General features: G+C 41.7%; 231 protein-coding genes (1 of these 231 cut by a window edge). 72 read left to right on the plus strand and 159 right to left on the minus strand.

What is annotated here, in order from left to right; translation table 11 throughout:
- On the plus strand, positions 1-291 hold a 291-nt coding region (locus tag SB660_RS02675), incomplete at its 5' end, for a transposase (protein ID WP_410581228.1).
- A gap of 108 nt (positions 292-399) precedes the next feature.
- On the opposite strand, the gene wecB is transcribed toward SB660_RS02675, so the two are convergent.
- Positions 400-1,539, minus strand: coding sequence for a non-hydrolyzing UDP-N-acetylglucosamine 2-epimerase (gene wecB / locus SB660_RS02680; protein ID WP_410581230.1), 1,140 nt, complete (start codon positions 1,537-1,539; stop codon positions 400-402).
- 269 nt (positions 1,540-1,808) lie between these two features.
- Between wecB and galU the strand changes: the two genes are divergently transcribed.
- The gene (galU, locus tag SB660_RS02685; protein ID WP_034660174.1) at positions 1,809-2,690 is read left to right on the plus strand and encodes a UTP--glucose-1-phosphate uridylyltransferase GalU; all 882 of its coding nucleotides are present in this window, start codon (positions 1,809-1,811) and stop codon (positions 2,688-2,690) included.
- Between the two features lie 26 nt (positions 2,691-2,716).
- On the opposite strand, the gene tagH is transcribed toward galU, so the two are convergent.
- Positions 2,717-4,318, minus strand: coding sequence for a teichoic acids export ABC transporter ATP-binding subunit TagH (gene tagH, locus SB660_RS02690; protein WP_410581233.1), 1,602 nt, complete (start codon positions 4,316-4,318; stop codon positions 2,717-2,719).
- 19 nt (positions 4,319-4,337) lie between these two features.
- Positions 4,338-5,165, minus strand: a complete 828-nt coding sequence (locus SB660_RS02695) for an ABC transporter permease (protein WP_306011295.1) — start codon at positions 5,163-5,165, stop codon at positions 4,338-4,340.
- Positions 5,166-5,477: 312 nt separating this feature from the next.
- Between SB660_RS02695 and SB660_RS02700 the strand changes: the two genes are divergently transcribed.
- The gene (locus SB660_RS02700; RefSeq protein WP_410581235.1) at positions 5,478-8,483 is read left to right on the plus strand and encodes a CDP-glycerol glycerophosphotransferase family protein; all 3,006 of its coding nucleotides are present in this window, start codon (positions 5,478-5,480) and stop codon (positions 8,481-8,483) included.
- Between the two features lie 168 nt (positions 8,484-8,651).
- Here SB660_RS02700 and SB660_RS02705 read toward each other — a convergent pair whose 3' ends face one another.
- The 3 genes from SB660_RS02705 to tagD all read right to left on the minus strand — a co-directional run bounded on the left by SB660_RS02705 (position 8,652) and on the right by tagD (position 13,524).
- Positions 8,652-10,916 carry a CDP-glycerol glycerophosphotransferase family protein gene (locus tag SB660_RS02705; RefSeq protein WP_410581237.1) on the minus strand — a complete coding sequence of 755 codons (2,265 nt, stop codon included), beginning with the start codon at positions 10,914-10,916 and terminating at the stop codon, positions 8,652-8,654.
- A gap of 93 nt (positions 10,917-11,009) precedes the next feature.
- Positions 11,010-13,088: a glycosyltransferase gene (locus tag SB660_RS02710; protein WP_410581239.1), complete on the minus strand. Its 2,079-nt coding sequence runs from the start codon at positions 13,086-13,088 to the stop codon at positions 11,010-11,012.
- 46 nt (positions 13,089-13,134) lie between these two features.
- Positions 13,135-13,524, minus strand: a complete 390-nt coding sequence (gene tagD, locus SB660_RS02715; protein ID WP_008343212.1) for a glycerol-3-phosphate cytidylyltransferase — start codon at positions 13,522-13,524, stop codon at positions 13,135-13,137.
- A gap of 371 nt (positions 13,525-13,895) precedes the next feature.
- Here tagD and SB660_RS02720 point away from each other — a divergent pair, with 371 nt between their 5' ends.
- A complete protein-coding gene (locus tag SB660_RS02720) occupies positions 13,896-14,666 on the plus strand; it encodes a WecB/TagA/CpsF family glycosyltransferase (RefSeq protein ID WP_169055811.1) in 771 nt (256 codons plus the stop codon).
- A gap of 11 nt (positions 14,667-14,677) precedes the next feature.
- On the plus strand, positions 14,678-15,865 hold the full coding sequence (locus SB660_RS02725) for a CDP-glycerol glycerophosphotransferase family protein (protein ID WP_410581242.1): 1,188 nt from the start codon (positions 14,678-14,680) through the stop codon (positions 15,863-15,865).
- Positions 15,866-15,882: 17 nt separating this feature from the next.
- Here the strand turns inward: SB660_RS02725 and SB660_RS02730 are convergent, their stop codons facing one another.
- The 12 genes from SB660_RS02730 to SB660_RS02785 all read right to left on the minus strand — a co-directional run bounded on the left by SB660_RS02730 (position 15,883) and on the right by SB660_RS02785 (position 30,126).
- Positions 15,883-18,513 (minus strand): glucosaminidase domain-containing protein, encoded by a 2,631-nt coding sequence (locus tag SB660_RS02730; RefSeq protein WP_410581244.1) that lies wholly within the window; start codon positions 18,511-18,513, stop codon positions 15,883-15,885.
- 125 nt (positions 18,514-18,638) lie between these two features.
- A complete protein-coding gene (manA, locus tag SB660_RS02735; protein WP_169055814.1) occupies positions 18,639-19,589 on the minus strand; it encodes a mannose-6-phosphate isomerase, class I in 951 nt (316 codons plus the stop codon).
- A gap of 146 nt (positions 19,590-19,735) precedes the next feature.
- Entirely contained in the window at positions 19,736-20,557 is an 822-nt protein-coding gene (locus tag SB660_RS02740) for a carbohydrate ABC transporter permease (RefSeq protein WP_050944374.1), read from the minus strand.
- Positions 20,554-21,519 (minus strand): carbohydrate ABC transporter permease, encoded by a 966-nt coding sequence (locus tag SB660_RS02745; RefSeq protein ID WP_058013887.1) that lies wholly within the window; start codon positions 21,517-21,519, stop codon positions 20,554-20,556. The genes SB660_RS02740 and SB660_RS02745 overlap by 4 nt, the downstream gene beginning before the upstream one ends.
- Before the next feature lie 60 nt (positions 21,520-21,579).
- Positions 21,580-22,845 (minus strand): ABC transporter substrate-binding protein, encoded by a 1,266-nt coding sequence (locus tag SB660_RS02750; RefSeq protein WP_339164134.1) that lies wholly within the window; start codon positions 22,843-22,845, stop codon positions 21,580-21,582.
- 102 nt (positions 22,846-22,947) lie between these two features.
- Entirely contained in the window at positions 22,948-24,366 is a 1,419-nt protein-coding gene (locus SB660_RS02755) for a response regulator (RefSeq protein WP_410581247.1), read from the minus strand.
- Positions 24,360-25,802: a sensor histidine kinase gene (locus SB660_RS02760; protein ID WP_180309983.1), complete on the minus strand. Its 1,443-nt coding sequence runs from the start codon at positions 25,800-25,802 to the stop codon at positions 24,360-24,362. Before SB660_RS02760 ends, SB660_RS02755 begins: the two co-directional genes overlap by 7 nt.
- Positions 25,799-26,800: a substrate-binding domain-containing protein gene (locus tag SB660_RS02765; protein ID WP_410581249.1), complete on the minus strand. Its 1,002-nt coding sequence runs from the start codon at positions 26,798-26,800 to the stop codon at positions 25,799-25,801. The genes SB660_RS02760 and SB660_RS02765 overlap by 4 nt, the downstream gene beginning before the upstream one ends.
- A 67-nt stretch (positions 26,801-26,867) precedes the next feature.
- Complete coding sequence (locus SB660_RS02770; protein ID WP_180309981.1) at positions 26,868-27,323, minus strand: GNAT family N-acetyltransferase; 456 nt, start codon at positions 27,321-27,323, stop codon at positions 26,868-26,870.
- Between the two features lie 118 nt (positions 27,324-27,441).
- Complete coding sequence (locus tag SB660_RS02775; protein WP_410581252.1) at positions 27,442-28,041, minus strand: bifunctional 4-hydroxy-2-oxoglutarate aldolase/2-dehydro-3-deoxy-phosphogluconate aldolase; 600 nt, start codon at positions 28,039-28,041, stop codon at positions 27,442-27,444.
- Positions 28,013-29,029, minus strand: coding sequence for a sugar kinase (locus SB660_RS02780; protein WP_410581254.1), 1,017 nt, complete (start codon positions 29,027-29,029; stop codon positions 28,013-28,015). The genes SB660_RS02775 and SB660_RS02780 overlap by 29 nt, the downstream gene beginning before the upstream one ends.
- Before the next feature lie 86 nt (positions 29,030-29,115).
- Complete coding sequence (locus tag SB660_RS02785) at positions 29,116-30,126, minus strand: LacI family DNA-binding transcriptional regulator (protein ID WP_410581256.1); 1,011 nt, start codon at positions 30,124-30,126, stop codon at positions 29,116-29,118.
- A gap of 262 nt (positions 30,127-30,388) precedes the next feature.
- Between SB660_RS02785 and kduI the strand changes: the two genes are divergently transcribed.
- The 5 genes from kduI (at position 30,389) to SB660_RS02810 (ending at position 35,813) form a co-directional block, all read left to right on the plus strand.
- Positions 30,389-31,216 (plus strand): 5-dehydro-4-deoxy-D-glucuronate isomerase, encoded by an 828-nt coding sequence (gene kduI, locus SB660_RS02790; RefSeq protein ID WP_410581258.1) that lies wholly within the window; start codon positions 30,389-30,391, stop codon positions 31,214-31,216.
- Between the two features lie 4 nt (positions 31,217-31,220).
- The gene (kduD, locus tag SB660_RS02795) at positions 31,221-31,994 is read left to right on the plus strand and encodes a 2-dehydro-3-deoxy-D-gluconate 5-dehydrogenase KduD (RefSeq protein WP_180309979.1); all 774 of its coding nucleotides are present in this window, start codon (positions 31,221-31,223) and stop codon (positions 31,992-31,994) included.
- Between the two features lie 106 nt (positions 31,995-32,100).
- Positions 32,101-33,567, plus strand: a complete 1,467-nt coding sequence (locus SB660_RS02800) for a spore germination protein (protein ID WP_180309978.1) — start codon at positions 32,101-32,103, stop codon at positions 33,565-33,567.
- Positions 33,568-33,570: 3 nt separating this feature from the next.
- Complete coding sequence (locus SB660_RS02805) at positions 33,571-34,671, plus strand: GerAB/ArcD/ProY family transporter (RefSeq protein WP_339164158.1); 1,101 nt, start codon at positions 33,571-33,573, stop codon at positions 34,669-34,671.
- A complete protein-coding gene (locus tag SB660_RS02810; protein ID WP_268497482.1) occupies positions 34,668-35,813 on the plus strand; it encodes a Ger(x)C family spore germination protein in 1,146 nt (381 codons plus the stop codon). The genes SB660_RS02805 and SB660_RS02810 overlap by 4 nt, the downstream gene beginning before the upstream one ends.
- Positions 35,814-35,826: 13 nt before the next feature.
- Here the strand turns inward: SB660_RS02810 and SB660_RS02815 are convergent, their stop codons facing one another.
- Together SB660_RS02815 and SB660_RS02820 are read right to left on the minus strand one after the other, a co-directional pair.
- The gene (locus SB660_RS02815) at positions 35,827-37,224 is read right to left on the minus strand and encodes a glycosyltransferase (RefSeq protein WP_410581262.1); all 1,398 of its coding nucleotides are present in this window, start codon (positions 37,222-37,224) and stop codon (positions 35,827-35,829) included.
- A gap of 137 nt (positions 37,225-37,361) precedes the next feature.
- Complete coding sequence (locus SB660_RS02820; RefSeq protein WP_144461686.1) at positions 37,362-38,726, minus strand: sugar porter family MFS transporter; 1,365 nt, start codon at positions 38,724-38,726, stop codon at positions 37,362-37,364.
- 271 nt (positions 38,727-38,997) lie between these two features.
- On the opposite strand from SB660_RS02820, the gene SB660_RS02825 reads away from it, so the two are divergent.
- Positions 38,998-39,963, plus strand: a complete 966-nt coding sequence (locus SB660_RS02825) for an LCP family protein (protein WP_003212964.1) — start codon at positions 38,998-39,000, stop codon at positions 39,961-39,963.
- Between the two features lie 197 nt (positions 39,964-40,160).
- Positions 40,161-41,042: a Cof-type HAD-IIB family hydrolase gene (locus tag SB660_RS02830; RefSeq protein ID WP_339164166.1), complete on the plus strand. Its 882-nt coding sequence runs from the start codon at positions 40,161-40,163 to the stop codon at positions 41,040-41,042.
- Between the two features lie 56 nt (positions 41,043-41,098).
- Here the strand turns inward: SB660_RS02830 and SB660_RS02835 are convergent, their stop codons facing one another.
- The 5 genes from SB660_RS02835 to pgsB form a co-directional block, all read right to left on the minus strand.
- Positions 41,099-42,322 carry a C40 family peptidase gene (locus SB660_RS02835; protein WP_339164167.1) on the minus strand — a complete coding sequence of 408 codons (1,224 nt, stop codon included), beginning with the start codon at positions 42,320-42,322 and terminating at the stop codon, positions 41,099-41,101.
- 106 nt (positions 42,323-42,428) lie between these two features.
- Positions 42,429-42,599 carry an extrachromosomal elements maintenance protein EdmS gene (edmS, locus tag SB660_RS02840; RefSeq protein WP_339164170.1) on the minus strand — a complete coding sequence of 57 codons (171 nt, stop codon included), beginning with the start codon at positions 42,597-42,599 and terminating at the stop codon, positions 42,429-42,431.
- Positions 42,596-43,762: a CapA family protein gene (locus tag SB660_RS02845; RefSeq protein WP_061409794.1), complete on the minus strand. Its 1,167-nt coding sequence runs from the start codon at positions 43,760-43,762 to the stop codon at positions 42,596-42,598. The genes edmS and SB660_RS02845 overlap by 4 nt, the downstream gene beginning before the upstream one ends.
- A gap of 18 nt (positions 43,763-43,780) precedes the next feature.
- The gene (gene pgsC / locus SB660_RS02850) at positions 43,781-44,230 is read right to left on the minus strand and encodes a poly-gamma-glutamate biosynthesis protein PgsC (RefSeq protein WP_012011488.1); all 450 of its coding nucleotides are present in this window, start codon (positions 44,228-44,230) and stop codon (positions 43,781-43,783) included.
- 15 nt (positions 44,231-44,245) lie between these two features.
- A complete protein-coding gene (gene pgsB, locus SB660_RS02855; protein ID WP_012011489.1) occupies positions 44,246-45,427 on the minus strand; it encodes a poly-gamma-glutamate synthase PgsB in 1,182 nt (393 codons plus the stop codon).
- A gap of 746 nt (positions 45,428-46,173) precedes the next feature.
- Here pgsB and SB660_RS02860 point away from each other — a divergent pair.
- From SB660_RS02860 to rbsB, 9 genes are all read left to right on the plus strand, one after another.
- On the plus strand, positions 46,174-47,655 hold the full coding sequence (locus tag SB660_RS02860; protein WP_144461680.1) for a spore germination protein: 1,482 nt from the start codon (positions 46,174-46,176) through the stop codon (positions 47,653-47,655).
- The gene (locus SB660_RS02865) at positions 47,645-48,742 is read left to right on the plus strand and encodes a GerAB/ArcD/ProY family transporter (RefSeq protein WP_410581265.1); all 1,098 of its coding nucleotides are present in this window, start codon (positions 47,645-47,647) and stop codon (positions 48,740-48,742) included. Before SB660_RS02860 ends, SB660_RS02865 begins: the two co-directional genes overlap by 11 nt.
- Entirely contained in the window at positions 48,732-49,874 is a 1,143-nt protein-coding gene (locus tag SB660_RS02870) for a Ger(x)C family spore germination protein (protein WP_144461677.1), read from the plus strand. The genes SB660_RS02865 and SB660_RS02870 overlap by 11 nt, the downstream gene beginning before the upstream one ends.
- A gap of 117 nt (positions 49,875-49,991) precedes the next feature.
- Positions 49,992-50,978, plus strand: coding sequence for a LacI family DNA-binding transcriptional regulator (locus tag SB660_RS02875; protein ID WP_061409800.1), 987 nt, complete (start codon positions 49,992-49,994; stop codon positions 50,976-50,978).
- Positions 50,975-51,853: a ribokinase gene (gene rbsK, locus SB660_RS02880; RefSeq protein ID WP_339164174.1), complete on the plus strand. Its 879-nt coding sequence runs from the start codon at positions 50,975-50,977 to the stop codon at positions 51,851-51,853. The genes SB660_RS02875 and rbsK overlap by 4 nt, the downstream gene beginning before the upstream one ends.
- Complete coding sequence (gene rbsD, locus SB660_RS02885) at positions 51,850-52,242, plus strand: D-ribose pyranase (protein WP_339164177.1); 393 nt, start codon at positions 51,850-51,852, stop codon at positions 52,240-52,242. Before rbsK ends, rbsD begins: the two co-directional genes overlap by 4 nt.
- A 15-nt stretch (positions 52,243-52,257) precedes the next feature.
- Positions 52,258-53,739, plus strand: coding sequence for a sugar ABC transporter ATP-binding protein (locus SB660_RS02890; protein WP_061409804.1), 1,482 nt, complete (start codon positions 52,258-52,260; stop codon positions 53,737-53,739).
- A 1-nt stretch (position 53,740) separates the two neighbouring features.
- Positions 53,741-54,694, plus strand: a complete 954-nt coding sequence (gene rbsC / locus SB660_RS02895) for a ribose ABC transporter permease RbsC (protein WP_058013514.1) — start codon at positions 53,741-53,743, stop codon at positions 54,692-54,694.
- 13 nt (positions 54,695-54,707) lie between these two features.
- Complete coding sequence (gene rbsB, locus SB660_RS02900; RefSeq protein ID WP_012011498.1) at positions 54,708-55,625, plus strand: ribose ABC transporter substrate-binding protein RbsB; 918 nt, start codon at positions 54,708-54,710, stop codon at positions 55,623-55,625.
- 36 nt (positions 55,626-55,661) lie between these two features.
- Here the strand turns inward: rbsB and SB660_RS02905 are convergent, their stop codons facing one another.
- Positions 55,662-56,264, minus strand: a complete 603-nt coding sequence (locus SB660_RS02905; RefSeq protein WP_058013884.1) for a flavin reductase family protein — start codon at positions 56,262-56,264, stop codon at positions 55,662-55,664.
- 64 nt (positions 56,265-56,328) lie between these two features.
- Positions 56,329-57,225, minus strand: a complete 897-nt coding sequence (gene alsR, locus SB660_RS02910; protein ID WP_061409806.1) for an acetoin biosynthesis transcriptional regulator AlsR — start codon at positions 57,223-57,225, stop codon at positions 56,329-56,331.
- Between the two features lie 150 nt (positions 57,226-57,375).
- Here alsR and alsS point away from each other — a divergent pair, with 150 nt between their 5' ends.
- The 5 genes from alsS (at position 57,376) to chrA (ending at position 61,642) form a co-directional block, all read left to right on the plus strand.
- Positions 57,376-59,076, plus strand: coding sequence for an acetolactate synthase AlsS (alsS, locus tag SB660_RS02915; protein ID WP_058013512.1), 1,701 nt, complete (start codon positions 57,376-57,378; stop codon positions 59,074-59,076).
- 35 nt (positions 59,077-59,111) lie between these two features.
- Positions 59,112-59,882, plus strand: a complete 771-nt coding sequence (gene budA / locus SB660_RS02920; RefSeq protein ID WP_058013511.1) for an acetolactate decarboxylase — start codon at positions 59,112-59,114, stop codon at positions 59,880-59,882.
- A 149-nt stretch (positions 59,883-60,031) separates the two neighbouring features.
- Positions 60,032-60,511, plus strand: coding sequence for a chromate efflux transcriptional regulator ChrS (gene chrS / locus SB660_RS02925; protein WP_371869431.1), 480 nt, complete (start codon positions 60,032-60,034; stop codon positions 60,509-60,511).
- A gap of 16 nt (positions 60,512-60,527) precedes the next feature.
- Positions 60,528-61,109, plus strand: a complete 582-nt coding sequence (gene chrB / locus SB660_RS02930; protein WP_339164183.1) for a chromate efflux transporter ChrB — start codon at positions 60,528-60,530, stop codon at positions 61,107-61,109.
- Positions 61,109-61,642 carry a chromate efflux transporter ChrA gene (gene chrA / locus SB660_RS02935; RefSeq protein WP_058013882.1) on the plus strand — a complete coding sequence of 178 codons (534 nt, stop codon included), beginning with the start codon at positions 61,109-61,111 and terminating at the stop codon, positions 61,640-61,642. Before chrB ends, chrA begins: the two co-directional genes overlap by 1 nt.
- 37 nt (positions 61,643-61,679) lie before the next feature.
- Here the strand turns inward: chrA and SB660_RS02940 are convergent, their stop codons facing one another.
- Positions 61,680-62,999, minus strand: coding sequence for a UDP-glucose dehydrogenase family protein (locus SB660_RS02940; RefSeq protein WP_410581272.1), 1,320 nt, complete (start codon positions 62,997-62,999; stop codon positions 61,680-61,682).
- A 116-nt stretch (positions 63,000-63,115) separates the two neighbouring features.
- Positions 63,116-63,259, minus strand: coding sequence for a YwzD family small protein (locus SB660_RS02945; RefSeq protein WP_003214884.1), 144 nt, complete (start codon positions 63,257-63,259; stop codon positions 63,116-63,118).
- A gap of 186 nt (positions 63,260-63,445) precedes the next feature.
- On the opposite strand from SB660_RS02945, the gene SB660_RS02950 reads away from it, so the two are divergent.
- Together SB660_RS02950 and SB660_RS02955 are read left to right on the plus strand one after the other, a co-directional pair.
- Positions 63,446-65,053 (plus strand): SWIM zinc finger family protein, encoded by a 1,608-nt coding sequence (locus tag SB660_RS02950; protein ID WP_410581274.1) that lies wholly within the window; start codon positions 63,446-63,448, stop codon positions 65,051-65,053.
- On the plus strand, positions 65,040-67,817 hold the full coding sequence (locus SB660_RS02955; protein WP_061409815.1) for a DEAD/DEAH box helicase: 2,778 nt from the start codon (positions 65,040-65,042) through the stop codon (positions 67,815-67,817). The genes SB660_RS02950 and SB660_RS02955 overlap by 14 nt, the downstream gene beginning before the upstream one ends.
- Before the next feature lie 70 nt (positions 67,818-67,887).
- On the opposite strand, the gene ytvA is transcribed toward SB660_RS02955, so the two are convergent.
- The 3 genes from ytvA to SB660_RS02970 all read right to left on the minus strand — a co-directional run bounded on the left by ytvA (position 67,888) and on the right by SB660_RS02970 (position 70,419).
- Positions 67,888-68,676, minus strand: coding sequence for a YtvA family blue-light photoreceptor (ytvA, locus tag SB660_RS02960; RefSeq protein WP_058013506.1), 789 nt, complete (start codon positions 68,674-68,676; stop codon positions 67,888-67,890).
- A 153-nt stretch (positions 68,677-68,829) separates the two neighbouring features.
- The gene (locus SB660_RS02965; RefSeq protein ID WP_208856858.1) at positions 68,830-69,690 is read right to left on the minus strand and encodes a Cof-type HAD-IIB family hydrolase; all 861 of its coding nucleotides are present in this window, start codon (positions 69,688-69,690) and stop codon (positions 68,830-68,832) included.
- A gap of 372 nt (positions 69,691-70,062) precedes the next feature.
- Positions 70,063-70,419 (minus strand): hypothetical protein, encoded by a 357-nt coding sequence (locus tag SB660_RS02970; protein ID WP_058013504.1) that lies wholly within the window; start codon positions 70,417-70,419, stop codon positions 70,063-70,065.
- A 117-nt stretch (positions 70,420-70,536) separates the two neighbouring features.
- Here SB660_RS02970 and SB660_RS02975 point away from each other — a divergent pair, with 117 nt between their 5' ends.
- Complete coding sequence (locus SB660_RS02975; RefSeq protein ID WP_003215215.1) at positions 70,537-70,947, plus strand: YwpF-like family protein; 411 nt, start codon at positions 70,537-70,539, stop codon at positions 70,945-70,947.
- Positions 70,948-71,170: 223 nt separating this feature from the next.
- Here the strand turns inward: SB660_RS02975 and mscL are convergent, their stop codons facing one another.
- Both mscL and fabZ read right to left on the minus strand, forming a co-directional pair.
- Positions 71,171-71,566, minus strand: coding sequence for a large conductance mechanosensitive channel protein MscL (mscL, locus tag SB660_RS02980; protein ID WP_044140111.1), 396 nt, complete (start codon positions 71,564-71,566; stop codon positions 71,171-71,173).
- Between the two features lie 126 nt (positions 71,567-71,692).
- The gene (gene fabZ, locus SB660_RS02985; protein ID WP_041108123.1) at positions 71,693-72,127 is read right to left on the minus strand and encodes a 3-hydroxyacyl-ACP dehydratase FabZ; all 435 of its coding nucleotides are present in this window, start codon (positions 72,125-72,127) and stop codon (positions 71,693-71,695) included.
- Between the two features lie 219 nt (positions 72,128-72,346).
- Here fabZ and SB660_RS02990 point away from each other — a divergent pair, with 219 nt between their 5' ends.
- A complete protein-coding gene (locus SB660_RS02990; RefSeq protein ID WP_410581278.1) occupies positions 72,347-73,402 on the plus strand; it encodes a tetratricopeptide repeat protein in 1,056 nt (351 codons plus the stop codon).
- A 14-nt stretch (positions 73,403-73,416) separates the two neighbouring features.
- Here SB660_RS02990 and SB660_RS02995 read toward each other — a convergent pair whose 3' ends face one another.
- From SB660_RS02995 to spoIIID, 4 genes are all read right to left on the minus strand, one after another.
- Positions 73,417-74,235 carry a flagellar hook-basal body protein gene (locus SB660_RS02995; RefSeq protein WP_106071348.1) on the minus strand — a complete coding sequence of 273 codons (819 nt, stop codon included), beginning with the start codon at positions 74,233-74,235 and terminating at the stop codon, positions 73,417-73,419.
- 30 nt (positions 74,236-74,265) lie between these two features.
- Entirely contained in the window at positions 74,266-75,105 is an 840-nt protein-coding gene (locus SB660_RS03000) for a flagellar hook-basal body protein (RefSeq protein ID WP_410581280.1), read from the minus strand.
- 124 nt (positions 75,106-75,229) lie between these two features.
- Positions 75,230-76,231 (minus strand): cell shape-determining protein Mbl, encoded by a 1,002-nt coding sequence (mbl, locus tag SB660_RS03005; protein ID WP_012011515.1) that lies wholly within the window; start codon positions 76,229-76,231, stop codon positions 75,230-75,232.
- A gap of 184 nt (positions 76,232-76,415) precedes the next feature.
- On the minus strand, positions 76,416-76,694 hold the full coding sequence (spoIIID, locus tag SB660_RS03010; RefSeq protein ID WP_008343327.1) for a sporulation transcriptional regulator SpoIIID: 279 nt from the start codon (positions 76,692-76,694) through the stop codon (positions 76,416-76,418).
- Positions 76,695-77,032: 338 nt separating this feature from the next.
- Here spoIIID and SB660_RS03015 point away from each other — a divergent pair, with 338 nt between their 5' ends.
- From SB660_RS03015 to SB660_RS03025, 3 genes are all read left to right on the plus strand, one after another.
- A complete protein-coding gene (locus tag SB660_RS03015) occupies positions 77,033-77,446 on the plus strand; it encodes a MarR family winged helix-turn-helix transcriptional regulator (protein ID WP_044140115.1) in 414 nt (137 codons plus the stop codon).
- Positions 77,447-77,461: 15 nt separating this feature from the next.
- Positions 77,462-78,649: an MFS transporter gene (locus SB660_RS03020; RefSeq protein ID WP_410581283.1), complete on the plus strand. Its 1,188-nt coding sequence runs from the start codon at positions 77,462-77,464 to the stop codon at positions 78,647-78,649.
- Positions 78,650-78,753: 104 nt separating this feature from the next.
- Positions 78,754-79,353, plus strand: coding sequence for an undecaprenyl-diphosphatase (locus SB660_RS03025; RefSeq protein WP_034660243.1), 600 nt, complete (start codon positions 78,754-78,756; stop codon positions 79,351-79,353).
- A 37-nt stretch (positions 79,354-79,390) separates the two neighbouring features.
- On the opposite strand, the gene SB660_RS03030 is transcribed toward SB660_RS03025, so the two are convergent.
- Complete coding sequence (locus SB660_RS03030) at positions 79,391-80,779, minus strand: MFS transporter (protein WP_058013499.1); 1,389 nt, start codon at positions 80,777-80,779, stop codon at positions 79,391-79,393.
- 212 nt (positions 80,780-80,991) lie between these two features.
- On the opposite strand from SB660_RS03030, the gene SB660_RS03035 reads away from it, so the two are divergent.
- From SB660_RS03035 to SB660_RS03055, 5 genes are all read left to right on the plus strand, one after another.
- Complete coding sequence (locus tag SB660_RS03035) at positions 80,992-81,837, plus strand: transporter substrate-binding domain-containing protein (protein WP_235567013.1); 846 nt, start codon at positions 80,992-80,994, stop codon at positions 81,835-81,837.
- 40 nt (positions 81,838-81,877) lie between these two features.
- Positions 81,878-82,555: an amino acid ABC transporter permease gene (locus tag SB660_RS03040; RefSeq protein WP_078061638.1), complete on the plus strand. Its 678-nt coding sequence runs from the start codon at positions 81,878-81,880 to the stop codon at positions 82,553-82,555.
- A 10-nt stretch (positions 82,556-82,565) separates the two neighbouring features.
- Positions 82,566-83,306, plus strand: coding sequence for an amino acid ABC transporter ATP-binding protein (locus tag SB660_RS03045; RefSeq protein ID WP_180309957.1), 741 nt, complete (start codon positions 82,566-82,568; stop codon positions 83,304-83,306).
- Positions 83,307-83,499: 193 nt separating this feature from the next.
- Complete coding sequence (locus SB660_RS03050; RefSeq protein WP_058013495.1) at positions 83,500-84,708, plus strand: ammonium transporter; 1,209 nt, start codon at positions 83,500-83,502, stop codon at positions 84,706-84,708.
- Positions 84,709-84,726: 18 nt separating this feature from the next.
- The gene (locus tag SB660_RS03055; RefSeq protein ID WP_007497589.1) at positions 84,727-85,074 is read left to right on the plus strand and encodes a P-II family nitrogen regulator; all 348 of its coding nucleotides are present in this window, start codon (positions 84,727-84,729) and stop codon (positions 85,072-85,074) included.
- Between the two features lie 80 nt (positions 85,075-85,154).
- Here the strand turns inward: SB660_RS03055 and spoIIQ are convergent, their stop codons facing one another.
- On the minus strand, positions 85,155-86,051 hold the full coding sequence (spoIIQ, locus tag SB660_RS03060) for a stage II sporulation protein SpoIIQ (protein WP_058013494.1): 897 nt from the start codon (positions 86,049-86,051) through the stop codon (positions 85,155-85,157).
- A gap of 115 nt (positions 86,052-86,166) precedes the next feature.
- Between spoIIQ and SB660_RS03065 the strand changes: the two genes are divergently transcribed.
- Positions 86,167-86,676: a GNAT family N-acetyltransferase gene (locus SB660_RS03065; RefSeq protein WP_041816002.1), complete on the plus strand. Its 510-nt coding sequence runs from the start codon at positions 86,167-86,169 to the stop codon at positions 86,674-86,676.
- Positions 86,677-86,708: 32 nt separating this feature from the next.
- Here the strand turns inward: SB660_RS03065 and SB660_RS03070 are convergent, their stop codons facing one another.
- Genes SB660_RS03070 through SB660_RS03080 form a run of 3 tightly spaced genes read right to left on the minus strand, consistent with a single transcriptional unit; the run spans position 86,709 to position 89,594 of the window.
- Positions 86,709-87,239 (minus strand): TlpA family protein disulfide reductase, encoded by a 531-nt coding sequence (locus tag SB660_RS03070; protein ID WP_410581287.1) that lies wholly within the window; start codon positions 87,237-87,239, stop codon positions 86,709-86,711.
- A complete protein-coding gene (locus tag SB660_RS03075) occupies positions 87,236-87,793 on the minus strand; it encodes a MauE/DoxX family redox-associated membrane protein (RefSeq protein ID WP_410581289.1) in 558 nt (185 codons plus the stop codon). The genes SB660_RS03070 and SB660_RS03075 overlap by 4 nt, the downstream gene beginning before the upstream one ends.
- Position 87,794: 1 nt before the next feature.
- Positions 87,795-89,594: an ABC transporter ATP-binding protein gene (locus tag SB660_RS03080; RefSeq protein ID WP_410581291.1), complete on the minus strand. Its 1,800-nt coding sequence runs from the start codon at positions 89,592-89,594 to the stop codon at positions 87,795-87,797.
- Between the two features lie 98 nt (positions 89,595-89,692).
- Between SB660_RS03080 and SB660_RS03085 the strand changes: the two genes are divergently transcribed.
- Positions 89,693-90,202, plus strand: coding sequence for a thiol:disulfide interchange protein (locus SB660_RS03085; RefSeq protein WP_180309952.1), 510 nt, complete (start codon positions 89,693-89,695; stop codon positions 90,200-90,202).
- A 45-nt stretch (positions 90,203-90,247) separates the two neighbouring features.
- Here the strand turns inward: SB660_RS03085 and SB660_RS03090 are convergent, their stop codons facing one another.
- Together SB660_RS03090 and SB660_RS03095 are read right to left on the minus strand one after the other, a co-directional pair.
- Positions 90,248-90,652, minus strand: a complete 405-nt coding sequence (locus SB660_RS03090; protein WP_180309951.1) for a hypothetical protein — start codon at positions 90,650-90,652, stop codon at positions 90,248-90,250.
- Between the two features lie 33 nt (positions 90,653-90,685).
- A complete protein-coding gene (locus SB660_RS03095) occupies positions 90,686-90,880 on the minus strand; it encodes a hypothetical protein (protein WP_169055864.1) in 195 nt (64 codons plus the stop codon).
- 299 nt (positions 90,881-91,179) lie between these two features.
- Here SB660_RS03095 and SB660_RS03100 point away from each other — a divergent pair, with 299 nt between their 5' ends.
- From SB660_RS03100 to rpsN, 4 genes are all read left to right on the plus strand, one after another.
- Positions 91,180-91,602, plus strand: coding sequence for a DUF5362 family protein (locus SB660_RS03100; RefSeq protein WP_058013487.1), 423 nt, complete (start codon positions 91,180-91,182; stop codon positions 91,600-91,602).
- Between the two features lie 144 nt (positions 91,603-91,746).
- Positions 91,747-91,896, plus strand: coding sequence for a 50S ribosomal protein L33 (gene rpmG, locus SB660_RS03105; RefSeq protein ID WP_003214771.1), 150 nt, complete (start codon positions 91,747-91,749; stop codon positions 91,894-91,896).
- 81 nt (positions 91,897-91,977) lie between these two features.
- Entirely contained in the window at positions 91,978-93,174 is a 1,197-nt protein-coding gene (locus SB660_RS03110) for a GTP-binding protein (protein ID WP_410581295.1), read from the plus strand.
- Between the two features lie 16 nt (positions 93,175-93,190).
- Positions 93,191-93,460, plus strand: coding sequence for a 30S ribosomal protein S14 (rpsN, locus tag SB660_RS03115; protein ID WP_410581297.1), 270 nt, complete (start codon positions 93,191-93,193; stop codon positions 93,458-93,460).
- 254 nt (positions 93,461-93,714) lie between these two features.
- Here rpsN and moaA read toward each other — a convergent pair whose 3' ends face one another.
- Positions 93,715-94,722, minus strand: coding sequence for a GTP 3',8-cyclase MoaA (gene moaA, locus SB660_RS03120; protein WP_180309948.1), 1,008 nt, complete (start codon positions 94,720-94,722; stop codon positions 93,715-93,717).
- Positions 94,723-94,732: 10 nt separating this feature from the next.
- A complete protein-coding gene (fdhD, locus tag SB660_RS03125; RefSeq protein ID WP_058013484.1) occupies positions 94,733-95,521 on the minus strand; it encodes a formate dehydrogenase accessory sulfurtransferase FdhD in 789 nt (262 codons plus the stop codon).
- A gap of 134 nt (positions 95,522-95,655) precedes the next feature.
- On the opposite strand from fdhD, the gene SB660_RS03130 reads away from it, so the two are divergent.
- Together SB660_RS03130 and SB660_RS03135 are read left to right on the plus strand one after the other, a co-directional pair.
- Complete coding sequence (locus SB660_RS03130; protein WP_410581300.1) at positions 95,656-96,921, plus strand: L-lactate MFS transporter; 1,266 nt, start codon at positions 95,656-95,658, stop codon at positions 96,919-96,921.
- Between the two features lie 82 nt (positions 96,922-97,003).
- Entirely contained in the window at positions 97,004-99,352 is a 2,349-nt protein-coding gene (locus SB660_RS03135; RefSeq protein ID WP_410581301.1) for an FdhF/YdeP family oxidoreductase, read from the plus strand.
- 53 nt (positions 99,353-99,405) lie between these two features.
- Here SB660_RS03135 and SB660_RS03140 read toward each other — a convergent pair whose 3' ends face one another.
- The 6 genes from SB660_RS03140 to SB660_RS03165 form a co-directional block, all read right to left on the minus strand.
- Positions 99,406-100,083, minus strand: coding sequence for a VWA domain-containing protein (locus tag SB660_RS03140; RefSeq protein WP_058013481.1), 678 nt, complete (start codon positions 100,081-100,083; stop codon positions 99,406-99,408).
- An 82-nt stretch (positions 100,084-100,165) separates the two neighbouring features.
- Positions 100,166-100,864 carry a VWA domain-containing protein gene (locus SB660_RS03145; protein ID WP_081042276.1) on the minus strand — a complete coding sequence of 233 codons (699 nt, stop codon included), beginning with the start codon at positions 100,862-100,864 and terminating at the stop codon, positions 100,166-100,168.
- A gap of 323 nt (positions 100,865-101,187) precedes the next feature.
- A complete protein-coding gene (gene spoIID, locus SB660_RS03150; RefSeq protein WP_410581304.1) occupies positions 101,188-102,213 on the minus strand; it encodes a stage II sporulation protein D in 1,026 nt (341 codons plus the stop codon).
- Between the two features lie 254 nt (positions 102,214-102,467).
- Positions 102,468-103,775, minus strand: a complete 1,308-nt coding sequence (gene murA, locus SB660_RS03155; RefSeq protein ID WP_034660278.1) for a UDP-N-acetylglucosamine 1-carboxyvinyltransferase — start codon at positions 103,773-103,775, stop codon at positions 102,468-102,470.
- A gap of 32 nt (positions 103,776-103,807) precedes the next feature.
- Entirely contained in the window at positions 103,808-104,542 is a 735-nt protein-coding gene (locus SB660_RS03160; RefSeq protein ID WP_180309945.1) for a YwmB family TATA-box binding protein, read from the minus strand.
- 128 nt (positions 104,543-104,670) lie between these two features.
- Entirely contained in the window at positions 104,671-104,901 is a 231-nt protein-coding gene (locus tag SB660_RS03165; protein ID WP_025208130.1) for a DUF1146 family protein, read from the minus strand.
- Between the two features lie 137 nt (positions 104,902-105,038).
- Here SB660_RS03165 and SB660_RS03170 point away from each other — a divergent pair, with 137 nt between their 5' ends.
- On the plus strand, positions 105,039-105,545 hold the full coding sequence (locus SB660_RS03170) for a hypothetical protein (RefSeq protein WP_371869430.1): 507 nt from the start codon (positions 105,039-105,041) through the stop codon (positions 105,543-105,545).
- 41 nt (positions 105,546-105,586) lie between these two features.
- Here the strand turns inward: SB660_RS03170 and SB660_RS03175 are convergent, their stop codons facing one another.
- The 21 genes from SB660_RS03175 to prfA all read right to left on the minus strand — a co-directional run bounded on the left by SB660_RS03175 (position 105,587) and on the right by prfA (position 122,543).
- On the minus strand, positions 105,587-105,982 hold the full coding sequence (locus tag SB660_RS03175; RefSeq protein WP_003214592.1) for a F0F1 ATP synthase subunit epsilon: 396 nt from the start codon (positions 105,980-105,982) through the stop codon (positions 105,587-105,589).
- A gap of 24 nt (positions 105,983-106,006) precedes the next feature.
- Positions 106,007-107,428: a F0F1 ATP synthase subunit beta gene (gene atpD, locus SB660_RS03180; protein WP_012011546.1), complete on the minus strand. Its 1,422-nt coding sequence runs from the start codon at positions 107,426-107,428 to the stop codon at positions 106,007-106,009.
- A gap of 24 nt (positions 107,429-107,452) precedes the next feature.
- Positions 107,453-108,319, minus strand: coding sequence for a F0F1 ATP synthase subunit gamma (locus tag SB660_RS03185; RefSeq protein ID WP_012011547.1), 867 nt, complete (start codon positions 108,317-108,319; stop codon positions 107,453-107,455).
- 88 nt (positions 108,320-108,407) lie between these two features.
- Positions 108,408-109,916 carry a F0F1 ATP synthase subunit alpha gene (atpA, locus tag SB660_RS03190; protein ID WP_012011548.1) on the minus strand — a complete coding sequence of 503 codons (1,509 nt, stop codon included), beginning with the start codon at positions 109,914-109,916 and terminating at the stop codon, positions 108,408-108,410.
- A 16-nt stretch (positions 109,917-109,932) separates the two neighbouring features.
- Complete coding sequence (locus tag SB660_RS03195; RefSeq protein WP_410581309.1) at positions 109,933-110,478, minus strand: F0F1 ATP synthase subunit delta; 546 nt, start codon at positions 110,476-110,478, stop codon at positions 109,933-109,935.
- Positions 110,475-110,996, minus strand: coding sequence for a F0F1 ATP synthase subunit B (gene atpF, locus SB660_RS03200; RefSeq protein ID WP_003214532.1), 522 nt, complete (start codon positions 110,994-110,996; stop codon positions 110,475-110,477). The genes SB660_RS03195 and atpF overlap by 4 nt, the downstream gene beginning before the upstream one ends.
- A gap of 120 nt (positions 110,997-111,116) precedes the next feature.
- A complete protein-coding gene (gene atpE / locus SB660_RS03205) occupies positions 111,117-111,329 on the minus strand; it encodes a F0F1 ATP synthase subunit C (RefSeq protein WP_003214968.1) in 213 nt (70 codons plus the stop codon).
- A gap of 48 nt (positions 111,330-111,377) precedes the next feature.
- Positions 111,378-112,112, minus strand: a complete 735-nt coding sequence (gene atpB / locus SB660_RS03210) for a F0F1 ATP synthase subunit A (RefSeq protein WP_003215198.1) — start codon at positions 112,110-112,112, stop codon at positions 111,378-111,380.
- A 7-nt stretch (positions 112,113-112,119) separates the two neighbouring features.
- Positions 112,120-112,503 (minus strand): ATP synthase subunit I, encoded by a 384-nt coding sequence (locus tag SB660_RS03215; protein ID WP_003215321.1) that lies wholly within the window; start codon positions 112,501-112,503, stop codon positions 112,120-112,122.
- Positions 112,504-112,999: 496 nt separating this feature from the next.
- Positions 113,000-113,629: a uracil phosphoribosyltransferase gene (gene upp / locus SB660_RS03220; protein WP_003214553.1), complete on the minus strand. Its 630-nt coding sequence runs from the start codon at positions 113,627-113,629 to the stop codon at positions 113,000-113,002.
- A 147-nt stretch (positions 113,630-113,776) separates the two neighbouring features.
- Positions 113,777-115,024: a serine hydroxymethyltransferase gene (gene glyA, locus SB660_RS03225; RefSeq protein ID WP_012011552.1), complete on the minus strand. Its 1,248-nt coding sequence runs from the start codon at positions 115,022-115,024 to the stop codon at positions 113,777-113,779.
- Positions 115,025-115,203: 179 nt separating this feature from the next.
- Positions 115,204-115,743, minus strand: coding sequence for a TIGR01440 family protein (locus tag SB660_RS03230; RefSeq protein ID WP_180309943.1), 540 nt, complete (start codon positions 115,741-115,743; stop codon positions 115,204-115,206).
- Between the two features lie 12 nt (positions 115,744-115,755).
- Positions 115,756-116,205 (minus strand): ribose 5-phosphate isomerase B, encoded by a 450-nt coding sequence (gene rpiB / locus SB660_RS03235; protein ID WP_003214714.1) that lies wholly within the window; start codon positions 116,203-116,205, stop codon positions 115,756-115,758.
- Positions 116,206-116,345: 140 nt separating this feature from the next.
- Positions 116,346-116,804, minus strand: coding sequence for a low molecular weight protein arginine phosphatase (locus tag SB660_RS03240; RefSeq protein WP_180309942.1), 459 nt, complete (start codon positions 116,802-116,804; stop codon positions 116,346-116,348).
- A 63-nt stretch (positions 116,805-116,867) separates the two neighbouring features.
- Positions 116,868-117,422 (minus strand): manganese efflux pump MntP, encoded by a 555-nt coding sequence (locus SB660_RS03245; protein WP_012011556.1) that lies wholly within the window; start codon positions 117,420-117,422, stop codon positions 116,868-116,870.
- Positions 117,423-117,482: 60 nt separating this feature from the next.
- Positions 117,483-118,535, minus strand: coding sequence for an L-threonylcarbamoyladenylate synthase (locus SB660_RS03250; RefSeq protein WP_410581315.1), 1,053 nt, complete (start codon positions 118,533-118,535; stop codon positions 117,483-117,485).
- Between the two features lie 161 nt (positions 118,536-118,696).
- On the minus strand, positions 118,697-119,140 hold the full coding sequence (locus SB660_RS03255) for a GNAT family N-acetyltransferase (RefSeq protein WP_061409858.1): 444 nt from the start codon (positions 119,138-119,140) through the stop codon (positions 118,697-118,699).
- 63 nt (positions 119,141-119,203) lie between these two features.
- Positions 119,204-119,860, minus strand: coding sequence for a stage II sporulation protein R (spoIIR, locus tag SB660_RS03260; RefSeq protein ID WP_180309939.1), 657 nt, complete (start codon positions 119,858-119,860; stop codon positions 119,204-119,206).
- A gap of 118 nt (positions 119,861-119,978) precedes the next feature.
- On the minus strand, positions 119,979-120,458 hold the full coding sequence (locus tag SB660_RS03265) for a hypothetical protein (RefSeq protein WP_058013472.1): 480 nt from the start codon (positions 120,456-120,458) through the stop codon (positions 119,979-119,981).
- A 143-nt stretch (positions 120,459-120,601) separates the two neighbouring features.
- Positions 120,602-121,486 (minus strand): peptide chain release factor N(5)-glutamine methyltransferase, encoded by an 885-nt coding sequence (prmC, locus tag SB660_RS03270; RefSeq protein ID WP_410581318.1) that lies wholly within the window; start codon positions 121,484-121,486, stop codon positions 120,602-120,604.
- Positions 121,476-122,543 carry a peptide chain release factor 1 gene (gene prfA, locus SB660_RS03275; RefSeq protein WP_012011562.1) on the minus strand — a complete coding sequence of 356 codons (1,068 nt, stop codon included), beginning with the start codon at positions 122,541-122,543 and terminating at the stop codon, positions 121,476-121,478. Before prfA ends, prmC begins: the two co-directional genes overlap by 11 nt.
- A 210-nt stretch (positions 122,544-122,753) precedes the next feature.
- On the opposite strand from prfA, the gene racA reads away from it, so the two are divergent.
- Positions 122,754-123,302: a chromosome-anchoring protein RacA gene (gene racA / locus SB660_RS03280; RefSeq protein ID WP_061409860.1), complete on the plus strand. Its 549-nt coding sequence runs from the start codon at positions 122,754-122,756 to the stop codon at positions 123,300-123,302.
- Positions 123,303-123,336: 34 nt separating this feature from the next.
- On the opposite strand, the gene SB660_RS03285 is transcribed toward racA, so the two are convergent.
- The 10 genes from SB660_RS03285 to SB660_RS03330 all read right to left on the minus strand — a co-directional run bounded on the left by SB660_RS03285 (position 123,337) and on the right by SB660_RS03330 (position 133,730).
- Positions 123,337-124,293: an AEC family transporter gene (locus SB660_RS03285; RefSeq protein ID WP_058013469.1), complete on the minus strand. Its 957-nt coding sequence runs from the start codon at positions 124,291-124,293 to the stop codon at positions 123,337-123,339.
- Between the two features lie 92 nt (positions 124,294-124,385).
- Positions 124,386-126,086 (minus strand): oxaloacetate-decarboxylating malate dehydrogenase, encoded by a 1,701-nt coding sequence (gene malS / locus SB660_RS03290; RefSeq protein WP_058013468.1) that lies wholly within the window; start codon positions 126,084-126,086, stop codon positions 124,386-124,388.
- A 278-nt stretch (positions 126,087-126,364) separates the two neighbouring features.
- Positions 126,365-126,967 (minus strand): thymidine kinase, encoded by a 603-nt coding sequence (locus tag SB660_RS03295; RefSeq protein ID WP_410581321.1) that lies wholly within the window; start codon positions 126,965-126,967, stop codon positions 126,365-126,367.
- An 87-nt stretch (positions 126,968-127,054) separates the two neighbouring features.
- Positions 127,055-127,255 (minus strand): 50S ribosomal protein L31, encoded by a 201-nt coding sequence (gene rpmE, locus SB660_RS03300; protein ID WP_003215407.1) that lies wholly within the window; start codon positions 127,253-127,255, stop codon positions 127,055-127,057.
- A 130-nt stretch (positions 127,256-127,385) separates the two neighbouring features.
- On the minus strand, positions 127,386-128,669 hold the full coding sequence (gene rho, locus SB660_RS03305; RefSeq protein ID WP_003215202.1) for a transcription termination factor Rho: 1,284 nt from the start codon (positions 128,667-128,669) through the stop codon (positions 127,386-127,388).
- Positions 128,670-129,034: 365 nt separating this feature from the next.
- Positions 129,035-130,000: a class II fructose-bisphosphatase gene (gene glpX / locus SB660_RS03310; RefSeq protein ID WP_058013466.1), complete on the minus strand. Its 966-nt coding sequence runs from the start codon at positions 129,998-130,000 to the stop codon at positions 129,035-129,037.
- Positions 130,001-130,032: 32 nt separating this feature from the next.
- Positions 130,033-131,322 carry a UDP-N-acetylglucosamine 1-carboxyvinyltransferase gene (locus tag SB660_RS03315; RefSeq protein WP_003214820.1) on the minus strand — a complete coding sequence of 430 codons (1,290 nt, stop codon included), beginning with the start codon at positions 131,320-131,322 and terminating at the stop codon, positions 130,033-130,035.
- A gap of 247 nt (positions 131,323-131,569) precedes the next feature.
- Positions 131,570-132,208, minus strand: coding sequence for a fructose-6-phosphate aldolase (gene fsa / locus SB660_RS03320; protein ID WP_003215343.1), 639 nt, complete (start codon positions 132,206-132,208; stop codon positions 131,570-131,572).
- Between the two features lie 111 nt (positions 132,209-132,319).
- Complete coding sequence (locus SB660_RS03325) at positions 132,320-133,177, minus strand: class II fructose-bisphosphate aldolase (RefSeq protein WP_061409865.1); 858 nt, start codon at positions 133,175-133,177, stop codon at positions 132,320-132,322.
- A gap of 178 nt (positions 133,178-133,355) precedes the next feature.
- Positions 133,356-133,730, minus strand: coding sequence for a response regulator (locus tag SB660_RS03330; RefSeq protein WP_003214681.1), 375 nt, complete (start codon positions 133,728-133,730; stop codon positions 133,356-133,358).
- Between the two features lie 180 nt (positions 133,731-133,910).
- On the opposite strand from SB660_RS03330, the gene SB660_RS03335 reads away from it, so the two are divergent.
- Entirely contained in the window at positions 133,911-134,441 is a 531-nt protein-coding gene (locus SB660_RS03335) for a DUF2529 domain-containing protein (RefSeq protein WP_410581325.1), read from the plus strand.
- A 41-nt stretch (positions 134,442-134,482) separates the two neighbouring features.
- Here SB660_RS03335 and pyrG read toward each other — a convergent pair whose 3' ends face one another.
- From pyrG to SB660_RS03400, 13 genes are all read right to left on the minus strand, one after another.
- Positions 134,483-136,090 (minus strand): glutamine hydrolyzing CTP synthase, encoded by a 1,608-nt coding sequence (pyrG, locus tag SB660_RS03340; RefSeq protein WP_003215143.1) that lies wholly within the window; start codon positions 136,088-136,090, stop codon positions 134,483-134,485.
- Positions 136,091-136,328: 238 nt separating this feature from the next.
- Positions 136,329-136,868 (minus strand): DNA-directed RNA polymerase subunit delta, encoded by a 540-nt coding sequence (gene rpoE / locus SB660_RS03345; RefSeq protein ID WP_058013463.1) that lies wholly within the window; start codon positions 136,866-136,868, stop codon positions 136,329-136,331.
- 490 nt (positions 136,869-137,358) lie between these two features.
- A complete protein-coding gene (locus SB660_RS03350) occupies positions 137,359-137,862 on the minus strand; it encodes a hypothetical protein (protein WP_410581327.1) in 504 nt (167 codons plus the stop codon).
- Positions 137,841-138,455, minus strand: a complete 615-nt coding sequence (locus SB660_RS03355; RefSeq protein ID WP_058013461.1) for an ATP-binding cassette domain-containing protein — start codon at positions 138,453-138,455, stop codon at positions 137,841-137,843. Before SB660_RS03355 ends, SB660_RS03350 begins: the two co-directional genes overlap by 22 nt.
- Positions 138,456-138,485: 30 nt before the next feature.
- A complete protein-coding gene (locus SB660_RS03360) occupies positions 138,486-139,016 on the minus strand; it encodes a stage II sporulation protein M (protein ID WP_410581330.1) in 531 nt (176 codons plus the stop codon).
- Between the two features lie 13 nt (positions 139,017-139,029).
- Complete coding sequence (locus tag SB660_RS03365; RefSeq protein ID WP_257474597.1) at positions 139,030-139,605, minus strand: hypothetical protein; 576 nt, start codon at positions 139,603-139,605, stop codon at positions 139,030-139,032.
- Between the two features lie 566 nt (positions 139,606-140,171).
- Positions 140,172-140,348 (minus strand): hypothetical protein, encoded by a 177-nt coding sequence (locus tag SB660_RS03370; protein WP_167550617.1) that lies wholly within the window; start codon positions 140,346-140,348, stop codon positions 140,172-140,174.
- 160 nt (positions 140,349-140,508) lie between these two features.
- Positions 140,509-140,799: an uberolysin/carnocyclin family circular bacteriocin gene (locus SB660_RS03375; RefSeq protein ID WP_003214902.1), complete on the minus strand. Its 291-nt coding sequence runs from the start codon at positions 140,797-140,799 to the stop codon at positions 140,509-140,511.
- Positions 140,800-142,392: 1,593 nt separating this feature from the next.
- Positions 142,393-143,535: an acyl-CoA dehydrogenase gene (locus tag SB660_RS03380; RefSeq protein WP_410581333.1), complete on the minus strand. Its 1,143-nt coding sequence runs from the start codon at positions 143,533-143,535 to the stop codon at positions 142,393-142,395.
- A gap of 16 nt (positions 143,536-143,551) precedes the next feature.
- On the minus strand, positions 143,552-144,664 hold the full coding sequence (locus SB660_RS03385) for an acyl-CoA dehydrogenase family protein (protein ID WP_410581335.1): 1,113 nt from the start codon (positions 144,662-144,664) through the stop codon (positions 143,552-143,554).
- 11 nt (positions 144,665-144,675) lie between these two features.
- On the minus strand, positions 144,676-145,539 hold the full coding sequence (locus SB660_RS03390) for a 3-hydroxybutyryl-CoA dehydrogenase (protein ID WP_061409875.1): 864 nt from the start codon (positions 145,537-145,539) through the stop codon (positions 144,676-144,678).
- 19 nt (positions 145,540-145,558) lie between these two features.
- Positions 145,559-146,734 (minus strand): acetyl-CoA C-acetyltransferase, encoded by a 1,176-nt coding sequence (locus SB660_RS03395; RefSeq protein WP_410581337.1) that lies wholly within the window; start codon positions 146,732-146,734, stop codon positions 145,559-145,561.
- A 102-nt stretch (positions 146,735-146,836) separates the two neighbouring features.
- The gene (locus SB660_RS03400) at positions 146,837-148,948 is read right to left on the minus strand and encodes a (Fe-S)-binding protein (RefSeq protein WP_410581339.1); all 2,112 of its coding nucleotides are present in this window, start codon (positions 148,946-148,948) and stop codon (positions 146,837-146,839) included.
- 143 nt (positions 148,949-149,091) lie between these two features.
- Here SB660_RS03400 and cls (SB660_RS03405) point away from each other — a divergent pair, with 143 nt between their 5' ends.
- The 3 genes from cls (SB660_RS03405) (at position 149,092) to SB660_RS03415 (ending at position 151,591) form a co-directional block, all read left to right on the plus strand.
- Positions 149,092-150,288 carry a cardiolipin synthase gene (gene cls / locus SB660_RS03405; protein ID WP_323639606.1) on the plus strand — a complete coding sequence of 399 codons (1,197 nt, stop codon included), beginning with the start codon at positions 149,092-149,094 and terminating at the stop codon, positions 150,286-150,288.
- Positions 150,289-150,300: 12 nt separating this feature from the next.
- Positions 150,301-151,263, plus strand: coding sequence for a UV DNA damage repair endonuclease UvsE (gene uvsE / locus SB660_RS03410; RefSeq protein ID WP_410581341.1), 963 nt, complete (start codon positions 150,301-150,303; stop codon positions 151,261-151,263).
- A gap of 73 nt (positions 151,264-151,336) precedes the next feature.
- Positions 151,337-151,591, plus strand: a complete 255-nt coding sequence (locus SB660_RS03415) for a general stress protein (protein WP_144461625.1) — start codon at positions 151,337-151,339, stop codon at positions 151,589-151,591.
- A gap of 29 nt (positions 151,592-151,620) precedes the next feature.
- Here the strand turns inward: SB660_RS03415 and SB660_RS03420 are convergent, their stop codons facing one another.
- From SB660_RS03420 to cls (SB660_RS03430), 3 genes are all read right to left on the minus strand, one after another.
- Positions 151,621-152,619: a S66 family peptidase gene (locus SB660_RS03420; RefSeq protein WP_410581343.1), complete on the minus strand. Its 999-nt coding sequence runs from the start codon at positions 152,617-152,619 to the stop codon at positions 151,621-151,623.
- 72 nt (positions 152,620-152,691) lie between these two features.
- Complete coding sequence (locus tag SB660_RS03425) at positions 152,692-154,407, minus strand: ABC transporter ATP-binding protein (RefSeq protein WP_058013879.1); 1,716 nt, start codon at positions 154,405-154,407, stop codon at positions 152,692-152,694.
- A 105-nt stretch (positions 154,408-154,512) separates the two neighbouring features.
- A complete protein-coding gene (cls, locus tag SB660_RS03430) occupies positions 154,513-156,015 on the minus strand; it encodes a cardiolipin synthase (RefSeq protein ID WP_410581345.1) in 1,503 nt (500 codons plus the stop codon).
- 157 nt (positions 156,016-156,172) lie between these two features.
- On the opposite strand from cls (SB660_RS03430), the gene SB660_RS03435 reads away from it, so the two are divergent.
- Positions 156,173-157,144, plus strand: coding sequence for a S66 family peptidase (locus SB660_RS03435; protein WP_410581347.1), 972 nt, complete (start codon positions 156,173-156,175; stop codon positions 157,142-157,144).
- A 411-nt stretch (positions 157,145-157,555) separates the two neighbouring features.
- On the opposite strand, the gene argS is transcribed toward SB660_RS03435, so the two are convergent.
- The 5 genes from argS to speE all read right to left on the minus strand — a co-directional run bounded on the left by argS (position 157,556) and on the right by speE (position 161,971).
- Positions 157,556-159,229, minus strand: coding sequence for an arginine--tRNA ligase (argS, locus tag SB660_RS03440; RefSeq protein ID WP_169055893.1), 1,674 nt, complete (start codon positions 159,227-159,229; stop codon positions 157,556-157,558).
- On the minus strand, positions 159,226-159,648 hold the full coding sequence (locus SB660_RS03445; RefSeq protein WP_058013446.1) for a YwiB family protein: 423 nt from the start codon (positions 159,646-159,648) through the stop codon (positions 159,226-159,228). Before SB660_RS03445 ends, argS begins: the two co-directional genes overlap by 4 nt.
- 124 nt (positions 159,649-159,772) lie before the next feature.
- The gene (locus SB660_RS03450) at positions 159,773-160,120 is read right to left on the minus strand and encodes a hypothetical protein (RefSeq protein WP_169055895.1); all 348 of its coding nucleotides are present in this window, start codon (positions 160,118-160,120) and stop codon (positions 159,773-159,775) included.
- Between the two features lie 78 nt (positions 160,121-160,198).
- Complete coding sequence (gene speB, locus SB660_RS03455) at positions 160,199-161,071, minus strand: agmatinase (RefSeq protein ID WP_003214818.1); 873 nt, start codon at positions 161,069-161,071, stop codon at positions 160,199-160,201.
- Positions 161,072-161,140: 69 nt separating this feature from the next.
- Complete coding sequence (speE, locus tag SB660_RS03460) at positions 161,141-161,971, minus strand: spermidine synthase (protein ID WP_410581350.1); 831 nt, start codon at positions 161,969-161,971, stop codon at positions 161,141-161,143.
- A 224-nt stretch (positions 161,972-162,195) separates the two neighbouring features.
- On the opposite strand from speE, the gene SB660_RS03465 reads away from it, so the two are divergent.
- On the plus strand, positions 162,196-164,265 hold the full coding sequence (locus SB660_RS03465; RefSeq protein WP_410581352.1) for a transglycosylase domain-containing protein: 2,070 nt from the start codon (positions 162,196-162,198) through the stop codon (positions 164,263-164,265).
- 125 nt (positions 164,266-164,390) lie between these two features.
- On the opposite strand, the gene SB660_RS03470 is transcribed toward SB660_RS03465, so the two are convergent.
- Positions 164,391-164,909 carry a YwhD family protein gene (locus SB660_RS03470; RefSeq protein WP_339164294.1) on the minus strand — a complete coding sequence of 173 codons (519 nt, stop codon included), beginning with the start codon at positions 164,907-164,909 and terminating at the stop codon, positions 164,391-164,393.
- A gap of 12 nt (positions 164,910-164,921) precedes the next feature.
- Entirely contained in the window at positions 164,922-165,584 is a 663-nt protein-coding gene (locus SB660_RS03475) for a site-2 protease family protein (RefSeq protein WP_058013441.1), read from the minus strand.
- Between the two features lie 107 nt (positions 165,585-165,691).
- On the opposite strand from SB660_RS03475, the gene SB660_RS03480 reads away from it, so the two are divergent.
- Complete coding sequence (locus tag SB660_RS03480) at positions 165,692-165,877, plus strand: 2-hydroxymuconate tautomerase (protein ID WP_003214939.1); 186 nt, start codon at positions 165,692-165,694, stop codon at positions 165,875-165,877.
- Positions 165,878-165,926: 49 nt separating this feature from the next.
- Here the strand turns inward: SB660_RS03480 and SB660_RS03485 are convergent, their stop codons facing one another.
- The 4 genes from SB660_RS03485 to SB660_RS03500 form a co-directional block, all read right to left on the minus strand.
- Positions 165,927-166,739, minus strand: coding sequence for a zinc-dependent metalloprotease (locus SB660_RS03485; protein ID WP_339164298.1), 813 nt, complete (start codon positions 166,737-166,739; stop codon positions 165,927-165,929).
- A gap of 224 nt (positions 166,740-166,963) precedes the next feature.
- Entirely contained in the window at positions 166,964-167,464 is a 501-nt protein-coding gene (locus tag SB660_RS03490) for a YwgA family protein (protein WP_058013439.1), read from the minus strand.
- A gap of 30 nt (positions 167,465-167,494) precedes the next feature.
- A complete protein-coding gene (locus SB660_RS03495) occupies positions 167,495-168,796 on the minus strand; it encodes an HD domain-containing protein (RefSeq protein WP_007497716.1) in 1,302 nt (433 codons plus the stop codon).
- A gap of 170 nt (positions 168,797-168,966) precedes the next feature.
- Positions 168,967-169,188 (minus strand): YuzB family protein, encoded by a 222-nt coding sequence (locus SB660_RS03500; protein ID WP_003215259.1) that lies wholly within the window; start codon positions 169,186-169,188, stop codon positions 168,967-168,969.
- Positions 169,189-169,426: 238 nt separating this feature from the next.
- Between SB660_RS03500 and SB660_RS03505 the strand changes: the two genes are divergently transcribed.
- Positions 169,427-170,227 (plus strand): RsfA family transcriptional regulator, encoded by an 801-nt coding sequence (locus tag SB660_RS03505; RefSeq protein WP_339164300.1) that lies wholly within the window; start codon positions 169,427-169,429, stop codon positions 170,225-170,227.
- 34 nt (positions 170,228-170,261) lie between these two features.
- Here the strand turns inward: SB660_RS03505 and SB660_RS03510 are convergent, their stop codons facing one another.
- The 14 genes from SB660_RS03510 to pta all read right to left on the minus strand — a co-directional run bounded on the left by SB660_RS03510 (position 170,262) and on the right by pta (position 180,939).
- A complete protein-coding gene (locus tag SB660_RS03510; RefSeq protein WP_410581357.1) occupies positions 170,262-170,495 on the minus strand; it encodes a DUF5970 family protein in 234 nt (77 codons plus the stop codon).
- Positions 170,496-170,536: 41 nt separating this feature from the next.
- Positions 170,537-171,022 (minus strand): tetratricopeptide repeat protein, encoded by a 486-nt coding sequence (locus SB660_RS03515; protein WP_410581359.1) that lies wholly within the window; start codon positions 171,020-171,022, stop codon positions 170,537-170,539.
- Positions 171,023-171,057: 35 nt separating this feature from the next.
- Positions 171,058-171,903, minus strand: coding sequence for an octanoyl-[GcvH]:protein N-octanoyltransferase (lipL, locus tag SB660_RS03520; protein WP_410581361.1), 846 nt, complete (start codon positions 171,901-171,903; stop codon positions 171,058-171,060).
- Positions 171,904-172,070: 167 nt separating this feature from the next.
- Complete coding sequence (locus SB660_RS03525) at positions 172,071-172,457, minus strand: SMI1/KNR4 family protein (protein WP_410581363.1); 387 nt, start codon at positions 172,455-172,457, stop codon at positions 172,071-172,073.
- A gap of 250 nt (positions 172,458-172,707) precedes the next feature.
- Positions 172,708-173,025, minus strand: coding sequence for a hypothetical protein (locus tag SB660_RS03530; protein WP_044140199.1), 318 nt, complete (start codon positions 173,023-173,025; stop codon positions 172,708-172,710).
- 21 nt (positions 173,026-173,046) lie between these two features.
- Positions 173,047-174,756 (minus strand): T7SS effector LXG polymorphic toxin, encoded by a 1,710-nt coding sequence (locus SB660_RS03535; protein ID WP_410581366.1) that lies wholly within the window; start codon positions 174,754-174,756, stop codon positions 173,047-173,049.
- An 11-nt stretch (positions 174,757-174,767) separates the two neighbouring features.
- Complete coding sequence (locus SB660_RS03540) at positions 174,768-175,046, minus strand: YwqI/YxiC family protein (RefSeq protein WP_061409906.1); 279 nt, start codon at positions 175,044-175,046, stop codon at positions 174,768-174,770.
- Positions 175,039-175,449: a YwqH-like family protein gene (locus tag SB660_RS03545; protein ID WP_410581368.1), complete on the minus strand. Its 411-nt coding sequence runs from the start codon at positions 175,447-175,449 to the stop codon at positions 175,039-175,041. Before SB660_RS03545 ends, SB660_RS03540 begins: the two co-directional genes overlap by 8 nt.
- 175 nt (positions 175,450-175,624) lie before the next feature.
- Positions 175,625-175,891 carry a hypothetical protein gene (locus tag SB660_RS03550; protein WP_058013431.1) on the minus strand — a complete coding sequence of 89 codons (267 nt, stop codon included), beginning with the start codon at positions 175,889-175,891 and terminating at the stop codon, positions 175,625-175,627.
- Between the two features lie 13 nt (positions 175,892-175,904).
- Positions 175,905-177,239, minus strand: coding sequence for a TRAP transporter large permease subunit (locus tag SB660_RS03555; RefSeq protein ID WP_306011379.1), 1,335 nt, complete (start codon positions 177,237-177,239; stop codon positions 175,905-175,907).
- Between the two features lie 44 nt (positions 177,240-177,283).
- Complete coding sequence (locus SB660_RS03560; RefSeq protein ID WP_410581371.1) at positions 177,284-178,159, minus strand: prephenate dehydrogenase/arogenate dehydrogenase family protein; 876 nt, start codon at positions 178,157-178,159, stop codon at positions 177,284-177,286.
- A gap of 11 nt (positions 178,160-178,170) precedes the next feature.
- A complete protein-coding gene (locus SB660_RS03565) occupies positions 178,171-178,842 on the minus strand; it encodes an RraA family protein (protein ID WP_081106477.1) in 672 nt (223 codons plus the stop codon).
- 143 nt (positions 178,843-178,985) lie between these two features.
- Positions 178,986-179,837, minus strand: coding sequence for a MurR/RpiR family transcriptional regulator (locus tag SB660_RS03570; protein WP_058013427.1), 852 nt, complete (start codon positions 179,835-179,837; stop codon positions 178,986-178,988).
- 130 nt (positions 179,838-179,967) lie between these two features.
- On the minus strand, positions 179,968-180,939 hold the full coding sequence (gene pta, locus SB660_RS03575; RefSeq protein WP_061409912.1) for a phosphate acetyltransferase: 972 nt from the start codon (positions 180,937-180,939) through the stop codon (positions 179,968-179,970).
- A 239-nt stretch (positions 180,940-181,178) separates the two neighbouring features.
- Here pta and hemQ point away from each other — a divergent pair, with 239 nt between their 5' ends.
- Together hemQ and SB660_RS03585 are read left to right on the plus strand one after the other, a co-directional pair.
- Positions 181,179-181,949, plus strand: coding sequence for a hydrogen peroxide-dependent heme synthase (hemQ, locus tag SB660_RS03580; RefSeq protein ID WP_058013426.1), 771 nt, complete (start codon positions 181,179-181,181; stop codon positions 181,947-181,949).
- 67 nt (positions 181,950-182,016) lie between these two features.
- The gene (locus tag SB660_RS03585; protein ID WP_410581374.1) at positions 182,017-183,177 is read left to right on the plus strand and encodes an MFS transporter; all 1,161 of its coding nucleotides are present in this window, start codon (positions 182,017-182,019) and stop codon (positions 183,175-183,177) included.
- A gap of 13 nt (positions 183,178-183,190) precedes the next feature.
- Here SB660_RS03585 and SB660_RS03590 read toward each other — a convergent pair whose 3' ends face one another.
- Positions 183,191-183,670: an Lrp/AsnC family transcriptional regulator gene (locus SB660_RS03590; protein WP_058013424.1), complete on the minus strand. Its 480-nt coding sequence runs from the start codon at positions 183,668-183,670 to the stop codon at positions 183,191-183,193.
- Positions 183,671-183,815: 145 nt separating this feature from the next.
- Between SB660_RS03590 and SB660_RS03595 the strand changes: the two genes are divergently transcribed.
- From SB660_RS03595 to SB660_RS03620, 6 genes are all read left to right on the plus strand, one after another.
- A complete protein-coding gene (locus SB660_RS03595) occupies positions 183,816-185,048 on the plus strand; it encodes an MFS transporter (protein ID WP_410581376.1) in 1,233 nt (410 codons plus the stop codon).
- A gap of 149 nt (positions 185,049-185,197) precedes the next feature.
- Positions 185,198-185,800, plus strand: coding sequence for a bacilysin biosynthesis protein BacA (locus SB660_RS03600; RefSeq protein ID WP_180309906.1), 603 nt, complete (start codon positions 185,198-185,200; stop codon positions 185,798-185,800).
- 1 nt (position 185,801) lies between these two features.
- Entirely contained in the window at positions 185,802-186,509 is a 708-nt protein-coding gene (bacB, locus tag SB660_RS03605) for a 3-((4R)-4-hydroxycyclohexa-1,5-dien-1-yl)-2-oxopropanoate isomerase (protein WP_180309905.1), read from the plus strand.
- The gene (locus tag SB660_RS03610; RefSeq protein WP_180309904.1) at positions 186,506-187,267 is read left to right on the plus strand and encodes an SDR family NAD(P)-dependent oxidoreductase; all 762 of its coding nucleotides are present in this window, start codon (positions 186,506-186,508) and stop codon (positions 187,265-187,267) included. The genes bacB and SB660_RS03610 overlap by 4 nt, the downstream gene beginning before the upstream one ends.
- A 15-nt stretch (positions 187,268-187,282) precedes the next feature.
- Positions 187,283-188,704: an alanine--anticapsin ligase gene (gene bacD / locus SB660_RS03615; protein ID WP_410581379.1), complete on the plus strand. Its 1,422-nt coding sequence runs from the start codon at positions 187,283-187,285 to the stop codon at positions 188,702-188,704.
- A 15-nt stretch (positions 188,705-188,719) separates the two neighbouring features.
- Positions 188,720-189,916: an aminotransferase class I/II-fold pyridoxal phosphate-dependent enzyme gene (locus SB660_RS03620; RefSeq protein ID WP_410581381.1), complete on the plus strand. Its 1,197-nt coding sequence runs from the start codon at positions 188,720-188,722 to the stop codon at positions 189,914-189,916.
- Between the two features lie 14 nt (positions 189,917-189,930).
- On the opposite strand, the gene SB660_RS03625 is transcribed toward SB660_RS03620, so the two are convergent.
- The 12 genes from SB660_RS03625 to SB660_RS03680 all read right to left on the minus strand — a co-directional run bounded on the left by SB660_RS03625 (position 189,931) and on the right by SB660_RS03680 (position 200,976).
- The gene (locus SB660_RS03625) at positions 189,931-190,722 is read right to left on the minus strand and encodes an SDR family oxidoreductase (RefSeq protein ID WP_306821881.1); all 792 of its coding nucleotides are present in this window, start codon (positions 190,720-190,722) and stop codon (positions 189,931-189,933) included.
- A gap of 100 nt (positions 190,723-190,822) precedes the next feature.
- Complete coding sequence (locus tag SB660_RS03630; RefSeq protein WP_144461591.1) at positions 190,823-191,278, minus strand: dTDP-4-dehydrorhamnose 3,5-epimerase family protein; 456 nt, start codon at positions 191,276-191,278, stop codon at positions 190,823-190,825.
- Positions 191,271-192,125, minus strand: a complete 855-nt coding sequence (rfbD, locus tag SB660_RS03635) for a dTDP-4-dehydrorhamnose reductase (protein WP_410581383.1) — start codon at positions 192,123-192,125, stop codon at positions 191,271-191,273. Before rfbD ends, SB660_RS03630 begins: the two co-directional genes overlap by 8 nt.
- Before the next feature lie 3 nt (positions 192,126-192,128).
- Entirely contained in the window at positions 192,129-193,094 is a 966-nt protein-coding gene (rfbB, locus tag SB660_RS03640; RefSeq protein ID WP_410581385.1) for a dTDP-glucose 4,6-dehydratase, read from the minus strand.
- Positions 193,091-193,831: a sugar phosphate nucleotidyltransferase gene (locus SB660_RS03645; protein ID WP_410581387.1), complete on the minus strand. Its 741-nt coding sequence runs from the start codon at positions 193,829-193,831 to the stop codon at positions 193,091-193,093. Before SB660_RS03645 ends, rfbB begins: the two co-directional genes overlap by 4 nt.
- 2 nt (positions 193,832-193,833) lie before the next feature.
- Positions 193,834-194,862 (minus strand): PseG/SpsG family protein, encoded by a 1,029-nt coding sequence (locus SB660_RS03650; RefSeq protein ID WP_410581389.1) that lies wholly within the window; start codon positions 194,860-194,862, stop codon positions 193,834-193,836.
- Positions 194,859-195,599 (minus strand): cytidylyltransferase domain-containing protein, encoded by a 741-nt coding sequence (locus SB660_RS03655; RefSeq protein ID WP_410581391.1) that lies wholly within the window; start codon positions 195,597-195,599, stop codon positions 194,859-194,861. Before SB660_RS03655 ends, SB660_RS03650 begins: the two co-directional genes overlap by 4 nt.
- Entirely contained in the window at positions 195,589-196,713 is a 1,125-nt protein-coding gene (locus tag SB660_RS03660; protein WP_410581393.1) for an N-acetylneuraminate synthase family protein, read from the minus strand. Before SB660_RS03660 ends, SB660_RS03655 begins: the two co-directional genes overlap by 11 nt.
- A gap of 1 nt (position 196,714) precedes the next feature.
- Positions 196,715-197,590, minus strand: a complete 876-nt coding sequence (locus tag SB660_RS03665; RefSeq protein ID WP_410581395.1) for a GNAT family N-acetyltransferase — start codon at positions 197,588-197,590, stop codon at positions 196,715-196,717.
- Complete coding sequence (locus SB660_RS03670) at positions 197,587-198,765, minus strand: DegT/DnrJ/EryC1/StrS family aminotransferase (protein WP_410581397.1); 1,179 nt, start codon at positions 198,763-198,765, stop codon at positions 197,587-197,589. Before SB660_RS03670 ends, SB660_RS03665 begins: the two co-directional genes overlap by 4 nt.
- 21 nt (positions 198,766-198,786) lie before the next feature.
- Positions 198,787-200,199 carry a capsular polysaccharide export protein, LipB/KpsS family gene (locus SB660_RS03675; RefSeq protein WP_410581400.1) on the minus strand — a complete coding sequence of 471 codons (1,413 nt, stop codon included), beginning with the start codon at positions 200,197-200,199 and terminating at the stop codon, positions 198,787-198,789.
- A gap of 6 nt (positions 200,200-200,205) precedes the next feature.
- Positions 200,206-200,976: a glycosyltransferase family 2 protein gene (locus SB660_RS03680; RefSeq protein ID WP_410581643.1), complete on the minus strand. Its 771-nt coding sequence runs from the start codon at positions 200,974-200,976 to the stop codon at positions 200,206-200,208.
- A gap of 184 nt (positions 200,977-201,160) precedes the next feature.
- Between SB660_RS03680 and SB660_RS03685 the strand changes: the two genes are divergently transcribed.
- The 3 genes from SB660_RS03685 to SB660_RS03695 all read left to right on the plus strand — a co-directional run bounded on the left by SB660_RS03685 (position 201,161) and on the right by SB660_RS03695 (position 203,333).
- Positions 201,161-201,826, plus strand: coding sequence for a YIP1 family protein (locus SB660_RS03685; RefSeq protein WP_410581645.1), 666 nt, complete (start codon positions 201,161-201,163; stop codon positions 201,824-201,826).
- 213 nt (positions 201,827-202,039) lie between these two features.
- Positions 202,040-202,582, plus strand: a complete 543-nt coding sequence (gene gerQ, locus SB660_RS03690; RefSeq protein WP_012011646.1) for a spore coat protein GerQ — start codon at positions 202,040-202,042, stop codon at positions 202,580-202,582.
- Between the two features lie 133 nt (positions 202,583-202,715).
- Complete coding sequence (locus tag SB660_RS03695) at positions 202,716-203,333, plus strand: cupin domain-containing protein (protein ID WP_410581403.1); 618 nt, start codon at positions 202,716-202,718, stop codon at positions 203,331-203,333.
- Between the two features lie 41 nt (positions 203,334-203,374).
- Here the strand turns inward: SB660_RS03695 and SB660_RS03700 are convergent, their stop codons facing one another.
- From SB660_RS03700 to SB660_RS03710, 3 genes are all read right to left on the minus strand, one after another.
- Positions 203,375-203,746, minus strand: a complete 372-nt coding sequence (locus SB660_RS03700) for a DUF423 domain-containing protein (RefSeq protein WP_003215282.1) — start codon at positions 203,744-203,746, stop codon at positions 203,375-203,377.
- Between the two features lie 70 nt (positions 203,747-203,816).
- Entirely contained in the window at positions 203,817-205,124 is a 1,308-nt protein-coding gene (locus tag SB660_RS03705) for a purine/pyrimidine permease (RefSeq protein WP_061409939.1), read from the minus strand.
- Positions 205,125-205,157: 33 nt separating this feature from the next.
- Entirely contained in the window at positions 205,158-205,490 is a 333-nt protein-coding gene (locus tag SB660_RS03710; RefSeq protein WP_180309891.1) for a YwdI family protein, read from the minus strand.
- A gap of 170 nt (positions 205,491-205,660) precedes the next feature.
- Here SB660_RS03710 and SB660_RS03715 point away from each other — a divergent pair, with 170 nt between their 5' ends.
- Positions 205,661-207,019, plus strand: coding sequence for an aldehyde dehydrogenase (locus SB660_RS03715; RefSeq protein ID WP_410581406.1), 1,359 nt, complete (start codon positions 205,661-205,663; stop codon positions 207,017-207,019).
- A 33-nt stretch (positions 207,020-207,052) separates the two neighbouring features.
- On the opposite strand, the gene SB660_RS03720 is transcribed toward SB660_RS03715, so the two are convergent.
- Both SB660_RS03720 and SB660_RS03725 read right to left on the minus strand, forming a co-directional pair.
- A complete protein-coding gene (locus tag SB660_RS03720; protein WP_410581408.1) occupies positions 207,053-207,733 on the minus strand; it encodes a uracil-DNA glycosylase in 681 nt (226 codons plus the stop codon).
- Complete coding sequence (locus tag SB660_RS03725; RefSeq protein WP_410581410.1) at positions 207,730-208,557, minus strand: glycosyltransferase family 2 protein; 828 nt, start codon at positions 208,555-208,557, stop codon at positions 207,730-207,732. The genes SB660_RS03720 and SB660_RS03725 overlap by 4 nt, the downstream gene beginning before the upstream one ends.
- A 128-nt stretch (positions 208,558-208,685) precedes the next feature.
- Between SB660_RS03725 and SB660_RS03730 the strand changes: the two genes are divergently transcribed.
- Entirely contained in the window at positions 208,686-208,991 is a 306-nt protein-coding gene (locus tag SB660_RS03730; protein WP_410581412.1) for a general stress protein, read from the plus strand.
- Positions 208,992-209,117: 126 nt separating this feature from the next.
- The gene (locus tag SB660_RS03735) at positions 209,118-209,927 is read left to right on the plus strand and encodes a bifunctional hydroxymethylpyrimidine kinase/phosphomethylpyrimidine kinase (RefSeq protein WP_410581413.1); all 810 of its coding nucleotides are present in this window, start codon (positions 209,118-209,120) and stop codon (positions 209,925-209,927) included.
- A 45-nt stretch (positions 209,928-209,972) separates the two neighbouring features.
- Here the strand turns inward: SB660_RS03735 and SB660_RS03740 are convergent, their stop codons facing one another.
- The 6 genes from SB660_RS03740 to SB660_RS03765 form a co-directional block, all read right to left on the minus strand.
- Complete coding sequence (locus tag SB660_RS03740; protein WP_410581415.1) at positions 209,973-210,872, minus strand: FN3 associated domain-containing protein; 900 nt, start codon at positions 210,870-210,872, stop codon at positions 209,973-209,975.
- Positions 210,873-211,196: 324 nt separating this feature from the next.
- Positions 211,197-211,451 (minus strand): hypothetical protein, encoded by a 255-nt coding sequence (locus tag SB660_RS03745; protein WP_410581417.1) that lies wholly within the window; start codon positions 211,449-211,451, stop codon positions 211,197-211,199.
- A 188-nt stretch (positions 211,452-211,639) separates the two neighbouring features.
- Positions 211,640-213,097 (minus strand): sucrose-6-phosphate hydrolase, encoded by a 1,458-nt coding sequence (locus tag SB660_RS03750; protein WP_410581419.1) that lies wholly within the window; start codon positions 213,095-213,097, stop codon positions 211,640-211,642.
- A 19-nt stretch (positions 213,098-213,116) separates the two neighbouring features.
- Entirely contained in the window at positions 213,117-214,505 is a 1,389-nt protein-coding gene (locus SB660_RS03755) for a sucrose-specific PTS transporter subunit IIBC (protein WP_144493158.1), read from the minus strand.
- Positions 214,506-214,759: 254 nt separating this feature from the next.
- Positions 214,760-215,593 carry a PRD domain-containing protein gene (locus SB660_RS03760; RefSeq protein ID WP_410581421.1) on the minus strand — a complete coding sequence of 278 codons (834 nt, stop codon included), beginning with the start codon at positions 215,591-215,593 and terminating at the stop codon, positions 214,760-214,762.
- A 52-nt stretch (positions 215,594-215,645) separates the two neighbouring features.
- Positions 215,646-215,924 carry a hypothetical protein gene (locus SB660_RS03765; protein ID WP_410581423.1) on the minus strand — a complete coding sequence of 93 codons (279 nt, stop codon included), beginning with the start codon at positions 215,922-215,924 and terminating at the stop codon, positions 215,646-215,648.
- A gap of 500 nt (positions 215,925-216,424) precedes the next feature.
- Between SB660_RS03765 and SB660_RS03770 the strand changes: the two genes are divergently transcribed.
- Complete coding sequence (locus SB660_RS03770; RefSeq protein ID WP_339164402.1) at positions 216,425-218,851, plus strand: S8 family peptidase; 2,427 nt, start codon at positions 216,425-216,427, stop codon at positions 218,849-218,851.
- A 324-nt stretch (positions 218,852-219,175) separates the two neighbouring features.
- Here the strand turns inward: SB660_RS03770 and SB660_RS03775 are convergent, their stop codons facing one another.
- The 3 genes from SB660_RS03775 to SB660_RS03785 form a co-directional block, all read right to left on the minus strand.
- A complete protein-coding gene (locus SB660_RS03775) occupies positions 219,176-220,177 on the minus strand; it encodes an LLM class flavin-dependent oxidoreductase (protein WP_061409953.1) in 1,002 nt (333 codons plus the stop codon).
- A 56-nt stretch (positions 220,178-220,233) separates the two neighbouring features.
- The gene (gene nfsA / locus SB660_RS03780) at positions 220,234-220,983 is read right to left on the minus strand and encodes an oxygen-insensitive NADPH nitroreductase (protein ID WP_180309880.1); all 750 of its coding nucleotides are present in this window, start codon (positions 220,981-220,983) and stop codon (positions 220,234-220,236) included.
- A gap of 110 nt (positions 220,984-221,093) precedes the next feature.
- Complete coding sequence (locus tag SB660_RS03785; RefSeq protein WP_058013388.1) at positions 221,094-222,305, minus strand: FtsW/RodA/SpoVE family cell cycle protein; 1,212 nt, start codon at positions 222,303-222,305, stop codon at positions 221,094-221,096.
- Positions 222,306-222,781: 476 nt separating this feature from the next.
- Between SB660_RS03785 and SB660_RS03790 the strand changes: the two genes are divergently transcribed.
- Entirely contained in the window at positions 222,782-223,048 is a 267-nt protein-coding gene (locus tag SB660_RS03790) for a spore morphogenesis/germination protein YwcE (RefSeq protein WP_058013387.1), read from the plus strand.
- 78 nt (positions 223,049-223,126) lie between these two features.
- Here SB660_RS03790 and qoxD read toward each other — a convergent pair whose 3' ends face one another.
- From qoxD to galE, 7 genes are all read right to left on the minus strand, one after another.
- Entirely contained in the window at positions 223,127-223,507 is a 381-nt protein-coding gene (gene qoxD / locus SB660_RS03795; protein ID WP_007497818.1) for a cytochrome aa3 quinol oxidase subunit IV, read from the minus strand.
- Between the two features lies 1 nt (position 223,508).
- Entirely contained in the window at positions 223,509-224,126 is a 618-nt protein-coding gene (qoxC, locus tag SB660_RS03800) for a cytochrome aa3 quinol oxidase subunit III (RefSeq protein WP_007497820.1), read from the minus strand.
- Positions 224,126-226,084 (minus strand): cytochrome aa3 quinol oxidase subunit I, encoded by a 1,959-nt coding sequence (gene qoxB, locus SB660_RS03805; RefSeq protein ID WP_003215069.1) that lies wholly within the window; start codon positions 226,082-226,084, stop codon positions 224,126-224,128. The genes qoxC and qoxB overlap by 1 nt, the downstream gene beginning before the upstream one ends.
- Before the next feature lie 27 nt (positions 226,085-226,111).
- Positions 226,112-227,068: a cytochrome aa3 quinol oxidase subunit II gene (gene qoxA, locus SB660_RS03810; RefSeq protein ID WP_144461925.1), complete on the minus strand. Its 957-nt coding sequence runs from the start codon at positions 227,066-227,068 to the stop codon at positions 226,112-226,114.
- 516 nt (positions 227,069-227,584) lie between these two features.
- Entirely contained in the window at positions 227,585-228,667 is a 1,083-nt protein-coding gene (locus SB660_RS03815; RefSeq protein ID WP_410581428.1) for a M24 family metallopeptidase, read from the minus strand.
- 4 nt (positions 228,668-228,671) lie between these two features.
- Positions 228,672-230,198 (minus strand): UDP-glucose--hexose-1-phosphate uridylyltransferase, encoded by a 1,527-nt coding sequence (gene galT, locus SB660_RS03820; protein ID WP_410581430.1) that lies wholly within the window; start codon positions 230,196-230,198, stop codon positions 228,672-228,674.
- Between the two features lie 34 nt (positions 230,199-230,232).
- Positions 230,233-230,686 carry the 3' end of a UDP-glucose 4-epimerase GalE gene (gene galE / locus SB660_RS03825; RefSeq protein WP_410581432.1) on the minus strand. Its footprint extends 539 nt past the window's final position, so 454 of the gene's 993 nt are visible here — the last part of the coding sequence; its start codon lies off the right edge, out of view — the gene reads right to left on this strand; the stop codon is at positions 230,233-230,235.

Genomic DNA, 230,686 nt, shown 5'->3' on the forward strand with positions numbered 1-230,686 from the left:
GATAACTGTACACAAAGTCAAAATCACACCAAACAAATTCATCGGCATATTTGGCAGGACTATCTAGATGAAGCAGACCATCTGAGACTGACACAAATGAATAAAGACATTTATGCAAAACGGAAAGAAACAATAGAACGCGTTTTTGCGGATGCAAAAGAAAAGCATGGTATGCGTTGGACGAAACTTCGTGGACTCAAAAAAGTTTCAATGCAGGCGATGCTTACTTTCGCTGCCATGAATCTCAAAAAGCTAGCAAACTGGACATGGAAAGGACCATGTCCAGCGTAAAACACATGATGTTTTTATCAAAAAAATGTGAAAACCCCACTTTTACTTGAAGTAAAGGTGGGGTTTGTCTACGGTCTGAGAAGACTACATGACTGTAGTCTTCTTTTTTTATGATTTAAATGGGGCAGGTTTTTCTTCACTTAATCCAAATCGATGAAGAAGTTCTTGGACGATTCGTTTCGATGCTTGCCCATCACCATAAGGGTTAGACGCCTTCGACATGCTGTCATATTCCTGCTGATCTACTAGCAGCTCTTTTGCCATTTTGTAAATGGTCTCTTCATCCGTACCTGCAAGCTTAAGTGTGCCGGCTTTCACGCCTTCTGGACGTTCTGTTGTATCACGGAGCACTAATACTGGCTTCCCTAGAGAAGGTGCCTCTTCTTGTACACCGCCAGAATCCGTTAAGATAAAGTGCGAAGCGGCAGCAAAGTTATGGAAATCAACGACTTCAAGCGGTTCAATTAAGTGTACACGATCGAGACCACTAAATTCTGTCTGAGCTGCATCACGTACGGCAGGGTTTAAATGAACAGGATAAACGACCTGAACATCTTCAAATTCTTCTACAACACGTCTAATGGCTCTAAACATGTTTTTCATCGGCTGGCCAAGGTTCTCTCTGCGGTGGGCCGTTAACAAGATCATTTTATCTGTGCCTATTTTCTCTAAAATAGAGTGCTGATAATGCTCAGTAACTGTTGTTTGCAGGGCGTCAATTGCTGTATTCCCTGTCACACAAATGGTCTCTTCTTTTTTATTTTCTATTAGAAGATTCTGCTTCGCTTCCTCTGTAGGGGAGAAATGAATATCGGCAATAGTACCTGTCATTTGACGGTTCAATTCCTCTGGGAACGGCGAATATTTATTGTGTGTTCTTAAACCCGCTTCAACGTGACCAACTGAAATTTGATGATAAAATGCGGCCAAGCTTCCTGCAAAGGTTGTTGTAGTATCCCCATGGACAAGGACAATATCAGGCTTTTCTTTTTGGAATAATTGATCTAGCTTTAACAGTGCATTTGATGTGATTTCAGATAATGTCTGCCGTTCTTTCATAATATTTAAATCATGATCCGGTTGAATGTCAAAGGCTTTCAGCACTTGATCAAGCATTTGCCTATGCTGGGCAGTCACAGTGACAGAGGAATTGATTTGCGGATGCTTTTTAAGTTCAAGGACGAGAGGGGCCATTTTGATCGCTTCAGGTCTCGTCCCGAATACAGTCATTACATGTAATGTTTTCAATAGTCGATGCCTCTTTCCTTCTCATTTATCATATGTTTATTATACAAAAGAATAGAAACGAATCCTAATCATTCAATGTTCAATCTTTACATCACCTTTACCCTTTTCAACATAAAAATTTACATGAACTCTTTACAATAAATGTTGTATCAGTTTATACATTTATCTTAAATCATTTGTCATTTCTATCATTTGTAAGTTACACTTTATGAAAGATGAAAAATGAAGTCAAATCATTTTTTCAATATGTAAGGAAGGTGCAAAGTTCATTGAAAAAAGTACGTAAAGCCATTATACCAGCTGCAGGTCTTGGGACACGTTTCCTCCCTGCCACAAAGGCAATGCCTAAAGAAATGCTGCCAATCGTTGATAAACCAACCATTCAATATATTATTGAAGAAGCTGTTGAATCAGGAATTGAAGACATTATTATCGTTACTGGAAAAGGAAAAAGAGCCATTGAAGATCATTTTGATTTTGCACCAGAGCTAGAGCGCAACCTAGAGGAAAAAGGGAAAAGCGAGCTTTTAGAAAAGGTGAGAAAATCCTCAAACATTGCTGACATTCATTACATACGTCAAAAGGAACCTAAAGGACTTGGACACGCTGTTTGGTGCGCACGCAACTTTATCGGCGATGAACCTTTCGCCGTTTTATTAGGTGATGATATTGTCCAAGCTGAAACACCTGGGCTTCGCCAGCTGATGGATGAATATGAAAAGACCCTTTCATCTGTGATCGGTGTTCAGCAGGTAGCAGACAGCGATACGCATCGCTACGGGATCATCGACCCTCTTACACAAGAAGGACGCCGCTATCAAGTGAAAAACTTTGTGGAAAAGCCGCCGCAAGGTACCGCACCATCCAATCTAGCCATCTTAGGACGTTACATTTTCACGCCAGAGATCTTTATGTACCTTGATCAGCAAGAAATTGGTGCAGGCGGGGAAATTCAACTGACAGATGCCATCCAAAAGCTGAATGACATCCAGCGTGTATTCGCCTATGATTTCGAAGGAAAACGATACGATGTCGGTGAGAAGCAAGGCTTCATCGAGACGACTCTCGAGTTTGCCCTTCAAGATGAGGATCTGAAAAAGAAACTCATTCCATTTATGAAACAGCTTCTCGAAAAAGAAGAAGTGAATTAAAAAAAGCTGCCGGTTTCGGCAGCTTTTTATTTCATCACTGAAATCGTCAGTGTATGCTGTTCATTATCAATGACAAACAGGTTATTTTCGCCCTTCACTGCGAATTTAGTTTGTTTCTCATTCATCCAGATATTCTGTTCTGTCAGCCCAAGTGTCGAAGGAGAGATCGACATTACCTCGTGAAACACAATAGCACTTGCTTGGCCGTTTTGAATAACATAGTCAGTTTTTTCTGTGATCAATCGCTCCATCGTATCACCTTGATCACTTTTGATCGAGCTTAGCGTTTGCATTTTTTGCTTAAGCACAGATTCTTCTTTTCCAAGGAAAGAAAGTAAAAACTCATACGAACCAGCAGATGCGGGCGATACATACGAGTTGAACTGTCCTGGTCGAATGGATAAAGACTTTAATTCCTCTGCAAGTTGAAGCCCATCAGGTTTGACATAATACGTATCTGATGCTGTTTTGATTTGAACGGTTTGTTTATTTTCAGCGACAGCTTGTACCTCTTGGCCAAATGGCAAAGTGACATCTGCCTTCTTTGTTATAGCTTGATCTTTGTACACTGTGAGTGGATCTGCTGTGACAATCATCTGTTGATCCACCTTTTTCATATCAGGCGCCCCTTTCGTTAGTCGGTTCTTTGATTGAGGCGCTTCCGTCTTATCTGCTGGGATGGCACCAAATGTCGCCAGTGTTCGCAGCGGACGATCCGAAAACATCGATAAGGCAAGTAAAATAGTTAAAACAGCAATAATCGTCACTTGAAAGGCTGGTCCAAAAAATGAACGTCGTTTCCCACTTTCTTTATAACGGGTCACTTTTTCAGTCTTTTGTACGCCTTTTCTACCTTCCTTATGTTCCATTTGGTATTTTCGTTTCTCTTTTTTGGAAAGCTTGTTAAACCAGTCAACAAACTCCTTATACTCTTTTACAACTTTCTTCGTATCATCAAACATACGAAGTTCACCATAATGCATCCAAGCCACCCGGTCACAGATTTTTTGAATTTGACTAATGGAATGGCTGACAAAAAAGATTGTCTTCCCTTGTTCTTTGAATTCTGTGATACGATCCACGCATTTTTGATAGAAGGTCTGGTCACCAACCGACAACGCTTCATCAATAATCAGGATATCTGGATCGATATGCGCTGAAATGGCGAAGCCAAGACGTGATTTCATTCCGCTTGAATAACTCTTCACAGGCTGATCAATAAAGTCACCGATATCCGCAAACTCTACGATTTTTTCATAAAGCTCGTCTATCTCTTTATTCGTCAGCCCCATCATTAAGCACTTGAGGCGAATGTTGTCTTTTCCGCTTAATTGGTTGTTCAGCCCTGCTGCAATGGCAATCAATGAAGGCTGTCCATCCATATCAATTTCACCACTTGTCGGTGGAATGATTTTCGCAAGAAGATTTGACATCGTTGATTTTCCAGATCCATTGATCCCTACAAAACCAATCGTTTCACCTTCATATACATCAAAGGACACATCACGAACAGCAAAGAACCCTTTTTCATTTTTATTAGGTAAAAACAGCCCTTTGATCTTATCCGACTGCTTTTTATATAAGACGTATTGCTTGGATACGTTTCGAAACGAAACCTTTAGTTTCATCGTATAATCTCCTTACTTTTTAAAGAAAATCGACAAATTTATCCCTAAATTTCATATGAAGCAATGAACCGACTGTTAAAAGAAGAAGCGTGATCAGCCAAAAATAAAGTGTATACTTCACATCATGGAAAAACCAATCTCCCTTTAACAAGCTATTTCTAAAACCATCAATAATATAGAAAAGTGGATTCAATCTTAATATATCCCCAATCCATGCTTTGTCTCCAGTGAGCTTCTCTGAAATATTCCAAAAAATCGGCAACAAAAAGAAAAGTAAACGTGTCACTGATTGTAAAAGAAATTGATAGTCCCTCACGAGTACGCTAATCGTGGAATTAAACAAGCTAAACGAAAACATAAACGCGATCATACAAATAAAGTAGTATATATATTGCAGCCAGTGCGCATCAGGATATATGCCATAGGAAATGAGCACAATCAGATAGACACCCATCATGACAAAGTAGCTGAACAAATTGGACATAATCACTACAGACGGCAGCGCACTAATCGGAAAGTTCATTTTCGATACCATATTAATGCGTTTAAACACACTATTTGAACCATCAAGAATCGTCGGACTAATGAAGAACCAAGGGATTAATCCCGCAAGCATCCAAATGATAAATGGAACTTCCATTCCACCAATGACAATCGGCTGTCCTCCGCGGATTCCAAGACCAAAAACAAACCAATAAGCCAGCATTTGAATCAATGGATTTAAAAACTGCCATAAAACACCTAAATAATTCATCTGATATTTTGATTTTGTTTCATAAACAGCAAGTCGCATAATCAGCGGAATTGAGCTGATTTGCTCCTTTAGTATCGTCAACATTGCATTCATTGTTATCTTCCTTAACAAAAGTTTTGAGTACCATTAAAATTAAAAGCACCGCTCATAATTGTAACAGATGTTGTTTATTTTTTCACTTTAAAGTCAAAACAAAGATGCTATCATTCATAAGTATAGGAATTATTTGCTCAACCATATGATATAGGCAGATTTGGGATGATATTTACATTTCAGAATAATGTATGTTAAACTATCTTGACTATATAATCAGAACATATTAATTTAATATCCATATTATAGTTATTACGTATTATTTTTACTAATTCAAAACAGATTATTAACTAGATTTTAAGGAGAGAGACTATGGTTTCTTTAGAAAGTATTTTAACTAGTAACTCTATCTTATCTTTGTTTATACATTCATATGATAAAAAAGACCTAGAAACAGTTAAATTCATTCGTGATAATCAATCATTTGATTTTCCTCTACAGCAGAATAAAGATGGTTTTTACGTAGCAGAAATACGTGCTAAAGATATCCTCCCTCTAAAAGGTTCCTCTTTCAGTATCTTCGTAACAGATCAAGGTGGAATACTCACTCCACTACAGTATGCTGTTCATCACAAATGGCAAAGGAAGATACTGCATAGAGAATTGGCTGTATTAATTAAAAGAACAAGCAATGAAAATTTACAAACAAAAATAACTTTCGAAGTTTTAAACGCTAGAAAAAGAACAAAATTATACAAAACAAATATGATTGATTTCATGCTTGAAAATTATACTCTAAACATAAATGGTGTTTCAAATATTTTAGACATTGATGCTCCATTAGACCAAAGAAAATTCTTTATTGCTCTTCATAGGGTACCTTCAAAGGATAAAATATTATTTCCTATTGATTCAATTTCAGAAGATGGTTTTTGGTCTGCCCACATAGACTTAAGCTCAATTGGCCTTCATAATTTATATGAGGGTATCTGGCAAATGCATTTTTACGAAGAAGTAGAAGGCAAGTTGCTAGGATCGTTTATAAAAGACAAACAAAAATTGATTACTACACATTCATTTAAGACTGCTGATCAGCTCTTTCAGTGTCATTTTAAAAAGAAAAACAGTGGATTGATATTAGATGTCAGACAAGAGATTCTACTTGTTTCTTTTAAAGAGAGCTATATTCAAAATCAAACGATGATTGCAAAAATATCTATAGCAAGTGAGCAACTAGCATTAATTGATCATCATGTTTCAGAAATTCACATGTTAAATAACCAAGACACTGAGAATACAGTTTTAACAAAATTGAAACGTATCAATGATGCAGATTTTATTTTAAAGATACCATTTAAACATATCATTGAATCCTTACAAGAAGGAAGTCAGAAACAATCTGACTGGCTCTTTTTATTAACAAATAAAAAAAGCCAGAAGACTTTCTTTGCCAAAGTCACTAATACCGCTTTGACCTTTGATGAAAATAACGTTCTTCATGTATTTGAGAAAGTACCTTTCGAAGTTGGATTACATCGAACATCTAGTCAAAACTTGAGTTTTACAATTCGAAAAACTAGAACCGTAAGAAATCTCTATCAAGTCAAAAAAATACGTGGTCACTACTTAAAAATTGAAGGAGCTTCTATTTTAAGAGGCTTGGAAATGCCTAACTCAGAATCTGTAAAACGCTCATTGGTACTAAAAGAACGCGCATCATTAAAAGAAATAATGATCCCCGTACAAAATAAAAGAGACTTAACTTTTGCTTATCATTATAAACGGGATAAGAAAGACTACACGTACTGTGGGTTCAAAGTGCTATTTGATACTTCCACACTTCCTGAAGAAAAAGGAGTGTGGGATTTCTTTGTTAGATTCGATACAGATCAATTTTCATTTGATAGACGTCTAGGGTTTGTTAAATATACCTATAAAAAAGACAAGTACCTTTCTATCATCAAGTATAAAGGTAACGATGATAATAAAATTTTCAACTTTTCGTCAACAACACCTAAGGGAAATTTAAAATTAGAAGTACTCCCCTTTAAATCAGCTATTGCTGAAGATCAAATTAGTGAAAGCCGAGAAGAAGTTTGGATTATTGGTGAAAGACCAGATACTGCTCAAGATACAGGCTATCATTTTTTCAAATATTGCAGAGAAAAGCACCCTGATAAGAAAGTTTATTATGCTATAGAAGAAGGAAGTAAAGATATTCGAAATATTGAACATCTTGGGAACGTACTGATCATTGGTTCAACCGAACATATTGAAAAAACATTACAAGCTACACACTTTATCGGTTCTCATGACTTAGAATATTTCCTTCCGTTTAAAATACCACAATATCAACATACGAAGAAAGCAAAAAGGATTTTTCTGCAACATGGTGTGATGGGGAGAAAATCGGCAGAATACCACAGATTTTTCTATCAATATCCTTTTCATATAGTATGTGTCAGCTCAGTTTATGAAAAGAAAATGATGATGGATCACTTTGGTTACAAAGAATCTGAGGTTAAGGTGACTGGCTTATCTAGATTTGACCATTTAGCTAATTTTAAGACAACTGATGATAATCGTGATAGAGAGATTTTAATCATGCCTACATGGAGAGAATGGCTTAATACGGAAGAAACATTCTTAAAATCGGATTATTACGAGAAGTATATTTCGATTCTAAAAGACGAAAAACTTCTTAAAGAATTAAGAAAACATAGAGTGAAACTATTATTCTATCCACATTACAGAATGCAGCCATATATCTCTTATTTCAACAAATATAAGAGTGATGTAGTTTCTATTTTGGAATTGGGTGAAGTGAATGTTCAGGAATTATTAATGAGAGCCTCTCTCCTTATTACAGATTATTCTAGTGTTTCATTTGATGTGAGTTTTATGAAAAAACCAGTCATATATTATCATTTTGATTTTGATGAATTTTTCAATAAGGGGATTTTAAGGAGTAAGGAAGAAACATTCCTAGGCGAAATTGTAGAAGATCAAACAACCTTAGTAAGTGAGGTTATTCAAACGATTAATAATAACTTCCGTGAGAAGTTATTTGTTGAAGAAAGAAGAGATTTAATTCTAACGTATACTGATAATAAAAACTGCGAAAGAATATTCAATGAAATATCTTCTCTAAAAGATGATGAAGTTTCAGTAATCGATTCCATATCAAGGATTTCTAAAGAAACTCTTCAAAATATAAAGATAGCAACTATACAAACATTAGTACGAAATTATATTTTCACCATTAGTGTCAAAAAAGTGAAATCGTTAAAAAATAAAGCTCGAAAAACCTTAAAACCTCTTAAGACAATTAAGAGACAATTAAAAAGAAACCTACACAAAAAAAACTATTCTAATTAGTCTTATAGTAGATAGTACATTGATAAGCAGCCTGTAGCCAGTTCGAGATAATCGACTGGCTTTTTTCCTTGCTGTTCATTTCATACAAAAAAAACACCTTTAAGTGTTTCAACTTAAAGGTGTTTTTGTCTTAATTAGATCAATTCATCTTCATGAGGTTCAGTGAGATTATGTCCTAGCCTTTTTATCGAACACTACTTCCACTACACGCTTCGAAGACTCTCCGCTCTCTAAGTAACAGAATTTCTCATAAAACGGTGCGAATGATTCTGGTAATGTAAAGGTCGGCTGTTCTGTTTCTCTTATCCATTCAATCACGCTTGATGTCTCTTTTACAAGAGGTCCAGGTGCTTCTTGTTCAAAATCGAAGTAGAAGCCCCTCAGCTTGTCACGATATGTTTCAATGTCTGGCACATAGAACAGCATCGGACGTTTGAGGTTTGCATAATCAAAGAACACTGATGAGTAGTCAGTGATGAGCAGATCAGAAATCATATAAAGGTCTCTAATGTCTTCGTAATGAGAGAGGTCATAGGCAAAGCCTTCATATGGTCCTAAATCAAAGTTTTCAGCGACTAAATAGTGCATACGCAGAATGATGATATATTCGTCTCCGATAGCGGCTCTCAGCTCATGCAGATCAAGGTCTAAATCAAATTTGTACTGCCCCTTTTTATAAAATTGATCGTCTCTCCATGTTGGTGCGTATAAGATCAATTTTTTATCAAGCGGCAGGTTCATCTTTTGTTTGAGTGCTCTCATCGTTTCTTCATTGTTTTGATTATGAAGGAAGTCATTTCTCGGATATCCTGACTCAATCATAGTCTTTTGAAATTGGAAAGCTCGTGTAAAGATTTCGGTCGAATAAGCATTTGGAGAAATGAGGTAGTCCCAATTTGACGCTTCCTTCGTGAAATTCTTTTTGTATTTTTTCGTGTTTGTTCCAGGCATATGCACCTCATCCATATCCATCGCCAGTCGTTTTAACGGCGTACCATGCCAAGTCTGCAAGTATGTTGTGTGATCTGGCTTTGGAACCCATAGCGGCAAACGGCTGTTTACAACCCAATACTCCGCTCTAGCCATTGCAAAAATCCATTTCAATGACAGACGATTGATATAGTAGATGCCCTTTTCCTTAAACGGTGCTTCATGCCCTTTTTTCACGCTCCAGATCAGCGTATATTCAGGGCGATTTTCTTTCATATATTCATAAATACCACGCGGGTTACAACTGAATTGTTTTCCATTAAAGCTTTCAAATACAACAGTTTTCTTTTTGACAGACATTTTACTCGCAAGCTTAAAGGTCGTTTTAAAGGTTCTCGTTACAAGACGATTACGGACTTTTTTAATCTTGCTTATTTGCTTTTTGAACTTCTTCCACTTGCTCTTCACATAGTACTTAGCACGTGTTTTCATTGTGTAATCATTAATTCGGATGCCAAGCGTCTGTCTTTTTTTCTTTCGATATACCTCATATCGAATCGGGACATTGTTCTTCTTTTGTATTTGGACGAGTCCCTTTAATTGTTTAGATCGATCTCCAAACACAAGAGATGGTGTTGTTAAAGTCTCCTCTGTTCCGTTAACTTCACATATAAATTCGAAGTACATTCTATAAATATATCTCTTATCTGTAGAATAGGTTAATTCGTCTAAAGGTACTTCAACATTGAATGGAAATATTTCTGGTGTTTCCCCATCCGTTCTATAACCATCAATATCATTTTTTGGCTGATAGTTTACGGGGAACCGATGTTCCACTTCGTCCCTTTTGAACAGAATTTGAATTTTTTTGATTCGATAAGGGTGCTCAGCACTGATGACACCACAATATCCACTTACTGTAAGGGAATTGGTCTCATCAAGTGATAGGTGATTCGTTTTCGTGATCTTCATCTCTCGCTTAATCTTAATAGAAGCATTACCTTTATCTGTACGATATGGTACAGCAAGGAGCAGCGTGTTTTTATTTTCTATGAAACAGAGTTCAGACATTTCCACATCCAGCTTTAGACGACACTTATAATATAGGCTGTCATTTTCACTTATGACTTTGCCTTCTTCCTCTTCCAATTCAGCCTCTTCGTCATCTCCATCGGAATCATATGAAGAGTCTTCTGTTTCATCTTCGCTCTCACTACTATCTGTCATTCCAGAAAAATCCGTCACATACAAGTTATACGTTTGGCCTTGTTCCATTTTATTCGGGAAAGAATCTTCATGAATCTCTATTTCAAACTGATTCTCCACTAGATGTTTAAGAGGAAGGTAAACTTCCTGCTTTGAGACCCTTTCTCTCATGAGCAAGTAAAATAATCGACCTTCTAATGGTCTCTCATCATCTATCCTTAACAAAATTCTTATTTTTTGGTCGTGGTTCTTTAAACTCTCAACGACACTTTTTTTCTGAACGGTCTCTTCAATCATTAATCATTTATCTCCTCTGTTCATCAAAATCTTATTCTTATGCTTATTCTCATACTTATAACACGATGTATAATAAATAAAAGTTTCTATCAATTATTTATTCACCTTCCAAGAATAATTCCCTTTAATTGTCTTGTAAGAAACACCGTCAACTTTGGACACATCTTTTTCATTAAACAGATTCTCGGCAATTGGTAAACGCTTAATGATTTCATTGTATTCTTCGTCTCTCATTCTAAGATAGAAATCAACATATTTCGTTTTGTTTCGTTTCAATGCCTCTTGTATGGATGCATGTCCAATAGGAAAGGATACCTTGAAATTTTCGACTGCTTTAGAGAACAGCTCAGCATGGTTGTGCCGATCATAACCGACAAGTTCTAATATAACCTTTTTTTGTTTTTCAATAACACCTTTCATTTGAATATCCAAAGAAAGAACATGATTCTGAACATCAATTCCCACTAATTTCAAATGAATAGGTTTTATCATCCGTTTAATTTGGTCTCTTTTTTCTCGAACTTCTATCATTTTTCGAAGTGCCTTTGCCCAGTTTTCGTAATAGTTAGGGATTGAATATATTTCTGCAATCTCCTGACAATTTTCTGAAAAAATTTGATACTGTTCATCGTTTTTCAACAATTCAATGATTTTGTTGGCCAACTGTTTCACTTCATATTGCTCAACAACAAAGCCATTAAAATTATTTTTCACAAGTGTACTAGCACCATAATCGTAATTATAAGTAATCACGGGGCAATTGTTAACAATTGATTCCATGATAGACAATGGACAGCCTTCAAAGACAGAGGTGGAAATAGACATTCTAGCTGTTCTAAATTCAGCATCGGGATTTTGAGTGAATCCTTTTAAAATGACATTCTTTTCTAAGCTTAATCTTTTAATTTCTTGTTTTAACTGCTTTTCTTGAGGACCTGAACCAAAGATTTCAAGCCTCGCATTTGGTACTTCTTTTACCACAAATTCAAACGAACGGATGGCATCTATGACATTTTTCACTTTGGTTAATCTCGCCATCATCAAAACCTTATTCGGATCAGCAGTATAGTGATCTTGTACTTGATGTGGTGAACGACCAAGTGTATGTGGCGTTAAAAAGAATATATTTTGATGACCAAATTGTTTCACAACGTCTGTTTTTTGCTCTTCAGTGATGAAAAAGACAGCATCTACTTTTTGTTTTCTTAATTGGGTAAATAATTCATTATAATCAGAACGTAATTCTGTCTTTTCTGTTTCATAGTGTTTACTGTGAATAATTGCAGAGAAATAAGTAGAACTCCTTTTTTTCAATTGGAACACATACTTATCCTGCTTCCGGCTATCAACTAAAAAGAGTTTTTTTCGATCATTTTTATACTGAATAGTCATAAGCCACTCTTGTCTTAGTCCTTTTTCATTTTTAAAGGTTTTCATTCCTTCTTGGGCATACCAAATGATGTCTCTCAATTTATTTTTAGCTTCGTCTTTAAGATCATCATACTCTTTTTTCATATAAATATGAGTGTTCTCATAAATAAATAGTTCTCGATAGACTTTGCCCGTTTCCTGAGAGAAATAGGAAACTTTATGCAACTGCCCTTGTGAGTTATATTCCTCTCGTTTATCCAATTGCTGATTTGGATGAAAATAATCAACCATCTCAATTTGATTTGATTTTTCATTCCTAATAAAACGAACAGATGAATCTTCATCATCACATAACCCTTTATTGATGTTGTCAGCGTGATAAGTTGGCTGATACTGTTCCTTTGGTTGACAATTTGGAATAAGGAAATCAACATACATATTTTGAATTTTTGTCATGTTAGGATCCACTATTTTCTTGTCAATAATCCCTTTCACTTTCTCAGGAAATTCTTGATCATATGAAAAGGTTAAAAAATGAGTTGAAGTATTCTTTAACCCAAATAGGTTCGCACGTAGCAATAACGACTTTGTCATACCACCATATTTTTCTTTAATTTTTCCGGTAATAAAGTAATACTCCATATCAGGAATTTGCAATTGTTGTTGCGGTTGACTTTGATTATTTTCATGTGTCTTTTTTCTAAGCTTGTTAAACCATTTTCGGATCAAAACACTCAACCTTTCATTGTTGTCCATTATTCCGTCGATATTTAAATAAATTTTTAAACGATATGTTAACATAAAAAAGCACTTCTCACCAAAAGATAAGAAGCACTATCTTAAATAATTAAAGTCCAGCAATTTCTTCCTTAATTTGTGTTGTTGAGATGCCTTCTGTTCTTTTCAAGTACACGACTTCGCAATGCTCTTTCAAGAAATCGAATTTACCTTCCCAGTCATCTCCCATGACAAACACATCAATATCGTGCTCTTGCACGTCACGGACTTTTTGATCCCAGCTGTTTTCTGGAATGACTTCGTCTACATAACGAATCGTTTCAAGAATCAGCTTTCGATGCTCGTAGCTGTGATAAGCCTTTTTTGATTTTTGTAAATTAAACTCATCTGTCGATATGGCTACCACTAAGTAATCTCCAAGCTGCTTTGCACGTTCGAGCAGCTTAATGTGCCCCCAGTGTAATAAATCAAATGTACCGTAAGTAATAACTTTCTTCATTGCAAACATGAACTCCTTTCTTCATTCCTTATTCAACTGCTTTCATGCAGTAATGTTTATCCGTAATCCTATGATCATCGTTCGTATTTTTTCGCTCTTCGGAACCTCATTATATCATAGCGCCTATCAAACGTTAAGCAGATGTAAAGACAAACTATTTCCAATTTATTGGGCGGAGAAGGGAAAGTCCGAAGAATCAATGTTTCTTGCAGCATCCTCCTTATGAATTGATGAAAATGTCATGAAATTTAAAGGTTTGTAAAGTTATTGTTAATATTTCATGGAGCATCTGTGATAAAATGATGTGTAGACGAAAAACGAATTTACAATGAACGTTCATAGATAACAAGATAAAAAAGGAGGTCTAAACAATGCAAACAGAAGTGGTCTCTAACCTTTCTTATGTAAACGGCGACCTAGATGAATTTATTAGCTATATGAATCATCATCATATTTCTCAAAGAAGAGGCGCCATGATCGCGACTGTCAATCCAGAGATTGGCTATGCTGTTATGAAGGATCATGCATATCATCAAGTTGTTTCTTCTGCGGATTATGTTCTGCCGGATGGTGTTGGCGTCGTCTTGATGTCACGTTTGACACAAAGTCCGCTGAAGTCAAGAATTGCTGGCTTTGATGTCTTCATGTCTATGCTTGATCTAGCAAACAAGCAGTCTAAAAGTATCTTTTTATATGGGGCGAAAAAAGAAGTGCTTGAGGCTGTTAAACAGCGAATTGATACGGAATACCCAAATGTGGTCATCGCAGGCAGCTGTGACGGTTATCAAGCAGATAAACGTTTCGTAGCAAAACAAATCGCTCGCTCGAAAGCAGATATGGTGTTCGTTGCTTTAGGTTATCCAAATCAAGAGAACTTTATTTATGAATACCGTCATTTATTCCCGCAGGCTGTTTGCATCGGTTTAGGCGGAAGCTTTGATGTATTTAGCGGAACGGTGAAGCGCGCACCACGATGGATGATTAAAACAAATACAGAATGGCTGTACCGACTTGTTGTGAATCCATGGAGATGGAAACGAATGCTGAATATTCCTAAATACGCTTTTGCCGTATTGAAAGAAAACAAAGGGAAAAAACGTTACTATCCTGAGCAAGCAAAGGATCAGACGAAACAGCTGTGAGAGACTGACCAATGATGAATATACGCTCAATGATCATTTCATGCTATGCAGCTTTCATTTCTTTCATTGGATGGCTGATGAGCGGCGTGAAACCACGGGAAAACCAGGTGACGCTGCTTGTTTCATTTCAAGAGAATACAGCTGCTCTTATTGATGCTTATCAACAACAGGCGAACATGACGATGAAGCTTACTGTCCTCTATACGAAGCATGCTTCTGCGATAGAAAAGGACGAGTCTCATCTGTCATTTCGCTATTTTCATGAAAAAAACCCTCTCCATCTCATTCAATGTATTTATACGATGTTTAAAAGCAAGGTTGTCGTGACAGATAATTACTTTCTTATGACAAGTGTACTCAGAAAACGTCCTTCTACCACCTGTATTCAAGTATGGCATGCCAATGGGGCGTTGAAAAAGTTCGGGCTTGAAGATGCTTCAAATTCGGAACGAAGTCCTCGTGATATTAAACGGTTCAAACGAGTCTATGCGTCTTTCGATTATATCGTTACAGGCTCAGATCATATGCGCGAGATTTTTAAATCTTCGTTTGGGGTGAATGATGAACGTTTTTTACCAACAGGTGTACCGATGACGGATGTGTACTATGAACAGCATCAGCCTTCCTTGAAGCCGAATGATTTTCCTAAAGGGAAAAAGATCCTGCTTTATGCACCGACCTATCGAGACTTTGCAATGGGCGGTCTTGTCCTGCCTTTTTCAAAAGAACAATTGCAAACAGAGCTAAACGGTGATTATATTCTGCTCGTCAAGCTTCATCCTGCGGTCAAACATTTAGCGAAGGCGGAAACAGACGATGAATGGATATTTGATGTATCCGATCAGCCGCTTTATCCATTGCTTTGTACATGCGATGTACTGATCACAGATTACTCGTCGATCGTGTTTGAATATGCACTGCTTGAAAAGCCTGTTTTGTTCTTCACTTATGACTTAGACACTTATCGCAAGAAGCGCGGTTTAGTCGATCGATATGAAGACATCATTCCTGGGAAAGCTTGTATCACTCAAGACATGCTCTTGATGGAGCTGCTTCAACTAACCGAATCAGATGATCAAGACCAAATCAAAACCTTTGCCGAGGAATGGAATCAATATTCAAAGGGAAGGTCCAGTGAGCAGCTCTTATCCTTTATTGAACAACAGCTCTTATACAAAAAACGTCCGGCTTCTCAATAGGAAGCACGGACGTTTTTTTATTTGTTATACACCGGGATATCGTAATACAGCGTATAGTCATCAAGCAGGTTATACAAACTATACATACGAGTGACTTGCTTATAAGCCCAGCCAATATCTGTTGCATATTGATGAGTCGCTGCACTAGACCAGCGCATTTTATAAATTGTATCTTGCTTGTATGTGGCATGATTGATGTAGCTGTTGCCAATGAATTTTGCTCCGCCAATAATGGCAGCCTCTGGCGTGAACCATTGCTGTTCATACGCATACTTTGCACCAAGATAGTTCGGATTGCTGTCATATGCGCCAATGCCATACATGTTATATACTTTCTTTCCATTAAACATCGTCCCATTCGCTAAAATGGAACCTCCGTTACCTGTTTCAAGCAGCGCGTGAGAAATGAGATAAATTTCGTTGATATGATACGTTTTCGCTGCCGTAATGAATGCTTGTCCTTTACCTGCAAGAATCCCTTTGCCTGCTAGAATCTTTGAATTGACTTCTGCCGGATTGAGATTTGCAGCTTCTGAGAGTTTTAGAAATTGGAAATAAGATTGAGTGCCTTCAGCAATGTTAGCTGGGTCTACATATTTTTGCACCTCTGCTGCACTTGCATTTCTCCAACCAAGGCTGATCTTGATCCAGTTTCCTTCTTTCCCAAGCTGTTTCACTTTTGCTCCTTTGTTCAGCTGCGCCACGATGTTGCTTGCAGAACTCGAATCTGGTGTCGAACGGACATTTAAGCCGTCCGTATTCACTGTTGATGTTGCTTGGTCTACATATGGTGCATAGACATAAGCCGCACCATCTGTCTGTGGTGATACCTTCATTTGTTTGTTGACCATCTCATTGACAGTAAGGTTGTAGTTCGTTTGCATGACCATTGGGCCATTTTTGATTTTTACGGCTGTAGCTGTCCAGCCATATTGACTTTTCACAAAAGCAATGGCTGCATTTACAGTTGGTAACCCTGTGAATTGCTGCGTAATATTGATTTTGTAGGTTGGTTTCGTTGTTGTTTGATAGGCTGCTGGTTCATTCCGTTTTTTGAAAAATGCCATGCCTTGATCCCGCAATGCAGCTGTTGAGATGGCACCTGTTTTGATCTGATATTGACCATAATCAGCTGCACCTGTTTTTTGAGCAGCTGCTTTCATTTTTTGTTTCGTTAAATAACTTAGCGCTTGATTCAGTTTTGTCTGATTCACCGTTGGCTCTGTCGTGATCCGGTATTGTTTAACCGCTTCAGTCAACGTTTTTGTACTGCTGGCAACGCCATTTTTCTTGATAATCTCTTGAGCCTGCTTGACTTTATTTTGCTCATATACAGGTGTTGTCTTGAGACTATACGTTTTGCTGACAGCTTGGCCCTTACCAGTTGTAATGCTGCTTGTCACCTTCTGCGTTTTTAAATATGCGGCACCTTTATTTATTTTGGCTTGCTCCGCCGATTGATTGACGACAAGTCGATACGTGCTGTCAGATGCTTTACCTGTTTTTTTCGTTGTTGCTGATACCTTTTTCTTTTGGAAGAAAGCTACTGCTTTTTTCGCTTGGTCATCTCCTAAAAGGTTTCCAGTCACTACTTGATATGGCTGTGTAGAAGAGATCTTTTGCGAAGTGTAGCGCCATTTCTTTTTCTTGAAAAAGGCCACCGTTTTTCCGTATGCTGTATCGTTCAGTTGATTGAGCTTCACGATATAATTCTTTGTTTTTCCCACTCGCTGCACAGTCCCTGTAGCGCCGGTTTGTTTCTTAATCTGGGCCGCAGCTGAGGATGCCTGTTTGTTGTCTTTGAAATAACCTGATTCCAAGCGATATACATTTTTTAAAGCGCCTGTCTTTTGAATCTTCCCGCTGATCTTTGCTTCTCTTTGAAGCTGGGTAAGAAGCGTCTGTGCTTTTGACTGGTTCGCTTGTGCAGCTGATGTGACGATGTAATATGGCTTGCCTGCTGTCACCGTTTGAAGCACCGCTTTTAAACCAGACTCTTTTTGAAAGCCTTGCAAGATCGTATTCGCCTTACTTTGACCAACGATACCGCCTGAAATCAGCTGATACACAGTGCCTGCTTTGTTTTCTGTTTGGTATGTACTAGTGACACCGGCCTGCTTTTGTAATTCGGTTTGAATATTTTTGACTTTCGTTTCAGAATCAATGGTTCCTGAAATGACCTGATAGGAAGGTCTACTTTGATTGATAATTTCATAGGTGCTATTGAGTCCTGATGTTTTCGTTAGCTCGAGTGAGAGCTTTTTCGCCTGAGCTTCATCATTGACGGGGTCAGATACGACCTTTTGTAATGGAAGGCGGTCACCTACTGGAGACACCGTACCGCTCATGCCCGTCTCTTTTTTTAATGCAGCTGCACTTGCACTCGCTGCTGCTTGTGACTCATATCCTGAGGCAGTGAGCTGATAGGTCGACGTGTTTCCTGAGGTTTGATAAGTGGCTGTCCACTTTTTGTCCTTCTTCAATGTTTCCACTGCTTTTTTCACTTCTGATTCTGTTGTAAATACTTTTGAGGTGTTCATCGTATAAATGGATTGATCAACATAGGAGGCTGCTTGTGCTTCTTTGCCCGTCTGTACTGTCATACCAAAGGCAGCTGCGAGTAACATAATCTTGATGGTTTTTTTCACGTTCACTGTCCCTCTCTTAACTTTGCATAATTGTCTACTAATCTCTTTATCGACAAAAACAAGTACTCTTTCAAGTTATTTATGCAATAGAAAAATAGAGGACCTCTTCGAAGTCCTCTTTTCCTTTATATATGCGATACAATCAGTTCACAAGTTCCTTCAATTGAGAAGTTCCCTGTTTCAGCTGGCAGGATAAAATGAGCTCCTTTAGGCAGTGGATATGTGTGCTCATCATGCGTTAGAGCCCCTTCCCCGCTAATTACACTGCACAGCAAAAACGGATAATCTTGCGAAAGCTCTACTGCTTGATCAATTTCCCATTTATACACTGAGAAATACTCTGCTTCAACAAAAGTTCGAATGGTCAGCCCACGGCGTGTTTCAACTGATTCATCTGCATAACCATCTACATGGGGGACCGTTGTGACATCAATGGCTTGCGCAAAATGAAGTTCACGTTCATGGCCATTCTGATCTTTTCGTTCATAATCATATACCCGATAGGTGGTATCTGAGCTTTGCTGCGTTTCGAGGACAAGCGTTCCTTCGCAAAGCGCATGAATGGTACCGCTTGGCACATAATAAAAATCACCAGGCTTAATCTTCACACGACGCAAAAGTCCTTCCCAATCTCCACTGTTCATCATGGTCACAAGCTCAGTTCTTGTTCTTGCGCTATGCCCATATATCATTTCTGCTCCTTCTTTGCAGTCAATGATATACCAGCACTCTGTTTTTCCAAGCTCGCCATTTTCATGTCTTTCCGCGTAATCATCATCTGGATGAACTTGAACGGACAAGTCTTGGTTTGCATCTAAAATTTTAGTTAACAGCGGGAATCGATCGCCTTCTATTCCCCCGAACAATTCTCTGTGATTGTCCCATAGTTCGATCAGCGTTTTCCCTTTATATGGACCGTCTTGCACGATACTTGGTCCGTTTGGATGAGCAGAAATTGCCCAGCATTCTCCCGTTTGATCAGAAGGAATATCATAGCCAAATTGATCTCTTAAGGCTGTACCTCCCCATATTCTCTCCTTCAATTCAGGCAGTAAAAAAATTGGTGACTGCTTCATTCAGGATGACTCCTCCCTTTGCTACCCTATGATAATCCTTGTAAGGCTTGATGAAAACTAGTAAGTCTCAACTTTTATTATGACGCTATCTAAAGAGAAGTCAATCCTTTCAGTACACCAAATGAAAACGATAACACGAAAAGATTTCATCCTTTGACAGAGCCTGCGAGAAGCCCTTTGACAAAGTATTTTCCAAGCAGTATATAGACCAAAAGTGTCGGCAGTGCCGCCAATATTGCCCCTGCCATTTGGACATTCCATTGCACAATTTGACTGCCTGATAAATTTTGCAAGGCAACCATCACCGGCTGATGCTCTGCAGTGGTCATCGTGACTGCAAATAAGAACTCATTCCACACATTTGTGAACTGCCAAATCGCGACCACCACAAATCCTGTGATCGAAAGCGGAAGAATCATATGTCTGAAAATCCCGATAAACCCTGCGCCGTCCATTTTTGCCGATTCAATCATTTCATCAGGAATGCTCACATAGAAGTTTCGAAACATGAGCGTTGTGATTGGAAGTCCATATACGACATGGACTAGTACCAAACCCGGAATCGAATTGTATAATCCGACTTCACGCAAAAATTGAATGAGTGGGATGAGGATACTTTGATATGGAATAAACATCCCAAACAGCATTAGAGTAAAAACTACTTCTGATCCTTTGAAACGCCATTTTGATAGGACATAGCCATTCATCGCCCCTAAGACAGCAGACAATAAGGTAGCCGGAATGACTAGATAAAGAGAATTCATTAAATTGGGCGCTAGCTTTTCAAATGCGATTTGATAGCTTGAAAAATCGAGTGTTGACGGCAGTGCCCACATTTTCTCAAGGGTTACTTCACCTAATGGCTTCAAACTTGTGACGAGCATGACATAAACTGGCATGAGAAAAAAGAGACTGCACAAAATCAATAAAGCATAAAGAACTGGACGGACAAACCATCTAGCTGTCATGATGACGCCCCCTTCCGGCTCGACAGGAGATATGGCACAATAAAGACCGCAACAGAGATCAGCATCACAATCGCGATAGCGGCACCGCCCGCATAATGGTTTCCTCTAAAGGTCATTTCAAACATGTACACGCCAGGAACATCTGTGACAAAGTTTGCACCCGGTCCTGTCATCGAGTAAATCAAATCGAAAATCTTTAATGAAATATGAGCCATGATGATAATGACACTTGCAGTTATCGGTTTTAATAAAGGAAAAATAATCTTCCGGTAAATCTGCCATTCGGTTGCGCCATCCATTCTAGCAGCCTCTCTTACTTCCTCTGGAATGCCTCTCAAACCCGCCAAATACATCGCTAGAGAAAATCCAGTCATCTGCCAAACAGCTGCAATTACGACTGCAATGATTGCCGCAGGGACACCAAACTCAATTTTCCCCCAGACAAATCCAGCTAAAATATTCGTATCCGTGTACCACTTAGGCTGGATACCAAGCGTCTTTAAAAACAGATTCACCCCAGTGGACGGGTTTAAAATCCATTGCCAGACGACCCCTGTCACAACGAAGGAAAGGGCCATTGGAAAGAAAAATAAATTCCGAAATAGAGATTCACCCTTGATCTTTTGATCTAGTAAAATCGCAAGTGCAAGCCCAGAGGCAATAACGGCTCCAATAAAGAATAGAGTAAAAAAGACCGTGTTCCTAAGATCTGACTGAAAGCGGAAATCTTGAAACAGCATCATATAGTTTTGAAGCCCTGCGAAAGAGAAATCAGGAACAAGCGAAGTCCAATTTGATAATGACACATACCCTGTCCAGCCAATAAAGCCGTAAACAAAGATGAATAATAACACAGCCGACGGGGCTAAAAATAGAAGCGCAAGCAGCTGATCCCCACTCCATTTTTTCCGAACACGTTTGACTTTGGGTGTTGATGCTTTTGTGATCGGCGATGTATCCATGCGCATGAGCTACACTCCTTTTTAAAAAAGAGGCGGTGCTTAGTCGCCGCCTCCTCGTCTTTATTTCATTGAATCTTTTAAAGATGAAACAAACTGGCTGCTGTCTTTTTGTGTGACGAAGATATTGACGGCTTGATTCGCTTTTGTCACAAACCCTTCTTCAGCAGCTGAACCATGCGCGAGAGACGGCGCCAGCTTTGAGTCTTTAAATGCCTTCATCGCTGATTTTCCGTATTCATCATATTTAGACATATCTGCATCCACACGTGCCGGAATCGATCCCTTCAGCGGGTTAAATGCATCCTGTCCTTCCACAGATCCTAAGACAGATAGGAATTTCTTCACGTTTTCTGGCTGTTTCACGCCCTTTGGCAGTCCAAATGTATCGGTGATCACCATAAAGCTTCCCTCTGTTTCAGGAGTCGCCACGTATCCAAAGTCTTTATTCACCTTCAGATCCAGATCATTCACAAAGTACCCTTTCGCCCAGTCGCCCATGACGTTCATTGCAGCTTCCCCTTTTGCTACGAGCTGCGAGGCATCCTGCCAGTTACGTGAGCTGTGATCATCATTGACATATTCAAGCATACGTCCAAAGATGTCTGCCGCTTCCTTCACTTTTGCGTCATCCATTTTCATGTCGCCAGCCCAAAGTTTTTGATATCCATCAGCGCCTAAAACGCCGAGCAGTACACTCTCAAACAAATGTGTTGCTGCCCAAGGCTCTTTATCCCCAAGCGCGAGAGGTGTAATGCCTTTTTTCTTTAAAGCATCTGCTGTCTTGAAAAATTCATCAAAGGTCGTTGGTGGCTCTAAACCTGCATCATCAAATACCTTCTTGTTATACCAAAGCACATTGCCTCTGTGAATATTCACCGGTACTGAATAGATTTTCCCATCTTTGCTGACAAGGTCGATGAGTGATTCCGGAAATTTGTCCTTCCAGCCTTCTTTTTCATATAGATCATCCAGCGGCTCCATTTTACCTGCTGCGACCCAGCTCTCATTCAGCTCCGCTCCGCCATGTACTTGGAATGTAGCTGGCGGGTCATTTCCTTGCATCCGGCTAGTCAGAACAGCCTTTGCATTTGTACCAGCACCACCTGCGACAGCTGCATTTTCAATTGGGATATCTTTATTTTTCTCTTCAAACAATTGAATGAGTGCTTTCAGTCCGTCCTCCTCACCTGCTCCAGTCCACCAAGAAAAAATGTCGAGCTTCTCTGCTCCGCCCTCTTTTTTTGCATCTGAGCTCGTCGATGAACTACAGGCAGTGACGATAAGCATACAGAGCACTAACAGCGTAAAGCCTAATTTAACCTTCATGATTGATCCCCCATCCCTATTTTGTAAGCGTTATCATCATAAGTATAATGGCAGATCCTTGCTTTTTTTCAGGCAAACTTCTTCACTTTTTTATGAAATTCTTCATTTTTTTACGGTCTGTTTTCGATATTCCTTCGGTGAACAGCCGACCATCTTCTTAAACACACGGCTGACATAATTAGGGTCTGTATATCCTGCCTGATAGGTAATTTCTTTTAAACTAAGCGAGCTGTCTTTGAGAAGCCTTTTGATTTTATCCAGCCGGCAGGCAGTCACATACTCTTTAAATGTCAGCCCTGTCTCGTCTTTAAACCTTTTTGTGAAATAGGTCGGACTTAAATCAACATAGGCCGCAGTCTGCTCCAGCGTGATCTGTTCACAAAAATGCGTTTTGATGTAGCGCTTTGCCCGCTCAATATCATTCACAGTCTGGTTTCTTGCTTCGTACACGTCAAATAAATATTCACAGCACTGGCGGCATTCTGCTGCGGTGTTGATCGTTAATATAGGCCAGTCTGTTCGGAGTCGTGATTTAAATAAGATCAGCAGCTCTTTTAGTTGAGACAGGGTCGCCCCCTCTAGTTCAAAAGCATCGAATAAAGCGAGCGCCTCCTCTCTTCTCCCTTCTTCCATTGCCTGCATCATATCGTCTGCAAGCTCAGGCAGATGGATCAATGGATGGGACTGTTCTTCTGTTTGGTAAAAGCCATAACGAACAACGCCAGGACTCTTTTTCCGCTGATAATAGGAAAGCTTCGCCTCTGCTGCACTTTTCTGAAGATAAAGCGGATTTGAGACCGGGTGTCCCATGCCAACGACAGGTGAAGGCTGATCGTTGGTTGTGGCAGTTCGAATCGCCTGCAAGACATCTGCCTTTAACTGACCAGGCGCTTGGTGACGATAAATGAGACATGTAAACAGCTCACCACTCACCTGAATCGGCACCGTATGAAAAAGGGGAGATGTCTGTAAATGAATCAACAACTGATTCCCGATTGTCCGCTGTACAGCGATGACAAGACCTGCTTCGAATTCATGAAACAGTTGTCGAAACTCCGCGGAAGTATAGGATTGTCCGTTTATGACATGAGCTTCAAGCCACTTTGACTGCTGACCGGCCGCCATCGCCTGCCGCTGAGACGCCTCCTGCTGAATCTCTGCCGCAACCGTTCGAATGGCGGCGATGGTTTCATCTTTGTCAGCCGGTTTGACGAGATATTGTTTCACTCCTTCCTGCATCGCTTGCTTGGCATAATCGAACGTATCGTAGGCTGTCAGCATAATAAATTTTGTCTGAGGACTGATCGCTTTGATTTGCTTGATCGCTGTCAATCCATCCATTCCAGGCATCTGAATATCCATGAGCACAAGATGAACGGGCTCAGTCCGCACGAATTCAACCGCCTTTTTTCCATTTTCAGCTTCTCCTGCGATATGACACTCTGGAAGCCAATCGGTCATGAACTTCCGCATCGCTAGCCGTTCTATCTTTTCATCATCTACAATCAGCACGTTCAGCATGCCGGTCCCTCCTTCATCGGAATAGCCAATTGAATAGTGGTGCCTTCGTTTGGATTTGAGTCAATTTGAAGGGCATCTTGTACCCCATAAAACAAACGCAGCCTTGACATCACATTTCGAAGACCGATTCCCGTTGAATGCCCTTTACTCAACATGTTTGGATCTTCCTCTTCTTTTTCTGATAGCAATCTTCTTTTCTCTTGTTCATTGATTCCCATCCCATTGTCACGAATCCGAATCATCACATAGCCGCCTTCTTGATAGATCGAGAGCTCGACAAGTCCATCTTCCTCCTTTGGTTCTACGCCATGAATAAAGGCATTTTCAACAAGCGGCTGTAAGGTGAGACTTGGGATACGTACAGATAAACACGATTCATCTATGGTCGTTTTGCATGTAATACGATCGGCAAATCTTGTTTCTTGTATATGAAAATATTCTTTGACCACTTTTACTTCTTGTTCGAGCGTAACGGATGCACTGAGAGCTGACAGCGAATAGCGCATGAGAGTGGAAACAGATTGGATCAACCTTGATGTGGCATCCGCTGATTCTAAGTAAGCCATGCGTGAGACGATGTTTAAGGTATTAAATAAAAAATGTGGGTTCATTTGGTTTTGCAGCGTTTTCAGCTTCATATCTTTGATTTTTTGATCTAAAGCTGCCTTTTGTTTCATCTCTTCAATCATCATTTTCATCTCTTGACGCATTCGCTGGAAGGCCTCATTTAATACAGAAATTTCATCCTTTGAGGTGACATGCAAGTCCGCTCCATCAAAGTTTCCTTCTGATACTTCCTTTACGCTTCGAGAGAGATGGACGATCGGTCTTGAAATCCCGCCAGCAATCATATACGCCATCCATAATGCGACTCCAATGGACAGCGTAAACAAACATAGGGTAAAGAGCGCATAGGTTTGGTGTCTTTTTTGCAAAGATTGATAGAGTACTTGATACTCAGACAATTCATCATCAAGCAAGGTCATTGTTTGCTCTTGTATGTAGGAGGAGACGGTTCTTACTTCCTTCACACTTGCTGCATATTCTTTGATTTTTCCTTCTTTTACATGTGTCATGGTCGCATCACTCTCATTGATGAGCGTCCGCATCATATATTGATATTTTTCAATAGAAGGAATTGCCGCATGAAGCCCGGCATCTTTTCGCAATGCCTGGTCGTAGGATTTCATTTTTTGTTTTGAAGCTAGATATTCTTTGGCAAACTGCTGATCCTTTTCAATCGCATACGCATTGACCTTTTCATACATCGTTTTTGCCTCTGTCGATATATCATTAAGCAGGAGAAAAGAACGAAAGCTTCTGCTATATTCTGATACGATATTCGAGCTGCTCCAATAGACGAAAAAAGCGGCCACGTTGCCAAGGAATACAAGGGTTAAAAATGCCAGTAACAACTTACTTCGAATCCTTCTCACGGCTGCACCCCCTTCCTTCTGTCTGTTTGCTGTAGCGGCAGATCCTCTTGCCGAATCACACTCGTTCCTGTGTACTGAAGAGGCTCTTCTTTTTCACCTTTCTGCAAACGCACAAGCGATTCCACTGCTTGGTAGCCCATTTCATAAGGATGCTGAACAACGACGGCATCAATCTTTCCATCATCGAGCGCCTGAATCGTATCTGGCAATGTATCAAATGCGAGTACATAGACATCTGTGGACGATCGATATTGCGCTGTTGCTTGAATGATACCTGCACCATCTAATGCACTCGTGCCGTAAAATGCAGTGAGCTTTGCATGATCGTTTAATAGTTTATACGCGGCACCGGAGGCCCCTGATTTTGTAATGGCTGATTCTTCTATTCCAGCAATATGAATGCGTTTTTCAGCGGCGACGGCATCTCGAAATCCTTTGACGCGCTGCTTTTGATGAACGGCATCAAGCCTGCCTGTGACAATTCCTACGTACTGTTCGCCTTTTGTATCTGCGATGAGTGCCTGTCCTGCGATAAAGCCTGAATAATAATTGTCCGTGCCTACATACACTTGACGCATGCTCCCCTCTGCATCTGTATCAACGGTGACAACATCAATGCCCTTTTCCCTCGCCTTCTGAAAAAGCGGTTTGTATTTTTTCGCATCAAGTCCCTGTGTCATAATGCCATCAACATGCCCTGCGATTGCCATATCAATGGTTTTCAAATGATCATCTATATCGGCTTGCTTCGGACCCAAATATTCTAAATACACGCGATGAGCGGCTGCCGCATCAGCAGCTCCCTTTTGGACCAGCTGCCAATATTCATTATCAAGTTCCTCAGGTACAAGGACAAAGTGATATTGATAAGTTGATGACGCTTTTTCGGAAGCGCTTTCAATTTTAAATAAATCTTGACCTAATGATGTTAAAAAAATGACAGATACGACACAAAAAGTGAGAAAGGCGCCCAGCCCGATCCACTTTGATACTTTCACCACATCCTCCCCCTTTCAAAAATTGCGCATAAAAAAAGAGCTGCTTATAAGCATACTCTCTCGACCTCTATAATTCCTTTGTCATAAATAAACTGTTTGGATCTTCTTGATATGAACCGAAAGGCGGACAAATATAAAACCCAACACTCTCATATAGTTTTCTTGCTGGCTCAAAGAAAGACATCGCACCTGTTTCTAAGCTGACACGTGAATAACCGCGCCTTTTTGCCTCTTGGAGAAGATGGTTCAGCATATACCTCGCTACACCTTTTCGCAGATGGAGAGCTGCGGTTCTCATGGATTTGATTTCACCGTGCTCTCTTGACAGCTCCTTTAACGCTCCGCAGCCAAGAAGCTCCTCTCCATCCCGTACACTCCACACTGTGACATCTTGCTTTTTCAAATCAGCTAACGGAAGGGCATGAATGCTTTCTGGCGGGGAATGCTCTTTCATTTCTTCTATATGAGCGGTAATCAGCTGTTCTATTTGTCCATCCGTGAGTGTATCTTGTTGAATGTACACATCTATCACTCCTTCACGATCATTGTACGTGAAGAGTCAGTATTCACCAGCTGTTATGTCAGATAAACGAACAAACAACCAGCATTCACCTGCCAGTTGTTCATTTGATAACACCTATTTATGAAGAAAGAACCGCTTGTAATTCTTCTGCCGTACTGCTTTCAAGCTGACTTCCGACCCCTACTGCCACTGCGCCTGCTTTCAGCCAGTTTGGCACATCGGCTGGATGAATACCTCCCGTTGGAATAAATTCAATGTCTGGAAATGGGCCTTGTAAGTTTTTCATATAGGATAAACCGAAGGAGCCACTTGGAAAAAGCTTGAGCAAGCAGTATCCAGCTGCTTTTGCCTGCATGATTTCACTTGGGGTGAGGACACCTGGTACATAGAGTGTGTCGTGAAACGAGAGATGCTCTCCAATGACAGGAAGATATCCTGGACTGACAATAAATTGTGAGCCTGCGCCAATGGCTGACTGCGCCTGCTGAAGAGTGGTGATTGTGCCTGCTCCTACAATCAGATCTTGCTCATGCTGAAAAGATGCAATGATGCGTTCCGCATTGGGCGTGGTATACGTCACTTCAATGGCACGAACGCCTTTTTTCTTTAAACGCTCAATGATCTCAATGCCTTCTGCTTCGCTCCCCGCTCTCACCACTGCGATCAGCTTACAAGCCGCAAGACGCTCTTTAACGCTCAAACTTGCTGACTTTCCCATATCCTTCGTCCCCCTTCATATATTCCCGTCTGTGATATCGTTTGGCTTCCTTCATAAAAGCCTGAAGCTCTTCCCGAGTAGGCAGACCGTCCTTATCGCCTGGAGACATCACCGCAAGAGCCCCTACAGCATTGCCTCTTGTCACAGATTTTTCATATGATAAACCGTCCAGTAAACCACTGATGACCCCCACGGCAAATCCATCACCGGCACCGACTGTATCCACGACATTGGGCACATAAAAGCCGCTCACAATCCCCTGACTGGCTGCACTTTTATAAAAGGCACCTTCTGCACCGAGCTTAATGACCACAAACTTGACGCCTTTTTGCAAATAAACATCTGCAATCTCTTCCGGCTCGTGACAGCCTGTGAGCCTTTGCCCTTCTGCAAGCCCCGGAAAAAACCAATCCACTTGAAAAGCCATCTGATTTACTGTATGGATCATATCTTCTTCCTCTTCCCATAGCTGCAGCCGAAGGTTTGGATCAAATGAAATGGTTTTGCCTGCCTCTTTCATCTTTTGAAGAGCATGAAAAGAAAACGCTCTCATTTCATTGGATAACGCAGGTGGAATACCTGTCATATGGAGATGTCCTGCCTGCTTGAAATAATTCACGGGAAAGTCGCTTGGACTCATCGTGCTCGCAGCAGAGCCTTTCCGATAATACGTGACATCAGGATCTCCATCTATCACTTTGGATTTAAGTAAGATCCCTGTTTGAGCCCCATCATTTGAACGAATCACTGCACTTGTATCGACTCCTTCTTTTTGAAGCTCTTCTAAAATAAATGTGCCAAGTGAATCTGCTCCTACTTTGCTCATCCATCCCACATCAAAACCTAGCCTCGCTAAACCGACTGCCACGTTACTTTCGGCACCAGCAAGCGCCTTTTGAAATGTATGCACTTGATGAAGCTCCCCGGCTTCTTTTGCGTAAAACATCGCCATTGATTCCCCAAATGTGACCGCATTCAATGCTTTCACTCATTTCTCCCCTTTCATGGTACCGGTTTCAAATTAGTTGAAAAAGAGAGAGCATGCACGTATGTATACTCTTCTCTGTCTGTTGTTTATAAGGATTTTCTTGCGATGATTTCTCCATCAAGCTGAATGGTTTGGGGCGCACTTTCATCCCCTTCAAGCCGAGTCTTGATTTTTTGCATGGCGGCTTTCCCCATTTCATGAGATGGCTGGGCAACCGTTGTGATTCCAGGCCCAATCAGCTTATACCATTCTGTATCATCAAAACCTGCAATGCCTATATCTTCTGGAATCTTTAATCCGAGGTCTACAAGCTCACTAATCAGCTTCAGCATAAGTAATCCATTGGCTGCTAAAATCGCTTTTTTCTGCTGGTTTGATTGGACAAAATGGACAAGTTCTTCTCGCAGTTGTTCCTTTTGTTTCAAATCAATTTCTACAATGAGCGGCTTCTTATGTTTACTCATGGCTGTCTGTTCATATGCTTCTTTTCTTTCTTCACGAGGACTGATCCCATCGACCGGCTCAGTAAAGAAGGCGATGTGCTCATAGCCTCTCTCATACATTTGTTGAAGCAGCTGGATTGTGATATCACGGTTATTCGTTGTCACTGTGTCGAATTTTAGTTCAGGTAATTTCCGGTCAACAAGGACAATCGGCACACCGTTTTTCTTAAAATCCTGCAGAATGTCATTATTCTGGCCTGTCGTATTGATGATGAGCCCTTCAATATAATGCGCATTCAGCTTGAGGAGCATTTCTCGTTCTTTTTCTGGCCGGTTATCTGTATTGCATACCATAATGCTGTATCCATATTCATCACAAATTTCTTCGACTCCGCGAAGTGTGGCAACAGAGAATGGATTTGTAATGTCGGCTACAATAAACCCAATGACCTTGCTTTTTCTTACTTTCAATCCTTGAGCGAGCTGACTCGGACGATAATGCAGTTCTTCAATGGCTTTTTTAATTTTTTTGACCTTTTCAATAGAAATTTCATTTGTTCTGCCATTGATATATCTGGATACAGTTGATTTTGAAACACCTGCATAAGCGGCCACTTCGTTGATGGTCACTTTCGTTTGCTTTTTCTCTTTCATTCAAAAAACTCCCACAATCAATGTCTTCTCATTTGTTTCGAAACCGATTTCAAATAACTTAAAAAGAGCATATCATAATTTCTTGTATTCCAGAAGATTTTTTTGCTTGAAGATGGCAAATAATCATTTAAATAAACAAAAAGAAAGCGATTTCAAAATAACGGTTGACGACACTCTCTTTTTCCTCTAAAATTTTCCTTGAAACCGATACCAAATAAAATACCTACATTTTGTTTCAGATGGAAAGGGAGGCTTATTTCAAATGGAAAATCGTTATGCTGTACATCCTGAGCAGGTCAAGCGTTTTACAACAGAGGAACTTCGTCGTCATTTTCATATTCCTACACTATTCGTCAGCGGTGAATTGAAGCTCTACTATTCGCATGAGGACCGTGTGGTGATTGGCGGGGTCATGCCGTCTGCAGAACCGCTCAAATTAGATGCCGGCGACTTTCTACGTACGGAGTATTTCCTTGAAAGACGCGAGATCGGCATTGTAAATGTCGGCGGTCAAGGAACGGTCACTGTCGATGGTGAAGCCTTTGTACTGGAGCACAAAGATTTCTTATATATTGGACTTGGACACGAAGATGTACAGTTTGCTAGTTCATCAGGCGAAGAAGCCAAGTTCTATCTTGTATCAGCCACCGCTCACAAAGCGTACCCTACGCAAAAAGCTGCCATCGCTGAATTAACACCGAATCACTTAGGGGAAGCGTCTGCTTCAAACGTACGAAACTTGTATCAAGTCATCCACGCAAACGGTATTCAAAGCTGTCAGCTCATGATGGGAATCACTCAACTGGAAACCAATAACACGTGGAATACGATGCCCGCTCATATTCATGATCGGCGTATGGAAGTGTACTTATATCTTGATATCGAAGAAGATGCTCGTGTCTTTCATTTTATGGGGGAGCCATCTGAAACAAGACATCTCGTTGTGGCCAATGAGGAAGCGGTCATTTCTCCTGCCTGGTCCATTCATTCAGGTTCGGGTACAGCGAATTATTCATTTATTTGGGCGATGGCGGGCGAGAACTATACGTTCAAAGATATGGACTTTGTCCCAATGGACCAGCTGAGGTAATGCGATGACGACAGCATCCTATGTAGCGTCCCTCTTTTCTCTTGAAGGCAAAACAGCCCTTGTGACAGGTCCTGGAACCGGCATTGGGCAGGGCATTGCTGTGGCCCTTGCCAGGTCAGGCGCAGATATTATCGGCACATACCACCACACACCGCTAGAGGAAACGAAAGCGCTCGTCGAACAGGCGGGCCGCTCGTTTCATGCGGTTCAGATTGATTTTTCCGACCCTCAAACTGCAAAGCAGGCTGTCGATGCCATGTTACAAAAGCATACGATCGATATCTTAATCAATAATGCTGGCACCATTAAAAGAGAGCAGGCCGCTCATTATTCAGAGGAAGACTGGCATACGGTCATGGATGTGAATATCAATAGTCTCTTTTTCCTCACCCAAAGGGTTGGGCGGCAGATGCTGAAAACTGGTCAAGGGAAAATTGTTAATATTGCCTCCCTTCTATCATTTCAAGGCGGCGTCTTTGTCCCCGCTTATACAGCAAGTAAACACGCAGTCGCAGGGCTGACGAAGGCATTTGCAAACGAATGGGCGAACCAGCAAATACAAGTGAATGCGATCGCTCCTGGTTACATTGCGACCAATAACACGCAAGCCATTCGGGACGATGAGAATCGAAATGATGAGATTCTCAAACGAATCCCTGCCGGTCGCTGGGGAAAGCCTGAGGATCTAGCCGGTGCTGCTGTTTTCCTTAGCTCACCAGCCTCTGATTATATGAACGGTCATATTTTAGCTGTTGATGGCGGCTGGCTTGCGAGATAAAACAGACGAGAGAATTCCTATTTGCAGGAATTCTCTTTTTTCTATTTGCATAATTCTCCACCATCCGAGTCACTCTATAAAAAACATGACATGAGGGTGAGGTATTATGAAAAGTCGTATTGAACAAGATATAGCGTCCGTCATCAAGCGCGTCAAAAGCTTTGCCGGGAAAAGTGATGATATCGTGTTCCACTCATTTTCATTTGGCCCTTCTGCTATCTCTGCATGTCTCATGTACATTGAAGGACTCACAGAATTTGAGATGCTTTCCAAACAAATCATTTCACCTATGCAAAAGGAGCTGGATATCACCGAAGTTGATTCTAGTACGCTTCCAGCCCTGTCTAAAACGTTCTTTGGCATCCAAAATGACGTGCTGGAGGATATGAACCTTGCCATCGAGCAGTTATATAGCGGCAGGGCTATTTTATTTGTAGATGGCGCGGCTCAAGCACTTGCACTCCAAACGAACCTTTTTCAATTTAGAGAAGTAGAAGAGCCGCAATCGGAAGTCCTTGTAAGAGGGCCTCGGATCGGTTTTATTGAAAATCTTGAAAAAAACACGGCTTTAATCCGTGAGCGGGCAAACGACCCAAACCTTGTCATTCAAAAAGTGAATGTAGGTACTCGCAATAAAAAGTCCGCAGCCCTTGTGTACGTTCGTGATATTGTTGATCCCAAATTAGTAGAAGATGTTTTAGCACGCATGGCCGAAATCAAAATGGATGACATCCCTGAAACCGGCTATATCGAACAGCTGATTGAGGACAGTCACATCTCCATTTTTCCGCAGATTCAAAATACAGAACGTCCAGACCGGGTGATTGCTTCTGTGCTTGAAGGGAAAGTATCGATTTTACTCGATGGCACTCCTTTTGCGCTCATTTTACCGATGACCTTTACAGCCTTGATGCAATCACCTGAAGATTATTATCAGAGATGGACTAGCGCGACTCTTTTACGTTTACTCCGTTATATCGCTGTTTTGCTCACAATTTTTTTACCCGGACTTTACATTGCACTTGTCTCTTATCACCCAGGCTTATTACCCACACGAATGGCACTCACCATCGCAGGCAGTCGGCAGAATGTTCCGTTCCCTCCTGTTGTTGAGGCGATTCTCATGTCTTTTACGATAGAGCTGCTGCGGGAGGCTGGACTTCGGCTTCCTAGAGCCATCGGGCAGACAATTGGGCTCATTGGCGGCGTCATCATTGGTCAGGCGGCTGTCCAAGCCAATATCGTCAGTGCCTTAATGGTGATTATTGTGTCGCTGACGGCACTAGCTGACTTTACGGCACCGTCCTATGACTTTAGTTTCCCGCTGCGCATCTTGCGGTTTATGGCCATTTTCAGTTCAGCGATGCTTGGGTTATATGGCTTAATCATGTGTTATTTATTTGTGCTTTGTCACCTGATGCAATTAAAGACCTTTGGTTTTGACTATTTCACACCTGTTTTGTCTTCACCGTTTTCAGATTTAAAAGATACGTACGTACGTTTACCAATTGGGCTATTTAAATCGAGACCGAAAACAGCAAAAATAAAAAATCTCAAAAGACAAGGAGATTAACCGATGTACAGAGCTGAGAAGCTATCATTGTTACAAGTCACCATTCTGTGCAGCTCTACAATGATAGGCGCTGGAATTTTAACCATTCCTCGCAGTTCTGCCAATTCAGGATTCCCTGATGGCTGGATCATTGTATTACTACAGGGAGTCATCTTTGCTTTCGTTGCTTTTTTGTTAGGATGGATTGCTGAAAAAAATGCGCCGGATACCATTTTTGAATCAAATAGAAAAGGAGCCGGTGCAATCTTTGGCACATTCTTCAATTTAATACTGATTGTCTATTTACTAGGCATCGTCGGCTTTGAAGCGCGTGTTCTCGGGGAAGTCGTCCAATTTTTCCTGCTGGAATCGACTCCCATGGCAGTGATTGTGATGATTTTTCTTCTCGTGGCGATCTATCATTTGAAAAGTGGTATTTTTCCAATAGTCAAAATGGTGACATACATATATCCGATGACGATGATTATTTATATTGGGCTCATGCTGTTTAGTTTGAAAATATTCGACTTTGATTACTTACGCCCAGTGATGGCGCACGGGTTTAAAGATTTCAGTAATTTGTTCTCTCAAACATTTATTCAATTTACAGGCTTTGAGGTCATTTTGTTTGTTGTACCGCTCATTTATAAAGACAAATGGTCGAAAGCAAAGTGGGCTGCTGCGATCGGGGTTGGAATGACTTCTCTTATCTATTCTCTCACGCTCTTTATTGTGATTGGTTCCATGACCGTTGGAGAAACGAAATCCCTCACCTGGCCCACTGTCTCACTCATTCAAGCACTAGAACTTGAAGGGGTCTTCATTGAACGATTTGATATTTTTTTACTGACGATCTGGACGTGCCAGCAGTTTATTTGCATGCTTGGCTTTTTCCAATTTGCCATTAAAGGATGCCACACAGTCTTTAAGACGACCAATGTAACGAGACTGCTATGGCTGCTGTTTTTGATTACCTCTGCGCTCTCTTTATTTCCGAGAAATATCAATGAAGTCTTTTACTACTCTACTTTACTCGGCTACGCGTTGTTCGCCGTTTTAGCCATTCCTTTTATTACAGCCATTCTGCTGATGATACGCAAAAAATGGGGAGGTCGTTCTGCATGAGAGGAAGACGTGTACTGTTTATCTTTTTGTCCTGCTGTCTTTTCCTTCTATCAGCAGGATGCTGGGACTTAAAGGATATTGAAAAATTATCATTTGTGCGCGGCGTTGGAATTGATGAGGAAGATCAGCAAGGAGTCAAGCTCACTTACCAAAACCTAGTACCGAAGATGGGCGGGACACAAGAGGCTGATTCTCCTGGCTATGTAAACGTCGTCTCGAAGGGGAAAAATGTACTGGAGGCTGTCAGTAATGTCGCCTTAAAGGATCCGCCAATCTATAGTGATCATCTAAAAATCTTCCTCTTCGGCAAAAATCAGGCGGAGCATCACGATATTCAAGGAACGCTCAATCATTTTATTCGAGATGATGAAGTTCGGCGAAGCAGCTACCTCCTCGTATCACGCGATGATGCATCAAAAGTGATCAATCAAAAATTGAAATCACAGCAAAAGGTTCCAGTTGAGCATATCTTTGAAACATCCAAAAACCGAAACTTTAACGGAAAGATTTTGCTGCCAACCCGTATTGGCCGGGCATCTGATTACTTCCAGATGGGCGTTAGCTTCCTTGTTCAAAGTGTAGATGCGATAGACGGCGAACTTATCTATGATGGGGCAGGAATCATTCACGGAAAAAACCGAAAGCTGATCGGTTTCATCCCTGCAAAGGATGTTCAATCTTTAAATTGGGTGATGGACCGGATCTCAGGCGGCGTTGTACCTGCTACCTACAAAGGCTTTCCGATCACATACGAAATTAAGAAATCCAAAACTAAGATTGAACCTTCTCTGAAAGATGGGCATATTTCCTTTAAAATCATTGTCAACACAAATGGAAAGCTTTCTGAAGATCAGTATCCTCCAGAAAATTCATACGATGAACAGTACATCCAAAGATTTGAGCGTCTTTTTGCAAATAAAATTAAACAAAGAATTCAAAAAGCGGTTCATCATGTACAAAAAGAGGTGGGCGTTGATCCCATATTTTTAAGCCGGCAGTTTCGTATTAAATACCCTGACTATTGGGAAAAGCATCGAGACGAATGGGATGCGCTCTTTCAAGAAGCGGATATCGAATATGAAGTCAAAGTCAGTATTTTGAACTTTGGGGCAGAAGGTGCAACAAAAAGCTTTAAATGGTAAAGCAAAAAGGCGGTTATCCCGAAGGGGAGCCGCCTTTTTTACGTACGACGATGAGAAGCTGATACAAGGTCACTTGATCAGTCAACGCTTTTGTTTGAAAGCCAAGTGACGCTCCTACTCTTGCCACCTCATCAAAAAACAATTCGACGTTTTGATCAATCGGAACATTGATCCTCTTCTCGATCACCCGTTCAAACAAATGATCTGGGAAAAGCGCACGCATGGTGTTTGGTGTGAAGAACCTCAGGTGACCTCGGTCTAAAATTCCTACATCTTGATACGTAAAATCACCGGTCATTAACGGGAGAAGCACCTCCGCATGCATCATGTTTGGCAGACAGCAAATGATCACACCGCCTGGCTTTAAAGATGCGTGCGCTTGTTCAATCATGTGCCAAGGATCTGACACATGCTCTAAAACATCCGAAAAAATGACCGCATCAAAAAAGGCCTCTTTCTCTAACCACGGGTACTCATCTGCTTTTGCCTCAATGACTTCTTTGTAATATGCCTTTGCGATGGCTGCTTTTAATGGATCAGCGTCTACGCCGTACATGTCAACAGTCTGCCGGTTCATTAGTTCAAGCCCTGTTGCCCCTGCGCCGCATCCCACATCCAGTACACAGGCAGCATCTTCAGGCAGCAGAGCCGCAAAGTATGGATGAGGGGTCATCAGATTGAGGTCGATGTCCCATTTATCTAAAAACCGCAGCCTGTTCTCTGCAAACAATGTAGAGATGTTCGTTTCTTGATTCGCTCGAAAAGTTGCATGACCATGATGATGCACAAATGAATCGTGAACGATTTGAAGCTGATATCCCTTCAGCAACGATCTCAAACAAAGGTCGTCATCCTCAAATGATCCATACACGAACCGCTCATCAAATAACCCCACCTCTTCAATGAGCTCTTTTTTCACAAGCAGACAAAATCCCACAAGCCGATGTACATAAGTTCTCTGACCTTTTTTCGCAGCCGTATAATTCTTCGCAAAGGCTGGCAGTTCCTTCACATCTGTATACGCTGGCTCGACCATTTGAGGACCGCTCACATAGTTGGAGACTGGTCCTACCATCCCAATGCGTTCTGATGCAAATAACGCCTCTCTTAATGGAGAAAGCCAATTTTCCGTGACGATCGTGTCGTTATTTAAAAAAAGAATGCTATCTCCTGCCGCTTTTTTTGCTCCTTGATTACAGCCTTTTGCAAAGCCTCGATTTTCTTCATTTTCTATGAAAATCACATCGTTCAGCTCTCTCACATATTCCTTTGTCCCGTCGGTTGACGCATTATCAACGATGATGAGTTCATATTGGTCACTTCGGGTGTGCTGCTTGATGCTGTCGATACATTTTTTCGTTAAATGCAGTTCGTTGTATGTCAGGATGACAATGCTCGTTTTCCCTTTCATCTCATTTCCACCTTTCGCCCGCCTGTTCCATATGTATGTCGTATGCAGCACGTTCAGAAGATGAGAGATTGTCCTTTCTTGATTAAACGTTTGTTTAACAAAGAAAAACCAGCTGCATACGGGCAGCTGGTCATTGTTCACACCGTTTTTCCTTCGTCACCTGCGACGGCACGGTTTCTCTTTTTTAAATCTTCTTCAATTTCTTCAAGACTTTTCCCTTTCGTTTCAGTCACCATATATTTCACAAACAAGAAGGCGCCTACGCCGATGACCGCGTAAATAAGGAAAAGATTACTGATACCCATCGCGCTTAGTAAAGTTGGGAATGTAAGCGAGATGATTAAATTTCCTGTATGAAGGAGGAAGGTAGAGACACCTGTACCAATTCCTCGGACATGTACCGGAAACAGCTCAGGAAGCATGACCCAAACGACAGGACCCCAGCTGACAGCAAAGATGACGATAAAGAGCCCTAAACAAATAATAGTCGTCCATCCTGCAGCTGTTGACCCCTCGAAAAATCGATTGACCACTGACAGGACAATTAAGCTTAAGACCATGCCAGCATTCCCAAATAAGAGCAGCGCTTTACGCCCTACACGGTCAATGATTTTAATCGCCACAAACGTCATGACGACATTCACTGCCCCAATTCCAACGGTTCCTAAAATGGCCGCTGAATTACCAAAGCCAACGCTTGTGAATGTTTTTGGTGCATAGTAAATAATCGTATTGGTACCGATAAACTGCTGCAGAAAGGCAAGACCGACCCCAGCGATTAATGCTGGGCGTACCCATGGCTCAAATAATTCCTTAAAACCGCCTTTTTCTTCACTTTCCGCCTGCTGAATATCAGAAATTTCTTCTTCCACTTCTTGCTTACTCTTTCTCAGTTTAGATAATATCTCTTTTGCACGGTCTGCCTGTCCATGGACAAACAGCCAGCGGGGGCTTTCCGGCATAAATAGAATCCCACATAATAAAAGCACAGAAGGAACAACCGCAATTCCAAGCATGAGGCGCCATGCTTCTGCATCTGCTAAAGCGTAATTCACAATATAGGCGAGTAGAATACCAAATGTGATCATGAGTTGGTTTAAAGAGGACAGTGCTCCTCGCGATTCCTTTGGAGCAAGTTCAGATAGATATAATGGAACAATCGTTGTCGAGCACCCGACAGCAAGCCCTAGCACAATTCGGAATAAGACCATCACTTCCGTATTCGGGGCAAGAGCTGTACCAAATCCGCCGATAATAAACAAAATCGCTGCGGCGATGATGGCTTTTTTCCGCCCAAATTGATCTGTCAGCTTTCCAGATAAAGAGGAACCGAGCATCGCTCCGATTAGAATCGAGCTGACAACAAGTCCCTCTGTAAATGCGTTTAACCCTAAATCCTCTTTCATAAATAAGATGGCGCCAGAAATGACACCTGTATCATAGCCATATAAGGCGCCGCCAAGTGCGCCGAAGAAATAAAGCCAGCCATTCCGATTTTTCATGTTCATAACCCCTCTTTTGTTCTGTATGTACTGGATGTTTCTCTATGGAAAATCATTTTCCTCACTTTCTGTCACTTCAAACATTTCGATGTTTTATGACAAATATATTTCATTTGCGTATCATTGAAACTTTTTACGATAAGAAAACGTCAATTAAGCGTTAGTGAAAAAAATGTCGCACTATATCCCGTTTTAAGGTATATTTGTTTTAGTTTGTAAGCAAAAAGAAGGACATCTTTACTATAAAAATCATAGCGAGGGTTTAAAATATATGGATCAATCAAGAAGCAAACGCAAAGGAAAAAAGCGTTTAAAACCATGGGTGAAAGTCACTCTATTTATAGTCGGTATTCTTTTACTGACAACCGCTTCTGTCACAGGCTATGCCTACTATAAAGTGACAAGCGCTGCAAAAAAAGCACAAGTATCTTTAGATCGCGGCGCACAATCTGTCAAACGGATTGAAGCTTTTGATCCTGGGAAAGACAGCTTTTCTGTCTTGCTGCTTGGCATTGACAGCAGACCGGGTGAAACAGTGAAACAAGCACGAAGCGATGCGATGGTCTTAGCAACCGTCAATCGTACAAATAAAACCGTGAAATTATTAAGCATTCCAAGGGACTCATACGTGAATATTCCAGGGCATGGCTATGACAAAATTACACATGCACACGCATTTGGCGGTGCAGATTTAACCTTAAGTACAGTCGAAGATTTACTAGATATTCCGGTTGATTTTGTGATCCAAAGTAATTTCAAAGCATTTAAAGAGATCGTCAATGAACTAAACGGGGTCTCTATTAACGTCAAGGATGAATATGTGGTTAAACAGGTTCTAAAAGATACAAAGGGCAAGGTACAGCTTCAAACAGGTACTCATACGCTAGACGGTGATCAAGCACTCGCATATGTGAGAACAAGAAAAGCAGATAGTGATTTAATGCGCGGACAGCGTCAAATGGAAGTATTAAAAGCCATTTTTGATAAATCAAAATCGTTAACATCTATTCCGTCATATGACAATATCATTGATACACTTGGTGATAATGTCGCGACCAACCTTTCAATGAAAGAGCTAGTCGGGCTTTTCCCGCTTCTGACGTCATTGAAATCGGTAGATACCATCCAGCTGAAAGGCTCTGATTACCAGCCAAACGGAGTTTATTATTACCAATTAGATCAAAACCAGCTAAACGAAGTGAAGACTGAATTGAAAAAGCAGCTTGAATTATCATAAACAGAAAGCGTCCCTAGGGGCGCTTTTTCTTATTGACAATGATGCAGATTTTTCCCCTTTGGCTTATTTCCTTGATCATTCGTTCATTTTTGTTTAGCCTTGTAGAGAGGATCAAGCATCGTATTGCTCATGAGAATGAAGGAAATCGTACATACTTTGAAGAGGCGATTGCATGCATGAAGGAGGATTTGACAGCGATGAAAAAAATGATTGCGATTGATTTAGACGGTACACTTTTAAATACAAAAAGTGAAATATCTGCTCAAAACCGGGAAGCATTGATTCGTGCGAAGGAAGCGGGATATATTGTCACCATCTGTACAGGGCGGGCGACTTTTGATGTGAAGGAACTGCTTGGCGATTTGGACATTCCTATTATTGCAGCAAACGGCGGAACCGTTCATACTGAAGGCTACAAACTTTTCAGCCGCATCACACTCGACCAAGAAGCAGGAAAACAAGCGGCTAGGGCATTAGTAGAACGAAACATTTATTTTGAGGTCTACACGGACGATGCGCTCCTCTCTCCTTTTGATGGAAAAGAGAAGCTGAAAGCAGAATTTGATGTGATCAAAAGTGCGAATCCAAATGAGGATATAGCTGATTTATGGGAAGGGGCAATGACTCAATTCAAACAATTTGGCATCAAACCAGTGGATGATATCCGCCAGATTTTTGAGTCGAATGAAGCAACCTATAAATTACTCTGCTTCTCATTTGATATGAACAAACTACAGGAAGCACGAGACCTCCTCGCGGAAATGCCTGAGCTTTCATTGACCTCTTCTGGAAAACATATCATTGAGGTACTTCCAAAAGAGTCTGGGAAAGGACATGCTCTCAAAAAACTCGCAGCTCATTATGGCGTAGACCGCTCACATATTTATGCGATCGGTGACAGCCCCAACGATCTATCCATGTTTGAGGAAGCAGGCCACCGCATTGCTATGGGAAATGCAGTCGATGTCATTAAAGAAAAGAGCACTTATATGACAAAAGGCAATCATGAAGACGGTGTTGCTTACTTTATTGATTTGCTTTTACAAAATCAATTCCATGAAAAAAAGACGCTTGTGTGATCAGCGCCTAGAGAGAAGTCTAAAAGTCCGATGCGAGCATTGATCGGGCTTTTTCTTTATTTTTTAATTCGAACTGCCGTCTCATACTTATCCTTCCAATACGTACTTGTTTTCATATTCGTAAGCACGACACCATTTGAGACGGTCACATGAATGACTTGATTTGACCCTGCATAAATCGCCGGCATCAATGACGCCCCTCTAAAGAAAACGAGATCTCCCGGCTTCAGCTCCGACCGTTTCACAGGCGTACCTGCCTTGACTTGACCTGACGCATAACGAGGCAGCTCCATACCAAGCACTTCACGATACACATACTGTGTGAACCCTGCTGTGTCAAAGCCTTGCTTTGGATTCGTCCCACCTTTAACATAAGGAACTTCACCAATATACGTAGCAGCTTTTGAGACAATCGGGTCTTCTTTTGCTAATTTCAGCTCCGTTAATCGTTTCGCACCTGTCCATTTTTCGCGCCAATACGACTCAGACAAATAAGAAATCGTCACACTTTCCGAACGGCTCGCATGAATAAAACGGTCGCCCCCAATATACATCCCTACATGAGAAATACCTGGCTTATATGTGTTGCTAAAAAAGACAAAATCCCCAGGACGTATATCATCTAATGCCACTTTTTCTCCAACCATCCACTGCTGTTCAGCACTTCGAGGCAAATAAATCCCTATTGATTTTTCAAATATATATTGTAAAAAGCCTGAACAATCAAAGCCAATCTTAGGGTCTGCTGCACCAAATACATAAGGAATACCTAAATATTTCATCGCATCTTGCACAAGACGATCATCCGAGATTTCCGGTGTGCCGGGCAGTCGTTTGACTGCATAAAATCGGTTCGTCCAGTACTTGCTTTTGCTGACGTCTGTTTTCACTACACCTTGACTAAGCGTGATGTGGATGACCTGATCGTTACCAGCGTACAACGCTACATGTGTCGGGATATCCTTTGTTTCTTCAAGGCTGCGAAAATATACAAGGTCACCAGGCTGGGCTTTATCCCATGATACCTTTTTTCCAATCTGATACTGGTCAATCACCTTCCGCGGCAAATCAAATGCGCCTGATGTCTTGTACACATATTGCGTAAACCCTGATGCGTCAAAGCCCGTTTTTGGATCGGTTCCTCCTTTATGATAAGGTGTTCCAATCAACTTTTCCGCTTGCTGCAAAGAAGACACTGTTTGAGCAGATACTTCTGATTGAGCCATGAACATCAGCCCTGCGAGCGCGCATCCACCAATCAATATTTCTTTCCATTTCATGATCTTTCCCCTCCTTTCTTCTATAGTTTCGGCATGACACCTAACATTTTACACCTTTTTTCGACAAAAAAGAGCACGCAATGCGTGCTCTCTATGCTCGTTAGAGTTATTTACTTGCTTCCGTTTTTGACTGTTTTTGTTGTTCAATTTTCTGCATTTCAACCGAGATCTTTTGTTTTTCATGATCTGTGAGGCTGTCACTAAATTTAAAAGCAGACATAAAGACAAAGACTAAAACTAACGCAACAAACGGCCAGCTTGCTTTTAGAATTTTCATTTCTTCTCTTTCCCTCCGTTTTCTTTTAAGTGTTTAACTTTATCAGCGTGATCTACTTCAAAGAAAATGTGTCCGTCTTTTTCTTTCCAATCCGCATTCGTACCATTTGTCAGCATACGGATAATGGATTTTGATTCAAATGATCCTGCTTTAACCGGAGCAGGTGTTGCTTCTTTGATGTACATTGGGACAACTTCAAATGTCGCTTTTCCATCTTCATTCAGATGATACTGAACAAGTGCAGAATCACGTGTTCTTGACCAGCCTTGGTCAAAAATAAAGTTTCCTAAGCTATAGAAGATCGCCGTGCCGTTATAGACTTCCATTGGCTCAAGAACGTGCGGATGAGCACCGATAATGACATCAGCACCAGCCTTTGACATCGCTCTTGCCAATTCTCTTTGTCTATCGTTTACCTCATTGTTGTACTCCTGTCCCCAGTGAGCATGAACAACGACGATATCTGCCTTTTCAGCAGCCTGCGAAATCATCGGAATAAAGATAGATGGATCGGCTGGCAAGATACCTGCCTGGCGATTCGTTGCTTTAAAATCTTTCCCATACACATCAGTAAAACCAAGTGTAGCGATTTTGACACCATTTACTTCTTTATACGAAATGTTCTGCTTCGCATCCTGAAGGTTACGGCCTGCGCCTGTATAATCCATGCCAGCTTGATCAAAGGCATCAATCGTTTTGTTTAGCCCTTTTTCACCATAGTCAGCCGCATGGTTATTCGCAAAGTTTAATACAGAGAAATTCAAATCTTTCAACGCTTTGACAGAATCCTCATCTGTTTTTAAATGAATATTCTTTTGCGCCGCTTGTTCTTGATCTGATGCGACTGGATGCTCAAAGTTACCAGTCACATAATCTGACACATCAAAGTATGGTTTGGCATAGCGGAAGAGATGCTGTTTTCCATAACGGTCTGTTACTTTCTCTACGTTTCTTCCAAACATAATGTCACCGACAAACGAAGCGGTCAGGATGTTTTCTGGGTTCTTTTGTACAGTTGGCACTTTTGCTTGCCCGATAAACGTAAATAGAAATGTACAAGCAATGACGATCGGTAAAGCAATCAGCACGTGTTTATTCGTTTTTTTCTTTTGGCTCTTTGTGATTTTCAGCAGCTTTTCCTGAAAGCTCAATTTTTTATTCATCATTGGACACACCTTATCTTAAAATAGATAGTAAACATACATGATGGCAAATGTTGCACCACTTAGAAGTAATGTGCTTCCAAGGGTAATTGTAAGACCTTGCTTTTGAATCGTATTTGCAATCAATCCAGGAACGATAATACCGATTCCGCGGAATTCTGCTATTTCAAATGGGACCACTGGATAGAAGAAATCAAAGACCAGCTTTAAGGCAATCCCTGTAATCAGCATCGCAGCAAACTTTCTGCGTCCGTATAAAATCATAAATTTCGAAAGACCAAAGCGAACGATGACATACGTAAGCAAACTGACAGATAAGACAACTAAAATGAAAACTGGCTGGTTAAATACAAGCGCTAGATAACCTGGTACAACAAGTCCAGCTGGTACGATTCCTGTTTTTTCTGCAAAGATTAAACTAAGTAGAACACCTAAAATTAACGAGATATAAAGATCTGATCCGAACATTTTCTATATTTCCTCCTAGCTGACAAGCTGCTTAATTTTGTATTCTTGAATTTTTTCGATTAACGGTTCAGCGGCACCATGAATATTGCCGACTCCATAAACCACTCGATTATGAAGCTTTTTCTCAAGCATGTTCATAATTTCTTCTGTAGATTGATATTCAAGGTTGTGTAAGTGGTCAGCCGGGATTTTTCCATCCTCATATGCTTTTACAATTGGATCTGTTGTTTCACCAATTAAGACGAGATCACTTGCTTCAATATAAGGAAGTACATCCTCCGCAAACTGGATCGTTCGATCTACACGATCCGCACGGCAGTTCATGATAATAATCGGTTCATCTGTTGGATATCCAATTTCTTTTACACGCTTCCAAATGTTCAATGTAGATGATGCGTCATTTGCCGCAAAACCATTTACAAAGTGTCCAGGCGTTTTCGCATCCATTAATGGAAGAATTCTCATCGCTCCTGGATCAGGCGGCGCATTTAACATTCCTCGGAATGCCGTATCTTCATCAATTCCCAATGCCTGTGCAACACCAAGTGCAAGTGAGGCATTATCTGGGAAGACCATGTACTCAAATTTCCGTAAATACTCATCAGAAATCTTGGAATTATCTGCAACAATGACTTCTGTATTGCGTTTTTTCGCAATCTCTTTAAAGAAATCCGTATATTCACTATCCGTAATAACCAAGTGTCCATTGTAAGGAATTGTCGCTGTAAAGGCTTCTGCTATTTCATCAAGTGTCGGCCCCATGACGTCCATATGATCTTCAAGAACGTTTACGATCACGCCAATATTCGCTTGAAGCAGCTCTTCTTGAAAGATTATTTGGTAATCTGGATTTACCGCCATACATTCACTGACGATGGCATTTGCTCCTCTTTCAACGGTTTCTCTCATAACTTCCTTCTGCTCACCGATATTCGGTCCTTGCGGTTTCCTTTTAATCGGTTTCTCCTCTGGCGTATCCCAATAAATCATTCTTGCATCTGTTCCCGTTGTTTTGCCGACAGTTTTATAACCTGCCTCCATTAAGATACCGGTTGTCAATCTTGTAACGGTAGACTTTCCGCGAATACCATTAATATTGACGCGCACCGGTAGGGCATCGATATTTTTCTGGTGACGCTTCTTTTCAATAAAGCCAATCCCTAACATGATGACACAGGCTATAACGATTAACCACATCGCTTATCTACATCTCCTTTTTTTATGAGTGTGATATGTAAATTCAATCATCAGTATATAGGTTCAGCATAAAATCACAATCGGTATTATGTAACATAATCTTTCACTTCCTCGTATGCCAAATTCCTCTAATCAGAAGGTGTATTGACCTAGCTCCTCTTTAAATGAAAAGGCCAAAAGACGGACAAAAATCAGCCTGAATTTCGCCTTCAATCAAGAGTAAGCGTTACCATCAAGCATCGAAAAATCTTTTGTCCTTTTCTCCCTAAATTTTTTGACAATTATTAAGATGTATTTTGAATCAATGTTTTAAAGCCTTTCAAACTCTATAACATCAGTCATATCAGCGCTTTAAATGAATAGTGCGTGTTTTGGAATGTTTTCGATTTTTGAAGGAACAGGTTAGAAAGTCATCCTCATCGCTCAGAATGCTACGTGTTGACCTATGACAATGGTCATCTCTAAAAAAATCAAGTCATATGCTTATTTTCAGGTCACAAAAAATTGGGATAAGATGTAAACTATTGATCATTTCGAAATGCCTTCTCATTACGATATTCGCTCCTTATGACCTAAACAATGAAACATTATTCATTTGTTTTTATCAAGATTCATCATTTCTTAACATTTTTAATATGATTTTAGTTGAAAGTTGTCATCTTATGTCATGCTTTCAACTAAGGTGACGAATAAAATAAGCCTGTCCGCTCACACTATGGTTAAAAAACTGTGAGAGGAGGCTAAAGATGCCAAATACGAATGAGCAAACACGCTTACACTTTTTATCAGGCGGTTTTGAGGAAAAGATTCGAATCCTGAAGAAAGCATTTCAGCAAAGCGCCGATTTTGAATACCGGGAATTAATGGTGAATGAAACGAAATCAGTGCTGTTTTATATTAAAACAAGAGTTGAAGAAAGCAAATTAAACGACTTCATTATCGGCAACTTGCTCGGTCCTCCTGGAGAGCAGAACTATACAAAATCACTTAGTACACTCGAAACAGGAGACTTGACGCTGATTGTCGACAGCATTATTGCAGGAAGCATTGCTTTCCTTGATGAAAAATCCTCACAGATCAAAATATTTGCCGTTGGACAGCCGCCGCTGCGTTCCATTTCTGAACCTTCTTCTGAAAGTATTATTGCAGGCGCACATGATGGGTTTGTTGAGAGTTTAGATACCAATTTATATTTACTGCGGTCACACTTAAATGATCGAAAACTTGCGATCCAGTATCATAAGATCGGCACAAAATCTGAAACAAAGGTTGCGACAGTTTATATTTCTGATATTGCCAATCAAGAAAAGATAGATGAGGTCAACAGACGAATTTCTTCCATTAAAGTAGACACGTTGCTCAGCCCCGGTTCTATTGTAGAAGCGATTGAGGATGATTCATATTCCATCTTCCCGCAGCTCATTGATACAGAACGACCTGACAAAGTGAGATCCGCCATTCTTGAGGGGAGAATTGTTGTGCTGATGGATGGCAGTCCAATGGCTATCATTCTGCCTATTACGTTCTTTAGCTTCTTTCAATCACCAGATGACTACAATAGTCGCTGGATTCCAGCTACGTTTATTCGTATTCTTCGTTATATTGCCTGTATCATCGCTGTGATTTTGCCTTCTTTTTATATTGCGGTCATCGGCTTTCATTATGAGGTAGTCCCGGATGAATTAGCGATTACGATGAAAAATTCCATTATCGGCATTCCTTTTCCGCCTTTAATAGAAGCTATGCTGATGGAGATTACGATTGAGCTTATACGCGAAGCTGGGGTGCGTCTGCCAAAACCAATTGGACAGACCATTGGGATCGTAGGCGGTTTGGTCATTGGAGATGCGGTAGTAAAAGCTGGGCTCATTTCGAATGTTCTTATCGTTGTGGTCGCCGTGACCGCTGTTGCTTCCTTTGTTCTTCCTTCGTTTGAAATGACGTCTACCATCAGGATGCTGCGTTTTCCCCTCATGTTCATGGCATCGATGTTTGGGTTTATTGGCATTTCATTCGGTCTGTCGATCGTCCTGATGAATTTATGCCGCCTTGAATCACTAGGTGTCCCTTACTTATCTCCAGTAGCTCCATTTAACTGGCAGGACTTAAAAGACACTGTGATTCGGTTACCGATGTGGATGTATAAAAAGCGCCCTGTTTACTTAAATCCAAAAAAGAAAGAGCAAATTGAAAATTTGAGAGGATGGAAAAATCAAGATGAAAAATAAAATATCTCCACCTCAAGCTGTCTTTTTTATCATTCAATCTCAAATTGGTGTCGGTATTTTAGCCCTGCCTCATTTGCTCATGAAAGATATGGGGCATGATGGCTGGATGGCTATCATTTTGGCCTGTTTTTTTATCCAAATCATCAATACCATTTTTATATATATCATTCACAAATATCCTGAGACATCATTTTTCGAGGCGTTAATTGAGGTTTTTGGAAAATGGATTGGGCGAATCTTAGTGGCTCTTTATACAATTTATTTCGCCTCAGTCTGTATTGTCGTTCTATCTATTTTCACGAGAATTCTGGGTATATGGGTTTTACCACTTACACCCAATTGGGTCATCAACCTACTACTCATGATATCCATTCTTTACATCGCCAAGGAACAAATTACAGCGATTGTCAGATTCAACTTTATTCTGACTCCTTTTTTACTCTTGTTGTCTCTCATCATGCTGTATTCATTAAAAGGAACCAATATCGACTACCTTATGCCCTTTTTCCAAACGGACTTCTCTCAATTTCAGCTTGGATTGAAGGATGTTGTATTATCTATGAATGGATTTGAGATGATTCTGATCATCTCTCCACTGATGAAAGGCACCATTAAAGCGCGATACAAGGTCATGACCATTGCCAATATATGCACGACTCTTTACTACCTATTTATTACAGTGATTTGTTTTATGTTTTTCAGCCCGATTGAGCTTAAAATCATTCCAAATCCTGTTCTTTATCTGTTAAAAACCATTTCGTTCGGTGTGATTGAGCGGACAGATCTGATTTTTCTGAGTTTCTGGGTATTTATCATTCTTGCCACACTCAGTAATTATCTTTACTTTTGTGCAAATGGCGTAGCAAGTATTCTCAAGAAAAAAGACCACAAAAAATACGTCTTTTATTTTGCCATTTTGATCTATGCGGCTAGTTGCTATCTTGCAACCGATAATTTTAGAATTCAACGTTTTAATGACTTTACCACCATTGCGCAATATTCATTTATTTACACACTCCCGATCTTTATGGCCATTATCATCTTTTTCAAACATCGTAAAGGGAAGGTGAAATCACATGCGTCATAAGTACATACTGACTTTGCTCATGTGTGTGTCTCTCATATTCATGCCTGGCTGCTGGGATCAAAACTTATTAAAGAATATCTCTCTTGTTTTAACCTCTGCTGTTGATCAAGGAGAGGATGACAATGCCAAGTACTCAATTACTTATCGAAAGGTGCAGCAGTCTCAAAGTATGGAGCAAGGAAATACAGGCAGCTTTTTAACCACTCTTCTCACAACGGAAGCACCTACTTTAAGAAAAGCAAGAACCAACTTCAGCCGGATTGTGGATCAAAAAATAGACATGTCGAAAATGCGGGTGATGCTGATCGGTGATGAATTTGCCCAAAATCGTCTTCTGCCCTACTTAGATATGTTTTATCGTGATCCGAAAAGCCCCCTCCTCGCAAATCTTGCCGTTGTTCAAGGGGGGACCTGTGAAGAAGTGATTAACTCGCTGCTGAAGGAAAAGCTCATTGTGAGTGACTATTTAAATAACTTGATCACAACCGCATCACGCTCATCCCAAGTAGCACCTAAAAACATTCAAAGTATTCGATCTAAAATGCTCCAAACTGGAGAGGACTTCACATTGCCATTAATCCATTTTGATCAATCGAAGAAATTAATCAGTGTAAAAGGTGTTGCCCTATTTGATAATGAGAAAAAGAAAGGCGAGTTGTACGGTCAAGATGCGATCTTGCTCACCGTCATGGACGGAAAAATGGGCAAGTATGCCAACTTCACAAAAAAAGTGAGAAGTGACATGAAGTCAAAAGAAAACAATTACATCACCATCCAAGTCACTGATGTGAAGAGAGACATCGAGATTCTGAATCCTGATCATCGAAACTTAACATACTCACTCAAATTTGAATTTAGTACTTCTGTCCTTGAATACCCAAAAGATAATCTTGATACAGACAAAAAAATTAAAATGCTGAACAAAAGACTTTCAACCATCTTGACAAAAGAAGCAGAAAAAATTGTTGCTACGTTACAAGAAGCAAATTCTGACGTCTTAAGTCTAGGCAGAAAATATAGAGTCAGACATTATGATGAGTATATGAAAATGAATTGGGTCACTGATTATCCAAATGTAAAAATCATCCCAAAAGTCAAAGTGAATATTACCCAAACAGGGATTATTAGTTAAGAAAAGGAAGAGGGCATCTTTCTTTTCTTTTTTTATTTTTTTAAGATTGTCATTTAAAAGCTTTCGTGATAATCTATTTGTGTAAACGGTTACACATTCACGAAGGGAGGCACTCCATTGGCTACAATTAAAGATGTTGCAAAAGCTGCACAAGTATCTGTTGCCACTGTTTCGCGCGTACTGAACGATACTGGATATGTCCATTCAGATACGAAAACCCGCGTGACACAAGCGATGCAGGAGCTGAACTACTTTCCCAATGAAGTGGCTAGATCCCTTTTCAAAAGAGAATCCCGCTTAATCGGTTTGATCTTGCCTGATATCACAAATCCCTTCTTTCCTCAGCTTGCTAGAGGCGTAGAGGATGAGATTCATGCGCAAGGTTTTCGGTTGTTATTCGGAAACAGTGATGAAGATCGAGAAAAGGAATTGGCTTATTTACAAACCTTTAAACAAAATCAAGTGGTCGGTGTCATCGCTGTCACAAACGAACCCGAATCAGATATATACAATGATGATGAATTGCCGGTTGTGTTCTTAGATCGAACCGTTCCACATGCACCTTCTGTATCTGCAGATGCTGCAGCTGGCGGGAAAATGGCCGCAATGGAATTAATCAGGCGCGGCAGCCGGCAGATCACACTGCTGAAAGGACCTGCCCACCTTCAAACAGCGCGGCAGCGATTCAAGGGTGCACTCGATGTACTAACCGAAAAAGGCGTCGACTTCCATGTGATGTCTAACGCTTCGTTTTCTTTTCAAGAAGCCCGTAAAAGTGCCAAGGCTCTATTCCAGCTGTACCCTGAAACAGATGGCATCATTGCGAGTAATGACATTGTCGCAACAGCGGTCATACACGAAGCACTTCGGATTGGAAAAGCCGTTCCAGAGGATGTTCAAATCATTGGGTTTGACGATATTCCGCAAAGCGAGCTGCTCTTCCCTTCCCTATCGACAATTAGGCAGCCAGCCTATGAGATGGGAAAAGAAGCGGCACAGCTGTTAATCAAAGCGATTCAGAAACAGCCTATAGATCAACCAGTTATCCAAATGCCCGTCTCTTTTATTGAACGAGAGACCACAAGAAAGGTGGATTCACAATGAGTCATATTGTTGTAGTAGGAAGCTGTTCTATGGATTTAGTCGTCACTTCGAACAAACGACCAAATGCCGGTGAAACAGTATTAGGCGAATCATTTAAAACCGTACCAGGCGGAAAAGGCGCCAATCAAGCAGTCGCCAGTGCCAGACTCGGTGCTGATGTATACATGGTCGGCCGGGTCGGTGATGACGCTTATGGTCAAGATATTCTCAGCAATCTGCAAGGTCAAGGGGTCTGCACCTCATATATGAAACCGGTTACCGAAATGGAAAGCGGAACGGCTCATATCATTTTAGCAGAAGGTGATAACAGCATTGTTGTGGTCAAAGGGGCAAACAATGAGGTGACACCTCACTATGTAACAGATGCTCTTTCTTCTATTGAAGATATTGGAATGGTCCTCATTCAGCAAGAAATTCCTGAAGAAACAGTCGAAGCCGTCTGCACCATTTGCAGCGAGAAAGGGATTCCAGTCATCTTAAATCCCGCACCAGCTCGTCAAGTTTCTCAGCAAATATTAGATCAAGCTGCCTATATTACTCCAAACGAACACGAAGCAGCTCTTATGTTTGATGGACTCACCATAGCAGAAGCTTTGCGCCAATATCCAAACAAGTTACTCATTACAGAAGGAAAAAATGGTGTTCGTTACTTTGACGGAATAAAAGAAGTGTTGGTGCCGGGCTACCCTGTGAAAGCCGTCGACACTACAGGCGCTGGTGATACTTTTAACGGTGCTCTAGCTGTAGCACTAACAGAAGGAAAATCCCTATACGACGCACTTGCCTTTGCCAACTTAGCCGCATCTATCTCTGTTACAAAGTTTGGCGCACAAGGCGGCATGCCAACAAGAGAAGAACTGGAGAGAAAGAAATGAAAAAAAACGGCATCTTAAACAGTCATATCGCCAAGGTACTTGCTGACCTTGGTCATACAGATACAATCGTCATCGCAGACTGCGGCCTGCCTATTCCAGAAGGTCCAGTCAAAATCGACCTGGCATTATCGATCGGCACACCGTCCTTTCAGGAGGTCACCTCCCTCCTTCTTCAAGAAATGGCGGTTGAACATATTACTGTGGCTAGTGAAATCAAAGAAGCCAATGAGCGAGATCATCTATTTCTAAAGAAAGCGTTCCCAAAATCATTACATGATGTAGACCACGAGACGTTCAAAGACATGACCAAACAGGCAAAAGCAGTCATTCGCACGGGTGAAGCCATCCCATACGCAAACTGCATTCTTCATGCCGGTGTCATCTTTTAAAAGGAGGAGCCAGATATGAACATTGAGATGCATAACATCCATAAGGCCTTTGGAAAAAACACCGTTCTTTCCGGGGTCTCCTTTGACCTCGTCACAGGTGAGGTTCACGCGCTCATGGGTGAAAATGGCGCAGGAAAATCAACTTTAATGAACCTGCTCACAGGTCTTTATTCATTAGACCAGGGAACGATTCTTATCGACGGGAAAGAAACCGCTTTCAAAAATCCGAAGGAAGCGGAACAACACGGTATCGCCTTTATTCATCAAGAGCTCAACATATGGCCGGATATGACCGTCTTGGAAAACCTATTCATCGGGAAAGAAATCTATACGAAGTTTGGATTGCTAGACACAAAGAAAATGAAGGTTCTTGCCCAAAGCCAGCTGGACCGATTGTCTGTGAACCTCTCGCTTGATCAAGAGGCAGGCAGCTGTTCTGTTGGACAAAAGCAAATGATTGAGATTGCAAAGGCATTAATGACGGATGCGAAGGTCATCATCATGGATGAACCAACGGCAGCTCTTACAGACCGTGAGATTGAAAAGCTCTTTCAGGTCATTGAATCTCTCAAAAAAGAAGGCGTATCTATCGTGTATATTTCTCACCGTATGGAGGAAATCTTTGCGATCTGTGATCGGATTACAATCATGCGCGATGGGAAAACGGTCGATACGAAAGCCATACCTGAAACGAATTTCCATGAGGTCGTCAAAAAAATGGTCGGCCGCGAATTAACAGATCGATACCCTGAGAGAACGCCTTCTCTAGGAGATACGATCCTTGAGGTGAAGCAAGCGACAAGAAAAGGACAATTTCAAGATATCAGCTTCTCCGTTAAAGCTGGAGAAATCGTCGGTGTTGCAGGCTTAATGGGCGCTGGCAGGACTGAAATGATGCGGTCGCTGTTTGGTCTTGATCCTCTTGATCAAGGGGAAATCTGGGTTCATGGAAAAAAAGCTGTCATTAAAAAACCAAGTGATGCCGTTAAGCTTGGCATCGGTTTTATTACAGAGGATCGCAAAGATGAAGGACTCATGCTGGATGCATCCATTCGAGAAAACATTGGTCTGCCAAACTTAGAAAGCTTCTCTCCAAAGGGACTGATCGATAAGAAAAACGAACAGGATTTTGTTGACCTGCTCATCAAAAGATTGACGATTAAAACGGCTTCCTCTGAAATCTCTGCTCGAAGTCTCTCTGGTGGAAATCAGCAAAAAGTCGTCATCGCCAAATGGATCGGTATCCAGCCGAAAGTCTTGATTTTAGATGAACCGACAAGAGGTGTCGATGTCGGAGCGAAACGAGAAATCTACCAGTTAATGAATGAACTGACTGATCGAGGTGTTGCCATTTTAATGGTCTCCTCTGAGCTCCCAGAAATTCTAGGGATGAGCGATCGAGTGCTTGTCATTCATGAAGGAACCATCAGCGGAGAGTTAAATAAAGCAGACGCAACACAAGAACGAATTATGACACTAGCTACAGGAGGGAAGTAACATGAAACCACTTACTTCAAATGGACGATTTGATCACATCATGCAAAAACTTGGGCCATTCTTAGGACTCATCATCCTTGTCGCCATTGTTTCTATATTAAATCCGGCCTTTTTAGAGCCATTAAACATCTTAAACTTACTTAGACAAATCTCCATTAATGCCCTCATTGCCTTTGGTATGACATTTGTTATTTTAACCGGAGGAATTGATTTGTCGGTCGGTGCCATTTTAGCACTTTCTAGTGCGCTGACTGCCGGATTTATCGTGTCTGGTATGGACCCGATTTTCGCTATTATCGTTGGCTGTATCATCGGCGCTATTCTTGGAATGGTCAACGGTCTTTTAATCACAAAAGGAAAAATGGCTCCTTTTATCGCAACACTTGCCACGATGACGATTTTCAGAGGGTTAACACTTGTTTATACAGACGGAAACCCGATTACAGGACTCGGTTCTAACTATGCATTTCAGTTATTCGGACGCGGGTATTTCTTAGGCATTCCTGTTCCAGCGATCACGATGCTTCTCACCTTTATCGTACTTTGGGTCTTGCTTCATAAAACACCTTTCGGCAGAAGAACATATGCCATCGGTGGAAATGAAAAAGCAGCCCTCATCTCAGGCATTAAAGTACCACGTGTCAAAATCATGATTTATTCATTAGCTGGGTTCATGTCTGCTTTAGCAGGTGCCATTTTAACATCCAGGCTAAATTCAGCTCAGCCAACAGCTGGTACATCCTATGAGCTTGATGCGATTGCTGCTGTTGTACTTGGCGGGACAAGCCTTTCTGGCGGAAGAGGACGAATTGTCGGCACACTGATCGGGGTGCTTATCATCGGTGTCCTGAACAACGGTATGAACTTACTTGGTGTATCATCATTCTATCAATCTGTTGTGAAAGGGATTGTCATCTTGATTGCAGTCCTACTAGACAGAAAGAAATCTGCTTAAGGAGGCAGCTGCTATGAAAAAATATCTCATTCTCATTCTGACTCTCTCATTGTTCATGCTTTCTGCCTGCTCGCTAGAACCGCCAGAGTGGGCCAAATCAACAAAAGATGGGAAGAAAAAAGACATTAAAATCGGTCTCTCGATCTCGACCTTAAATAACCCATTCTTCGTTTCTCTCAAAAACGGGGTGACGAAAGAAGCGAAAAAGCTTGGCATCGAAGTCGTCATTGCAGATGCACAAAATGATTCAGCGAAACAAACAAGTGACGTAGAAGACCTCATTCAACAAGGGGTCGACGCATTACTCATCAACCCAGCTGATTCATCTGCTATCTCAACTGCTGTTGAATCAGCGAATGCTTCAGATATTCCTGTCATCACATTAGACCGTTCAGCTGAAAGCGGAAAAGTAGAAGCACTTGTTGCCTCAGATAACGTCAAAGGCGGCGAAATGGCAGCCAACTTTATCATCGACAAGGTCGGTAAAGGAGCAAAAGTCGCTGAATTAGAAGGTGTACCAGGCGCCTCTGCTACACGTGAGCGCGGAAAAGGATTCCATCAAATAGCAGATAAAGATTTAAAAGTGACAGCCAAACAAGCGGCTGACTTCGACCGAACAAAAGGATTGAACGTCATGGAAAACCTCCTTCAAGGAAACCCTGACATCAAAGCCGTTTTTGCCCACAATGATGAAATGGCACTTGGCGCTTTAGAAGCGATTCAAAGCTCTGGAAAAGACATTCTCGTCGTTGGCTTTGACGGAAACGAAGATGCACTCAACTCGATCAAAGCAGGAAAACTATCTGCCACAGTCGCCCAGCAGCCAGAGCTGATCGGGAAACTGGCAGTCGGCGCTGCAAGCGACGTCTTAAAAGGGAAAAAAGTAGAAAAGAACATCGCAGCTCCACTGAAACTAGAACAGAAAAAATAAACACAAAACCCCCGATTTCTCTCGGGGGTTTTCCTATTATTCCGGTCTTTTTAGCACAAATGACGTCCCTAAATGGGCGTAATCATTTCCCGCTAAACGTGCGACTGGCTTTAGTTCATGAGTCGAAACATAACCTTTTTCCGCATCATACACAGCCTCATCTAAATGCGCACACACAACCCGGCCAATGATATGATCGACCGTGATCTCCCCTTCATCATTTTGAAAGGTAAGATGCTTTTCAAGTTGACATTCAAAGCGAATACGTGCTTCCTGAATGCCCGGCACTGACACGACATGGCTCTTTACTTGATGAAGACCGGTTCGATCCAGCTCACTCTCTTCCTGTGGCAGCGTAGCAGCTGTTTCGTTGATATCTTCTATTATCGTTTCATCACTCACATGGACCACAAATTCTCCCCTGTCAATCATATGCTGCGCTGTGTCCTTCATCTGACCTTCGCGTCGTCCAATAGAAACTGCGAGGAGCGGCGGGTGTCCGCTAATGACATTAAAGAAACTAAATGGTGCGGCATTGACCACATCGTCTTTAGACAGACTTGTAATAAACGCAATCGGTCGTGGAACAATAGAGCCCGATAATAATTTATATGCTTCTTTTCGTGAAAGCTGATCCATTTGCAACGTAATCAATTCAGCACGCCTCCTTTTGGTGTATCGACATCATACCATACCCCTTTTTCTATGCCTCTGATTCAGGCTCGGTGCGATGCAGGATATGGTGGACAAGATGAAATAAAGCAGGATTATGATTTTCTCGTCTATAAGAAATCGTCCATTCTGCCAAAAGCTGTTCACCCTCAATGGACCGATACACAACATCTAGATTAAATAAACGCCGGGCTGATTTCGGAATGACCGCAATGCCGATACCAGCTGTGACAAGACCAATCACCATTTGATATTCCGCCGCCTCCTGCACAATATTCGGAGAAAAACCGTACTTTTCACATAGCAGGACAAAGTGTTGATAAAGGGACGGCCATGATTCCTGTGATAAAGAAATAATCGGTTCATGACGAATATCTTCGATCGTGACTGCCTCTTTTTTCGCCAGCGGATGATTTTTCGGAATCGCAAAAATACATTCACTTTGCTTCATCAAACGGCTGACCAGTTCTTCATGAGGCGATGTAGGATGTAAAAAACCGATATCAATCTCCCCATTTAAAAGCGCTCCTAGCTGCTGTGGAACAGAAAGCTGTTTCAGCTCAATACTGACAGAGGGATACAGCTCTCTGAATTCGCGTACAACTGGCGGCAGAATATCATACGTCGCTGTTCCAACAAACCCTATGATGATTTTCCCCAGCTCTCCTCTTGCTGTATGCCGGGCATGATCAACGGCTTTATTAAGCTGATGCAGCACACCTCGCACCTCATGTAAAAAGACCTTTCCAGCAGCTGTTAGCTCCACCACTCGCTTTGACCGGTGAAACAAAGGAAACCCCAATTCTTCTTCAAACTGTTTAATTTGCTGACTAAGTGGAGGCTGTGTCATATTCAACCGTGCGGCTGCTCTGCCAAAATGCAGCTCCTCCGCTACTGTGACAAAGTATTGCAAATGTCTCAGTTCCATCCTTTCACCCCTCGCACACTTATTCGTGAAACATATTAAAACCACGTTAAACATATATTGGAAATTTTCCATTTTGAAATGTATAGTAAATCATATCATGAAAATATATTTTCATAAAAAATTTTACTTGCCGAAAGGAGTGCGGGGTAAATGAATTCTCAAGCACAACCCCTAACAAGACGAGGAGCAGAATTGATTGTTGATACGCTGATTGCTCAAGGTGTGACCCATGTTTTTGCAATTCCAGGTGCCAAAATTGACGCCGTATTTGATGTATTAAAAGACAGAGGTCCAGAGCTTGTCCTATGCAGACACGAACAAAATGCCGCCTTTATGGCAGCTGCTGTCGGCCGCTTAACCGGCAAACCAGGTGTTTGTCTCGTGACATCAGGTCCCGGCGCATCTAATTTAGCAACAGGTCTATTAACAGCCAATACAGAAGGTGACCCTGTTGTCGCAATCGCTGGAAACGTCATTCGTGCAGATCGGCTGAAACGAACACATCAATCACTCGACAATGCGGCATTATTCAAACCAGTCACAAAATACAGTGTTGAAGTACAAGACGTTCATAATATACCCGAAGCCTTAACAAATGCTTTTCGCGCGGCACAAAAGGGGCAGGCTGGAGCAGCATTTATCAGCTTTCCACAAGATGTCGTGACAGAACACACTACACAAACACCAGTGTCTGCTCACCCTTCTCCAGAACTAGGTCCTGCACCGGATGCTCTCATCAGCTCGGCTATCGCCAAAATTCAAAATGCACACTTACCTGTTGCCATTGTGGGAATGAAAGCAAGTCGTCCAGCTGCTGCAAAGGCTACTAGAACATTATTGAAAACACTTGGAATTCCATTTGTCGAAACGTACCAAGGAGCTGGCGTTCTCTCAAGAGAGCTTGAGTCTCAATATGTAGGCAGAATCGGTTTATTCCGAAATCAGCCGGGCGATCTTCTCATTGAACAAGCAGATGTCCTTTTGACCATCGGCTTTGATCCAATTGAATATGATCCGAAGCATTGGAATATTCAGCCGAAGCAGCGACAGATCATCCATGTCGATGACATGCAGGCAGATATTGATCATTTTTATGAGCCGGCGCTTGAGCTTGTCGGCAATATAGCTGAAACCGTTAAACATCTAGCCCATGACAGTGTTCCACTTTCTCTATGCAAAGAACAAATTGAATTCGTCACTGAATTGCAGGAGCTGTTAAGCGACATTGAAAAAGCACCAGAAAGAGAAAGTCATCTATCTCACCCGCTGGATGTCATTCATACATTAAGACGCCTGATTCCTGATGACACGAAGGTCACGTGTGATATCGGGTCTCACGCGATTTGGATGTCGCGTCACTTCCGCGTCTATGAGCCGAACACATTCCTTGTGAGCAACGGCATGCAAACATTAGGCGTCGCCTTACCATGGGCCATTGCGGCTTCCATACTGAACCCAGATGAAAAGATCATTTCGGTCTCTGGTGATGGTGGTTTTCTCTTCTCTGCTATGGAGCTAGAAACAGCCGTCCGCATGAAAACAAATCTCGTTCACCTTGTTTGGAATGACAGCACATACGACATGGTGGCGTTTCAGCAGGAAATGAAATATGACCGCACATCCTGCGTTGAATTCGGACAGATCGACTTAGTGAAATATGCGGAAAGCTTTGGAGCGACTGGATTACGGGTTAACTCACCTGAAGAGCTTTCAACTGTCCTACAAAAGGGTATAAACATAGAAGGACCCGTTATTATTGATATTCCGATTGACTATCAAGACAACCCAGACCTCGCCAGTCAAAAATGGCCAGAAGTCTTTCGTGAAACACACACATTGAACGTCAGATAAGATGTCCATACATTACACCAAAGGAGTGAGCGGATATGGGTATGATGCACCCAATGAATCAACAGAACGACACAAGACAACATGACAAACAGCAAGAGGTCTATCAAGTATCGACGATGACCTCTTTGCTGGAAGCCGTATATGATGGAGATTTCTCCCTTTCACAAATTCCCGAGCACGGTGATTTCGGCATTGGTACATTCAATCAATTAGATGGAGAGCTGATCGGCTTTGACGGCGCATTCTACCGGCTGCGCTCGGATGGAACAGCGACACCGGTTACCGATCAAGACTATTCACCCTTCTGCTCTCTAGCATTCTTTGAAACTGATATCGTTCATCGAATTGATGCAGCCATGACAAGCAAAGAGCTAGAAGAAGAAATCGACCGCATTTTACCGAGTAAGAATGTGTTTTATGCGATCCGCATTGATGGATCATTCAAAAAGGTGCAAACACGTACGGTCGAAAAACAGGAAAAACCTTACGTTCCGATGGTGGAAGCAGTCAAGTCACAGCCCATCTTCGATTTCGAGGATATTCATGGAACGATCGCTGGTTTCCGTACACCGCAGTACGCACATGGTATTGCGGTAAGTGGATATCATCTTCATTTCATTGACGACGATCGAAGTGTCGGCGGACACGTTTTTGATTACACTGTTGATCAAGTGACCATCCGAATTTCTCAAAAACGCCATATGAATTTACACTTGCCAAATACGCAGGAATTCTTCCAAGCAGACATTGATCGAGCTGACCTCGCACAGCAAATTGCGAGTGCAGAAAGCAGCCCAGATCAATAAAATAAAGACACCCCGGTGATTCCGGGGTGTTTTTTATGCAAAAGGAATTTTTATTACTTCATTACATTTCATTTCGTTAGTAAATTGAAATTCACCCATTCTATTCGTAATGAAACATGTTAAAATATCAACAGAAGAAAGGTGGTTATATGGTGGCAAACGACTTTAGCATCCCGAACTTAACATTAGACGAACGAGATAAACAAATTTTATCCCTATTACATGAGGACGGGCGTATGTCCTATACAGATCTTGGAAAACAAGTCGGTCTTTCACGTGTTGCTGTACAAGCCCGTATTCAGCAGCTAATTGAAGCAGGTGTCATTGAACGATTCACAGCTGTCATCAACCCTGCTAAGATCGGCATTCATGTTTCTGTCTTCTTTAATGTAGAGGTTGAGCCGAAATTTTTAGAAGCAGTCGCCCTTCAGCTCGAACAGGAAACAGCTGTCACAAGCCTTTATCACATGACAGGGCCAAGCAAGCTGCATATGCATGGCATTTTTCAAAACGAACAGGAAATGGAGACATTCCTAACAAAAAAACTGTACCCGCTGGAAGGCGTTGTGAGTGTGGACTGCCAAATGCTCATTAAACGGTACAAAAGCCGAATGGGCATGAAATTGTAGACAGGAGTTGAATCACTTGCAATCATATATCGAACTCATCATCGCTATGGTGCGAACCGGCATTCTCGGTTTTGGCGGAGGTCCTTCCGTCATACCACTCATTCGCCATGAAGCGGTAGTGAAATATCAATGGGTCAGCGATGACGAATTTGGAGAAACACTCGCCATCGCCAACGCATTACCAGGTCCGATCGCGACCAAAATGTCAGCATATCTCGGCTATCGATTGAAGGGCGTATCCGGCGCAATCATCGCAACAGCTGCCCATATTTTACCGTCATGTCTCGCCATGGTGGCACTCGTTACACTTGTCAGCGTCTTAAGCTCCTCACAAATCATTCAAAATATGATTGGCGCCGTGACGCCAGTTATTGCCGTCCTGCTTGGGATCATGGCATACGAGTTTGGACAAAAAACGCTGAAAGGCTTCGGAATGATCTTCGGGATCGCTCTGTTCCTTCTTGCCTTTATCGGGCTGCAGGTGCTGTCCATTCATCCAGGAATCATTGTCATCATCTTTTTATGCTATGGCGCTTTTCATTTCAAACTGAAACAACGCTGGAATCGACCAAATAAAGAGAAAGGGGTGTCTTCATGATGCTGATTCTCTTTTTATTCTGGGCATTCTTCTTGTCCAATCTATTAGGATATGGCGGAGGACCTGCATCCATTCCGCTGAATTATGAAGAAATCGTCAACCATTTTCATTGGATGACGAACGAAGGGTTCTCCAATATGCTTGCTTTAGCCAATGCACTGCCAGGACCAATTGCGACGAAAATCGCAGCATATGTCGGCTATGACGTCATGGGCTGGCCAGGCTTTATTGTGGCACTGCTTGCAACTGTTCTGCCATCAGCCATTGGATTGATTTTACTGCTCAAGCTGATTGACCGCTTTCGCCAATCTCCTGTCGTCAAAGGCATGACCTTGTCCGTCCAGCCTGTCATTGCAATGATGATGCTTTTATTAACATGGGAAATTGGCGGAGATGCAGTAAAAGCCATTGGCTGGACGCAATCGCTCGCTATTGCCGCGATCTCCTTTTTCTTTATGACTAAATTCAAAATGCACCCCGCCTTTCTCATTGTGGCTGCCTTTTTATATGGCGGATTGATTCTGCCGCATTAAGAAAACCGATAACATGGCCTGTGTTATCGGTTTTCTTTTACATATAGATTGGAGAAATCGGTCTGCGCCCAATCGAATGATATTCGACTCCTGCTTGTTCTGCTGCTTCAAGCGTATGGCAGTTTCGCCCATCGAAAATAAGCGGCTGTCTCATCCATTCCTTGTAGGACGTGAGCGGAAACGTCTGAATTTCTGTCCACTCTGTTAATATACAAGCTGCATGGACATCCTTTATCGCTTCTTCCATCGTATGAGCAAACTTGACTTGGTCCGGCAGTTCACGAGCGGCATGGCGTGAGGCAACAGGATCATACGCCACAAGCTCTGCGCCTAATTGATGGAGTTCATGAGCAATGGGTACCGATGGCGCCTCCCTCATATCGTCTGTATTCGGTTTAAAAGCAAGGCCAAGAAGTGCAATTCGCTTTCCTTCAAGATTTGATCCCAGTCTCTCCTGAATACTTCGGATAAAACCCGCTCTCTGCTCATTGTTTACTTTGATAACAGCCTTTAACAGCTCAAAATCATGCGACACATGCCCTGCGATTTGCACAAGTGCATTTGTATCCTTTGGAAAACAAGAACCTCCGTAGCCAATCCCCGACTTGAGAAATGAAGAACCGATCCGCTGATCGAGCCCCATTCCCTGCGCCACCCATTCAACATCAGCACCTGTTTTTTCACAAATGGAGGCAATCTCATTCATAAAGCTGATTTTGGTCGCAAGAAAAGCATTAGATGCATACTTGATCATTTCTGCACTTTTTCGGTCTGTCTTAACCACTGGCAGGTGGAAATCAGCATACACCTCCTCGAGCCGGTCTAATACAGCTTTTGTTTCAGCCCCAATGACAAGCCGATCTGCCCTCAATGTATCTGAAATGGCAGAGCCTTCTCGTAAAAACTCTGGGTTAGATGCAATCGATAATGGCTCATTCCGTCCTAATTCTTGATGTATCATCTGTTCGATTTGATCACCCGTTCCAACAGGCACCGTACTTTTCACCACAAGAACCGCACCTGATTTCGCTTTTGTACCGATCTCTTTTGCGGCTTGAAACACATATTGTAAATCAGCTTGACCATCTGCCTGCTGCGGGGTGCCAACCGCAATCATTAACACATCAGCCCGCGGGTAGGCTGCCTCCCCATTTATGTGAAATTGAATTCGACCTTGCTCAAGATTGCGTTTCAGCAGTTCTTTTAATCCTGGCTCATACATTGGTGGATGTCCCTGTTTCAGCTGCATGACCTTTCTCCGGTCAATATCAATACATGCCACATTGTGCCCTGCCTCCGCTAAACACACACCTGTGACCAGTCCCACATATCCACAGCCTGCAATTGCAATATTCATGACACCATCAGCTCCCCATACGCCTTATGCTTGTAAAGACATCGTATGCTGGGAGCTTTCTTTCCATTCATAAAAGCATACAAAAACCCCCTGCCATCACTAGCAGGGGGTCACTTTTATGAAACAAGACCATTTCGAATATGAGCAATCAGATTTTCAAGCATTTCTTTTGTTGTGACATCATTTGAATTCTCACCAATATCATGAGCGTACATCAAAATTTTTAAAAACTCTTCTTGATTCAAACCCTTATTATCCATGTCTGTATCCTTTCGATTCCACTAATTTCATTATTATATGCTGTAAGGTTGGTTTATGCAATACTCTAATACATCATTCGACAGCTTTTGAAATTTATGACCATTTTCATGAAAAACTTTTTTATAAATCACCATTGAGCTATAATAAAAGAATTGGAATCTTTTACTTGGTTAGGAGCGGATCAAATGCTTCAGCACAACATCAACGAAGAAGAACTCAAGCAAACAGCCGAACAAATCAAAGAACTTCTTCCTGCAACAGATGAAAACAAACAACTCATCAAAAAAGCATTGATTACTTATAGACAGGACAGTGTATATCGTCTCAAGCAAGAATCTGATACGGAATGGTCAGCTTATGTACATGATGTCGTGGCAGCAAGAGTCCACCTTCATGTGCTGTTTCCTGTGAGAAGCAGCTGCTCATGTCCGGCAGATGGACTTTGTAAACACATTCTCGCTGTCTTCTTTTCGCTATACGCTCAAGTGGAGAGTGTGACCGGATTTACAGAAAATTGGTCAGAAAAGGATGAATTACAACGCAGCAAAGAATTAATTCGCCAGCACTTCCAAGTGAAGCGCCCAGACGAACAATCACTCCAAAGCTGGTTGAATTTTTTCCAAGAGGAATTTAACCTCTGGCTGAAACGGACACCAAAACACCAGCAAACACCGCAGCATTTGTATTACGGCTATTTATCAATCTTAAAAAAACACGCACCTCATTCACCTGAATTCAAGAGTTTGTATGCGATTCATACGTCAATCGATGTGTGGTTAAGGATTTATGAATTAATCGATCTTGGCCAGCTTGATGCCGAGAAGGACTTTTATTCCATGAATCCATATGTAGAACAGCTCATGAACACCATTTTTGATTCAGTGGATCACTTAAAGACATATGCCCTTTCCTTTTCCCTCGATCCGTTTCTTGAAAACACACCAACTGCCGTTCGGACACTTCTTCAAATAAACGGACCTTTTCAACATGAACGAGTAGCGGTCTTTATGGAGATTTGGGGCACCATATTAAATAGAGGGAAATGGGTTAAAAAAGAAACAGAATTACTAAAGAACGCTCAGCAGCAAAAACAAACGGTTGAGCGTACCATCGGATTGATGCATATGGATTATTTACTGAAAGAAGACGATAGCCTTTTTCAGCAATTAAAGCTGCTCAATGCAGATATGCTGCCAAATGTGCTCAACTGGCTGAAGGATCTGACAAACCGCAAGGACTGGAAGCGGCTCAAGCTCTGGTATCATGAGATCACCTATATTTTAGAGGAATATTGCCAGCTCGACCTTTCCTACAGAGAACTGCGAGGAGCTGTCAGTGATTTCTTCTTCTATTTAGACGCATACTTTAAGCAGACGAATGATCATCATTTATATGAACGCTACCTCCAGATCTGCATGCCCTATGCGTTTACTGAATATAGTCAGCTCTTATATGCACAAGAGCGTTATGCAGAATGGATTGAAATTCACAGCCTTGTTGGTTTCTCCATCAGTGAACTGGAGAAGGACCTGATCAGACAAATTGCAAAAGAGGAGCCTGAAGCGCTCATTCCGTCGTATCACCGTGAAATCTCACAGCTTCTCGATCAAAAGAATCGAAGTGCTTACCGGGAATCTGTGAAAATGCTAAAAAAACTGCGCACGCTTTATCATAAAACGAAACAAACTGCGATTTGGGAAAGATATGTAAAGCAGCTACAGGATTCAACGAAACGGCTGCGTGCGTTCCAAGAGGAAATGAAGAAAGGAAAATTAATTGATGACACGCCATAAACAAATTGTCATTCATGCAGAACAAACAGAAGATTTCTCTTTCACCATTTCAGCGCAAGCAGAGGACGGACACCCTGTTCCGCTTAATGAAATGAAGAGGCAGCTTTTCCAATGGCACGAATCGTCTTTTTACGGAACATTTTTAGAAGATGTGAGCTTTATTGGCACACCTGCCTTCCTGCTAAGCCCTTGGATGACCGTTGAACTGCTAGGGAAAAATTCATTTAATACCTTTAGTCATGTGACACTAACCGATGAAACGGAACCACTGATGAAGACAGCCTCCACCATTTATGAATTCATTGAGGATGAAGATTTTATTCCCGATTACGAGGCTTGGACAAAAGGTGTCCTTCGTTTTAAAGACAAAGAAGGACTATTAGATGGCTATACGGCTGAGTGGTTCTCCTTTGCCGTACAGGATTACATTCAATATGATGATGCCTTACAGCACAAATGGAACCGCATGACAGAACAATCGCCTGCGCTCTCATCCTTCCAAGGACATTTTTTAGATGAGCAGGATTTTTTGGAAACGATTGGCTGGATTGATGACGACACACCTTTCACTGTCGGCTTGCGTCTAAATGAACCGGATTTCGACGGAGACGATTGGAAAATCGAATTATTTTTGCGTGATAAGAAAAACAGCGATCTTCACTTTTTTGAAGGCATCCGTTCATTGAAAAGATCTTGGCATCCGTATCAAGATAAAATCTCCAGAGAGCTGGAGCGATTCGGTCAAATTGTCCCTTGGCTCTCTTTCACATCTGGCACCACGCTCATGTCAGAAGACGAAGCATGGCTCTTCCTATCTGAAGCAAGTGAAACACTTGTGAATATGGGCATTGAGATCCTGCTCCCATCGTGGTGGCAAATTGTCAAAGAAAGCACCATGATGCTAAAAGCAAGGATTTCCTCTACTCCAAGAGGCGAGTCGCATGTCGGAATGGATGCCTTGATGGACTTTAATTGGCGCTTTGCTACAAACGGCATCGAGCTGACAGAAGATGAGTTCAACGAGCTTGTCCAAAGTAAACGGCGCCTTGTCAATATTCGTGGACAATGGATCAAAATCGACCCAACCTTCATCCAGCAAATGAAAAAATGGATGGAGCGCGCCGAAAATGAAGGGCTGCACATGTCTGATATTTTGTCACGTGAACTGGCAGATCAAGAAGCATCCTCTGAATCGGTTCCAGAGCTGCTAGACAGCTCAGCATTTGCACATATTCAATTTGAACTCTCGTCGCAATTAAGAGGGCTTGTCCATCAGTTAAATGATACGCAGGAGCTGCCTTCATACGAAATGAGTGAGTCCTTCAAAGGCACACTCAGACCGTATCAGCAGCATGGTGTCAACTGGTTGTTATTCTTAAGATCTCATGGATTTGGGGCTTGTTTAGCAGATGATATGGGTCTTGGAAAAACAATTCAAATGATTGCATATTTCACATATTTGAAAGAGCAGGAGCAAAATGCCGCTCCATCTCTCATCATTGCGCCGACCTCTGTCTTAGGAAACTGGCAGCGAGAGCTTGAAACCTTCGCGCCACATTTGAATGTTGCCTTGCATTATGGGCCATCGCGTCCTCAAGGGGAACACTTTACAAAGGCATACGAGTCAACAGATATTGTCCTGACATCTTATGGACTCTCACATTCTGATCGTGATGAATTAACGTCAGCAAAGTGGGATACGATTTGTTTAGACGAAGCCCAAAACATTAAGAATGCCCATACAAAACAATCGAGAGCGATCAGACAGCTCAAAGGGCAGCATCATATTGCCCTTAGCGGGACACCTATGGAAAACCGTTTAACAGAGCTTTGGTCCATTTTTGACTTCGTCAACAAAGGATATCTCGGCAGCTTGACGAGCTTTCATAAGAAATTCGTTCTGCCGATTGAAAAAGACCGTGATGAAAAAAGAATTGAACAGCTGCAGCAGCTGATTAAGCCTTTCCTTTTAAGACGAACAAAGCAAGATGAAGAGGTCGCCCTGAACCTGCCTGAGAAACTCGAAGAAAAAGAATACATTCCGCTATCCGCTGAGCAGGCTTCTTTATATGAACAGCTCGTGAAAGATACTTTCGAACACATGGCTTCGTTAACAGGAATGCAGCGGAAAGCCATTATTTTAAGTATGCTCGGCAGACTCAAACAGATTTGCGATCACCCGGCTCTCTATTTAAAAGAGAGTGGAACCGATGTGAAACTGCTGAAACGTTCATTAAAAATGGATAAACTCGCAGAGCTGTTAAAAGCAATACATGAACAAGGAGAAAGCTGCCTCATCTTTACGCAGTATATTGGAATGGGGAACATGATCAAGCAGCTGGCGGAAAAGATGTTTGGAGAACCCGTTCAATTTTTAAATGGCAGTCTGTCCAAACAGGAGCGGGATAAAATGGTGGACCGCTTCCAGAAGAAAGATTTCAACATCTTAATTCTCTCTTTAAAAGCAGGAGGAACAGGACTTAACCTAACCGCCGCAAACCATGTCATTCACTACGACAGATGGTGGAATCCTGCTGTGGAAAACCAAGCGACCGACCGTGCTTATCGGATCGGACAAAAACGATTTGTTCACGTCCATAAGATGATCACAACGGGCACGATTGAGGAAAAAATTGATCAAATGCTCGAAACAAAACAAACGTTAAATGATCAAATTATCCAAAGTGAAAGCTGGATTACAGAGCTATCGACAAACGAACTAGAAGATTTATTCACATTAAGCGCCGCCGCTCAATCATCTTAATCCAAGCAAAAAGAGGACTTTTCTCAAACATGATGAAAAGTCCTCTTTTTTCATTTCATATGAACATAGGTTAAATGTGCAGTTTTTTCAATGCAGATTTCACGTTCATATACGTATTCAATTCACGGAAGTCTTCTCTCATTTCTCCCATTTTCATCGCAAGGTTCGGTTTAATTCCTGTCACGATGAGTTCCGTACCAGTCATTAAAATCAAATCGTTCAGCTTAAAGATCGCATCTGCCACAAATGAATCGACTTCTAATAAACCAGACAGATCGACAATAAAATAATCGTCCTTGGATTGAGAGATATAGGTGGAGACTGTGGAGATAATCTTATCAAATCTTGGCGCTGTTAACGTACCAATGATCGGTAACACAGAAATACCATCTTTCACAGGAACAATGGGAACAGAAATGTTCAGCACTTCATCAATTGATTGCTCAAGAAGCTCCTGCTGTTCCTTCTCTTTCGTGACATCCTTTTGCAGACCAACGAAATAAAGACGTTTCCCTTCATTTTCGTCAATCCAAAGAGGAGCTACACTTAACTCATTCCAAAACATCTGTCCAGATTTTTTATAATTTTTCAGCTGAACAGTGACAGCCTCTTTGTTCTCAATTGCTGTTCTAATTTGTTGGAGAGCGTTTTGCTCTGTTTCATTTCCTTGAAGGAAACGACAATTCTTCCCCAATACTTCGGGTTCTTGATAGCCTGTCATATCTAAAAAGCCCTTGTTCACATATATTAAAGGATTATCAGGTAAAGACGGGTCCGTCACCGTCAGGCCAACCTGAGTATAGTCTAAGGCTTCCTTGATTAAATGCAGATTTTCGGACTTATAAGATTCCAGCGCCATTCGTTTACTCTCCTTAATTTCCTTACAAGCGGGTTATGTTCATAATTAAATTATATGATGTTCCACATCATGTGTAAATAGAAGTAGTTCTGAATTCCTCTTTTGTAGAATGCGCTTTATCCTATGTGATTTATACAACGACATCTGATGCATCTACTTCAAAAGGTGTCGAATCATATACGCCACACCATGTTCATCATTTGTTAACGTGACATGATCAGCGATTTCTTTCATATCCTGTCTCGCATTGCCCATCGCAACCCCAACACCAGCTGCTAGAAGCATCGATTCGTCATTTAAACTGTCTCCTACAGCCGCTGTCTGGTCTAAAGGAATACCAAGTCGTTCTGCCAGTCTTGTTAATGCCTGGCCTTTAGATGCATCCTTTGAACCAATTTCAAAGTTATGATCGGCTGAACTGACCATTGTGACATCTGAATCATCACCAAACATATTCCATCCTTTCTTCAATCTGTCTTCAAAGAAAGAGAAACCTAAAATGTTGTAGAATGAAAGCTTTCGATCCTCACGAAACAACTCTTTATATGTATCAATATAAGAAAAACCCGACTGACTGTATTGCACTTCTGCCGCTTGTTTTAAAACACTCAGGTCCGTTTCTGGATTTGCACTTTTTAAACGATCCATTTCAATCGCAAGAAGCTCTCTGCCACGATTCGGTGTGAAAATGGCTTCGTTTGTAAAAACTTCATAATAATACTCACGTTCTTCAAGCCATTTCAATATGCGTTTGGCCTTTTCTTCTTGTAAAGCAGCTGAATGATATACTTGTCCAGCCGGATCATGAATCACAGCTCCATTGGCACTAATCACCCATGTATTCATCCCAAGCTCATCAAAAATAGACCTCACATCAAAATATGCTCTTCCTGTTGACACGACAACTTCCAATCCATTCGCCGCTGCTTCCTTTAACGCCTGCTCATTTTCCTGACTCACTTTGTGCTCACTATTCAATAACGTTCCGTCTAAATCCGTTGCGATCAATTGAATGTTTGTCATCGTTCTCTCCTTTTTGTCTCCATTTTGGCTATCATACCGCTGATAAAATCCTTCATCAAGAGGTGATCGGTTTATCTTTGAATAAAAGAGTACCCGGCCACGCTACATGACCGGATACACACAAGGGGATTTAAGGGGACACATGACCTATACAAAGAAACGATGGTTCTATTACGCAGTGTTCTTATGCTCAAGGCAGCGTCTATCAGCTTTAGCTAGAGGGGGGCTGTCAGATGCTAGACGTTACCTTTTGATTCAGACCGTACCTCCTTTCCTTTTAACTGCCCTTAGTCTACCGAGAAAGGTTGTATGTGACAAAACATGAAAATGAAAGAATGCCCCCTCAAATTCTCTCTTTCCTCTTTAATTTCTGCTTTTTACTGCTTGAGTATAAAACATCATCTTGTTTTGTTTGACGAAAAACTTATTTTTCATAAATTGATAAAAAACGTCTGAATGAATCCAATTACTAGAAGGCATATGAATATAATCAGATCCGTCCCACGCAAACCAATAAAAACAAAGCTGTCCGTCATGAATCGACAATTGAAATTCAAAGTAGTCCATTTGATCCTCGGTGACGTATTGAAACGTGAGTGACTCACCTTCTTCCATGTACACATCACAAAATGAAAGAATGTCTCCCCACGAATAAACGCGCATTGTGCTCTTTGCCTTCTCTTCGCCAATATGTATGTTTCGTAATTGATAAGACTCCATAAAACATCTCCTTTCACTCATATGCAGCTCGCTTTAAGCAGGCAGCGGTTTCATTTATACAGATGTTGTATGCTATAATATTACTTACGAATAATGAACGCTTGTGAGGTGAAAAAAATGAAAACCTTTAGGCTGATTGATTTAAAAATTGAACTTGATCCAAAGCAAGATAAAATGTCCAGCATTCCCCTTCGCGACGGTTTAATCATTAATAAAGAAGATGGTGAAAATCACTGGATGATCGAGGCACTCATTCCAAAAAAACATAGACAGGTGTTTGAGGTGCTCTTTCAGCAGCACACTGAAGTGAAGATTCTTGTGACGATCACAAAAGAAAACAACCGCCCTGTTCATCTATCTGTCCAAGTCAAAAACATTGTTGCTTTAGAAGAAAACATTTCTGTGCTGCTCGATGGTAAGATGATTACAAATCGTTATAGAACAGAAACAGAAGAAGTACTAAAAGACCTCGTCAAAGAGGGGCTTTCCGGAGAAAAACTACTGGATGCATTTAAACAAAACACATAAAAAAGAGCGGGATTAGCCGCTCTTAGATAGTTGACAAAGGGCTAAAATGAATCTTATTTTAGCCCTTTGTCTTCCTTTCAGCGTGATAGAAAACCTTTGCAGTCTAGAAAGGGCGAGCACTGGAGCGGAGCGAATTGATTATTCGTGAGCACCGGAGCACAGACCTGACAACGAATGCGAGGGTTTGTCTACACGCTGAGAGCGGAGTTAGCCGCTCTTTTTTTTATTGCACATCTTTCGATTGGCTTTGATTTTTCAAGAGATCTCTAATTTCAGTTAGTAAAACTTCCGTTTGATCCGGCGTTTCTACAACCTCTTCTTCCTCTACCTTTTTCCGTTTTAATTTATTCAAATAACGAATAAAGATAAAAATGGAAAACGAGATAATCAAGAAATCAATCACTGTTTGAATGAAGCTTCCATATAAAATTTGCGCAGATCCGATCTTAATAGATAGACCGCTAAAATCATGTCCGCCAATAATAATGCCGACAAGCGGCATGATCAAATCATTTACAAGAGAAGTGACAATTTTGCCAAATGCTCCCCCAATGATGACACCTACAGCCAAGTCAATGACATTTCCCTTGACTGCAAATTCTCTAAATTCTTTCAGCATCTTTTATCACCTTCATCTTTTTTTGTCTAATATGACGTTTTTTTGTCAAAAATGCAAGTCCTGATCCGTTCAGACTAGTTGTTTCCATATAAAAAGCGATTCATCCTTGATGAACCGCCAGGCAAATCATGATACTTTAGGACCGATAGAAAATGTAAGTTCTGCTTCACATGCCACTTCGCCATCTACTGTGGCTACTGCTTTTCCTTTGGCAACTGGACCGCGAAGACGTGTCACTTCAACCTCTAAACGAAGCTGATCGCCAGGCTTGACCTGTCTTTTGAATCGGCAACTGTCAATTCCAGCAAACAAACCAATTCTCCCTTGGTTCTCTTCTTTACCTAAAATGATGACCCCAAAAACCTGAGCAAGCGCTTCTACAATAAGCACACCCGGCATGACTGGGTATCCTGGGAAATGACCGTTAAAAAATTCTTCATTTACTGTTACATTTTTGATTCCAACCGCTCTTTTGTCACCATCAACTTCTAAAATACGGTCAACCAATAAAAATGGATAACGGTGTGGAATAATGTCTTGAATTTGCTGAGCATCAAGCATGTCTTGATCTCTCCTTCTTTTCTATATCGCTGATCTTCATTTGATTCCTATAGAAGTATATTATGAATGCTCGTATTTTTCAACGTCCGCTCCACACATATGGCAAAAAATAGAATCTACTATTACCTATTGTCATCAAATATAATCCACACTACACTCATTGTTTTTTCACAAATATGGTAATATATATTACATCATTGATTGAATAAGAGGGTAAAAATGAATTTTATGAGTGATAAATCCATTAAAAGACTTCTCCATTCGTGGTATACAATGCTAAAGCATCGACATTTTTCGAAGGCTGAAGAAATCAAAACAACTCTATTAAAACATCAACGTAAAATATCAAAAAAACAGGAACTCTATTTACATTATCAGCTGATGCTTTTTCGGCATCAGCTCTGGATGAATCAGACAGAGGACTTAGAAAAAATGAAACATGAACTGATGCAGTACAAAGACCAAATGAACGATCAACTGCATTATTATTTTAACTTCTTTCTCGGTTTATACGAATCTTTAAAAAGTGATCAAAATGATGCCATTCATTATCTTGAAAAAGCAGAAGAAAAACTGCCGCTGCTAGACGATGAGCTAGAAGAAGCCGAGTTCCATTTTCGTACAAGTGGTGTTTATTATAACAAGCGCTATTCGTTGTTATCAATTCGTCATGTTGAAAAAGCCATGGATATCTTTGCAAAGCACGGGGATATCCATAGCATTTATCGGTGCAAAATTGTCCTCGCACTTAACTTTAGTGATCAAAAAAAGTATGAAGAAGCAGAAGCTCTTTTTATTGAGATCATCGAATACGTGAAAATCATTGATGATCAAGAACTGCTCGGTATCGTTTATTATGACGCTGGCTTTATTCAGTCGAGACAAAACCGTCACAAGAAAGCGCTGGAATACTTTAAAAAAGCACTTCGTCTGCCAGCATACCGAAAGTCCGCACACTCTTATGTATCGTGCCTCTACGAAACAGTGCGTTCCTGTTATAAAGAAAATTTAACCGATGAAGGTATGAAGTATATTCAAAAAGGATTAAAAGAAGCCGTTGCTTCACAATTTGATATATTAAGAATCAAGTTCCAAATTTTATTTCTTCTCTACAGCCAAACGCCAAAGGCAGATGAGCAGATTGCAAGGCTCGTCACATGCCTTGAACGAAAAGAAGCTTGGATTGATCTTGAGGATTTGCTTGCCGATGTCTCAGATTTTTATAAAAAAAAGGGCGACTTTGAGCGAGCCGCCTTTTTTATCATGAGAGGCTGATGTCAGCCTGCTCATTATCGAATTGTATTTACTAATCCAAGCATCTGATCACCCATCGTAATCGTTCTTGAGTTCATCTGATAGGAGCGCTGTGTTGTCATGAGATCTGTTAATTCTTTAGACATGTCCACATTCGACGTTTCAAGTGCACCTTGCTGAAGCTGAATCGCTTGGCGGTTTGCTCCATTTAGTGCTGTTAATGCACCTTGATAAGTACCGTCAACTGAGAATAAATTATCTCCTTCAGAGACAAGTGCTGAAGAGTTATTGACTTGCACAACACCTAGATTCACTTGCTGATTCGGTTGATTATCTCTTGAAATGGCTGTCAGACGTCCATTTTTATCAATTGAAATATCACGAAAATTCGCATTTAAGACGATTTCATTTCCGTTTTCATCAAGAATCGGATGGCCTTCGCTAGTGACAAGCTGCACTTGGTTACGATTATTGCCTGGCTGTAAGTAGAGAGAACCGTCTCTTGTATAACGAATATTACCGCCGGCATTGACCTGCATATACTGAGAAGGCGCTCCAAATGCAACATCAAGATCACGGCCTGTTTCTTTAATCGAACCTTGCAGTGAGTTAATGGACGCATTGACCATCGTACCCGTACCAAGCCTTAATCCATCAGGTGTCAGACGACTGTTTGCCACCTGCGCATTTTTTTCATCCACTTGGTTGAACTGTTGCCTGATCAGCTCTGAGAAACGGGTATTTTTCGCACGGTATCCTGTTGTTTCACTGTTCGCGATGTTATTACTGATAATATCAAGCTGCTTTTGTACTTCGTTCATTGATACAGCTGCATTGATCATCGTTCTAAGCATGAGAATCCTCCTTTCTTTTTCATTTCTTGATTAATACACTCTGCCAATTTCATTCACTGCTTTTTCTAAGCTTTTATCATACGCTTGAACCACTTTTTGGTTTGTTTCAAATGCTCGATAAGCGGTTGTCATTTCTGTATATGATTTCGTCACATCCACGTTCGACAGCTCCGATACACCTTGATTTAACGTATAGGACATTTGACCGTTATTGACTGCACTTGGCAGGGGCTGGTTATCAGCTGTACGGTATAAATCATTTCCTTCTCTCGCTAAGTTTCTTGTATCCATCGCAACACGTACATCAATTTGTCCAAGATTTTGTCCATTTTCACTCACAGTTCCATCTGCATTCACTTTGAAATTCTCACTCTGAACCGTGATTGGCTGACCTGTCACAGAAAGAAGAGCATGCCCATTGATCGTCAACTGATTTTGTGCGTTCAATGTAATCGAGCTACTTTTCGTATAACGAACGCCTTCTGGGGTATTGACCGCATAAAAGAGCGCTGATTTCTGATTGGTCTCAGGGTTGATCGGCACATTATTTTCGACTAGTGCGATATCCGTTGTTTGATCTGTTGTTTTTAAAGTTCCTTGGGTAAATTGAGGAATCAGTTCCTGCATATATGTCCCCGTATTAATGCCGCCAATCGGTGTTTGCTGCGGAACACTAAACCCTTTGCCTGAAGAAGTTTGGAAACGTCCTGACTCCATTCGGCTTAGCAGCATTTCTGGAAATGCCCGCATGGCCCCCTCATCCGCTTTATATCCTGGCGTATTCGCATTTGCGATATTATTTGAAAGCATTTCTGTCCGCCGCTCTTGAGCGATCATGGCAGATGTTGCGGTGTATAGTCCTTTTAACACGTGCTCACCTCATTAAAATTCTTTCACATGACCTAAACACAATCTTCTATGAAATATATCGGCATATTTGCAGGGTTCTTTAATAAAAATCCCCCATTCTTTCGAAAAAGAATGAGGGACATCATTAGCTGAGTTTACGCTTTGGCAGCTTGTCCATATTATCAAGCATGACGCCAGTACCAACAGCTACACAATCCATCGGATTCTCAGCAACGAAAACTGGTACTTTCAGCTCTTCTGCAAGCAATTGATCAAGCCCGTTTAGAAGAGCTCCGCCACCTGTAATGATGACGCCGCGATCAATAATATCAGCTGATAATTCAGGCGGTGTTCTCTCAAGAACTTGCTTTGCAGCCTGAACAATCGCAGATACAGATTCACGCAATGCTTCTTCTACTTCTTTGCTTGTGACGGTAATCGTTCTTGGTAATCCTGTCACCATGTCTCGTCCACGAATTGAAATCTCTTCGTGACGTGCGTCTGGGAATACCGTTGCAACTTGGATCTTAATATCCTCAGCCGTGCGTTCACCGATCAACAGCTTGTACTCTTTTTTAATGTAGTTGAGAATTTCCAGATCAAATTTGTCTCCAGCCATTTTAATAGAAGAGGCGGTTACAATGTCACCCATTGAGATGACAGCGATATCTGTCGTTCCGCCTCCAATATCTACGACCATGTTTCCACTTGGCTGAAAAATATCCATACCAGCACCAATAGCTGCTACTTTTGGCTCTTCTTCAAGAAATACATGCTTACCGCCGCTTTTTTCAGCAGCTTCTTTGATCGCCTTCTGCTCAACAGATGTAATGTTTGTCGGGCAGCAGATGAGCATACGCGGCTTAGAGAATAGCCCTTTCACATTTAATGAGTTAATAAAATGCTTGAGCATCGCTTCAGTTACTTCAAAATCAGCAATTACGCCATCTTTTAATGGACGAATCGCAACAATATTCCCAGGCGTACGTCCAACCATACGTCTCGCCTCTTCTCCAACAGCCAAAACTTTTCCGCTGTTTTTGTCAAGAGCTACCACAGATGGTTCATTTAACACAATTCCTTTTCCTTTGACATGAATCAGTACATTGGCAGTACCAAGATCAATTCCAATATCCCTAGCAAACATCTATATATATCCTCCTTGAAAATCTGTTTCCATAGCAAATACCACATTCTGCCCTAATTATATATTCTATCATAATTTGCAGAAAAAAAGATATTTCTTTACAAAAGTCTTTACAAAATTTGTGGTTAGAAACTACCGATATGAGGAAGATATATATATCATGTTTATGAACAAAGAACTAAGCTTACTGTTTCACAGGCTCGCCTTCTAAAATTTCTTCTTTTTTATACTTTAATTTAGTGGCTTCTCCCCCTCGCAAGTGGCGGATTGATTTATGATAATCCAGTATCTCCTTCACTTCATTAGCCAGATCTGGATTAATTTCTGGCAGTCTTTCTGTTAGATCCTTGTGTACAGTACTTTTAGAGACTCCAAATTCTTTCGCAATTACACGAACGGTTTTCTTTGTCTCCACGATATACTTTCCTATCTTGATTGTTCGCTCTTTGATGTAATCGTGCACACCACTCGACCTCCCTAAAATGGATGTGAGAAGTGTGAAATGAGATCCGTATCAATAGTGTCCATTTTCAGCGGCGCTTGTTCGTCTTAATTTCTCATCCATTAGGTAGTAAATGCCAAACACGATCCCTCACCTCAAACACTCTCTTTGTCAGGTTTGTAACAGTGTATTAGCATTGCATAGGGAATATGCTAAAAATGAAGATGGGACAAGGGATTTATCAGAAAATGCAATCATTTCGAGTGGCGAAAATTTTCACTTTACAAGAATGGGTCGAGCACGTAAAATAGAAAAGGTGATTTTATTTACCTAGCTAAATATTTAATAAAGGTGAGCATATGGATACGTTAAATAGAGAGTGTTTACATCAAATACACCAAAGCGCCAGGTTGCTGTCTAAAAAGGCGAACGAAGCGCTTGCTGCTTATGACTTGTACATGTCCCAATGGACTGTACTTTTTTGTTTGGACACATTCGGCCCGAAAACCCAAAAAGACATTTGGACATATTTGAACGTCGAAGCCCCAACCATTACCCGAACCGTAACCCGTCTAGAAGCAAATGGCTGGGTGCAACGTGTACAAGGAAAAGACAAACGCGAAAACCTGATCGTCATGACAGATGATGCTAAGGCCCGATTTGAAGAAATCAAACGTACGATGGAACAATTTGAAGAAGAATGTCTTTCAGATTTCACCCACGAAGAAAAACAACTCCTCCATACACTTTTACACAAATTATCAACTGAATAGGAAGTGACATACATCATGAACGAACGCATTTGGACAAGAGACTTTATCATGATTGTCCTGGTGAATTTATTTACGTTCACCTCTTTTTATGCCCTTTTAACCTTGCTGCCTATTTACACAATGGATGAACTAAATGGAACAGAATCACAGGGCGGTCTTCTTGTGACGGTCTTCTTATTGTCCGCCATTGTGACAAGACCATTTTCTGGAGCGATTATTGAGAAATTCGGTAAAAAACGGATGGCGATTTTCTCATCAACGGCATTTGCCTTACTTACTTATTTATACATCCCAATTGATCAATTCCAAACGCTTCTCGTGCTGCGTTTCGTGCAGGGCATCTTTTTTAGCATTTTGACGACAGTAACCAGTGCCATTGCAGCAGATATGATTCCAAAACATAAACGCGGGGAGGGACTTGGCTACTTTGTCATGTCCATGAACCTTGCTGTTGTCATCGGTCCATTTATTGCACTAAATCAAGTAGGAAAAGTAGGATTCCATTCCTTATTCCTTCTTTTCTCCATTATCGTTACCATTGGTGCCGCTTTTACGATGCTCATCAGACAACCAGAGCTTGAAGATGGAGGAAGTGTTGTCTTCCGATTTACTTTTTCTCACTTGTTTGAAAAAGGTGCATTAAAAACAGCGGCAGTCGGCATCATTATTTCCTTCTGTTATTCGCCCATCATTTCATTTATTTCAGTCTATGCCAATTCCCTTGACTTGATGGGGGCAAGCAGTTATTTCTTTATTGTGTTTGCGGCAGCGATGCTTGGATCACGTCCATTTACAGGCAGACTTTTTGACCGAGTAGGACCTCACATTGTGATCTATCCTTCGATTGCTCTTTTTGCGATTGGTTTATGGATGCTGACAGCTACACATTCAGCTACAATGCTTCTGCTATCAGGTGGTGTCATTGGACTTGGCTACGGATCGCTAGTGCCATGTTTACAAACACTTGCCATTCAGCACTCACCAGCCCACCGTACAGGCTATGCGACGGCTACTTTCTTCACTTTATATGATACGGGTATTGCTGCTGGCTCTTTTGTATTTGGTCTCCTTGTCAGCTTCACAGACTTTTCAAATATATATCTCATTGCAGGTATTGTTGTCTTGCTCAGTATGATTGTTTTTTATTGGAGCGAACGAAAGCCCCAAGAAGCAAAAGCACAGAAGGTCTCCCTATCAGAATAGGATTCTATTTTAAACTTCAACGGAAACATGCTAAAATATAGGATGTTTCAAATAGACGATTATTTGAAAAATAGTTGGCATTAAGCGAAGGTATAGGTGATGTTTTGAATTACGAACTGTTTAAAGTGATACACGGGATGGCTCATCATTCTGAGTTTTTAGATCAGGCCATGATTTTCATTACGAAAAAGGCCATTCTTGTGTATGCCCTTGTCTTATTGATTTGCTGGTTTTTAGGTAATCACAAATTTAAGAAGCATGTCTTCTTTTCCGGTGTAACAGGCATCGCGGCACTTATCGTCAATTTTGCCATTACACTGTTTCATTATGAAGAGCGGCCGTTTGTGGCGCATAAAGTCGACACACTCATTCCGCACTCAGCAGACGCTTCCTTCCCAAGTGACCATACAACAGGTGCACTGGCTCTTTCACTTGCCATTCGATCTCGCAATAAAAAGCTTGGCAACATCTTGCTCGTCTTTGGATTACTCACAGGATTCTCCCGCATCTGGGTTGGTCACCATTATCCATTAGATGTCTTAGGCAGCCTGGTCGTATCAATTGTGGTCGTCTTTATCATGAATAAATTATGGAAATTCTTTGACTCTCCAATTGATCGCATCGTCACTTTCTATGAGACAATTGTAGGGAAAATATTCAGAAGGAAGCAAAAGGATCAGGGTTCTGACCTGTCTAACTCTTAAGCGGCTTGCGATAATGTGATGAAGAATCTTCTTCCACTTATCGCGCCGCTTTTTTTATTGACTGTCCTCCTCTGACCTTGTTCGAAAAATAAAGACTGACACCGATGCCGATAAGGGAAATGATAATCAACGTCCACCCTAACTGCTCAAAATGAGGACCAGCAATTTCATCCCCAAACAACATACCGAGAACGGCAGACGATAGAATGGAACCAAGATAGCGGCATGTTTGAAAAAGTCCAGAGGACGTGCCAATCATATGCTGGGGGCTTGCCTTGAGCATCGCAGCTTGCAGCGCAACATTGCCAATCCCGTAACTAAGTCCAAGCAGCGCTAGAACCAGCCCTTTCCCCCATAATGGTGCCGGAATAAAAAAGAAGGTCATCGCAGACGCTCCAGCCAGCATCAATACCGCACTGGCTAATACCGGATGGCGTTCATCCCCGCGGTCCACCCACTTTCCAGTCAGCGGAGAGACAATGATGCTCACCCCAGACATGCAAAGCATAAAAAGACCCGTCATTTCCACACGCCAGCCTAATTCATCTTGGAAATAGCTCGGCAAACCAAAGAAAAGACAATAGAAAAAGATATTTAAAATGATAAATTGCACATACACAAGTGAAAGCCGCTGCTCCTGTCTGAACATCCGAATTTGAATAAATGGTTCATCCACCTGATACTCCCACCAAATAAAAGCGCCTGCACTCAAGAGACAAAGAATTCCCTGTACATATTGAATGCCATGACCTAGTGATAATAAAAACGAAAGCAGAAGGACAATACAAACTGTAAAAAGAAGCATTCCTGGCAAATCGAGCCTCCGTACCGTTTCACCTATACGTAGCTTTCTCTTTTTCTGCTCCTTTGGAAACAAAGATAGTCCAAGAAAGAAGCTGATCAAAATAAAAGGCAGATTCACTAAAAAGATAGCCGGCCAGCCGCCGATTGTCATCAAAAAGCCGCCAAGTGTAGGTCCAAGCGCCGTCATCGCAGAAGCAAAAATGGACAATACCGCTAATGCCGATGCCTGCTTTTCCTGAATATGATCCCGAATGAGTCCGACACCAGAAGGATAAATGGCACTGCTCCCAATTGCTTGCAACAACCGAATCACAATCAGCACCGCAAACGTCGGGGCAAATGGTGCACAGATGGCTGAGACTGCTACCAGGCCGAGTCCGAATAAAAATAATGTTCTCCGGCTCATCACATGATCCCCAATCCGGCCGCTCACTGGCTGCGTCACCGCACTAGCTAAATAAAAAGACGAAATAAGCCAAGATACAGTCGTAAATGATAAACCGAATTCATGCTGAATTTGATGCAGGGCCAAAGAAATCATTGAGGAATTCAACGGATTTAACATCGTCCCAAAGGCAATCGCAGTTAAAAAGACTTTTCGGTTGTCCCTCCACTTCTTCATTTACAGCCCCCCTCTTTGTGTTCTGGCTTGCTAACCCTTCCGTTATTATGAGATTCATTTCCCTTTTTTACCCTGATCAATTCAAGTTCTCTCTTGGAAAAGCAAGACATACATTTTAAAAAGGGCGAGTGTTGGAAAAACACATGTAAAATTGAGAATATGAGGTACAAATGGTAAGATGCTACACATATTGAAAAGCCTACTTTCTCCTTATATGGAGAACGGCTGAAAAGGAGGAGAAGCTTATTATTAAGAAAAGACGGTTTTGGGTCCCAGCCCTTTTCTCGGTTGCAGTATTACTTCTGTCTTCGTGTGGTTCAAATGAAACAAATGGGAACGGAGATAAACGTAATTCTACAGCGAAAGGGTCGCCAATTTTGGAGGATGGAAAATTTATATTTGCAGCATCAGGTGAATTTCACCCATTCAGTTACATGGATGGAAATCAGATGTCAGGCTTTGATATCGATGTAGGCAATGCGATTAGTGACAAACTAGGCCTCGAGCCTATACAGAAGAAATATAAATTCGCAGGCATTGTCGAAGGTGTGAAATCAGGAAAATTCGATGCGGCAGTTGCAAGTCATACCATCAATGAGGAACGAAAAAAACACGTCCTTCTTTCTAAGCCCTACTATTACTCTGGCCCGCAAATTTTCACAAGACCTGGAGCAGACATTCAACATGCTGATGATTTAAAAGACAAAGAAATCGCTGTATCTAAAGGCTCGTCCTACGCTGATATCGCAAAGGAACATAGCGGACAGGAACCAAAATATTACGACAGTGATGTCGTCGCTTTAGAAGCACTAGCCAACGGAAAACACGATGCAGTCGTGACGGATTTCGCGACAGGCGCAGAAGCCATGAAGAAAAAATTAAAGATCGAGGCTCAGGAAAGACTCGGACAAAGTGAGCAGGCAATCGCTGTTTCAAAAGAAAATGAACAGCTCATTAAAGAGATCAACGATGCGATTGACGCACTAAAAAAAGACGGAACATTAAAACAAATTAGCGAGAAATATTTTAATGAAGACATCACGGTCAAACAAAATTAAAACCACGATTGTGCGCCTTTTTTAGGCGCACTTTCTTCAAATGGAGATGATTGTTTTGCCTACCCTATCACATTTTTTTCAGACGCTGATTGATTCAAGAGGTATTTTTTTAGAAGGTATGCTGCTCACCTTACAGCTCACTGTGATCAGCATCTTCATCGGCATGTTCATCGGGCTCTTCTTTGCTTTATTGAAAATATCACGCGTGGCTGTCTTCGGTTATATCGCCAATGCCTATATCTTCCTTGTACGCGGCACACCACTGATTGTTCAAATTTTCATCCTATATTTTGGACTGACAGAATTAAATATCCCCGACTTCTGGGCCGCTTCCATTGCGCTCGCCTTTCATAATGGAGCGTATATAGCAGAAATATTCAGAGGCGCTATCCAATCAATTGATCAGGGGCAAAAAGAGGCAGGACGCTCTCTTGGAATGGGACGTTTCCTAACAATGAGGCGCATTATTCTCCCGCAAGCGATGCGGCGTGCCCTCCCCCCTCTTGGCAACCAGTTCATTATTGGCTTAAAAGATTCATCACTCGCCGCTTTTATTAGCGTCAATGAACTATTTAACGTCGCCACGACCCAAGGTTCTAACAGCTTTGACAATATGACCTATTTACTTGTTGTAGCCGTCTATTACTTAGTTCTTGTCCTGCTGTTAACGTTCGCTGTCCAAACCTTTGAGAAGAAACTATCAGTCAGTGACCATTAGGAGGAGAAACATGACAGAATCAAAGGAACTCATTCGTGTTGAAAAACTAAACAAACACTTCGGAGAACTGCATGTTTTAAAGGATATCGACCTCACTGTTTATGAAAATGATGTAGTCGTCTTAATTGGAGCCAGCGGCTCTGGAAAAAGCACTTTGCTCCGCTGTATGAACTTTTTAGAAATCAAAAATGATGGGGAAATCATCATTGATGGCAGCCCTGTTCACCCAAAGCGCGATCAATTAAACGAGATGCGGCAAAAAATAGGCATGGTGTTTCAGCATTTTAACCTCTTTCCGCATAAAACTGTGCTTGAAAACATCATCGAGGCGCCTATTATGGTAAAAAAAACAAAAAAGACTCAAGCTGTATCAGAAGCCAACATCCTGTTAGAAAAGGTCGGACTTGCGGATAAAGCCAACGTATATCCTTCTAAACTATCAGGCGGTCAGAAGCAGCGTGTGGCTATTGCAAGAGCTCTCGCCATGAAACCAGATGTCATGTTATTTGACGAACCTACGTCTGCTCTCGATCCAGAGCTTGTAGGCGAGGTACTGCAAACAATGAAAAGTCTCGCAAAAGAAGGCATGACGATGGTCATCGTCACACATGAAATGGGCTTTGCGAAAGAAGTCGCCGATCGCGTCGTCTATATGCACGAAGGTCGTATCGTCGAAGAAGGCACACCATCAAAATTGTTCGATTCACCTCAAGAGGAACGAACCAAAGTCTTTCTCAGCTCCATTTTATAGGTCAAACGCCCTTTATTTTTCGTGCTCAATGCACGTTTTTTCTCATTTTTCACGAACTTTTCATCCTTTTATATTGAATATAACCAAAAACCATGTAAGATTAACTTACATGAATATGTTATATATGACTTTTCTCTCTATAATGAAGAATTAAGAAATCAATTAATTCTGAATGATTCAGGGGGAATGCAGCATGCAAATGGGTGATACAGTATTTATGTTCTTCTGCGCACTACTCGTGTGGTTAATGACACCGGGTTTAGCCTTATTCTACGGAGGACTCGTGAGAAGTAAAAACGTCTTAAGTACAACCATGCACAGCTTAACTTCACTAGCGATCGTCTCTATCGTATGGATCATGTTTGGCTATTCCTTGGCTTTTGCGCCAGGAAATGCATGGATTGGAGGCTTAGACTGGATTGGACTAAAAGACGTTGGCTTTGAGCCTGGTTCCTACAGTGAGACCATTCCACATTCATTGTTCATGATGTTCCAAATGACCTTTGCCGTCTTAACAACAGCCATCATCTCAGGTGCCTTTGCTGAACGAATTCGTTACTCAGCGGTCGTCGTGTTTACACTCCTTTGGGTCACATTTGTATACGCGCCAGTCGCACACTGGGTATGGGGCGGCGGTTGGATTGGCGAAATGGGTGCGCTCGACTTCGCTGGAGGAAACGTGGTTCACATTTCATCAGGTGTGGCAGGTCTAGTCGTAGCGATTGTGCTTGGGAAGCGTAAAGAAGCAGCAAGCTCTTCTCCTCACAATTTGATTTATACTCTTCTTGGCGGAGCTGTCATTTGGTTTGGATGGTTTGGCTTTAACGTTGGAAGTGCCCTTACCTTAGACAGTGTCGCAATGTTTGCCTTCATTAACACCAATACAGCAGCTGCTGCGGGAATCATCGGCTGGCTGTTAGTCGAGTGGATGATCAACAAAAAGCCGACCATGCTCGGCGCGATTTCTGGAGCCATCGCAGGTCTTGTCGCAATTACACCTGCCGCAGGTTTTGTCACACCTTTTGCTTCTATCATCATCGGATTCATCGGCGGCATCGTGTGCTTCTGGGGAGTCTTCTCACTTAAAGCCAAATTTGGCTATGACGATGCACTAGATGCATTCGGTCTTCACGGAATTGGCGGGACTTGGGGAGGAATTGCAACAGGACTTTTCGCAACAACCTCTGTCAATGACGGTGGAGCCAATGGCTTATTTTACGGAGATCCCAGCTTACTTTGGAAGCAAGTCGTCGCTATTGTAGCCACCTATGCCTTTGTAGCTGTTGTGACATACGTGATCATCAAAGTGGTCAATCTCTTCTTTAAGATTCGCGCAACCGAAGAAGAAGAATCAGTGGGTCTTGATTTAACCATGCATGGGGAAAAAGCTTATCAAGATTAAAGAAAAAGGGGTGTCTCTATGAGCAAAATGTATAAAGTGGAGATTGTCACACGTCCAGCCAATTTCGAAACATTAAAGGTGGAGCTTGGAAAGATTGGTGTCACTTCCATTACCTTTTCGAATGTACACGGCTGCGGATTACAAAAGGGACATACAGAGTTATACCGCGGCGTCAAAAAGGAAAGCAATGTATACGAAAGATTAAAGATTGAAATCGTCCTAAGCAAAGTACCTGTCGAACAAGTCGTTGAAACAGCTCAAAAGGTACTTCGCACAGGCGAACCAGGGGATGGGAAAATTTTTATATATGAGATAGAAAATACAATCAACATTCGGACAGGTGAAGAAGGACCTGCCGCCCTTTAAACCATCCTCCGCCGAGTGCGGGGGATTTTTTAAAGACAGAAAAAAACCTCTGCATGATTCATATACAGAGGTTTCAAGACTTAAGATTGTTTTGTTTCTTCAGTTTGACTGCTGTCTTTAGAGGAATCAGAAGACTTTTCTTGATCAGAGGATTTCCCCTTCTCATCAGACTTTTCTTCAGATTTTTCTCCAGCAGGCTCTTTGGCCTTATCTTCAGCAGCAGGTTCCTTCGTTTTTTCATCAGCTTTTGGCTGAGCAGGTTCTTTTGCTTCTTCCGTCACTTCTTGCGCGGCCTTTTCAATAGTTGAAACAGGCTTGTCAATAAAACTAAGTGGATTAAGCGCTAAACCTTCCATACGAATTTCAAAATGCACATGGTTGCCGCTTTCAGCACCATAAAGATTTTTACCAGAAGCACCGATGACGTCATTCTGCTTCACTTCATCGCCTTCTTTAACACTCACTTGTGACAACGATTGATAAACAGTCGATAATCCATCTTCATGTTCAATTTCAACGACGTGACCGAGAACTGGATCTTTTTTCGCTTGAACCACTGTTCCACTAAGAGCAGCTGTGACGTCAAACACTTTGCCATCTTTATCTGCAAGATCAATACCTTTGCTCAAGGTATAGGTGTTATTATAGTTTACAAGTGCTGCTTCTTTTTCTTTTTGATCAGCATCTGCTTCATAGAACTTTTTCACGACAGAAACATTATCAGAATTCTGGACTGGCATGGCAACATTTTCAATTGGCTTTCCAACTTCAACGGCATCATCACGCTGTTCTTGCCCTGTTTGATTTCCATCAGATAGTTGGTCTTTCACATCTTTTGATACAGCTTGATACCAAAGAACGGCTGTTAACACGACCGCTGCGCTGACCAAGTAAATTGCAGGGAATACCCAGCGCTTACGGAAAAATTGCTGAACTTTTGTGATTTTGGAAGTACGTTTCTTTTCTTCCTCTCTCATTTTTCATCACCTCAGCAACATTCTGAACACTTTTCAAAAAATATATACACACGAAATCATTTTTCTTTTTATTTTGCGCAATCGCATCAATAATATGTATGATGAATGAAAAAAGATGGAGGACTTTATTGTGAAAACTTTCAACCGAATAGCAACAGAAGATGACCTCAAAGCAATCGTTGATATTTACAATTCGACCATTGCTTCAAGAGAAGTAACCGCCGATACAGAACCAGTTTCAGTTGAAGACCGCCGGCAATGGTTTTTAAATCATTCAGAGAAAAGACCTCTCTATGTGAAAACAGATGAGGATGGACATATTTATGGCTGGCTCAGCTTTGAAACCTTTTATGGAAGACCTGCATACAACGGAACTGTTGAAATGAGTATTTACTTAAACCAAGACTATCGAGGGAAAGGCTTAGGGTCACTTTTTTTACAAGAAGCCATTGAGCTGGCACCTTCACTAGGCATTCGAACGTTACTTGCCTTTATTTTCGGGCACAACGAAGCCAGCATTCGATTATTTAAAAAGCACGGCTTTGAGACATGGGGTCACCTGCCACGCATCGCAGAAATGGACGGCAGCAGGTACGATCTAGACATTCTAGGAAAAGAATTATAAAACGAGCGTCTCTCAAACAAAGAGACGCTTTTTTATGATGCGTGTAACAACTGTTCAAACTGTTTCGCATTTTGGACAGCTTTTCTTTGGAGGATGATTCCATGTTCATCTATTAGAATCGCTTGCGGAACGACAGTTATCCCATACAGCTCCATGATTTGCGAAGAGCGCATATATACAGCTTGATCAGGCAGCAATTGAAGGAGCGATGCATCATCTCCTTGTTCATCTCCATTGATAAAAATGAATTGAGTATTATCGCTAGAAATGTGCTGACGCATATCAGATAAAATGCTTTTGCATGTCATACAAGTGGTATTTACAAATAACAGCATCACAGCTCTTCCACTCTGTAAATACTCCTTTAAAATGACCTTACCTCCTAAATGTGTATAGCTTCGAAATAACGGCGCAGCATCACCAACATCCGCTTCCTTTAATTCAATCCCATCAAGGGATTTAATTTTACTCATAAATTTTCCGATAAATCGGGCAAGCAAAAACACGACAGCCAGCTGAGCAATGACAATGAATAACACAATAATTAGTAGAATATCAGTCATTTCACTTGGTCTCCTTCTATATACGATTCAAATTGATTCATCCATTTTCTTTTGAACATCATAATGGTTTTCCCCACCGCTATAATCAAATAGACAGCCACTGCAATCAGAAAACAGATCATATGAAATGGCCATGGAATTGTTTCTACATAGGGATGTGCATAAAACAACCCAATCACAAGAGCCAGCATCGACACATTACGAATCACAATTCCCCAGTGAAGATGATCATTTTCAAGCAAACCTCCACAGCCGCATGAAATGTTACGATGTCCTCTCAATAAATTGAAGGTGACCGCTCCAGTATAGATACATAAAAGTGCTGTAAGGCCAATCGCAGGTACAAGAGACATGTTCCACACGAACAATAAACCCGTACAAACCAATTCAACAGTCAAAAACAAATAAAACATTGGCGCCGTGAGCGCAGGAGGCAGCAGTCGATAAGCATTCATCTGCTGAATATGTGCCGTTTGTTTTCTCACTTTATCAAGCCATGCACCTGCAAAGATCATTCCTAACAAATAGACACCTATAAAATAAAAGACACTCACCTTACGCCATCTCCTTTTGTTGAAATAGTTGGGATTGTGCCTCGTAAAGCCTTTTGTACTCTCCATCTAGCGCCATTAGCTCTTCATGGTTACCCTCTTCAACGAAAGCACCATCCTTCATCACGATAATCCGATCTGCTAAGCGGGCTGCTCCCATACGATGTGTGATAAACAAGACCCCTTGATCCTGCGTATGATCGAATAGCTTTCGAATGAGTGCAATCTCCGATAGTGGGTCGAGCGCAGAAGTCGGTTCATCTAAAATGATAAAATCACTTTCTCTAAAAAAGGTTCTCGCCATCGCAAGCTTTTGCCATTGTCCGCCAGACAGTTCATGACCTTCTTCAAAAAAACGGCCAAGCTGCGCATCGTATGTTTCTTCCATTTGATGAATTCTTTTCTCTATGCCTGCTTGCCGTGCAGCTGAGATCATGCGCTCTTCCTTACCTATCTCGTCAATACGTCCAAATCCAATATTTTCTTTCACAGTGAATTCGTACTTCATAAAATCTTGAAAAAGGACAGCCATTCTCGCATGATAGGATTTTTTACAAATGGTTGAAATAGACTCACCATTGACCTTTTGCATATTCGGCTTGTCTGGATCATATAAACCGGTCAAACATTTAATTAAGGTCGTCTTACCTGATCCGTTATCACCCACCAATGCAATGCGTTCACCTTTATTGATATGAAAATGTATATGTTCAATCGCAGGCGTTTTCATATTCGGATAGGTAAATGAGAGATTTTCTAGCGTAATGGACTGAATACATTCAATCCTCCGAAGCGATGCCCCTTCCTCTGTCTGCTCACCAATTTCTTCTTCTCTCTTTTGAAAAGTTCTCATTTCATCAATATAGAGACTCGTTTCATATAAACTAGAACATTCTCTCGTCAAATCCTGAAAACCACTTTGAATATTTTGCACAGCTTGGAGCACAGCAACAAACGTACCCGCAGCTAATTTCTTTTGAAAGATAAGAAAGACAATAAAAAGACCACAGCACACATAGGCAAATGTCATAAGCAATCCGCCTGCCATCTCCCAGCGAACCTGACGTTTGAGTAATTTATATTTTTCATCTGCACTTTTTACATAATGACCTTGCCACTTTTGAAGAAGGTAATCTCCAATTCCATATAAACGGATTTCCTTCAATGAATCTCGCTGTGCAACAAGGTCGGATACATACATTTCTCTTCGATCATTGGCCGTTAACATTCGGTTTAATTGATACCGTGCGCCTCCAAAGAAAAGCTCAATCCACAAGACAGGCAGTGTACATAAGATCAGAATGACCGCCAAGCCCCAATGGATACCAATCATATAAATGAGAAGTGATACAACAGTAATCAATGCGCTCATAATTGTAAAAATACTTCTAACCATACTCAGAACATGCTGATGACTGTTCATCACACGTTGACTTTCATTATAAAAAGACGGGTGTTCAAATGTAATATATGGAAGCCTGGTCGCCTTTTGAAGCAATTCACCCTTCAAATGCAAACCAATCAAATTTGTCGCTTTCTGTTGACTAAGCTGAAGAATGAATTGCAGCCCATATCCTAAAACCACAATGACCATTTGCAACCCAAATAACCTTAAAACCTTTTGAATGTCACCTGAAGAAGTCATAAATAAAATAATTTCATTAATCAATGTTTGAATAATCCAGACACTAGCCAAAGGCATAAATCCAACGATCACTTGGATGAATAGAGTTAATAGAAGATATGATCGACTTCTTTTCCAAGTATAAGAGATTGCATAAAAACAATGGTTCACTGTACTCATTAAACGCTCCACCTTACACTATTTAGTATAATTGACATAATTTTGATATTTATATTATGATAGCTCTGCGTAACTTCATTCTGAGAGGACGATATACGATGACTTCAATCTTACTTTTACAGTTAACTCTTATTCTTTGTAGCCTTTTGTTGACGATCGGAATCATGATCTATTTAAAACACCAGATGGCATTAATCATCTTACCAATCCAGCATGTTGGACAAAAACTTGTTCATCCGCTACTCGAAAAATCATCACCTATTCAAATAAATGATTTACTGCAAAACAATCACAAGCAACAGTTGCTTATATTCACTGACACAGCATGTCCGCACTGCATTCCATCACTGGAACAATTCCTAGAAACGAAAAAGCAGCGTCAATTAGACATTTCTTTTAGTATTTTGTTAAAGAATGGGAAAGAAGAGGATCAAGAATTATATCGTGATAACCAAACCAGCATGCAAATTATCTCAGTAGACGAACAAATGATAGGCGCCTTTCATATTGAAGAGTTTCCATATTACATCATGGTAGAAGAAGATGAAACAATCTCATATGCAGCCCCTTTTCCCGATGGTCTTTATTCAAGGTTCTCTGCAAAATAAACATAAATGAGGCATGTGAAGATAAAAAACACACGCCTCTTTTTTTTATTGGTTTGGATCTGTCTGAACATCCTGACCCTTTTCCCTTGCGGCGATTTCACTCGCTTCACTTGAAGCTGTGGCTTGTTCCTCAGCTTGTTCAAACTCACTGCGAGCCTCATTTGAAATATCTACTTGGTCACCATGCTGATTCACATTAACAGACGAAGAAGACGATTCTTTTTGAACCTCTTTCTCTAGTTCCTTTAATTTGGACACATGAAGCTCTAAATCTTTTCCTTGCTGAACCAGAGTCAGTTGTTGAAATAATGCCTTTCTCTCTTCTGGAGAATGGTCGCCTTGAACAATTTTCGCTGCTTGGTTTAAAAAAGAATTGGATGTTTGACCCGCTTGACGACTGTTTGACGTCTGCATAGCATTTGTTAAGAATGAAATTGAAGATATGCTCATGCGTTCACATCCTATTAAATAAAATCCTTGAATTTAGCAGCCACATTTAATGCGTTCTTGGCTAGTACAAATCTCACCTGTATCACGATCCACGTAGTAACGGAAAGTTCCAACACCTTGAAGGAAACAAGTTGGCGCTGATTTGCATGAAGTGACTAATTTTTGCAAAATACATCTTGAAGCTGCAGGTTGAACATTGGTCATTTTGTTTAAGAAACGATCTAACATATGAATTCCACCTTCCAAATTTTATGGTAATACAACACAATAATAACCAATTAAAAGACAACTAACAACATATTTTGATAATTTTACTAATTATTTTTAACTACTAATCTTATTTATGACATAAATTGTCGTTAAAATTCATAGTAAATGTTACTTTTTTCTTATTCGAAGATAATTTATTTATCTATAAATAGTAAAGTGAAGATAGAAATATTTTTTATTTGTTCTACATTCACTCTTCCTAAAGTACTACCTGCTCAAGTATGATAAAGAGTGAATACATAAAGGAGTGAACACCATTGCAACAAACTGAGAAAATCATTCAATCTCTTCATTCGATCACAAAGTGGGGAAAAGTTGGTAGTATATTTCTCTATATTTCAGGGGGCTTAGCTATTCTTATTGGTTTTTGGCTTGTTCTTCCTGCTGCCCTTGGCGTCTTCCTCATTATGATGGGAATCCATGTACAAAAATCTGTAAACGCAGCTGAACAATTAATTCAAACTCCTGATACTTCTTATGAAGAGTTATTAGAACAATATGCTAAGATGATGAAAATGCAGACGCTATTTGCCATATCAAGTATTGTCGCAGCCATTCTCTCATTCATCGCCATTATCCTGATGCTGATATTAGGCGGTCTAGCATTTCTTCAAGAAATTCCTAGTGACATTCAGCAATACGAAGGTGAATACGAAGAAGAGCTTGGTGACTTTTATTAATGCAGGGGGGTATCAATGAATATTCGATACCCCCTTTTGTTTGATCATTTTGCATTGGTCACCCTACTAAGCTTGACATTCCCTCTTGATCATTTTAAAATACAAATCGTAACTATTACGAATTAAAGGAGGGGCCTATTACTGATGCGCGTAAAAATTACCTTAGCCTGTACTGAAACAGGTGACAGAAACTATATCACAACAAAGAATAAAAGAACGAATCCGGACCGACTTGAGTTAAAAAAATATTCTCCTCGGTTAAAGAAATATACCCTTCATAGAGAAACAAAATAATTTTTTAGGTTTTGAATCGTAATCATTACTTTTTAAGAGAGGCGGAAATGAACATGATCGTTGGCAAAGGGACAGAAGGAAATGAATAAGCGAATACCCGTTACAGTATTAAGCGGTTTTTTAGGAGCTGGAAAAACAACAATATTAAATCATGTACTACAAAATCGTAAAGGGTTAAAAGTAGCTGTGATTGTTAATGACATGAGCGAAATTAATATTGATGCAGAACTAGTCAAACAAGGCGGTGAGCTCTCCCGATCAGATGAGAAGCTAGTTGAATTATCTAATGGTTGTATTTGCTGCACATTAAGAGAAGATTTGTTAATTGAAGTAGAGCGCCTATGTAAGACTGGTCATATTGATTATATTGTCATTGAGTCAACAGGTATTAGTGAACCAATTCCAGTCGCGCAAACTTTCTCTTATATTGATGAAGAAATGGGGATAGATTTGACGCGCTTTTGCCGGTTAGACACGATGGTCACTGTTGTAGATGCGAACCGTTTCTGGACCGACTTCCAGTCAGGAGAAAGTCTATTAGACCGTAAACAAGCCGTTTCCGATGATGACGAACGAGAAATTTCCGATTTACTGATTGATCAAATTGAATTTTGTGACGTCCTGATTATCAATAAGTGTGATCTAGTATCAAACTCAGAATTAGACCGACTTGAGCACGTGCTGACAACACTTCAACCAGAAGCATCTATCACCAGAACCTCAAAAGGGCAAGTAAAGCCCAGTGACATTTTAAATACTGGTTTATTCGACTTTGAAAAGTCCAGTGCTTCTGCTGGCTGGATTAAAGAAATCAACGCAGGGCATTCTCAGCATACGCCGGAAACTGAAGAATACCAAATCTCATCCTTTGTTTATGAAAGAAGACTCCCCTTCCATACTGGCAGGTTAAATAATTGGTTAGATCAGATGCCAGAGCAAATAGTTCGCGCTAAAGGATTTACATGGCTTGCCACACATCATGATTTAACCATATTAATTTCACAGGCTGGAAAATCTGTTCAGATTGAACCAATTGCCTACTGGATTGCTGCCTTGCCTGAGCAAGAAAAAGCACAGATATTAAAGCAAGAACCAGAGCTTCTTGATGAGTGGGACGCAGAATTTGGTGACAGGCATACAAAACTTGTGTTTATTGGTGTAGATTTACCTAAAGCAGAAATCATTCGCACACTTGATCAATGCTTACTCACACCTGAGGAATTTGATCAAGATTGGAAAACGTTTGAAGACCCCTTTCAATGGAACATCCAACATTAAGCCAGGAGGGTTTTAAGTGGCAAAGAAGTCTAAAATTGCTAAAGAAAAAAAGCGGCAGCAGCTTGTATTGAAATATGCAGAATTAAGAAAAGAGTTAAAAGAACAAGGTGACTATGAAGCTTTGCGGAAATTACCTAGAGACTCTTCCCCTACCCGCTTAAAAAACCGCTGTGAATTAACCGGTCGTCCTAGAGGTTACTTACGAAAATTTAAAATGTCTAGAATTGCTTTTCGTGAGCTTGCCTATAAGGGCCACATTCCAGGAGTGAGAAAATCGAGCTGGTAAAGATTGAGTTGATCTTATCACAGCTCCAATAAAAGTAAAGCAGTAAAAAATGTTGAAAAATCTATTTTCTAAGCTTATCTCCGCCTTTTTGAGTCACAAAATAACATTTTAAAAACCAGCAGAAACTCTGCTGGTTTTTGATCATGACAGGATTCTTCAGATGAATAGACCTATTTCTAAAAACAGATTTTCAACAATGATTAGGATATTTTCTCTGCTTTTCAAAAAATCATGATCATGATACTTTGTTGTCATTACCCACCGATGTATGACATTTCAACTTTTTTCTGATCTTTCTTCTTCTCTCTCTCGGCTGAATATTGATCATGTCTATTCGACCATATTTCCTTCAATATGTTCTTTATATCTTCATTATCTTTTGTCGAGCGAATCACCCGTTTCAGATCAAAACCCGATGATGCAAAAAGACATGTAAACAATTCACCGCGAGCAGAAAGTCTCGCTCTATTACATGTTCCACAAAAAGCATCTGAAACAGAAGAAATAATGCCTATCTCTCCTGATCCATCTTGGTAAAAGAATCGGTTGGCTACTTCACCTGGATATTGAGGAGGTTCTGGTTTGATGGGAAATGTTGAATCAATTAGACCAATGATCTCTTTCTTTGTCATGACATGCTCTAGATTCCATTTGTTCGTATTTCCGACATCCATAAACTCGATAAATCTGAGAATATGTCCTTCTTTTTTAAAGTAAGCTGCCATTGGCAAAACATCCTGATCATTCACACCTTTTTGAACAACCATATTGATCTTAATAGCAAGTCCAGCTTTTTTTGCAGCCTCAATCCCATCAAACACTTTTTGGATAGAAATATTCCTTCCGTTCATTTGCTTAAAACGGTCAGGATTTAATGAATCCAAACTAATGGTGACTCTTTGAAGACCAGCTTTCTTTAACTTTTCGGCATATACAGGTAAAAGCGTTCCATTGGTTGTCATAGCAATGTCTTCGATTCCTGGAATTTTTGAGAGCTTTTCTATTAAGAGAGGCAAATCTTTTCGCATTAAGGGTTCGCCACCCGTGATGCGTATTTTCACCACACCTAGGTCCTTTGCAAAAAGAGTAGCAAGCTGTTCAATTTCTTCGAAACTAAGCAGTTCTTCTTTATTCAAAAAAGGATAATCTGGTCCAAAAATCTCAGCAGGCATACAGTACGAACATCTAAAGTTACAGCGATCTGTTACTGATATTCTTAAATCGCGCAATGGTCGATGTCTCTTATCCAATATACTGTCCATACTTTGCCTCCTATTCTGTTATACGCTGATGGTGAGTGTATATATTAAAAGATTCTCCTCTGACAAATCCAACTGTCGTGATATTTAATTCTTCTGCCATATTAAGCGCCAGCTCAGTAGGTGCTGATTTTGAGATGACGATTGACACTCCTAGTTTTGCTGCCTTCAATAGAACTTCTGACGATATCCGGCCGCTAAACACAAGAATTTTATCTCTAAGCGGAATCTGATGAAGTAAACAGTATCCATAGATTTTATCTAATGCATTATGTCTTCCTATATCAGTTCTAGTGATGAATAGCTTTTCTGTATCACACAGTCCAGCATTATGCACACCACCAGTATGTTGAAACAATTGGCTTTCTTCTTGTAAACATTTCATTAGACGCATACAAGTTTCAGCAGAAATGCTGATTCGATCAATGGCTGTTTTTGCTGTTTTCACATCTTGGAGAAAATAAAAGTGTCTCCCTTTCCCACAGCAAGAACCAATCACCCGCTTTGTAAAATCTGATGATTGAAATCCGCTTGAGTGAACTAATTCAACATAGGCAAAGCCCATACTTTCATCTATTGTAAACCTTTTAATCTCATTTTCAAATCGAATGACTCCTTCTGAAGCTAAAAAACCGATCACCAACTCTTTCAAATGATCTGGTGAACAAACAAGTGTTACAAATTCCTCTCCATTCACGATCACAGTTAAAGGAAATTCTTCTACAACTTCATCTGTTTTGCAAGTAAATTGACCTTCACGGTATTGGTGTATGACTCGTTTCTTTTTAACAGAAGGATTCATTGTATGATCTTCCTTTCAGCACAAATTTAGTTATATGAACCAATAAAATTGTGATATTATTTTAAAAAGTCATAAAAATGTAACATATTTCTATCTTATCAAACTTTTTGATTGCTTTATATGGGGGGAACAAAATGAACAAATCGAAAAATCGCTGGCTCATCGCAACAAGTGCTGTGGGGATTCATTTATCTATTGGGTCTGTTTATGCTTGGAGTGTTTTTACGAATCCTTTACATCAAGCCTTTCAGTGGTCATTGACAGAAATAAGCCTGACCTTCAGTATTGCTATTTTATTTTTAGGATTATCTGCTGCTTTCATGGGACATTTCGTTGAAAGGTATGGTCCAAGGGCATCAGGGCTCTTCTCAGCCATTTTCTTCGGTATCGGAATGACAGGGTCAGGATTCGCTGTCCACATGTCCTCACTCCCTCTCCTCTATTTATTTTATGGTGTACTCGCTGGGATAGGATTAGGGGTAGGTTATATTGCACCTGTATCAACTTTAGTGAAATGGTTTCCGGACCGAAGAGGACTTGCAACTGGCTTAGCTATTATGGGTTTTGGATTTGCGTCTCTTATTTGCAGCCCAATTATCCAATATCTCATTGAAAAAGTAGATATCGCAAATACCTTTTACATTCTTGGAATTTCCTATTTTATGATCATGGTGATTTCATCTCTTTATTTATCACCACCAACACCTGATGACGTCAAACAATTTGACGTGTTAAAAACAAAACAAAGAAAAATCCCTCAGGATTTATCACAGCTTACAGCAAATGAAGCGATCAAAACACGACGTTTTTATTATTTGTGGCTCATGCTCTTTATTAATATCACATGCGGAATTGCCATTATTTCAGTAGCATCGCCTCTTGCTCAAGAAAGTGTTGGATTCACTGCAGGTGCTGCAGCTACCCTTGTTGGCATTTTAGGTGCTTTTAATGGTTTAGGACGGATTGGCTGGGCTTCCTTCTCAGATTATATCGGAAGGCCGAATACGTATACAATCTTCTTTAGTATCCAGCTCATTGCCTTTCCTTTACTTCCCTACTTAAAAGAACCACTCGTCTTTTCAATCGTGATGGCGATCATTTATACGTGCTATGGAGGAGGGTTTGCCTCAATTCCAGCCTATATTGGGGATTTATTTGGCACGAAACAACTTGGTGCCATACACGGTTATATTCTGACAGCTTGGGCAGCTGCTGGTTTAGCAGGACCTTTATTTTCATCCTTTATCCGGGATATAACAGGTAACTACACGCAGAGTCTGATGGTGTTCTCTGGCTTATTTTTCATCGCTTTTATCATATCTCTTCTCATCCGGAAGGATATTCAGCAGCTTAGAGAAACAAACCTTACTGCTACTTCTTTTATCTCATCCCGACCTTAATTTGAATTTGACAGAATTACAATCTAAAGGTAATTTTTAGATATGAAAACGCTTTATAAAGTAATAGGAGGGTGATGTTATCATGGGGAAAACAAAACATAAGGGGCCTATTAAGCTTAATAAAAAACCCTCACCAAAGCTATGGGCTTCTTTTGCGCCTATGGGACTTGGAAAAGTAAAGCCGAAACACATTCGAGATACGATGAAAGTGGCGTGGGAGAACAAGGATAATCTCCCCTATGCATATCGTATTTTAACGCAAGGCGTGTGTGACGGCTGCGCCCTTGGTGTCTCAGGGTTATATGACCAAACGCTCGCAGGACCTCATATATGCACCACAAGACTAAATGTACTTCGTCTTAATACAATGCCAGCTATTGATCCAAAATGGTTTGAAGACATTCAACAGCTCAAACACATGGACAGCACCACTCTTCGCAAACTTGGTCGTATCCCTTATCCACTCATTCGAAAAAAAGGTGACAATGCCTTTACGCGTATTTCTTGGGATGATGCATTAGATCAAATCGCAGCTAAAATCAAATCAATTGATAAACGGCAGCTCGCTTTCTATTTAACAGCTAGAGGCATTACAAATGAAGTCTATTATACTGCTGCGAAGGCAGCTCGCTTTATCGGGACAAATCATATTGATAATGCGTCTCGCATTTGTCATTCACCGAGCAAAACCGCTCTTAAGCGGTCCCTTGGGATAGGAGCTTCCAGCTGTAATTACAACGATTGGATCGGAACAGATGTCTTAATTTTTTGGGGATCTGTCGCAGCAAACAATCAGCCCGTTTCAACTAAATATATGTATGCGGCGAAAAAGAAAGGAACCAAAATTATTGTCATCAATCCGTACAAAGAGCCTGCCATGGAAAAGTACTGGGTTCCCTCTATTCCAGAAAGTGCTTTATTCGGCACAAAAATCGCGGATGATTTCTATCAAGTCAATATAGGCGGCGATATTGCGTTTATGAACGGTGTCATCAAACATTGGTTTGACATGGAGCAGCACGCCCCCCATTCCGCTCTTGATCATGAATTTATTCAAGCTCATACTACCGGCATACAGGATTTACAGCAGCATGTCGCACAATTGAAATGGGAAGACCTAGAGACATCATCAGGCTTATCAAAAGAAAGAATGAAGGAATTTGCCATCCTTCTTGCCAATGCCAATTCAGGCGTTTTCATTTGGAGCATGGGTCTTACTCAGCACCGCTTTGCAACTGATAATATATCACAGGTTGCCAACCTTGCTATGTTACGTGGATTTATTGGCAGGAAACATTGTGGTGTCATGCCAATTCGCGGGCATAGCGGTGTTCAAGGTTCTGGTGAAATGGGTGCTGACCCATTTGTTTTGCCGGGCAGTGATTTTGATGAGGAGAATATTGAAAGAATCGAAAAAATTTGGGGTTTTGACATTCCGAAGTGGCATGGTGACACTATTGGGCAATCATTTGAGAAAATGACTCTCCCAAAAGAACATCCGCAAAAACTCAAAATGCTGTTTACGAGCGGCGGGAACTTTTTAGAAACGATGCCAAATCCAGATGCGATCGAAAAAGCTTTATCTGAGCTTGAACTTCGTGTCCATCAAGATATCATTTTGAATACCTCTACACTTGTAGAGGCAGAGGAGACGGTAATTGTTCTGCCTGCTATGACAAGGTATGAACAGCCAGGCGGCGGTACATCTACTAGTACGGAACGCATGGTATATTTCAGTCCAGAAATTGAAGGTCCTCGGATTGAGGAAGCCAGAGCAGAATGGGATATTTATATTGATCTTGCAAAAAGAGTACGACCAGAAGATGCTGAGCTGATTCATTTCGAAACGGCTGAAGACATTCGCCGCGAGATTGCGATCGCAAATCGAAACTATGATGGCATCCAGCATTTACGTCATAAAGGAGACGTTTTTCAATGGGGAGGTGCCTGGCTATGTGAAGACGGAGAGTGTCCAACACCGGACGGCAAAGGACATCTTCTTCCTGCCCAGCTGCCTCAATACCGAAAAACCGAGGGTCATTTTCATATCACGACAAGAAGAGGAAAGCAATTCAATTCCATGATCTATAGTGAAAAGGATGCCTTTAATGGTGGGAAGCGTCATTCTATCTTGATGAATGAAGATGATGCTAGAGAACTTTATATCAAAGAAGGTGATCCAGTTGTTTTGTTTAATCAATATGGATCCTACCAAGGAGTCGCTCAATTTGGGGAGTTGAAACGTGGCAATATCGCTGTTTACTGGCCTGAAGGGAACGTTTTAATTCCAAAAGGTGTGTATGAGAGCTACTCACAGATTCCCGAATATAATACGGCGGCCATATTAGAAAAAGCTGAAACCTTTCATGCAAGAAAAGACCAGCACTACGTGGAGAAACGAATTGATGAATTAGAAACTACTTTGAATTGATCTTCACCTAAAAAAACAGCTGGGGAAAACAATCCCCAGCTCCCATTCATATCCTACTGACCAAAAGTGCTCGCTTCACTTTGTAGAATGTGATTCAATTCTTCGGCATTTGCAGCCGGTTGATATTGTCCACCGCCCGCTTTTGCAACAGACTTTAGACTTTTTGCTTCTTTTTCATTCACGTCAAAGCCGATGATATTAACAATGGTGTCAATTCCGCCTTCATGTAGTTCCTTTGCTGCTTGTGAAGGGCTTCCTCCACAAGTTTCTTTACCATCACTGACGACATAGACAATATTTTTCCCTTCAGCCTGGTGATCTTCAAAATCTTGCTTCGTATCTGTTAATGCTTTTGCAAGTGGTGTCCAGCCGGTTGGTTTATACACATTCAGAGCTTGCTGAAATGTTGATGATTCATATGATCCAAATCCATAAACGGCTTCAGAGCTTCCACAAGAAATTGCTTTTCCAGCATTTTTATTGGTTCCTTCATGACCAAACACACGAAGAAGGACTTGTGTATCATCTGATAAAATACTTGCGAAGCTTTGAATAGAACGTTTGGCGATATCGATTTTCTTTTCGCCTTCAACTGATTGCGCCATGCTGCCGCTTAAATCGAGTAATATCACCACATGAGCTGGCTCCTGTTTTTTTGTCACAGCATGAGCTGGTGAAGAAAGAAGCAGGACAAGGCTAGCCAAAATAGTTAATACAATATTGCGTTTCATTTATAAAAACCTCCCTTTTTACATTTGTACAGAAAAAGAGAAACGAAAGCATACATCAATCGTTTCCCTTTTGTTCAGCAAGTTATTCGTGTAATTTTAATGATTCTGCTGACAGGATAGAACCCATTTCTTTACCAGTGCTTGCTTGGTAGTAATGGCCCTTACCAGCTTTGGCTACTTGCTTTAACTGACCTTCATAGCCATCGTTAAAGTCTAATCCAATGACATTCACAACAGTCGACCCTTTAGAGTTATGCAATTCTTTTGCTACTTTTACTGGATCTCCGCCACAAGTTTCTTCGCCATCAGTGATGAGGTACACAATATGTTTTGTACCATTATTAAGCTGTTCATCCGTTTGCTTTGCATCTTCAAGAGCACGAGCAATCGGTGTCCAGCCATTTGGTCCAAGTCCGTTTAATGAGTTTTCGAAGCTGTCTTTTTCGTAAGGCTGTACGCCATAAACGCCTCTAATGACTTCACATGATTGAGCTTTACCTGAATTTTTGTTGTTTCCTTCAGAGCCAAACAAGCTCATACGAATTTTAGCGTCTTTTGGAAGTGACTGAGCAAATTTAAATACCTCTTGTTTAGCGAGGTCAAATTTGCGTTCTCCCTCTACTTTTCTTGCCATGCTTCCACTTGCATCAAGTAAAATGGTGACTCTTACATCTTTGTTATGTTTTTTGACTGTAGATGCTTTTGCAAATACTGGTGAAGAGATTGACATAGATAATGTCAATACAGCTAAGGTTACGAGTGTAAATACTTTTTTCAACATCATTTTTCCTTCCTCCCTATGTATTAAATTGAAACATCTTAATCGTAAAAGATTCTGTCTTGGAATGGTATAGGACTCGGTCCCTTTTTCTCTTTCATCAAAATCACTAAAAATCTGTCAGTTGTCTAGATACATTCACCCAACACATCATTTTTTCTCTTGTTTTCTCCTTCTTTCGAGGGGCTTTGTATCGGCCATCGGTGCTTGTCGGGACGTAAATGTTTAAGATTTCCTGAGGTGCGTCTTAAGTCGCAAATTGACACATTCTGTTCAAACCTCTTGAAACACACAAAAAAGATGCCCCATTCTGAGGCACCTTTGCTTTATTTTTTAGCCATATACGTGTTAAGAAAACGATCAGCTGGTTCAATTTGAATCCCTTTATAATAATGTTTCACGATAGCATCCACTTTTTTGCCTGACTGTGCCATATAATGCGCACCGTACTGACTCATTCCAACACCATGGCCATACCCTTTTGTCGTGATGATGATTTGCTGGCCTTGGCGTTCCCAAGTAAAGTCCGCTGAATGAAGTCCTAATGACTCTCGAATGTCTCTGCCTGTCAGTGTTTTACCGTTTATTACGGCTTTTGCTACTTGATTACCTGGTGTCCGTTCTACTATCTGCCCTACCTGAGCCTGCTGAGTGAGCGTCACACCTAATTTTTGCTGAAATTCACTAACTGGGATGGTTTTCTTGTTTTGAAATTTTGGCGATTTTTCGTCCCATTTACTTGAAACACTTTTCAAATATGGGATTTCATTTTTCCAATAAGCTTCGGCATTTTCCGTTTTCCCGTTACTTGTTGAAAAGAATGAAGCATCAATTGGCTTCTCGTCATAAGTCAGCACTTTTCCTTGTGTGCTGGCGACAGCTTCTGTAACTTTTTTCAATTTCCAATTGTACGCCTTCCCCCAAATTTTCTTGAGTTCCTGCTTGTTTTTATACACCTGGAACATTTGGGTATCATCTACAAGAGAGCCCTTTGGTGATTTGACGGTCTTATCGATAATCATTTGTCTGACGATATACGTTCTTGCGGCGAGTGCCTGTGCCTTGAGTGCTTCCATCTCAAAATCAGCTGGCATTTCAGACGCTACGACACCGATCACATACTCTTCTAAGGGGATGTTTTCTACCTGTTGATGAGCAGAACGATAAACGGGGATAGCGACGGGTGATTGCTTCAATTTGACTGTACCCTTCACTTCTTTTTTAACTGATGGCTCCGCTGATACATGCTGGCTTGCCTCCGGTTTCCCTTGAAACGTCGGCAACACAAGTAAAGTTGGAATCATTAAAATAATGATGCATATTCCTGCGATTGTCCATATCATTGGTTTCATATTTGGCTGCCCCCATTTTCATTGAATCTCTTTTATCCTATGGGGAGGGACAAGCTAATATGACAGCTTCTTTCATTCGGTGGACAAGTCTTTTGATGAAGATAAGAGGCTGTTTATCAACTGATTTTACTGTTCGTCTGTATGAATAAAATTTAAGATGATTGGATACACTAATGATAAGCTTTAAAAATAAAGCAATCTATGATTCTAAAAAAAATCAGCATGCCCCAATGGACACACTGATTTCTTTATGATTACGCGTTCAGATCTGATACAACTTGTTCTTGTGTCACATCTGCTGTTTCATCGTTTACTCTTTCAATATCTGCACCGATTGCTGCAAGCTTCTGGTGGAAGTTCACATATCCACGATCGATATGCTTCAACTCAGTGACACGTGTATGACCTTCTGCTACTAATCCAGCAAGTACAAGTGCTGCTCCTGCTCTTAAATCAGTCGCTGACACTTCAGCACCTTGAAGTTGAACCGGCCCGTTGATAATGACAGAGCGACCCTCAATTTTAATATCACCATTCATACGGCGGAATTCTTCTGCATGCATAAAGCGGTTTTCAAATACCGTTTCTGTAATCATGCTTGTTCCGTTCGCACGAAGCAATAGCGCCATCATCTGAGATTGCATATCCGTTGGGAAACCAGGATGTGGCATAGTTTTTAGATCAATTGGCTTGAGCTCAGATGGTCCAATGACTCTTAATCCTTCTTCTTCTTCAATGATCTGAATACCCATTTCTTCCATTTTTGCTACAAGTGATGTCATGTGCTCCGGCACTGCGCCTTTCACAAGAACATTTCCTTCTGTAATGGCTGCTGCCACCATGAAAGTACCTGCTTCAATTCTGTCAGGGATGATGTTGTGTTTTGCACCGTGAAGTGTTTCCACACCTTCGATTTTGATTGTACCAGTACCAGCTCCGCGAACTTTACCGCCCATGGCATTGATGTAGTTTGCCAAATCAACAATTTCAGGTTCTTTTGCTACGTTTTCTAAAATCGTTGTTCCTTCAGCTAAAGCTGCTGCCATAATGATGTTTTCAGTTGCGCCAACACTTGGGAAATCCAAATAGATTTTCGCACCTTTTAAACGGCCTTTGACTTCAGCCTCGATGAAACCATTTCCTACTTGAATTTTAGCTCCCATTGCTTCAAAGCCTTTTAAATGCTGGTCAATTGGTCTTGAACCAATCGCACAGCCTCCAGGTAATGCAACTCTTGCATGACCTGTTCTTGCTAAAAGTGGTCCCATGACGAGCACAGACGCTCGCATTTTACGGACATACTCAAACGGAGCCTCAGTTTCTAGTGCATGAGATGCATCCACTGATACTTCGTTATTTTCAAAATGTACTTCTGCTCCTAAATGACGTAACACTTCATTGATTGTATATACATCGGAGAGCGTAGGTACATCACAAATTACGCTTTTTTCTGTACTTGCTAACAAAGATGCAGCGATAACTGGTAAAACGGCATTTTTTGCTCCTTCTACTTTAACTGTGCCGTTTAACTTTTGACCGCCGCGGACGATGATTTTTTCCAAGGTCTTCCCCTCCGCGTCCCAAATTCTCTATATTAATATTCAGTCGTTACGATTGGTGTGCCAACCGTAATCGTATGATTTTCGTTCATTTCCGAACTTCTGATGGCAATTTGAACATTCATTTTATCATTTGAAGTCATAATGAACTGTTCCCACTTATCTGTGTAAGCGGAAAGCGACACAAAATTAGACTCAACGAGATACTCAACTGGTTTTGCTTGAAATTCATTTCCTAACATTTCAGCTTTTTTTTGCAAAACAACATCCATCATACCATTTACATGACCATCGAGACAAGTAAAAATTACAAATTTCTCTTGTAATATGCTTTTTGCATGACGTACGAACTGATCATATGTATGCTTCCAGGTATTCAGTGGGCGAGCACCTTTTTGCTCATATAATAAATACGACTTTTGATTGGATTTTGTGTCGGTCTTCACGAGTAAAATTTTCGATAATGTATCATTTTTTTCATCTTTGTAAATTCCTGTGACTTTGGTGACATGTTGTTCTTCTTTTTCGGTCCACTCATACTGTCGTAGTTCGTCTTTGAAACGTTTCACTTTTTTTGAAAATTGTTCAGATGAAATGTTTACATTTGTTTTGGCGTGAAGAGTCCATCCATCTACTTCAATTTGCTGGTTGTTCAGACCTTCTGCTATTTGGGCGAGCGGAGAAGATTCTTCCGCACGAACACCTTGAATCATCAGAACAAAAAAAAGAATAAACGCAAATAATGGCCAACCTTTTATATACTTTCTCACTTGTCATTCCCCCTTGCTACAAGTGTTGCCGCAAGGAGGTCTATGCATACGTGGAAAAGTCATCAAAGGCCATACTTTTGACACTTCTTTTTACGTTCCCGCATAAGGCAGTGACCAAACCTTTTATGTTAGAACATATAAGGGATTTGTCTGGAGAAATTTAAGTAATCAAGGAAGAAATTGCTGACTGCAGATGCAATAGCAATGGTAATGAGCATCATCAGCAATCTTGCCTGAATGATTTTCCCTTTTTTAATTAGTGGGTCAATATTTACGGCAAGCAATGCCCACCATGTAATCGCAATAAAAAACAGGTGGATCACAATACTCACGATTGCTTGTTGTCCTACGTCTTCCATACAGTTGAATCCTCCTTTTATTTATTTCTGTAAAGGAAAACTCCCTTTCATTATATCCGCGAAAATCGGAAAGATGAATCATTTGGAAAAAAGAGCTACATTTAGAGTAAATCCCCTCTTATCCTGGTGCCAAGGAGATGATATACTGCGTGTGGAAGGAGCTGTACACATTGAAAGATTCTTTTCCTGACTTTGTTGATTTGTACGGAGAACTGGTTCCCTCATTTGATCATGAATGGGAGGCCATTGCTTTCTACTTTGATTATAGACAGACACAGCTAGAAGAATTAGCGCAATTGTGTCATTTTCATAACATTTCTTTGGATTATTCTGAGGAGAGCCTGTATCAGTTAGAAACACTTTACTTTGATGCATTTACTAAGCAGTTGTTTGCTGAGTGGAAAATGCCAATAGATGCATTAGAAGCGATGATGAGTGTATATATGGGAGAGGTTGTCCTCCGTCATCATTCAGATGCTGACTGGGTGGTACGTCCTTATATGGACTCTCCGCATCAATATACGCTGGGTTTGCGCCGGCACAATAAAACGTGGCATAGTACGCAGTTTTGCGAGCACTTATATCTTGAAAAACAGGATTCTCACCCGTATGTGTCAATGTACCAATCCCTCATGTCATTCTAAAAAAATCCTTCTTATCATTGTGATAAGAAGGATTTTCTGTTTTATTTCCCTGCTACATTTAAACGGTTTAACGCCCGTTTTAATGCGAGTTCCGCCCGGCGTACATCACTTTCATTCGGGTGGTTCAAATGCTCTTCAGCACGCTGTTTCGCTGATTTCGCACGATCGACATCAACTTTATCTGATGTTTCAGCGGCCTGAGCAAGAATGGTTACTTGTTCAGGGCGAACTTCAACAAATCCGCCACTTACTGCAACCAATTCAGTTGATCCACTATGTTTTAAGCGAACTGCACCGATTTTTAGCGGAGCAACCATTGGAACGTGGCCAGCTAAAATACCAAGCTCACCGCTTTCTGCTCTCACACTGACCATTTCCACATCCGCTTGATACACTGGGCCGTCGGGAGTAACGATATTGACTTGAACGGTCTTCATGCTTTTACCCTCCTAAGGACCAGATTAGGCCTCTACACCCATCTCTTTGGCTTTTTCAACCACTTCTTCAATGCGTCCAACTAAGCGGAATGCATCTTCTGGAAGGTGATCGTATTTACCAGATAAGATTTCCTTGAAGCCTTTAACAGTTTCTTTCAATGGCACGTAAGAACCTTTTTGGCCAGTGAACTGCTCTGCTACGTGGAAGTTTTGAGATAGGAAGAATTGAACACGACGCGCTCTGTGTACAACAAGCTTATCGTCCTCTGATAATTCATCCATACCTAAAATGGCAATGATATCTTGTAGTTCTTTATAACGCTGCAATGTTTGCTGCACTTCACGCGCAATGGCATAGTGCTCTTCGCCAACGATCTCAGGTGCAAGTGCACGAGATGTTGAAGCAAGAGGATCAACCGCTGGGTAAATACCCATTTCAGTCAGCTTACGCTCAAGGTTTGTCGTTGCATCAAGGTGAGCGAACGTTGTTGCTGGAGCTGGATCCGTGTAGTCATCCGCAGGTACATAGATCGCTTGAATCGATGTAACCGACCCTACGTTTGTAGACGTGATACGCTCTTGCAGCTGACCCATTTCTGTTGCAAGTGTCGGCTGATAACCTACCGCTGAAGGCATACGTCCAAGAAGGGCTGATACTTCAGAACCTGCTTGTGTAAAACGATAGATGTTATCGATGAAGAACAATACGTCTTGACCTAGTTCATCACGGAAATGCTCTGCCATTGTCAAACCAGTTAGGGCAACACGCATACGTGCACCTGGTGGCTCGTTCATTTGTCCGAAGACCATGGCTGTTTTTTCAATAACGCCAGAATCTTTCATTTCGTAGTAAAGGTCGTTTCCTTCACGTGTACGCTCTCCAACACCAGCGAATACAGAAATACCGCCGTGTTCTTGTGCGATGTTGTTGATCAATTCTTGAATCAGAACGGTTTTACCTACACCGGCTCCACCGAATAGACCGATCTTTCCGCCCTTGATGTAAGGAGCAAGAAGATCAACAACTTTAATACCCGTTTCAAGAATTTCAACTTCTGTAGAAAGTTGATCAAAAGAAGGCGCTTGTCTGTGGATTGGATCTCTTTGAGCTTCCACACCAAGTGGCTCATCTAAGTCAATGTTATCTCCCAGTACGTTGAATACACGTCCAAGTGTTACGTTACCAACTGGTACTGAAATTGGTTTTCCAAGGTCTACAGCTTCCATACCACGCTTCACACCATCTGTTGAAGCCATTGCAATGGTTCTCACTGTATCGTCACCTAAATGTAGTGCTACTTCTAAAGTTAAGTCGATATCAACTTCACTTTCACTTTCCGCTTTATGCGAAACTCTGATCGCATTATAAATCTCAGGCAAGTGACCATCTTCAAAACGAACGTCTACGACTGGTCCCATGATCTGACTGATGCGTCCTGTTTTCATTGCATTCCCTCCTGACAATTATTTCTATTCTAAGGCAGCTGCTCCGCCGACAATTTCTGTAATCTCTTGTGTAATCGCTGCTTGACGAGCACGGTTGTAAGAGAGTGTCAGGCTGTCGATCAATTCCTTTGCGTTGTCTGTTGCACTCTTCATTGCTGTCATTCTTGCAGCATGTTCACTTGCTTTACTGTCAAGAAGCGCACCGAAAATCAAACTCTCTGCATATTGAGGAAGGAGAACTTCAAGAATTTCTTCTTCAGAAGGCTCAAACTCATAAGATGCGGAACGTTTATTAGGTGTCGCTGCGGCCGAAATGTCCGTTAGCGGCAATAATTTCTTCTCTGTTACTTCTTGTGAAATGGCACTGACAAAGTGGTTGTAGAACATGTAAAGTTCGTCAAACGCTTCATCAGAGAACATTTGAACTGTACTGCTTGCTAATTCTTTAATATCAGCAAACGCTACTTCGTCTCCAAGCCCTGTTACTTCAGAAATAACTGGAATACCGCGCTTTTTGAAGAAGTCGCGTCCGATTTTACCAATCACAATCACCGCATATTCATCAGCTGACTGATGACGAGATTGAATGGTTTGGTAAGCGGCACGCAAAATCGAGCTGTTAAAAGGTCCTGCAAGTCCTCGATCAGATGTAATGACGAGATATCCTGTTTTCTTGACAGGTCTTGAAAGAAGCATTGGGTGCTTAGCACTTGTTCCAGTTGCGATTGCAGCAACCACTTCCTGGATTTTCTCCATGTAAGGAACAAAAGACTTCGCATTGTTTTCAGCACGATTCAGTTTCGCAGCTGATACCATTTGCATCGCTTTTGTGATCTGACTCGATTTTTTCGTTGACGTGATCCTTGACTTTATATCGCGTAATGAGGCCAAAGATTTCACCACCTTTTTTCAGGAATCCGTGTTCATTTACGTGAAAAGAGAGAAAAAGAGAATCTTTTTCTCTCGGAAAGATTACTAATTAGTTGCTTGGTGCAAACGTACGTTTAAAGCCTTCGATGGCTGTATTCCACTCTTCATCAGCAGGCATGTTTCCTGTTTGAGAGATCGTGTCAAACAATCCTTTATGATTTTCTTCAATGTACATGAATAACTCAGCTTCGAAACGTTTGACATCAGCAACCGCGACATCGTCTAAGTATCCTCTTGTGAGTGCATAAAGAATCGCTACTTGTTTTTCAACTTTAAGCGGTTTGTTCAAGTCTTGTTTTAAGACTTCAACAGTTCTAGCACCACGGTTTAATTTTGCTTGAGTCGCTTGGTCTAGATCAGATCCAAATTGAGCGAATGCTTCAAGCTCACGATAAGAAGCAAGATCCAGACGAAGTGTACCTGCTACCTTTTTCATCGCTTTGATTTGTGCAGAACCACCTACACGGGATACAGACAATCCTGCGTTTACTGCTGGACGTACGCCTGAGAAGAAGAGGTCAGATTGTAAGAAGATCTGTCCATCTGTGATTGAAATAACGTTTGTTGGGATATATGCAGAGATATCACCAGCTTGCGTTTCTACGAAAGGCAATGCTGTGATAGAACCGCCACCCTTTGCGTCACTAAGCTTCGCTGCACGCTCTAATAAACGAGAGTGAAGATAGAAAACATCACCAGGGAATGCCTCACGACCTGGAGGACGACGAAGCAATAATGAAAGCTCACGGTAAGCTGCCGCTTGTTTAGAAAGGTCATCATATACAACAAGTACGTGCTTGCCGTTATACATGAATTCCTCACCCATCGTTACACCTGCATAAGGAGCAAGGTAAAGAAGTGGAGCTGGCTGTGATGCAGAAGCTGTGACTACAATTGTGTAATCAAGCGCACCATGCTTACGAAGTGTTTCAACAACACCACGAACCGTTGATTCTTTTTGTCCGATCGCTACATAAATACAGATCATGTCTTGATCTTTTTGGTTAAGGATCGTATCAATTGCAACAGATGTTTTACCTGTTTGACGGTCACCAATGATCAATTCACGCTGTCCGCGTCCGATTGGAATCAAGGCATCAATTGCTTTAATTCCTGTTTGAAGCGGCTCATGTACAGATTTACGATCCATAACGCCTGGTGCTTCACTTTCGATTGGACGAGTTTTGCTTGTTAAAATTGGACCTAGTCCATCAACAGGCTGACCAAGTGGGTTCACAATACGTCCGATTAACTCTTCACCTACTGGAACCTCCATGATACGACCTGTACGTTTTACATCGTCACCTTCGCGGATATCTTTGTAAGGTCCTAAAATAACGATACCTACGTTAGACTCCTCAAGGTTTTGAGCCATACCCATTACACCGTTAGAGAACTCAACCAGCTCTCCTGCCATAATGTTGTCAAGGCCATGTACACGCGCGATACCGTCCCCTACTTGGATGACTGTACCGACATCTTTTACTTCAATTTCAGATTGATAGTTTTGGATTTGCTGCTTTATCAGCGCGCTAATCTCTTCAGCTTTGATACTCACTAAGGTTTCACCCCTTCTAACGATTTTCGCCTGCAAGCTGACGTTCAATGCGGGAAAGCTTTCCGCTGACACTGCCGTCATAAATGCGGTTTCCGATACGGATTTTCACTCCGCCTATTAGATCCTTGTCAATCACATTTTCAACACGCAGTGATGTGACTCCGGCTTTTTTGGCAAATACTTCAGATAAAGATTGAATTTCAGCACCGCTCAGCGGTTTCACTGAATACACGATCGCATCGTCTATTTGTTTCGTGCGGTTTGCAAGTTTCACAAACTCAGACGTCATCTCAGAGAAAATGTTCGTGCGTCCTCGGTCAATCAATAAATACATTGTGTGCAATACATGTGTCGAAACACCTTTGAAAGCTTCTGCAATCAAATGTTTCTTTTTGTCTGCCGTAATCTTTGGATGAACAAGAAAGTCATTCAACTCTTGGTCAGCCTTTAGAACTTTTTCAATCTCATTCAGCTCTTTTTCAGTTTCGTCTACTGCCGAAGAAGCAAGAACGATGTCAAAAAGAGCAGAAGCGTAACGCTTAGAGACAATAGTCACGCTCATCGGCTTTCGCCTGCCTCTTTAAGATACTCTTGAATCAATTTCTCTTGTGCTTGCTCATCAAGTTCTCTTTCGATCACTTTAGATGCAATAAGTACAGATAGTGATGCAACCTGCTCGCGCAGTGCAGCCACAGCTTGTTCTTTTTCTTTCACGATTTCAGTTCTAGCAGACTCTTTCAAGCGCTCTGACTCTTGACGTGCTGCTTGAATGATCTCTTCTTTTTGTTTCTCACCAATCTTTTTCGCATTTTCGATGAGTGTATGTGATTCTTCGCGTGCTTCTTTCAATAAGACACGTTGTTCTTCAAGAAGCTTTTCAGCTTGAACGTGCTTTTGTTCAGCACTTGAAATTTCATTTCCTATATAATCTTCACGCTGTTTCATAATCCCTAATAAAGGCTTAAGCGCAAATTTCTTTAAAAGTGCAAGCAAGATGAGCATAGCGATCAGCTGGAATATCATATCCCCGGCATTGAAACTTAAGCCACCTGCTCCTAAAACCACTGGTAACTGAGACATTTAGTACGGCAACTCCCTTCTTTAAATAATATGTTAAGAAACAAAACATAAAGGAATGGCGAAGTTTCGAACTAATCTGATCTTCGCCATTAAAATTCATATTAGAACGCTTCTCACATATTAACCAAAGAATGCCAAGAATGCGATAACGACAGCGATAATTGGAAGTGCCTCAACTAAAGCTACCCCGATGAACATAAGAGTTCTTAGTTCTCTACCAGCTTCTGGCTGACGAGCGATTCCTTCAACTGTTTTAGATACGATTAGACCGTTACCAATACCTGCTCCTAGTGCTCCCAAACCGATTGCAATTGCTGCTGCTATTAAATTCATTAAAAAGCTCCTCCTTTAAAATAACGTCCTTTTTGGACTCTCAATTTTTTAGTGTTCGTCGCTGACTTTATGAGAAATGTACACCATTGTCAGCATGGTGAAGATAAATGCTTGGATTGTTCCGACAAACAAACTGAATGCCTGCCATACAATCATTGGCACGATGGCACCTAATGTACCAACGATACCAAGCGCAATGTTTTGCGTGTAGAAATTGGTCGCTAGTCCTGCAAGCAAACCAAGAAGAATCTCTCCAGCAAAAATGTTTCCATAAAGACGCAAACCAAGTGTTAGCGTGTTTGCAAATTCTTCAATTAGTTTCAATGGTACTAAAAGCGGAATTGGTCTAAAGTAGTCTTTCGTATATTCCTTGACTCCTTTTGCCTTGACACCGTAATAATGTGTCAAGCCCATGACCATAATCGCTAGTGTCATTGTGATTGCAGGGTCTGCTGTTGGTGATTTCCACCACAAGTTGTGATCGACCGTAATCGAAAATGGCAGTCCAAGCATGTTTGAAACAAATATGTACATGAGTAATGTAACGCCTAGCGCTAGAAATGGGGCTCCTGTTTTCATGTCCATCGAACTACCTATGATATTTCGAACAAAATCAACTATCCATTCCATGAAGTTCTGCGCCTTTGTCGGACGAATAGACAGAACACGAGTAGTCAGCACCGCTATGAGAAGAACGATGATACTAGCAATCGTAATCATGAGAACATTGGATAAGTTGAACGTTAACCCTAAAAATTCTGTCGTTTTTGAACTGTGACCCAAAGAGTATTCACCTCTCTTCCATAGTAGAACGTTTAAGTTGAATGAAGGAATCTATCATAATGACAGGATATATTGTCATTAATCCTATAACAACACCTGCCAGATGAACTTCATTAGGGTAACGCCAAGCAATCGCTACTGCGAGAATTGCGTTGGCCCACCTGGCTGTACTTCCCATTGAACGAATGGATTTTCCTTTTTTAACCGCTCGATCAAAAGCGTGCATTCTCCGTATAAGAAGGAATAAATTAAAGAAAGCAAAAATTGTGCCGATAATCAAACCAAGAAACAGTGGTTTAAAACCAGGCATGGCATAGCCAAACACAAAAATTGCCAATAGATAGAACATGTATTTACTCTGTCTGCGGAAAATCGCGTTTGGATCGTTCATTCATCTGACTCCCGATGAAAAATATTGTAAAAAAGGTGATAAATGGTGATGAAAACTGCGTAGAAGACGCTTATGATAAGCAGTCCTGTTCGAAAAAAATCAATCACCCATCGGTCTAATTGCACAATCAGACTTGAAATCTAAAGATCTATGGGATGTTGCTTCATTCGCTGATACAAACCCTGATAATTAAAGGGTTCACAATGAGGATTAGTAGAGTGCTATAGGCTATGAAAACCTTACCATAATACCCTCGTTTAGCATACAATAGCGTCTATGATGTGTCAATCCGTTGAAAGTTAAAAAACTTTTCTATAATGATAGAGCACACAAAATGTTCACAATTTCATCAAACTTTAGGAGACACGTGACATTCATTGAAAAAAACAGCTAATGTTCAGTATACATTGATTTTTCTAAGAACGATATCAACCGTTTGTCATATATTTCAAAAAGCCCACATGCACGTTTGCATGTGGGCTTTTATTAAAACATGTTATTTCGTTCCATACATACGGTCACCGGCATCACCAAGACCTGGAATAATGTAACCTTTTTCGTTTAATTTCTCATCTAATGCTGCAATGTAGATATCAACGTCAGGATGATGCTTTTGCATTTCTTCTACACCTTCAGGAGCAGCAATCAGACACATGAAGCGAATGTTTTTCGCCCCGCGTTTTTTCAAGCTGTTCAATGCTTCGACTGCTGAACCTCCAGTTGCAAGCATTGGATCTACTACGATAAATTCACGCTCTTCCACATCAGATGGAAGCTTCACATAATATTCAACAGGCTTTAATGTTTTCGGATCACGGTATAAACCGACATGTCCCACTTTAGCAGCTGGAATGAGTTTTAAAATCCCGTCCACCATTCCAAGACCAGCTCTTAAAATTGGCACAACACCGAGTTTCTTCCCTGAGATCACGTTTGATTTCGCTACTTGTACAGGTGTTTCTACATCTACCTCTTCAAGCGGTAAGTCTCTTGTGATTTCAAATGCCATTAATGTTGCGACTTCATCCACTAGCTCTCTAAATTCTTTTGTTCCTGTATGAACGTCACGAATATATGTAAGTTTGTGTTGAATAAGCGGGTGATCAAATACATAAACCTTTGCCATAGCTTGCTACAACTCCTTTTCCGTCATCTTCCGGTGAACTTTGCACACTTCCTACAATTCTACATAAAAAGACATCATCTTTCAATATGATTCGCAAATCCTACAAAAAAAACCCACATGCCAAAAATAGGCAAATGGGTCTACTTTTTAATAATCTAATTCGTTATATAGAGGGAAGCGGGCAGTTAGATCAGATACACGCTTTTTCGCTTCTTCTAATTTCGCTTCATCTTCATGATGTTTGAGAGCAAGCGCAATAATGGAACCGACTTCTTTCATTGCCTCTTGATCGAAACCGCGGCTTGTCACTGCTGCTGTACCAACACGTACACCACTTGTGACAAAAGGTTTTTCTGGATCATAAGGAATCGCATTTTTGTTCACTGTAATACCAATTTCATCAAGAACATTTTCTGCAATTTTCCCTGTGATGCCAAGAGAACGTAAGTCGATAAGAACAAGATGGTTATCCGTTCCACCAGACACAAGCTGAATATCTTCAGATAAAAGGGTTTCAGCTAGCTGCTTTGCATTGTCAATGACGTTTTGTGCATATGTTTTAAAATCTCCGTTCAATACTTCACCGAAAGAAACAGCTTTTGCAGAGATGACATGCATCAGCGGTCCACCTTGAATACCAGGGAAGATCGACTTATCGATCTTTTTCCCAAACTCTTCACGGCATAGAATCATTCCGCCGCGAGGTCCACGCAATGTTTTATGAGTCGTCGTTGTCACAAAATCTGCATAAGGAACTGGATTTGGATGAAGACCTACTGCAACAAGACCTGCAATGTGAGCCATGTCGACCATAAAGTAAGCACCGACTTCATCCGCAATCTCACGGAACTTTTTGAAATCAATTTGACGTGGGTATGCACTTGCACCCGCAACAATTAGCTTTGGCTTATGTTCACGTGCTTTTTCAAGTACATCTTGATAGTCGATATGCTGCGTTTCTTTATCAACACCATATTCTACAAAGTTGTACTGTACACCACTAAAGTTAACAGGGCTTCCGTGTGTTAAATGCCCGCCATGTGACAAGTTCATACCTAGCACTGTATCGCCATGCTCAAGAATGGTAAAGTATACGGCCATATTCGCTTGAGCACCTGAGTGAGGCTGTACGTTCACATACTCAGCACCAAAAATTTCTTTTGCGCGGTCACGTGCGATATCTTCCACAACGTCTACATGTTCACAGCCGCCATAGTAGCGTTTACCAGGGTAACCTTCTGCATATTTGTTTGTTAATACAGAGCCTTGTGCTTCCATGACTGCTTCGCTTACAAAGTTTTCTGATGCAATTAATTCAATTTTGTCCTGCTGGCGTTTCCGCTCTAGTTGAATTGCCTTGAATACTTGTGCGTCTTGCTCAGGTAAATGTTTCATCAGCGAAATCCTCTCCAATCTATTTCCATTCGATGTTTTCACCATCTCATTGTACACGGTTTTTGAGTGAAATGTAAAAGTTTTTTTGGGAAATCGACTTCTTTTTTTATGAAAACCCGAATATTCAAGTGGTGAAGCGCCTTCATCATTCAACATTATATTAGAGAAATATATCTAACCTATGATCTTGTATAAACCGCTCGTTCTCCGCCAATCAGCTTCGGACGCGTTTTCGCGAACGTCACATGTGCATGTCCTAATTGATGACGACTAAGGCGAACAGGTACAGCGACTCTCTTTAGATGCATCCCAATGAATGTATCACCGATATCAATACCAGCATGCGCCTCGATGGATTCAACTAACACAGGATGTTCCATGTGCTGATACGCATGAGCCGCCATCGAACCACCCGCCTTTCGGACAGGTACTGCCGTCACAATCTCTAGGTTAAGCCGGAAAGCCACTTCTTCTTCCACAACAAGAGCACGATTCAAATGCTCACAGCACTGGAAAGCCAGCTCAATGCCGGTCTCTCGTCTTAACTGATCCAATTCTTGATAAATGGACGCAGCTATTTGCTCACTTCCTGCTGTCCCAATATGCTCACCAGCCACTTCTGATGTACTGCAGCCGATCACTAAAATCTGCCCAGCACGCAGTTCAACCATTTGATGAAACTCTTTTAACATTTCAAGCCAATCTTGACCAATGTTCATGTTAAGCGCTCCTTATAGGTGCTTTTCTTCGTAATCAGCAATCTTACCAATCCGTACAGCATGTCGTCCTGCCGTAAATTCTGTTGTCAGCCAAATATGCGCAATTTCACGTGCTAATCCAGGTCCAATAACTCGTTCTCCCATTGCAAGGACGTTTGTATCATTATGTTCTCTAGTTGCTTTCGCACTAAATGTATCATGCGCCAGCGCACAGCGAATTCCTTTTACTTTGTTTGCTGAGATACTCATACCAATGCCTGTCCCGCAAATTAAAATGCCGCGGTCCACTTCTCCGTTAGCCACCATGTTAGCTACAGGAAAAGCATAATCTGGGTAGTCTACAGAACCTGATCCACATTCACAACCCATATCAATGTATTCAATCTTCAATTCATCCATCAGTTGTTTGATTTCTTCACGAATATTCGTTCCGCCGTGATCGGATGCAATAGCTACTTTCATCGGGCAATTCCTCCTAAGGGTGAGTTGATCTGTTATGCCTTACATTTATTCTTTATTTACAGTTATATTTTAACCTCTGCTTAGTCATTTGCAAACAAAAGCAGAAAAACCGTTGATGCAACGGTTTTACAGGTTGTCCATTATGAGGATGTCTGATCCTTTTTCAATTTCTCAGCCAGCTGCTGAAGCAATGCTTCAAGTTCATCACGTGTTTCCTGATAAACAGACAGGCTTCCTCCAAATGGATCGGATACATCGCCTTCTGTCCCTGTCGCGAATTCCTTTAGAGTGAAGATCTTGTCTTTTGCATGTGCATATTGCTCCACAATCAACTGTTTATGCTGCATGGTCATGGTGAAGACGTAATCAGCTTCTCGCAGAAGATCCTCTGTTAGTTTTGCTGAAGAGTGATTCAGTGGAATGCTTTTCTCAAATAATGCTTCGACCGCTTGAGGAGAAGCTTTCCCAGCATCTGAGGCAAAAATGCCCGCTGATTTAACAGTGACCTCTAAACCTTTATCTTGTGCAATTGAAGCAAAAAGGGCTTGAGCCATCGGACTTCTGCATGTATTTCCCGTACAAACAAATAAGATTTTCATCTTTCGCCCTCCTTTTCTTCTATTATATAGCATTTCATTCTACATGTTATGTAAGGAGACTGACTAGAGCGGAAATAATAATTTGATACCAAAGGCTAGTAAAATGATTCCGCCAAGCGCCCCGCTATATGATCCCACCCATGATCGAACCTGTTTACCGAGTAATAACCCAAGCCATGTGAGGATCATACTAAAAAAACCAAACAATAAAATGGTCATCCATACGTGAGAACCGTAAATTCCGAGGCTTAAGCCAACGGAAAAACTATCTAAGCTGACACTTGTTGCGAAAAGAACAAGACCAGCGCCAACAGGTGCGATAAATGGTTTATCTTCTTTTCGAATAGACGCAATGATCATTTGCAGACCGAGCACCAAAAGCAGCGCCCCGCCTATATAGGTAGCAAGGAGACCGAGCCAGCCTGATAGGAGCTGACCTGTTAGCATACCAAAAAGCGGCATAAACATATGAAATATACCAATGACAAGTCCAATATAAATGATCTGGCGGAACCTCAGCTGAATCATTCCCATGCCAAGTCCAACCGAAAAAGCATCCATCCCCAGTGCAAAAGCCATGATACTGAGCGTCAGCAATTCGCCAGCTAGTTCGTACATGTAAATCCCCCTTGGACACGCATTCTCCTTTAACCTATGTTTGTCCAAGAAGGGTTAGAACTATTTGAATGAAGAGAGAGTGCGCCCTCCTGCCGCTTTTTGCAGACGGTTCATAATTGCTGAACCAACCCCCTGCTCTGAAAAGGCTTCTGAAATAATGACATCTACATCTGTCTCATCAAATTGTCTCAATACACGATATAAGTTTGCCGCTATCGTTTCAGGTTTTTCTCTCCATCCACAGCTGAAGACAACATCTGCTGCAAACAACGATTTCTTTTCTTCTGTTGTCAGCACACCAACTTTTAAACCTTCTGCCTGGTATGTTTGAATGTGACGCTGCATCTCTTCATCACTTCCAAAAAAGAGATACATCTTAGCTTCAGGGGCATAGTGTGTGTATTTCATCCCTGGCGATACAGGCGCTTCGTCCTTTTTTGTCAGCCCTGGGTCAATACTGACCGTTCCTACTACCTCTTCTAATGCTTCTTTTGTAATTCCGCCAGGCCTTAGGATGACTGGAATCTCATCGACACAGGAGACAACCGTTGACTCAACACCAATACCAGTTGAACCACCATCGACAATCCCAGCGATTCTTCCATCGAGATCACTCGCTACATGGTCAGCTTGTGTCGGAGATGGTTTACCTGAACGGTTGGCACTTGGTGCGGCAATCGGCAGACCAGCCGTTCGGATAAGCTCAAGCGCAATCGGATGGTCTGGCATTCTCACACCGACCGTGGATAAACCTGCCGTGACCTGCTTTGATAAAGTGCCCGGCTTACACGAAAGAACAATGGTTAAAGCACCCGGCCAAAAGGCTTCCATCAATGCCTTTGCTTTTTCGCTTTCTATTTGTGCAAATTCATGAAGCTGCTCAACCTCCGCAATGTGGACAATCAATGGATTATCACTTGGACGCCCTTTCGCTTCATAAATTTTCATGACAGCTTCTGTCTCTTTCGCATTAGCCCCTAGTCCATACACCGTTTCTGTCGGAAAAGCGACCACTTCGTTTTGCTGCAATAACAAAGCAGCCTGTTCAATTTGTGGATAGAATGTGGATAAATCCTTTTCTAAATCCACAGACCATCTTTTTGTATTTAACATCATACAAACTCCTTTTAAAAAAGATAAAACTGTTGATATATCTCAATTATCCTTTTGAAAGTATAAAAGATGATGGTCAATAAAACAAGCGTTGTCCACAATTTGTGGATAACGCTTGTTTAACGGTGGATAAGTATGTGTATAAGTTCAATATATTGTGATTAACTGGCTTTTTTTTGAAGAACCACAGCCTGTTCTTTCGCCAAGAACTCTTTTGCATGTGCAGATCCCCACATGCTTTCTGGAATATCCTCTAAGGCCGTGAAGCCCATCAATGTCAAAAAATCATACGAGGAGGAGTGGTTGGCAACGACATAAAACGTATCCACACCTATTTTCCCTCCGAGCGTTTGAACACTTTGGAACAAAGACACGATATGTCCCTGACCTAATTTATCTGATATGACAAGAGACCGCAGCAGGCCCTCTTGTTCACTAAGCTGTTCAAGACCTAAACACCCTGCCAGCTGACCGTCCGCATCTTCCATGACAACAAATGTCGTATGCTCTGCAAGTGTGACGCCGCCTTTCGCTTGTCCTTTTTCAAGAAAAGCATTGATCGCTGGAGCATCTTCTTCTGTGGCTATTCTTAACTGATAATACATGCTTTCACCTCTTTTTGATCTCTTACTTCAACTCTATGAGGCAAAAACAGATTTATACCTTTTTTAGGAGAAAAGACTAGAGACCCATTCGAATAAAAAGAATTTCACTTCCCCCGTCTCTTCTTTCTCTTCTTTGACCACTTCATTCACAGACCCATCTGTTTGCTGGGCTGTCACTTCGTTATCTTCATCACCCTCTGGCGATGCAATGGCTTCTCCATTTGAAAAATCGATAAAGCAGAGCGGCGGGAATAACACACACCACCAATTGGCTCCATCCCCTTCTCCAAGCGTAATTAAAATGGCTTCATATTTCCCAGCAGGATAAACGAAATTTCCATAGAGCTTTGTTGGAAATGAAGCTTTTTGGAAGCTGACTGATACGGATTGATCAATGTGCTGCTCTTTCAATTTCGCTTTGGCAATACGATTGATTTCTGGTAACTTGGAACGAATCACACGTCTTGCTTCTTCAATGGATGTAAGGTCTTTGACCCATTCTGTCATATTAGCATTGACTTCGTCACGGATACTTCTTTTCACATCCTGATCTGCTGAACGATCACTATTTGCTAAAATGCGTAATCGAATGGCTTCATCGGGTATCACAACAGGCTGATTTGCAGAAGCAGCCGCTGTCTCCTCCTTGCCAAGGTTTGCAAAAGCACCGCATAATAATAGAAACATATAAAGACAAATCATCATTTTACTTTTAAACATGATGTGTTCCCCCCACTTTTTCTCTTCGCTACAAACATTGTGTCCAGAAAACCCATCTCATAAACAGAAAAAATGATTTTTTTAATAGATTATGAGTCAAATAAAAAAAGCCATTCCATTAAGAACGGCTTTGGAGTGAGGATTGGTAATCGGAAGGGTACAGTCTTCCATCCCAATCTCGGCTGATTTTTAACCCTGCATCTGTTTTGATGACAGTCATTGCTCCTTTTTTCTCGATTTCTTTTTTGACTTTTCCTTTTTGATTAATAAATTGAATCACCATTTCATAATTAAATTCAATTCTGTCATCGCTTTCATCTGAAGGCGTAAATGTAATTTTCTTCAGCTTAATTTGACAATCTTGGTCCTTTGCTGCTTCTAACACGCTCGGGAACATGCTGTCTTGTGTATATTCTTGATATTCATGCTCGGTTAAATAAGACTTCAGCTTCTCCTTCATATCAGTTAGGTCATCTGTTCGATTCACTGTGTATTGTGCTTTTTTATAGCTTTCTCCAAATGCTGCTGCTTCTTTTTTAAAGCTCGGTTTGCCACAAGCACTCACAATCAATAGTACACTGACGATGACCAACACCATCGCATACCTTCTGTTCACACCATTCGCTCCTTCAAAACAAATTTATGTAAAAAAAATCATGATCAGAATGTTCATTCTTCTATATATACGTTTCTCTTTTACCATAAGTTTCATCTTTACATAATAAAATAGTCCGACTTTATTCAGCCGGACTTTCTGTTTTGAATGTGTGCGCAAACAGCTCGGTCTTTCCCGTTAATATCCTTGACGATGCGGACATCTGCCGCGGGAAATGACTGCAAGAGAAGTGCTTTTACATCTTGCCCTTGCGTATGTCCAATTTCAAAGACAACGACCGCCTGCTCATGAAGTACATGGTGAAGATCACGAATGAGGCGCTTATAAAACCACAGGCCATCACGTCCATCTGTCAGTGCATTGACTGGCTCATGCTTCGTAACCACCTCTGACAAACTGTCCATTTCTTCTGCCGCAATATAAGGCGGATTGGAAATAAACAGATCCACTTTGATGCCTTGATCCTTGATAGGTTCGAGTAAGTCCCCTTGTAAAAAATGGACATCTGCACCTAGCGCTTGTTGATTCCGCTTTGCTACCTCAAGTGCTTCATGTGAAATATCCGTTGCTGTGACAGATAGTGTTTCTTTTTCAAGAGCGAGCGTAATCGCAATTGCCCCGCTTCCGGTGCCAACGTCCACTGCTTTGAGCGGCTGATCGTGCGGGAAGATGTCACTCATCAAATTCAGCGCGGCCAAAACGACTTCTTCCGTTTCAGGGCGAGGGATGAGAACATGTTTGTTCACCTCGAAGGGACGGCCGTAAAAGAATTCAATACCTGTTAGATGTTGAACAGGCACGCCTTTCTTGTGCTGCGTGACAAACTCGCTGAATAACCGATCTTTCTCCTCTGGCAGCTGATCATGAAAACGTGCAAGAAGTTCACTTCTGCTTAGGTCCAGTACATGCATCAAAAGGAGCTCTGCTGCGTTTTGGTCTCTACCGGCTTCCGTTAACAAAGAAGAAGCCCATTTAAGGGCTTCAAAGATGGTTCGCTGATTATTTTGCATTTTGAAGCTTTCTTGCTTGGTCTTCCATAATTAATGCATCAATGACCTCGTCAAGTTTTCCTTCTAAAATTTGATCAAGCTTTTGAATCGTTAATCCGATGCGGTGGTCTGTTACACGGTTTTGTGGGAAGTTGTACGTACGGATACGCTCTGAACGATCCCCTGTTCCAACAGCAGATTTACGCGTTTGATCATACTCAGCCTGTGCTTCACGCTGGAATTTATCATAAATTCTCGCACGTAATACTTTCATAGCTTTTTCTTTGTTTTTGATTTGTGATTTCTCATCCTGACAGGAAACAACCACCCCTGTTGGAAGGTGAGTTAATCGAACAGCAGACATGGTTGTGTTAACACTTTGTCCGCCAGGTCCGCTCGATGTGAAAGTATCTACACGAATATCTTTTTCGTGGATATCAATCTCAACTTCTTCAGCCTCAGGCAAGACAGCAACTGTCGCTGTTGATGTATGAATCCGTCCGCCTGATTCCGTTTCTGGAACACGCTGCACGCGGTGTGCACCGTTTTCAAACTTTAGTTTGGAATATGCGCCTTTCCCGCTGATCATAAAGATAATCTCTTTATAACCGCCAGTTCCAGTCACACTCGCTTCCATTACTTCTGTTTTCCAGCCCTGCATTTCAGCATAACGGCTGTACATACGGTAAAGGTTTCCAGCAAAAAGCGCGGCCTCTTCTCCTCCTGCTGCACCACGAACCTCCACAATAACGTTTTTGTTGTCATTCGGATCTTTCGGGATCAGCAAGATTTTCAGCTCGTCTTCTAAACGTTCTGTTTCCTCTGTGAGCTCTGAAATTTCTTCTTTGACCATGTCGCGCATCTCGGCATCCAGCTTATCTTCCAGCATTGCTTTCGCTTCGCTTAACTGGTCGTATGCCGCACGATATTGTCTATATACCTCAACAGTTTCTTGAATATCAGATTGTTCCTTCGAATATTCACGAAGCTTCGTAGGGTCGTTCACCACTTCAGGGTCACTTAAATATTCATTTAGCTTTTCATAGCGTTCTTCAATTGATTTTAAACGGTCTAACATGGTCTTCACCTCTGTTTTGTGCGTAACAGTCTAATTATAGTATAGCGTGGTATGACAGTCAAAAAAATTTCCAAAACAATTGATTTTCTGCAATTTTTCGCTAGAAAACACGATCTTTGGCGATTGATTACTTGTTTTGTCTAACGTGAAGGAACAGTTCCTCCTTGAAGAGAATGGTACTTATAATTGAAAAAAGGGAGGGCATTTGGTTTGAATACAAATGAGGTTGCAAAAGAAATTGGCGTTTCTTCAAAAACGATTCAGCGTTGGGTCAAACAGCTCAACATCCCTGTCGCCCGGAATGAACTTGGACATTATGAATTTCATGAAGATATTGTACAGCTGCTCAAAGAAGTCAAACACCAAATGAGTGAGGGTGTGATCCTTCAAGACATTCGACTGCCAATCCACGCAGAAACCGTTCAACAGTTATCGCCTGCTGCAGAAACTGATGCCTCCACAAAGCGGATTGAAGCATTAGAAGAGCAAGTGAATCAGCTCATTCAGCAGCAATTGCACAGCACTGATGTAGAAAAACGACTGCAAGAACTCGAACGGAAACTGGCTAAAAAAGCAGATGAAGGTGTATCATACCAGCTGCTCCAGCACCGCAGAGAAATTGAAGATCTCAACACTAAACTTGAGCGTCTTACCGAAAGATTAAAACAACCCTCTCAAATAGAAGAAAAAAAGGAAATCACGCACACTGACATCAAAAAAAAGCGTGCGCTCTTTCCTCTATTTCATTCATTTCGTTAAGAAAGGCTGCCTCATGAGGCAGCCTTCTACTATATTATACGGTAAGCGCAATAATGATCGGTAATGTAATGAGTGACATGATGGCACTGATCACAAATGCTGATGCAGTTTCTGCCTCTTGTTTCTCAAATCGTGTGGCGATCATCGCTGCAACAGCTGAACCTGGGAAGGCAACAAGTAATACAGCTTTTGTAATTTCATCCGCCGAAAGACCCATAAGAATGGCGATAAGATACATAAGCAACGGTTGAACAGCTACTTTTAATAGTGCAATACTGAAAGCTGGTAAGCTCAGTTTAATTTTTCGAATACCTACAGTGACACCGACTGCGAATAATGCAACCCCTGACGTCACACTTCCGATTTCCTCTAGCATTTCATGTCCAATTGCAGGAAGTTTAAATCCTAAAAGAACAAGAATGATACTTGCTAGCGGTGCAAGTGCAAGCGGCTCTGATAAACCGTGCAAAATTGCTTTTGTCGTCATTTTTAGGAAACTTTCGCCGTCTTTGGCTTTTCCTTTTGTTTTTTCACCGACAGTTGACACAATTATAGCAATTGGATCAAGCAATGCATTTACAACTATTCCGGTAATAGCAATCGGAATTGCAACTTCTTGAGCCCCAAATAAACTGCCCAAGACCGGAATCCCCATAAATGCAAAGGTCGGTTGTGCTGAGTTTAATGAAAAAACAGATGAATCTGTTAAATCATATTTAAAAGCAAATTTCGTAACTAAAAGGATAATGATATAAAAACCAACGATTCCGAAAATCAATGCAACGAAAAATGGAATTTGACTATAGAATTTATCTTTTGGTGTTGACAGAATGCTGGCGATAAAGTGCGCTGGCAAAGCATACTTTGTAACAAGTGTACTTACACCTTTTGCAGATTTAGCGTCATAGCTGCCGAAGTTCCCTGCGAACCAACCCAGCGCGATAACGAAAAAAATCGGTGCTAGGAGGATCAAAATATTTAAAAAGTCCATCTTACTATTCCTCCTTGAATCCTTTACATGTTTCTTTATTTGATTGCGGCATTGCTTAGATTACCCGAAACAATGCCGCATTACACATTTTATTATGCTCTTACAATTTTTTTATATTCAGGAATCCACATTGCATCTTTCACAGCTTGTTCGATGTCGTCAGGTGTTTTTCTTGCGACACCATCTTTAATTGCTGCTTTAGCCACTTCAATAGCCACTTTGATAGAAACTTCTTGTAACTTATCAATGCTTGGAAGTAGACCAGCACCTGGTTTATCATGATCAACCATTTCAGCAATCGCATCTGCAGAAGCAACGAACATGCCTTTTGTGATGATTTTTGATTCCGTTACGATTGAGCCAAGACCAAGTCCAGGGAAAACGAACGCATTGTTTGATTGTCCAATTTCATGTTCAATTCCGTTATACTCAACATTTTCGAACGGGCTTCCTGTTGCAACAAGTGCACGGCCGTCTGTCCATTTGAATAGATCTTCTGGAACTGCTTCCGCAAGTGGTGTTGGGTTAGACATTGGCATGATCACTGGACGCTCTGTATGAGCTGCGATTTCTTTAATGATTTCTTCAGTGAATGCGCCACCTTGACCTGATGTACCAATCAGAATCGTTGGCTTCACCCTGCGAACAGCTTCAGCAAATGAGATTTGTCCTTTGTCATCACGTGCCCAGCCTTCTACTTCATCAGAAGAACGAAGGTATGGTTTTTGGAAATCAAATACTTCATCTTCAAATTGATCTGTCAGTAGACCTCTGTAGTCTAATGTCCAGAAAGCATTGTTTGCTTCTTCTTCACTTAGACCTTCAAGAACCATTGTGTCACGCATTTGATCTGCGATTCCGATTCCAGCTGATCCAGCTCCGAAGATCATCACACGGTGATCTTTCAATTGAGTACCCGTTTTCTTGACAGCTGCAAGAACACCCGCTAAAGTAATGGCACCAGTACCTTGGATATCATCATTGAATGTTAAGATGTTATCATTGTATTTTTTCATGATGTTACGCGCGTTTTTGTTTCCAAGGTCTTCCCAGTGAAGCAATGCTTTAGGGAAGAATTTAAGCGCTGCTTTTACATAAGCATCAATGAATTCCTCGTATTTTTCACCTTGTACACGTTTGTGATGGTTTCCGATGTATAATGGATCATTCAATAATTTTTCATTGTTTGTTCCAACATCTAATACGACTGGAATCACGCGGCTTGGATCAATACCTGCAGCAGCCGTGTAAACAGCTAATTTACCGATTGCGATGTTGATACCACCGACACCCCAGTCACCAATTCCAAGAATGCTCTCAGAGTCAGTTGCTACGATAAGATCAATATCTCCTGCTGTTGCATGTAAGTTTTCAAATGCTTTCTCAATGCCGTCAATGTTGTCGATTGAAAGATAGACACCATGAGGTCTTCTGTATTCATGGCTGTATTCCTGAATCGCTTCACCAACAGTTGGTGTGTACACAACAGGAAGCATTTCGCGAAGCTTGTCTGATATAAGCTTATAGAACAATACTTCGTTACGGTTTTGCAAATCACTTAAGTATACGTTTTGACGAAGACGATCTGGCTGTGCTAGGAACTGCTTGTACGCTCTCTCCGCTTGTTGTTCTAAAGTGAGAACAGTTGGAGGAAGTAAGCCTTCTAGTCCAAGCTCTTGTCTTTCTTCTTCAGAGAAAGCAACGCCTTTGTTCAACGTTGGAATCGATAATACATCTTTACCTGTCAAAGTGGTTTCGAGGTACCCTTCTTTTGTTTTCTTCACGTTGTTCATCAAAAACTACCCTCTTTCTAAAATATAAATAAAGTGAACTATTAATTTAAAGAACGATTAAGGAGAATAATCCTTAATCAAAAAATTATGACAAGAAATCGAACTTTTCGTAAAAATGCTTTACACTACAGTTAGTCATTTTATGCCTGCTTATGCTAAAACGCAAGCGTTGAAAATTAGATAATTTTTTCGTATCGTTATTTAATTTATTTAAGTACAAATGATGGGTGTTCAGCCAAAATCTCGAAAAACGAAACACAGCGGCATTTGCTATTTTTTTAATTGTCAAGTGTTGTACCAACGTCAAGTCTTGGTACTTCATGGTGATGTCTGCATCGTGCTTCGTATGATTCCTGCGCACCTACTAAAATAATGGGATCATCATAGGAGGCGGGTTTACCGTCGATCAAGCGTTGTGTTCTACTCGCTGGGGAGCCGCATACCGAACAAACTGCTTGAAGTTTTGTTACAAGCTCTGAACATGCCATTAAATGCGGAACAACACCAAATGGCTCTCCTCTGAAGTCTTGATCAAGGCCTGCAACAATGACTCGGTAACCTTTATCAGCCAATTGAGTGACAATGTCAATGATTGTCTCATCAAAAAATTGCACCTCATCAATGCCAATGACATCGGTTCTTTCTGATATGTGCGTTATTATGTCTTTTGGTGAGGCTACTGCAATCCCATCGACCGATGAACCGTTATGTGAAACAACTGAGTTTGTATGATATCGGTTATCAATCGCTGGTTTGAATATTTTTACTTCTTGTTTGGCAAAGGTGGCCCTTTTGGCTCTCCGAATCAATTCTTCCGACTTTCCAGAAAACATACTTCCGCAGATGACTTCAAGCCAACCGCTTTGTTTCATCACATACATAAAGTCTTCTCCCCCGTTTTAAAGTTCCATCAATCCACGTAAAAAAACAGGCAAGAACGGATTCCTGCCTGTTTATTGTATCTATTATTACTTAAGACCGTATTTTTTGTTAAAGCGGTCAACACGTCCATCAGCAGAAGCGAATTTTTGACGGCCTGTATAGAAAGGATGGCACTCAGAGCAAATCTCGATGCGTACCTCTTCTTTTACTGATCCAGTTTCAAACTCATTTCCACAAGCGCATTTGACTGTAGCTTTTTTGTAGTTAGGATGAATTCCTGTTTTCATCTACTGTCATCTCCTTCCGCCCTGAATCCAATTCGGAAACAGAGTTAATATCTCAGAATAAATTCTGAAACGCACATGATGAAATTATAACAGTGTGAGTCTATGATTGCAAATGTATTTTTTCAACAAGCTATCTTCTTGATGCAGACATATTCGCTTGTTTCCATTCTTGCGTTAAAATATCGAAAAATTCTTGGTTTGTCTTTGTTTTTCTCATTTTGCGCATGAACTTCTCAGCAAAGTCAGGTGTATCTGACATCGATTTTCTCATCGCCCATAAACGATCAAGATGCTCTTTTGGTACAAGCAATTCTTCTTTTCTCGTACCAGAACGACGAATGTCGATTGCTGGGAAAATTCTTCTTTCTGCAAGAGAGCGGTCTAAATGAAGCTCCATGTTCCCCGTTCCCTTAAATTCTTCATAAATCACATCATCCATACGTGATCCCGTATCAACAAGCGCAGTGGCCAAAATCGTCAAGCTTCCGCCTTCTTCAATGTTACGCGCAGCACCAAAGAAGCGTTTTGGACGGTGGAAAGCCGCTGGATCAATACCGCCAGAAAGCGTTCGGCCGCTTGGCGGGATGACAAGGTTGTATGCACGAGCAAGCCTTGTGATGCTGTCCATTAAGATGATGACATCTTTCTTATGTTCAACAAGACGCATGGCACGCTCTAATACAAGCTCTGCTACTTTAATGTGGTTTTCCGGTACTTCGTCAAAGGTTGAACTAACAACATCCCCTGCAACAGAACGTTCGATATCTGTTACTTCCTCTGGACGTTCGTCAATTAAAAGGACAATCAGCTCTGACTCCGGGTGATTTTCAGAGATGCTGTTGGCAATTTCTTTGAGCAAAATGGTTTTCCCAGCCTTAGGCGGTGCAACAATTAAACCACGCTGCCCAAACCCAACTGGCGCCATCATATCCATAATTCTAGTAGACAGGTGATTAGGCTGTGTTTCAAGAATCATTTGACGATCAGGGAATAGCGGCGTGAGTGCAGGAAAGTGAACACGTTCCTTAGCTGATTCTGGGTCGTCCCCATTTACCGCTTCGACATGAAGGAGGCCATAGTAGCGTTCATTCTCTTTTGGAGGTCGTACCTTTCCAGACACCTTATCTCCGTTTCGCAAATCAAAGCGTCTGATTTGTGAAGCTGAAATATAAATGTCTTCAGAACTTGGGGAGTAGTTAATTGGTCTTAAGAAACCAAATCCCTCAGACTGAATAATTTCAAGAACCCCTTCCATAAATAAGAGATCCTCTTGCTCAGCATTCGCCTTTAAGATGGCAAAAATTAATTCTTTTTTTGTTAGTTTGCTGTAATAAGAGATTTTGTACTTTTTTGCTAACTCATACAGCTCTTTTAATTTCATATTTTCCAAAGATGAAATCGAAACATCTTTCAATATGGACACCACACTTTTCTAGTCAATGTATTTTCATTACAAATGCATGACCATTGTATTTGATTAGCTTTTAATTCCGTTTTTGTTGGAATGACCTCGCTCTCATGGTAACGCTCCCACTCGTTTTATCGTAAAGATAGGAACAATGTGAAATTGAGCTTTGTCAACATAGAGAAGGATAATGAGTATATCGTCATGATGCGGCAGTATTTAAACTTGTTGAAGCTTAAAAGAAGTAAATTCGCAGAAAATTTCGCAGCACTCTTTAGTTTTACCTCATTTGCAGAGAATATTCAACTTTAAAAAGAAAATGATATACATTTGACACCTATATGAAAAGCGGGTAATGAATACCCGCTTTCAGATTACGGACGAATGACAAGATTCGGTTTTTTCTTTAAGCTGTGTCTGCCGTCTACGAAACGAACTGTACCTGATTTCGCACGCATAACAACACTATGTGTTGTTCCAACAGAGCCTTTGAATTGAACACCTTTTAATAGTTCACCGTCTGTTACACCAGTCGCTGCAAAAATGGCGTCGTCGCCTTTCACGAGGTCTTCCATTCTTAAGACTTTGCCAACATCCAGCCCCATTTTCTCACAGCGTCTCAGTTCTTCTTCACTTTGAGGAAGAAGCTTTCCATGGATTTCACCACCAAGTGCCTTTAACGCAACAGCAGAAAGGACACCTTCTGGTGCGCCGCCTGAACCAAATAGAATATCAACACCTGTATGATCAAATGCTGTATTAATGGCTCCTGCAACGTCACCATCATCGATCAGTTTGATTCTTGCTCCTGCTGCTCTCAGTTCAGCAATGATTTTCTCATGTCGATCTCTGTTTAAAATCGTTGCAACCACATCTTCAATATCTTTGTTTTTTGCTTTTGCTACAGCACGAAGATTGTCAATGACAGGCGCTTCAATGTCGATGCAGCCTACCGCTTCTGGACCTACTGCGATCTTATCCATGTACATATCAGGTGCATTCAGCAAGTTGCCATGATCTGCAACCGCAATAACAGCTAAGGCATTCCAGCCGCCGCTTGCCACAATATTTGTTCCTTCTAATGGATCAACAGCTACATCCACGCGAGGTCCGTATCCATTCCCAAGCTTTTCCCCAATATAAAGCATTGGTGCTTCGTCCATTTCCCCCTCGCCAATGACCACTGTTCCTTTCATCGGAATGGTATCAAATACATCACGCATTGCACTTGTTGCAGCATCATCCGCTTCGTCTTTTAGTCCTCTTCCCATCCAACGAGCAGATTTTAATGCGGCTGCTTCTGTCACCCGTACTAGTTCCATCGATAAACTTCTTTCCATTTTTGTCCAAATCTCCTCTCACAGTCAAAGCCTTATGAATTTTGAAGTTCTTCTATTTCTTGGTCACTCAGCTTTTCACGCCAGATGGTTGCACCCAAGCCTTCAAGCTTCTTCTCAAGCAAACTATATCCTCTGTCTATATGTTCAAGCCCTGTGATTTCGGTCACACCGTCTGCCATTAGCCCTGCAACAACGAGACAAGCACCTGCACGCAGGTCACTCGCTTTCACCTTTGCTCCTTGAAGCTGCGTTTGTCCAGTGATAATGGCAGATCTTCCTTCGACCTTCATGTTTGCACCCATTCGACGCAATTCGTCAATGTGCTTAAAGCGGGCAGAGTAGATCGTATCTGTGACCACACTCGTGCCTTTCGCCTTTGTTAACAGCGCCGTCATCGGCTGCTGAAGGTCCGTCGGAAAGCCCGGATACACAAGGGTTTTGATATCGACAGGCTTGAGTCCTTCGTTTCTGCCAACGATCAGCATTTGATCGTTGCTCGTTTCAATGGTGAACCCCATCTCTCTAAGTTTCGCCGTAATTGATTCTAAATGAGTTGGGATCACATTATCAAGTACAACTTCATCTCCCATCGCAGCACCAGCAATTAAAAATGTGCCTGCTTCTATACGGTCAGGGATGATGGAATGCTTACAGCCATGAAGAGATTCTACACCTTCGATTCGAATCACATCAGTACCCGCACCTTTGATTTTGGCTCCCATGCTTGCAAGCAGTGTCGCTACATCAATAATTTCGGGTTCTTTTGCGGCATTTTCAATGACCGTTTTTCCTTCAGCCAGTACGGCTGCCAGCATGATATTGATGGTCGCACCTACACTGACCACGTCAAGGTAAATACGGGCTCCGACTAGTTTTTCAGCGCGCAAATAAATGGCACCCTGCTCGTTTGTCACCTCGGCTCCGAGTGCTTCAAAGCCTTTGATATGCTGATCGATCGGCCTAGGTCCTAAGTGGCATCCTCCTGGCAGCCCAATGACAGCCTGCTTGAATCTTCCCAGCATAGCGCCCATTAAATAATAAGACGCACGCAGTTTCTTCACTTTTCCATTAGGAAGCGGCATACTGATCATGGAAGCAGGATTGACGACCATTTCACCTTTTTCAAACGTGACCTTTCCGCCAATCTCTTCTAACAGATCTCGTAATGTGTCAATATCTGAAATATGCGGAAGGCCCTCAATCGTTACTGGAGAATCAGCGAGAATCGTGGCAGGAATCAGTGCCACTGCACTATTTTTCGCACCACTAATATGTACGGTCCCGCGTAAGGGGTCACCGCCGGCAATGTTTAACTTTTCCATATTTGTCTCCCTTCTTAAAGAAGATCACTGTTGGAGTTATACTGTTTGTGGATGTCGCGCTTTAAAAGGTCTTGTCCAAAATTTAGCCAATATCAAGAGAAAGAATACAGGTTAAACGAAATTTGTCGGAAGAAAAATAATCGAAGCTTTGCGAGGCTGTGATGTTCTCTTCTTTGCACAAAACATTTCTTAGCGTTTTTAAGGAAAACTGCGGCAAACAGGAGACAATCCCGCCTGCCACAATCACTTATTTATTCCAGTCTGCTAAAAATTGCTCAATGCCCGCATCCGTTAATGGGTGTTTCGTCAGCTGCTTGATGACTTTCAGCGGCATTGTGCCGATATGAGCACCTCTAAGCGCAGCTTCTGTCACGTGCTGCGGATGACGAATAGATGCAGCAATGATTTGTGTGTCTAAGCCATGAACATCAAAAATAGTTTTGACTTCGCTGATGAGATCGAGACCATTTTGGCCAATGTCATCTAAGCGGCCGAGGAATGGAGAAACATACGTTGCACCGGCTCTAGCTGCAAGCAATGCCTGGTTTGCACTAAAAATCAAAGTAACGTTTGTTTTAATTCCAAGGTCTGTTAACGCTTTGACAGCTTTAAGACCATCTGTTGTCATTGGAATTTTAACCGTGATATTTGGTGCAATAGCAGCAAGCTCTTTTCCTTCTTCAATCATTTCTTCAGCTTTGAGGGAAATGACCTCTGCACTGACAGAACCTGATACCACGTCAGTGATTTCGCGAAGACGGTCGTGGAATGATACGTCCTTTTCTTTCGCTACTAAACTAGGGTTTGTTGTGACGCCTGCTAAAATGCCAAGCTCGTGCGCCTCTTTGATGTCTGCGATATTCGCTGTATCTACGAAAAATAACATAATCGTGCCACTCTCCTATCAATAAATTGTCTGAAATGTAAATTTGATTGCGCTTTCTCAAGATATGGAGAAAACCGCCTGTGACTCAGGCGGCTTTCGGTTCTCATCAAATTATGCTTGGTTAGAAGAACCAAATTCACGCATTTTGCCGATAACAGTCGCTTTAATTGCGTCACGAGCTGGTCCAAGATATTTACGTGGATCATACTCTTCTGTTTTTGCAGCAAGTGTTTCGCGTACTGCTTTCGCAGAAGCAATTTGGTTTTCAGTGTTTACATTGATTTTTGCTGTACCAAGTGAAATTGAGCGCTTGATGTCAGCAGTTGGGATACCTGTTCCGCCATGAAGAACAAGTGGAAGACCTGTCATTTTTCCAATTTCTTCCATTTCAGCGAAACCAAGATTTGGTTCACCTTTGTATGGACCATGAACTGAACCTAATGCAGGTGCAAGGCAGTCAATACCAGTGCGTTCTACAAGCTCTTGGCACTCTTTTGGATCAGCATAAATAACGCCCTCAGCGATGACGTCATCTTCTTGTCCGCCAACAGTTCCAAGCTCAGCTTCAACAGATACACCGTGGAAATGTGCAAGCTCAACTACTTTCGCAGTTGTTGCTACGTTCTCTTCGAATGGATGGTGAGAAGCGTCGATCATGACAGAAGTAAATCCTGCATGGATTGCTTTTGCACAAGATTCAAAGCTTGAACCGTGATCTAAATGAATCGCAACAGGAACTGTTACATTATATTCTTCGATTAACGCTTTAACCATTGCGACAACTGTTTTGAAGCCGCCCATGTAGCGTCCTGCTCCTTCAGATACTCCCAAGATAACTGGAGATTTCTCTTCTTCAGCAGCTTGTAAAATCGCTTGCGTGAATTCTAAATTATTTAAGTTAAACTGTCCAACAGCGTAACCTTTTTCCTTTGCGTCTTTCAACATTTCTGTCATTGAAACTAAAGGCATGATGAAAAATCCTCCCTATGTAGCTAATTTGCTTACTAAAAAAAGCTCTCCACCCTAGCATGACCAGAATTTCTCGCCATATGTAAACTTTCAAAGTCAGATCGCTTTCTTCTTCTTATCTAGGATACCAATTATTCGACAAATCGGCAACAGAATGACTCGATTCAATCATTTCCATCTAACCGTTTGTTTCGAGCGGTAAGTATTCTTTGACAGCATCTCGGATCTCATCAATATCAAAAGGTTTTGCAAAGTGTGTCAAAGCACCGAGTTCTTTGGATTCTTGAATCATGTCTAATTCGCCATAGGCTGTCATAATGATGACACGGATGTCTTCATCAATTAATTTCATGCGTTTTAAAATTTCAATTCCATCCATTCCGGGAATCTTCATATCAAGCAGCACAAGGTTTGGTCTATGATTTTTCACAATATCTAACGCCTGTAGTCCATTGGCTGCTTGGAAGGTTTGATAGCCTTCTTTATGAAACACTTCATTCAATAATATTCTAATACCATATTGATCATCGACAATTAATATTTTCTCATTCATCTGTTACACCCCATTGCTTTCATTTTTCGCCATAAAAAGAGCTGTTGTTAAATAATTCTGTTTGATTTTCACATTTCCTTTATTTATAATAGTTTACTTTACGACATTTTCTGAGCATTTTTCCTAATATTCTCTTTATATTCTATTATAAAATGATCTGACCGAAGGAGGAAATCCGTCTTGTTAAAAATTTTCACGACCCAGTTATCAGGTATTTTTTCACGTATTGGAGAAAAACAGGCTGAAGCAATCGAAGATGGTGCACGCCTTCTTGCACAAGCTGTTGTCAGTGGACATGGTGTTTATTTTCACGGAGAGAATGAACTGGCTGCTGTAGCCTTAGAGGCAACTGAAAGCAAGGAGCCATTTCCAGGTTCGAAAGTACTGCCGCTTGATCAAACGGAGCGCAGCTTGCTTCATCCAAGCGATAGAGTGCTGCTATTTTATTCAGACCCAGAGGACGGGGAGATTCAATCTCTTGTAAAAGAGCTGCACGCGCAAGGGACGCCCGTTGTAGGTGTCGGGCCGGCACAAAAGGAGCCGTCTATGATTGAAGAGCATTGTGATGTCCATATTGATTTTCAGCTCAAAAAACCGCTTGTGCCTGCTGATGACGGAACAAGGTTCGGTTATCCTGCTTTAATGACATGCTTATACGTCTACCACGCTCTATCGTTTACGGTGAAAGAAATCGTTGAGGAATATGAATAAAAAAACTGCCGAGAAGATGATATTCTCGGCAGTTTTTTGTTTTATTTTGATTCAGATGCTTGCAGTGAAGCACCAACGAAATCTCTAAATAATGGCTGAGGTCTTGTCGGTCTTGAGACGAATTCTGGGTGGAATTGAGAAGCAAGGAACCAAGGATGATCCTTGAGCTCGATAATTTCAACAAGACGTCCGTCTGGGCTTGTACCAGAGAAGACAAATCCTGCAGCTTCCATTTGCTGTCTGAATTCATTATTAAACTCATAGCGATGGCGGTGGCGTTCGTAGACCACTTCATCGTTGTATGCAGCAAATGCTTTGGAGTCTTCATTTAATTTACATGGATAAAGACCAAGACGAAGTGTTCCGCCAAGATCATCTACATCCTTCTGTTCTGGAAGAAGGTCAATAATTGGGAATGCTGTTTCAGGATCAATTTCCGCTGAATGAGCTCCTTCAAGGCCTAGTACGTTTCGTGCATATTCGATTGACGCAACTTGCATTCCTAAGCAAATTCCGAAGAATGGCACTTTGTTTTCACGGGCATATTGTGTAGCAATGATTTTCCCTTCCACTCCGCGGTCTCCGAAGCCTCCAGGAACGATGATGCCATCGACATCTTGCGCGAAATCAGCCATATTTTCTGCTGTCACTTCTTCTGCATTGATCCATTTGATTTGAACGTCTGCATCAAATGCATAACCAGCATGGCGAAGTGATTCAACGACAGAAATGTATGCATCTTGCAATTCAACATATTTTCCTACTAGACCAATTGTGACTTGTTTTGAGAGGTTTTGCACTTTATCGACTAGCGCTGTCCACTCTGTCATGTCTGCATCTTGGCAATCAAGTTTCATATGTTCACATACAAGCTTGTCCAGTCCTTGTTTTTGTAAATCAAGCGGAATAGAGTACAGCGTGTCTGCATCCTGACATTCGATAACAGCTTTTGTATCAATATCACAGAATAACGCAATTTTGTCCTTCATGTCCTGGGTCATTGGCATTTCAGTTCTGACCACAATAACGTTTGGCTGAATACCAAGGCTGCGAAGTTCTTTTACACTATGCTGTGTCGGTTTTGTTTTCAGTTCACCTGCTGCCCGGATGTAAGGAACAAGGGTACAATGAATGTACATGACGTTTTCACGGCCAATGTCACTCTTCATTTGACGAATCGCTTCTAGGAAAGGAAGGGATTCGATGTCTCCTACTGTTCCGCCGATTTCTGTGATGACCACATCTGCACCTGTTTCTTTTCCGGCACGGTACACGCGGTCTTTAATTTCATTTGTAATATGGGGAATAACCTGTACAGTTCCGCCTAAATAGTCGCCGCGGCGCTCTTTCTTCAGAACCGTAGAGTAGATTTTACCTGTTGTGACGTTGCTGTACTTATTTAAGTTAATATCAATGAAGCGCTCATAGTGACCTAAATCAAGGTCTGTTTCAGCACCGTCATCTGTGACGAAAACCTCACCGTGCTGATATGGACTCATCGTCCCTGGGTCTACGTTGATATATGGATCGAATTTTTGAATGGTGACATCCATCCCTCTATTTTTCAGAAGGCGGCCTAACGAGGCAGCCGTGATCCCTTTTCCAAGTGAGGAAACAACTCCTCCTGTTACAAAAATATACTTTGTCATTTCGTATGCTCCTCTCTTTTTTACCCTTGCATGACTAGCCATGCACAGCTTCATCCTTTTTAGAGTGTATCCCTAAATCTCTTGAAAAATAAGAAAGCTCCCTTTCAAATAAATGAAAGGGAGCGTAAATGAACGTATCTTTACGTACTCTTTTTAGAGAGCCCAAAATACATACTACATAGTTCGCCCTCGAAAGTCAAGACGGTTTTGTCCTGTTTTGAGGACCGGTTTATGAGGGTTATTTCTCTTCCTCATTATCGTCTAAATCGTCTTCGGCAATTTCTGTTAAGCCGTCATCATCTTCGTCATCATCTTCGTCGAAGTCTTCTATATCTTCCTCGATTTCCTCATCATCGTCTAGGTCGAGATCATCGTCGTCTTCAACAAGATCAAGGTCTTCTTCAAGCTCTTCGATTTCCTCTTCCTCTTCAATTTCATCGAAGTCTTCTTCAACGACAGCTGCTTTTGTTTTTTTCTTTTTCGCTTTTGTTTTCACAGCTGGCTGAACTTCTTCTTCGATTTGATCAACTGGATACCAACTGCGAAGTCCCCATCTCTGATCACCTAACGAAATAAAGCGGCCATCTATATTTAAGTCTGTATAAAATTGAGCAAGGCGATCATCAAGATCAGATTTTTGTATTCCTTGTAAACGGACCATTTCATCTATTAACTCGGAAAACGTAATTGGTGTTTTGCTGTCTCTGAAAATTTCATAAGCAAGTTCAACTAAAGACATGTGCTTGAGCTGCTCCTGTGAGTATTCTTTCAAACTCAAGGTCAGACACTCCCTTTCTATTACATGTATGTATCCATTTATCAGTGAAATAATAAGTGTTTATCCCTTATTTTTACGACAAACCATACCTCTCATTATAAACAAATTAGGGGAGTTTATGCCACCTTTAATCATGTTAATTTTTGATTTTTTCTCAAGGGGAGCAACTAATGGTTCATCATTTAGGTGAAATAGGTCTAGCTTTTGTGTCCGGCATGCATTTTGTAAACCGTTTTATTTATTCCAAACGGAAAAATGGGAACAATCAGAGGCAGCAATGGTGAATGAATAAATTTTGGCTATCATTCGAACGAAGTGATTGTCCATTTTTTATAAAGCGTATAAAAAGGTACACGTCAACGGGTTCGGTTTACGTGTACCTATAATGAAATAAATTGTATAACTCCTTTTTTCTCGAGTAACCTTGAATTCATTTTTATGTGAATACCGTTACTTCTTTTCGCAAGAGTTCATGCTCTATTATTATTCATTACAGTACAGCGACTATTTCTTTTCCTAAGGAAATGATAGCATCTATAATAAATGGTGCTGCAAAGAGAATCGATGCTTTCCAGTTCGCTTTTTTGTATTGAAAAAAGAACAAGATCAACACTGCTCCTATGAGTGCCGTGAAAAGATACAGCCATAAACTTTGTATTTGCAAGATCCCCATACATATGACATTAATAAACATAATGACAATCTTAGGAATTAGAGCATAAAACAAATGACCCTTAACCTCTGGAGCAAAGATGATTAATAGGAATTTTGCGATAAGATACTGAACTAATAGGCTGATGGTGGTTAGAATTGTTGTAATGACAACAATTAGATTCAGCATCGTTTCATAGGACATATCCTCTAACAAAGCTCTTAAATCATCTAGTTGCGAAATGTAGCCATTCAACTCAATAGCAAAAGTAACAAAATAATAATTGGCCATAATAAAAATGACCAATGATATCAATGATGTTATTCTTGGACGTTGTTCCATAATAGCCTCCCATCCCCTATACTCACAATGCTTGAATGATCGTTTAAGCGTTTATTCACCATGCTATGGGATACATATATGATGGTTGAAATTTTTTTAATAGAGAGATTCACTAGCCTCTCAGATAGCATCTCTATACTCTCTGAATCTAGAGATGACATGGTTTCATCAATTAGTATGGTTTCCCAATCCTTTACGAATAATAAAGATAATCCTACCTTCGCTTTCATACCCGTAGATGCTCTGCTATACGAACCATCTAGGTTACCATCGAAAAATTCATTCACTTTCCCCATTTGTTCTTCAGTCGGCACAATTTTAAACGTATTCCACAGAATCTCTAGATTTTCTCTAATTGTAAATGGGTGAATACCAATAGGATCCACATTTAAATAAAGAGTCGATTCTTTGTTTGCCTCTATATCTCCAGAGTATCTCTTATCTAAACCAGCTATCATTTTAAGGAGAGTGCTTTTACCTGCACCATTTCTCCCCACTAAATGAAAGAGACCTGTTGGAATTGAAAAATTCACTTTATCTAGTATGGTATTGTTTTTGAACTTCTTCGTACATTCTACAAATTCTAATCCCACTTGAATCCCCTTCTCTGTCTTATAGAGTCTTCAATAAAACCATCTATGATTGATCATGATAGAAAATAATAAAGAATCATACCCTTCAATAAAAGCAGCGATTATTAGGATGACTAACGATAATAGATAATAAGGAATCATTTTTTTCATGACACCTAAAGCGGCTTTAATTGATTTCGTATAAATTAGTGTAAAAAGCACATACTGGCTTATTCCTTGATAAAACAACATATTTGGAAATTCTAATAGCCCATGAGGAATTAGTTTACCTAAAGCTTCTTGTTCTCCTAGCGTTCTAAAACCCATCGTAATGACGAAGGACGAACCTCCAAAATCCATTATTTGAAATAAAGGCGACAACAAGAACCCTAGTAAATACATTGCAAAGTTCGTTAAGTTATGTGTTAGGACTACAGACATAAATTCCTGGCCCGATGTTGGTGGTGCTGCTTCAAATAAATCTTTGTTGACGATATTCCCTAGATAAATCCCTGTACCTATCAGCAATATACAGTAGATAGCGTAATACCACAGAAAATATTTCAATCTTTTATGTATCATTTTCCTCCTCTTTTCATGAAGTAATCGTGAAAATTGTAATGCATATGAGTAATAAAATTGGCAAGGACAGCTTCAGTAACTTATGTTCATAATCGTTGATTAATAGTTCTGTTTTTCTGAAATATACGACCCCAATAAAGATGATTAAAGGCAGCGATAACGTATTTTTAAGAATAATTGAGATATCGGACGTGTTTATCATTACTCCGACTATTCCACACACACTGACAAAAATCAGTACGAGACATAGTAAATAAATCGTACTGGATTTAAACCTCTCGTATGGACTCACAATCAAAGAGGCTTGCAACGTCTCGATTCTTGCCCTATCAAGCACAATCTCTTCCTTCTTCGACCCTATTAAGATTTCTAAGATCGTAATAAAGTTGATATAGACTAAAATGAGCGCAGGCAGATTTTCTATTTTCGTTAAAAAGGATTGGGCGAAATAAGTAAGTACTGATACTAAGACGCCTATTAAAATGATTAATATTTTATTACTAGTGATATAAGATAAAAATAAATACAGAATATTTCCAGACCTATATTGCTTATTCGCACTTTTTAGGAAGGAAAGTCCAGTTGTCAAAGGTATCCTATGAGAATTACTTATGTAAATGTAAATAAGAAGAAACTGTACTATTTGCAGTATCATCACTGCTTCAAAAACAGACGTTATGATATACCAAAATTGCAACAAAAGGAGTATTCTGTTGATGATATTGAATAGACCTGACAATAATTGAGATGCAAAAGAAAGCATCACGACAATAAATGCTAGTATCATAATGAAATATTGATTTTCTACTAACAAAAAGGTTAAAGCAATGAAACAAGCCAAAAGTAATTGAACTGAATATCCTTTTTTAATCGTAAAGAATAAATGTTTCAACAACAATTGTTTGGAGACAAAGACCACGCCTGGCTGCTGTCTTCTATACGGTAATACACAACGATTAATATTGGCTGTAGCTACAATGTATATTGAAATAAAAACAAAGCTGTTTAGGTACGTGCCGGGAATCTCACCCCGATAGAAAATCAACGCTACCATTACAATGAAAGAAAAAAGAATCATCCCAATATAATTGAGGTACCCCATTATACTTTGATCATATATTTTAAATAGTTTATTAGTTTTATGCATAAGTCATTTTAAAAAGCAGCTGCTTTGGCTTTTCCTTGTTTTTTAATTACAAACAAAATAGCAGCAACTCCAGTACTAACACCTAGATTGGCTACTGCCAAAGAACCATTTCCAACGATTAAAGATGCCATTGTAATTGCAAATAACAATAGTGAGAATAATCCAAGATTTTTTGCTTTCAACATAAAATTTCCTCCTAATTAATGTTTTATTACAAGCCGCATGGGCATAAAACGTTAAATTAGTTTTTAAGACACTGTCTATAGAAAGTTGTTTCATCTGATATCAATACACTTTTGGAAAAAAAATCATCTCAATAAAGATTGAGATGATTTTTTTTTTAGATTAAAAAGCAGCAGCTTTCGCTTTTCCTTCTTTTTTAAGAATAGCCAAGATAGCAGCAGCTACACCTGAACTAATTGTGCCTACGCCAGTGAAAACACCAACAATTGTAATGACAGTCGCTACTGAGGACCAAGTATCTAAGAAATTCACTACTGTTGCCGCAGTTGCAGTACTAACACCCAGATTTGCTGCAATCAAAGAACCATTACCAATCACTAAAGCTACTAATGTTACCGCAAGAAGTGACAGCGATAATAAAGCATAAAACTTAGAATCTGTTGCTTTCGTCATAATATGACCTCCTTCGATTATTTACTACTTCTTTAGTCTAGCAAGAAGTAAATGACATTTCAATATTTTTTTGGAAAATTTGTAATATTTATTTAATTAACGGTATTTGTAATCAGTTTTTATCAGGATTTACGTTCATTTTCCATTTTTACAGGGAACTTATGTAATAGCATAAAATGCTCTGATTCATTTAAATCTAGTCAGAATTTCTGATAAACACTATCAAAAATCAATTCGTTTCAAATCTTCAGTGCCTTCTCTTAGAGACAGGCAAGCTTTTATGATGAATTTTTTAAGAGATGCTCGTTTCCTGCTTGTAGTACTTCAATTATTACTGAGGTATTCATCAACAATCGGATATCATCTCGTTAAAAACAGAGCCCTAGATCAAAAATTCTCTGAATGATCATGTTATGGATGTGAAAAAAGAGTGGATTTTATTTTGAATTCAAGAGAAATGATGGATGGAATGGGAAGTACAGTTATACACATTGACCCTAAGGAGAGAAGAACCGTATCCTATATTAGAAAGCGATTCATTTTTGGAAATATATCAGGTATCTTGATACATTTCAGTTCCTATTATAGCTTTTGAAAAATTGTAACATTTAGAAAATGTGATAAACATACTATTCTCTAAAACACAACATAAGTCCCTGCAAATCGGAGTCGAAAAAGGGGGAAATGGATTAAATTACCTAGTTAAATTGAATCAATTTCCTCAAATCCAAAAAAATCGAGACACTCATATTGAGTTGTCTCGACTTCGATTTGATATCAAAATAGATACCCATTATTCAAATCTTTGAACGTATGATGAAAAATAATGGCTGCTTTTTGCATGAATCGTCTGTATAGTCATTTCTTTATTTTCTTTAGATCCAGATATTTATGTAGGCAGAATCATAACCATCACGTTAGAAATGAAGATGAGCCCTGACATTTCTGCAAAGTTTAAACACATTGGTGAATGAGATGAACTTGTTATATAGTTCTCAAGCATTGAAATATGCTCTCATAACGATACACTTTTACAGTTTATTTTAAAGCTAGAGATTCTGAAGTAATGAGATGACTACTGCTAACGTCAATATGATGCCTGCAAGCATTAAAACAATTAATTTTCTACGGCTATTTTCTTTTTCGTTGTGATCTTTCTTTGAAGACTTCGAAAGTTCTGCGGAAACCATGATCCATATCACCAAAGTTACAATCGCTAAGATAGTAGTAGTTGTGGTCATAATAACCTCCCATATTTTTATTTTCTTAATTTTAACATAATGCTAATATAATATGGATCGATACTGGAAATCATCTTAAATTCAGGAAAACCTGACTATTACCTTGTATGTGGGTTATCGCTATATCATTCTTGAGGTCTAATTCTTTAGTAGGTATATTGCCAATTCACATGTACCAATACTCACTACTTCACCAGTTACAAATCGCTCATACGTTAAAACGGTTTCCTGTTGCCGACACTATCCTTTTACAATCCTAAAATAAAAAAAACTTTGGATGATGCTAATGATTAATGCTTCAAGAACCACACCAAAACAGACCACCTCACATCAGGTGGTCTTTGCTTTGTTTCTACATATCTATCAGTTTGCGCGAGATGACTAGGCGCTGGATTTCCTGTGTGCCTTCATAAATTTGGGTGATTTTCGCATCACGCATGTATCGTTCGACTGGGTAATCCTTTGTATACCCGTAGCCGCCGAAGATTTGGACGGCTTCTGTTGTTACTTTCATGGCTGTATCTCCAGCAAAGAGCTTGGACATAGCTGATTCCTTTCCATACGGGAGCCCTTTCGTTTCGAGCCATGCTGCCTGATAAGTGAGCAGCCTGGATGCTTCAATTGCGGTTGCCATATCTGCGAGCTTAAAAGCAATTCCTTGCTGCTGAATGATTGGTTTGCCGAATTGCTTGCGCTCCTTCGCATAATCGACTGCCGCATCAAGAGCGCCTTGTGCAATCCCAACAGCCTGTGCAGCAATACCGTTTCTGCCGCCATCGAGGGTCATCATCGCTATTTTAAAACCTTCTCCTTCTTGTCCGAGCCGGTTCCTTTCATGTATCCGGCAATCTTCAAATCGAATTTCAGTCGTTGGCGATGAGCGAATACCCAGTTTGCTTTCCTTTTTGCCAACAAAGAATCCCGGTGTCTCTTTTTCTACAATAAAGGCGGTCGTATTTCGAGATGCAGCTTCTTGGTCTGTCACAGCAAACACAATATAATAATCCGCAATACCCCCATTTGTAATAAAGATTTTCGCACCGTTCAGGACGTATTCACTGCCAGCCTTTACTGCCGTTGTCTTCATTCCGCCGGCATCTGAACCCGAACTGCTCTCAGTGAGTGCATATGCCCCTACCTTTTGTCCTTCTGCAAGTGGCTTTAAATAGGTTTCCTTTTGTTCATCTGTTCCGAAGGTATAGATGGGCCACGAGGCGAGAGAGGTGTGGGCGGAGAGGGTGACGCCTGTAGAGGCGCACACTCTTGAAAGCTCCTCCACTGCGATGACGTAGGCTAAATAATCACTACCGATTCCGCCTACCTCTTCCGGCCAAGGAATGCCCGTTAAACCGAGCTCCGCCATTTGGCGAAAAATAGCTGGATCATACGTTTCTGTCTCGTCCCGCTCTGCTGCTGTTGGCTCTACTTCATTTTTCGCAAAATCTCTCACCATTTTTTGAATCATTTCATGTTCATCACTTAATTGAAACTGCATCATGAGCCACCTCGTTTCATATTAGCTGTTTACAAATGACCAGCCTTTGAATTTCACTAGTTCCTTCATAGATTTCACAAACTTTCGCATCACGAAAGTAACGTTCTGCTTGATAGCGATTCGTATAACCGTCCATGCCGAGTAAATGGATCGCTTCTGTACTGATCTCAACCGCCGTTTTTGACGCAAATAGCTTGGCCATGGATGCTTCCTTTGTCACCGGACGATTCGCCTCTTTATAACAAGCCGCTTGATAGACTAATAGCTTGGCAGCTTCAAGCTTCGCCGCCAAATCACCCAGCCGAATGGTCGTTTCTAGACCTGCCGGGTACTGCTTTAAATACGTCACTGCCTCCGTTAAAGCAGCTTCAGCTATACCGAGACTTTGAGCCGCGATACCGATTCTCCCCGCATTTAAACTAGACATGGCTATGTGAAAGCCCTCTCCTTCTGCACCGAGCAGCTGCTGTTTTGGAATCCGTACAGCATCAAAATGAAGCGTGACAGTTTTTGACCCGTGCAGTCCCATCTTTTTCTCATCTTTTCCGATCGTAAATCCTGGTGTACCTTTCTCAACAATGAATGCCGATATATTTTTTTTCGCAGAAGCAGGATCTGTCACGGCAAAGACAAGATACAGTTCTGCTTCCCCGCCGCTTGTGATAAACATTTTTGTACCATTTAACACATAATGGTCGTCTGCCCGCTTTGCCCTTAACTGAATACTGGAGGCATCTGAGCCTGCCTTCGGTTCAGTCAGGCAAAATGCTCCCAGTTTCTGGCCGGATGCAAGCAGCGGAACATAGGATTCTTTTTGCTCTTTCGTTCCAAAAGCCAAAATAGGCATCGTCACAACAGATGTATGAACGGACACAATGACACCGATGGTCGCACTCACTTTGGATAACTCATGGATAGTGATGATATACGTTGTAAAATCTGCTCCTAAGCCTTGATACGCAGCTGGTATTGGAATCCCCAGAAAGCCTTGTCGTCCCATTTCAGTTAAAAGTGCTCTTGGGAACTGACCTTGTTCCATGGCTTCCACTTCAGGGAATACACGCTGTCTAGCAAATTCTGCTGCCTGTTCTCTCCAGAGACGCTGTTGATCCGTAAGCAAAACATCCATCTTGACTCCCCCTATGAGTGGTCGTGGTATGTGTAAAAACCTCTCTTTGTCTTTTTGCCCAGCCAGCCTGCATTCACGTATTTTTTCAAAAGAGGACAAGGCCGATATTTGCTATCCCCAAGTCCCTCATGAAGGGTATTCATAATAAATAAACATGTATCTAGTCCGATGAAATCAGCGAGACGAAGCGGCCCCATTGGGTGATTCATTCCAAGCGTCATAACACCATCAATGCTTTCTGCATCTGCCACGCCTTCATAAAGGGTGTAAATGGCTTCATTGATCATTGGCATCAATATGCGGTTTGATACAAACCCTGGGAAGTCTTCCACTTCAATTGGGGTTTTGTTTAAATTCTTTGCTGTTTCACAAACGATTTGATACGTGTCGTCACTCGTTTGCAGCGCTCGAATGACCTCAACGAGTTTCATAACAGGGACAGGATTCATAAAGTGCATGCCAATCACTTGCTCCGGTCTCCCCGTAACTGCTGCTAATTCTGTGATTGACAAGGAAGATGTGTTTGTTGCAAATATCGTTTTTGCCTCTGCAAATTGATCAAGTGTTTCAAAGATTTGTTTTTTTACACTCATTTGTTCAGATGCAGCTTCAATCACTAAGTGAGCCTGCTGCACGTCCTTTAAATCTGTAGATACAGCAAGCCGCTGCGTAATATCTCGGACTGCCTGATGGGCTAGCTTTCCTTTTTCTGCCCGTTTCGTCAGTTGTTTGGTCATGGAGGAAATGGCCCGATGAATCTGCTTTTCAGATGCATCATGCAGCAGGACTGTGTAGCCAGACTGAGCAAAAACTTGGGCAATGCCTGATCCCATTTGACCAGCTCCAACGACCATGACGGTTTCTTCTGTACTCATGACGATGAACGCCTCCCTTTTAATCTACCTTTATCATGATGGCATCTCCTTGACCGCCTCCACTGCAAATCGCCGCAATGCCAATACCGCCGCCTCTTTGTTTCAATGCATGAATCAAGGTCAATATGATACGTGTTCCGCTTGCCCCAATGGGATGACCTAGCGCCACTGCCCCACCGTTGATATTCATTTTGCGCCGGTCCAGCCCGGTTATTTTTTCACATGCCAGCGCCACTGCTGAGAAGGCTTCATTGATTTCAAATAGATCGATATCCTCTAGACGCTTACCTGTTTTCTGTAAAATTTTCTCGATAGCAAAGGCTGGTGTTTTCGGAAAATTCTTTGCCTCTACAGCTACCTGCGTATGACCAAGCACGACTGCCAATGGCTTGACGTCATGCTGCTCCGCATATGTGTCTTTCATTAAAAGAAGCGCACTTGCTCCATCATTGACACCTGGTGCATTCCCAGCGGTAATGGTACCCGTTTGATCAAACACAGGCATGAGTTTTGACAGCCGTTCATATGACGTATCACGCCGCGGAGATTCATCTTCTGTGATCAGCCGCTCTCCCGTTTTCGTCTTGACGGGGACGTGGGTGATTTCATGCTGGAAAAAGCCGTTTTTCTGCGCTTCGATCGCCCGTTCATGACTTCTTAATGCCCAAAGGTCTTGCTCTTCCCGCGTGATACCGAGCTCCTTCGCAGCCATGCTCCCATACTCACCCATATGAACGCCTGTAAATGAACAGGTTAATCCATCTAAAATCATCGCATCTTGTACCGCACCATCTCCCATTTTGTAGCCCCATCGCGCTTTTTTTAACAAATAAGGGGCGTGTGACATGGATTCCATACCGCCCGCTACGATGACCTCAGCATCTCCAGCTCGGATGATTTGATCTGCTGTGCTCACACTGCGCATTCCTGATGCACAGACTTTATTGATGGTTTGCGTCGGAACGGACCACGGAAGATCAGCATGTCTTGCTGCTTGTCTTGAAGGAACCTGACCTTGTCCTCCCTGCAAAACACTTCCCATGATGACCTCATCCACATGATGTGAACCCGGCACTCTTTCAAGCGCAGCCTTGATTGCCACTCCGCCTAGTTCTGCGGCAGTCAGCCCACTGAAAGCACCGCCTAGTTTTCCAAATGGTGTTCTTGCTCCAGATACAATGACCGTCTTACTCATGTATGTCCCCTCCTGTTTGTTACCGCTTACATATTATCTAATCAACTGATGTACAGCGCCATGTATAAGCCGATGAACATTCTATTCATCGGCCTGTTTTGTTTACGAAACCTGCTTTCCAGCCTCGCCAAACACTGATTTTTCAAGAAGCTCTGCGACATCAAATGTACCTACCTGCTCCTCTACTTCCTTCGCCTTCGTCCCATCTCCCAGCATCGTTAAGCAATAAGGACATCCTGAGCTGATGATGGACGGCTGCACCTGTAACGCCTGCTCCGTTCGGGCAGTGTTAATTCTGGTACCTGTCTCTTCTTCCATCCACATTAAGCCCCCGCCTGCACCGCAGCACATGCCAGTTTCACGATGACGTTCCATTTCTTTCAGCATCACACCAGGGATGGCTTTTAAAATGTCTCTCGGCGGATCATATACTTCGTTATATCTGCCTAGGTAGCAAGAGTCGTGGAAGGTGATGATCTCGTTCACTTCATGTACAGGCGTTAGTTTCCCTTCTTTCACTAGCTCTGCCAGTAATTCTGTATGATGATACACTTCTGCCTCAAGTCCGAAGTCTGGATACTCATTTTTAAACAAATTGTAGGCGTGCGGATCAATCGTGACGATCTTTGTGACATCGTTTTTCTGGAATTCTTCAATGTTTTTTGCAGCAAGCTCTTGGAATAAAAATTCGTTTCCAAGCCTTCTTGGTGTATCACCAGAGTTTTTCTCCTTATTGCCTAGGATGGCAAAGGAGACTCCTGCTTCGTTGAGAAGCTTTGCAAAGGCAAGCGCAATTTTTTGACTTCGATTGTCATATGCCCCCATTGAACCAACCCAGAATAAATATTCGAAGGTTTGGTCTGCTTTTTTCAGCTCTTTTACTGTCGGCACGTGCACATCTTCTCTCAGTTCACGCCAATTTTCTCTTTCTTTCCGGTTCAATCCCCACGGGTTCCCTTGGCGCTCTATACTTGTCATGGCACGCTGTGCATCTGCATCCATTTTCCCTTCAGTCAGTACAAGATATCTGCGCATATCAATAATTTTGTCGACGTGTTCATTCATGACAGGGCATTGGTCTTCACAGTTTCGGCACGTCGTACATGCCCAAATTTCTTCCTCTGTAATGACTTCACCAATAAGAGAAGGATGATACATCGAGCTGGCAGCTGATTCCTCTGCACCTGCTCCTCTCGCCTGAAGCGCCAGCTGATTTCCTGTTGTTTGCCTGAAGGCAAGCTGCGGAACCCAAGGCGTCTTCGATGTAATGGCGGCCCCTTTATTGGTTAAATGATCTCTTAGCCTTAAAATCAAATCCATAGGAGACAGCATTTTCCCTGTACCTGTGGCTGGGCACATATTTGTGCAGCGCCCGCATTCCACACAAGCGTAAAGGTCGATCAGCTGTGACTGACGAAAGTCTTCAATTTTCCCCACACCGAAGATCTCTTGTGTCTCATCTTCAAAATCAATTTTTTGCAGCTTGCCTGGCGGGTCTAATCTGCTGGCAAATACGTTCACTGGTCCTGCAATGAGGTGAGCATGCTTTGACTGCGGGACATACACTAAGAATGTCAGCAAAATCAGAAGATGCACCCACCATGCGACATAAAAAACGACTGTTGCCGCAAGAGGTGAAATACCGCCCAGCAAGAAAGCAATACTGGATGCGATTGGTTCAGTTGGTGATAAAGAGTGTCCATGCCAGATGATATTCATCCCGTTCCCAAGTAAAACGGTCAGCATCAAGCCGCCAATAAATAAAAGCACTAGACCTGATTTAAAGCCACGCTTTAAACGGACAAGCTTCTCCACATACCTTCTATGGAACGCCCAAACAACGGCTACTAAAATGAGAAGTGTGACCACCTCTTGGAAAAAGGTAAAGACACCATAAAGCGGACCTAAAGGGAGTCCGCTATCTGGAACGAGTCCCTTCATAATAAAATCAAGGGCTCCGAACTGTACAAGGATAAATCCGTAGAAAAACAGCACATGAATGATGCCGCTCTTCTTGTCCTTTAACAGCTTCTTTTGGCCAAATACATTGACCCAAACACGCTCTAAGCGTTTTTTCATGTCTTGTTGAAACTCTTCTTTTTTACCAAGACGAATATAAGCTGTTCGTGTTCGAATGAGATAAATAAACAAATACACAGCGTAAGCGGTCACCGCCGCAAATACAATCATGTTCATGATTAAAAGGCTATTCATCTTGCTCCCCCTTTCATTCCCCAAAACCCACTTTGTTCCGTTTCCATGTTGTACCTCTATCATAAATAATGAATGAGTGTTCAGTCAATATTTTTTACACGTTTGGGTACACTATTGAAATATGCAAAAAAGGAGGAAGCTTCATGATCGCATTGATCATCCTACTCGTACTCATTGTCATCGTTTGTCTCATATTGTTAGACCTTTATATGGGAAAGAAATATTTTTCTACCCGCGCTTTTGAACGATCTTTTGATCAAACAAGCGGTGATGCCGTCTTTTATCATGATGGCGAACCACTTTTTGATCAGCTGCTTACCGATATTCAGCACGCCTCTTCTTCTATTCATATGATGTTCTTTATTGTAAAGAACGACAAGATTGGTCAAAGGGTTTTACAAGCTTTGAAAACAAAAGCGGAACAAGGGGTTTCAGTCTTTTTACTGACCGATCGATTAGGATCCTATTCGTTTGATCAAAAGTCCATTGATATGCTGGAGAAAAGCGGCATCCAATTTTACTTTTTAAATAAGCCTCGTTTCCCTTTTTTGATTTATCGGCTAAACATGAGAAATCATCGTAAAATCACAGTGATTGATGGAAAGATTGGCTATATTGGCGGGTTTAATGTCGGTGATGAATATGTTGGGAAAAAGGGGCGGTTTGGCATTTGGAAGGATTATCATTTGCGCATGACGGGGCAAGTTGTCGCAGATCTTCAGCATGTGTTTTTGAATGATTTATACCGGACATCTGGCATTCATCAGCTGCAATATGAGGTTTTTCCTGCTTTGGAACCGGGAACACTACAATGCACAACACGTGCGACTGCTGGTTTTTCTTTAGAAGCTTTGTTCCTCAAAGATATTCAGCAGGCGAGGAAACAGATCATCATCTGTACACCTTACTTTATTCCATCTGCTCCTCTTCTGAGTGCACTGCTTGATGCACGAAATCGAGGCGTCACGGTTGAAATCATCATCCCAATGAAAGCAGATCATCCACTTGTCAAAGAGGCTGGATTTCATTATTTGAAGGACCTCATTGCCTCTGGCTGCCTTGTTTATCGTTTTTATAAAGGATTTTATCATGCAAAAGCCATTCTAATTGACCAGAGACGCTGTATGATCAGTACGGCAAATTTTGATAAACGCAGTTTGTTTCTAAACGAGGAAGTTGATGTCGCCATTGACGATGTCGACTTTACTGCACACGTAGAGGAAAAAATCCGCGAGCACATAGAAGTGTCTGAGCTTATGACAGAAGAGAAATTGGCACAGCGTCCTCTTTTGTCTCGTCCGCTGGAATGGGCTGCCGCCATGTTTTCTTATTTTTTATAAAGGAGATGACCTATGCGTTATCGATTTGGTTATGTATCCAATGCCGTCACCTTGTGGGAGGCTTCTCCTGCCAAGTCGCTGACCTTTGCAAGATACAGCAAGCTCTCAAAGGAAGAAGGAAAAGAGGCGTTATTACGAACAACAAAGGCCAATCTCGTGAATACATTAAGAACGCTTTATTTCGCCATTGCTCATGATATCCCGCTTTACCGTTTTTCGAGTTCGGTCGTCCCGCTTGCGACCCACCCCGAGGTACGCTGGGACTTTGTGACACCTTTTCAAAAGGAGTTTCTTGAAATTGGCGAGTTGGTAAAACGGCATGGGCTTCGTGTGAGCTTTCACCCAAATCAGTTCACCTTGTTTACTAGCCCTAAGCCTTCAATCACAGAAAATGCCGTGATCGATATGACGTACCATTATCAAATGCTTGAGGCGATGAAGCTCGAAAAGGAAGGCTATATGAACATTCATGTGGGCGGCGCATATGGTGATAAAGAATCAGCACTTCACCGTTTTGATGAAAATATCAAACAGCTTCCGGCGCATATCAAGGCGAGGATGACGCTTGAGAATGATGACAAAACGTATACGTCGTTAGAAACGCTTGGTGTATGTGAAAAGCACGGTATTCCCTTTGTTTTTGATTACCATCATCACGTAGCCAATAAAGATGACGATGCCGCGCTTGAAGACATCCTGCCAAGAATGTTCGACACTTGGACGAGCGCTGGCATTCCACCTAAAATTCATTTATCCTCACCGAAATCAGAAAAAGCCATACGCAGTCATGCAGATGGTGTAGATATGTCCTTTGTCTTACCGCTTTTTCATGCATTAAAACCGTATGGGCGTAATGTAGATTTTATGATTGAGGCGAAGTTAAAGGATCAGGCCCTGCTCAAACTCGTCGAAGAACTGTCTGCGATAAGAGGCAACAAGCGAACAGGCGGAGGAACCATTGAGTGGAAATCATAGAGAAAGGTTTATCTCTGTGCAAACAGGGGTAACAAAGCTATTGTGAGAAAGTAATCAACAGGAGGATATGAAGATGTCTCAGATCTATTCAATCCAAATCGCTGCGAAAGCATTGAATTTACATAAGCTTATTTCTCTTTATGATAAATGCCACCAGGCTCAACATCGTCTATATGTGTATTCTAAAAAAACAATGTGTAACATCAAGAACATCGTAGAGCTTGAAACCTTCAGGCTCACTCATTTAGAATCTGACTACTTAATTGTCGTAGAGGGAAAAAAAGCACAAGACCTCTTGCAGCCATTTGAAAAAGAGAAGGTTTCTTAAAAAAGAGCAGCTGCTGGCTGCTCTTTTTGTTAGATCCACTCTTTCGTCAACCACACTTGTTTTGAAGCTGCATCCATTTTCACTTGTGCACCGATCGGCATCGTGAGCATCGGATGTGTATGGGCACAGTCAAAATCTGCGATAAGCGGTCTCTTTGTCTCTCCAAGCACTTCAAGTAAAATCTCGTAAGGTTCTTTGCCCGTTCCCTCATCATCAAACAGCTCATGTTTCCCCAATAGAATTCCTGATACCCGCTCAAACACTCCATTTACTTTCAATAAAGAGAAGTTTTTTTCTACAACTGAAGCGGTTTTCATGCAATCTTCAATGAGGAGAATATCTCCTGTTTGGATTGCAGGCATGAATTCACTGCCCCATATGCCGTACATTGCATTCAGGTTCCCGCCAATTAACCTGCCTTCTGCCTGTCCTTCTATGACGCACAGCCAATCATTCGGACGCTGCTTTTTATCACGCGTCTTTTCTTCCCAATTGATTCGTTCATCCGTCCAAAAAGGTGGTTTTTTGATCTGATAAGGAATGGGTTGAGGCTGCATCAGGATGTCTTCGAACGACTGATATGTATAAGCAACGAACGGTTCAAACTCGCCAAAGGATGGGACAAGCGCCGGTCCGTAGAATACAGGCAGTCCTGTTTTTTCGTAAGCGGCTAAAAGAATTGCTGTTGCATCTGAATAACCGATCATGATTTTCGGATGTTGATTCAGCAGCTTAAAATCGAGATAAGGCAGCAAACTATTTGAATTTGTCCCGCCAATCATTGACATGACGCACGCCAAGTCTTCTCGTGCCATTAGCTCATTCAACTCATTGGCTCGTTCTTGAATTGTACCTGAACGGTAGTGATCCTCTTTCCCTGTTAATGATCCTGGTACCACAATGAATCCTTTTTGCTCAAGCCACTTCTTTGCCCGCTCATACCTAAGTGGCGAGGTCACTGATGCAGGACTTGAAGGTGAAAAAATACCGATTTTATCGCCCTTTTGTAATCGCCGAAGCCCCTTCATTCCATCAGATCCTTCCTACACGAGTTTTTTCTATCCTAACAAAAAAAGCCCTTGATCAAAAGGGCTTTCTCTTTAATGACCAAACTGCGCTTCGTGCAGTCTGCTGTATACGCCGCCCATGTGAATTAAATCTTGGTGGCGGCCTTGTTCTTCAATGCCTTCCTCTGTCACGACAATGATACGGTCGGCGTGTTTAATTGTTGCAAGACGGTGGGCGATGACGAGTGTTGTCCTGCCGACTGCCAGTTCACTCAGCGCATCCTGTATGGCTTTTTCTGTTTCTGTATCCAGTGCTGATGTGGCTTCATCTAGGATGAGTATAGAAGGGTTTTTCAGGAACATTCGTGCAATTGACAAGCGCTGCTTTTGACCGCCTGACAGTTTGACGCCGCGCTCACCTATCACCGTATTCAATCCTTCTGGGAAACGCTGGACAAGTTCCTCTAAATGCGCACGCCTGACAGCCTCCCAAACCTCTGCATCGCTGGCTTCTAGGTTGCCGTACGCAATGTTTTCACGAATGGTGCCTGAGAATAAAAAGACATCCTGCTGCACAATACCGATCTGCTGTCTTAAAGAAGACAATGTCATAGACTTTGTGCTTACACCGTCTATCGTGATCTCCCCTTCATCCACATCATAAAAACGAGGCAGCAGACTGCAAATCGTCGATTTCCCCGCTCCTGAAGGCCCGACAAACGCAACCGTTTCTCCTTGTTTGATCTTCAAATCGATATTCTTTAACACATGACTGTGTTCATCGTAGCCAAATGTTACGTTTCGATATTCAATCTCACCTTTCAATCCGTAAACATCACGTGCTTCCTCTGTATCCTTCACATCCGGCTCTGTTTCTAGCAAATCCACATAGCTTTTAAAGCCTGCAATGCCTTTTGGATACATTTCAATGACCGTGTTGATTTTATCAATTGGTCTAAATAAAACATTCGTAATCAGAACAAATGCGATAAAGCCACCTGCCGTTAATTGGCCTTGCAGGACAAACCATGTACCTGCGAGAAGAACAAACAGTGTCACAAGACGTGTCAGAATATAGCTGATCGATCCATTGACCGACATAATTTTATAGGAAAGAAGCTTCGCTTTCCGAAAACGGTTGTTGTTTTCAGCAAAACGCTTTTTCTCAAAATGTTCATTGGCAAAGGCTTGAACAAGACGTATGCCGCCGATATTGTTTTCAACCCTTGCATGAAAATCTCCAATGTCATTGTTGAGCTGTGTAATCGCCTTCGTCATCTTCTTATTAAAATGGAGGGCGAGCCAAATGATGACAGGCATGATGAGGAAGGTTAAAATAGCCAGCTGCCAGTTAATCATCAGCATGACTGCAAAAGCACCAAGAATCGTCATAATCGCTATAAACAAATCTTCAGGACCATGATGCGCCACCTCTCCAATGTACATGAGGTCGTTTGTCATCCGTGACATGAGCTTACCCGTTTTGTTGTTGTCAAAAAACTTAAAGGATAGGCGCTGAAAGTGATCAAACAGCTTTTTCCTCATATCTGTTTCAATATTGATGCCAAGCATGTGCCCCCAATATGACACAATAAATTGCATCACCGAGCTGAGGGCATAAATGACAAACAGCGCAAGTGCTGTCCAGACAATGACCGTCCAGTTCCCTGTTGGCAACAAAGTATCAATGAAGTAGTTCACGATAAGCGGAAATCCCAGTTCCATCAATCCAACGGCAACAGCACAAAAGAAATCTAAAAAGAACAGACCTCGATAAGGCCTGTAATAGGCGAAAAAGCGTTTTAGCATATGTAAAAGAACCTCATTTCCTCTATAATTGATAATCATTTTCAATTATAGAGGAATCCTCTTCAAAATACTAGATGAGGAAATGATTTCTTCGACTGGAAAGCCTCATAGCACGCCAGAAAATAACCGAGCAAATGATTCCTTTAAGCGCTCTTTTAAGCCTCTTTTATAAAAATGAACAGGCCCCATTTGCTCACATTCTTTCATATCCTCTTCATAATGGGTCATCAGCTGCTCAATGGGCTTTTTCGCGGCCGTAAAGACATTGACCTCAAAATTGAGCTGAAAACTTCTCATATCCACATTTGCGGTACCGACAGAGGCAAGTTCTCCATCTGCGATCATCACTTTTTGATGCATGAAGCCTTTTTGATAGTGATACACTTTGATGCCCTCTTTTAGGAGTTCAGAAAAATACGATCGTGTGGCGTATTGTGTGAGAAAGCCATCATTGATCTCCGGAACCATCACCCGGACATCCACCCCTCTTGTCGCAGCAATTTTCAATGCCGTACGAATGGATTCATTTGGGACAAAATAAGGTGTCGCAATCCAGACAAATTGTTTCGCATTTGAGATGAGTGCATCATATAAATCACTCATACTTTCTTTCATATCAGGTCCAGTTGGTACAACCTGAATGACATCCTCTCCCGTCACAGGATGCGGCGTATGATATTTCGGATCATCAATTAATACTTCATCTGATACATACTCCCAGTCAAGCATAAAAACAGAGTGAAGGGTTTGGACAGCCTCACCCTTTAACATCGTATGCGTATCACGCCAAAAACCGATATTTTCATCACGTCCGACATATTCTTTTCCGACATTTAACCCTCCGACAAATCCAGTTTGCCCATCAATGATCACAATTTTTCGGTGATTACGGAAATTGAATTTTTGATTAAAGAAACCATATTTTAAAGGCAGAAAAGGAGCAACCTTGACACCCGCCTGCTTCAAGCGTTTAATATCTTTCCGAGAAAAGCGAATGCTGCCAGCCGCATCATAGATGAAGCGAACCTCTACCCCTTCTTTCACTTTTTCTATCAGAATCTCCATCATCCGGTGCCCGAGAAAATCTGATTTGAACATGTAGTATTCTATATGGATGAACGATTTTGCCTTTTTTAATTCTTCAAAAATACGAGGAAACGTCTCCTCCCCATTTTTTAAAATGTCCATGTCACTATTTGTGTTCACATGCATGCCTGTTGCTTTTTCTGTGTAATGAAAAAAAGTCCGCTGATTTTCGGTTAGACTTGATTCATCCGGCTTGCTCTCAAGCTCTGATATTCTGCGTAGTTTTTCACGGTTGTACATTCTCTTTGATTTGAATAAATGACCTTTCACATAGAGCTGTCCCGAGAACAAATAAAACATATAGCCAATGATCGGGAAAAAGATCAGCACATACATCCATAAAAGTGTGTGCTGTGATGTACGGTTCTCTAGCATGAGTGAGATGATACTAAATAAAATAATGGCGATATAAACTGCTGCGTACAGCTGAACACTCCACGCTGGCACCGGCCACCAATACACCACATATGCCCCGAATATCATAAAATATAAAAATAAAAATTCCAGTCTCCTCTTTTTCACATTCTCCGCCCTCATTCGTTTCTGTCTTTTCTCTTCCATACCCTTTGCACAGCTTGTATGAAACGCACGACCTATGCCTCATCTTCTAGCTTTTACAGACTTGGACCATTTGATCCGATATAATGGATAAATATGTGATGGAAAGGAAGATTTGTTTATGCATACACCCTCTAATTTAAAAAAAGGCAGCCATCTTCGTGTCATTGCTCCAAGCCGAAGTGCCAGCATTTTATCAGAAGAAGGAATCGCTCAAGCAAAAAAGCGTTTAGAGATGTTAGGTTTCACTGTTTCCTTTGGACAGCACGCATTTGAATGTGATCTTCATTCCTCTTCATCTATTGAACACCGCTTGTCTGATTTGCATAAGGCGTTCACAGATGAAGAAGTCGACGGTATTTTGACTGCCATTGGAGGCTTCAATTGCAATGAACTTTTGCCTTACATTGATTACGACTTGATTCGTCAGCATCCTAAAGTTCTTTGCGGCTACAGTGATATTACCGCACTCGCAAGTGCTATTACTGCCAAATGTGAGATGGTGACATACTCTGGACCCCATTTCTCCAGCTTTCAAATGGACCAGGGACAAGAGGAGCAGACCGCTATGTTTCAAGCCTGCTTGATGAATGGCAGTGAGTGTTTTGATGTGACCCCTTCGACAAAGTGGAGTGATGATGCGTGGTATCTTGATCAAGCGAACAGACAGTTTCATCCGACGAAATGGGGAATATATCAGGAAGGAACAGCCGAAGGCACCTTGTATGGAGGGAACCTTTGTACACTGAACTTACTGCAAGGGACAACGTTTATGCCTCGCATCAAGGATGCCATTTTATTTGTGGAGGATGATGACTTGGTCTTTCCTGAAATGTTCGCCAGAGACCTTGCCTCGCTTTTGCAGCATGCCGAATCAATTAAAGGGTTGATCATCGGACGCTTTCAGAAGAAATCCAAGATGACAGAGGAACATTTAAAGTTCATTTTAGATAAACACCCAATGCTCAAACACATTCCCGTGATCTACGATGTCGATATCGGACATACGCAGCCCGTCTTCACCTTACCGATTGGCGGAAGCGTTCAGTTAGCATGTGAAAATGGAGACGTGAAGCTGCGCATTCATTCATAACTAAAAAAGCAAAAAAGCACCCGAATATGTGGTGCTTTTTTCTATGCCACCATCTTTTTTAAAATTTTCTTAGAAAAAGTGATCCAACCCTCCATCCCCTTCGTTAAGTAGATGTAAAAAGAAAAGAGAGGAGGCAAAAATATGTTCTCTGATGTACTTAGCCAATTATTCGATTCTATCTCTAACATGATTAATACACTTGGATAATCCCATTAACGCACACATACTACATGCTTGCCGAAGGGAGGATACAATCTATGTTTTCTGATGTACTTAGCCAATTATTTGATTCTATTTCTAACATTATTAATACGCTTGGGTAATGTTCAACTTCTCCGCTGTCCTTAGAAGATAGCGGGTTTTTTTATATCAAAAAGCCCCACTCCTATAGTAGAGCGGGGCTTTTTTGTATTACATCTTTTCCGGTGCCGATACACCGATTAGTTTTAATGCATTCGCCAGCGTAATTTGTGTTGCTTTCATGAGTGAAAGACGTGCTGTTGTTTTTGTTTCGTTTTCTACGTCAATGACCTTCTCGGCATTGTAGAAGCTGTGAAGGGCTGATGCAAGGTCATAAATATAGTTCGTCACGCGGTGTGGAATACGCTTTTCAGCTGCTTCTGCTACAACTTCTGGGAAGCTGCCAATGATTTTGAGAAGATCGTATTCTTTTTCCGATTGAATGTGAGAGAAATCGGATTTTTCAAGGTTTGGCTCGTAGCCTTTTTCTTCACCTTGACGCAGCATGCTGCAAATTCTCGCATGGGCATATTGTGCGTAGTACACAGGGTTTTCGTTAGACGTAGAAATCGCTAAATCTAAGTCAAAGTCCATATGTGTCGCCGCACTTCTCATCGCGAAGAAATAACGAGTGGCATCTAGGCCTACTTCTTCAATCAGATCACGCATGGTGACGGCTTTTCCTGTACGCTTACTCATTTTCATCTTTTCACCGTTTTTGTATAGGTGAACGAGCTGAATGATTTCTACTTCAAGCTTGCCAGCAGGATATCCAAGTGCTTGGATCGCCGCCTTCATTCGAGGGATATAGCCATGATGGTCCGCTCCCCATATGTTAATGAGCTGATCAAAGCCTCTGTCTAATTTGTCTTTATGATATGCGATATCTGGAAGCAGGTAAGTGAAGCTGCCGTCTTTTTTAATGAGCACACGGTCCTTGTCATCGCCAAAATCAGTTGAACGCAGCCACGTTGCGCCATCTTCTTCAAAGACATAGCCTTTAGCGCGAAGTGTTTCCAACGCTGGTTCGATTTTTCCGTTTTCATATAAAGAGGTTTCTGAATACCATACATCAAATGGGACACGGAAATTCTCAAGGTCTACGCGTAATTTCTCTAATTCGTATTTTAAGCCGTATTCACGGAAGAACTTCATACGCTCTTCTTCTGGCTCATGCACGAAACGGTCACCAAATTCATCTGCCAGCTTTTGTCCGATGCCTTTGATGTCTTCTCCTCTATAGCCGTCTTCAGGCATCTCTTTTTCAAGACCGAGCGCCTCAAAGTAACGTACCTCTACAGATAAAGCGAGGTTATTGATCTGATTCCCAGCATCATTGATATAGTATTCACGACTCACCTCGAACCCTGCTTTATCCAGGATGTTGCAAAGAGAATCACCTACAGCTGCTCCGCGGGCATGCCCAAGGTGAAGGTCACCTGTAGGGTTGGCTGAGACGAATTCAACTTGCACCTTTTGACCGCCGCCTGTATTCGTTTCACCATATGCCTCTTTTGCTTCAAGGACTGCTGGGATCAGCTTTGTTAAATACTGATTGTTCATATAAAAGTTAATGAATCCTGGACCTGCGATATCCAGTTTTTCAATAGATGCTTTCCCTTTATCAAACGCTTTGACAATGTCCTCTGCGATTTGACGAGGTGCTTTTTTTGCAATGCGGGCAAGCTGCATCGCCATGTTCGTGGAGTAATCACCGTGAGTTTTGTCTTTCGGCACTTCTAAAAGGACATCTGGTACCTGGCTTTCATCAGCAAGTCCTGCTTTGACGACTGCCGCGATAATTTCTTCTTTTAACGCATCTTTGACCTGTTCTGCGATATTCATGAACGTAAATCCTCCTTATATGAAATCGATAATGTATGTAAATGCTTTTGGTCTTCCCCTGTCAGCATATCGTACGTAATGTGCAGCAGTCCCTTGTCCACATCGAGATCAATGCCATGTGTGTGTACATCAAGCTGTAGTGTACCGAATGGCATCGTGTAATGTGTAATGGTCGTTTCTCCGATGAGAAAGCGCTGCTTCATTTGAATGGCCCCTGATCTCATGACAAAAATTTCTTTTTCACTCATTTTCACAACGGTTTTTACTTGACCCATTTCATGTTCTTCATGGTAAGTGAGATACGTTTTGTCATTCTTTTCTTGATACGTTCCAGTCGTGCGGAATTCGATCGTTTCTGCCGGCTCCGTCTCTGGTTTCATCACTGACTTTACATGAATTGAAATTTGGTTTTGTGTCATTTTGCACTTCCTTTGCTAAGACCCGTTTAACTAAAATAGTATACCATATTCATGATCGCCTATCATACCATCATTTCTCTTCTTCACGGTGATTAAACTTCGTTTTCGATCTTACGCCATCCCTTTAGAAAAAAAGAAACAGGAAACTCACTAATACCACCAATCCAGCCTTTACGCCCATGTCTTTTCTTTTGATGAAATAAAAAAGAGCTTGTACGCCTGAACTTGTCAAAAATGCCTGAAAAAAATCAAATGGCACGATCTGCGACTGCTTAAATACCACCTGCATGAATAACGCAATGGCTGTCAGATAGAAAAAGCCTCGATCCTGAAACAGCCCCAACATCTCTTCCTTTGCTTCCTTTTTCGAAGCAAAAACAGGCGGCTCAGCTGCGAGCTCTCGTTTCAGTGTGAGAAAGCCTGCCCCTAACACACATAAAGCGAGAAGCACCATCAATATTGACGAAAACATGAGCTGCCTCCTTTATTTTTTGACCAATGTAAAAAAAGAGCTTGTCCATATGAGATGACAAGCTCCTCTATCAAGTTATTATTTCACAAACCCAAGCAGCATTTCGCGTAAAAGCTTGCTCGCTGTATTTGCTGTTTGGTCGGAATGATCGTATACAGGTGCTACCTCTACAAGGTCTGCACCAACTACTTGAACCTCAGATCCTGCAATGGCATGAATGGAAGCAAGCAGCTCTTTTGATGTAATACCGCCAGCATCCACCGTGCCTGTACCAGGTGCATGAGCTGGGTCGAGTACATCAATGTCGATCGTCACATAAACTGGACGCCCCTTCAGCTTTGGCAATACTTGCTTCAACGGCTCCAGCACTTCAAATTTAGAAATATGCATGCCCGCTTCTTTTGCCCATTCAAATTCTTCCTTCATCCCAGAACGAATCCCAAAAGAGAACACATTTTCAGGTCCAATGAGTCCTGCTACTTTACGAATCGGTGTTGAATGAGACAGCGGCTCACCCTCGTATTCCTCACGAAGATCCGTATGTGCGTCCATATGGATAATCGCCAAATCAGGATATTTCTTATGCATCGCGCGGAAAACAGGCCAAGACACAAGATGCTCGCCTCCCATTCCTAATGGAAACTTCCCTTTTTCTAAAATGCTGTCGACATACTCTTCAATTAAGTCTAAGCTTTTCTGTGCATTTCCAAAAGGAAGCGGTATGTCACCGGCATCAAAGAATGGTACCTCGTGCAGCTCACGATCTAAATAAGGGCTGTATTCCTCTAATCCAATCGACACTTCGCGAATACGGTTTGGGCCAAAACGTGAGCCTGGTCTATAACTGACGGTCCAATCCATCGGCATCCCGTATAAAATGACTTTTGCATCTTCCCATGTCGGATGACTTCCAATAAACACTTTTCCTGAATAAGCCTCGTCGAATCTCATGCAAGATTCCTCCTTTTACGCTTCAAAAAATGCGCAAACTGTCATTTGCGCATTTCCACTTCGCTTGATTTATTTGATTAAGTCGCTTACAAATTTCGGCAGAACGAATGCCGCTTTGTGCAATTCTTTTGTGTAATATTTCGTGTCAATATCAAAGAAATGGCTGTCTTCTACAGCAAGTGGGTCATATTTTTTTGAACCGATGGTAAATGTCCAAAGACCACTTGGATACGTTGGAATATTTGCAGTGTAAAGCTTCGTGATTGGGAAAATCTCTTTCACATCACGCTGTACATTTGTAATCAGCTCAGGTGTGAACCAAGGATTGTCCGTTTGTGCCACGAAAATACCGTCTTCTTTGAGTGCTTTTGAAATCCCTGCGTAAAAGCCTTTAGAGAACAGGTTCACAGCTGGCCCAACTGGTTCTGTTGAATCCACCATGATGACATCATACTCATTGTCAGCTTCAGCAATATGCATAAAGCCATCTCCGACTTTGACATCTACACGAGGATCGTCTAGTTTTCCAGCAATCGAAGGAAGGAATTTCTTCGAGTATTCGATGACTTTGCCATCAATATCAACAAGTGTCGCTTTTTTCACACTTGGATGCTTCAGGATTTCACGAATGACACCGCCGTCTCCTCCGCCTACGACAAGAACATTTTCCGGGTTTGGATGAGTAAAAAGAGGAACATGTGCCACCATTTCGTGGTATACAAACTCATCTTTCTCAGATGTCATCACCATACCGTCTAAAAACAGCATATTGCCAAACTCTTCTGTTTCCACCATTTCTAAATGCTGAAAATCTGTTTGTTCTGTATGAAGGGTTTTGTTCACCTTCAATGTAATACCAAAATTCTTCGTTTGCTTCTCTGTATACCAAAGTTCGCTCATTGTCCATCTTCCTCTCATCCAATAATAAACAAACATCTATTGTTAGCGCCTTTATCGGCTATGACTATATCGATTGTCCAAGAAAAAAGTATAGTGGATTCATATCAAATTGTAAAGAACCGCATGAGTTCTCTTCAATTTTCATGCATGCTCTTGCAATCATTTGTTTAAAACGGTTTTCTTTGTTCCATACTGATAAAAAACCGTCAAAATGGGGGCTTTGCATGGACACAATCATGAGTAATAAAAAAATCCGCATGACCGTGAAAACGATTCGAGCCTGTTTTTTTATTGGCTTGCTCGCTTTTCTATTTGCAGGCACTGTCTTTTTGACGATTCTTTTAATAGCCAAATGGCAAGGTGCCCCCTCTGTTCAAGTTCCCCAATCTACGACGATTTATGCAGCCGATGGTTCAAAGCTTGGAGAATCCAGCTTTGGAGAAAAGAGATATTGGGTGCCCTTAAAGGACATGTCCCCTCATATCAGACAGGCAGCTGTAGCTGTTGAGGATAAAACCTTTTATGAGCATCATGGCTTTGATGTGAAACGGATGGCGGGTGCTGCAGTGGCGGATATTCGTGCTATGGCTAAGGTACAAGGCGCCAGCACGATCACCCAGCAATATGCACGAAATCTGTATTTAGATCATGATAAAACGTGGAAGCGGAAGTGGAATGAAGCCTTTTACACGATCCGCTTAGAGCAAAACTATACAAAAGATGAGATTTTAGAAGGATACTTGAACACCATTTATTATGGTCACGGAGCTTACGGCGTGGAAGCGGCGTCCCGTCTGTATTTCGGGAAAAAAGCGAAGAATTTGACCCTCGCTGAATCTGCCTTACTTGCCGGTATCCCAAAGGGCCCTTCTCTCTACTCCCCTTATGTGAATGAAGAGAAAGCCGGCGCAAGAAAGAATATGATTTTGAGGCACATGCAAGAGGATGGCATGATTACGAAAAAGGCAGCCGCTGAAGCCGCGAAAGAAAAACTGTCCTATCGCCCTTTGCAGAAGAAGCAGCTGCAAGCAAAGCAAGCCCCGTATTTTTATGATGATGTGATTCGTGAGTTGAAACAAAGCTTGGGGTTAACTGAGGAACAGATCGAAACTTATGGTCTTCATATCCAAACGACTTTAAATCCAGAGTTACAGAAAATGGCTGAGAAGACGTTACAAAACACAATCTATTCGAAATCAGACATCCAAATCGGCTTTACGGCTATCCATCCCCAAACAGGTCATGTACTCGCCCTCATCGGAGGAAGAGATTATGAGAAAAGTCCATTCAACCGGGTCACACAAGCGAAAAGACAGCCCGGTTCAACAATGAAGCCTCTTCTCTATTACATCGCCTTGCAAAATGGATTTACACCAGCAACCGTTATGCGCAGTGAAGAAACGGTTTTTGAGCTCGATGATCAAGGAAGCGGTGCTGCTTATTCACCAAGCAATTATCATGGCTATTACGCCAATGACGGCATTACCATGCTTCAAGCCTTGGCGCTGTCTGATAATATTTATGCTGTGAAAACCCATCTTTTTTTAGGAATGGAGCAGCTCGTACGTGCTGGCAAAACATTTGGCATCAAAGAAAAACTAGATCAAGTGCCGTCACTTGCCCTAGGCACGTCCCCTGTCAAACCAATTGAAATGACCAATGCTTACGCAATGCTTGTCAATGGCGGAAAACGAGTCAAACCCACCTTTATTACAAAAGTAACGGATGCAAAAGGTAACGTGCTTTTTGAAGAAAAACAAAAACGAGAGCAAGTCTTAGATGAAAAGGCAGCCTTTGTCACCACCGACATGATGTCAGGAATGTTCAATGATCAGTTAAACGGCTATACGAGTGTTACTGGCCGCACCATTATGAAGGATCTCACGCGAACATACGGAGGGAAATCAGGAACGACAGGAGCCGACAGCTGGATGATCGGCTTCTCTCCCCAGCTCGTCACAGGTGTGTGGACGGGCTATGATAAAGGGCGTACCATTGACTCGGTCGAAGAAACAGCCTATGCAAAAAAGATATGGGCATCCTTTATGGAATCAGCCCTCTCCAAACAGCCAGCGTCCTCCTTCATGCCGCCAGACGGTGTAAAAGGTGTGTATATCAATCCAAAAACCGGCGATCTCGCGGGTCCAGGATGTGAATCAAAGGTATTCACCTATTTTATAGAAGGAACGGAGCCGACAGGTGTGTGCTACGGTGCTGAGGATAAATCTTCTGAGGAAGATCCGGTTCAAGATCAAAGGCCAAAGAAATGGTGGGAAAAGTGGCTGAAACGTTAAAAAAAGACATGAAAAACCCCGAGATTTCCATCTCGGGATTCTCCATGTCCTAGCTTTAACACCAGTTTACTCAAAAATCAGCTGGAATTGGTAGCAATTCGCCATTCTTCACAAAAATTTCACAATTATTCAGGGACAGACAATCCTTCTTTTAATTCTTCTGTAGATGCTTCCCATAGTGCTTCATTATGACTCTTCAAGAAATCAGCCAGTACCTTTTTCGATACATCATCCATATGACTGACGACGATTTTTCGCTTCATTGATTTATCCATTAAATTCACATGCTCTGGAAGCGACTTATACCCGCGGCGGATTGAACGGTCGACGGTCATTTCGCAAGCCGTCACACCCGCATAATAAGGACCTACTTCTCTGCGGTCAATGGTTACCCATACGAGCCAATACGGCTTTCCGTTCGGTACCTCTTCTTTGCTTTTCAAGAATTTAATCCCTTTTTCCACGGCACTTCTTGCATGCATTGCACCAATATCAATGACAGCTTCCTTTTCCTCTACATCAATGATCACTGGCGAAATGTTATCTAGGCTGAGTGCACCCGCACCAAAGCCTCCGTGTCCGTCAGTTGCGTCTGTTTTTTTAATGATATTAAAACCAATTGGTTTCTTCTTTTTACCTTCCATTCATTAAACCTCCTAAAGCAGCGGCTTCATAATAAGTTCAAACCATTGAATGATTTGATCCCGCATTCCGATCAATGGACCAAAAATAAATTGTCCAAGCGGAGTGATCACAAATATCAGAAAAATGATAATCCCATATTGTTCAAATTGCGTCATTTTCGCCCGGATACGGGGGCTGACGACGTCCTCAATAATACGATACCCATCCAGCGGCGGAATTGGCAATAGGTTAAATAGGAACAAAATGACGTTCAAGTTTATAAAGATTCGGAAGAAATAATCCACTCCAGGCTCAAAGCGCATGAGCGACTCCCCGCCAAATTTCTGAAGAAGCACGTACACGAAAAAGCCTAGAAACGCCAACACCAAGTTACTTAAAGGACCAGCAATCGAGACGCAGATTCCTGCTAAGCGCGGGTTTTTAAAATGGTATCGATTCACCGGCACAGGCCTCGCCCAGCCAAAACCAGCGACAAAGATCAAAATCGTCCCAAATACATCAAGATGCTTCAGTGGATTTAATGTGAGTCTCCCTTGGTTCTTAGCTGTCGGGTCTCCGAAACGATACGCAACATATGCATGCGCCAGCTCGTGCATCGTAAATGCAACAACAAGCGTAATGGCGACATATGGAATCAGTTCTAATGGATACACAAGAAATTGGTTCAAAGGCATGAATCCCTCTTTCTTTCTATACAATGATTTACTTCATTCAGTATACTATAAGAAGTCCCTTAAACTAAAGGGAAGCGTAGCATTAAAGGAAAAAGGAGGTTTTTGCATTGCCGATTGTTACCGTACAAATGCTTGAAGGAAGAACAGACGAGCAGAAACGAGCTCTTGTGGAGAAAGTCACTGATGCTGTTGTTGAAACAACAGGCGCAGGTGCAGAAAAAGTCTCTGTCATTATTGAAGAAATGAAAAAAGAACACTATGCCGTAGCAGGAAAACGCATGAGCGACCTGTAAGCATAAAAAAAGGACAAGCACATAGGTGTTTGTCCTTTTGTCTCTTATTTTATCTGTACCACGCTTTGTTACGGTTCACTTGATTTTTATGAGCCGCATCAAAGAAATCGACTGTGTAGGAATAATCATAGTTCATTAGGCAGACAATGCCGCTGCCTTGAGGGTCATGCGGTAAGCCAAAGTTATGACCATATTCATGCGTAGCCGCTTTTGCGGTGTTCGCTGTTCCTTGATCAAGGTTAACGGCGAATGCACTTCCGCTCGGTGCACTATTGTATACATAAGCGATTCCGCCTGCATCAAAGTTTGGATTTGCTGTAAATCCAGTGACAAAATCGTATCCTCTGCCATCAAAGCTGCGCTGAAGGTTGGACAGAATTTGCGATGAATTTGATCCAGAAGACGTCCAAGATCCTACTGCTTGTACGACAAAGTCCACATCATGATCACGGTTAAAGGTCACGTCCGCTTGCTCGATGATGCTGACAATTCGCGACTGCCAGTCACTATATTTCGCACGATACTGTGCATCTGCTACAGCATAGACCGTTACTTTTTGACTGCCTGTACTTGCCTTTGTTGAAATAGAATCTCCTGTATTCGCCTTAAAGGTTCTAGAGCCCACCTGCTTACCAGACTCATCTAATACCTTTGTTGTCACATCTCGTTCAATTGGAGGTGCTTTCGTCAAATCTTTAAAATCGTTTGCCTTTGGCAACCCCTCACTAATATGTGTTTCGAATGGCGCATGACCATGATCATGCCCATGACCAGCACTCGCGACTGGTGCTGAAGCTGAACTTACTCCCGGTAACAAACTACCTACCAATAAAAATGACAAAAAGACTGAACGCTTTTTCATTCCTATCCCTCCTTTGATTTTCACAAAGTTATATATTCACTGAAAATTCACCATTTTCCTTCTATTCAGTCAAAAACAGGAAATTAGATGCACGAGAAGAAAGTCGGAATATGTCATTTTCACTAATTTTCTGAATCGTTCAGTACACATTTCATTGAAAATTAGCGCTTTTGTTCCAGGTCTTACAAAATAAAAAAAGCCCTGAATACTGGGCTTTTGTGAAACTAGTTCAATTTCTTCAATTGATCAATATAAGCAAGAGCATCCTCAAATTCTTCGTCCGTATAGCGCTGCTTGCTTTTAATGGTGAAGACCTTTTCCTTTACCTCATCTTCTGGCAGATCATCAAAGTATAAAATCGTAGAGACGAGCTCTAGAAAACGTGACGACTGCTCGTTCATCTGCTGCGTCAGCACTTTGAGGTCAGGCATGTCCACTTCACACTGATCGAGAAACTCTTTCCCATTGTCCGTCAGCGAATAGCGATATTGATAGTATCCGCCTTTTTTTTCCTTCATTTCGTCCAAGAATCCAAGGTTGCACAGCTCTTCAATTCTGAGCGTCAACTCCTCTGAATAGGGGCCATAAAAGTGAAAATCGTATTTCTCGTAAAAAGGCAAATCTAGCTTTTTTGCTATGTAAATCATCTTTTGCAGCTTCTTCCGTCCAACGATTTCCCCAGATTCAGAGAATACCTTCATCAACTTTGCATGCTCTTTCAACAAATTCCCGACATCTCCTTTTTCAGTACTTCCTTATCCCAATCCAAGCAGCTTCATGATCGCCTTCTTTTCTTCAGCTTTTTCCGACATATCTACAATTAAGTCCATCGGGAAATAAAGTTTATGATCGGTTCTTCGTTTACCGGAAATGGCATCAACAATATCTGACTGTCTCGACAGCTCTTTAATATGACCACTTTGCGTCAAAAGATGGATCGGCAGTCTCTCTTCTTCCTCCCCTGGTCTGTAGAAGTCGTAGGGCAAGTCAGAAGAAGAGTCGACGACTAAATAATAGTCAGGATCAATGCCTGCCTCCTTGAACAAGGCGGTCAGCTTGAAATATTTCGTCATTTCTTCATTCGGATTAAACTCTGTATATTGGAACAATCGGCGGTTCATAAAACGGCGGCACAAATCAGCCAGCACGTGATCTTCTTCATCTTCCCACGCCTGAAAATAAAATAAGACAATGGATTCATCCAGTTTAATATAGTCCTCTGTGGTGACATTCCCCTCAAAAATCGAATAAAAATGAACAGGGGCATGTGTGAAAATATAGCCCGTTTCATGCAGCTCTTTTGCACGATGGAGAATTTTCGTTAAAATGACTTCCGCACTGCGTGTCACTGGGTGGAAATAGACTTGCCAGTACATTTGATAGCGGCTCATAATATAATCCTCGACCGCATGCATCCCGCTCTGCTTCATCACAATCTGATCTTCTCTAGGACGCATTACGCGCAAAATACGCTCCATATCAAAATGGCCATAGCTGACGCCTGTATAGTAGGCATCACGCTGCAAATAGTCCATACGGTCGGCATCAATTTGACTTGAGATCAAACTGACCACCTGTTTGTTTTGATACGTTTTGGCAATAACTTCTGCCACATGCTTCGGGAAATCATCACTCACCCGGCGAAGCACTTCATTGACTTCGGTTTGCCCTAAAATAATATCTCTTGTAAACGATTCATGATCTAAGTGGAAGACCTTTTCAAAGGAATGAGAAAATGGTCCATGTCCGAGGTCATGAAGCAAGGCCGCACTCAGGACAAGCTCGCGTTCTCCCTCATCCCATTCCGGCCGTCCTTTGAAAACATCATCTACAATCCGTCTCACAATCTCGTATACACCGAGTGAATGATTGAAACGGCTGTGTTCTGCACCATGAAACGTTAAGTAAGTGGTTCCTAGCTGTTTAATTCGGCGCAGGCGCTGAAATTCTCTTGTTCCTATTAAATCCCATATTAATGCGTCCCGTACGTGAACATAACGGTGCACAGGATCTTTAAATACCTTTTCCTCAGATAATTTCCCTTTTGGATACGCCATCGTTTCGTCCCTCTTTTTTTAAGACGTGTTTCTATTATATCGGGTAACTTTTCCCGAAAACATCCTTGAATTTGCTCGTGAATGTGTTCTCAAAGATTGCACGGACGTAAAAAGCCCGACCTGACAGGGACGGACCTCTTTTTAGGTCGACTGAACACATTCAGTGACATTTATTTGACTTTTTTTTGAACCTTTTCGAGTAACTCATCTTCTGTTGGTGCGGATAATGGGCGATTGTTCACAAACGCAAAAGCCTTTTTTCGTCCTGGACCACAATAGGATTGACAGCCGATTTCAATTTTTGCATCAGGGTCAACCGATTTGAGTCGAGGCAACAACGTCTTTAGGTTCGTCGCATCGCAATCGTCACATACGCGAAACTCATTAGCCATGGTCTTACGCTTCCTTTCAATGATGAACTTCATTTTATATAAAACAGTTGGACAACCAAGAGTCATAATATACCACCCAACATTGTACATCGAAGCGGCTGGACTTGCAAGACGCACGATAATCGCTGAGACGCGCTCATATAAAAGCTAGTATTTTCCACTATCCTTTTAGCAAACTTGTATAAACCTTCTTGAATTTGGCTAATCTAATACCATCAAATCATATGGGGGTTTAAACATGTCAAAACAAAGACAAGATGCTTGGTCAGAGGAAGATGATCTTCTTTTGGCAGAAACCGTCTTACGTCACGTGAGAGAGGGCAGCACACAGCTAAATGCGTTTGAAGAAGTAGGAGACAAGCTAAATCGCACCTCAGCGGCATGCGGTTTTAGATGGAATGCTGTTGTAAGGCATCAATATGAAAAAGCGCTAGCCCTTGCCAAAAAACAAAGAAAACAACGGATGCGTGCTCTTGGCAATGGCCAGCCTGCAAAGAAACGATTACTCTATCAGCCGCAAGTAGAAGAAACAGTCACGCAAGAGGAATTCTCACAGGAGCTGGAATCAGCGCAGGAAGAAACGTTTGCACCAGCATCTGAAACAGCCGAGCAGCTCCAGTTTGTAGACCAAAGCTACAATGAAGAGTTAGCTAGTTTATCACATTTATTGTCACAGGCTTCACATGTCGTAGAGAAAAAGCCAGAAGCCAATCCTTTTAGGCAGCAACAGGAGTTAACCATTGAAGATGTCATTCATTTCTTGCGCCGCTATGAAGGCGATGGACAGCAATCCTCTGCATTACGCATGGAAAACAGCCGGTTAAAACAAGAAAATAACGAACTTTCACATAAAGTCACGCAGCTAGAAGCAGAAGTGAAAAAGCTTGAGAAGGATCAGCTCACGATTCAAGAAGATTATGAAACACTCGTCAAAATCATGAACCGTGCAAGAAAACTAGTTTTGTTTGAAGAGGATGACACTGCCGCTCCAACCTTTAAAATGGACCGAAACGGCAACCTCGAAAAAATGGCAGAATAACAAAAAGTGCTCCCCATCTGCGGGAAGCACTTTTTTAAATGCCTAAAAATAGCATCACACTAAAAAGGACATTCATCAAAAAGACAAACATAAAAATATACCTGACTTGTCTCACCTGAAAATCACCAAATATAAAAATATAAAGACCTGCGATGCCAAGTGTCAGTACAGGCTGAAGAAACGGCACCAAAAGCGAAATGCCATAGCCGGCTCCTATGATAATAGGAAGCCATAGTAAATAGAGGTAACCGCCGTTTTTGGATTTCACCGGAATCCTCCTTTTCTATTTGGCTGACCAAACAAACCAAATCATTTCCACAATCTATCTAACTGATTTGAATAAAAATCAATGGCCTTTCGATAACTCAAAATACCAGGATCATTTGTCGTCTCAGTTAAACAGTTCAGTAATATCTCCATCGCTTTGCTATGTTCGTTTAAATTATACAACGTCATGGCATAAAACGTTTGAATGGCTTTATTATGCGGATAAGCTTCCATCGCATGGAGGAATACCTGTTTTGACTTTTCATATTCCCCTAAGGTTCTGTATGTACTTCCTAACCCTAGTAAAGCATCTTCTCTTTCTTCTGAAGACAAACCTAGTTCAAGGGCCCTCTCATAAAAAAAGACAGCTTGTTTTTCCTTCCCTAACACATCATAACTCCAAGCACATTGATAGTGAATGGAGGCATGATCTGGATACTCTTCTACAAGACGGAAGAGCATGTCATTGGATTCTTGAAGATGTCCACTTTCTCGAAGTTCAATAGCTTTCAGAAGTTTCGTTTCCAATACATCACCCTTATTTTTAAGATGGAACGATGTGTTTACGAGAACACTTTCTCATTCCGCTCAATCATCCGCGTCATGTTTTTCTCAAAATCCAGCTGTTCCTCGGTGGTCAGTCCTGAAGCTGTCAGTTGTTCGCTCAGCTTTTGGAGTTCTTCTAGTAAAAGACGCATGAGAAGCGCACAGTCAATTGGTTCTCCAGTTAATTCTGATAGGGACGCCATCGTATCAAGCTGTATATCAGGGAATACCGCTTTCACCTCATGTCGTTTATCCTTTAAGGCCGCCTCATAAAAACGGCGAATCAAATCAGCTCGTTCCCGCCCGCTTCCATCTGCACACAAATAAATTTGCACAGCGACTCCACCGCGTAATCTACGCTGAGAAATGCCTGCAAATTTCTTTCCATTGATGCTGAGATCATAACTGCCCGGACAATAAGAGCCGACAATCTCATAAGCTTCAATGTCCACCTCATACTTAGACAGCATCCGGCGGACCAATTCCACCATCGCATCATACCCGCGGTCAATATCAATGCCCTTCTTTTGTTCCGCAAAGATTAAAGACACATTCAGTACGCCTTCATCCAGCACAACAGCAAGACCGCCTGAGTTGCGTACAATGACGCGATAGCCCTCTTCTTCGAGGAGCTTTACACCATCTTGGAGAAATGGAAGTCTTGTATCCTGAATCCCAAGCACAATTGTATTGTGATGCACCCAAGAACGCGCTGTCGCTGGTGAGAGTCCCTTCCCGACCGACGCACAAAGCGTATCATCCATCGCAAAGGATTGCTTCGGGTCCACATAAAGGCCGAGGCTCGATTGATCTATAATTCGCCATTTCGGCTGTGTCAGTAACTCAATAGGTTCATTTTTCATGTCCTGCATATCCTCTCGTTCATAAACTGTGTTTATTATAACATGGGATGAATGGAGGGAGAATCGGAGAGAGCATCAAAAAAGCTCCATGACATTTAACGTCACAGAGCGTTCAGTTGGATGATTCAGTTTTGCTTTTCAATGATTCATGCATTTCAATGCTGTGATCATTCAATGATACATCCCCCACTCACCCACTCCAGCAAGTCTTCAGTGACCAATTCTGCATGCTGAGGGTCCATTACACCAGCATCTACAACCCACACGCGTTTCTCTTCTTCGGTCTGACGCATGAGAAATACTTGCCCTCCACCATCGTCGCCAATCGCTATATAGCCTCCTGCATACCGTTGAACCTCCCACGTTGCATTGCGTTCCGTAATGTCCTCAGTGCCGTATAGTAAGACATCGCCTCCAACGGAACATCCATTTGTCTGTCTAAGTAAGGTCTTAAGAGTATGAGGTAACAACATGTTTAGTTGGGATTCTGCCTCTTTGATGTGTTTGTCGCTTGCTGGTTCAGGATTGTTGGGATTTTGAGAGAAGTTGATCATTTTGGAAAGCCTCCTAAAAGCTTTTAATCAGCTAATTTTGTCATGATCCTTTTATACATCCACAGCAGCACCTTTAATAGAAAATGATGAAATCAATTTTCAATACTTTCTAACCATCTATTAAAATAAATGTTCCAATTAAAGAACCGCACCTCATGATTAGTCTTAAGACTTTAATGAGTAAACAAGTTCGTTCATGTTTTTATACAATCTGCGATGTAGATAAATCTAAAAAACATTTAAATATCAATTAAATTAGCTCGACACCCACTTGATTGTAAAATTTAACTTTTAGAGTTTCTTCCTCATTCACATACACAATCAGAGTCCTGTCATTTCTTTTTATGCTGGTTACGTGAGAGAACTCACCTGAAAAAACTACAAAATCATTAAAAGTAATACTTATACTAATTGTTTGTTTATATACATCAAGGGATAAAATTAATTTGAAATTCAGATCGTCTTCATAAGAATAAATGTATTCTCCATCATCTAAATTGCCCGTAATACTAACTGGCTCACTTTGAAAAAGCTCTAACAAATCATATTCATCATATTTTATAAACATTTTCATTCACCCTTTTACTCATTATTTAGGGATAACTGTAATAACATCACCAAATTCATTTATAACAACTCTTACATCCAGTGTATCGTGAACAAAAGTTCCTTTTCTATGGCCAGGTATCTTATTGGTATTCTTTATAGCGTCCTCAATAACAGAAGGCGGAATATCTCTTGGATCTACATATTTTTTTATAAAATCATTGAAGTCCTTTGTTTGCGGCTGATAACCTAATTCATCAGCTTTTTTTAAAGCTCTTTTTGTTAAGGTTGCCCTTACTTCAGGAATATTTGGTGCCATTCTTTCTAGAGCATGCTGAGAATATTTTCTTTGATTTATTATTCCTCCGCCCTTTGACAAACTCCAACCAACTTGACCTGTAACCTTATTCGGCTTCTCAACCCTTTTAACCACTTTCTCCCCTTGATCAATTTTAAAAACATATTTCCCACCCTTAATGATTTTCATAAATGGGATAATTGAAGCTGCGGACAGAGTTTGTTCTGTGTTGCTGATGTTTTGGCTGGTTTCAGGGTCTTTGCCGGTGACGGCTCGATAACCGTCGTAGATTCCGCTGTATTCTAGGATGATGTTTTCGGTTGTTGAGACAACTTCACCGTCTAATATGCGCTTCGCGTTGCCTCGGCTACGGCTTTCTGGAATTTTGTCTACTTCTTCTATTCTTACTTCACCGTTTGCAATATACGTTCGGATGATTTGTTTATTGGCGTAAACGGTGTATCGGCCGCCAATAAAATCAATATCGGATGAGTCGGTGACGACTTCATCTGCGATATCGAATTCTTTTAACTTTTTAATACCTTTGACGTTGTATAGTTTACCATTTATAACCCTGATGTCTCTATGAATCTTGTTTTTCCCGTTCAATGCTTCCCTTTGCAATGTCGTAAGTGCTGGATCGTTTGCTGTGACTTGTTGGCTGATGTTTTTATGAGATTCATCCCGAACAACCGTCTCCACATTCGTCCGTTCTTTCTCTCTCAGTCTCTTCAGCATGATCATCATCGGGTTGTCTTTCGGGTTGTCTATTTTGTCATTCAATCCACCGATGGTACTGCTTATTTTTTCTTCTTTTCCATTTTGGACAATAGACCCTTTTTGATAGGTGGTGATGTCGATTTTTGGGCCGGTGAACATGGTGCTTAACGTGTTGATGAATTGCTTCATTGTTTGAAGGGAGCTTTTTGTTTGTTGTAAAGTGCTTGTCTGCTCTCTGTCAAATGCATGAAGCAGACCAATGGTTCTTGAGGTCTCAAGCCATGCCTTTTGATAGTTTTGCTGAAACACTGATTCGTCTACATTTGGTAGTTGAACAATATGACCAACTCTGCCAATGGCTTGGTTCACCTCTGATACGATTTCAGAAATCATTCGTTCAGCTTTTTTTAAACCTTGATCAACTTCGTGTTCAATAAATGCTTGTGATATAAAGCCATGCCCGTTTGATTCTAGTGCATGAAGCGCCTGCTTTGTGTTTTTCAGCGCATTGCTGTATTCCTCAATGACGACCTGAAAGAATTGCAGGAAGGGAATATGACATTCTGTATAAAAGGAGCGGATGGCTTGTCCCGCCTCTCCCTTTAGTGCGCCATCAAGTGAGATGATGTGATGGATTTGTTTTTCTATGGAGCTGATTTGTTGTGATTGCTGCTTTAATGTATTTAGCGTTTGGTCAATTCCGTTTATTAGCGCAAAGGCGTCAAGGGTTTTCATTGCGTTCTCCTTTATTTTCTTTTACTGCTGGAGGCAAGCGCCTTGTCCGTTTCGATCATGGTGTTCACCGCTTGTTCTGTTTGTACAAGCTGTTTCTGAAGAATGCCTATGTAGGATGTACTTAATTCGTTCAATTGTTGATTGATTTTTTCTAATGTGTCTGCTGCTAGGAGCTGGTTTCTCCCTTTGATGGATGTTGGAAGTTTTGCATTCATTTGAGCGCCTGATTGTTTAGTATGTTGTAACACTTGTTTGATTTCACTGGCATCTATTTTGATTTCTCTACTCATGTGACTTCCCTCTTTTTTCTTCCAGTTGTTTCTGCTTTTCTTTCTCTATTTTTCTTTCAACAGATTGGATTTCATGTTCTAACGAATGAATTTCTGATTTTAAGTCCCTGATTTTCTCATCAATTCGATTCACTAGATCGGTCAGCTGTACACCTTTAATCTCTTTACTGGCGGATGCCATCTCGTCTCGAATGTCATCAAACGTATCTGCAAGATGGCCAAACCATGTATGTGATGTCAGATCTGGATAAGTCATTTTCTTGTTAGCATCTGCCAGAGCCGATTTTGCTTCTTTTATTTCTTTTCGACACATCTTGAGTTCTATGATTTGTTCTTTTTTTATGGATATGTCTGCCTTTAACGAGTACAAGGCTGTTGTATAACCGATGATAGCTCCAGACATCGTCAAACACCTCTATTCCTCAAATAGTCCTCCGTTATGTTACCATTTCCTAGCACAAGAGGCATATGATTGAAAACAAATTCACCGAAAAATGAATCGTAGGTATTGGGTTTTTATACCCATTTCACATGCACAAAAAAAGCTGAATTCCCCAACTGAATCCAGCTTTTGACGCTTATTTGACCGAATCACCAGCTGATGCTGATGGTTGATCGCTAAATGACGTGTCTTTCTTATCAGGAATATAATGAAGAGAGAAACCGATAAGACTAAAAAAAGCGCTTAACACAAGTGTGGGATTTTTGAATAGGTTCGTACTTGCTATGATCAAATCTCCATTTTGCAAGAGAATCCCTAGAATTTGACCGAATACCAGCATGGTACCTGACGTTAAGAAAAGGACAAGCAGCACTTTAAATAAAAATTCCATCAATGCTCTCATGTGTTTCTCCTTTCTATACTGGAAGTATACCCATTCCAATGAGCCAGCCAATTCCTACAATCGGCAGCATATAGTAAAGAATGAGCGGTATAAATGTTTTCTCCGGCCGGGCTCCTGCAAGACCAGAAGCGATGAAAATTGACCCTGATGCAGGCGGGGAAGCGCCTTCTGTTGATGAAAATGCAAGAATGGCGACAACAGCGACAACTGGATCTACTCCGACTGAGATTAAAGCTGAAAATGAGACAAGCCCAACAGCTGTTAATGTAGCAGTTGAAGATAATGGTCCGGCCACCAGCGTGACAAGAACACCAACAATGAGCACCATGAGCCACTTCGGAATGGCAAGTACTGATGTGATGTGTGTCAAATCTTCTGCGAGTCCTAATTCAGCAAGCACCTGACTAGCAGCAACAGCAAACAACATCAAGGCACCGATCGTTGTAAACTTAGGAATGGCCGACTTGAAAAACTGAGACCAATCTAAAGCAGACGCTTTTTTTCTTCCAATTGTTAAGCTAATCAGCATCATGAGAATCGGAATCCACGTAATTAAAGAAATTTGATCCATTGCCTCTGGTCCAATGTTTGGATTACTTTTTAAGTAGTTTGCCAGCGGACCAATTGTAATCATGATAGGGATCAAGGCACCGAAAAAAATAAAAATCGATTTCCACCCTTGTTTCACAGCTTCTCTAAAGGGAACAATATCATCTGGCGGCATCGCTTGAATTTTATTTTTTCTCACCAGAATATACACAAGAATAAATCGGTATACGACTTGATACAGTCCACCTATTAAAAGAGCAATATATAAATCGCCTTCAGAGACAAGCGCTGCAACTGGTGCAAAGCCGAGCATGATAAACATGGAAGAGTTCGGCGGCAGCGCGGCTCCAAGTCCGCCATTCCCAGCTAGAATCGTGGCCGTATGGGTTCGGCTCCATCCTGATTTAATCATCCAAGAAGCCGTAATAGAGCCAGTGGCAGCTGTGTTTGCAGAATTCGAACCTGAAAGAGCGCCTAGGACTGCTGAACCTAACGTACTCATATAAGCCGCTCCCCCAGGAAGCTTGCCGACAACCGAATTCAAGATGCGCAGGAGTGCGTGAATTAATTCCAGCTTCTCGATTAAATAAGCCATGAATACAAACGCAACGGCTGCATAAAGCACCTCATATGTGGATGCAAATATTAAACCATCCCAGAACAGTCTAAGCGCATCCATTCCGCCAAACAAAGTGGTTGCAATAAAGCCTAACAGCATGGCTTCTCCCATATTTCGTTTCACGATGACATTCCATATAATGATGACGGCTATGAATACAATCAATGCAATAAAACCCATGTCGTTTCTTCGCCTCCCTTTCAATTAATAAAGCGCTTAAAAAATCACCCTTGCTGCATCACATCAATGACTTCTTCCCAGCTGGCTGGTTTTTCCCCATTAAACCGTTCAATGAATTGAAAGTCTGCTAATCTCTCTAGCTTCTGTTGTGCTGCCCGGGACATGCTCGCATCAATATGAGCTGAATCCAGCATTTCAATAGAGCCAAGTAGTTCGACCGCTCGTCTTTTTGCATGTAATGCACTTCCTGTCACAAGACGATTCATTGTCTCTACAAAACTTTTGCTGTCCATCGTTTCGCTTAGTGAAGAAATCACTTGATCTTCTACATTATATTTTTTGGAAATTTCCAAAAATTCAATAAGTAAACCGACGATTCCTTTCATATAAATGCTTCTTATTAGCTTTAAGGCTGAAGCATCTCCTGGCTGATCACTGATTTTTGTAATATTCATACCGTATTCTTTCGTTAATTCAATGAATCGATCTGTTCCACTTCCGCTTGCCGTGATTGGAACCTTATGTTTGTTAACAGGGAGAGATCCTAGCATGGCGGCATCTACAAATAGAGCTTCTTGCTTTTTAATTTCATCTGCCACTTGTTTTTTGATGTCTGGAGTTGATGCCGACACATCCACATATACTTGATTTTTTTTCAAACTTCCTAATACAGATTGAGCCACTTCTAAGGTTTTATTCGCTGGCACAGCCGCAATGACAATGTCAGATTTCTCAATGACCTCACTCACATTACTTATTAATTCGACGCCTGTACGAGCTGCTTTTTCTTTCATTGTTCCAGCCAGTTTCTCATTTTGTAATAGTACATCATACGCATAAAAATGATCTAATCCTTCTGTTTTCAACCCCGTTGACAGCTCATATGCCGCTTCTCCATAACCGATAAAGCCTATCTTCATCACAGATTCCCCTATCCCTGGAATTTTTTCATTTTGCCCTCTAGCCATGCAGGTGCTAGGAGACTAATATCCTGCTTTTCTTCACTCATATAATGTTGAATGGTTTTTAATCTTTGATTTTCATATGCTTGTTTCTCCTCAGCCAGCGACAGCATCTCTTCTGCTTTCTCCTTCGGGACAATCACTACTCCATCATCATCTGCAACGACCAAGTCACCTGGTGATACTTTGACCCCTCCACACGAGATGATTTCATTCAATTCACCAGGGCCATCCTTAAAAGGTCCATTCGGCGTGAATCCCTTACTATAGATTGGAAAAGCTAATTCCTCTAAAGCGACTTTATCGCGGACAAGACCGTCGATCACGATTCCTTCTATTCCAACAGCCTTTGCTGCACCTGCCATCAATTCTCCTAAATATGCGTGACCCCTATGATCTTTCCCATCAACGATGAGTACATCGCCTACTTGCGCAGAATAAATCGCTTGGTGAAGAAACAGATTATCTCCTGGCCGTAAGCTCACGGTAAAAGCTGTGCCGACTACATTCATGCCTCTCGCAACTGGTTTGATTTGATGATCCATCGCGCCGGTGCATCCCATCACGTCTGACAGCAAGGTCGAGTTAAGCTTTTTTGCCCTAGCTATGAGATCATTTGACACGAAATGAACAGTACTCATTGTTTCCATCATCCCCTTTGAGTTATATTTATTACATTTAATTCATTCAGAGTAATATATATTACTTTCGTGATATGATCATACCACCTCATTTTTAAATAGTAAAGCGCTTTCAAAAAAATAAAAAAATGAGTTCCACACGACTAATGTGTTGTGTGATAACTCATTTTCGTTAACATATGATTGATTTGATCTAAACGTGGTTTGGTTCTTTCAGGATCATCCATCGCTAATGCACTTAAGATGAAATCGACGATAAAGATAGCCGATACGACAGAGTTATGAGAGCCTACACTTGCTGAGGAACATGGTAATACATATTGTGCATATTTGGTTAGTGGAGAGCTGTAACTGTCTGTAATTAAAAGGACTTCTACCCCATAAGACTTCGCTGCTTCCATCAAATCCTTCATACGTTTTGCATAGCGCGGATAGCTGACAGCTATAATGAAATCACCCGAGTTGAAATGAACCAAATCATCCACCCAGTCACTTTGATCTGCATCAATATACTGGCAATTCCCCAATAGCCGATTGATTCCTAACGACATGTATTCGCCAACAGGTCTTCCACTTCGGACACTTGTACACAAAACGTGGCGTGCGCTAGCTATTTTCCCAACAATTTGCTGAAATGTTTCTTCCGTGATATTGTCCAATGCGTACTGGATATTTTGAAATTGCAGTTCTACATGGTTATGCAGGAGCTTACTCTTATTTGAATGCTTGAGATTCGCCTCAAGTCTCGTTTGAGGGTCGGCTTTATGCTTCATAGCTGATTGGAGCTCTTTTTGAAACTCCGAAAAACCGGAATATCCCACAGCAGCAGAGAATCGCATGATAGTTGCTGTACTCGTCCCGACTTTTGACGCTAATTTATCAACAGTTAAAAAAGCGACCTCCATTGGATGTTGTACGATATAATCTGCAATTCTCCTCTGTGCATCGGTTAAAAAAGCGACCTTATGCTGAAGCTTATGTATTAAATCCTCCATTATAGCACCCGCCCATCCTATCGGCTTTATCTACGATCAGATTTGTTCTCTCTATATTGTACACATTTGTCCAAAATAAAAAAACAGCCAGCACGAATATCGCGCTGACTGCTTTAGCCGAGATGCTAGTTTATCGTGCTTGAGCTGCTGTGATAAGCGCAAGGTTGTAAACGTCTTCGGCATTACAGCCTCTTGAAAGGTCGTTTACTGGTTGATTTAAGCCTTGCAATATTGGACCTACAGCTTCAAAGTTACCTAAGCGCTGTGCAATTTTGTAGCCGATGTTTCCTGCTTCTAGGCTAGGGAAAACAAATACGCTAGCATCGCCTTTAATGACGGAATCTGGTGCTTTTTTCGCTGCTACTGAAGGAACGAAAGCTGCATCGAATTGGAATTCTCCATCAAGTACAAGCTCAGGTGCCTTTTCTTTTGCAATACGAACTGCTTCAGATACTTTTTCTGTTTCGTCTGATTTTGCTGAGCCTTTTGTAGAGAAGCTAAGCATTGCCACACGTGGTTCGATGTCGAACATTTTGGCTGTGTTAGCACTTTCAATTGCAATTTCAGCTAGATCTTGGCTGTCTGGTGCAATGTTGATTGCACAATCAGCAAACACATATTGCTCTTCGCCGCGAGCCATGATGAAGACGCCAGATGTTTTCTTTACGCCTTCTTTTGTTTTAATGATTTGAAGTGCTGGGCGTACTGTGTCAGCAGTTGAATGTGCTGCACCGCTCACAAGTCCGTCTGCAAGACCTTTGTACACAAGCATCGTACCGAAATAGTTTTCATCTAGTAATGCTTTTCTTGCTTGCTCTTCAGTTGCTTTGCCTTTACGTCTTTCTACGAAAGCTTGTACAAGCTCTTCAAAACCTTCATATGTATGAGGATCATACACGTCAACACCATCAAGTGTAAGACCTAATTCTTTTGCTTTTGCTTCAACTTCTTGTGTTTTACCTACAACAATTGGCTGCAAGACTTTGCCATCTGCTAGTTTTTGAACGGCTGTTAGAATGCGTTCGTCCATTCCCTCAGGAAAAACGATCTTTACTCCTTTACCTGCAACCTTTTCCTGAACTGTTGAAAAAATATCTGCCACTTATATACCCTCCTTGATTTTACAAAAAAAGCGTTCTCTTTTAAGCATACTCTTCTTCTACATAAATTCAAACTACCAACTTACATTATAGCGCTTACAAATTAAATTCTTATTTTTCAAACTAATTAAATCAATTTCCATAAATCTGACTTCGTCGTTCAAGTTTTGATCACATCTTCATTTGGACAAACTATGTTATAGTTGGAACAGATGGAAAACTGTTAATAGGAGTGAAAGAAATGAGCGAACAACATACAACCAATGAAGCAGCTCAAACACTAGACGGCTGGTATGCACTGCATGATTTTAGAACCTTTGACTGGACAGCTTGGAAGCTGCTGACAAGTGATGAGCGCCAAGCGATTCTTCATGAATTCACAGGTCTATTAGAAAAATGGAAAACAGCTGAGCACGATAAGGCTGGAAGCCAAACAATCTATAGTATTGTCGGCCAAAAAGCTGATATTATGCTCATGATTTTGCGTCCAACCATGGAAGAACTGGGTGAAATTGAACTTGAATTCAACAAGACACGACTAGCAGAGTTTACGATCCCAGCTTATTCGTACGTTTCAGTTGTTGAACTCAGCAACTACTTAGCAGGAGGCGGAGATGGCGGAGATCCTTACGAGAACCCGCATGTACGTGCACGTCTATACCCAGAGCTCCCTGCTTCTCAATACGTATGCTTCTATCCAATGGATAAAAGACGTTCCGGCAACGACAACTGGTATATGCTCTCTATGGATGAGCGTAAATCTCTTATGAGAAGCCACGGCTTAATTGGCCGCAGTTATGCCGGAAAAGTAAAGCAGATCATTACAGGCTCCGTCGGTTTTGATGATTATGAGTGGGGCGTCACTCTTTTCTCTGACGATGTGCTTCAATTCAAAAAATTGGTTTATGAAATGCGCTTTGATGAAGTCAGTGCACGCTACGGCGAATTTGGTTCCTTCTTTGTCGGAAACCGCTTAGCAAACGAGCAGCTAGCGTCTTATTTTCATGTATGATAAACTCTTAAGGCTTCGGATCTCTCCGAAGCCTTTTTATGTATTTTTTTAGAAAGGTGATCACATCATGAAAAACTTCCCCATCGCTATTTTTGCTTTAACGCTCGGTGCGTTTTCGATTGGTATGACTGAATTTGTCATTATGGGACTTTTGCCAAACGTTGCTAACGACCTCCATGTATCTATCTCTGCTTCAGGGCAGCTGATTACTGGATATGCACTTGGTGTGGCAGTTGGCGGACCTATTTTAACGTTATCGACTGGAAAAATGTCGAGGAAACGTCTTCTCATTTTATTAATGATCCTGTTCGTGGCGGGAAACACTGTTGCTGCTGTATCAACCTCTTATGGCCTATTAATGGTTGCACGTATTTTGACATCATTTGCTCACGGGACCTTCTTTGGCGTCGGAGCGATCATGGCGGCACGGCTTGTGCCTAAGGAGAAAAGTGCAAGTGCGATCAGCTTCATGTTTACAGGACTGACGGTCGCCAACGTACTGGGTGTGCCGTTCGGTACCTTCATTGGAAATCAATTCGGCTGGCGTATGTCGTTTCTCGTCATTGCTGTCATTGGGCTCATTTCCTTAATCGGTATCATCAGCTTAGTACCCAATCAATCGAAGGAAGAAGTACTGGATATTCGAAATGAAGTGTCTGTTTTGAAAAAACCACAAGTACTCGTCTCCTTTGCAATGACGATATTTGGTTTTGCAGGTGTGTTTACCGCCTTTACGTATATCAGCCCGATCCTGCTGCAAGTGACTGGTTTTCAAGAGAATGGGGTGACGCTCATCCTTGTTCTCTTCGGACTTGGGGTCACCATCGGGAATTTAGTTGGCGGAAAGCTTGCCGACTGGAAGCTGATGCCGAGTATTATCGTGTCCTTGATCCTGCTGATGGCTGTCCTGTTATTGTTTACTATCACTTCCGAATTCAAAGTGCCAGCTGTGCTGACTATTTTTGTGTGGGGAATCATTTCATTTATTCTTGTTCCTACCTTGCAATACCGCACGATGAACATGGCACATGAAGCACCGACACTCGCATCAACGCTCAGCCATTCTGCCTTTAATATCGGGAATGCCGGCGGTGCTGCGCTGGGCGGCCTTGCCATCCAGCTTACACATTTACAGCTTGTACCGTTATTTGCTGCAGCTGTAACTTTCATTGGACTCATCATTACGATCACGAGCTATCAGTCAGACAGACGAACAAAAAGGACCTGAGTCAGGTCCTTTTTTATTTCATCACGGTCATTTCTGGCTCTTCTATTTGTTTCACACGTTCCTGAATTGGGTGGGAAAAGGAGTGCTCGGATAAGACGATATGAGATACGGTTTTTGTAAACCCAGACACTGCCTGAATAAAGGCTTCAATTTCTTCAAGGGAAGCGACTGACAGCTTAATGAAAAAGCATGACTGTCCTGCCACTCGATACGCAAAAAAAGCGCGTGGGTGCTGATTCATAAAAGCCACAAAACGCTGATACTCCCCGTTTAGCACTGTGACTTCCAGTAAGCAGTCAATCATAAGCCCTAATTTTTTATAGTTGACCTGAACCGAATACCCTTCGATAACCCCTGCATCCTCTAATTTACGCACTCTTTCTGCTACCGCAGGTGCGGATAAATTGACTCGTTTGGACAACTCCCTCATAGATAAGCGAGCATCTTTTTTCAATTCATTTAAAATATGCACATCAACATCGGTGATTTTCATTCGTACCTCTCCTATCCAAAAATCGTTCCATTTGAAAAGTATTTTATGATAATACTTATGATGCGAAATGTAAAATAAAACTAAATAATGGTAGAATTTATTTTAACGGAATTGAATGAAAAAGCAAGTATGGAGGGATCACCTGATGAAAGAATCTTTAGACAGCCAGGCTTCTAAAACATTTCCCATCACACTTGCCATCGCGCTGACACTTGGCGTCTTTGCGGCGGGATCGGAAGAACTGGTGATTTCACCACTGCTGCCTGATTTATCACACTCCTTTCAGCACTCTCTTGATATTCTCGCCCTTTCCATCAGCATTTATGGGTTAGCAGTGCTTATTGGAGCCCCGCTGCTTGTTCCTTTAGGGGACCGGTATTCAAGGGAGCTATGTCTGATCATCGGGCTTTCTTTCTTTTTGATTGGGACCGTGATGTGTGCGGCTGCCCCGAATTTGGCGGTGTTTTTTGCCGGTCGTGCTATTTCTGGGCTGGCGACCGGTGTATTTGTGCCAACAGCCTATGCGCTTGTAGGCGACCGGGTTCCTTATGAATATCGAGGCAAAGTGATGGGGCTCATTGTGTCGAGCTGGTCTCTTTCTCTTGTCCTCGGTGTACCAATTGGCGCCTTCATCGGTCAGAGTTTAAACTGGCGATGGACCTTTTGGATTTTCGCCATCATGAGTCTCATTGTCCTGCTGCTCGTCATTCTTGAATCTCGCAAACAAACCGCCACAGCGAATACAGGATCACCTCAAACTAGGGAGAAAGCTGGCTCTTTATGGGGAGCTTTGAAAATTGATCGTGTCCCCGCCTATTTGACCGTGACTTTTTGTAATATGCTAGGATTTTATGGCATGTACTCGTTTTTAGGAGCGTATCTGCAAAGTTTGTTTTCTGGAGGGCAATCGACGGCAGGATTACTAATCATGGCTTACGGCGTCGGCTTTTCCATGAGTGTATTTACTGGGAAATTAGCAGACTGGTTTGGCAAAACTCGTTCTCTTTTCTTTGTGCTGGGCGGCATTACGCTCGTTCTGGCCTTACTTCCTTATGCTCCTTTCTCCTGGACATTGCTGATTTTTGCCCTATTTATTTGGGGTGCTATGCAAAGTTTATCCGTCACGCTTTTGAGCACTGTTCTAAGTGACTGCTCCCAAACCCACCGAGGCAAAGTGATGGCTTTTTACAGTCTTGCGTCCAACCTTGCCGTTATGCTTGGTTCCGCTCTTATGGGACCTGTCTATGTCCATTTCGGCTATCATACGGTAGGGCTTCTATGTGCGCTCATTACGCTCGTTGGTTTTCTTGTTAGTTTCGCCAGCTATAAACGTGAACGAACCTTACAGCAGAAACATAAAAACACATTTGAAACGTAAGCTCCATTCACTGCACATCTAGGTATGTGCAGTTTTTTAGATCAATTTTTAATATCATTATAAAATACATTTTTTATAAATTTTGTTGACAATTTACAAATATATTTTTTATAATCTAGTAAAAATTTGAAAAAGATTGGATGGTAAACATGATCTTAAAGAATGATGTTTTTCATTTCAAAGAAGAGCCCATCGTTTCACCTAAGATGTTTACAGTCAATACACTAGGCCCTAAGGGGACAAGCAGTGAATACGCAGCAAAACATTTCATCTCTCATTCCACCAATACACTCGGCACTCATACGAAACTATCCCTTTACGACACGTTCGAAACTTGCATTGAACATACTCTCTCTCACGCACTCCAATACACTCTCGTTCCACACGCATACGAAGGAATCAAACACTTCTACATGAGACCTGATCTGCAGCTCTTACAAATTTTCAGATGTGACACACCCATGTATGGTTTGGCTGTCAGACCAGATTTTCCATTTCATGAACAAATGCTCCACCATTTAAAAATTGTCTCTCATCCTGCACCTGTCAATTTAATTCAATATTTCATTCACCAAAATGCTGAATTTGAGCTGGTCAATTCAACAAGTACTGCCGCACAAAAAGTAAGAGACGGCGAATTTGATTTCGCTTTAACCAATGAGGTAGCCAGAGCCACATATGGCCTCACCTTCGTTCGAACGTTTAAAAGCATCCCTATGAGCTGGTCCATATTCGGAAAAGGAGAGATATAATATGCAAACTGAACAAAAGACGCAAGAACGATATTTTCCACAAGCCAAAAAAATAGAATGGGAGAATGGTGTCACACAATATTCCACGGTCAGAGGTGATACGGAAGTGTTAATCTCATACGTCCCTCCTCACACGATCATTGAACCTCACGAGCATCCCGAAGCACAAATCGGCATCGTATTAAAAGGTGAGCTTCAAATGACAGTCGGTCCATCAATCCAATTACTCACCCCTTTAGAATCAGCCTATATCGCACCACCTTTTGTCCCTCACGGCGCTTCTAACCTGACAGATGAAGAAGTGATTGCTATTGATATTAAGAGATTAAAAGATGGCGAGGAATATACGGCGCCTCCTACTTATTTCTTAGACATTTTCAAAACACGGGATTTACTCCCTGGCATGGAAGTGACCTTTTTTGTTGAGGACTGGATGGAGCTCATGATTGCCAACATTCCTGGAAATGGCGGAGAAATGCCTTTTCATAAACACCGCAATGAACAAATCGGCATTTGCATCAGCGGAGGTTATGATATGACCATTGAAGGCTTTACAGAGAAAATGGAATTTGGTACTACCTACTTCTGTGAACCTAAGGAAGACCACGGGGCGATAAATCCAAAGCCGGAAGCCTCAAAGTCTATTAATCTCTTCTTCCCTCCCCGCTATAATCGGTTGAAGCCAAAAGTGTCTAAGGTGAAGAAATGAACCTTACCGGAAAAGTCGTCTTGATTACAGGAGGTGCATCGGGGATTGGGCTTGCCGCAGTCAAGCTTTTCCTTGAGCACGGAGCAAAAGTCGCAGTGGCTGACATCAATGAAAAAAGCGGAAAACAACTCGTCGAATCATTGGCGCACGAGCATCTTGCGTATTTCAAAACAGATATTACGAATGAGTCTGACTGTCAAATAACCGTTCAGTCTGTGCTGAATCAGTTTGGGACAATCGATGTGCTGATTAACAATGCAGGCATTGAAATTGTCTCTCCCGTTCACGAGATGACACTGGAGGATTGGAATCACATTGTGCAGGTCAACCTGACGGGTGTATTTCTCATGAGTAAGCATGCTTTGCCGCATATGCTTGAGAAGAAAAGCGGAAGTATTATTAATACCGGATCTGTCGGAGGGCTTGTCGGCTGGCCTGACATTCCTGCCTATAATGCAACAAAGGGCGGTGTCATCCAGCTGACCAAATCGATGGCGGTCGACTATGCCGCCCATCAAATCAGGGTAAACTGTATCGCCCCAGGCATTATTGATACGCCATTAAATGAAAAATCCTTTTTAGACAATCATTCAGAAAGTCTTGAGGTTGTTAAAAAGGAAAAAGCAAAGGTGAATCCATTACTTCGTCTCGGAAAACCCGAAGAAATTGCGGGCGTCATGCTGTTTCTCGCCTCTGATCTATCCAGCTATATGACTGGAAGTGTTGTCACAGCAGATGGCGGTTACACCGCTAGATAAAAAGGAGTGCTTTCATTGAGTAAAAAAACCGTTCTTGTCATTGCTGATCTGGGAGGATGCCCGCCCCATATGTTTTATGAAAGCGTGGCTGCATCGTATCATATCATTTCTTATATCCCGAGACCCTTTGCTATTACAAAGGGACACGCTGAGCTAATCGAAAAATACTCTATTGCGGTCATCAAAGATCGAGATTATTTTGATACAAACCCTTCTTTTGAACACCCAGATTCGATTTACTGGGCACATGATGATTATCTGAAATCAGAGGAAGAGGTGGTGGATGACCTCGTTCGCGTCGCTTCCTTTTTCAAAGCGGATGCGATCACCACCAATAATGAATTATTCATTGCACCAATGGCAAAAGCCGCTGAGCGACTTGGGCTGCGCGGCGCCGGGGTAAAGGCAGCTGAATTAGCGCGTGATAAAAGCCAAATGAGGGCTGCATTCAACGCGGCTGGGGTCAAAGCAGTAAAAACTCAGCCTGTCACGACTTTAGCTGATTTTCAACAAGCCATTGAACATATCGGGACACCGCTTATTTTAAAGCCTACATATTTAGCAAGTTCCATTGGCGTGACCCTTTTTCATGACCGAGCCGGCAGTGATGATCTCTTTTTACACGTACAATCCTATTTGCAAACCATTCCCGTTCCAAACGCTGTGACGTATGAAGCACCCTTTGTCGCTGAAACATACTTGGAGGGCACTTATGAGGATTGGTATCAAGACGACGGCTATTCTGATTATGTCAGTGTAGAAGGATTAGTTGTTGAGGGTGAATATATCCCTTTTGTCATTCATGATAAGACCCCTCAAATCGGCTTTACAGAAACGGCTCATATCACTCCGTCGATCCTAGACAATGAAGCTCAGCACATCATCATTGAGGCAGCAAAAAAGGCAAATGAGGGGTTAGGACTCGAAAACTGTGCCACTCATACAGAGATCAAGCTGATGAAACATCGGGAAACTGGACTGATCGAATCAGCAGCTAGATTTGCTGGCTGGAATATGATTCCGAATATCAAAAAGGTCTTTGGGGTAGATATGGCCAAGCTGCTGATTGATGTATTAGTCGATGGAAAAAAGGCTGATTTGCCAAAAAAACTGCTTTCTGGACATACGCATTATGTAGCAGACTGTCATTTATACCCTCAGCATTTCAAAGAGAGCGGACACATTCCGCCTGAGGCCGCACACATCACCATTGATCATGTGCATATTCCGCAGGACACTTTAGTTGGAGATACTGTCATCATCAGCGAATCCGTCCCACCTAAAGGAACCTTTGTAGATCTATCTTTATTTGAAGCATTTAATGGCATCGTGTCTCTTGAATTAAAAGGGTCGTCTTCTCAAGATGTTGCCGCCTCCATCCGCAACATTCAAAAGCAGGCATCCATTCAGTTAATGGATGAATTAGTGAAGGGATAAGAAAGAGAGGATGTCGTGGTGAAAATCTTACCATCTAACATGATTGAACGGCTGCCAGAACAAAAATTCGGAACCGTATTTGAGAAAATTGCGCATAAAACAAAGCACGGAGCGAACATCATTAACCTTGGTCAGGGAAATCCCGATCTTCCTACTCCTGCGCATATTGTGAGTGCCCTTCAAGAAGCAGCAGGCACTTTGCAATTTCAGCAATATGCACCTTTTAGAGGCTTTGACTTTTTCAAGCAAGCCATTGCGGATTTCTACAGAAAGGAATTCGCCATTGAGGTTGACCCGAAGAAGGAAATTGCCCTTTTTAATGGCGGAAAAACAGGCCTTTATGTGATGAGTCAGTGCCTGCTTGATCCAGGGGACATTGCCCTCGTCCCCGATCCTGGATACCCAGAATATCATTCAGGTATCTTGATGGCAGATGCAAAGCCATACTGCATCCGGCTAGAAGAGGAAAATGGCTATTTGCCGAATTTCTCATCAATTGATCCAGACGTGTTAAAAAAGGCAAAGGTCCTTTTCTTAAATTATCCGAATAACCCAACAGGTGCTGTAGCAAATGAGGCTTTTTTTGAAGAGGCTGCGGCATTTGCCTCTACTCACGGACTCCATGTGATTCATGATTTTGCTTATGGTTCATTTCATTATGAGCAAAAACCAGTGAGCTTTCTAAAGGCTCCTCTTGGGAAAAACGTAGGCGTGGAATTATATTCTTTATCCAAAACATTCAATATGGCAGGATGGAGAGTCGCTTTTGCTGTAGGCAATGAGGACATCATTCATGCCATTAACGCTTTCCAAGATCATGTGTTTGTCAGTATGTATGGTGGATTTCAGCATGCCGCCACCGTCGCTTTACAAAGTGATGACTGTCATATTTTATCTTTGAAAGAAGTCTACCTTGAACGAATAAATTTCTTCATCCGTCACGCGGAGAAGCAGCTTGGCTGGACCATTGAACGTCCAGCCGGCGCCTTTTATTTGTGGGCACCAATCCCTGATGATTTCGAGGATTCTCATGCATTTGCCGATTATTTACTTGAGCATGCAGATGTCGTCGTGACGCCTGGGGGTGTGTTTGGAACACACGGAAGACGTCATGTCCGCATCTCAATGGTGACGCCAATTGAACAGCTTGCCCTTTTTATCGATCGGCTGCATATACTGCCGATTCGGTTTCATCAAAAAACCCGCATATAGCGGGTTTTTCATATCTATATACTTTTCATCGAACCACCATCGACAGATATTTGCTGTCCAGTGACATAGGAGGCTTCCTCTGATGTGATAAATGCCGCCAATGAAGCCATTTCACTCGCTGAACCTACTCTTTGCATCGGGATTCCTGACGCAACAGCCTGTACAGCTTCTTCGCGTGATAATGACTGCTCACGCATCATGTTTTCGATAAATTGTTCATACCGATCTGTAGCAATAAATCCTGGGTTTAAACAATTCACTGTGATCCCAGAAGGCGCAAGCTGTGTGGCTGCATTTTTACTAGCATTGATGATCGCTGCATTCATCATACTGTTCGTAAACATTTGATGACCAGGTTCCTTCCAAAGGTTCCCGACAATTTGAATGATTCGGCCATATTCATGCCTTTTCATTATTGCTGCCGCGCGTTTCATCATATCAATATACGCAAGAGCTTTCTGAGAAAATGCTGCCAGCATCTGCTCGCTTTCACATGAATCAAAAGTATCTGGCTTCCCTCCTGGAATGTTGTTAATCAACACATCCAGTCTGCCAAACTCTTTATCTATTGCCGCAAAGGCCTCAGCTCGCACTCCTTCATGCGACATATCGCCACAGAAAAGAGACACCGGTTCCTTTGTTTCTGCCATACGTTCAATGTGCTGCCGCGCATCTTCTAGTGAGGATTGATTTCTAGAATTGATGATGACCTTTACATGATCCTGGGCGGCAAGCTTTATGGCGATTGCCTTTCCAATCCCTGTACTTGCCCCTGTTACAAATGCAATTCTTTTAGACAAACTCATCCACATCCCTTTTCTGCTTAACTTAGAAAAATACATAAAATGACACTTAGAATGTATTTCAACAAAAAAAGACCTTTCTCCTGCGAAAGGCCTCTGTTCTTTATTTAAAAGTCGTTTCCCAATCAAATCCGATTGTCTCGTCATTCCATGCAATTCTCATTTCATCTGGGTTTTTCGGGTCATAGGATTCTGTCGTGAAATAGACAATTTGCAGAGGCGTCTCGCCTAGTACCCGGTAGCCATGTGCGACACCCTTTGGGATGAGGAGGAGCATTGGATTGTCTTCCCCCATATAATACACATCAGTTTGACCCTTTGTAGAAGAACCCTCACGCAAATCGTATAAAACGACCTGAGCATGACCTGCTGGGAAAAACCAAACGTCATCTTGCTTTTCATGATAATGAAAGGCTTTGATTACTCCTGGAAAGCTTTTCGACCACGATGCCTGCCCAAAACGTTGCAGCATCGGCTCATCATCTCGAATGAGCTCTGCAAAAAAGCCGCGATCATCACAATGTTTCATGAGTTTTTTCGTTTGTACACCATCAATCATGCTGATGCCATCTCCCTTCTTTCTGCAAATATTCGTGAAGCGCATCCTTCCAATGTCTCGGCTGCCAGCCTGTGGCTTCAATGGCTTGAAGGTCTAACACAGAATAGGCTGGACGAGGCGTTTGGAAGCCGTACTCTTCCGTGGAAATTGGCTCAATGGTCGTAGACAGGGCGCTTTTTGCCACAATTTCTGACGCAAAGTCAAACCAGGAACAGCTTTCTCGGTTACTGACATGATAAATTCCTGCATGCTGATCAAACAAATGAATGATGGCCTCTGCGACATCCTTTGTATAAGTCGGTGAGCCTACTTGGTCATTCACGATGCGCAGATGATCCTTTGTTTCTGCGAGCCGAAGGATGGTATTCACAAAATTATGTCCCTCATGACCGTATAGCCACGATGTACGGATGATTTTCACTTCGTCTGATACAAGATGGATCAATTCCTCACCAAGCTTTTTACTTTTTCCATAAATGGTTTGAGGATCTGCTTGTGCATCCACTTGGTAAGGCGTGTCTGCTTGCCCGTCAAACACATAATCTGTACTGACATGTAACACATCAGCCCCTACGTTCTTTGCCTCCAGCGCTGTATAGTAGGCGCCAATGCCATTAATAAGATACGCCTTTTCCGTTTCTGTTTCACACTGATCTACTGAGGTATATGCTGCTGCACTGACAACAATATTAGGACGAAAGTGTCTCATCGCATGTCTGACTGCTTGCTGGTCTGCGATATTGAGCATGCTCTTCGTTAAGGCAATGACGGTGATGTCTTTCTCCTTAAGCTGTCTGCTCAATTCCTTCCCTAGTTGCCCGCCTGCACCGGTGATTAAAACTTTCATCCGTCACCCTTCTTCGCTCTGATCATATTTGGCACGATACCAATCGATCGTTTTTTCAATACCTGCTTCAAATGACGTCTCCTGCGTCCAGCCAAGCTCCCGTTTTAGCTTACTGGCGTCAATCGCATACCGCCGGTCATGTCCTTTACGGTCTTCAACAAACGCAATACGGTCATGACTCATCCCGAGCTGCGTCAGAATGGTTTTGGTCAAATCGAGATTCGTTTTCTCGTTGCCACCGCCGATATTGTACACCTGCCCAGCTGTTCCGTTTTCAAGGACCTGCTTTACAGCTCTTACATGATCCTCTACATACAGCCAATCGCGAATATGCTGGCCATCTCCATAAATCGGGATTTTTTCTCCATTGATTGCTTTTCTAATAATCGTCGGTATTAATTTCTCTTCGTGCTGATGCGGTCCGTAGTTGTTGCTGCATCGTGTGATCATTGCGGGTAATTGGTGAGTGTGGATATAAGATTTTACAAGCAGGTCTGAGCTTGCCTTGCTTGCTGAATAAGGATTATTCGGTGAAAGCGGTGTTTGTTCTGTGAAAGCTGGATCATTCAGTTCCAAATCTCCATATACTTCGTCTGTTGAAATATGAATCAGTTTTTTCGCCTTGCCCTTTAAAACTGCCTCCAGCATACGATAGGTACCGAGGACATTTGTTTGAATAAAGGGCTCTGCCGATTCAATACTGCGATCAACATGGGATTCTGCTGCAAAATGAATGATCGCATCATAGACTTCATCAAACGCTTGATCCAGCTCATGTTGAAGGGTGATATCCCCTTGAATAAAACGAAAATGAGACAGCTTTAATAATTCATCCATCTCCTCTGGATGACTGGCATATGTTAACTTGTCAAAAACAGTGAGCCGGACATCTGTTTCCTGAAGCAGCAGTTTCACAAAATTCAGTCCAATAAATCCCGCTCCGCCTGTAATTAAATAAGACTTCGTCATTCGTATCCCTCTTTTTTCTTCATCGTTTCAAACATTTTCGTCGATGCTTGGTGGAGAGATTCATGTGTTCCTGCATCAATCCACCACCCTTTTAACATATCATAGGTCAGCTGGCTATTTGAGATATAGAGATTGTTTACATCTGTAATCTCTAATTCGCCTCGATCTGATGGCGAGATTTTCTCAATATATTGAAAGACTTCTTGATCATAAAAATAGATACCCGTGACGCAGTAGGATGAACGCGGATGCTCCGGTTTTTCCTCAATTGATAATATTCGTTGGTGGGCGGCATCAATTTCTGCAATGCCAAACCGCTTTGGATCTGTCACTTCTTTCAATAGAACCTTCGCACCGCTTTCTTGCTGCTGAAAGGCTTCAACAAAAGGAGTTAGCGAATCCTCAAATACATTATCACCAAGCATTAGCACAAACTTTTCCCCTTCTACAAAGGGCTTTGCGTAGGATAAGCCGTCTGAAATTCCAGAAGCTTCTGGCTGTACCTGATACACGATGTTCATCCCCAGTTCCTGATCGCCTTCAAGCAGCTTTTGAAACAGCGGGATTTGTTCTGCTTGTGATATGACCATTACTTCTAAAATCCCCGCTTCTTTCAATTTGAACAATGACCAATAAATCATCGGATATGGACCAACCGGCAATAAATGTTTATTGAAAATCTTCGTTAAAGGTGCCAGTCGTGATCCCTTTCCTCCTGCTAAAATAACTCCCTTCACATCTACACATCCTTATGTTCTTTTTGGTGATGATTCATGAGGTATATAAGAATGTTTTTCACTCGTTCGGTTCCTTTTCCATCAATGAGTGACCGTCCATTGAGATGAATGCTCCTGCGAAGAAAGTAGCTGCCGGACAGTCTTCGCACAGCACACCATATATCCTTTTCATCCACAAGGCTGCCCAATCCAAGATGGTGACAGGCTCCCTTTTGTGCAAAACGAGTGGCTGTTACTGCTTGGTGGTCTACTTGTGAAAGGACAATGCTGGGCACCCCGATACAAACGGCCTCATATAACGTCATCCCGCCAGCAACAATCGCTAGATCGGCTTCGGCAAGATGGGCAGGTAATTGATCCGTATGGCGAATGAATTGAATATGTGCAGCCTCGATTTTTTCTTCGATGCGAGAGGCTTTTCCTGTAACCGCTAGAATGTGTAAATGGCCGGCTTCGAGAAGTGCTGATACAGCTTTTGTTAATAATCCGCCTGGATCACTGCCCCCAAGGCTGATCACCACCTTCTTACATTCTTTGCGAACCTCATATGTGTCTTTTAATTTGCTGATCTTGTGATCTAACAATAAATAAGGTGTTCCATAAAAGTAGTCCGTTCCATTTACTTGCAGGTGCTTTTCGTCCAATCCACCATAAATGCCGTTTATGACAGCATCAGCAAACTGGCAAGCTTCTGCTCTTTCTTCTTCAAATAAGACCAGTTTTGCATTTCTGAAGGACGCTTTGATCGATTGAAGGAACTGAAGGTCACAATCAAGAACATCGATCAGCAGAAGATCAGGATTTCGCTCTTTTATGTCCTGCACCATTTGAAGAAATATGTTTGATTCCTGCACCAAATGAACGTGCCATGCTGAATGCGAGAGCATTTCTACACAAATCTGTTCATTTGTATAGAAATATAAGTCGTTTCCTTCTTGAATCAGTTCCTTTGCCAGACGTTTCATTCTAACGATATGCCCCATGCCTCTCAAAAAACCACCGTACACAACAATCATGATTTTTTTGTTCATTCAGCATCCTTCTGTCTCACAAATTGATTCAACCGAACCATATTAGGATCTTGTTCACAAATGGTGATGAGTTCAGCTGTAGGCACTGCAATAGACCCGCCGGCTTTTTCAAGTAAACGGGTGGCAAATACGTAATCTTCTTCTGTATCAACCGTGAATCGATAAGCAGGATATGCGAGTTCTTTGGGCGGTGTGAATAATTGCAGTTGAAATTGCTCAGGGTGCTTTCGGATATACAGCGTGACATGCTCACGCTCCGGCTGCGTAAGGGGAAAATTGTCGATTTCACATAAAATAGTTGCGTTGATCATTTCCCCGGAAATACCGAGTGGTGTTCCAGTCGTATACGTGTAATCAGCCTTCTTCTTTCTATGTTCTTCAAGCATTTTCGACAAAAGCACTGGATCTATAAATGGATTATCTCCCGTTAAACGTACAATGGTTTGTGGTTCAAAATGTTGAGCTATCTTTGCGAATCGCTGCAATACATCCATCTCACTGCCACGAAATACCTTATAGCCCTTTGATAAACAATAATGAGCCAATAGATCATCTTCTGCTTCGACTGTTGTGGCGATCATGAGGTTCTGCGTCTTGTGATTGTAATGATTTGATTGCTTTACACGTTCAACAATGAAATCGATCAATGCCATACCACCGATCGGCTTCATCACCTTTTTTGGCAGTCTTGTTGAGCCCATTCTAGCCTGTATGACAAAGAGCACATCATTGATCATTTGAAGACTCCTGCATGAGCACATCTTTCCACGAAACCCCTGTATGGGCTGGAATGTCTCTGACAGCCTTGGCACCAATTAAAGTCTCCATATACCGCGGATGAAGACCTTGGCTTTTTTGCCCTGGACGTAATACGGCTAGATTTTCTACGGTCAAAGTCTCGCCCTTTGCAATCCCTTTTATCGTAAAAATCCCTCGATACGCAAATTCACGAATCTGCCCTTCAATGGCAGTTGTCGTTTTAAAAGAACTGCCAAGGAGCTCCTCTGACACAGAATGAGTGTCTGTTTCTGATTGATTTCGGTCCTTTTCCGCCGCTCGAATATGCTGAACCATTCTCTTTAATTCTTCGGGATCGAGCGCAAAGGAATGATCGGCGCCAGGCAGCGTCTTATCAATCGTAAAATGCTTTTCAATCATGGCTGCCCCAAGTTTCACAGCGGCAACAGGGGCTTCAGTAGGATGCTCACTATGATCGGAAAAGCCGATGACTGCCTCAGGAAAAGCGGAGGCTAAGGTTTGGAGCACACGAAGATTCGTGTAAGCTCTGGGCGCCGGATACTTTGCGACGCAATGCATGATGGCGACCTGATCGTTTTGCTCGCTTGTAATCGCGTCATATGCTTCATGAACATCTGCAATAGTGGCCCCGGCAGTTGAGAAAATAATGGGCTTTTGAAAAGAAGCTGTATGTCGCAAAAGAGGCAAATGATTGATTTCATAGGATGCTAGTTTGAAAGCTGGCGGATCGGTTTGATTTAATAAATCCGCAGATTCCTCGTCACACACTGTGCTTAGAAATATCAGCCCTTTTTCCTCACAGCGGTTTAATAACACCGGCAGCCATTCTGGCGGCAGCTCCATTTGTTCGACTAAGGAAAAAATGGACACCTCTTCTCCCTTGGCTGTTGCGTATAAACCTGGTTCCTTTTGATACATCCGATCAGCTTGAAACATTTGAAACTTCACTGCATCGGCACCTGCTTCTTTTGCCACATCAATTAAAGCAAGCGCCTGATCCAGCTTTCCATCATGGTTAATGCCTGCCTCTGCAATGATAAAGACAGGCGCACCATCCCCCACTTTGCGATCTCCAATGTAGAAATGCGCCATCTTACCTCTCTCCTTTTTTCGGCCATACATGGTAATACAAAAAGGCATTTTTTGTTCTAAAGCCCAGCTTTTCGTACAGCTGAATAGCGGTTGTGTTATGCATCTGAGTTCCTGCAGACATAAACCGATGCCCTCTCTCATAAGAGGCTTTCACCATCGCAATCACCAGCTTTTTTCCGAGCCCTTTTCCTTGTGCATCCGGTCTAATGGCTAGTAAATCAAGCACCAGTTCATCGTCCTTTATCACCCCTTGGATCAAACCAACGACTTCATCGTTCACCTTTGCCGCGATATTGATATCTGCACGTCCGAGCAAATTATTTTTCATCCATTCTTGAAAGAAATGCTGGACGGCACTCTGGTCTAAAAAAGGATCAAGCGCATACCTGCTTTTCACAAAAGCCTGATAAGCGAGTGAGACCGCCTCATCGTATTCCTTTTCATCTGGCAGACTGATGACCACATCTTCACCTGTTGATGGCATTTCCATGTGAACAGGCGGTGCTTCAAGACGAGTGAGACCGCCCACATAGTACACATGTGACAGCCTTTGGACGATGCGGTTTTTTCCAACATCCGCCGCTTCAAGACGTAAAAAGAAAAAATCGCATTTTTCTGATCTCATCCAATTGATAAAGCGCTCCATTAATTCCTGAAAAGCAGATGCTGACTCAGCTTCTGCAAACTTCACATGAAAAATATGCTGATCAAATATGCCGCTTTCCCATTTTGACCAGTCGTATAACAGCACCGCTTTGAGCTGGGCGCCACTGACAAGACCAAACTGTTTGAAGCCTTTCATTTGTTCAATTTGTTGACCGTAATTCTCAAGCCAAGCGGACAGCACCTGATCGTCTATTGCATGAACAGCCTTCATGAAGATGCCTTCTGTTCTTTTAAAATAGACAGCACCGCAGTGATGACATCCTGCACATCTTCATCTGTCATACTGGGGTAAAGGGGGAGTGAGAGGGTCCGCTTGTAGTACGCGAGTGATTCAGGAAAATCCTCTGGTGAATAGTGGTAGGTTTGTTGATAGTATGGATGCATATGAACAGGGATAAAGTGAACACTCGTGCCGATCTTATAGTCTTTTTGCAGCTGATCAATTAGCTCATCGCGTGTGATGAATGCTTCTTTCGGGTCCACTTGCAGTACATATAAATGCCATGCATGTCTTCCCTCATGATGCACTGGCGGCAGGATCAGCCCTGCTTCCATTTGAAATGCTTGATTGTATGCTTTCGCAATGTGTTCTCTCCGTGCCTGCATATCATCTAGACGGCTTAGCTGGACAAGCCCTAACGATGCCTGCACATCAAACATGTTCATTTTATAGCCAGGTTCCTCGACCTCGTAGTACCACGTTCCTTTTTCTCCATAACGATTCCATGCTCCTTTGCTCATCCCATGGAGTGCTAGTCTTCTGATCCGAGCGGCAAGTGCATCATCATTTGTCGTCAGCATGCCGCCTTCCCCGGTCGCTATATTTTTCGTCGCATAAAAACTAAAGGCAGTCGCATCACCAATCGCTCCAATCGGCTGCCCGTGATACGTCGTATGCAGAGCATGAGCGGCATCCTCTAGCACAAATAGATCGTACTTTTTGGCAATGGCTAAAATCCGGTCCATATCGCACGATTGACCAGCAAAATGAACAGGGACAATCGCTTTTGTGTGTGGTGTAATCGCCGCTTCTAGTCTCTCTGCATCGAGGTTGAGTGTCGCTGGGTCAATATCGACAAATACAGGAGCTGCCCCTGTATGAATGATCGTATTGGCTGTTGCGCAAAATGTCAGAGGCGTTGTAATCACCTCATCCCCATTCCCAATCCCTCTAGCTTTTAAGGCTAAAAATAAAGCAGCCGTACATGAATTGACAGCGATCGCATGTTTTGCACCGGTCAGCTGCCGGAACTCTTCTTCAAACTGTCTGACTTTTGGCCCGGTTGACAGCCAGCCTGATTTTAATGTTCCAATGACTTCGTCAATTTCTTCCTGCTCAATCAACGGCAGGGCATAAGGAAGAAATTGTTCTCTCTTTTTTTCCATATCGCTTGCACACCCCTATCTTCATCTCTGAAAATCTACACCTGTTTTTGTTTTAAGCAGAGAAAGCAGAACATCGGTCGAACGCGCATGCGGATAATGTTGTTTAATGAACTTAGCTCCTTGCTGCTTTGCCAGCTTCATCTCTTGATCATCCGACAAAATACGAATGGCTTTCTCAGCCAGTTCAACAGGGTTTTCCATCTGATAGCTGCCAAGCGACTCGTAATAAGGGTATCTTCTGCCTTCTGTCATTTTCCCGATCAGCACACTCTTTTCAAAGAGCATCGCTTCAAGACCGACGGTTGATGTGAGCGTAATGACCATATCCATATATGGCAATAGGTCATATAAGTCGATTTCTTTTTTAATCAATCTCACATGATTTCCTGCTCGTTCAATGGACATATATTCATTTAATCGGTTGCGGGCAATTTCCCAAGGATGCGGCTTCATGATCAACTGAATGTCCTTCCGTTTTGCAATCGTTTGAAGCACATCACGATAGAAAGCTTCTGAAAACGGCTGCGTTGCCACAAGTACGGTCTTTTTGGCAGGATTAAAGTTCAATTTACGAAAGATGAGTTCCTGCTGAAGCGGCGTTCGATCCTTCACCAAATCAAACCTCGGATGACCTGTGATCTCCACCTGTTCCGGCTGACAGCCTTTGTCTACATACCAGTCTTTTTCATACTTTCCAAACACCCCGTGGCACGTCGTGAAAATCGGTAAAAAGGCTTCGTCTCCCATCAGTGCGCCGTGCTGAAGACAGATACTCGTGAGCTGGCGTTTCACAGTTTGCAGTGCAAGTACCCGGCTGTATGCATCCTCCGTTGTCCCCACAATGATAGCTGCAATTGGCTCCATCTGAAAAAGCACTTCTGTCTGGTCTATCACATCAATAAATTGCACAATGTCCTTCCGAAGCTTTTCTCTAAAAAAGACATTGCCAAAGACCGGGTGCTTTGCGTAAGGTTTAAGGAGAGCATTTGCTTTCTCAATATATTCAGCATGGGCTTCTTTATTAACCTCTCCAGCTAATTCAGGCTTGCTGATGACAGGTAAACCGAAATAGTCTGCCTTCTTCCAGCGAGCAAGCACCACGGTTTGACTCGGATGGAACCGCGTGTAATTTTGTTCAGTAAAACGCAGATGTTCAAAGTGAAGCAAGACCTTTCCATTCGCCGGACGATAAGCAATACGCTTAATCTGCTGCTTATGTTGATCAAAAAATGGCTGAATCTCTTCCGGCAGCGGACAATCGGTTGTCAATTCTTGACCGAATGCTTCATCCTCCATACGTTCCCTTACCTCAGGACTGATATATTGATAGAAATTGCTGATCAACCCAAGAGGAATTTGTTGATAGGACAAATCCTTCATGAGATTTACAAACTCAAAGTACACCTGCCAATAATGATGAATATAGTGCGACACTTAAGGTCACCTCCCATGTTTTTGTTTTAATATGCGGCGGAGCTCCCAGCATGTAGACTGCTCAGGAAGTGCTTGAATAAAGGCATTTTTCTCTTCTTCCGCCAACTGATAGTGAATGGACTGTTCTGTGATGTAATTTGTATCTAACACTTCATCATAGGGATAGAACGGATAAAAATGATTTAATCGAAAAAAGAAACGGGCATCCCCTATTCGATAAAAATGCGGACTCTCGTCCCAGTAAGACCCAAATTCAGCCTGAATTTTTGTTAAAATCGAAGCACGATGAACGACTGAGCAATGATCTATGGCACAAGGTGCATTCCATTGCACCGTTTGCGCAGGTCGAATCGTTTCCTTTACTGGCTCTTTTTTGCTATTTAAATAGATTACTTTTGAAGCAGAATAGACAATATCTTCACCTGGTCGAGCATCTAGATAATGTGTGAGTTTCTCTAAACGGTCCGGGGCATAGACATTGTCATCTGTGGCATAGGAAATATACTCTCCCTTTGCTAGTTCTAATGCTTGATTAATGAGAACGGCGTATCGGGTTTTCGCTGTTCTCTCCTCCAGCGATTTGACACCGCTTTGGATAAAATGAACACGGGGATCTTTGCGAAAGGGCTCAATCGCGGCAAGGGTTTTTTCGTTTGAACCATCGTCCATAATAAATAGTTCAAAGTCTGACAGCGTCTGCTGCAAAACCGCTTCAATCGATCTGCCGACGTAAGCCGCCTTGTTGTAGCTCGTCATAATGACAGTTACTTTTGTCAAAGTTTTCACCTCGGTCTCTTTCAAACTATGTTTATCATATGTGTCTCCTCTTAAAGAGACTGTAGAGTGACCTATTTTTTATAAAATTGTATTTTTTTATTGTTTTATCTTTGAAAAACGTGAACTTTTTGGTAATATAAGTAATCATTTGTGTGTATTAAAGGAGTAAAGAACATTGGAAGCTATGAAGAATGATCACTCCCAAGAAGAGGAAGCGAAAGGTTTTTTTCGATTTTTCAAAATTTTCGTCGCAACAAAAACAATTATTCGCTCATATCAACATTCCTCTATTCCCATTTGGCTGATGATGCTCCTTGCAAGTATCGCTGGTACAGGCTGGGTCTACGAAGGGTATTTTAGCGATTATATGGGCAATCATATTCCATTCCCTTTTATTCTGTTACAAGGTGCGGGATATGGTATTCTAGCAGGCAATCTCGGTCTATTTTTCGGTGTACTCATCCTAAAGTGGTTAGGGCGTCTTTTTTTCGGCAGTCAAACGGCATATCGAGATGTACTCAAAGCCTTCACGCTGACGACCTTTTTCCCTTCCGCTTTATTTGCACTCAGTTGGATTTTCACGATTGGAATGCTTGGTCCGTATACGTTTGTCAAAATCTCACCCTATTTAGATCAGCATTATGAGGTTTGGTATTATCTCGATCTTTTGACACTGATTGAAGCTTATGCAAAGACGTGGATATTTGGAATGACTGTTTTAGGCATTGTTGCTGTGATGAAGCTCAGATTATGGCAAGCCTTTCTCATTGTGATCACACCGCTTGCGGCATGTTTTCTCTTCGTGACACTTTCATTTGATGTCCAGCGCGCTGTAAATTGGATGATGTAAGGAAGGTTGCACATCATAAGCGAAGCGCAGAACTGGCAAAGAATGCGGGGTTAGCCCGCGCCTAAGGAACTGCACCGCAGTTCCTTTTTTTCGTTCAATGTACATATTCTGCCCTCCTGTCTCATAGTGTGAAAGAGAGAAAGAATGCTATGGAAACAACAGGTGCTTAAGTGCCTTCTGTTTAGAACACCATGAGGAAAGAGGAGGAACGTTATGAAATTGAAAAATCAATTTGGGCAAGGTTCGGGTTTCGAAGGTCAAGATTTTCGCCAGCAACAATATGGAGCAAATCCGTATCCTGCGCAGCAGATGGGTTATTCAGTCCCTCCCCAAACGCAGGGTCAAATGCAAGGACAAATGCAGCAGGGATTTTCACCAATGCCGTCTACTGGTTCTTCACAAGGGGGGCAGGGCATGCAGAGCAGCGGGCAGCCTTATCAAATCCCTTCTGGACCGATTTATCAGCAGAATGTCACTGGTCAGCTGCCAATCGAGCAGTCCTATATTGAAAATATTTTACGTTTGAACCGTGGCAAGGTAGCCACGATTTATATGACGTTTGAAGCAAGTAAGGAATGGAACTCGAAGATTTTCAGAGGCGTCATTGAAGCTGCAGGACGTGACCACATTATCATTAGTGATAACAAGACAGGAACACGATACTTACTATTAACGATCTATCTTGATTACATTACGTTTGATGGGGAAATACAATACGACTATCCATACTCCATGTCCACGTATTCTCCGAGGTAGACAATGCCACATATCGCAAAAGCAAGGAGCAGGCGCCCTTGCTTTTTTCTTTTGACTAGGTTTTTGTCACACCTCTCAGGCGCTGCTCATAAGATGCCTAGTAGTTTTTATCAAACACCTAGAGGTGACATTCATGACTGTTGAGCTGGATTATACATCACCAAATGTTAAATATTCATACGATCTAAATCAAAGCCCACTTGTGAAATACGATCAGCATAACCTGATTAACATTTTAGGAAAAAAGCAATTAAACTCGTTGGATCAAGTATCCCTGCTGGATATATATTTGAGTAAAAGCAAAGTCGTAGAGCCTCATTATCATCAAAATGCCGCAGAGCTTGTTTATTGTATAGCCGGTTCTGCTGCCGTCTCAATGCTGAATCCATTTACAAAAAAACTGCACACCTATACCATCACCCCTGGACAGGTAGCAAACGTACCTCAAGGCTGGTGGCACTACGAAGTTGCCCTTCAAGACAGGACTCATTTGTTAGCCATTTTTAACGCATCTACGCCAGAAGTGATCCTGGGCTCAGACCTTCTCACCCTCACCCCTGCTCACATCATGGCACATACGTATTGCATGAACGAAACACAGTGGAAACAGGCGATTCAGCCTGTGAAGCCAAGTGTGTTTATCGCGCCATTTTGCCACAGAGAAGAGGAAGCACAAACGAACCCTGTCCCTCCGTCTCACTACATTCCTTATTATCAAGCACCGCCAAACTACGCCCCTTACTGGAATTAAGAAAAAAACCGATGCCCCTCTCAGAGCATCGGTTTTTTGGCTTATAAATTTTTTGCTGCTGCAATGACAAGCATGATCCAAGAAGCGATAAATGCTACTCCGCCAATTGGGGTAATGGCACCTAGAATCTTCACCTGAGTTAATGCCAGAACATAAAGGCTACCTGAGAAGAAAAGGATGCCTGCAAGCATTACCCAGCCAGCGGTTGGAACTAGAGAAACACCTGACAGCTTATCTGCAAGAAAAGCGACAATAAATAGTCCTATCGCATGGAACATTTGATATTGAACCCCTTTGTTCCAAATCTCTATATACTTTTCAGGAATTTTCCCTTCAAGACCGTGCGCACCGAAGGCTCCGAGTCCAACAGCTAGCATCGCATTAATCGCACCTAAAATGAAAAATAGTTTCATTCGTCATTCTCCTTATCTCGTCAATTATGTTTATCATAGCGCGGGTGACAGACGATATTCAACTTTCCGTTTACGTTGACACGAGATTGTCGGATTTCTTTTTCTTTCGTAACAGAACTTGATCGACCGCGATCGCAATGAGTGTACCTAGTACAAGTCCATTGCTTAATAATGAAATAAGCACAGGATGCATGCCTTTCAAGGCTCCCTGCGGTACAAACATCGCCCCTACACCTGCTAAAACGGCAATTCCTAGGACAAAGCGAATCCGCGGAATTTCTTCTTTCTCATACTGATCGAACTCAGACATCGCAATACCAATCATTGAGGAGAATACCACAAAGTTTACAGCAAGCCCCACAGGTGATGGCAATGCGGAGAAAAAGCTCATGAGCAGCGGGAATAAACTAATGAGTACAATGAGCAGACTTCCTATGAAAAATGGCTTTCTCGATGGAATTTTCGTTGTTTGGATAAATCCTGCTGCTCCGGAAATAGGTACAGGCGCAATCGCTCCGATTAATCCGCTCAGTAAGTGGCCAAATGCTGCGACAAAACCTGCCGGACGAGCTCTCTTCCGTTCACGCAGTTCACCAAATGCCTTCACTGAACTTTCCACAATTCGAATACTTGCCAGCATGTTCACAATGAGTAAAATCGTAATGAAAAAGGACGTGACAAGCAATCCGCTGTCAAATACCGGCATTCCGAATGGAAACAGCTTTGGAAACTCGATGATTTTTTCTGGAATTCGAACCGGCTTTGCCAGTCCGAGTAGAGCAAATAACAACCAGCCTCCTGCAAGGGCAAACAACACAGAAAACTGTCTTAAGTAATGCCATTTTGAGCGGCTGATCATGAAGGTCAGAACAATAATCAAGATCGACAAGCAAAAGACAAGCCCGTCCACCTGATTTCCCCGATAGCCGATGCCCATCAGCCCTTTCATGATCGGCTGACTTAACTGCACAACTAATAATAGCAAGTAAATACCTGTGACGACTGGCGTAAATAAAGACGCGAGCCAATTAATGATTTTAAAAAGACTAAAAATAAAAAAGAAAGCAGCACTAAAAATTAAAGCTCCTTGTAGTGCTTGCAGAGTTTCAGGATACGTTGCAAAGATGGTTCCTGTCATACCTGCATAAAGGGTATACACACCCCACCAAAGCCCTGCTGGACTTTCATTGATCGGCAGCATATGGCCGCATAAACATTGCACCATCGCCACAAGACCAAGTGAAAAGAATGTACTTTGAATCAGCTCCGCTGACTGCACTTGGTTCAACTCAAATGCTTGTGCAATCGCAATTGGTACAGCAATTGAAGCTGCGATAAAAAATGCCATCCACTGAATGGCGCCCAAAAATAGTTTCAAACCGATCACCTTCCCTTTGTCGTGACAAGACCATTAAAAATCAAAGATAGAGTCGCCGTTCCCGGCCTTCTCTTTTTGCCCCTCTTCTTGATGCTGAAATTTCTTCGCACCACTCGCACCCATCAGTTTCTCAAGCATGGCTTGATCTGAGGAGACGGGCGGCGCAGACGGTGTCTGTATCGAAGAAGGCGGCGAGATAACCGGCGTTTGCGGCATTTGCACCTGTGATGGTGCATCGAGAATGACATCACATAGTGAAGAAATCGCCGCCACTTGACGTTTCACCTCTTCATCATTTCCACTTTGTTTCGCCTTTTGAACCGCTTCCTCCATTTTTTGAAGCAGGCTTGATATATGAATATTCAAGGGTAGACCCTCCAATCTAAAAAAATCTCTTTTCAACATTATTTTACCAAATGAACAAACGAAATGGGTTCATTTTTTCAAAGCAGTCTGCTTCTGCCTCTCTTATTTGACCCGACATGGCTCTTCACACATAATAAAAGAAACAACATCGTTTATGAAAGGATTGAATAATGGATAAACTCACTGCTCTTTTTCAGAAACAAAAAGTCTTTCAAAAGCCGCCGGTTGAAGAACGTATCCGTCTTCTTAAAGACTTAAAAGCAGCCATCAAACAGCATGAGAAAGATATTTTACAAGCCTTGGCCCATGATTTACATAAATCCGAACAGGAAGCCTACACAACAGAGGTCGGGATGGTGTATGAAGAAATCAATCATACCATCAAGCACCTCCACAAATGGGCAAAACCAACACGCGTGAAAACGCCCCTCACTCATATCGGGTCGAAAAGCATGATTATGAAGGAACCTTATGGCCGTGTGCTCATCATTGCTCCTTGGAACTATCCTTTCCAATTGGCCCTTTCTCCATTAGTTGGTGCCATTGCTGCGGGTAATGCCGTTATTTTAAAACCGTCTGAGCTAACGCCGCAAGTTTCAGAAGTAATCAGTACAATCGCGGAACGTGTATTTCAAGAAGACCATGCAGCTGTCGTAGAAGGCGGAGTAGATGTGAGTACAGAGCTGTTGAAACTGCCCTTTGATTATATCTTCTTTACAGGAAGTGTGGCAGTTGGCAAAGTCGTCATGGAAGCCGCCGCAAAGCATTTGACCCCAGTCACACTTGAGCTTGGCGGAAAAAGCCCTTGCATCGTCATGCCTGATGCAGATATCAAATTAGCGGCAAAGCGAATCACGTTCGGCAAATTTACCAATGCTGGTCAAACGTGTATTGCACCAGACTATCTGCTTGTTCATGAATCTATCAAAGAGGAACTTTTGCGGGAAATGACAGCCTGTATCCGTGACTTTTATGGCGAACAACCGGAAACACATCCGCACTTTGGGAAAAATGTCAGCCAGCGTCATTTTGACAGGCTCTCACAATTCCTCTCAAATGGAACGATCGTCACGGGGGGACAGCGCAACGAAGACGAGCTCAAAATCGCTCCGACCATTTTAGACCACATCACATGGGAAGATCCCGTCATGCAGGAGGAAATTTTCGGACCGATTCTGCCTGTCATGACCTTCGAATCTCTGCAAGAGGCAGCACATATGATCAAAGCAAGACCGAAGCCGCTTGCACTTTACTTATTTACAACAAGCAAGGAAACAGAATCCTATATCCTAGACCATCTCTCATTTGGCGGAGGATGTATCAATGACACGCTCATGCATGTCGCTACTCCTTACCTGCCATTCGGAGGCGTGGGTGAAAGCGGCATAGGACGATATCACGGGAAAGAAAGCTTCTTTACGTTTACGCATGAAAAAAGCATCCTGCGCCAAACCAATCGCTTCGATTTTTCCTTCCGTTATCCAAATGCGAAAAACGGACTCGACTTGGTTCGTAAATTTTTAAAATAAACAGGACGAAGGGTCTCTCCCCTCGTCCTCTTTTTATTCAATATCTTGGATACACCAATTGATTTCTTCAATCCCCATTTGATTTAAATACGCGTTTACCTTTGAGAACGGACGACTGCCAAAAAAGCCGTTTCTTGCAGAAAAAGGACTTGGATGAGGTGACTCAATGATGTAATGCTTGTTTTGATCAATACGTTCTTTCTTATTTTGAGCATGTCTTCCCCACAGCACAAAAACGACGGGCTGATCACGTTCATTCAGCACATCAATCACGCGGTCTGTCACACGTTCCCAGCCCTTGCCTTTATGCGAGTTCGCCTCGCCCTTTCTCACGGTCAGCACAGTGTTTAAGAGCAGCACACCTTGCTCTGCCCAGCTCACAAGTGAGCCGTGATTTGGAACAGGACAGCCAAGATCATCCTTTAGCTCCTGAAAAATATTTCTCAACGATGGCGGATGCTTCACGCCAGGCTGAACTGAAAAGCTTAATCCATGTGCCTGACCTGGGCCATGATAAGGGTCTTGTCCCAAAATCACAACTTTGACTTCTTCATAAGACGTCAAATGAAGCGCACGATAAACGTCATCCGGTTTCGGAAAAACGGTCTGCATGCGGTATTCCTCCTTCATCCATTCACGTAATTCTTGATAATATGGCTGTTCAAATTCACTTTTCATCACAGCCCACCAGCTATCATTTAAAAATGGCTTCATTGGGGTTCTCCTCCTTGTGTCTGCTGTGCAAGCCTTGAGATCATCGGTTTTCCGTCCCACACAATCTCACTCTCTGATTCTCGTTTTTTCATCGCTGGTTCTTCTAATAAGACAGCAAAGTTCGCTGTTGGCAAATCGCCCAGCCCGTGCTTTTCACTGAGATCATCTAAGCAGTTCTTCCTTGTCTCACCAAGATCACTAGACTGATTCCCGCCGCCGTCAAAAAACGCATAGATCACACTGGCAGCTAGTACTCGTTTGACCCGGGCATGCTGCGTGACACGTAAGAAAAAGTCCCAATCCCAGTAATGATGCATCGCTGGATCAAAATAGCCAATCTCATCGTGTATACAGCGTTTGTACATACTGCCGGAAGGAACGTATGTAGAAAAGACACGCATATCCTCAATAGCAGCTGTATACGCAAACAGACGTCTTGACACAGGGAAGCGGGTCGCACCTTTTTCTTCAAATGATACAATTTCTGCATCAGAAAAGACAAAATCGGCCTCCTCCAGCGCCTTACTCATACGTTCAATATGACAAGGTGTAAAATAATCATCGTCATCACTCAGCATGATCACATCGCCTGTCAGCTCCCGCACTCCCACGTTTCTAGCATTCACATGCTGGACATTCTCATCTAAATGTATCAAGCGGATCGGAAGTTCGGGGTAGAGTTCCTGAATGATCTCGACGCGCTCTCCTGCATCATTCACAACCACAATTTCAAAAGGCTGTACGGTTTGTCTCGTAATAGATTCAAGCAGCTCACACAGTGCGCTGAGCCGGTTATGTGTCACAATTAATAAGGAAATCTTCATATTCAGCTTACTCCTTTAATAGATTCGTCTTTTTCCATTAAAACATAAAATGGCGTTCTTCTCATGATATAAAAGGCGGTTTGATATGACGGGAAAATGGGAATTTTTGATGAAAAGGAGTGATCATGATGGAATATTTCACAGTAGAAAATAGCAAAGAAGCCAACCAGACCATCGAACAAATACGTTCAACAAAGGATGATATTTTTGTTTTTGCGTACGATCCAGAACGCTCTGATACCGTCACAGAGCATACGAATGCCAAAAGCATGACAGCGGTCGATCAAGGGATTTTAGATCAAATGGCCAATGTCATTCGCACCCGGGATGACGAGCTCATGGCCAAATTGATGTCGGTTGGCGCCGATCAGGAATTAGCTTTATCACTTTTAGACGAACTGAAAAAGGGGAAATTGGTGATTTGTAAAAGGTAAGGGGAAAGGCGTTCTTCCTAGGGTGGAACGCTTTTTTATGTCGTTTCATTGTGATAAATGAAAAAGCTGATTATAATAAGGGATAGAACAGTAACTGTTACACATCACATTGGAGGTTCAGCCACTATGTCTATGAATAAAGCACTCACCATCGCAGGCTCGGATTCAAGCGGCGGTGCAGGTATCCAAGCAGATTTAAAAACGTTTCAAGAAAAAAACGTCTATGGGATGACAGCTTTAACCGTTGTCGTTGCAATGGACCCACATAACCATTGGGATCATCAGGTGTTTCCAATTGATACGGCGACAATTCGTGCACAGCTCTCTACCATTGTAGAAGGCATTGGGGTAGATGCGCTGAAAACGGGTATGCTCCCAACAGTCGACGTGATCGAACTGGCAGCGGACACCATCAAAACATATGACCTAAAAAATGTCGTCATCGATCCTGTTATGGTTTGTAAGGGTGCGAACGAAGTGCTATATCCGGAGCACGCTGAAGCACTGCGCGAAAAGCTTACGCCACTGGCAACCGTCATCACGCCTAACCTTTTCGAAGCAGGTCAATTAAGCGGAATCGGTGAAATCAAAACGATCGAACAAATGGAAGAAGCAGCAAAACGCATTCACGAACTTGGTGCCAAGTATGTGGTCATCACTGGAGGCGGTAAGCTAAGCCCAGATAAAGCGATCGATTTGCTTTATGATGGACAAACCTTCGAACGACTTGAAACAGATAAGATCGACACAGATTACACACACGGCGCAGGCTGCACATTCTCAGCAGCAGTCACAGCTGAACTAGCAAACGGCTCAGACGCGAAAGAAGCCATTTATGCAGCAAAAGAATTCATTACAGCTGCCATCAAAGGCTCTTTTCAGCTAAATGAATACATCGGACCAACAAAGCATTCTGCTCATCGTTTTGATAAGTAGAATAAAAAAAACCGATTCGCCTTTTGGGTGAATCGGTTTTTTTGTTTATCGTAAGCTGAGTCTCTGTGCAAATAACCAATCTGTTAATCCTTTGGTCTCATAAGCAGGCGTCCATGATGCATGATCATACCCATACTTGCTTTCATACTCCGTATAAATTGGCCTTCCACCAGCATTTTGAATAGCCTGAATTGTATTTCTCGCATAGCTGATAGGGATAATGGAATCATCCTCTGCATGAAATGCCCATATTGGCTTGTGTGCTAAAATTCCCGCCTTGCTTGGATCAGCACCACCAGCAATAGAAATCATTGCTGCAAACAAACGAGGATATGTGGTGTTCAACTGATACGAGCCAAATCCGCCTTGAGATAAACCAGTCGCATAAATCCTTTTCTGATCAATCTTATAAGAAGTTAACACATGCTGAAGTACTTCATAGGCTTTGTGTAAATCTGGTGAAAATTGAAATACATTTTTCAGATCGATTTCATTTTGCGCATTTCTTGTTAAAGCAAAGCCCCCATCCACAGTATTTCGCGCCTGAGGTGCTAGTACGTATGCAGGATGTTTCTTTTGAACTTCAGGAGAAGCCCATAAAACTGCACCATCGTTTGCAAGTAACTGCTTTTGATTATCGGTCCCCCTTTCCCCACCTCCATGTAAGAATAGGACTAGAGGATAAGCTTTACCCCTCTTATGGTTTTTCGGAATGTACAACCGATAAGGCATTCCTTGATATTCAAAAGATAAAAAAGATGATGCAATATCCTCTCGTGTGACAAAACGATAATTGTACGTAGAAGTAGCTAGGCGATACTTATTTTTGTAAGCGCTTACTTTTAAGGTTGTATTGGTATCAATATGAATAGGCTTTTTATATCGCTGACTTTGAGATGTCGGCTGACTGCCATCTGTTGTGTAATACAAAGTAGCTTTTGGCATCGGAGAATGGAGAGCCACCTCTTGTGTACGATAATATTGACCAGATGGTAAGGAAGCGGTAGTGTAAAAATTGACGTGTGCGGGGTTCGAGCAGATGAAACGGAAGGACTAAGAAAACTCATAGAAAAAAGGACAATGAGAGCGGTAATCAAATATTTCTTGGTTGCATGGTTCATATCGTTCCTCCTGTATAAGCTTAGATGAATTTTCATTTATTTTGTATCATGACAAAAGAAATATCAACGCTTTCATTTTAATTTTTAATGATCTGACTAAAAAAAGCATACCCATACACAGGTATACTTTTTCACGATACATTCATACCTACTTTTGCTGATCAGATTCTTTCGCCATTTTTCGAATAAAGGCTTCAATAGATTCAACAAATAAGGCATATTCTTTCATTTGTTTATACGTATCTGACAGCTTCTCTTTTAATTCTTCCTGCTCTAGAGAAGGTTCACCGAGAATAGATTGGACTTGAATGAGCAATTCTTTATATTCTTCACGTTTATCTTCAACATGATCTGCCATTGTCTCCAAGCGTTTTCTAGTCGTCGGCTGCTGTTTTGGATTCAAGTAAACAACCCCTTTTTGTCCTACCGCATTTGGATAAACGTCAGCCTCAGCTGTATATATTTTAAAATGATACCATAATTCCACTTGTTATCATATATGTAAAACGTCATCAAACCGCTTCTGACCACCCTTGTATATACATGATATAGCCCCTAAGATACAGGTTGAATTCACTAGAAAAAAGCAGATCATTGATCTGCTTTTCTTTGTAAATGCCATGTCTTTAGTTTAAGCTTTGTTTCATTTCTGCCACTGATTGAGATTGATTTATTTCCCGGGGAAGGAAAATAACGAGCAGTCAATACTTCTCTGCCTCCGTTTACAAAAATCTCAATTGACGATGCATCGATAAAGATGTGAAGGTCGTGTAATTCCTCTATTGCCATTTCTCGAACTTCTTTTGTTCGATCTTCAAATCGATCTCGCTCTAATGTCAGTTTGCCCTCATCTTTATCATAAATGATACGGGCTGCCGCTCGAATACAGCATTCAAACCCTTTTTGTGTATCAATTTGATCAATGAATAACTCTGCGCTCGTAATATCATCTACAGGAATCGATTGGACGGAGCGTTTGATATGGAAAACATGCTCCTGTTCGTTTGTTCTCATCGCCTGGAGCTCAGTAACTGGCCTTTGAATCAGATGTCCGTCTTCATCTAAACGCAGCTCTCTCGGAATGGTGAGGCAGTGTATCCATTGATACGAAATTGTTGGATGATGCTCTTCTCCTTGATCAGGCACTCCCATCCATCCAATTAAAAGTCGTCTGCCTGATTCGTCTAAAAAGGTTTGCTGCGCATAGAAGTCAAAGCCTCGGTCCAGCTCCTCAAACGCTCCGTGCCTATATTGAAAAGTATGGTCATCCAATTTTCCAACAAAATAACCTGATTGATGTGTATTATGATATTTTAAGCCGTCTGGCTTTAATCCCTGCGGCGACACAATCAAGACATCCCGGCCATCTAATTCAAATAGATCTGGACATTCCCACATGTAGCCGAAATCCTCTAATCCATTTTTCCCACTGCCTGCAATGATGCCTTGAAACGTCCAATTGTCTAAAGTATCAGAGGTAAACAGGACGAGATTCCCTTTCAGATTCAGGCTTTGTGCACCTAGAACCATGTACCACTGACCATTTCGCTTCCATACTTTCGGATCACGAAAATGGGCGGTGAATCCTTCTGGCAGCGTCGCCACGACACCTTTTTTCTGAAAATGAATGCCATCCTCTGAAACAGCTAAACATTGATACGTCTCGCGGTTTCCTTGTTCATCTCGAACGTTGCCAGTGTACATCACATACATCTGTCCATCGTCAATGACTGCACTGCCAGAATAACAGCCGTTTTGATCAAACCAATCACTTGGCGCAAGGGCGGCTTCCTCGTGCTGCCAATTCACTAAATCCGTCGATGTGTAATGGCCCCAAAATTTTGCGCCGTGTCCCGTTTTGAATGGCTGCCACTGATAAAAAACGTGGTAAACCCCTTTCCAATGAATCAACCCATTCGGGTCATTTAAAAGACCAACTGGCGGCATTAAATGAAAATGCTGGCGATACACATCTTTTTTCACCAAATGCTCATAGTTTCGAATACGTTCTGCTACCTTTTGACGAAGTGCTGCGTCAGTTGTTGTCATGACTGTGACCACTCCTTGCTTATTTTTCTACTTCTTTTACTTTAAAAATGATAGTGAGAGTAAATGAGACCGCAACAGCAATGAACATACCAATCACATAATTCACCACATTTTGCACACCGAATGGCGCTGCAATCGCAATCATCGGAATACCTGTTAAACCATAGGCATTGGCTGCTACCTTTGTGAAGACAACAAATGCCCCGCCTAATGCGCCTCCAATCATCGCGGCGATAAACGGCTTACGATAGCGGAGATTGACACCGAATATCACGGGCTCGGTAATCCCTAGGAAAGCAGAGAAAGCTGCAGGAAGTGCGATTTCCTTTGTTTTCGCTCGTTTCGCTAAGAAAAAGACCGCCAAGCCTGCCCCGCCCTGTGCTACGTTAGACATCGCCCAGATTGGCAGCAAATAGTTCCGCCCAATATCATTCAGCAGTCCAGCTTCAATCGCATGGAAGCTATGATGAACCCCTGTGAGTACAATGAGTGAGTAGGCTCCTCCGAAAATGAGTCCTGCTAAGAACCCTGCATGATCATAAATAAATGTCAGTGCATTCGAAATTCCTGTACCGAGCATTCTTCCAAGCGGTCCAACAGCAATAAACGTCACAAATCCAGTCACAATGACCGTCACAAATGGAGTCACAAGTAGATCAATACTGTTCGGAACCACTTTTCGTAAATTCTTTTCAACAAGACACATGATGTACACAGTCAATAACACTGGAATGACTGTTCCTTGGTAACCAAGAAGAGCAATATCAAAATTGAATAAATGCATATACTCTGGTTTCGCATCCGTCAGTCCCCACGGGTTGAGCAGGCTCGGGTGAATCATAATCCCCCCAATGACAGCTCCTAAATACGGATTTCCACCAAACTCTTTCGCTGCACTGACCCCAATTAAAATCGGCAAAATGATAAAAGCTGCACTTGAGAACATATCAAGCATTTGGAAGATCGCGGAGCTTGGATCAGCCCATTTGAAGGCTTTCATCATGCCTAATAAGCCCATTAATAAACCGCTTGCAACAATGGCTGGAATGATCGGCACAAAAATATTTGATAACGTCTTTGCAAAACGTGCGAGTGGATTCATTTTTTGTTTCACTGCTTCATCATGGCTGACAGGTTTTTGTTTCTCGTCGTCTGTCTCAAGGCCGGTCTCACGAGCAAATGGTTCATATACTTTGTTGACTGCACCCGTTCCAAAAATGATTTGGAATTGCCCCGAGCTTGAGAAAGCCCCCTTTACCCCTTCAAGTTCCTCAATGGCATCTTTGTCAATCAGTTCCTCATCTTTCATCACCAATCTGAGTCTTGTTGCACAATGCGTGGCACTGATGACATTTTCCTTGCCGCCTAATAGTTCTGTTAATTCTTTAGCTGTTTTTTGATAATCCATGTTGTCTCCTCCTTTTTTAAAGCAAAAAAGACCTAAAATTCACCAACGATAAAAGGACATACACGTCCCCTCGTTACGCAAATTTTAGGTCTTGCCTGCCTGACAGTCACAATCCCACAATATCAAATTTTGATTACGCTTTCATCATAGTATAAGAGCGTGATATGCGTCAACCTCTTTTTTCGAATCTATTGACCCATATACACTATTTAAAGTAGTGTGCACAAAAAAAAGCCTGCATGCAGGCACAACCACTAAACCAATTCGGCATCCTGCAGACGCTGGACATGCAGCGTGATGTAGCCGATCTCCGATTCAGGGAGATGAAGTTCATATTCATTTTTCAACAAATCAGCGAGTCCACGTGCACACTGGTAAGCCAAATCATACTTTGTTTGGATAAAATTCAGCATGTCATCGTCCATAATTTGAAATGCCTCATTTGATTCCAACCTGCTTAATGCATACCTCAAATGTGTCACAAGCCGCTGATAGGAAATACTATCCTCATCAATTGAATGCTGAAAATAGCTTTCTATATGCTCGATCATTTCTTTGATCATCGTTGTATATTTCACGGTCTTTTTCATAGACTCCGTATTCATTTTGGCCGTATGAATATGGAGTGCCACATACCCTGCCTCATCGTCCGGCAGTTCAACCCCAAGCCGATCCTTTACATAACGAATGGCATACTTTCCAATATCATATTCCTGCTTATATAAGACTTTGATCTCACCAAGCAATTTATTATATAGCACAATGCCCTTTTGAATGCGCTCTATAGCAAAGGATAAATGGTCAGTCAGTGATATATGGATATGATCACTAAGCGGCATCATCAGTTCACCCTCTGCATAACTGATGATATGCTCTGCCACCTCAATATGCGCTTCGGGCAATGTCGCAAGAATTTGTTTGAATTTCTCATTTTCTTCACGCACAACAAAGATTTTCTCTATTTTTTGAACGGGAACGACGTCATTTTTCCCCTTCTGAAAAGCAATTCCGGGCCCCATCACAATTTTCTCCTGATCACCTTCCTTTATAACCACTGCATTGTTATTCAATATTTTATATATCTTCAAGGGGTATCCTCTCCCACCAGATAACGTTTCTTATGTGGGATTTTACCCTGTTTCATCTCCCATGTAAAGGTAAGAGCGGACCAGCACGCGCCTCTCTCGTGGTCTTCTCATCAAGCATCATCAGACTTTGCTTAAACGGTTTCTCTGACCTGCGCTTCTTGTTCTTTTCTTCTGCCAGCTTCTCTAGCTCTCTCTCGTTCACAACTTGAAAGAAACGATCATCCACCGCAGCCGCCTGCAAACGTTGCTGCTTCATCATCACACTAGGATTCACAAGCACATTCATCATGAAACCAAACCATACACTCAACCAGTTTTTGAATTTCTTCACTGAACATCCCTCCGCTTTTCTTAGAATCTAGCAGTTCTAGCAAAACAACTGCTCCTATCATATCCCGAGAAAAAAGAGAGGTTTGTCACAATCTGGGTGAAAAAACAAACTAGTTTTCAGAAGTTTTGTTGAAAAGTGGAGAAGATGATCATGTATGAGGATGTTTGAATAAAAATTTTATACACACTATATCCAAAAGATAAGCACACCTTATCAACAGGGTTTATCCACATATCAACACCCTGACACTAGATTTTGTGTATGGGATTTTTTTATTTTCCATATATATATCTAAATAATTGAGTTATCAACAGAAGTTTGTGCATAAGTGAGACTTTATAAACAAAATAGTCCTTTATGACTATGTAAAATAAGACCATTTTAGTAAAGGAATTGTTTTCATCGTATTGAATACTTAATAACGGGCAGTGAATCTTTCCTATTTATCCACAAAAAGAAAGGCTATCTCCCTAAAAACACAGCTAGAAAGGGGAAAATTAATGAAAAAGGTTATCTCTCGTTCTTCTATTCTATTGTTCTCCACTATTTTTATTTTATCCACATTCTTTACAGGTCAACAGGCTAGTGCCGCTCCATCGAACAAACAGGTGGAACTGGAAAAAGCAGAAATCTTCGGTGAAATCAATGTCAAATCTAGAAAACATACCACTGTCATTGTTGAATTAAAGGAAAAATCCTTAGTTGAAGCAAAGCAAGAAGGCAAAGCTCAAACAAAGGCCTCCCTCAAAAAATCTCGAACAAAAATAAAAAATGCAGCACTCAAAGAAGTTGATAAAGCGAGTGTTCGTCAAGAATATGAAAAAGTCTTCTCTGGTTTCTCTATGAAACTTCCTGCAAACGAAATTCCGAAGCTGCTCGCAGTTGACGGAGTAAAAGCCGTTTATCCGGATGTTACATATCAAACAGATGAAGTGAAAAAGGAAAGCATTCAGCTTCCAAATGAAGATGTCTCCCCTCTTATGGATAAAAGCGCTCCATTTATCGGTGCACCAAAAGCTTGGGATGCCGGCTACTCTGGAAAAGGGGTAAAAGTCGCTGTCATTGATACTGGGGTAGACTATACCCACCCTGATTTAAAAGGAAACTTTGGTTTATACAAAGGCTATGATTTTGTTGATAACGATTATTCTCCGCAAGAGACACCTAAAGGAGACCCTAGAGGTGAATCGACAGACCATGGCACACACGTCGCAGGGACAATCGCTGCCAATGGACAAATTAAAGGTGTCGCAAAGGATGCCACACTTCTTGCGTACCGTGTACTTGGGCCAGGCGGTTCTGGGACAACTGAAAACGTCCTTGCAGGCATCGACCGTGCGGTTACTGATGGAGCAGATGTCATGAACCTCTCTCTCGGAAACAGTGTGAATAACCCTGATTATGCCACAAGTATTGCACTCGATTGGGCTATGTCTGAAGGCGTTGTCGCTGTCACATCGAATGGAAACAGCGGTCCAAACAGCTGGACAGTCGGATCTCCCGGCACGTCAAGAGATGCCATTTCAGTCGGAGCAACTCAGCTTCCGTATAGCCTTTACAATGTGAAATTCCCGAACTATTCTACTGCAAAAGTGATGGGCTACTACCAAGAGAGTGATTTAAAAGCACTTGACCAAAAACAAGTCACACTCGTCCATGCAGGTATCGGTGACGAAAAAGCATTTGAAGACATCGATGTGAAAGGAAAGGTTGCCGTGATCGAACGAGGAGCCATTGCCTTTGTTGATAAAGTCGACAATGCAAAAGCTGCTGGTGCAATCGGCGTTGTGATGTATAACAACACCGATGGAGAAATTCCAGTCGATGTACCAGGTCTCGCTCTTCCAACGATTAAGCTATCAAAAGCTGAAGGAACGGCGCTTGTCAAAGCCATTGAGGCTGGAAACAATACAACGACTTTCTCCATTCAATTTGTCAAAGAGCTTAGTGAGCAAGTCGCTGACTTCTCCTCTCGCGGACCAGTTGTGGATACGTGGATGATTAAGCCTGATTTATCAGCGCCAGGCGTCAGCATTGTAAGCACCATCCCAACGCATGATCCTTCTCAGCCTTACGGATATGGCTCAAAGCAAGGAACAAGCATGGCTTCACCGCATGTGGCAGGAGTTGCAGCGATCATGAAGCAAGCAAAGCCATCTTACTCAACAGAACAAATAAAAGCATTGCTGATGAATACAGCAGAAAAACTATTCGACGCAAACGGCAGCCCATTCCCTCACAACACACAAGGGACAGGCAGTGTTCGAATCATCGAATCACTCCAAGCGTCATCTATCGTTTCTGATGCGAGTTATTCTTACGGCACTTTCTTGAAAGAAAAAGGCGTTCAAATCAAAACAAAGAAATTCAAGGTAGAAAACCTATCAAAAGCACCGAAAACGTATACCATTGATTACAAATTTGATGGCAGCGGCATCAGCACAAACGGAACGAAGAAAATCACTGTCAAAGGGAATTCCACGGGGTCCTTTACTTCCGCGGTACAAGTGAACTACGGTAAAACCAAAAAAGGAACGTACCAAGGCAGCATTACCCTTCGCGAAAATGGCAGAAAGGTCACAGAGATTCCGACTTTATTGATAGTAAAAGAACCTGATTATCCGCGCGTCACTTCGGTTTCTGTAGAGCCGGATAACCGTGCTGGAAGCTATGTCATTAGCAGCTATCTGCCTGGCGGAGCTGAAAACCTTGCATTCCTCGTCTACTCGACAGATGGAGAGTATTTAGGTGAAGCAGGTGTTTATCAACACGTTGATAAAGGAGAACACCGCGTAAAATGGAATGGCACAATCAATCAAGGGCAAAAGCTCGAACCTGGTGAGTATACTATGCTTGCGTATGCAAGTCTGAAAGGAAAATCCGACACTGTTCAAACGAAGGAACCTTTCGATATTTACCCTGAATAAATGTGAATCACAAGAAAAGCCTTGTATGAGCGGATCAACTCATCAAGGCTTTTCGATCATATATGGAGGAAAGAGAAACTGATGTTGATATTGCTATGGATCGTTTCTTGTTTTACTGCTTTTTTTCTAACGATCACCTTGGTATATTTTTTCACCCTTTTATATGCGAAACATTCTCGTCCTTTTCATCAAGCATGCGAGCTGACGGTCTATGTGTCCTTCATTTACCCGCTTAGTTTGCTTGTGACAGCCTCGTTTATTTTCATCATGATGCTCCTCTTCCCTCTCTACTGGCTGCGTGGACGTTAAACAGACATACATACGTTATGCATCAAAGGCTTCTTTTAATAAACGATAAGATGTGAGCCGGTCTTGCATGCGGTGAGTGATGGTCACGGCGATCACTTCATTTGTACGATAAGCCTTCGTTAGTGCCGTCAGCTGCTTTTTCACAGAAGATGGCGTCCCCACCACCATCCTTTGACGATTGGCAGCCACTCGTTTTTGTTCATATGGACTATAGGAATAAGCTTGTGCACTTTCATATGAAGGAAAGCCTCCGAGGTTTTGCCCCTGTTCATTGGCGAGTAAAGATAAATCTAAGCTGACTGCCAGTTTTTCTGCCTGCTCCTCTGTTTCAGCACATAAAACGAAGACCGCGAGACTGACGCGCGGCTCATCACCGAATGCTGAAGGTTCGAACCGGTTGATGTATTGCTCCACAGAATCTTCTCCGCCTTCACCATTGATAAATAGTGCAAACGTATAGCCTGCACCTGCTTTTGCCGCAAGTCTTGCACTTCCTCCAGAGGAACCAAGCATCCATACCTCTGGTGCAGTCTCTACTTTCGGAGAAGCGGTTAAATGGGGGAGCGGATAAAATTCATCCGCTAGGTCGTGTAAATAGACCTTCAACTCTTCTACCTGCTCAGGATATTGATCACCTAGACGTTTTCGTTCACCATGATGAAGAGCTATGGAGGAAATGGGCATACCACCAGGAGCACGTCCAATCCCAAGATCGATTCTGCCAGGAGCGAGGGCTTCGAGAACCCTGAAGTTCTCTGCTACTTTATAGGCGCTATAGTGAGGCAGCATCACACCGCCTGACCCAATACGTATATGTGACGTAACAGCTGATAAATGACCGAGGAGCACCTCTGGGCTCGATCCTGCAAGCCGGTTTGAAAAATGATGCTCTGATACCCAAAAACGGTGATAGCCCCACTTTTCTGCCTGCTTTGCCAATTCAACCGTTTGCTTCAAGGCTTCAGCAGGTGTTGCATCTCCAATCAAAGGAGATTGATCCAGTATACTTAATTTCATCTTACTGCTCCTCTTACAGACATCCCCCTCTCTCCATCGAAAGGGGGATGTCTTATTTATTTTCGATTAAAGCCCTTCTCTTTCACAAATTCTCCAAGGAAGGCACGCTTTGGCTGACTAAAGCCGCGAAGCATCTGCTTAGACCAAGTATCGGTTCTCTCTCCGTTTGTCCGTTCTTCATAATATGATGAAATACGGTCATCGTATTCTTTTAAATAACGATCCACATGCGTTTCATCTTGCTGATATGAATTTTCATGATAAATGAGTTCAACTGGCAGCCGTTCCTTTTGTGACGATTGACTCGCTGGATGTCCGACAACCAGACCAAATAACGGCAGCACATATGATGGTGTTTCAAGCAAATCAGAGACTTCTCTCAGTTGATTGCGCAGACCGCCAATATAGCAGATCCCAAGTCCCATTGATTCTGCGGCTATACTCATATTTTGCGCAGCGAGCGCCGTATCAATGACGCTAATGAGAAAGGCTTCTGTATTCTCAAGCGCCTCCTGATGATTCTTCCCTGCTTTTTTTGCAATATCATCATGGCGTTTCAAGTCTGCACAGAAGACAAAGAAATGCCCATTCTTCTCAACGTATGGCTGATTACCAGCCAGTTCAGCAAGCTTGGCCTTCTTCTCTTGATCTGTCACACCAATAATACTGTACGCCTGTACATAGCTTGATGTCGAAGCAGCCTGTGCACTTTTAATGAGTGTCAGCACCTCTTCTTCGGACAAACGCTCGTCTGTAAACGAACGGATGGACCGATGATTTAATATCGTTTCTATCGTTTTGTTCAATTCGAAGACCTCCTTCACTTCTACTATCATAAGATAAAGACATATGGCTTTTCAAAAATTAAAACTCGAATGAAAAAAGACAGTCTATGCTTAGACTGCCCTTACCCGTTTTATTTAAATAAATAACTTTGGTATTTCGTTAATTGAACACTTGCATTATAAGCAATCCCAAATCCAATGAGAACAGATAAGACAGAGCTTCCTCCGAAGCTGATAAATAGAAGCGGAATTCCTGTTACAGGCATCACACCTATGTTCATCCCAATGTTCTGGAACGTATGGATCACAATAAGTGCTGTATATCCTACACAGAAGAATGACGCAAATCGGCTATAAGGATGGATACGGTCAATCAGTACGACAAGCCGGTAGATCAAGAAGAAGAACATGATCACAACAAACGCACAGCCAATAAAGCCAAACGCTTCTCCTATAATGGAGAAAATCATATCTGTTTGTGCTTCTGGGACATAGACTTTTAAGTTTTTAACTCCATTCCCAAAAATCTGTCCAGCACCAATAGCCATAATGGCCTGGTCTACTTGATATTTATCAGACCCGGACGCATCCTGAGTCTGCGCTTGATTGGCTGATGTAGAGCTATCAGGCAGCCAAGCGGTAATCCGGTTAATCTGATACTGCTGAATGCCAATTGTTTTTGCAACATCAGGGAAGAGAATGATCACGGCTAACACAGCGGCAACTAAAAGCACAACCACAGAACCGATGAGAGAAATCAGCTTCCAATTGACCCCTGATAAAAACACCATCACAACGACAATAAACATACAGACAGCTGCTGTACCTGCATCCTGTAGGAAAATCAATCCAACTGGAACAGCTGCTACACCGGCAATTTTTAATAGTAGGAAGATATCGTCTTCTAATGTCCGTTTTCCTCTAGGACTTGACTTGCCGATGACTGATGCAAGCATCATAATCAAACCAATTTTCATGAACTCTGAGGGCTGAAGTGTCCCAATCCCCGGTATCACAAACCAGCTTTTTGCACCGTTTTTAATTGGGGCAAAATCATGACCTCCGATTTGTGCAGGAGCGACTTTCAGAAAAAGTAACAACAGAATGCCGCCTATAAAAATATAAAGACTTAGCTTCTCTAATTGCTCCAAATCAAAGTAATTTATGGCTACAATACATATAACGCCGACCATGTAGTATATGATCTGCCTCGTCCATGCATTAGATCCATACTGCCCAAATTGACCCGCAGCATAAATTGCAATGACACTAATGGCAAAGAAGGCTAAAAATATAAAAATTAAATCCCCTTGATAGTACGGAGATGTATTCTGCTTGTTCATGAACTAACCACCCTTATTACACAACATAAAAGCCCTTATTTATATTAGATTGAAATTTTCACAAAAGCAACTCACCTTAAATATGACGGAAGATACATCCGAAAGGTTCCAATCATTTTTCAAAAAATGAAATACTTTTCATCCTAACAATAGGAAAAAATTCCTCTATACTCTTTCCATTCAACCGATCATGAGTCCTTTAAAAAGATTATTTTACAGATATTAAGGGGAAAATTCAATGACCTATGTGGTGATATAACAAGCTATGATCATGCCAGCATAAGCTGTACGGAGAGAAAAGGAAAAAGCCGCTTTCTACGGAATAAGGCCCATTTTCCAATAATTGCGTTTACTTCAAAGTCAATTGTGGTATAATACTTGTAACAAAATGTTCACAATATCTCCTAAAAACAGACACAATTGCATCCTGACCTCTCATTTGAATTGAACATCAACTTACAAAGGAGTTGGATACGATGGATATGTTCTTTGCGTACCTATGTATTGCAACGGCTACACCCCTGTTTTTATGGCTTGAAAACAGAAAAATTGCACTAGCTTCTATTCCACCTATTATGATTATGTGGATTTTCTTCGGTCTTTACATGACAAGCAGTTTATCTCCAGCAGGACATACCTTCATGATCGCATTCTTTGCCATTAACGTCATTTTGGCACACGTTGCAGCGTTCCTCATTTATGGACTTCCATTCATTCGCAAAAGATTCAGCAGCACCAGATAAACAACGCACCAATTATTGGAGGCGTTATCAACATCATGATAAAAACCACTCACCTTTAAGAGATGAGTGGTTTTTTTATTATTTCTCTGAATGCTCAGATTGCTTTGGCGCAGAAGGTGAATAACCGTCTTTGCTGTTCTCTCCGTGGCTGTAGTGAGCCGCAAAGATCCAAACAGATCCGATAACGAAAATAATCGCACAAAACAGACCAAACAATGTATTTCCGACTTGAACAGTTCCGTTCTCGCTTTCTGTCATATGCATAAACATGAATAGCTGCAAGAACGCTTGAATGAAAGCAAAACCAAAGATAATCCATAGTTTTGCAGAACTGCCAATTTCAGCTCCAATGGCAATCCAGAATGCTAAGATGGTTAGCACGATAGAAAGAATGAAGCCAACTACGTGTTTCCAAGGGAAGTGTTCGTGCTCTGCTGAGGAATGTGTTTTTCCAGCCATATCACAAAAGCCCCCCTAATCCGATCAAGTAAACAGCTGTGAAGATGAAAATCCAGACAACATCAAGGAAATGCCAGTATAGACTTGAGATAAAAATCTTCGCTGCTGTTTGTGGAGTTAATCCACGTTTTTTAATTTGGAACAAGACCCCGGTAATCCAGAAGATACCGATGGATACGTGTAGTCCGTGAGTTCCTAAGAGTACAAAGAATGCAGACCAATACGCACTTGTATGGATGCTCGCACCCTCATGTACATAATGGAAGAACTCGAAAATCTCAAAGCCAACAAAGCCTGCACCTAGAAGCAGTGTGAGAATCGTCCAAATGACAACCCCTTTTGTACTTCCACGGCGCATTTCATGAACAGCAATCCCGCATGTAAATGAACTAACCAATAGCAGGAATGTCATGATCAATACAAGCTTCATATCAAACAGCTCAGCTGGTAAAACGCCGCCAGCTGTTCTGCCATGAAGAACAAAGTAGGTCGCAAAAAGTGTTGAGAATAACACGATTTCCGCGCCAAGGAATATCCAGAAACCAAGGATGTTTAAACGTCCCGTTTCAGACTGATATTCAAGCGGTGCATTTGCATAGCTGCTATCATTATGTCCCATTACTTCTGCGCCTCCTTATTCTTTTTCTCTGTTTCAATCACTTCTTCAACAGGAATATAGTAGCCATCGTCATATTCAAATGAACGTAAAATCATTGTTGCGAATACACCGATTAAGCCAATAACGCCAATCCAGTACCATTCAAATACAAGACCGAATGCTCCAAGTCCGAAGAATGCAGACATGATAAGCGGTCTGCCTGAATTGTGCGGCATGTGAATTTTTTTGAATTCTTTTTCAGGATGAACGTCTACATTGTTTTGCTTCCAATGATGGAATGCATCTGGTGTTGTCACTTCTGGAAGTGCTGCAAAATTATAATGCGGCGGAATTGCAGAAGATGTTGCCCAGTCAAGAGTACGTCCTTCTCCCCAGCTGTCTCCAGACACTTCACGCTTCGCGTGTCTCCAGCTGTAGTAAATGTTGTAGCAAAGGATGATGAATCCGACACCCATCATAAATGCACCAATTGTTGAAATAAAGTTTAGTGCAGTCCAGCCATCTTCTGGTCCATACGTATAAATACGTCTTGGCATTCCTTGCAGTCCTAAGAAGTACTGCGGGAAGAAACAGATGTTAAATCCGATCATGAATACCCAGAAGAACCATTTGCCGATTCTTTCGTTTAACTTGTAACCAAACATTTTTGGATACCAGAAAACAAGACCAGCAAAACATGCAAAGACAGTACCTGCGATTAATACATAGTGGAAGTGGGATACAAGGAAGTACGTATTATGGTACTGGTAATCCGCAGCTGCCATCGCAAGCATAACCCCAGTGACACCACCGATAACGAAGTTCGGGATGAAACCAAGTGCCCAAAGCATTGGTGAAGTAAAGCTGATACGGCCTCGATACATTGTAAAGAGCCAGTTAAAGATTTTCACACCTGTTGGTACAGAAATCGCCATTGTTGTAATCGAGAAGAATGAGTTAACCGCTGCACTGTTACCCATTGTAAAGAAGTGGTGAACCCACACAAGGAAACTAAGAACAGAGATTGCCACAATCGATACAACCATCGCTTTGTAACCAAACAACTGTTTTCTTGAGAACGTCGCAAAGATTTCTGAGAAAATACCGAAAGCCGGCAGGATAACGATATATACCTCAGGATGTCCCCAAATCCAGAAAAGGTTCGCCCAAAGCATTGGCATACCGCCTGCTTCGAGTGTAAAGAATGCAGAACCGAATAAACGATCAAATGTCATAAGTGCTAAAGCAACTGTTAGTACAGGGAATGCGAATACGATGATGACAGACGTGATCAATGTTGTCCATGTAAACATTGGCATACGCATAAGCGTCATACCTTTTGTACGCATTTTTAAAATGGTCACCATGAAGTTAATACCAGTCATAAGTGTACCAATACCTGCAATTTGGAGCCCGAGCAAGTAATAGTTCTGTCCAGGTCCTGGTGAGAAATCATTTCCGGCGAGCGGCATGTAACTCGTCCAGCCTGCACTTGGTGATCCTCCAATAACGAAGGAAATGTTGAACAGCATCGCCCCGACCATAAATGTCCAGAAGCTCAGGTTGTTCAAATAAGGGAATGCAACGTCACGTGCACCAATTTGAAGAGGAACAACGACGTTGATTAAACCAATTAAAAATGGCATTGCCATGAATAGAATCATGATCGTACCATGCGTTGTGAATATTTCATTATAGTGGTTGGAATCTAAAAACGTATTATTAGGAAGCGCCAGCTGTGCGCGCATCATCAGTCCGTCTACCCCACCGCGGAAGAACATAATCACAGCAGCAAGGATATACATGATCCCAAGCTTTTTATGATCAACTGATGTTAGCCATTCTTTCCAGAGCCATTTCCACTTTTTAAAGTAGGTTAAAACAAACACGATAGCAATGGAAGTAAGAGCGATAGAAATTTGCGCACCAAGAATTAATGGGTCTCCAGTTACAAAAAACTCATCCCATTTCAAATGCATAACGGCCTCCTCCTTTCCTTAGTCAGTTTATTCATTATCTAGTTTTCTTTTATAGTTCTTCACATTCTCGAAAGGATCTGTTTTGGAATGCGGAGAAACTGATTGGTAACCTAAACGTTTGCGTGCTTGGAGTGCGTATTCAGAATCCTCTCCATGCTTCGCAAAGGATAAATGTGTTGATGAGAATGTCTGCACATCTGCAGCATCAGGAAGCATCAAGTAGTCATACGTTTTCTTCGTTAACTTCGGTGCTTCTTTTTTCGATTTGCTTACCCATTTATCATAGTCAGACTGCGTCATCGCATTGACTTTGAATTTTTGCTGAGCAAAGCCTTCGCCTGTGAAGTTGGCGTTTCTTCCTTCATATGTGCCAACTTGATCAGCTTGAAGATATTGTTCCATCTCCATTCCAGCCATCGCATACTTCTCCCCGCCTAGCTGAGGAATCCATAGTGATGCCATTGTATCAGCAGAAGTGATTTTGAATAAAACCGGCTGATCTTTTGGAATGTTTAAGTAGTTCACTGTCTCAATATTTTCCTCTGGATAGCTGAAGATCCATTTCCAATCAACAGCTGTAGCATAAACGACAAGAGGATCTTTATGGCTTGTTGCTTGAGGTGCCTCTTCCAAAGAGTAAATTGTTTTTACAGTTGGAACTGAAAGGGCAGCAACGATTAATATTGGGATCACTGTCCAGACAACTTCTAGAAGCGTATTCCCGTGTAGTTCTGGGTTATAAGAGGCGTTTCCAACGTCCTTACGCTCACGGTATTTAACCAAAATGATGGTAAACAGTACAAATACCGCACCAACGATAAAGAGCATGAATCCGATGGATAAAAGGATTAAGTCTTTTTGTTGTGCTGCGACAGGTCCTTTAGGATCTAAAACAGCGATATTGCTGCAACCTCCTAATAAAAAAACACTCACGAGCATCGCTAATAAAAGCATAGGTTTAATGGCTCTGAACAAGAAGATCACCATCCTTCCTTAGATAATGTATAAATTGCTGAATAATTGTGAAAAGCCATCTGCCTTCGAAAACTTTTCTTCCCTTTGTAATGCTATCAAAATCTGTTAGAGTTAGCTTCCCTTTTTTCAAAAGTTCATTTATTTTTCAACAGATTTCTATTAAAATGTCATAAATTCGACATAAATTTATATTATTGCACACACAATAAATTTCTAGGATTTTGAAAAGTTGAGAGTTGAAGGCAAAGGACAAACAATCAAGAACTTTGTCAAATTTAGGTTTACCACAATAAAAAAGTTTGGTCAAATTTCAATTTAACTTAATGAAATTTTATCTAGGTAAACAATTTCGAAATAGGCATCCCCACATTTAACAAAAACCTTACTCATTTTAACGCAAGTTCACAAGAAAAGAAAGTATCGATCCTCTGTGTATACGCTGTAAGAATTGGTAATGATGCTGAAATAGTGGAATCTCGCTAAAGACTTCCAGCAAAAAACCGGCTCAGCGCCGGCACTCTGCATTTATTCATCCCTCACTAAGATGTCAGGTCGTCTATAGATCTCCCCTTCATGTTCAATGTCCATGTACGTCCACTTGCCTGTATACGTTAAAAAGCGATTGCCCTCTTTTTCTACAACAATCGTATCCTCTGATTTCAGTCCAGGCAACGAAGGGTTCCATGTAAACACTTGATGCAGCTGAATTTCTTCCTTCGATGAGGGAACGGCAATGATTTCCCTAGATACAAATCCCGTCTTGCCCCCTTGATGAAGCTTTTTCCAGCTATCAGGGAAACCCTCTTTTTCGTACTGAGCAATACCTGCTTTCAAAACATCACCTAATGTTTTCCCAGGACGTGTGGCGGCATTCATGACCGTGTCAATTCGTGCTAGCCGCTCTTTGTTCTCTTCAAGCTCCTTCGGAAGCTGACCAAAGTAAACAGACCTTGTGACATTTGCAACGAGCCCGTGCCGCTCCGCGCAGAGAACAACAAGCGCGTGCTTTTGAAGAGATTTATCTGTTGGAATCGGGTGACGGTATTGATGGATCCGGTCATCCGTTGCCACAAGCAGAACCTCTATCGTCATCCCTTGCGCAATAGCTCTTTGGGCAACAAGCGAAGCAATTTCGTGCTCGGTCTGCCCTGGAACGATTTCTTGACAGACACTTTCTACAATGACCGCTGTTTCATGACAAAGCGTTTCATATTGTCTGAGCTGTGAGGCAGTAAGGATCGAGCGGACATGCGACAAATTCGGTTCAATCCATTCGAATCCATCCATTTGAATATCCGTCCCAATTCGTTTACCTTTTGCGAGTTCTTGAATGTATGGGGCCTCATCCTCATACCAATCCATTGTGACCACTTGATACGGATGATCGACGTGCGCCATTTCTTCTTCAATGATCCGCTTTTCTTCCATTTGATTCACAATGAGAACGAGGTCGTCTTTTAAGACGAGCAGCTGACACACGCCCTCTGGCGTATTTAACACAATGTGATTCCTTCTTCCGCCTGTGAGCAAGGAGAAGTTATTTCGCTTTTGAATCAAAACACCATCGAGCTGCTTTTCTTCCATTAGCTCTCTTACTTGTTCAATCATCTAATCACCTGCCTGTTTGAAGTGTTTGAATGAAACGGTTAAAAGCTGTTTTCCCTTGCTCAGTTCTTTTAAACACACCTGCTTGGGAGAGAATTCGAGAAAAAATAATGCCGATTTCTTTTTGTAAAATGGTTTCGGTATTCTCCTCTGTAAAGGCGTTCTCTTCAAGCAGCCGCTTTGCCCAAGTCTCGTGCTTCATGATCGCAGGCCGGGCTTTGATTTCTTCAAGTGGGCTTTCAGATAGCAAAGCCTCTTTTAATTGGCTTAATTCCTCTGCTAATCTACCAGGAAGCACAGCAAGGCCCATGACTTCAATTAATCCGATATTCTCTTTTTTAATATGGTGGACTTCTTCGTGCGGATGGAAAATGCCGTCCGGGTGCTGCTTGTCTGTACGGTTATTACGCAGCACTAAATCTAATTCATAGGCATCCCCGTGGCGCCGCGCAATAGGTGTGACGGTATTGTGAGGAGTCTCTCCTGTATGAGCGATGACCCCCACCTCTTCATCTGAATACAGTTTCCACTCATGTAAGATAAAGTCTGCTGCATCTGCGAGCGGCTGCCGCTCACTGCTTCGAAGGCGGATCACAGACATCGGCCATTTCACAATACCAGCTTGCACATCTGGGAAGGCGTTGAGAGAAAAGACCTCTTCCATCTCTGCTTTTGCCATCGGAAATTCATGGGCACCACCCTGAAAATGGTCATGACTTAATATACTGCCTCCGACAATCGGAAGGTCGGCGTTTGACCCGATGAAATAGTGCGGGTATATAGATATGAAGGAAAGCAGTCGTTCAAAGGTCTTTTTGGTGATGCTCATTGGCTCATGTTTGCCTTTGAACACTATGCAGTGCTCGTTATAATACACATAAGGTGAAAATTGCAGAAACCACGATTCACCTGAGAGTGTCACAGGAATAATCCGGTGATTCTGTCTCGCTGGATGGTTAATCCGCCCCTCGAATCCTACGTTTTCTTTACAAAGGAGACAAAGAGGATATTGCTTTTGACTGAGCTTCTTCGCTTGAGCGATGGCTTTAGGGTCTTTTTCTGGCTTTGATAGATTAATGGTGATCTCCAGCACGCCATCGTCTGTTGGTGTAAACCACTGTACATTTTTGGAAATCCTGCCTGTATGAATGTAGTGGGCATGCTGCTGCATTTCATAGAACCAGCTCGTAGCTGCCTTCGGTCCTCCCTGCTGACGTTTTTCCTCAAACTTTGCATAGATGACACTTGGAGGTGCCACCAAACAGCCCATGATTTTCGCATCTAGTAAATCACGATACGTATCCGTCCCCTCAGGGATAAGTCCTGTTTCTACTGCCCAATCGAGCATCGGCATTAAGATGTCTTCTAGGTCTTCTTCTACTGAGACTGAAACTGTTCTTGCTTCCGCTTCATCGAGCCTGAGCACCTCAAGCAGTCGATTTCTCGTATATTCGATATCTAGTGATGTTATCAGCTCTTTATTAATCCCGTATTGAATCAGCTGTTCCAGCTTTTCAAAAATATCAATCGCCATTCCCTCAGTCCCCTCTCTTGCCTGCCTTTACGTTTTATTCACTTTGATAGCCATCTGGATGCTTCTGAAGCCAATCCCACGCACTTTGAATGATCGTGTGAAGGTCAGCATATTGAGGTGTCCATCCCAATTCTTGCAGCGCTTTTTCAGAAGAAGCAATCAGCTTTGCTGGATCTCCCGCACGCCTTTTTGCCATTTGTGCCGGGATAGCATGCCCCGTAACTTTTCTAACAGCTTCTACGACCTGCTTCACGGAGAACCCTGTTCCATTCCCTAAATTGTAGGTCGCACTGCCTTTTCCAGCACGCAGCCGGTCAACGGCTAAGATGTGTGCCTCTACTAAGTCCATCACATGAATGTAATCTCTAATACACGTGCCATCCTCTGTCTCATAATCATCACCGTAAATCATGATTTGATCTCTTTTTCCTAAAGCAACTTGCAGAATAATTGGAATGAGATGCGTCTCAGGCTGATGATCCTCTCCG

It is taken from the genome of Bacillus sp. SIMBA_005, from assembly GCF_046535585.1.
GTDB classification, from domain to species: Bacteria; Bacillota; Bacilli; order Bacillales; family Bacillaceae; genus Bacillus; species Bacillus pumilus.

Excerpts from the sequence above, each read along its gene's own strand:
- tagH (WP_410581233.1), bottom strand. The coding sequence starts at position 4,318 with ATGAAACTAAAGGTTTCGTTTCGAAACGTATCCAAGCAATACGTCTTA.
- SB660_RS02695 (WP_306011295.1), bottom strand. The coding sequence starts at position 5,165 with ATGAATGCAATGTTGACGATACTAAAGGAGCAAATCAGCTCAATTCCG.
- SB660_RS02700 (WP_410581235.1), top strand. The coding sequence starts at position 5,478 with ATGGTTTCTTTAGAAAGTATTTTAACTAGTAACTCTATCTTATCTTTG.
- SB660_RS02705 (WP_410581237.1), bottom strand. The coding sequence starts at position 10,916 with ATGATTGAAGAGACCGTTCAGAAAAAAAGTGTCGTTGAGAGTTTAAAG.
- SB660_RS02710 (WP_410581239.1), bottom strand. The coding sequence starts at position 13,088 with ATGTTAACATATCGTTTAAAAATTTATTTAAATATCGACGGAATAATG.
- tagD (WP_008343212.1), bottom strand. The coding sequence starts at position 13,524 with ATGAAGAAAGTTATTACTTACGGTACATTTGATTTATTACACTGGGGG.
- SB660_RS02720 (WP_169055811.1), top strand. The coding sequence starts at position 13,896 with ATGCAAACAGAAGTGGTCTCTAACCTTTCTTATGTAAACGGCGACCTA.
- SB660_RS02725 (WP_410581242.1), top strand. The coding sequence starts at position 14,678 with ATGATGAATATACGCTCAATGATCATTTCATGCTATGCAGCTTTCATT.
- manA (WP_169055814.1), bottom strand. The coding sequence starts at position 19,589 with ATGAAGCAGTCACCAATTTTTTTACTGCCTGAATTGAAGGAGAGAATA.
- SB660_RS02740 (WP_050944374.1), bottom strand. The coding sequence starts at position 20,557 with ATGACAGCTAGATGGTTTGTCCGTCCAGTTCTTTATGCTTTATTGATT.
- SB660_RS02745 (WP_058013887.1), bottom strand. The coding sequence starts at position 21,519 with ATGGATACATCGCCGATCACAAAAGCATCAACACCCAAAGTCAAACGT.
- SB660_RS02750 (WP_339164134.1), bottom strand. The coding sequence starts at position 22,845 with ATGAAGGTTAAATTAGGCTTTACGCTGTTAGTGCTCTGTATGCTTATC.
- SB660_RS02755 (WP_410581247.1), bottom strand. The coding sequence starts at position 24,366 with ATGCTGAACGTGCTGATTGTAGATGATGAAAAGATAGAACGGCTAGCG.
- SB660_RS02775 (WP_410581252.1), bottom strand. The coding sequence starts at position 28,041 with ATGGGAAAGTCAGCAAGTTTGAGCGTTAAAGAGCGTCTTGCGGCTTGT.
- SB660_RS02785 (WP_410581256.1), bottom strand. The coding sequence starts at position 30,126 with ATGAAAGAGAAAAAGCAAACGAAAGTGACCATCAACGAAGTGGCCGCT.
- kduI (WP_410581258.1), top strand. The coding sequence starts at position 30,389 with ATGGAAAATCGTTATGCTGTACATCCTGAGCAGGTCAAGCGTTTTACA.
- kduD (WP_180309979.1), top strand. The coding sequence starts at position 31,221 with ATGACGACAGCATCCTATGTAGCGTCCCTCTTTTCTCTTGAAGGCAAA.
- SB660_RS02800 (WP_180309978.1), top strand. The coding sequence starts at position 32,101 with ATGAAAAGTCGTATTGAACAAGATATAGCGTCCGTCATCAAGCGCGTC.
- SB660_RS02805 (WP_339164158.1), top strand. The coding sequence starts at position 33,571 with ATGTACAGAGCTGAGAAGCTATCATTGTTACAAGTCACCATTCTGTGC.
- SB660_RS02810 (WP_268497482.1), top strand. The coding sequence starts at position 34,668 with ATGAGAGGAAGACGTGTACTGTTTATCTTTTTGTCCTGCTGTCTTTTC.
- SB660_RS02815 (WP_410581262.1), bottom strand. The coding sequence starts at position 37,224 with ATGAAAGGGAAAACGAGCATTGTCATCCTGACATACAACGAACTGCAT.
- SB660_RS02820 (WP_144461686.1), bottom strand. The coding sequence starts at position 38,726 with ATGAAAAATCGGAATGGCTGGCTTTATTTCTTCGGCGCACTTGGCGGC.
- SB660_RS02825 (WP_003212964.1), top strand. The coding sequence starts at position 38,998 with ATGGATCAATCAAGAAGCAAACGCAAAGGAAAAAAGCGTTTAAAACCA.
- SB660_RS02830 (WP_339164166.1), top strand. The coding sequence starts at position 40,161 with ATGAAAAAAATGATTGCGATTGATTTAGACGGTACACTTTTAAATACA.
- SB660_RS02835 (WP_339164167.1), bottom strand. The coding sequence starts at position 42,322 with ATGAAATGGAAAGAAATATTGATTGGTGGATGCGCGCTCGCAGGGCTG.
- edmS (WP_339164170.1), bottom strand. The coding sequence starts at position 42,599 with ATGAAAATTCTAAAAGCAAGCTGGCCGTTTGTTGCGTTAGTTTTAGTC.
- SB660_RS02845 (WP_061409794.1), bottom strand. The coding sequence starts at position 43,762 with ATGAATAAAAAATTGAGCTTTCAGGAAAAGCTGCTGAAAATCACAAAG.
- pgsC (WP_012011488.1), bottom strand. The coding sequence starts at position 44,230 with ATGTTCGGATCAGATCTTTATATCTCGTTAATTTTAGGTGTTCTACTT.
- pgsB (WP_012011489.1), bottom strand. The coding sequence starts at position 45,427 with ATGTGGTTAATCGTTATAGCCTGTGTCATCATGTTAGGGATTGGCTTT.
- SB660_RS02860 (WP_144461680.1), top strand. The coding sequence starts at position 46,174 with ATGCCAAATACGAATGAGCAAACACGCTTACACTTTTTATCAGGCGGT.
- SB660_RS02865 (WP_410581265.1), top strand. The coding sequence starts at position 47,645 with ATGAAAAATAAAATATCTCCACCTCAAGCTGTCTTTTTTATCATTCAA.
- SB660_RS02870 (WP_144461677.1), top strand. The coding sequence starts at position 48,732 with ATGCGTCATAAGTACATACTGACTTTGCTCATGTGTGTGTCTCTCATA.
- rbsK (WP_339164174.1), top strand. The coding sequence starts at position 50,975 with ATGAGTCATATTGTTGTAGTAGGAAGCTGTTCTATGGATTTAGTCGTC.
- rbsD (WP_339164177.1), top strand. The coding sequence starts at position 51,850 with ATGAAAAAAAACGGCATCTTAAACAGTCATATCGCCAAGGTACTTGCT.
- SB660_RS02890 (WP_061409804.1), top strand. The coding sequence starts at position 52,258 with ATGAACATTGAGATGCATAACATCCATAAGGCCTTTGGAAAAAACACC.
- rbsC (WP_058013514.1), top strand. The coding sequence starts at position 53,741 with ATGAAACCACTTACTTCAAATGGACGATTTGATCACATCATGCAAAAA.
- rbsB (WP_012011498.1), top strand. The coding sequence starts at position 54,708 with ATGAAAAAATATCTCATTCTCATTCTGACTCTCTCATTGTTCATGCTT.
- SB660_RS02905 (WP_058013884.1), bottom strand. The coding sequence starts at position 56,264 with ATGGATCAGCTTTCACGAAAAGAAGCATATAAATTATTATCGGGCTCT.
- alsR (WP_061409806.1), bottom strand. The coding sequence starts at position 57,225 with ATGGAACTGAGACATTTGCAATACTTTGTCACAGTAGCGGAGGAGCTG.
- alsS (WP_058013512.1), top strand. The coding sequence starts at position 57,376 with ATGAATTCTCAAGCACAACCCCTAACAAGACGAGGAGCAGAATTGATT.
- budA (WP_058013511.1), top strand. The coding sequence starts at position 59,112 with ATGGGTATGATGCACCCAATGAATCAACAGAACGACACAAGACAACAT.
- chrS (WP_371869431.1), top strand. The coding sequence starts at position 60,032 with ATGGTGGCAAACGACTTTAGCATCCCGAACTTAACATTAGACGAACGA.
- chrA (WP_058013882.1), top strand. The coding sequence starts at position 61,109 with ATGCTGATTCTCTTTTTATTCTGGGCATTCTTCTTGTCCAATCTATTA.
- SB660_RS02940 (WP_410581272.1), bottom strand. The coding sequence starts at position 62,999 with ATGAATATTGCAATTGCAGGCTGTGGATATGTGGGACTGGTCACAGGT.
- SB660_RS02945 (WP_003214884.1), bottom strand. The coding sequence starts at position 63,259 with ATGGATAATAAGGGTTTGAATCAAGAAGAGTTTTTAAAAATTTTGATG.
- SB660_RS02950 (WP_410581274.1), top strand. The coding sequence starts at position 63,446 with ATGCTTCAGCACAACATCAACGAAGAAGAACTCAAGCAAACAGCCGAA.
- SB660_RS02955 (WP_061409815.1), top strand. The coding sequence starts at position 65,040 with ATGACACGCCATAAACAAATTGTCATTCATGCAGAACAAACAGAAGAT.
- ytvA (WP_058013506.1), bottom strand. The coding sequence starts at position 68,676 with ATGGCGCTGGAATCTTATAAGTCCGAAAATCTGCATTTAATCAAGGAA.
- SB660_RS02970 (WP_058013504.1), bottom strand. The coding sequence starts at position 70,419 with ATGGAGTCTTATCAATTACGAAACATACATATTGGCGAAGAGAAGGCA.
- SB660_RS02975 (WP_003215215.1), top strand. The coding sequence starts at position 70,537 with ATGAAAACCTTTAGGCTGATTGATTTAAAAATTGAACTTGATCCAAAG.
- mscL (WP_044140111.1), bottom strand. The coding sequence starts at position 71,566 with ATGCTGAAAGAATTTAGAGAATTTGCAGTCAAGGGAAATGTCATTGAC.
- fabZ (WP_041108123.1), bottom strand. The coding sequence starts at position 72,127 with ATGCTTGATGCTCAGCAAATTCAAGACATTATTCCACACCGTTATCCA.
- SB660_RS02990 (WP_410581278.1), top strand. The coding sequence starts at position 72,347 with ATGAATTTTATGAGTGATAAATCCATTAAAAGACTTCTCCATTCGTGG.
- SB660_RS02995 (WP_106071348.1), bottom strand. The coding sequence starts at position 74,235 with ATGCTTAGAACGATGATCAATGCAGCTGTATCAATGAACGAAGTACAA.
- mbl (WP_012011515.1), bottom strand. The coding sequence starts at position 76,231 with ATGTTTGCTAGGGATATTGGAATTGATCTTGGTACTGCCAATGTACTG.
- SB660_RS03015 (WP_044140115.1), top strand. The coding sequence starts at position 77,033 with ATGGATACGTTAAATAGAGAGTGTTTACATCAAATACACCAAAGCGCC.
- SB660_RS03020 (WP_410581283.1), top strand. The coding sequence starts at position 77,462 with ATGAACGAACGCATTTGGACAAGAGACTTTATCATGATTGTCCTGGTG.
- SB660_RS03030 (WP_058013499.1), bottom strand. The coding sequence starts at position 80,779 with ATGAAGAAGTGGAGGGACAACCGAAAAGTCTTTTTAACTGCGATTGCC.
- SB660_RS03040 (WP_078061638.1), top strand. The coding sequence starts at position 81,878 with ATGGAGATGATTGTTTTGCCTACCCTATCACATTTTTTTCAGACGCTG.
- SB660_RS03045 (WP_180309957.1), top strand. The coding sequence starts at position 82,566 with ATGACAGAATCAAAGGAACTCATTCGTGTTGAAAAACTAAACAAACAC.
- SB660_RS03050 (WP_058013495.1), top strand. The coding sequence starts at position 83,500 with ATGCAAATGGGTGATACAGTATTTATGTTCTTCTGCGCACTACTCGTG.
- SB660_RS03055 (WP_007497589.1), top strand. The coding sequence starts at position 84,727 with ATGAGCAAAATGTATAAAGTGGAGATTGTCACACGTCCAGCCAATTTC.
- spoIIQ (WP_058013494.1), bottom strand. The coding sequence starts at position 86,051 with ATGAGAGAGGAAGAAAAGAAACGTACTTCCAAAATCACAAAAGTTCAG.
- SB660_RS03065 (WP_041816002.1), top strand. The coding sequence starts at position 86,167 with ATGGAGGACTTTATTGTGAAAACTTTCAACCGAATAGCAACAGAAGAT.
- SB660_RS03070 (WP_410581287.1), bottom strand. The coding sequence starts at position 87,239 with ATGACTGATATTCTACTAATTATTGTGTTATTCATTGTCATTGCTCAG.
- SB660_RS03080 (WP_410581291.1), bottom strand. The coding sequence starts at position 89,594 with ATGAGTACAGTGAACCATTGTTTTTATGCAATCTCTTATACTTGGAAA.
- SB660_RS03085 (WP_180309952.1), top strand. The coding sequence starts at position 89,693 with ATGACTTCAATCTTACTTTTACAGTTAACTCTTATTCTTTGTAGCCTT.
- SB660_RS03090 (WP_180309951.1), bottom strand. The coding sequence starts at position 90,652 with ATGAGCATATCTTCAATTTCATTCTTAACAAATGCTATGCAGACGTCA.
- SB660_RS03095 (WP_169055864.1), bottom strand. The coding sequence starts at position 90,880 with ATGTTAGATCGTTTCTTAAACAAAATGACCAATGTTCAACCTGCAGCT.
- rpmG (WP_003214771.1), top strand. The coding sequence starts at position 91,747 with ATGCGCGTAAAAATTACCTTAGCCTGTACTGAAACAGGTGACAGAAAC.
- SB660_RS03110 (WP_410581295.1), top strand. The coding sequence starts at position 91,978 with ATGAATAAGCGAATACCCGTTACAGTATTAAGCGGTTTTTTAGGAGCT.
- moaA (WP_180309948.1), bottom strand. The coding sequence starts at position 94,722 with ATGGACAGTATATTGGATAAGAGACATCGACCATTGCGCGATTTAAGA.
- fdhD (WP_058013484.1), bottom strand. The coding sequence starts at position 95,521 with ATGAATCCTTCTGTTAAAAAGAAACGAGTCATACACCAATACCGTGAA.
- SB660_RS03130 (WP_410581300.1), top strand. The coding sequence starts at position 95,656 with ATGAACAAATCGAAAAATCGCTGGCTCATCGCAACAAGTGCTGTGGGG.
- SB660_RS03135 (WP_410581301.1), top strand. The coding sequence starts at position 97,004 with ATGGGGAAAACAAAACATAAGGGGCCTATTAAGCTTAATAAAAAACCC.
- SB660_RS03140 (WP_058013481.1), bottom strand. The coding sequence starts at position 100,083 with ATGAAACGCAATATTGTATTAACTATTTTGGCTAGCCTTGTCCTGCTT.
- SB660_RS03145 (WP_081042276.1), bottom strand. The coding sequence starts at position 100,864 with ATGTTGAAAAAAGTATTTACACTCGTAACCTTAGCTGTATTGACATTA.
- spoIID (WP_410581304.1), bottom strand. The coding sequence starts at position 102,213 with ATGAAACCAATGATATGGACAATCGCAGGAATATGCATCATTATTTTA.
- SB660_RS03165 (WP_025208130.1), bottom strand. The coding sequence starts at position 104,901 with ATGGAAGACGTAGGACAACAAGCAATCGTGAGTATTGTGATCCACCTG.
- SB660_RS03170 (WP_371869430.1), top strand. The coding sequence starts at position 105,039 with ATGATATACTGCGTGTGGAAGGAGCTGTACACATTGAAAGATTCTTTT.
- SB660_RS03175 (WP_003214592.1), bottom strand. The coding sequence starts at position 105,982 with ATGAAGACCGTTCAAGTCAATATCGTTACTCCCGACGGCCCAGTGTAT.
- atpD (WP_012011546.1), bottom strand. The coding sequence starts at position 107,428 with ATGAAAACAGGACGCATCAGTCAGATCATGGGACCAGTCGTAGACGTT.
- SB660_RS03195 (WP_410581309.1), bottom strand. The coding sequence starts at position 110,478 with ATGAGCGTGACTATTGTCTCTAAGCGTTACGCTTCTGCTCTTTTTGAC.
- atpF (WP_003214532.1), bottom strand. The coding sequence starts at position 110,996 with ATGTCTCAGTTACCAGTGGTTTTAGGAGCAGGTGGCTTAAGTTTCAAT.
- atpE (WP_003214968.1), bottom strand. The coding sequence starts at position 111,329 with ATGAATTTAATAGCAGCAGCAATTGCAATCGGTTTGGGAGCACTAGGA.
- SB660_RS03215 (WP_003215321.1), bottom strand. The coding sequence starts at position 112,503 with ATGAACGATCCAAACGCGATTTTCCGCAGACAGAGTAAATACATGTTC.
- upp (WP_003214553.1), bottom strand. The coding sequence starts at position 113,629 with ATGGCAAAGGTTTATGTATTTGATCACCCGCTTATTCAACACAAACTT.
- glyA (WP_012011552.1), bottom strand. The coding sequence starts at position 115,024 with ATGAAACATTTACCTGAGCAAGACGCACAAGTATTCAAGGCAATTCAA.
- SB660_RS03230 (WP_180309943.1), bottom strand. The coding sequence starts at position 115,743 with ATGAACATTGGTCAAGATTGGCTTGAAATGTTAAAAGAGTTTCATCAA.
- rpiB (WP_003214714.1), bottom strand. The coding sequence starts at position 116,205 with ATGAAAGTAGCTATTGCATCCGATCACGGCGGAACGAATATTCGTGAA.
- SB660_RS03240 (WP_180309942.1), bottom strand. The coding sequence starts at position 116,804 with ATGAAAATCTTATTTGTTTGTACGGGAAATACATGCAGAAGTCCGATG.
- SB660_RS03245 (WP_012011556.1), bottom strand. The coding sequence starts at position 117,422 with ATGTACGAACTAGCTGGCGAATTGCTGACGCTCAGTATCATGGCTTTT.
- SB660_RS03250 (WP_410581315.1), bottom strand. The coding sequence starts at position 118,535 with ATGTTAAATACAAAAAGATGGTCTGTGGATTTAGAAAAGGATTTATCC.
- SB660_RS03255 (WP_061409858.1), bottom strand. The coding sequence starts at position 119,140 with ATGTATTATCAGTTAAGAATAGCCACAGAAGAAGATGCTCCAGCGATC.
- spoIIR (WP_180309939.1), bottom strand. The coding sequence starts at position 119,860 with ATGTTTAAAAGTAAAATGATGATTTGTCTTTATATGTTTCTATTATTA.
- SB660_RS03265 (WP_058013472.1), bottom strand. The coding sequence starts at position 120,458 with ATGGTGTTGGTCATCGTCAGTGTACTATTGATTGTGAGTGCTTGTGGC.
- prmC (WP_410581318.1), bottom strand. The coding sequence starts at position 121,486 with ATGCAAAATAATCAGCGAACCATCTTTGAAGCCCTTAAATGGGCTTCT.
- prfA (WP_012011562.1), bottom strand. The coding sequence starts at position 122,543 with ATGTTAGACCGTTTAAAATCAATTGAAGAACGCTATGAAAAGCTAAAT.
- SB660_RS03285 (WP_058013469.1), bottom strand. The coding sequence starts at position 124,293 with ATGGACTTTTTAAATATTTTGATCCTCCTAGCACCGATTTTTTTCGTT.
- malS (WP_058013468.1), bottom strand. The coding sequence starts at position 126,086 with ATGAACAACGTGAAGAAAACAAAAGAAGGGTACCTCGAAACCACTTTG.
- SB660_RS03295 (WP_410581321.1), bottom strand. The coding sequence starts at position 126,967 with ATGTATGTGATGAAACAAAGCGGTTGGCTTGAAGTCATCTGCGGAAGT.
- rpmE (WP_003215407.1), bottom strand. The coding sequence starts at position 127,255 with ATGAAAACAGGAATTCATCCTAACTACAAAAAAGCTACAGTCAAATGC.
- glpX (WP_058013466.1), bottom strand. The coding sequence starts at position 130,000 with ATGGAAAGAAGTTTATCGATGGAACTAGTACGGGTGACAGAAGCAGCC.
- SB660_RS03315 (WP_003214820.1), bottom strand. The coding sequence starts at position 131,322 with ATGGAAAAGTTAAACATTGCCGGCGGTGACCCCTTACGCGGGACCGTA.
- fsa (WP_003215343.1), bottom strand. The coding sequence starts at position 132,208 with ATGTTATTTTTCGTAGATACAGCGAATATCGCAGACATCAAAGAGGCG.
- SB660_RS03325 (WP_061409865.1), bottom strand. The coding sequence starts at position 133,177 with ATGCCTTTAGTTTCAATGACAGAAATGTTGAAAGACGCAAAGGAAAAA.
- SB660_RS03330 (WP_003214681.1), bottom strand. The coding sequence starts at position 133,730 with ATGAATGAGAAAATATTAATTGTCGATGATCAATATGGTATTAGAATA.
- pyrG (WP_003215143.1), bottom strand. The coding sequence starts at position 136,090 with ATGACAAAGTATATTTTTGTAACAGGAGGAGTTGTTTCCTCACTTGGA.
- SB660_RS03350 (WP_410581327.1), bottom strand. The coding sequence starts at position 137,862 with ATGGAACAACGTCCAAGAATAACATCATTGATATCATTGGTCATTTTT.
- SB660_RS03360 (WP_410581330.1), bottom strand. The coding sequence starts at position 139,016 with ATGATACATAAAAGATTGAAATATTTTCTGTGGTATTACGCTATCTAC.
- SB660_RS03370 (WP_167550617.1), bottom strand. The coding sequence starts at position 140,348 with ATGTTGAAAGCAAAAAATCTTGGATTATTCTCACTATTGTTATTTGCA.
- SB660_RS03375 (WP_003214902.1), bottom strand. The coding sequence starts at position 140,799 with ATGACGAAAGCAACAGATTCTAAGTTTTATGCTTTATTATCGCTGTCA.
- SB660_RS03380 (WP_410581333.1), bottom strand. The coding sequence starts at position 143,535 with ATGCAGTTTCAATTAAGTGATGAACATGAAATGATTCAAAAAATGGTG.
- SB660_RS03385 (WP_410581335.1), bottom strand. The coding sequence starts at position 144,664 with ATGGATGTTTTGCTTACGGATCAACAGCGTCTCTGGAGAGAACAGGCA.
- SB660_RS03390 (WP_061409875.1), bottom strand. The coding sequence starts at position 145,539 with ATGAGTACAGAAGAAACCGTCATGGTCGTTGGAGCTGGTCAAATGGGA.
- SB660_RS03395 (WP_410581337.1), bottom strand. The coding sequence starts at position 146,734 with ATGAGTAAGACGGTCATTGTATCTGGAGCAAGAACACCATTTGGAAAA.
- SB660_RS03400 (WP_410581339.1), bottom strand. The coding sequence starts at position 148,948 with ATGAATAGCCTTTTAATCATGAACATGATTGTATTTGCGGCGGTGACC.
- cls (WP_323639606.1), top strand. The coding sequence starts at position 149,092 with ATGATCGCATTGATCATCCTACTCGTACTCATTGTCATCGTTTGTCTC.
- uvsE (WP_410581341.1), top strand. The coding sequence starts at position 150,301 with ATGCGTTATCGATTTGGTTATGTATCCAATGCCGTCACCTTGTGGGAG.
- SB660_RS03415 (WP_144461625.1), top strand. The coding sequence starts at position 151,337 with ATGTCTCAGATCTATTCAATCCAAATCGCTGCGAAAGCATTGAATTTA.
- SB660_RS03420 (WP_410581343.1), bottom strand. The coding sequence starts at position 152,619 with ATGAAGGGGCTTCGGCGATTACAAAAGGGCGATAAAATCGGTATTTTT.
- SB660_RS03425 (WP_058013879.1), bottom strand. The coding sequence starts at position 154,407 with ATGCTAAAACGCTTTTTCGCCTATTACAGGCCTTATCGAGGTCTGTTC.
- SB660_RS03435 (WP_410581347.1), top strand. The coding sequence starts at position 156,173 with ATGCATACACCCTCTAATTTAAAAAAAGGCAGCCATCTTCGTGTCATT.
- argS (WP_169055893.1), bottom strand. The coding sequence starts at position 159,229 with ATGAATATCGCAGAACAGGTCAAAGATGCGTTAAAAGAAGAAATTATC.
- SB660_RS03445 (WP_058013446.1), bottom strand. The coding sequence starts at position 159,648 with ATGACACAAAACCAAATTTCAATTCATGTAAAGTCAGTGATGAAACCA.
- SB660_RS03450 (WP_169055895.1), bottom strand. The coding sequence starts at position 160,120 with ATGTTTTCGTCAATATTGATGGTGCTTCTCGCTTTATGTGTGTTAGGG.
- speB (WP_003214818.1), bottom strand. The coding sequence starts at position 161,071 with ATGAGATTCGACGAGGCTTATTCAGGAAAAGTGTTTATTGGAAGTCAT.
- speE (WP_410581350.1), bottom strand. The coding sequence starts at position 161,971 with ATGAGCGAACTTTGGTATACAGAGAAGCAAACGAAGAATTTTGGTATT.
- SB660_RS03465 (WP_410581352.1), top strand. The coding sequence starts at position 162,196 with ATGGACACAATCATGAGTAATAAAAAAATCCGCATGACCGTGAAAACG.
- SB660_RS03470 (WP_339164294.1), bottom strand. The coding sequence starts at position 164,909 with ATGGAAGGTAAAAAGAAGAAACCAATTGGTTTTAATATCATTAAAAAA.
- SB660_RS03475 (WP_058013441.1), bottom strand. The coding sequence starts at position 165,584 with ATGCCTTTGAACCAATTTCTTGTGTATCCATTAGAACTGATTCCATAT.
- SB660_RS03485 (WP_339164298.1), bottom strand. The coding sequence starts at position 166,739 with ATGAAAAAGCGTTCAGTCTTTTTGTCATTTTTATTGGTAGGTAGTTTG.
- SB660_RS03495 (WP_007497716.1), bottom strand. The coding sequence starts at position 168,796 with ATGGCGTATCCAAAAGGGAAATTATCTGAGGAAAAGGTATTTAAAGAT.
- SB660_RS03500 (WP_003215259.1), bottom strand. The coding sequence starts at position 169,188 with ATGGCTAATGAGTTTCGCGTATGTGACGATTGCGATGCGACGAACCTA.
- SB660_RS03505 (WP_339164300.1), top strand. The coding sequence starts at position 169,427 with ATGTCAAAACAAAGACAAGATGCTTGGTCAGAGGAAGATGATCTTCTT.
- lipL (WP_410581361.1), bottom strand. The coding sequence starts at position 171,903 with ATGAAAAATGAACCTATTGAGTTACTGACACAGCCGAAATGGCGAATT.
- SB660_RS03525 (WP_410581363.1), bottom strand. The coding sequence starts at position 172,457 with ATGATCAACTTCTCTCAAAATCCCAACAATCCTGAACCAGCAAGCGAC.
- SB660_RS03530 (WP_044140199.1), bottom strand. The coding sequence starts at position 173,025 with ATGTTTATAAAATATGATGAATATGATTTGTTAGAGCTTTTTCAAAGT.
- SB660_RS03535 (WP_410581366.1), bottom strand. The coding sequence starts at position 174,756 with ATGAAAACCCTTGACGCCTTTGCGCTAATAAACGGAATTGACCAAACG.
- SB660_RS03540 (WP_061409906.1), bottom strand. The coding sequence starts at position 175,046 with ATGAGTAGAGAAATCAAAATAGATGCCAGTGAAATCAAACAAGTGTTA.
- SB660_RS03545 (WP_410581368.1), bottom strand. The coding sequence starts at position 175,449 with ATGTCTGGAGCTATCATCGGTTATACAACAGCCTTGTACTCGTTAAAG.
- SB660_RS03550 (WP_058013431.1), bottom strand. The coding sequence starts at position 175,891 with ATGAGAGCATTGATGGAATTTTTATTTAAAGTGCTGCTTGTCCTTTTC.
- SB660_RS03555 (WP_306011379.1), bottom strand. The coding sequence starts at position 177,239 with ATGGGTTTTATTGCATTGATTGTATTCATAGCCGTCATCATTATATGG.
- SB660_RS03560 (WP_410581371.1), bottom strand. The coding sequence starts at position 178,159 with ATGAAGATAGGCTTTATCGGTTATGGAGAAGCGGCATATGAGCTGTCA.
- SB660_RS03565 (WP_081106477.1), bottom strand. The coding sequence starts at position 178,842 with ATGAGTACTGTTCATTTCGTGTCAAATGATCTCATAGCTAGGGCAAAA.
- SB660_RS03570 (WP_058013427.1), bottom strand. The coding sequence starts at position 179,837 with ATGGAGGATTTAATACATAAGCTTCAGCATAAGGTCGCTTTTTTAACC.
- hemQ (WP_058013426.1), top strand. The coding sequence starts at position 181,179 with ATGAGCGAACAACATACAACCAATGAAGCAGCTCAAACACTAGACGGC.
- SB660_RS03585 (WP_410581374.1), top strand. The coding sequence starts at position 182,017 with ATGAAAAACTTCCCCATCGCTATTTTTGCTTTAACGCTCGGTGCGTTT.
- SB660_RS03590 (WP_058013424.1), bottom strand. The coding sequence starts at position 183,670 with ATGAAAATCACCGATGTTGATGTGCATATTTTAAATGAATTGAAAAAA.
- SB660_RS03595 (WP_410581376.1), top strand. The coding sequence starts at position 183,816 with ATGAAAGAATCTTTAGACAGCCAGGCTTCTAAAACATTTCCCATCACA.
- SB660_RS03600 (WP_180309906.1), top strand. The coding sequence starts at position 185,198 with ATGATCTTAAAGAATGATGTTTTTCATTTCAAAGAAGAGCCCATCGTT.
- bacB (WP_180309905.1), top strand. The coding sequence starts at position 185,802 with ATGCAAACTGAACAAAAGACGCAAGAACGATATTTTCCACAAGCCAAA.
- SB660_RS03610 (WP_180309904.1), top strand. The coding sequence starts at position 186,506 with ATGAACCTTACCGGAAAAGTCGTCTTGATTACAGGAGGTGCATCGGGG.
- SB660_RS03625 (WP_306821881.1), bottom strand. The coding sequence starts at position 190,722 with ATGAGTTTGTCTAAAAGAATTGCATTTGTAACAGGGGCAAGTACAGGG.
- SB660_RS03630 (WP_144461591.1), bottom strand. The coding sequence starts at position 191,278 with ATGATTGATGGTGTACAAACGAAAAAACTCATGAAACATTGTGATGAT.
- rfbD (WP_410581383.1), bottom strand. The coding sequence starts at position 192,125 with ATGAAAGTTTTAATCACCGGTGCAGGCGGGCAACTAGGGAAGGAATTG.
- rfbB (WP_410581385.1), bottom strand. The coding sequence starts at position 193,094 with ATGACGAAGTCTTATTTAATTACAGGCGGAGCGGGATTTATTGGACTG.
- SB660_RS03650 (WP_410581389.1), bottom strand. The coding sequence starts at position 194,862 with ATGAACAAAAAAATCATGATTGTTGTGTACGGTGGTTTTTTGAGAGGC.
- SB660_RS03655 (WP_410581391.1), bottom strand. The coding sequence starts at position 195,599 with ATGATCAATGATGTGCTCTTTGTCATACAGGCTAGAATGGGCTCAACA.
- SB660_RS03660 (WP_410581393.1), bottom strand. The coding sequence starts at position 196,713 with ATGGCGCATTTCTACATTGGAGATCGCAAAGTGGGGGATGGTGCGCCT.
- SB660_RS03665 (WP_410581395.1), bottom strand. The coding sequence starts at position 197,590 with ATGAAGGCTGTTCATGCAATAGACGATCAGGTGCTGTCCGCTTGGCTT.
- SB660_RS03670 (WP_410581397.1), bottom strand. The coding sequence starts at position 198,765 with ATGGAAAAAAAGAGAGAACAATTTCTTCCTTATGCCCTGCCGTTGATT.
- SB660_RS03685 (WP_410581645.1), top strand. The coding sequence starts at position 201,161 with ATGAAGAATGATCACTCCCAAGAAGAGGAAGCGAAAGGTTTTTTTCGA.
- gerQ (WP_012011646.1), top strand. The coding sequence starts at position 202,040 with ATGAAATTGAAAAATCAATTTGGGCAAGGTTCGGGTTTCGAAGGTCAA.
- SB660_RS03695 (WP_410581403.1), top strand. The coding sequence starts at position 202,716 with ATGACTGTTGAGCTGGATTATACATCACCAAATGTTAAATATTCATAC.
- SB660_RS03700 (WP_003215282.1), bottom strand. The coding sequence starts at position 203,746 with ATGAAACTATTTTTCATTTTAGGTGCGATTAATGCGATGCTAGCTGTT.
- SB660_RS03715 (WP_410581406.1), top strand. The coding sequence starts at position 205,661 with ATGGATAAACTCACTGCTCTTTTTCAGAAACAAAAAGTCTTTCAAAAG.
- SB660_RS03720 (WP_410581408.1), bottom strand. The coding sequence starts at position 207,733 with ATGAAGCCATTTTTAAATGATAGCTGGTGGGCTGTGATGAAAAGTGAA.
- SB660_RS03725 (WP_410581410.1), bottom strand. The coding sequence starts at position 208,557 with ATGAAGATTTCCTTATTAATTGTGACACATAACCGGCTCAGCGCACTG.
- SB660_RS03730 (WP_410581412.1), top strand. The coding sequence starts at position 208,686 with ATGGAATATTTCACAGTAGAAAATAGCAAAGAAGCCAACCAGACCATC.
- SB660_RS03735 (WP_410581413.1), top strand. The coding sequence starts at position 209,118 with ATGTCTATGAATAAAGCACTCACCATCGCAGGCTCGGATTCAAGCGGC.
- SB660_RS03740 (WP_410581415.1), bottom strand. The coding sequence starts at position 210,872 with ATGCCAAAAGCTACTTTGTATTACACAACAGATGGCAGTCAGCCGACA.
- SB660_RS03750 (WP_410581419.1), bottom strand. The coding sequence starts at position 213,097 with ATGACAACAACTGACGCAGCACTTCGTCAAAAGGTAGCAGAACGTATT.
- SB660_RS03755 (WP_144493158.1), bottom strand. The coding sequence starts at position 214,505 with ATGGATTATCAAAAAACAGCTAAAGAATTAACAGAACTATTAGGCGGC.
- SB660_RS03770 (WP_339164402.1), top strand. The coding sequence starts at position 216,425 with ATGAAAAAGGTTATCTCTCGTTCTTCTATTCTATTGTTCTCCACTATT.
- SB660_RS03775 (WP_061409953.1), bottom strand. The coding sequence starts at position 220,177 with ATGAAATTAAGTATACTGGATCAATCTCCTTTGATTGGAGATGCAACA.
- SB660_RS03785 (WP_058013388.1), bottom strand. The coding sequence starts at position 222,305 with ATGAACAAGCAGAATACATCTCCGTACTATCAAGGGGATTTAATTTTT.
- SB660_RS03790 (WP_058013387.1), top strand. The coding sequence starts at position 222,782 with ATGGATATGTTCTTTGCGTACCTATGTATTGCAACGGCTACACCCCTG.
- qoxD (WP_007497818.1), bottom strand. The coding sequence starts at position 223,507 with ATGGCTGGAAAAACACATTCCTCAGCAGAGCACGAACACTTCCCTTGG.
- qoxC (WP_007497820.1), bottom strand. The coding sequence starts at position 224,126 with ATGGGACATAATGATAGCAGCTATGCAAATGCACCGCTTGAATATCAG.
- qoxB (WP_003215069.1), bottom strand. The coding sequence starts at position 226,084 with ATGCATTTGAAATGGGATGAGTTTTTTGTAACTGGAGACCCATTAATT.
- SB660_RS03815 (WP_410581428.1), bottom strand. The coding sequence starts at position 228,667 with ATGATTGAACAAGTAAGAGAGCTAATGGAAGAAAAGCAGCTCGATGGT.
- galT (WP_410581430.1), bottom strand. The coding sequence starts at position 230,198 with ATGGCGATTGATATTTTTGAAAAGCTGGAACAGCTGATTCAATACGGG.